Annotated in this window: 206 protein-coding genes, 3 tRNA genes and 1 riboswitch (2 of these 210 only partly in view); of the genes, 89 read left to right on the forward strand and 120 right to left on the reverse strand. The window is 64.5% G+C overall.

Translation table 11 applies throughout. The features are described from left to right. From R5H30_RS00275 to R5H30_RS00305, 7 genes are all read left to right on the forward strand, one after another. On the forward strand, positions 1-108 hold the 3' portion of the coding sequence (locus R5H30_RS00275; protein ID WP_318325980.1) for a DUF1326 domain-containing protein. Its footprint begins 600 nt before the window's first position; 108 of the gene's 708 nt are visible here — the last part of the coding sequence; its start codon lies beyond the left edge, outside the window; it ends in the stop codon at positions 106-108. Beyond that, the gene (locus R5H30_RS00280; protein WP_318325981.1) at positions 105-614 is read left to right on the forward strand and encodes a DinB family protein; all 510 of its coding nucleotides are present in this window, start codon (positions 105-107) and stop codon (positions 612-614) included. The genes R5H30_RS00275 and R5H30_RS00280 overlap by 4 nt, the downstream gene beginning before the upstream one ends. A 1-nt stretch (position 615) precedes the next feature. Then, positions 616-1,719: a dimethylsulfoniopropionate demethylase gene (locus R5H30_RS00285; RefSeq protein WP_318325982.1), complete on the forward strand. Its 1,104-nt coding sequence runs from the start codon at positions 616-618 to the stop codon at positions 1,717-1,719. A gap of 86 nt (positions 1,720-1,805) precedes the next feature. Continuing rightward, positions 1,806-2,798 (forward strand): acryloyl-CoA reductase, encoded by a 993-nt coding sequence (gene acuI / locus R5H30_RS00290; protein WP_318325983.1) that lies wholly within the window; start codon positions 1,806-1,808, stop codon positions 2,796-2,798. Positions 2,799-2,864: 66 nt separating this feature from the next. After that, positions 2,865-4,088 carry an aminotransferase class V-fold PLP-dependent enzyme gene (locus R5H30_RS00295; protein WP_318325984.1) on the forward strand — a complete coding sequence of 408 codons (1,224 nt, stop codon included), beginning with the start codon at positions 2,865-2,867 and terminating at the stop codon, positions 4,086-4,088. A gap of 76 nt (positions 4,089-4,164) precedes the next feature. Continuing rightward, complete coding sequence (locus R5H30_RS00300; protein ID WP_318325985.1) at positions 4,165-5,583, forward strand: cryptochrome/photolyase family protein; 1,419 nt, start codon at positions 4,165-4,167, stop codon at positions 5,581-5,583. Between the two features lie 81 nt (positions 5,584-5,664). Further along, complete coding sequence (locus tag R5H30_RS00305) at positions 5,665-6,873, forward strand: class I SAM-dependent methyltransferase (protein WP_318325986.1); 1,209 nt, start codon at positions 5,665-5,667, stop codon at positions 6,871-6,873. A 104-nt stretch (positions 6,874-6,977) separates the two neighbouring features. On the opposite strand, the gene R5H30_RS00310 is transcribed toward R5H30_RS00305, so the two are convergent. Beyond that, on the reverse strand, positions 6,978-9,461 hold the full coding sequence (locus tag R5H30_RS00310) for a methyl-accepting chemotaxis protein (RefSeq protein WP_318325987.1): 2,484 nt from the start codon (positions 9,459-9,461) through the stop codon (positions 6,978-6,980). Between the two features lie 206 nt (positions 9,462-9,667). Here R5H30_RS00310 and R5H30_RS00315 point away from each other — a divergent pair, with 206 nt between their 5' ends. The 7 genes from R5H30_RS00315 to R5H30_RS00345 all read left to right on the forward strand — a co-directional run bounded on the left by R5H30_RS00315 (position 9,668) and on the right by R5H30_RS00345 (position 16,298). Beyond that, positions 9,668-10,108, forward strand: a complete 441-nt coding sequence (locus tag R5H30_RS00315; protein WP_318325988.1) for a TrgA family protein — start codon at positions 9,668-9,670, stop codon at positions 10,106-10,108. 30 nt (positions 10,109-10,138) lie between these two features. Continuing rightward, entirely contained in the window at positions 10,139-11,242 is a 1,104-nt protein-coding gene (locus R5H30_RS00320; protein ID WP_318325989.1) for an NUDIX domain-containing protein, read from the forward strand. Between the two features lie 56 nt (positions 11,243-11,298). Continuing rightward, positions 11,299-12,336 carry a cysteine synthase A gene (locus R5H30_RS00325; protein ID WP_318325990.1) on the forward strand — a complete coding sequence of 346 codons (1,038 nt, stop codon included), beginning with the start codon at positions 11,299-11,301 and terminating at the stop codon, positions 12,334-12,336. After that, positions 12,333-14,822, forward strand: coding sequence for a DUF3772 domain-containing protein (locus R5H30_RS00330; RefSeq protein WP_318325991.1), 2,490 nt, complete (start codon positions 12,333-12,335; stop codon positions 14,820-14,822). The genes R5H30_RS00325 and R5H30_RS00330 overlap by 4 nt, the downstream gene beginning before the upstream one ends. After that, positions 14,819-15,538 (forward strand): alanyl-tRNA editing protein, encoded by a 720-nt coding sequence (locus R5H30_RS00335; protein ID WP_318325992.1) that lies wholly within the window; start codon positions 14,819-14,821, stop codon positions 15,536-15,538. The genes R5H30_RS00330 and R5H30_RS00335 overlap by 4 nt, the downstream gene beginning before the upstream one ends. A 68-nt stretch (positions 15,539-15,606) precedes the next feature. Beyond that, a tRNA-Ser gene (locus R5H30_RS00340) sits at positions 15,607-15,696 on the forward strand. 230 nt (positions 15,697-15,926) lie between these two features. Further along, the gene (locus R5H30_RS00345) at positions 15,927-16,298 is read left to right on the forward strand and encodes a potassium channel family protein (protein WP_318325993.1); all 372 of its coding nucleotides are present in this window, start codon (positions 15,927-15,929) and stop codon (positions 16,296-16,298) included. A gap of 60 nt (positions 16,299-16,358) precedes the next feature. On the opposite strand, the gene R5H30_RS00350 is transcribed toward R5H30_RS00345, so the two are convergent. The 5 genes from R5H30_RS00350 to R5H30_RS00370 form a co-directional block, all read right to left on the reverse strand. Continuing rightward, entirely contained in the window at positions 16,359-17,915 is a 1,557-nt protein-coding gene (locus R5H30_RS00350; protein WP_318325994.1) for a HoxN/HupN/NixA family nickel/cobalt transporter, read from the reverse strand. 64 nt (positions 17,916-17,979) lie between these two features. After that, positions 17,980-19,314, reverse strand: coding sequence for a metal-dependent hydrolase family protein (locus R5H30_RS00355; protein WP_318325995.1), 1,335 nt, complete (start codon positions 19,312-19,314; stop codon positions 17,980-17,982). Between the two features lie 5 nt (positions 19,315-19,319). Then, positions 19,320-20,714, reverse strand: coding sequence for a metal-dependent hydrolase family protein (locus R5H30_RS00360; protein WP_318325996.1), 1,395 nt, complete (start codon positions 20,712-20,714; stop codon positions 19,320-19,322). 79 nt (positions 20,715-20,793) lie between these two features. Beyond that, the gene (locus R5H30_RS00365) at positions 20,794-21,552 is read right to left on the reverse strand and encodes a hypothetical protein (RefSeq protein ID WP_318325997.1); all 759 of its coding nucleotides are present in this window, start codon (positions 21,550-21,552) and stop codon (positions 20,794-20,796) included. 303 nt (positions 21,553-21,855) lie between these two features. Then, positions 21,856-21,993, reverse strand: coding sequence for a hypothetical protein (locus R5H30_RS00370; protein ID WP_318325998.1), 138 nt, complete (start codon positions 21,991-21,993; stop codon positions 21,856-21,858). Positions 21,994-22,191: 198 nt separating this feature from the next. Here R5H30_RS00370 and R5H30_RS00375 point away from each other — a divergent pair, with 198 nt between their 5' ends. From R5H30_RS00375 to R5H30_RS00420, 10 genes are all read left to right on the forward strand, one after another. Then, on the forward strand, positions 22,192-23,913 hold the full coding sequence (locus R5H30_RS00375; RefSeq protein WP_318325999.1) for a hypothetical protein: 1,722 nt from the start codon (positions 22,192-22,194) through the stop codon (positions 23,911-23,913). A 356-nt stretch (positions 23,914-24,269) separates the two neighbouring features. Further along, positions 24,270-25,295: a sensor histidine kinase gene (locus tag R5H30_RS00380; protein ID WP_318326000.1), complete on the forward strand. Its 1,026-nt coding sequence runs from the start codon at positions 24,270-24,272 to the stop codon at positions 25,293-25,295. Between the two features lie 767 nt (positions 25,296-26,062). Then, entirely contained in the window at positions 26,063-26,788 is a 726-nt protein-coding gene (locus R5H30_RS00385) for a SpoIIAA family protein (protein WP_318326001.1), read from the forward strand. Between the two features lie 124 nt (positions 26,789-26,912). Beyond that, a complete protein-coding gene (locus R5H30_RS00390; protein WP_318326002.1) occupies positions 26,913-27,527 on the forward strand; it encodes a c-type cytochrome in 615 nt (204 codons plus the stop codon). Positions 27,528-27,553: 26 nt separating this feature from the next. Next, entirely contained in the window at positions 27,554-28,816 is a 1,263-nt protein-coding gene (locus tag R5H30_RS00395; RefSeq protein WP_318326003.1) for an FCSD flavin-binding domain-containing protein, read from the forward strand. A gap of 211 nt (positions 28,817-29,027) precedes the next feature. Next, entirely contained in the window at positions 29,028-29,441 is a 414-nt protein-coding gene (locus R5H30_RS00400; RefSeq protein ID WP_318326004.1) for a potassium channel family protein, read from the forward strand. Positions 29,442-29,622: 181 nt separating this feature from the next. Next, positions 29,623-31,680 carry a peptidoglycan-binding protein gene (locus R5H30_RS00405; protein WP_318326005.1) on the forward strand — a complete coding sequence of 686 codons (2,058 nt, stop codon included), beginning with the start codon at positions 29,623-29,625 and terminating at the stop codon, positions 31,678-31,680. A 117-nt stretch (positions 31,681-31,797) separates the two neighbouring features. Beyond that, positions 31,798-33,672 (forward strand): M10 family metallopeptidase C-terminal domain-containing protein, encoded by a 1,875-nt coding sequence (locus R5H30_RS00410; protein ID WP_318326006.1) that lies wholly within the window; start codon positions 31,798-31,800, stop codon positions 33,670-33,672. Between the two features lie 263 nt (positions 33,673-33,935). After that, positions 33,936-35,756 carry an autotransporter assembly complex protein TamA gene (locus R5H30_RS00415; RefSeq protein ID WP_318326007.1) on the forward strand — a complete coding sequence of 607 codons (1,821 nt, stop codon included), beginning with the start codon at positions 33,936-33,938 and terminating at the stop codon, positions 35,754-35,756. Then, positions 35,756-40,618: a translocation/assembly module TamB domain-containing protein gene (locus R5H30_RS00420; RefSeq protein ID WP_318326008.1), complete on the forward strand. Its 4,863-nt coding sequence runs from the start codon at positions 35,756-35,758 to the stop codon at positions 40,616-40,618. Before R5H30_RS00415 ends, R5H30_RS00420 begins: the two co-directional genes overlap by 1 nt. A 6-nt stretch (positions 40,619-40,624) precedes the next feature. Here R5H30_RS00420 and R5H30_RS00425 read toward each other — a convergent pair whose 3' ends face one another. Next, a complete protein-coding gene (locus tag R5H30_RS00425) occupies positions 40,625-41,137 on the reverse strand; it encodes a flavin reductase family protein (protein ID WP_318326009.1) in 513 nt (170 codons plus the stop codon). Positions 41,138-41,299: 162 nt separating this feature from the next. On the opposite strand from R5H30_RS00425, the gene R5H30_RS00430 reads away from it, so the two are divergent. Further along, positions 41,300-41,818 (forward strand): DUF992 domain-containing protein, encoded by a 519-nt coding sequence (locus R5H30_RS00430; protein ID WP_318326010.1) that lies wholly within the window; start codon positions 41,300-41,302, stop codon positions 41,816-41,818. A 67-nt stretch (positions 41,819-41,885) separates the two neighbouring features. Here the strand turns inward: R5H30_RS00430 and acs are convergent, their stop codons facing one another. From acs to R5H30_RS00465, 7 genes are all read right to left on the reverse strand, one after another. After that, positions 41,886-43,850, reverse strand: coding sequence for an acetate--CoA ligase (gene acs, locus R5H30_RS00435; protein ID WP_318326011.1), 1,965 nt, complete (start codon positions 43,848-43,850; stop codon positions 41,886-41,888). 543 nt (positions 43,851-44,393) lie between these two features. Further along, positions 44,394-45,224 (reverse strand): 3-oxoadipate:acetyl-CoA acetyltransferase, encoded by an 831-nt coding sequence (locus tag R5H30_RS00440; protein ID WP_318326012.1) that lies wholly within the window; start codon positions 45,222-45,224, stop codon positions 44,394-44,396. 10 nt (positions 45,225-45,234) lie between these two features. Further along, complete coding sequence (gene pcaG, locus R5H30_RS00445; RefSeq protein ID WP_318326013.1) at positions 45,235-45,837, reverse strand: protocatechuate 3,4-dioxygenase subunit alpha; 603 nt, start codon at positions 45,835-45,837, stop codon at positions 45,235-45,237. A 1-nt stretch (position 45,838) separates the two neighbouring features. Then, on the reverse strand, positions 45,839-46,573 hold the full coding sequence (pcaH, locus tag R5H30_RS00450; RefSeq protein WP_318326014.1) for a protocatechuate 3,4-dioxygenase subunit beta: 735 nt from the start codon (positions 46,571-46,573) through the stop codon (positions 45,839-45,841). Further along, entirely contained in the window at positions 46,566-46,946 is a 381-nt protein-coding gene (gene pcaC, locus R5H30_RS00455; protein ID WP_318326015.1) for a 4-carboxymuconolactone decarboxylase, read from the reverse strand. The genes pcaH and pcaC overlap by 8 nt, the downstream gene beginning before the upstream one ends. Positions 46,947-46,966: 20 nt before the next feature. Continuing rightward, the gene (pobA, locus tag R5H30_RS00460) at positions 46,967-48,136 is read right to left on the reverse strand and encodes a 4-hydroxybenzoate 3-monooxygenase (RefSeq protein ID WP_318326016.1); all 1,170 of its coding nucleotides are present in this window, start codon (positions 48,134-48,136) and stop codon (positions 46,967-46,969) included. A 74-nt stretch (positions 48,137-48,210) separates the two neighbouring features. Beyond that, positions 48,211-49,227 (reverse strand): LacI family transcriptional regulator, encoded by a 1,017-nt coding sequence (locus R5H30_RS00465; protein WP_318326017.1) that lies wholly within the window; start codon positions 49,225-49,227, stop codon positions 48,211-48,213. 296 nt (positions 49,228-49,523) lie between these two features. On the opposite strand from R5H30_RS00465, the gene R5H30_RS00470 reads away from it, so the two are divergent. From R5H30_RS00470 to R5H30_RS00520, 11 genes are all read left to right on the forward strand, one after another. Further along, complete coding sequence (locus R5H30_RS00470; protein WP_318326018.1) at positions 49,524-50,759, forward strand: ABC transporter substrate-binding protein; 1,236 nt, start codon at positions 49,524-49,526, stop codon at positions 50,757-50,759. A 69-nt stretch (positions 50,760-50,828) separates the two neighbouring features. Continuing rightward, on the forward strand, positions 50,829-51,722 hold the full coding sequence (locus R5H30_RS00475) for a carbohydrate ABC transporter permease (protein WP_318326019.1): 894 nt from the start codon (positions 50,829-50,831) through the stop codon (positions 51,720-51,722). A 49-nt stretch (positions 51,723-51,771) separates the two neighbouring features. Continuing rightward, the gene (locus tag R5H30_RS00480) at positions 51,772-52,656 is read left to right on the forward strand and encodes a carbohydrate ABC transporter permease (RefSeq protein WP_412105097.1); all 885 of its coding nucleotides are present in this window, start codon (positions 51,772-51,774) and stop codon (positions 52,654-52,656) included. A 6-nt stretch (positions 52,657-52,662) separates the two neighbouring features. After that, positions 52,663-53,742 carry an ABC transporter ATP-binding protein gene (locus R5H30_RS00485; RefSeq protein ID WP_318326020.1) on the forward strand — a complete coding sequence of 360 codons (1,080 nt, stop codon included), beginning with the start codon at positions 52,663-52,665 and terminating at the stop codon, positions 53,740-53,742. Between the two features lie 77 nt (positions 53,743-53,819). After that, positions 53,820-54,587 (forward strand): sugar phosphate isomerase/epimerase family protein, encoded by a 768-nt coding sequence (locus R5H30_RS00490; RefSeq protein ID WP_318326021.1) that lies wholly within the window; start codon positions 53,820-53,822, stop codon positions 54,585-54,587. Continuing rightward, a complete protein-coding gene (locus R5H30_RS00495; RefSeq protein WP_318326022.1) occupies positions 54,584-55,744 on the forward strand; it encodes a Gfo/Idh/MocA family protein in 1,161 nt (386 codons plus the stop codon). Before R5H30_RS00490 ends, R5H30_RS00495 begins: the two co-directional genes overlap by 4 nt. Next, a complete protein-coding gene (mgrA, locus tag R5H30_RS00500) occupies positions 55,741-56,778 on the forward strand; it encodes an L-glyceraldehyde 3-phosphate reductase (protein ID WP_318326023.1) in 1,038 nt (345 codons plus the stop codon). Before R5H30_RS00495 ends, mgrA begins: the two co-directional genes overlap by 4 nt. Position 56,779: 1 nt before the next feature. After that, entirely contained in the window at positions 56,780-58,381 is a 1,602-nt protein-coding gene (locus R5H30_RS00505) for a glycoside hydrolase family 43 protein (RefSeq protein WP_318326024.1), read from the forward strand. Beyond that, positions 58,378-59,217 carry a TolB family protein gene (locus R5H30_RS00510; RefSeq protein WP_318326025.1) on the forward strand — a complete coding sequence of 280 codons (840 nt, stop codon included), beginning with the start codon at positions 58,378-58,380 and terminating at the stop codon, positions 59,215-59,217. Before R5H30_RS00505 ends, R5H30_RS00510 begins: the two co-directional genes overlap by 4 nt. Further along, a complete protein-coding gene (locus R5H30_RS00515) occupies positions 59,214-59,375 on the forward strand; it encodes a hypothetical protein (protein ID WP_318326026.1) in 162 nt (53 codons plus the stop codon). The genes R5H30_RS00510 and R5H30_RS00515 overlap by 4 nt, the downstream gene beginning before the upstream one ends. Then, positions 59,365-60,855 carry an FAD-dependent oxidoreductase gene (locus tag R5H30_RS00520; protein ID WP_318326027.1) on the forward strand — a complete coding sequence of 497 codons (1,491 nt, stop codon included), beginning with the start codon at positions 59,365-59,367 and terminating at the stop codon, positions 60,853-60,855. Before R5H30_RS00515 ends, R5H30_RS00520 begins: the two co-directional genes overlap by 11 nt. 3 nt (positions 60,856-60,858) lie before the next feature. On the opposite strand, the gene R5H30_RS00525 is transcribed toward R5H30_RS00520, so the two are convergent. Then, entirely contained in the window at positions 60,859-61,647 is a 789-nt protein-coding gene (locus R5H30_RS00525; protein WP_318326028.1) for a PaaX family transcriptional regulator C-terminal domain-containing protein, read from the reverse strand. Positions 61,648-61,684: 37 nt separating this feature from the next. Beyond that, a complete protein-coding gene (gene paaZ / locus R5H30_RS00530; RefSeq protein WP_318326029.1) occupies positions 61,685-63,721 on the reverse strand; it encodes a phenylacetic acid degradation bifunctional protein PaaZ in 2,037 nt (678 codons plus the stop codon). Between the two features lie 135 nt (positions 63,722-63,856). Between paaZ and paaG the strand changes: the two genes are divergently transcribed. The 4 genes from paaG to R5H30_RS00550 are packed head-to-tail and all read left to right on the forward strand — an operon-like array spanning position 63,857 to position 66,991. Next, positions 63,857-64,642 (forward strand): 2-(1,2-epoxy-1,2-dihydrophenyl)acetyl-CoA isomerase PaaG, encoded by a 786-nt coding sequence (gene paaG, locus R5H30_RS00535; RefSeq protein ID WP_318326030.1) that lies wholly within the window; start codon positions 63,857-63,859, stop codon positions 64,640-64,642. 2 nt (positions 64,643-64,644) lie between these two features. Next, on the forward strand, positions 64,645-65,070 hold the full coding sequence (paaI, locus tag R5H30_RS00540) for a hydroxyphenylacetyl-CoA thioesterase PaaI (RefSeq protein ID WP_318326759.1): 426 nt from the start codon (positions 64,645-64,647) through the stop codon (positions 65,068-65,070). 10 nt (positions 65,071-65,080) lie between these two features. Further along, complete coding sequence (gene paaK / locus R5H30_RS00545) at positions 65,081-66,391, forward strand: phenylacetate--CoA ligase PaaK (RefSeq protein WP_318326031.1); 1,311 nt, start codon at positions 65,081-65,083, stop codon at positions 66,389-66,391. Positions 66,392-66,394: 3 nt separating this feature from the next. Then, positions 66,395-66,991 carry a TetR/AcrR family transcriptional regulator gene (locus R5H30_RS00550; protein ID WP_318326032.1) on the forward strand — a complete coding sequence of 199 codons (597 nt, stop codon included), beginning with the start codon at positions 66,395-66,397 and terminating at the stop codon, positions 66,989-66,991. 4 nt (positions 66,992-66,995) lie between these two features. Here the strand turns inward: R5H30_RS00550 and R5H30_RS00555 are convergent, their stop codons facing one another. The 10 genes from R5H30_RS00555 to ku all read right to left on the reverse strand — a co-directional run bounded on the left by R5H30_RS00555 (position 66,996) and on the right by ku (position 76,417). Further along, positions 66,996-67,757 carry a Phenylacetic acid catabolic protein gene (locus R5H30_RS00555; RefSeq protein WP_318326033.1) on the reverse strand — a complete coding sequence of 254 codons (762 nt, stop codon included), beginning with the start codon at positions 67,755-67,757 and terminating at the stop codon, positions 66,996-66,998. 12 nt (positions 67,758-67,769) lie between these two features. Next, positions 67,770-68,837 carry a 1,2-phenylacetyl-CoA epoxidase subunit PaaE gene (gene paaE / locus R5H30_RS00560; RefSeq protein WP_318326034.1) on the reverse strand — a complete coding sequence of 356 codons (1,068 nt, stop codon included), beginning with the start codon at positions 68,835-68,837 and terminating at the stop codon, positions 67,770-67,772. Positions 68,838-68,847: 10 nt separating this feature from the next. Continuing rightward, positions 68,848-69,306, reverse strand: a complete 459-nt coding sequence (gene paaD / locus R5H30_RS00565; RefSeq protein ID WP_318326035.1) for a 1,2-phenylacetyl-CoA epoxidase subunit PaaD — start codon at positions 69,304-69,306, stop codon at positions 68,848-68,850. A 1-nt stretch (position 69,307) separates the two neighbouring features. Further along, complete coding sequence (gene paaC / locus R5H30_RS00570; protein WP_318326036.1) at positions 69,308-70,066, reverse strand: 1,2-phenylacetyl-CoA epoxidase subunit PaaC; 759 nt, start codon at positions 70,064-70,066, stop codon at positions 69,308-69,310. After that, positions 70,066-70,404, reverse strand: coding sequence for a 1,2-phenylacetyl-CoA epoxidase subunit PaaB (paaB, locus tag R5H30_RS00575; protein WP_318326037.1), 339 nt, complete (start codon positions 70,402-70,404; stop codon positions 70,066-70,068). Before paaB ends, paaC begins: the two co-directional genes overlap by 1 nt. A 4-nt stretch (positions 70,405-70,408) precedes the next feature. Next, on the reverse strand, positions 70,409-70,804 hold the full coding sequence (locus tag R5H30_RS00580) for a DUF8817 family protein (protein WP_318326038.1): 396 nt from the start codon (positions 70,802-70,804) through the stop codon (positions 70,409-70,411). A gap of 4 nt (positions 70,805-70,808) precedes the next feature. Further along, the gene (paaA, locus tag R5H30_RS00585) at positions 70,809-71,786 is read right to left on the reverse strand and encodes a 1,2-phenylacetyl-CoA epoxidase subunit PaaA (RefSeq protein WP_318326039.1); all 978 of its coding nucleotides are present in this window, start codon (positions 71,784-71,786) and stop codon (positions 70,809-70,811) included. A 15-nt stretch (positions 71,787-71,801) separates the two neighbouring features. Next, on the reverse strand, positions 71,802-73,004 hold the full coding sequence (gene pcaF / locus R5H30_RS00590) for a 3-oxoadipyl-CoA thiolase (protein WP_318326040.1): 1,203 nt from the start codon (positions 73,002-73,004) through the stop codon (positions 71,802-71,804). 102 nt (positions 73,005-73,106) lie between these two features. Beyond that, a complete protein-coding gene (gene ligD / locus R5H30_RS00595) occupies positions 73,107-75,554 on the reverse strand; it encodes a DNA ligase D (RefSeq protein ID WP_318326041.1) in 2,448 nt (815 codons plus the stop codon). Continuing rightward, positions 75,551-76,417 carry a non-homologous end joining protein Ku gene (gene ku / locus R5H30_RS00600; RefSeq protein WP_318326042.1) on the reverse strand — a complete coding sequence of 289 codons (867 nt, stop codon included), beginning with the start codon at positions 76,415-76,417 and terminating at the stop codon, positions 75,551-75,553. Before ku ends, ligD begins: the two co-directional genes overlap by 4 nt. A gap of 82 nt (positions 76,418-76,499) precedes the next feature. Between ku and R5H30_RS00605 the strand changes: the two genes are divergently transcribed. Next, positions 76,500-77,186 carry an exopolysaccharide biosynthesis protein gene (locus R5H30_RS00605; RefSeq protein ID WP_318326043.1) on the forward strand — a complete coding sequence of 229 codons (687 nt, stop codon included), beginning with the start codon at positions 76,500-76,502 and terminating at the stop codon, positions 77,184-77,186. Between the two features lie 31 nt (positions 77,187-77,217). Here the strand turns inward: R5H30_RS00605 and R5H30_RS00610 are convergent, their stop codons facing one another. From R5H30_RS00610 to cbiE, 12 genes are all read right to left on the reverse strand, one after another. Then, positions 77,218-78,318: a tetratricopeptide repeat protein gene (locus R5H30_RS00610; protein ID WP_318326044.1), complete on the reverse strand. Its 1,101-nt coding sequence runs from the start codon at positions 78,316-78,318 to the stop codon at positions 77,218-77,220. A gap of 2 nt (positions 78,319-78,320) precedes the next feature. Beyond that, complete coding sequence (locus R5H30_RS00615; protein ID WP_318326045.1) at positions 78,321-78,710, reverse strand: OmpA family protein; 390 nt, start codon at positions 78,708-78,710, stop codon at positions 78,321-78,323. A gap of 50 nt (positions 78,711-78,760) precedes the next feature. Beyond that, complete coding sequence (locus R5H30_RS00620; RefSeq protein ID WP_318326046.1) at positions 78,761-79,969, reverse strand: hypothetical protein; 1,209 nt, start codon at positions 79,967-79,969, stop codon at positions 78,761-78,763. A 286-nt stretch (positions 79,970-80,255) separates the two neighbouring features. Next, positions 80,256-80,387: a hypothetical protein gene (locus R5H30_RS00625; protein ID WP_318326781.1), complete on the reverse strand. Its 132-nt coding sequence runs from the start codon at positions 80,385-80,387 to the stop codon at positions 80,256-80,258. Positions 80,388-80,407: 20 nt separating this feature from the next. Continuing rightward, positions 80,408-81,082 (reverse strand): CbtA family protein, encoded by a 675-nt coding sequence (locus R5H30_RS00630; protein ID WP_318326047.1) that lies wholly within the window; start codon positions 81,080-81,082, stop codon positions 80,408-80,410. Positions 81,083-81,086: 4 nt separating this feature from the next. After that, entirely contained in the window at positions 81,087-81,269 is a 183-nt protein-coding gene (locus R5H30_RS00635; RefSeq protein ID WP_318326048.1) for a CbtB domain-containing protein, read from the reverse strand. 78 nt (positions 81,270-81,347) lie between these two features. Beyond that, positions 81,348-82,100, reverse strand: a complete 753-nt coding sequence (gene cobF / locus R5H30_RS00640; protein WP_318326049.1) for a precorrin-6A synthase (deacetylating) — start codon at positions 82,098-82,100, stop codon at positions 81,348-81,350. Further along, positions 82,093-82,821: a uroporphyrinogen-III C-methyltransferase gene (cobA, locus tag R5H30_RS00645; RefSeq protein WP_318326050.1), complete on the reverse strand. Its 729-nt coding sequence runs from the start codon at positions 82,819-82,821 to the stop codon at positions 82,093-82,095. The genes cobF and cobA overlap by 8 nt, the downstream gene beginning before the upstream one ends. Next, positions 82,818-84,131 carry a cobyrinic acid a,c-diamide synthase CobB gene (locus R5H30_RS00650; protein WP_318326051.1) on the reverse strand — a complete coding sequence of 438 codons (1,314 nt, stop codon included), beginning with the start codon at positions 84,129-84,131 and terminating at the stop codon, positions 82,818-82,820. The genes cobA and R5H30_RS00650 overlap by 4 nt, the downstream gene beginning before the upstream one ends. Next, positions 84,124-84,918 carry a precorrin-4 C(11)-methyltransferase gene (gene cobM / locus R5H30_RS00655; protein ID WP_318326052.1) on the reverse strand — a complete coding sequence of 265 codons (795 nt, stop codon included), beginning with the start codon at positions 84,916-84,918 and terminating at the stop codon, positions 84,124-84,126. The genes R5H30_RS00650 and cobM overlap by 8 nt, the downstream gene beginning before the upstream one ends. Continuing rightward, entirely contained in the window at positions 84,915-85,295 is a 381-nt protein-coding gene (locus R5H30_RS00660) for a cobalamin biosynthesis protein (protein ID WP_318326053.1), read from the reverse strand. Before R5H30_RS00660 ends, cobM begins: the two co-directional genes overlap by 4 nt. Continuing rightward, positions 85,277-86,476: a precorrin-6y C5,15-methyltransferase (decarboxylating) subunit CbiE gene (cbiE, locus tag R5H30_RS00665; protein WP_318326054.1), complete on the reverse strand. Its 1,200-nt coding sequence runs from the start codon at positions 86,474-86,476 to the stop codon at positions 85,277-85,279. The genes R5H30_RS00660 and cbiE overlap by 19 nt, the downstream gene beginning before the upstream one ends. Here cbiE and R5H30_RS00670 point away from each other — a divergent pair. After that, entirely contained in the window at positions 86,475-87,230 is a 756-nt protein-coding gene (locus R5H30_RS00670) for a cobalt-precorrin-6A reductase (protein WP_318326055.1), read from the forward strand. The genes cbiE and R5H30_RS00670 overlap by 2 nt on opposite strands. Here the strand turns inward: R5H30_RS00670 and cobJ are convergent. From cobJ to R5H30_RS00760, 18 genes are all read right to left on the reverse strand, one after another. Continuing rightward, a complete protein-coding gene (gene cobJ / locus R5H30_RS00675; protein ID WP_318326056.1) occupies positions 87,203-87,955 on the reverse strand; it encodes a precorrin-3B C(17)-methyltransferase in 753 nt (250 codons plus the stop codon). The genes R5H30_RS00670 and cobJ overlap by 28 nt on opposite strands. Continuing rightward, a complete protein-coding gene (cobI, locus tag R5H30_RS00680; protein WP_318326057.1) occupies positions 87,952-88,680 on the reverse strand; it encodes a precorrin-2 C(20)-methyltransferase in 729 nt (242 codons plus the stop codon). The genes cobJ and cobI overlap by 4 nt, the downstream gene beginning before the upstream one ends. Continuing rightward, positions 88,677-89,306, reverse strand: coding sequence for a precorrin-8X methylmutase (locus tag R5H30_RS00685; RefSeq protein WP_318326058.1), 630 nt, complete (start codon positions 89,304-89,306; stop codon positions 88,677-88,679). The genes cobI and R5H30_RS00685 overlap by 4 nt, the downstream gene beginning before the upstream one ends. Before the next feature lie 5 nt (positions 89,307-89,311). Beyond that, on the reverse strand, positions 89,312-90,442 hold the full coding sequence (locus tag R5H30_RS00690) for a ferredoxin-like domain-containing protein (protein WP_318326059.1): 1,131 nt from the start codon (positions 90,440-90,442) through the stop codon (positions 89,312-89,314). Beyond that, positions 90,439-93,723 (reverse strand): cobaltochelatase subunit CobN, encoded by a 3,285-nt coding sequence (gene cobN / locus R5H30_RS00695; RefSeq protein WP_318326060.1) that lies wholly within the window; start codon positions 93,721-93,723, stop codon positions 90,439-90,441. The genes R5H30_RS00690 and cobN overlap by 4 nt, the downstream gene beginning before the upstream one ends. Before the next feature lie 21 nt (positions 93,724-93,744). Then, positions 93,745-94,800, reverse strand: a complete 1,056-nt coding sequence (cobW, locus tag R5H30_RS00700) for a cobalamin biosynthesis protein CobW (protein WP_318326061.1) — start codon at positions 94,798-94,800, stop codon at positions 93,745-93,747. Then, positions 94,793-95,173, reverse strand: coding sequence for a DUF1636 family protein (locus tag R5H30_RS00705; RefSeq protein WP_318326062.1), 381 nt, complete (start codon positions 95,171-95,173; stop codon positions 94,793-94,795). The genes cobW and R5H30_RS00705 overlap by 8 nt, the downstream gene beginning before the upstream one ends. Positions 95,174-95,262: 89 nt before the next feature. Continuing rightward, positions 95,263-95,473, reverse strand: a riboswitch (cobalamin riboswitch). 1,204 nt (positions 95,474-96,677) lie between these two features. Beyond that, positions 96,678-97,049, reverse strand: coding sequence for a DUF8776 family protein (locus tag R5H30_RS00710; protein ID WP_318326063.1), 372 nt, complete (start codon positions 97,047-97,049; stop codon positions 96,678-96,680). After that, the gene (locus R5H30_RS00715) at positions 97,049-97,435 is read right to left on the reverse strand and encodes a response regulator (protein WP_318326064.1); all 387 of its coding nucleotides are present in this window, start codon (positions 97,433-97,435) and stop codon (positions 97,049-97,051) included. Before R5H30_RS00715 ends, R5H30_RS00710 begins: the two co-directional genes overlap by 1 nt. Positions 97,436-97,447: 12 nt before the next feature. Next, positions 97,448-98,323, reverse strand: a complete 876-nt coding sequence (locus R5H30_RS00720; RefSeq protein WP_318326065.1) for a CheR family methyltransferase — start codon at positions 98,321-98,323, stop codon at positions 97,448-97,450. Then, the gene (locus R5H30_RS00725) at positions 98,320-98,778 is read right to left on the reverse strand and encodes a chemotaxis protein CheW (protein WP_318326066.1); all 459 of its coding nucleotides are present in this window, start codon (positions 98,776-98,778) and stop codon (positions 98,320-98,322) included. Before R5H30_RS00725 ends, R5H30_RS00720 begins: the two co-directional genes overlap by 4 nt. Further along, positions 98,775-101,042 carry a chemotaxis protein CheW gene (locus R5H30_RS00730; protein ID WP_318326067.1) on the reverse strand — a complete coding sequence of 756 codons (2,268 nt, stop codon included), beginning with the start codon at positions 101,040-101,042 and terminating at the stop codon, positions 98,775-98,777. Before R5H30_RS00730 ends, R5H30_RS00725 begins: the two co-directional genes overlap by 4 nt. A gap of 12 nt (positions 101,043-101,054) precedes the next feature. Beyond that, complete coding sequence (locus R5H30_RS00735) at positions 101,055-101,420, reverse strand: response regulator (protein WP_318326068.1); 366 nt, start codon at positions 101,418-101,420, stop codon at positions 101,055-101,057. After that, positions 101,420-101,689 (reverse strand): STAS domain-containing protein, encoded by a 270-nt coding sequence (locus R5H30_RS00740; RefSeq protein WP_318326069.1) that lies wholly within the window; start codon positions 101,687-101,689, stop codon positions 101,420-101,422. The genes R5H30_RS00735 and R5H30_RS00740 overlap by 1 nt, the downstream gene beginning before the upstream one ends. Before the next feature lie 223 nt (positions 101,690-101,912). Next, complete coding sequence (locus R5H30_RS00745) at positions 101,913-102,995, reverse strand: methyltetrahydrofolate cobalamin methyltransferase (protein WP_318326070.1); 1,083 nt, start codon at positions 102,993-102,995, stop codon at positions 101,913-101,915. Continuing rightward, the gene (locus R5H30_RS00750) at positions 102,992-103,651 is read right to left on the reverse strand and encodes an HAD family hydrolase (RefSeq protein WP_318326071.1); all 660 of its coding nucleotides are present in this window, start codon (positions 103,649-103,651) and stop codon (positions 102,992-102,994) included. The genes R5H30_RS00745 and R5H30_RS00750 overlap by 4 nt, the downstream gene beginning before the upstream one ends. Beyond that, positions 103,651-104,583, reverse strand: coding sequence for a methylenetetrahydrofolate reductase (locus R5H30_RS00755; protein ID WP_318326072.1), 933 nt, complete (start codon positions 104,581-104,583; stop codon positions 103,651-103,653). The genes R5H30_RS00750 and R5H30_RS00755 overlap by 1 nt, the downstream gene beginning before the upstream one ends. A 50-nt stretch (positions 104,584-104,633) precedes the next feature. Then, entirely contained in the window at positions 104,634-104,930 is a 297-nt protein-coding gene (locus R5H30_RS00760) for a virulence factor (RefSeq protein ID WP_318326073.1), read from the reverse strand. Positions 104,931-105,210: 280 nt separating this feature from the next. On the opposite strand from R5H30_RS00760, the gene R5H30_RS00765 reads away from it, so the two are divergent. Together R5H30_RS00765 and R5H30_RS00770 are read left to right on the forward strand one after the other, a co-directional pair. Next, positions 105,211-106,326 (forward strand): Ppx/GppA phosphatase family protein, encoded by a 1,116-nt coding sequence (locus tag R5H30_RS00765; protein WP_318326074.1) that lies wholly within the window; start codon positions 105,211-105,213, stop codon positions 106,324-106,326. 13 nt (positions 106,327-106,339) lie between these two features. Beyond that, on the forward strand, positions 106,340-107,080 hold the full coding sequence (locus tag R5H30_RS00770; protein WP_318326075.1) for an RlmE family RNA methyltransferase: 741 nt from the start codon (positions 106,340-106,342) through the stop codon (positions 107,078-107,080). A gap of 6 nt (positions 107,081-107,086) precedes the next feature. On the opposite strand, the gene R5H30_RS00775 is transcribed toward R5H30_RS00770, so the two are convergent. The 4 genes from R5H30_RS00775 to R5H30_RS00790 form a co-directional block, all read right to left on the reverse strand. Next, entirely contained in the window at positions 107,087-107,356 is a 270-nt protein-coding gene (locus R5H30_RS00775) for a hypothetical protein (protein ID WP_318326076.1), read from the reverse strand. 115 nt (positions 107,357-107,471) lie between these two features. Further along, positions 107,472-109,118 carry a Dyp-type peroxidase gene (locus tag R5H30_RS00780; protein WP_318326077.1) on the reverse strand — a complete coding sequence of 549 codons (1,647 nt, stop codon included), beginning with the start codon at positions 109,116-109,118 and terminating at the stop codon, positions 107,472-107,474. After that, entirely contained in the window at positions 109,115-110,056 is a 942-nt protein-coding gene (locus R5H30_RS00785) for a hypothetical protein (protein ID WP_318326078.1), read from the reverse strand. The genes R5H30_RS00780 and R5H30_RS00785 overlap by 4 nt, the downstream gene beginning before the upstream one ends. A 10-nt stretch (positions 110,057-110,066) precedes the next feature. Then, positions 110,067-110,729, reverse strand: a complete 663-nt coding sequence (locus R5H30_RS00790; RefSeq protein WP_318326079.1) for a hypothetical protein — start codon at positions 110,727-110,729, stop codon at positions 110,067-110,069. Between the two features lie 356 nt (positions 110,730-111,085). On the opposite strand from R5H30_RS00790, the gene R5H30_RS00795 reads away from it, so the two are divergent. Together R5H30_RS00795 and R5H30_RS00800 are read left to right on the forward strand one after the other, a co-directional pair. Next, the gene (locus R5H30_RS00795) at positions 111,086-114,010 is read left to right on the forward strand and encodes a peroxidase family protein (protein WP_318326080.1); all 2,925 of its coding nucleotides are present in this window, start codon (positions 111,086-111,088) and stop codon (positions 114,008-114,010) included. A 22-nt stretch (positions 114,011-114,032) separates the two neighbouring features. After that, complete coding sequence (locus R5H30_RS00800; protein ID WP_318326081.1) at positions 114,033-115,553, forward strand: lipoxygenase family protein; 1,521 nt, start codon at positions 114,033-114,035, stop codon at positions 115,551-115,553. A 13-nt stretch (positions 115,554-115,566) separates the two neighbouring features. On the opposite strand, the gene R5H30_RS00805 is transcribed toward R5H30_RS00800, so the two are convergent. Further along, the gene (locus R5H30_RS00805) at positions 115,567-118,794 is read right to left on the reverse strand and encodes an ATP-binding protein (protein ID WP_318326082.1); all 3,228 of its coding nucleotides are present in this window, start codon (positions 118,792-118,794) and stop codon (positions 115,567-115,569) included. 459 nt (positions 118,795-119,253) lie between these two features. On the opposite strand from R5H30_RS00805, the gene R5H30_RS00810 reads away from it, so the two are divergent. From R5H30_RS00810 to R5H30_RS00820, 3 genes are all read left to right on the forward strand, one after another. Then, positions 119,254-122,250 carry an ABC transporter transmembrane domain-containing protein gene (locus R5H30_RS00810; RefSeq protein WP_318326083.1) on the forward strand — a complete coding sequence of 999 codons (2,997 nt, stop codon included), beginning with the start codon at positions 119,254-119,256 and terminating at the stop codon, positions 122,248-122,250. A gap of 469 nt (positions 122,251-122,719) precedes the next feature. Continuing rightward, on the forward strand, positions 122,720-124,009 hold the full coding sequence (locus tag R5H30_RS00815; RefSeq protein ID WP_318326084.1) for a PQQ-dependent sugar dehydrogenase: 1,290 nt from the start codon (positions 122,720-122,722) through the stop codon (positions 124,007-124,009). 357 nt (positions 124,010-124,366) lie between these two features. Continuing rightward, entirely contained in the window at positions 124,367-124,942 is a 576-nt protein-coding gene (locus R5H30_RS00820) for a hypothetical protein (RefSeq protein ID WP_318326085.1), read from the forward strand. A 136-nt stretch (positions 124,943-125,078) separates the two neighbouring features. Here R5H30_RS00820 and R5H30_RS00825 read toward each other — a convergent pair. From R5H30_RS00825 to R5H30_RS00845, 5 genes are all read right to left on the reverse strand, one after another. Continuing rightward, positions 125,079-125,153 (reverse strand) — tRNA-Glu (locus tag R5H30_RS00825). Between the two features lie 89 nt (positions 125,154-125,242). Next, positions 125,243-126,982: a single-stranded-DNA-specific exonuclease RecJ gene (gene recJ, locus R5H30_RS00830; RefSeq protein WP_318326086.1), complete on the reverse strand. Its 1,740-nt coding sequence runs from the start codon at positions 126,980-126,982 to the stop codon at positions 125,243-125,245. Between the two features lie 44 nt (positions 126,983-127,026). Further along, positions 127,027-127,995, reverse strand: a complete 969-nt coding sequence (gene glpX, locus R5H30_RS00835) for a class II fructose-bisphosphatase (protein WP_318326087.1) — start codon at positions 127,993-127,995, stop codon at positions 127,027-127,029. Positions 127,996-128,117: 122 nt separating this feature from the next. Continuing rightward, entirely contained in the window at positions 128,118-129,407 is a 1,290-nt protein-coding gene (locus tag R5H30_RS00840; RefSeq protein WP_318326088.1) for a homoserine dehydrogenase, read from the reverse strand. Positions 129,408-129,489: 82 nt separating this feature from the next. Continuing rightward, positions 129,490-129,783, reverse strand: coding sequence for a hypothetical protein (locus tag R5H30_RS00845; RefSeq protein ID WP_318326089.1), 294 nt, complete (start codon positions 129,781-129,783; stop codon positions 129,490-129,492). Positions 129,784-129,882: 99 nt separating this feature from the next. On the opposite strand from R5H30_RS00845, the gene R5H30_RS00850 reads away from it, so the two are divergent. Continuing rightward, entirely contained in the window at positions 129,883-130,467 is a 585-nt protein-coding gene (locus R5H30_RS00850; RefSeq protein ID WP_318326090.1) for a TetR/AcrR family transcriptional regulator, read from the forward strand. Between the two features lie 121 nt (positions 130,468-130,588). Here R5H30_RS00850 and R5H30_RS00855 read toward each other — a convergent pair whose 3' ends face one another. Further along, a complete protein-coding gene (locus R5H30_RS00855) occupies positions 130,589-131,500 on the reverse strand; it encodes a pirin family protein (protein WP_318326091.1) in 912 nt (303 codons plus the stop codon). Positions 131,501-131,673: 173 nt separating this feature from the next. Continuing rightward, positions 131,674-132,369: an invasion associated locus B family protein gene (locus tag R5H30_RS00860; protein WP_318326092.1), complete on the reverse strand. Its 696-nt coding sequence runs from the start codon at positions 132,367-132,369 to the stop codon at positions 131,674-131,676. 469 nt (positions 132,370-132,838) lie between these two features. On the opposite strand from R5H30_RS00860, the gene R5H30_RS00865 reads away from it, so the two are divergent. Next, on the forward strand, positions 132,839-134,380 hold the full coding sequence (locus tag R5H30_RS00865; RefSeq protein ID WP_318326093.1) for a helicase HerA-like domain-containing protein: 1,542 nt from the start codon (positions 132,839-132,841) through the stop codon (positions 134,378-134,380). Positions 134,381-134,391: 11 nt separating this feature from the next. On the opposite strand, the gene R5H30_RS00870 is transcribed toward R5H30_RS00865, so the two are convergent. The 5 genes from R5H30_RS00870 to R5H30_RS00890 form a co-directional block, all read right to left on the reverse strand. Continuing rightward, positions 134,392-135,693, reverse strand: a complete 1,302-nt coding sequence (locus R5H30_RS00870; RefSeq protein ID WP_318326094.1) for a branched-chain amino acid ABC transporter permease — start codon at positions 135,691-135,693, stop codon at positions 134,392-134,394. Continuing rightward, the gene (locus tag R5H30_RS00875; protein WP_318326095.1) at positions 135,690-136,700 is read right to left on the reverse strand and encodes a branched-chain amino acid ABC transporter permease; all 1,011 of its coding nucleotides are present in this window, start codon (positions 136,698-136,700) and stop codon (positions 135,690-135,692) included. The genes R5H30_RS00870 and R5H30_RS00875 overlap by 4 nt, the downstream gene beginning before the upstream one ends. A gap of 3 nt (positions 136,701-136,703) precedes the next feature. Then, complete coding sequence (locus R5H30_RS00880) at positions 136,704-137,528, reverse strand: ABC transporter ATP-binding protein (protein WP_318326096.1); 825 nt, start codon at positions 137,526-137,528, stop codon at positions 136,704-136,706. Positions 137,529-137,585: 57 nt separating this feature from the next. Beyond that, complete coding sequence (locus tag R5H30_RS00885; RefSeq protein WP_318326097.1) at positions 137,586-138,362, reverse strand: ABC transporter ATP-binding protein; 777 nt, start codon at positions 138,360-138,362, stop codon at positions 137,586-137,588. Between the two features lie 120 nt (positions 138,363-138,482). Next, positions 138,483-139,676, reverse strand: coding sequence for an ABC transporter substrate-binding protein (locus R5H30_RS00890; RefSeq protein ID WP_318326098.1), 1,194 nt, complete (start codon positions 139,674-139,676; stop codon positions 138,483-138,485). A 180-nt stretch (positions 139,677-139,856) separates the two neighbouring features. Between R5H30_RS00890 and R5H30_RS00895 the strand changes: the two genes are divergently transcribed. Next, complete coding sequence (locus R5H30_RS00895; protein ID WP_318326099.1) at positions 139,857-140,954, forward strand: PQQ-dependent sugar dehydrogenase; 1,098 nt, start codon at positions 139,857-139,859, stop codon at positions 140,952-140,954. 87 nt (positions 140,955-141,041) lie between these two features. On the opposite strand, the gene R5H30_RS00900 is transcribed toward R5H30_RS00895, so the two are convergent. Beyond that, positions 141,042-142,043, reverse strand: coding sequence for a GlxA family transcriptional regulator (locus R5H30_RS00900; protein ID WP_318326100.1), 1,002 nt, complete (start codon positions 142,041-142,043; stop codon positions 141,042-141,044). A 198-nt stretch (positions 142,044-142,241) separates the two neighbouring features. On the opposite strand from R5H30_RS00900, the gene R5H30_RS00905 reads away from it, so the two are divergent. Beyond that, positions 142,242-143,612, forward strand: a complete 1,371-nt coding sequence (locus tag R5H30_RS00905) for a class II 3-deoxy-7-phosphoheptulonate synthase (protein ID WP_318326101.1) — start codon at positions 142,242-142,244, stop codon at positions 143,610-143,612. A 179-nt stretch (positions 143,613-143,791) separates the two neighbouring features. Here the strand turns inward: R5H30_RS00905 and R5H30_RS00910 are convergent, their stop codons facing one another. After that, positions 143,792-144,478, reverse strand: coding sequence for a PAS domain-containing protein (locus R5H30_RS00910; RefSeq protein ID WP_318326102.1), 687 nt, complete (start codon positions 144,476-144,478; stop codon positions 143,792-143,794). Positions 144,479-144,795: 317 nt separating this feature from the next. On the opposite strand from R5H30_RS00910, the gene R5H30_RS00915 reads away from it, so the two are divergent. The 11 genes from R5H30_RS00915 to phoB all read left to right on the forward strand — a co-directional run bounded on the left by R5H30_RS00915 (position 144,796) and on the right by phoB (position 155,422). Further along, the gene (locus R5H30_RS00915) at positions 144,796-145,689 is read left to right on the forward strand and encodes a YicC/YloC family endoribonuclease (protein WP_318326103.1); all 894 of its coding nucleotides are present in this window, start codon (positions 144,796-144,798) and stop codon (positions 145,687-145,689) included. 4 nt (positions 145,690-145,693) lie between these two features. Then, positions 145,694-146,338 (forward strand): guanylate kinase, encoded by a 645-nt coding sequence (gene gmk / locus R5H30_RS00920; protein ID WP_318326104.1) that lies wholly within the window; start codon positions 145,694-145,696, stop codon positions 146,336-146,338. Next, complete coding sequence (locus tag R5H30_RS00925) at positions 146,335-146,862, forward strand: gamma carbonic anhydrase family protein (protein ID WP_318326105.1); 528 nt, start codon at positions 146,335-146,337, stop codon at positions 146,860-146,862. Before gmk ends, R5H30_RS00925 begins: the two co-directional genes overlap by 4 nt. 1 nt (position 146,863) lies before the next feature. Then, the gene (locus R5H30_RS00930; protein WP_318326106.1) at positions 146,864-148,051 is read left to right on the forward strand and encodes a trans-sulfuration enzyme family protein; all 1,188 of its coding nucleotides are present in this window, start codon (positions 146,864-146,866) and stop codon (positions 148,049-148,051) included. 3 nt (positions 148,052-148,054) lie between these two features. Then, the gene (locus R5H30_RS00935; protein WP_318326107.1) at positions 148,055-149,101 is read left to right on the forward strand and encodes a sensor histidine kinase; all 1,047 of its coding nucleotides are present in this window, start codon (positions 148,055-148,057) and stop codon (positions 149,099-149,101) included. A gap of 163 nt (positions 149,102-149,264) precedes the next feature. After that, positions 149,265-150,305: a substrate-binding domain-containing protein gene (locus tag R5H30_RS00940; RefSeq protein WP_318326108.1), complete on the forward strand. Its 1,041-nt coding sequence runs from the start codon at positions 149,265-149,267 to the stop codon at positions 150,303-150,305. Between the two features lie 93 nt (positions 150,306-150,398). Continuing rightward, positions 150,399-151,871: a phosphate ABC transporter permease subunit PstC gene (pstC, locus tag R5H30_RS00945; RefSeq protein WP_318326109.1), complete on the forward strand. Its 1,473-nt coding sequence runs from the start codon at positions 150,399-150,401 to the stop codon at positions 151,869-151,871. After that, positions 151,868-153,199 carry a phosphate ABC transporter permease PstA gene (gene pstA, locus R5H30_RS00950; protein WP_318326110.1) on the forward strand — a complete coding sequence of 444 codons (1,332 nt, stop codon included), beginning with the start codon at positions 151,868-151,870 and terminating at the stop codon, positions 153,197-153,199. The genes pstC and pstA overlap by 4 nt, the downstream gene beginning before the upstream one ends. Before the next feature lie 13 nt (positions 153,200-153,212). Beyond that, complete coding sequence (gene pstB / locus R5H30_RS00955; RefSeq protein WP_318326111.1) at positions 153,213-154,010, forward strand: phosphate ABC transporter ATP-binding protein PstB; 798 nt, start codon at positions 153,213-153,215, stop codon at positions 154,008-154,010. A gap of 3 nt (positions 154,011-154,013) precedes the next feature. Then, entirely contained in the window at positions 154,014-154,727 is a 714-nt protein-coding gene (phoU, locus tag R5H30_RS00960; RefSeq protein WP_318326112.1) for a phosphate signaling complex protein PhoU, read from the forward strand. A gap of 5 nt (positions 154,728-154,732) precedes the next feature. Then, positions 154,733-155,422, forward strand: coding sequence for a phosphate regulon transcriptional regulator PhoB (phoB, locus tag R5H30_RS00965; protein WP_318326113.1), 690 nt, complete (start codon positions 154,733-154,735; stop codon positions 155,420-155,422). 397 nt (positions 155,423-155,819) lie between these two features. On the opposite strand, the gene gnd is transcribed toward phoB, so the two are convergent. Then, positions 155,820-157,235, reverse strand: coding sequence for an NADP-dependent phosphogluconate dehydrogenase (gene gnd, locus R5H30_RS00970; RefSeq protein WP_318326114.1), 1,416 nt, complete (start codon positions 157,233-157,235; stop codon positions 155,820-155,822). A 222-nt stretch (positions 157,236-157,457) separates the two neighbouring features. Here gnd and aroQ point away from each other — a divergent pair, with 222 nt between their 5' ends. Continuing rightward, positions 157,458-157,895: a type II 3-dehydroquinate dehydratase gene (aroQ, locus tag R5H30_RS00975; RefSeq protein WP_318326115.1), complete on the forward strand. Its 438-nt coding sequence runs from the start codon at positions 157,458-157,460 to the stop codon at positions 157,893-157,895. Positions 157,896-157,900: 5 nt separating this feature from the next. Then, positions 157,901-158,650, forward strand: coding sequence for a helix-turn-helix transcriptional regulator (locus tag R5H30_RS00980; protein WP_318326116.1), 750 nt, complete (start codon positions 157,901-157,903; stop codon positions 158,648-158,650). Between the two features lie 398 nt (positions 158,651-159,048). Here the strand turns inward: R5H30_RS00980 and tsf are convergent, their stop codons facing one another. Further along, the gene (gene tsf, locus R5H30_RS00985) at positions 159,049-159,924 is read right to left on the reverse strand and encodes a translation elongation factor Ts (protein WP_318326117.1); all 876 of its coding nucleotides are present in this window, start codon (positions 159,922-159,924) and stop codon (positions 159,049-159,051) included. Positions 159,925-160,027: 103 nt separating this feature from the next. After that, positions 160,028-160,807 (reverse strand): 30S ribosomal protein S2, encoded by a 780-nt coding sequence (gene rpsB, locus R5H30_RS00990; RefSeq protein WP_318326118.1) that lies wholly within the window; start codon positions 160,805-160,807, stop codon positions 160,028-160,030. A gap of 275 nt (positions 160,808-161,082) precedes the next feature. On the opposite strand from rpsB, the gene R5H30_RS00995 reads away from it, so the two are divergent. Continuing rightward, positions 161,083-161,655, forward strand: coding sequence for a PA14 domain-containing protein (locus tag R5H30_RS00995; RefSeq protein ID WP_318326119.1), 573 nt, complete (start codon positions 161,083-161,085; stop codon positions 161,653-161,655). Positions 161,656-161,679: 24 nt separating this feature from the next. Here R5H30_RS00995 and olsA read toward each other — a convergent pair whose 3' ends face one another. The 3 genes from olsA to R5H30_RS01010 form a co-directional block, all read right to left on the reverse strand. Continuing rightward, on the reverse strand, positions 161,680-162,531 hold the full coding sequence (gene olsA / locus R5H30_RS01000) for a lyso-ornithine lipid O-acyltransferase (RefSeq protein WP_318326120.1): 852 nt from the start codon (positions 162,529-162,531) through the stop codon (positions 161,680-161,682). Continuing rightward, positions 162,528-163,301 (reverse strand): L-ornithine N(alpha)-acyltransferase, encoded by a 774-nt coding sequence (gene olsB / locus R5H30_RS01005; RefSeq protein ID WP_318326121.1) that lies wholly within the window; start codon positions 163,299-163,301, stop codon positions 162,528-162,530. The genes olsA and olsB overlap by 4 nt, the downstream gene beginning before the upstream one ends. 110 nt (positions 163,302-163,411) lie before the next feature. Continuing rightward, the gene (locus tag R5H30_RS01010) at positions 163,412-163,594 is read right to left on the reverse strand and encodes a DUF3553 domain-containing protein (RefSeq protein WP_318326122.1); all 183 of its coding nucleotides are present in this window, start codon (positions 163,592-163,594) and stop codon (positions 163,412-163,414) included. A gap of 29 nt (positions 163,595-163,623) precedes the next feature. On the opposite strand from R5H30_RS01010, the gene R5H30_RS01015 reads away from it, so the two are divergent. After that, positions 163,624-164,220 (forward strand): histidine phosphotransferase family protein, encoded by a 597-nt coding sequence (locus R5H30_RS01015; protein WP_318326123.1) that lies wholly within the window; start codon positions 163,624-163,626, stop codon positions 164,218-164,220. On the opposite strand, the gene R5H30_RS01020 is transcribed toward R5H30_RS01015, so the two are convergent. The 9 genes from R5H30_RS01020 to R5H30_RS01060 all read right to left on the reverse strand — a co-directional run bounded on the left by R5H30_RS01020 (position 164,217) and on the right by R5H30_RS01060 (position 171,861). Beyond that, positions 164,217-165,482, reverse strand: coding sequence for a glutamate-5-semialdehyde dehydrogenase (locus tag R5H30_RS01020; protein WP_318326124.1), 1,266 nt, complete (start codon positions 165,480-165,482; stop codon positions 164,217-164,219). The genes R5H30_RS01015 and R5H30_RS01020 overlap by 4 nt on opposite strands. Before the next feature lie 40 nt (positions 165,483-165,522). Further along, positions 165,523-166,629, reverse strand: coding sequence for a glutamate 5-kinase (proB, locus tag R5H30_RS01025; RefSeq protein WP_318326125.1), 1,107 nt, complete (start codon positions 166,627-166,629; stop codon positions 165,523-165,525). Beyond that, complete coding sequence (obgE, locus tag R5H30_RS01030; RefSeq protein ID WP_318326126.1) at positions 166,617-167,657, reverse strand: GTPase ObgE; 1,041 nt, start codon at positions 167,655-167,657, stop codon at positions 166,617-166,619. The genes proB and obgE overlap by 13 nt, the downstream gene beginning before the upstream one ends. 73 nt (positions 167,658-167,730) lie before the next feature. Next, positions 167,731-168,285 carry a GNAT family N-acetyltransferase gene (locus tag R5H30_RS01035; RefSeq protein WP_412105098.1) on the reverse strand — a complete coding sequence of 185 codons (555 nt, stop codon included), beginning with the start codon at positions 168,283-168,285 and terminating at the stop codon, positions 167,731-167,733. Between the two features lie 2 nt (positions 168,286-168,287). Next, positions 168,288-168,890 (reverse strand): LysE family translocator, encoded by a 603-nt coding sequence (locus tag R5H30_RS01040; protein WP_318326128.1) that lies wholly within the window; start codon positions 168,888-168,890, stop codon positions 168,288-168,290. Between the two features lie 93 nt (positions 168,891-168,983). Then, positions 168,984-169,253 (reverse strand): 50S ribosomal protein L27, encoded by a 270-nt coding sequence (gene rpmA, locus R5H30_RS01045; protein WP_318326129.1) that lies wholly within the window; start codon positions 169,251-169,253, stop codon positions 168,984-168,986. 12 nt (positions 169,254-169,265) lie between these two features. Continuing rightward, the gene (locus R5H30_RS01050) at positions 169,266-169,940 is read right to left on the reverse strand and encodes a 50S ribosomal protein L21 (RefSeq protein WP_318326130.1); all 675 of its coding nucleotides are present in this window, start codon (positions 169,938-169,940) and stop codon (positions 169,266-169,268) included. Positions 169,941-170,210: 270 nt separating this feature from the next. Then, positions 170,211-171,020: a DUF2059 domain-containing protein gene (locus R5H30_RS01055; RefSeq protein ID WP_318326131.1), complete on the reverse strand. Its 810-nt coding sequence runs from the start codon at positions 171,018-171,020 to the stop codon at positions 170,211-170,213. Position 171,021: 1 nt separating this feature from the next. Beyond that, positions 171,022-171,861, reverse strand: coding sequence for a DUF2059 domain-containing protein (locus R5H30_RS01060; RefSeq protein ID WP_318326132.1), 840 nt, complete (start codon positions 171,859-171,861; stop codon positions 171,022-171,024). A gap of 157 nt (positions 171,862-172,018) precedes the next feature. Between R5H30_RS01060 and R5H30_RS01065 the strand changes: the two genes are divergently transcribed. After that, positions 172,019-172,108 (forward strand) — tRNA-Ser (locus R5H30_RS01065). A 242-nt stretch (positions 172,109-172,350) separates the two neighbouring features. Here R5H30_RS01065 and R5H30_RS01070 read toward each other — a convergent pair. Next, positions 172,351-173,448 (reverse strand): tyrosine-type recombinase/integrase, encoded by a 1,098-nt coding sequence (locus R5H30_RS01070; protein ID WP_318326133.1) that lies wholly within the window; start codon positions 173,446-173,448, stop codon positions 172,351-172,353. A gap of 1,043 nt (positions 173,449-174,491) precedes the next feature. Between R5H30_RS01070 and R5H30_RS01075 the strand changes: the two genes are divergently transcribed. Together R5H30_RS01075 and R5H30_RS01080 are read left to right on the forward strand one after the other, a co-directional pair. Then, complete coding sequence (locus R5H30_RS01075) at positions 174,492-175,121, forward strand: AAA family ATPase (RefSeq protein WP_318326134.1); 630 nt, start codon at positions 174,492-174,494, stop codon at positions 175,119-175,121. Next, positions 175,102-175,320, forward strand: a complete 219-nt coding sequence (locus R5H30_RS01080) for a hypothetical protein (protein WP_318326135.1) — start codon at positions 175,102-175,104, stop codon at positions 175,318-175,320. Before R5H30_RS01075 ends, R5H30_RS01080 begins: the two co-directional genes overlap by 20 nt. Positions 175,321-175,716: 396 nt before the next feature. Here the strand turns inward: R5H30_RS01080 and R5H30_RS01085 are convergent, their stop codons facing one another. Beyond that, positions 175,717-175,926, reverse strand: coding sequence for a hypothetical protein (locus tag R5H30_RS01085; protein WP_318326136.1), 210 nt, complete (start codon positions 175,924-175,926; stop codon positions 175,717-175,719). A 43-nt stretch (positions 175,927-175,969) separates the two neighbouring features. On the opposite strand from R5H30_RS01085, the gene R5H30_RS01090 reads away from it, so the two are divergent. Both R5H30_RS01090 and R5H30_RS01095 read left to right on the forward strand, forming a co-directional pair. Further along, the gene (locus R5H30_RS01090; RefSeq protein WP_318326137.1) at positions 175,970-176,461 is read left to right on the forward strand and encodes a hypothetical protein; all 492 of its coding nucleotides are present in this window, start codon (positions 175,970-175,972) and stop codon (positions 176,459-176,461) included. Between the two features lie 298 nt (positions 176,462-176,759). Beyond that, on the forward strand, positions 176,760-177,539 hold the full coding sequence (locus tag R5H30_RS01095) for a hypothetical protein (protein ID WP_318326138.1): 780 nt from the start codon (positions 176,760-176,762) through the stop codon (positions 177,537-177,539). 85 nt (positions 177,540-177,624) lie between these two features. Here the strand turns inward: R5H30_RS01095 and R5H30_RS01100 are convergent, their stop codons facing one another. After that, on the reverse strand, positions 177,625-178,338 hold the full coding sequence (locus R5H30_RS01100; protein WP_318326139.1) for a hypothetical protein: 714 nt from the start codon (positions 178,336-178,338) through the stop codon (positions 177,625-177,627). Next, positions 178,326-179,435, reverse strand: a complete 1,110-nt coding sequence (locus R5H30_RS01105) for a cyclic GMP-AMP synthase DncV-like nucleotidyltransferase (protein ID WP_318326140.1) — start codon at positions 179,433-179,435, stop codon at positions 178,326-178,328. The genes R5H30_RS01100 and R5H30_RS01105 overlap by 13 nt, the downstream gene beginning before the upstream one ends. A gap of 146 nt (positions 179,436-179,581) precedes the next feature. On the opposite strand from R5H30_RS01105, the gene R5H30_RS01110 reads away from it, so the two are divergent. Next, positions 179,582-180,280, forward strand: coding sequence for a Cap15 family cyclic dinucleotide receptor domain-containing protein (locus R5H30_RS01110; RefSeq protein WP_318326141.1), 699 nt, complete (start codon positions 179,582-179,584; stop codon positions 180,278-180,280). 200 nt (positions 180,281-180,480) lie between these two features. Here the strand turns inward: R5H30_RS01110 and R5H30_RS01115 are convergent, their stop codons facing one another. Further along, positions 180,481-181,473, reverse strand: a complete 993-nt coding sequence (locus tag R5H30_RS01115; RefSeq protein WP_318326142.1) for a LacI family DNA-binding transcriptional regulator — start codon at positions 181,471-181,473, stop codon at positions 180,481-180,483. A gap of 128 nt (positions 181,474-181,601) precedes the next feature. Between R5H30_RS01115 and R5H30_RS01120 the strand changes: the two genes are divergently transcribed. Beyond that, positions 181,602-182,156, forward strand: a complete 555-nt coding sequence (locus R5H30_RS01120) for an ABC transporter permease family protein (RefSeq protein ID WP_318326143.1) — start codon at positions 181,602-181,604, stop codon at positions 182,154-182,156. A gap of 166 nt (positions 182,157-182,322) precedes the next feature. On the opposite strand, the gene R5H30_RS01125 is transcribed toward R5H30_RS01120, so the two are convergent. The 6 genes from R5H30_RS01125 to R5H30_RS01150 form a co-directional block, all read right to left on the reverse strand. After that, a complete protein-coding gene (locus R5H30_RS01125) occupies positions 182,323-182,631 on the reverse strand; it encodes a hypothetical protein (protein ID WP_318326144.1) in 309 nt (102 codons plus the stop codon). 52 nt (positions 182,632-182,683) lie between these two features. Then, positions 182,684-183,712, reverse strand: a complete 1,029-nt coding sequence (locus R5H30_RS01130; protein ID WP_318326145.1) for a L,D-transpeptidase — start codon at positions 183,710-183,712, stop codon at positions 182,684-182,686. Between the two features lie 38 nt (positions 183,713-183,750). Further along, a complete protein-coding gene (locus tag R5H30_RS01135) occupies positions 183,751-186,453 on the reverse strand; it encodes an autotransporter family protein (RefSeq protein ID WP_318326146.1) in 2,703 nt (900 codons plus the stop codon). Positions 186,454-186,629: 176 nt separating this feature from the next. Beyond that, positions 186,630-186,923: a hypothetical protein gene (locus R5H30_RS01140; RefSeq protein ID WP_318326147.1), complete on the reverse strand. Its 294-nt coding sequence runs from the start codon at positions 186,921-186,923 to the stop codon at positions 186,630-186,632. 17 nt (positions 186,924-186,940) lie between these two features. Then, complete coding sequence (locus R5H30_RS01145) at positions 186,941-187,306, reverse strand: hypothetical protein (RefSeq protein WP_318326148.1); 366 nt, start codon at positions 187,304-187,306, stop codon at positions 186,941-186,943. 103 nt (positions 187,307-187,409) lie between these two features. Then, positions 187,410-188,060, reverse strand: a complete 651-nt coding sequence (locus R5H30_RS01150) for a hypothetical protein (RefSeq protein ID WP_318326149.1) — start codon at positions 188,058-188,060, stop codon at positions 187,410-187,412. A 172-nt stretch (positions 188,061-188,232) separates the two neighbouring features. On the opposite strand from R5H30_RS01150, the gene R5H30_RS01155 reads away from it, so the two are divergent. Next, positions 188,233-189,216 (forward strand): helix-turn-helix transcriptional regulator, encoded by a 984-nt coding sequence (locus R5H30_RS01155; protein ID WP_318326150.1) that lies wholly within the window; start codon positions 188,233-188,235, stop codon positions 189,214-189,216. A 622-nt stretch (positions 189,217-189,838) separates the two neighbouring features. Here the strand turns inward: R5H30_RS01155 and R5H30_RS01160 are convergent. Further along, the gene (locus tag R5H30_RS01160) at positions 189,839-191,887 is read right to left on the reverse strand and encodes a plasmid recombination protein (RefSeq protein WP_318326151.1); all 2,049 of its coding nucleotides are present in this window, start codon (positions 191,885-191,887) and stop codon (positions 189,839-189,841) included. A gap of 582 nt (positions 191,888-192,469) precedes the next feature. On the opposite strand from R5H30_RS01160, the gene R5H30_RS01165 reads away from it, so the two are divergent. The 5 genes from R5H30_RS01165 to R5H30_RS01185 all read left to right on the forward strand — a co-directional run bounded on the left by R5H30_RS01165 (position 192,470) and on the right by R5H30_RS01185 (position 196,605). Then, positions 192,470-194,197, forward strand: coding sequence for a DNA-primase RepB domain-containing protein (locus R5H30_RS01165; RefSeq protein WP_318326152.1), 1,728 nt, complete (start codon positions 192,470-192,472; stop codon positions 194,195-194,197). 133 nt (positions 194,198-194,330) lie between these two features. Then, positions 194,331-194,702: a hypothetical protein gene (locus R5H30_RS01170; protein WP_318326153.1), complete on the forward strand. Its 372-nt coding sequence runs from the start codon at positions 194,331-194,333 to the stop codon at positions 194,700-194,702. 1 nt (position 194,703) lies between these two features. Next, positions 194,704-195,135, forward strand: coding sequence for a hypothetical protein (locus R5H30_RS01175; protein ID WP_318326154.1), 432 nt, complete (start codon positions 194,704-194,706; stop codon positions 195,133-195,135). Positions 195,136-195,148: 13 nt separating this feature from the next. Next, positions 195,149-195,364 carry a hypothetical protein gene (locus R5H30_RS01180; protein WP_318326782.1) on the forward strand — a complete coding sequence of 72 codons (216 nt, stop codon included), beginning with the start codon at positions 195,149-195,151 and terminating at the stop codon, positions 195,362-195,364. A 446-nt stretch (positions 195,365-195,810) separates the two neighbouring features. After that, on the forward strand, positions 195,811-196,605 hold the full coding sequence (locus R5H30_RS01185) for a hypothetical protein (RefSeq protein ID WP_318326155.1): 795 nt from the start codon (positions 195,811-195,813) through the stop codon (positions 196,603-196,605). A gap of 579 nt (positions 196,606-197,184) precedes the next feature. Here R5H30_RS01185 and R5H30_RS01190 read toward each other — a convergent pair. From R5H30_RS01190 to R5H30_RS01245, 12 genes are read right to left on the reverse strand one after another with little or no spacing between them, the layout of a single operon-like run. Beyond that, complete coding sequence (locus tag R5H30_RS01190) at positions 197,185-197,958, reverse strand: ATP-binding cassette domain-containing protein (protein WP_318326156.1); 774 nt, start codon at positions 197,956-197,958, stop codon at positions 197,185-197,187. A gap of 9 nt (positions 197,959-197,967) precedes the next feature. After that, the gene (locus R5H30_RS01195; protein ID WP_318326157.1) at positions 197,968-199,179 is read right to left on the reverse strand and encodes a sugar ABC transporter permease; all 1,212 of its coding nucleotides are present in this window, start codon (positions 199,177-199,179) and stop codon (positions 197,968-197,970) included. A gap of 60 nt (positions 199,180-199,239) precedes the next feature. Next, complete coding sequence (locus tag R5H30_RS01200) at positions 199,240-200,283, reverse strand: substrate-binding domain-containing protein (protein WP_318326158.1); 1,044 nt, start codon at positions 200,281-200,283, stop codon at positions 199,240-199,242. 45 nt (positions 200,284-200,328) lie between these two features. After that, positions 200,329-201,105, reverse strand: coding sequence for an oxidoreductase (locus tag R5H30_RS01205; protein WP_318326159.1), 777 nt, complete (start codon positions 201,103-201,105; stop codon positions 200,329-200,331). Positions 201,106-201,117: 12 nt separating this feature from the next. Then, positions 201,118-201,993, reverse strand: a complete 876-nt coding sequence (locus R5H30_RS01210) for an SMP-30/gluconolactonase/LRE family protein (RefSeq protein WP_318326160.1) — start codon at positions 201,991-201,993, stop codon at positions 201,118-201,120. Next, positions 201,993-202,931 carry a 3,5-dioxohexanoate:acetyl-CoA acetone transferase gene (gene kce, locus R5H30_RS01215; RefSeq protein WP_318326161.1) on the reverse strand — a complete coding sequence of 313 codons (939 nt, stop codon included), beginning with the start codon at positions 202,929-202,931 and terminating at the stop codon, positions 201,993-201,995. Before kce ends, R5H30_RS01210 begins: the two co-directional genes overlap by 1 nt. Next, positions 202,928-203,866 (reverse strand): 3-hydroxyacyl-CoA dehydrogenase, encoded by a 939-nt coding sequence (locus R5H30_RS01220; RefSeq protein WP_318326162.1) that lies wholly within the window; start codon positions 203,864-203,866, stop codon positions 202,928-202,930. The genes kce and R5H30_RS01220 overlap by 4 nt, the downstream gene beginning before the upstream one ends. Next, on the reverse strand, positions 203,863-204,909 hold the full coding sequence (locus tag R5H30_RS01225) for an ABC transporter ATP-binding protein (protein ID WP_318326163.1): 1,047 nt from the start codon (positions 204,907-204,909) through the stop codon (positions 203,863-203,865). Before R5H30_RS01225 ends, R5H30_RS01220 begins: the two co-directional genes overlap by 4 nt. After that, positions 204,909-206,021, reverse strand: a complete 1,113-nt coding sequence (locus tag R5H30_RS01230; RefSeq protein ID WP_318326164.1) for an ABC transporter ATP-binding protein — start codon at positions 206,019-206,021, stop codon at positions 204,909-204,911. Before R5H30_RS01230 ends, R5H30_RS01225 begins: the two co-directional genes overlap by 1 nt. Then, on the reverse strand, positions 206,021-206,968 hold the full coding sequence (locus tag R5H30_RS01235; protein WP_318326165.1) for a carbohydrate ABC transporter permease: 948 nt from the start codon (positions 206,966-206,968) through the stop codon (positions 206,021-206,023). The genes R5H30_RS01230 and R5H30_RS01235 overlap by 1 nt, the downstream gene beginning before the upstream one ends. Then, a complete protein-coding gene (locus tag R5H30_RS01240; protein ID WP_318326166.1) occupies positions 206,965-207,813 on the reverse strand; it encodes a carbohydrate ABC transporter permease in 849 nt (282 codons plus the stop codon). The genes R5H30_RS01235 and R5H30_RS01240 overlap by 4 nt, the downstream gene beginning before the upstream one ends. Positions 207,814-207,867: 54 nt before the next feature. Continuing rightward, positions 207,868-209,478, reverse strand: coding sequence for an ABC transporter substrate-binding protein (locus R5H30_RS01245; RefSeq protein ID WP_318326167.1), 1,611 nt, complete (start codon positions 209,476-209,478; stop codon positions 207,868-207,870). A 329-nt stretch (positions 209,479-209,807) separates the two neighbouring features. Between R5H30_RS01245 and R5H30_RS01250 the strand changes: the two genes are divergently transcribed. From R5H30_RS01250 to R5H30_RS01280, 7 genes are all read left to right on the forward strand, one after another. Further along, positions 209,808-210,863: a sugar phosphate isomerase/epimerase family protein gene (locus R5H30_RS01250; protein ID WP_318326168.1), complete on the forward strand. Its 1,056-nt coding sequence runs from the start codon at positions 209,808-209,810 to the stop codon at positions 210,861-210,863. 5 nt (positions 210,864-210,868) lie between these two features. Then, complete coding sequence (locus R5H30_RS01255) at positions 210,869-212,056, forward strand: Gfo/Idh/MocA family protein (RefSeq protein ID WP_318326169.1); 1,188 nt, start codon at positions 210,869-210,871, stop codon at positions 212,054-212,056. Between the two features lie 35 nt (positions 212,057-212,091). After that, a complete protein-coding gene (locus R5H30_RS01260; protein WP_318326170.1) occupies positions 212,092-213,054 on the forward strand; it encodes a DUF4432 family protein in 963 nt (320 codons plus the stop codon). 45 nt (positions 213,055-213,099) lie between these two features. After that, the gene (locus R5H30_RS01265) at positions 213,100-214,098 is read left to right on the forward strand and encodes a LacI family DNA-binding transcriptional regulator (protein ID WP_318326171.1); all 999 of its coding nucleotides are present in this window, start codon (positions 213,100-213,102) and stop codon (positions 214,096-214,098) included. 282 nt (positions 214,099-214,380) lie between these two features. After that, a complete protein-coding gene (locus R5H30_RS01270) occupies positions 214,381-214,812 on the forward strand; it encodes a hypothetical protein (RefSeq protein ID WP_318326172.1) in 432 nt (143 codons plus the stop codon). Between the two features lie 463 nt (positions 214,813-215,275). Continuing rightward, complete coding sequence (locus R5H30_RS01275; protein ID WP_318326173.1) at positions 215,276-215,698, forward strand: hypothetical protein; 423 nt, start codon at positions 215,276-215,278, stop codon at positions 215,696-215,698. 154 nt (positions 215,699-215,852) lie between these two features. Further along, positions 215,853-216,530: a DUF899 domain-containing protein gene (locus R5H30_RS01280; protein ID WP_318326760.1), complete on the forward strand. Its 678-nt coding sequence runs from the start codon at positions 215,853-215,855 to the stop codon at positions 216,528-216,530. 90 nt (positions 216,531-216,620) lie between these two features. Here R5H30_RS01280 and R5H30_RS01285 read toward each other — a convergent pair whose 3' ends face one another. Further along, entirely contained in the window at positions 216,621-220,529 is a 3,909-nt protein-coding gene (locus R5H30_RS01285) for a cadherin-like domain-containing protein (protein ID WP_318326174.1), read from the reverse strand. 259 nt (positions 220,530-220,788) lie between these two features. Here R5H30_RS01285 and R5H30_RS01290 point away from each other — a divergent pair, with 259 nt between their 5' ends. Continuing rightward, entirely contained in the window at positions 220,789-223,056 is a 2,268-nt protein-coding gene (locus R5H30_RS01290; protein WP_318326175.1) for a CHASE2 domain-containing protein, read from the forward strand. Between the two features lie 7 nt (positions 223,057-223,063). Here the strand turns inward: R5H30_RS01290 and R5H30_RS01295 are convergent, their stop codons facing one another. The 5 genes from R5H30_RS01295 to R5H30_RS01315 all read right to left on the reverse strand — a co-directional run. Beyond that, positions 223,064-223,693 carry a hypothetical protein gene (locus tag R5H30_RS01295; protein WP_318326176.1) on the reverse strand — a complete coding sequence of 210 codons (630 nt, stop codon included), beginning with the start codon at positions 223,691-223,693 and terminating at the stop codon, positions 223,064-223,066. Positions 223,694-223,821: 128 nt separating this feature from the next. Continuing rightward, positions 223,822-225,162 (reverse strand): HlyD family type I secretion periplasmic adaptor subunit, encoded by a 1,341-nt coding sequence (locus tag R5H30_RS01300; protein WP_318326177.1) that lies wholly within the window; start codon positions 225,160-225,162, stop codon positions 223,822-223,824. After that, a complete protein-coding gene (locus R5H30_RS01305) occupies positions 225,149-227,317 on the reverse strand; it encodes a type I secretion system permease/ATPase (RefSeq protein ID WP_318326178.1) in 2,169 nt (722 codons plus the stop codon). The genes R5H30_RS01300 and R5H30_RS01305 overlap by 14 nt, the downstream gene beginning before the upstream one ends. Beyond that, positions 227,314-228,696 carry a TolC family protein gene (locus R5H30_RS01310; RefSeq protein ID WP_318326179.1) on the reverse strand — a complete coding sequence of 461 codons (1,383 nt, stop codon included), beginning with the start codon at positions 228,694-228,696 and terminating at the stop codon, positions 227,314-227,316. The genes R5H30_RS01305 and R5H30_RS01310 overlap by 4 nt, the downstream gene beginning before the upstream one ends. A 155-nt stretch (positions 228,697-228,851) precedes the next feature. Next, positions 228,852-228,948: the 3' portion of a DUF3307 domain-containing protein gene (locus R5H30_RS01315; protein WP_318326180.1), read on the reverse strand. It continues 296 nt past the right edge of the window; the window shows 97 of its 393 coding nt (coding positions 297-393); the start codon falls outside the window, past its right edge; the stop codon is at positions 228,852-228,854.

Here is a 228,948-nt window from a genome sequence, read left to right on the forward strand (position 1 = left end):
GTGGCCAAAGGCCTCAAGAGCCGCGTGCGCGATTACGGTCGGGTCTGGGATTTTGGCGGCAAGTCGGCCGAGGTCTGTCCGATCGACTGGAGAGGCCCGAACGCATGATCGCGCCCGGGTACGTCGTCACGATGGCCCGCTACAATGCCTGGCAGAACGGGCAGATCACGCAGGCGTTCAAGACCATGCACGCCGCCGACCTCTACGTGGATCGGGGCGCTTTCTTCGGCTCGCTGCTCGGGACGGCGAACCATCTGCTCTGGGGGGACAGGATGTGGATGTCGCGCTTTGACAGGTCAGTGACGCGCCCCGAGGGCGGGATCAAGGAGAGTCCCGGACTTTGCGAGAGTGTCGATGCCTGGGCTGCGGCGCGGGACGAGATGGACGGGCGCATCAAGAGTTGGGCGAAAGGTCTGCAAGACGCTGATATCAAAGGCGATTTGACCTTCTTTTCCGGCGCGCTCGGGCGCGAGGCGACCGTGCCGATGTGGCGGTGCGTCACGCATATGTTCAATCATCAGACCCACCATCGCGGTCAGATCCACGCGATGCTGACGGCGGCGGGCGCGACCGCGCCGGTCAGCGATCTCTTCATGATGCCGCAGGAGGTGTGACATGGCGCTGCTGTCTCCCTCGCGCCGGGTGCGCCGAACCCCGTTCTCGGACGGGGTCGAGGCAGCGGGCGTCAAGGCCTATACGGTCTACAACCGCATGCTGTTGCCGACGGTTTTCGAGAGCGTTGAGGCGGACTATCACCACCTGAAACGGCACGTTCAGGTCTGGGACGTCGCCTGCGAGCGACAGGTCGAGTTGCGTGGACCTGACTCGGCGAGGCTGGCGCAGATGCTGACGCCGCGCGACCTGCGCGGTATGCTGCCGGGGCGCTGTGCCTACATGCCCATCGTCGACGAGACCGGCGGGATGCTGAATGACCCGGTGCTGGTCAAGCTGGCCGAGGATCGCTGGTGGGTGTCTATCGCCGACAGCGACCTGATGCTCTGGATCAAGGGCATCGCAAACGGCTACCGGCTCGACGTGCTGGTCGACGAACCCAATGTCAGCCCTTTGGCCGTGCAGGGCCCGAAGGCCGAGGACCTCGTGGCACGGGTGTTCGGCGAGGCCGTGCGCAGCGTGAAATTCTTCCGCTTCGGCCTCTTTCCCTTCGAGGGCCGTGACCTCGTCGTGGCCCGTTCGGGCTATTCCAAGCAGGGCGGTTTCGAGATCTACGTCGAGGGCTCCGACATCGCGATGCCGCTCTGGGACGCACTGATGGCAGCGGGCGAGGATCTCGGCGTGCGGGCCGGCTGCCCGAACCTGATCGAGCGGATCGAGTCCGGGTTGCTGTCTTATGGCAACGACATGACCGACGACAACACGCCGCACGAATGCGGGCTGGGCCGGTTTTGCGACACCCAGACCGCCATCGGCTGCATCGGACGCGACGCCTTGCTGCGCGTGGCCAAGGAAGGCCCGGTCAAGCAGGTCCGCGCCATAGCAATCGAAGGCGACAGGGTGCCGGGCTGCGACCGTCCCTGGTCGATTGTCGCGGGCGGGCAGCGCGTGGGGCAGGTGACCTCGGCGGCCTGGAGCCCGGATCATGGGACCAACGTCGCGATCGGCATGGTGCGCATGACGCATTGGGATCCGGGGACCCGGATCGAAGTCGAGACAGCGGACGGGATGCGGTCGGCGGTCGTGCAGCCCGGGTTCTGGGCCTGAAAACCGCCCGTCGGACCCTGGCGGCAAGCCCATTGGAAATCATAGTTGCGCGGCAAATCCCGCCACAAGGATACAGGAGAAACAAGATGTTCAAGGCACTCGTGGTCGAGAAGAACGAGGCGGATGGCAAGACTTCCGCAGCCGTACAGGAGCTTTCGGAAGATCAGTTGCCCGAAGCCGAAGTCACGGTGGCGGTGGAATACTCCACCGTGAACTACAAGGACGGGCTCTGCATCGGACCGGGCGGCGGGTTGGTGCGCAAGTATCCGCACGTGCCGGGCATCGATTTCGCCGGGACGGTCGAGACCTCTGCGGACGACCGCTACAAGCCTGGCGACAAGGTGGTTCTGACCGGCTGGCGCGTGGGGGAGGCCCATTGGGGCGGCTACGCGCAGAAGGCCCGCGTCAAGGCAGACTGGCTGGTCCCGCTGCCCGACGGACTCGACACCCGGCAGGCGATGGCGGTGGGCACGGCGGGCTTCACCGCGATGCTGGCGGTGATGGCGCTCGAGGATCACGGGCTGACGACGGGCCACGGACCGGTGCTGGTCACCGGGGCCGCGGGCGGCGTGGGATCGGTCGCCGTCGCGATCCTTGCGGCCCTCGGCCACGAGGTCGCCGGGGTGACCGGGCGGCCCGAGACCGAAGACTACCTCAAAGGCCTCGGCGCCAGCCGGATCGTTCCGCGCGAAGAGATCGCCGAGACCGTCAAGCGGCCGCTGGAAAGCGAAACCTGGGCCGGTTGCGTCGATGCCGTGGGAGGCCCGATGCTGGCCCGCGTTCTGGGGCAGATGAAATACGGTAGCAGCGTCGCCGCGGTGGGGCTTGCCGGCGGCGCGGATCTCCCCGCGACGGTGATCCCGTTCCTGCTGCGCGGCGTGAACCTGCTGGGCATCGACTCGGTCATGCAGCCCTACGACAACCGCGTCCGCGCCTGGAAGCGCATCGCCGAGGTGCTGCCAATGGACAAGCTGGACTCGATGGTTCACCCCGCCACGCTGGAGGACCTGCCGCAGCTTGGCCGCGACATCCTGAAGGGACAGGTGAAGGGCCGCGTCGTCGTCGATTTGAACGGCTGAGTCGCGCCGGGGCAGGGCGCGCGTTCCGGGCTTGACCTTGCGCGTGCACCGCACGAGGGTCGCGCCATGACTCTAGATACCGACTTCGTCCGCGCCCAGTTCCCCGCCTTTTCCGTTCCAGCCCTCGAGGGCCAGGCCTTCTTCGAGAACGCCGGCGGCTCCTACACCTGCCGGCAGGTCGTCGACCGGCTGACGCGCTTCTACACCGAGCGCAAGGTGCAGCCCTACGCACCTTACACCGCCAGCCGTCTCGCCGGAGAGGAGATGGACGAGGCGCGCCGCCGCATGGCCGCGATCCTCGGCGTCGAGTCCGACGAGTTGAGCTTTAGTCCCTCGACGACGCAGAACACCTATGTGCTGGCGCAGGCCTTCGCGCAGATGATGCAACCGGGCGAGGCCATCGTGGTGACGAACCAGGATCACGAGGCCAATTCCGGCCCGTGGCGGCGGCTGGCCGAGCGCGGCATCGACATCCGCGAATGGACCATCGACCCCGAGACAGGCCACCTCGATCCGGCGAAACTCAACGACCTGCTCGACGACAAGGTCCGCCTTGTCTGCTTTCCCCATTGCTCGAACGTGGTGGGCGAAATCAATCCCGTGGCCGAGATCACCGCGCGCGCCCATGCCGCCGGAGCTTTCGTCTGCGTCGATGGCGTGTCCTATGCCCCGCACGGCTTTCCCGACGTCGGCGCGCTGGGCGCGGACATCTACCTCTTTTCCGCCTACAAGACCTATGGACCGCACCAGGGGCTTATGGTGATCCGGCGCGCGCTGGGCGCGGCCTTGCCGAACCAGGCGCATGTCTTCAACGGCGACGTGCTGTACAAGCGGTTCACCCCGGCAGGTCCCGATCACGCGCAGGTTGCCGCCTGCGCCGGCATGGCGGATTACGTCGAGGCGCTGCACGGGCATCACGGCGGCACCGGGGAGACCCCCTCGGAAACCGGGCGCGCCGTGCACGACCTGATGCGTGCCCGCGAGGTCGAGCTGTTGCAACCGCTTCTCGACGCGGTGTCCGCGCGCAATTCGGTTCGGTTGATCGGACCGGCGCAGGCGGAACGACGTGCGCCCACCGTGGCGCTGGCACTGGATCGCCCGGGCGAGGCGGTGGCGGCAGAACTTGCGGGGCATGGCGTGATGGCAGGCGGCGGAGACTTCTACGCGGGCCGTGCGCTGGGCGCGGTGGGTGTCGATCCCGGCAAGGGCGTGCTGCGGCTGAGTTTCACGCACTACACCAGCCGCGCCGAGGTCGACCAGCTGCTGAACGCACTCGACGACGTCCTCTGACGCCATTCGCTTCATGCGTGTTTGAACCGTGCGAAACCGGGCTACCTGTCTGACATCAGGCAAGGAAAGGCCCGTTTTGAGCACTTCAGCGACACTCGTCTGGTTCCGCCGCGACCTGCGGCTGACCAACCACCCGGCGCTTGACGCCGCTTGCAAGCGCGGCGGCCCGGTCATCCCGGTTTTCATCCGCGACGCGCAGGTCGACGGGCTCGGCACGGCGCCGCAATGGCGGCTCGGCCTCGGGCTGGAGCATTTCGCCGAGCGTCTGGCGGAGAAAAACAGCCGTCTGATCCTGCGCAGCGGCAAGGCGCTCGATGTCCTGCGCGACCTCATCGAGGAAACCGGCGCCGGGGCGGTTTACTGGTCGCGCCTCTACGATACCGACGCAATCGATCGCGACGCCAAGGTGAAGTCGGCCCTCAAGGACGACGGAATCGAGGCGGAGTCGTTTCCGGGGCATCTGATGTTCGAACCCTGGACCGTCGAGACCAAGCAGGGCGACTATTACAAGGTCTACACGCCGTTCTGGAACGCGGTGAAATCGCGCGATGTCGATACGCCGCTCAGCGCGCCGAAAGACATTAAGGCGCCCGGCCAGTGGCCTTCCAGTGACGACCTCGACGACTGGACGCTGGGCGCGGGCATGAAGCGGGGGGCCGAAATCGTGCGGCCCTACGTGCAGCTTGGGGAAGAGGCGGCGCAATCGCGGCTCGCTGCCTTCACCGGTCATTCCATCGCCGACTACAAGGAAATGCGGAACTGTCCTGCGGTCGACGGCACCTCGGGCCTGTCGGAGAACCTGTCGCTGGGCGAGATCAGCCCGCACCAGTGCTGGCACGCCGGAATGCGCGCGCGCGAGGACGGCAAGGCCGGTGCCGAGACATGGCTCAAGGAGCTGGTCTGGCGCGAGTTCGCCTATCATCTTCTCTATCACACGCCCCACATCGTCGAAGAGAACTGGCGCAAGGAGTGGAAAAGCTTTCCCTGGCGCGAGGACCGGCGGCTGAAGGAGGTGACGGCGTGGGAACAGGGGCGCACCGGCATCCGCTTTGTCGACGCCGCGATGCGTGAGCTTTATGTGACCGGGCGGATGCACAACCGCACCCGGATGATCGTGGCGAGCTACCTGTGCAAGCACCTTATGATGCACTGGCGGATCGGGCTGGAATGGTTCGAGGATTGCCTGATCGACTGGGACCCGGCGAGCAATGCGCTAGGCTGGCAATGGGTCGCCGGCAGCGGACCGGACGCGGCACCCTACTTTCGCGTTTTCAACCCCGACACCCAGCGCGAGAAGTTCGACCCCGACAGCGACTACCTGCGGCGCTGGATCGCCGAAGGGCAATCGCAGCCGACCGAGACCGCGCTGAGCTATTTCGAGGCCGTTCCTGAAAGCTGGAACCTGTCGCCCAAAGACGAATATCCCGCACCGGTTGTAGCGCTCGACGCCGGGCGGGAAAAAGCGCTCGAGGCCTACGAAAATCGTGATTTTTGAAACCGTTGCCCGATTGGCCACGTATATCTAGCATTGCAAACGGGGAGGCGCGCGGAGCGCCGCGTAAAAGATGGGTGACGAATGATCCTGACCAGTACCGAAGGCGCGCACGCGTTGCCGCGCTATTTTACCCGCGTCTTCGCGGCGGCGCAGGAGATGAACCACGGCCGGGTCGATTTCGTCCTGCCGGATGGGCGTGTGTTCCGGGCCGAGGGGCGCGGTCCTGGCCCGGTTGCGGTGCTCGAAATCCACAACGACGAACTCTTCGCGCGGCTGGTGCGCGAAGGCTATCTGGGGTTCGCGGACGCCTATCTTGACGCCTGGTGGTCGACACCCGACCTGCAGGCCTTCATGGACCTTCTGCATGCCGACAACGACGATCTCTACGACGGGTTCGGTGGCATGGCGCTGGCGCGGCTCTATGAACGCCTGCGGTTCTGGCTGCGCGGCAACTCGAAATCGCAGGCGCGGCGCAACATCAGCCACCATTACGATCTCGGCAACGACTTCTACCGCCTCTGGCTCGACGATACGATGACCTATTCCTCGGCGCTGTTCGAGACCGGACAGGAAAGCCTCGAGGCCGCACAGCATGCAAAATACGCCTCAATGGTGGACCAGATCGGGGCGCGGCCGGGCGATCATATCCTCGAGATCGGCTGCGGCTGGGGCGGGTTCGCCGAATACGCGGCGCGTGAGCGCGGCCTGCGTGTCACCGGCCTGACGATCAGCCAAGAGCAGTTGAAGTACGCACAGCAACGCATTGCGAAGGCGGGACTTTCCGATCTCGTGACACTCAAGCTTCAGGACTACCGCGACGAGCGCGGCCTTTACGACGGCATCGCCTCGATCGAGATGTTCGAGGCCGTCGGTGAACGCTACTGGCCGGTCTACTTCCGGGCCGTCGGCGACCGGCTGAAGCCCGGCCGTTCGGCGACCTTGCAGATCATCACGGTCAAACACGACCGATGGGAGATCTACCGGCGCGGGGTCGATTTCATCCAGAAGCACATCTTTCCCGGCGGCATGCTGCCCAGCCCGGTCGTGTTGCGCGAACAGGTCCAGAAAGCCGGGCTTGCGGTCGAGCGGTCGGTGGAATTCGGCCAGAGCTACTCGGTCACGCTGCGGCGATGGCATGACAGCTTCAACGAAAAGTGGGACCAGGTCAGCGCGTTGGGGTTTGACGACCGCTTCCGGCGCATGTGGAACATGTATCTGACCTCCTGCGCGGCGACCTTTGAAAGTGCGAACTGCGACGTCACGCAGATCACCCTGCGCAAGCCGGCCTGACTGTGTGATTTATTGTCCGGGTCGGGATGCCCGGTTGCCTCGGACAAAAGGTCTCGGAGCGCGCGGCCTCATTGTGCGGACCGGGCGCGGTGCGTCGGTGAACGTCAAGCCGCTTGCGGCTCCTTCACAGGGTCCGTGTGGTCGAGGAACTCGGCGACTGCACAGGACAGGCGTTGCTCCAATTGTGACAGCTTTTCGGTGTGGTCCATGTTGTCGCGCGCGAGTGAAACGTTCGACTTCGCCATACTGTCGAGTTGCCCGATCGCCGCGCAGATCCGGTCGACGCCGTCACTTTGCCGCGTGCCGACGGCGAGCACCTGTTCGATCACCTCGCGTACGCCTTCCAGCGTCTCGCGGATCTCGAGAATGGCATCCCCGGTGTGCTGCACGTGATCGACGCCCTGGTTGATGCTCTTGACACTCTCAGTGATCAGCGCGCCGATCTGGTTCGAGGCCTCGGCGCAGCGGATGGCGAGACCCCGCACCTCCGACGCGACAACCGCGAACCCCTTGCCGGCTTCGCCCGCGCGCGCCGCCTCGACCGACGCATTGACCGCCAGGAGGTTGGTCTGAAAGGCGATGGCATCAATCGTGGCGACGATCTTTTCCATCTCGGTTGCCGCGCCTTCGATGCGCGACATGGTGGTTGTGGCATTCCGCGCGACTTCCTGACCGTCGACGGTCTTGGCCTCGAGCGCCAACATCAGTTCCTTGCAGCGACCGAGGTTGTCGCGGTTGCCCGCGATCGTCGTCGAAAGGCTGTCGGTTGCGGTGGCGCTTTCGGCAGCGGTGCGGGCCTGCTCGCCCGAGCGATCCGTCAGCTGGATTGCCCCTGTCCGCAGGTCCCGCGTGGCCGACCCGACCATCCCGACGCCCTCGGCAATGCCGAGAAACGCGGCCTTCAGACGATCAAGCGACGTGTTGGTGGCCCGGCTGATCTCGGCGAATGTGCCCTTGTGGGTCGCGCGCATACGCTCATCCAGACGACCCTCGGCCAGGGCCGCCATGATGCGGCGAATATCGGCCAGCGCGTCTTCGGTCATGGATGCGATGCTGTTTATGCCTTCCGCAACGTCGCGCCACAGGCCGTCGAGATTGTCGACCGGCATCCGCTGGGAAAAATCGCCCGAGGAGCAGGCCCGCACGGCCTTCTGCAGCGCGCGCACGCCGCGGTCCTGGGCTTCGGCTTCGTCCCTTTGCGTTTCGAGCAGCGCGGCGTCACGCTTGCGTTGGGTGTCGACGACCGTCTCGGCCGTTTCGAGGATCTGGTTGACACCTTCACCCAGGACAAGCGCCGGCCCTTTCAGGTTGCGGAGTTGCAATCGTGCGCCGAAGTCGCCGTCCGAGACCGCGGCGCAGACCCGCCGGATTCCCTCTGCTGACGCCTGTTCAAGCTCGGCCTGTTGCTCGGCCGTGCGTTTCCGCTCCAGCTCCGCGGTCCGGAAGTTTTCCAGCGCGGCGGTGATCTTCGACAGGTCAGCCTGTGGTGCCTGCAGGATCTCAGTTTCGATATCTCCATCCGCGAGGCTTGCGACGCGGTCGGCCGTGGCCCGCATGGACGCGACAGTGATCCGGACGAGGTATCCGGCGGTCAGTCCGAAAATGGCCGCCACAACCACCCATTGCAGGATGCCCGTCCGGATGTCGACGGCAGCGGCAGCGAGCGCTTCGTCCATGTGGGAGGCGATTTCCCCGGCGCCGGAATCTTCGATGTCCTTGATCATCTCGATCAGCCGCGTGATCGTGGCAAACCAGTCCTCCGGGCTCACGGCCAGGATACCGCCTTGATCGTCCGATGCGACAACGGCGCGCAACTCCTTGACCCGGGACGCCTCGGGCGACGCCTCCATGGTGTCGATCATCCCGATGACGTCCGGAGACGCGATGCTCCGGTAAATCGAAAGAAGCGTCGCCTGCTGGCCGATCAGGCCCGCGAACCGCTGCTTGAGTTCGGGCGGAAATACGCCGCCGTTGTCTTGCGCCCGTGCGAAACCGGCTGCACCGGTCGCGCGTTCGAGGCCGATGATGTCCTTCGCCGTCATGAAAACCGAATGCCGCTGGACGGCGCGCGCGGCGTCGGAATTGGACATGTGACGCCCGATTTCCGGTAGAAGCCCGATTGCCGCGCGGTTGAGCGTCGTCAGCGCACCGACCGCCTCCGCGACCTCGAGACCGAGCGAATCGACGCGGCCCCGCAAGTCCGCCAGGCCGTCGAGTTTCGACAGAAGCCCGTCCATCGCCGTCTCCATCTCGGCGCCGGTCTGCGAGGTTTGCCGCAAGGTGTCGATGGCCGCGCGCAGATCGACGATCGTGGCGTCGCTTTGCTTTCGCTGTTCCGGCAGGACTTCGGCGAAATTCGCACCCCCGCTCGAAAGGAACCCGGCGCTGGCGCCGCGTTCCTTCTGCACCTCATGGGTCATGCGGCCGATATCCATCGAGATCGCCGTCAGCAGGGCATCGTTCTGCAGGGCGCGGCGTTCCGCGATCAGCCGCGTGATCTGAGAGCCGGCATAGACGGTGACTGCGGCAAGCCCCATGAGAGCGAGAATTCCCATGGCGCGGGAAACGGCGAGTGATCGGACGGTCATCTGTCATCTTCCTGTGCTGGGATTTTCTTCGCACTACGGACAAATGCTTAAGGAACTCTCAGCGGACTTGGGATGGGCGCCGCGAGCCGGGGCAGGGCAAGCGTGGATCGTGTCGCAATTCGTGCCGGGAAAGGTCACAAATTCGCCGGAATATCGTGGCAATTGCGGAAACAATCCGCTTCGAGCCGACCATCCGGAGGTGACTTATGCCCGATTCCGCTCGCCTGATCGCTGCCGCCTGCGTCGGCGCGCTGGGGTTTCTCGTGTCCTTCCTGATCATACCGCTGATGCCCGAAAGCACCTATTTCGGCTACTTCGTCTGGATCAATCTCGCGCTTGGCGTTTGCGCCGGCTGGATCGTGATGGGAAAACGCGCGGGCCGGGGGGTGACGGCGGCGATCAACAACGGGCTCGGCGGCACGATGACGCTCGTCGTGTGGGGGCTGTTCGTCTACGCCTGCTACGAGATGTTCAGCAAGGCGATGGACAACTGGTACAAGAACCCCTTCGACGCGTTGATCGCGGTCTTCGAGCTGATGGCCAAGTACGGCCTCGTCCTCGTCGACCCGGCCGTCTTGATGCTGTTGATCGGCGGCGGTATCGTTTCGGGACTGTTTACCGAGCTGGCCTGGCGCAACTGGCGCTGATCCGGCGCAAGACGCGGGGCGGGGCGCGCCGTGACCAACGTCGTATTCTATGGAACCATCCGGCACAAACCGCTGCTCGAGGTGGTGGTCGGTGACCTGTCCCATCTTGACCTCAGCGACATTTCCTTGCCGGGCTACGCCGCACGCCGCATCGCGGGCGAAGACTACCCCGTGCTCGTCCCCGAAGACGGCGCCACCGAGACCGGCCTGCTTGTCGAGGGGCTGACCGATGCGGACCTGTCGCGCATCGTCTATTACGATAGCGCGTTCGGCTGTGCGCTGACCGAACTGGCGCTCGAGGGCACGACCGCGCTCTTCTTCGTGAGCGAGCGCCGCAATCTCGAACTGGCCGATCGCTGGTCATTGGAGATCTTCGAGAAGACGAGGGCCGAGATGACTTGCCTCGCGGCGCGCGAGGTGATGGGCTACATCGGCCGCAAGTCGCCGGAACAGGTCAACAGGATGTTTCCGATGATCCGCGCGCGCGCCGCGTCGCGCTTGCGCGCCGAACGGGCGCCGCGCCGGGGCGGGCGTTTCGAGGGCCATGTCGAGATCGAGGACCGGACACGCGAATATGCCGACTTTTTCGCGCTCGACGACATGCAATTGCGCCACGAACGCTTTGACGGAACCATGACCGAGCGCCTCGGGCGCGCCGTCTTCATTGCGGCCGATGCCGCGCTTGTGCTGCCCTACGACCCGGTCCGCGACCGGGTACTGCTGGTCGAGCAACTGCGCATGGGTCCGCTTGCCCGGGACGACCGCCAATGCTGGCAGTTCGAACCCATCGCGGGGCGCATCGACGATGTCGAAACGCCCGAACACGCCGTGCGCCGCGAGGCGCGCGAAGAAGCCGGGCTCGAACTCGGCGCGCTGCATCGCGTTGCGGAGGTCTACCCGACGCCGGGGACCTCGACGGAGTTCTACTATCTTTACGTCGGCATCGCCGACCTTCCGGACGGTGCCGGCGGTCACGGCGGTCTCGACGCGGAACACGAGGATATCCGGTCGCATGTCATCGCGTTCGACGCCCTGCTCGAGCTGTGCGACACCGCCCAGGCGGCGAACGCGCCGCTGGTCATGGCCGCCTACTGGCTCGCACGGCATCGTGAGCGCCTGCGCGGCGAGGCTTGAGGTCGTTCCCGCGCGCCGATAGAGGTTGAAGCGACGCGAGAGGAAGGGTGATCCGGATGCACGTTGCAAGCGACCTGGCGGCAGCCATTGGAAACACACCGCTGATCCGGCTGAAGGGCGCGAGCGAGGCGACGGGCTGCGAGATCCTCGGCAAGGCCGAGTTCATGAACCCGGGCCAGTCGGTCAAGGATCGTGCGGCGCTCTACATCATCCGCGATGCCATCGCGCGCGGCGAGCTGCAGCCCGGCGGCACGATCGTCGAAGGCACGGCCGGAAACACAGGGATCGGTCTTGCGCTGGTCGGCGCATCGATGGGGTTTCGCACCGTCATCGTGATCCCCGAGACCCAGAGCCAGGAAAAGAAGGACATGCTGCGCCTGGCCGGGGCCGAGCTGGTGCAGGTGCCTGCCGCGCCCTACCGCAACCCCAACAACTTCGTGCGTTACTCCGAACGCCTGGCCAAGGAGCTTGCGAAAACCACGAACAAGGGCGTGATCTGGGCCAACCAGTTCGACAACGTGGCCAACCGGCAGGCGCATGTCGAGGGCACCGGACCCGAGATCTGGGAGCAGACCGGCGGCAAGGTCGACGGGTTCATCTGCGCCGTCGGATCGGGCGGGACGCTGGCCGGTGTCGCGCAGGCCCTGCAGCCCAAGGGCGTCAAGATCGGTCTTGCCGACCCCGACGGGGCGGCACTCTTCAACTGGTACACCAAGGGCGAGCTCACCCTGACCGAAGGCTCCTCGATCAACGAAGGCATCGGTCAGGCGCGAATCACGAAGAACCTCGAAGGCTTCACCCCGGACTTTTGCTACAACATTCCCGACAGCGAGGCGCTGCCCGTCGTGTTCGATATGCTCGAGCATGAGGGGCTCTGCCTCGGCGGTTCCTCCGGCATCAACGTGGCCGGTGCGATGCGCATGGCGCGCGACATGGGCAAGGGCCATACCATCGTGACGGTGCTCTGCGACTACGGCACGCGCTACCAGAGCAAGCTCTTCAATCCTGATTTCCTGCGCGAGAAGGGTCTGCCGACACCGGGATGGCTCAGCGAGGCGCCTGCCTCGATCCCGGGCGTCTTCGAAGACGTATGACGCGGGTGCTTCGGCGGGCGCTGATCGGCCTGTTGCTGGCCTGCGCGACCCTTGCCCACGCGCAAGATCCCGGACCGGTGCAGGATCCGCCTGAGGCGTCGGCGGACCCGGCTGCAGAGGGCACGTCCGATAGTGCTGTTGCTTCGGACGCGCCCGACACCGACACGGCCCCGGACGCGGACCAGAGTGGCGAGGGGGCCGATCCTCCGGCGGCGGACGAAGATCTGCGCGGGACCGGCGCCGATCCGGTCTGGGAGGAACTGGCCGCACGAACCGAGCAGCAACTCGACCTTGCCGATCAGGCGACCGTTCAGCAGCTCGAGGACCGCCGCAGCCAGCTCGCGTCGTGGCGGGCACGGTTCGCCGAGGCGCGCAACGCCAATTCCGAACGAATCCAGACGCTCGAAGCGCAGATCGAGGCTCTGAAACCGGCGGTACCGCCGGAAGAGCAGGAAGCGGAAGGTTTCGAAGAGCCGCCCGACGTCGTCAGGCGCCGCCAGGCGCTCGAGACGCAATTGGCCGAACTTCTCGCCCCGGTGCAGGTGGCGGACGAGGCCTATCGCAGGGCCGACGGGCTGATCCGGGAAATCGACCAGATCATCCGGCAGAAACAGGCGCGCCGGCTGCTCGAACTGGGCCCATCCCCACTGAATCTGCTCCATTGGCCCGTGGCAGTCAGCGAGATCCGGCAGATTTTTGCGAACATCGCCGCAGAGCGCGCGCTCTGGAGCGACCCGGAACGCAGGCAGCAGGTGCGCGACAACCTTCCCGCGATCATCCTGTTGCTGCTGATTGCGGTCGTGTTCGTCTACAAAGGTCATGACTGGGCGGAAAGAGCACATGCAGCGCTCAATCGCTACGCCGGACATGGCACGTCCGTCTGGTCCTTCCTGGTATCGCTGTTCCGCATCATCCTCCCGCTCATCGGGCTGATTGCGCTGACCTCGGCTTTTGTGTTGTCGGGATTGTCGGGCGAACGCATCAGCCAAATTCTTTTTGCCGTGCCGATCTGGGGCCTGATCCTGCTCGGCTTCCGCTGGCTGGCCGAACGCCTGTTCTCGGCCGACGCCGAGGAAGCGCTGATCGACATGTCGGACGAACAACGGGCAAGGGCACGGCTCTACGTCGCGATCCTGTCCTATCTCTTCGTTCTGCGCGGTGCTCTGCGGCTTCTGGCCGAGCTTGATCCGATTTCTCCCGAGACCGAGGCGGTCGGGGCTTTTCCGATCGTCGTGGCGATCGCGATCTTCCTGGGTTTCTTCGGTCGTCTGCTTCAGAACCATTCGGTTCAGGTACAAAACGACGAGGACGAGAACGGCAACCGGCGCGTTTTGACGCGCTTCTTGCAGACACTGGGCACGGGTGTCGTCATCGTTTCCGTCGTTGCCCCGGTCATGGCCGCGGTGGGCTACGCCGAAGCCGGAAACGCGCTGCTTTACCCGACCTTGATGACCCTCGTGCTGCTTGGTCTGCTGCTGGTTCTGCAACGGTTCGGAGCGGACCTCTACGGTCTTTTGACGCGGCAAGGTGCGCGCGGGCGCGACGCGCTCGGCCCGATCCTGATCGGATTCGTGCTGACCCTGATGGCGCTTCCGCTGCTGGCCCTCATCTGGGGCGCGCGCGTTGCCGACCTGACCGAGCTCTGGACCGAATTCAAGGCCGGCTTCACCATCGGCGACACGACCATATCGCCGGAAGACTTCCTGACCTTCCTCTTCGTCTTCGCGATCGGGTACTCGCTGACCCGCCTCGTGCAGGGTGTGATGCGCGGCGCGGTGCTGCCGCGCACGCGTCTCGACATCGGCGGGCAGAACGCGCTGGTGGCCGGGCTGGGCTACGTCGGCGTCCTGCTGGCCGGTCTGATTGCCGTGACCACCGCCGGCATCGACCTGTCGGCGCTCGCCTTCGTCGCCGGCGGCCTGTCGCTCGGCGTCGGCTTCGGCCTGCAGACCATCGTGTCGAACTTCGTCTCGGGGATCATCCTGCTGATCGAACGCCCGATCTCGGAGGGTGACTGGATCGAGGTCGGCGGCGAGATGGGGTACGTGCGCGACATCTCTGTCCGCGCCACACGGATCGAGACCTTCGACCGGACCGATGTCATCGTCCCCAATTCGGATCTCGTCAGCGGGCGGGTCACGAACTACACGCGCGGCAACACGGTCGGGCGGCTGATCGTCACCGTCGGGGTCGCCTATGGCAGCGATACCCGGAAGGTCGAGACCATCCTGCGCGAGGTCGCCGAAGAGCAACCGATGGTTCTGGCCAACCCCGCCCCCTTGATCGTCTTCGACGGCTTCGGCGACAGCGCGCTCGAGTTCCAGATCCGGGTCATCCTGCGCGACGTGAACTGGATCATGAACGTCAAGTCCGACATGAACCACGCCATCGCCGAACGCTTCGCCGCCGAGGGGATCGAGGTGCCGTTCCCGCAGCGTGACCTGTGGCTGCGCAATGCCGAGAGCCTGAAAGGAGACCCGGCGTGACGATCGAGCTGTTCCGCGAGGACGCCTACCTGCGCGACGCCCCCGCGATGGTCCATTCGATTACGCAGGAAGGCGGCATCGTTCTCGACAGGTCGGTCTTCTACCCAACCGGCGGCGGCCAGCCCGGAGACAGCGGGCGGCTGTCCTGGCCGGGCGGAGCGATCGGCATCGCCACCGCGGTGCGGACCCATGACGGGGCGATCGCTCTCGTGCCCTCCGAACCGGGCGGCATCCCGGAGCCTGGGACACAGGTCGAACAGGCGCTCGACTGGGACCGGCGGCATCGCCACATGCGCGTGCACACCGCGCTCCACCTCTTGTCGGTGGTGCTGCCCTTCGGCGTCACCGGCGGCTCCATCGCCGCGACCCACGGGCGGCTCGATTTCGACATGGCCGACGCGCCCCAGGACAAGGCCGAGATCGAGGCGCGTCTCAACGATCTCGTGGCGCAGGACCTGCGTGTCGCCGAGCAATGGATCACCGAGGACGAACTCGACGCCAATCCGGGCCTGGTCAAGACGATGGCGGTGATGCCGCCACGCGGGACAGGGCGCATCCGTCTCGTGCGCATCGGCGCAGAGAATGACCCTGTTGACCTCCAGCCCTGCGGCGGCACCCATGTCGCGCGACTGGGCGAGATCGGCTTGCTGCGTCTGGGCAAGATCGAGAAGAAAGGCCGGATGAACCGCCGCGTCTACGTGCATCTCGACAGCTGAGTGCGCCGCATTCGCTGGCATTTTCGCCCTTGCAAACCCGTGTCCTGCCGGGCTACACCGCGCCGCACGGAGCGGTGGCCGAGTGGTCGAAGGCGCACGCCTGGAAAGTGTGTAGGCGGGAGACCGTCTCCAGGGTTCGAATCCCTGTCGCTCCGCCACCTTTGGGATGTTTCCTGCCGATCAGGCGCGCATCCAAGTGCATCCCCAACTCTGTCCGCAAGCACCGTTCGATGCCACGCGATCCGCGGTCGTGGCTCATTCGTCTTCGTCGCACCTTCCCAACGCCGGAATTCCGCCGCGCGGCCTGACTTCGGCAGGTTGCCTTCGCGCGGTCTGATCTCGTACCAGTGAGATGTGCGCCTTGCATCCCTTTGCAGAAAGGTTCTCGATGCTTCCCTTTGCCCTGACGGTCCTTCGGTTTCTCAAAGCAATCTATCGGTCCTGGCAGGACGAGACCTTTCGTGCAGGGTTGTCCGTCGCCATCCTGATCCTGATTTCCGGGACAACTTTCTATCGGACGGTCGAGGGGTGGTCATGGACCGACAGCCTCTATTTTTCGGTGACGACGATGTCGACGGTCGGTCTGGGGGACCTCAGCCCGGTCACGCAGATCGGAAAGATCTTCACGGTCTTTTACATCTTCGCCGGCGTCGGGGTCTTTGTCGCGCTTTTTGCCCAGTTCGCGCGGGCGCTCGTTCTCGATCCGAAAGCCGGAAACCCACCGGGAAAGGACGGTGCGGGGACCGGACAAAGCCGGTAGGAGTTCCAGTCTGCTATGGCGTTGTGCCAGTCGGAGACACGATTCGGGCAGGGGCGACTATCACTCGACCGCGACAGAGGCGGTTTGGCCATGTGCCCGCGCCGATGCTTCGGACCAGAGCGCAGAGGACCCCGTTGGCGCCGTCCAGGTCGTTGCGAACAGCAGCAGGCCGGTCAGCAGGACGCAGGTCGCGCCCCCGAGCCTGACCATCGCATCGAACCGCATGTTCCGATCCCGATCTTCCACGCGCCGGGCGACAACGGACCTTGTCCAGATTGCCGCGACGCCGATCGCGGACATGGCGATCGCCATCCCCGCCGAGATTGCGGCCACCATGGCGATCGCCGGCATCACCAGATCGTTCGCAAGACTGAAGAGCATTACGATAAGCGCGCCGGTGCAGGGAACGATGCCGACGGCTGTCGCGAGCCATCCGTCCGACCGGGACGCCGATTTCTGCGCCGCCGCACAGGCCGCGCATCCAACATGCGCACCGTCGGAATGGGCGTGTTCGATGGGATGGTCATGTCCGGGCTCGGACGATGCCGAGAGCCGGTTCGTTCGGAATGCGACGAGGCTCTTCCACGTCATCCAGAGACCGATCGCGATGATCAGCGCGTAGCTGCTCAACCGCACGATCCTGTAATCGGACGCCGGGCCGCCTGTCGTCTGCCGGATCGCGAGGTCGAGCAGGTAGACCGCCACGACGGCCGAGAAGACGTGGACAAGTGCGATCCTGATCCCCATGCCGATCCCGCGCCGCAAGGTGCCTCCTTCACCGACGAAATACGAGATCACGACGGCCTTGCCGTGGCCGGGGCCCAATGTGTGCAGGACGCCGTAAAGAAAGGCGACCGACAGTGCGACCGCGAAAGTGCCGAAAGAGGACCCCTCGGCCATCGCGTTCATTGACGATCCGAAAAGATTGCTGATCCAGGCCTGACCGCGCGCGAAAAGGTTGCCCTGGACAGCGGCCGCGGACGAGATCTGGATTTCGTCAGGTTCGCCCCAGATCGTCGCGTTGTTCAGCGTGTAGGATGCCTCGACGACCCTCTGGCCGTCGACCAGGAAGAGGTTGCTGACCGTCGGGGCGTGCTCCAGAACGCCGCGCAGCCGGACCGCGTGGAAGGCCTCGTCGATCTTGATGCCGTCCGGCACGTCGACGCGGATCATCTGGTTGGGCGGTGGCGGGGGCGTATGGATGCAGGCGCCAACCCAGGGCACCAGCAGGAAGCTGTAGACGTACCCTTTGTCTCCCCTAAGCGGCAGGACGTACCCGTCCAGTGTCACGCTCTTGCCCAGAAAGGAGGAGGTGACCCCGGTTGCTTCCTCCCTGCGCCGCTCCATGACGACGAGGCGCTGCTCCAGTAGCCTGTCGGCGTCGTATCCGTCCGCACTCAGACGTGCGCGCGACGCTTCCGCCGCGGTCGCGAGCGTGGGGTCGTCGTGTTTCTGCGATGCCTTGAAGACGGTGCGGAGGTCATCCTTCTGCTTGTAGGACATTTCGAGGAACGGATCGTCGTAGGGCACGGACAAGGGCGCGAGGTCGTCCCACAGCACATGATCGGGCGTGTCGGCCACAGCGGCAGATGGCAAGAGCCAGAGGACTGCCAGCAACAGGATTGCCAGCCTTCCCGCCGGGGATCGAGGCAGTTTATCGGTCGGTGCGCAGGTCATCGCGTCACAGCTCGTTCTTGAAGATGATGCCATCCTTCATGATCAGATCGAAATTCTCCCAAGGATCTGCAACAAGGCCGAGATCGTCCAGAGGATTGCCGTCGACCAGGATGAGATCCGCATAAGCCCCTTCGGTCAACTGTCCAAGCGGACCGTCCTGGTAGGGGTGCCGCGGGCCGGCTAGGGCAAAGAGTTCTGCGTTGTCCGACGTCGCCATCTTCAACGCCTCGAAAGGCGTGAAGCCCAAACCTTCGAGCTTGCTCAAAAGCTTGCCCTGTCGATTGGTGGTCTCCTGATCGAAAAGCGCGTCGGTGCCAAAGGCAATCTTCACACCGATCTCCTTGGCCATCGGGTAAATCGTCTCGGTCGCACTGGTGACCTGCACCCATTTCCGGGTGGATGCGGGGTTCGGGAAGGTCATGCGGTCTTCGTCATCCAGAAGGGGCTGGATGCTAAGCCAGACGCCTTCCTCCTTCATCAGCTCCAGCGTTTCGCGTCCGATGAGAAAACCGTGATCGATGCTTTTCACGCCCGCCTCGATGGCCATCTGCACCGCGTCATCCGTGAAGACATGCACTGCCAGATAGCTGTTGTAGCTTTCGGCCACATCCACGGCCGCCTTCATCTCGTCCAGCGAGTACTGGCGAACGTCGAGCGGATCGAAAACCGAGGCCACACCGCCGCCCACCGCCATCTTCAATTGCGCAGCCCCCATGCGGAACACCTCGCGCGCGCGCTGCTGCACCAGTGGCACTCCATCCGCGATGACGACCAGGCCGGTCCGCCCCCAGTAGTCCTGGGTTTCGCCTGCGGGCGCTGGAACCTCGAACGGCAGGCGATAATCATAGTGACCGCCTGTCTGGCTGAGCGGTGGGCCGGAGACCAGCCTGCGCGGTCCCGGCACTTCGCCGTTGTCGATCATCTTCGCCACGGAAAACGCGTTCCCGCCGAGGTCCCGGACGGTCGTGAACCCGCGCATAAGCGTGCGTTCGGCCGCGATCACGGTGCGCGCCCCGACCTCGAAAGCATCTCCGAAAAGCGCGGCAGTCTGGGGCAGTTCGGCGAGGCTCATGTGCCAGTGCGAGTCGGTCAGACCGGGGATCATCGTGCGTCCGCCGCCGTCGATGACCTGGCCGCCCGCGACGGCCAAGTCCTCGGTCGTGATCTGCGCGAACAGGTTGCCGTCGATGACGACATTCGCGTCCTCGATCAGCTCCGCGTTCAGGCCGTCGAAGACATTGACATTCGTGATGATGATCGGCCCCGAAGGATCGTTTTGCGCCCACGCGACGGCCGCCGAGAAGGCGAGTGCGGATGCCATCGGGAATGCGCGCAGCATGATCGTCACTCCATGTCGTACTTATAGATGGTCCCGTCCTTCATGATCATGCCGAAGTTCGCCTTGGCGTCGCTGATCAGCTCGAGGTCTTCCAACGGATTGCCGTTGACGAGGATCATGTCCGCGTAGGCACCTTCTTCGATCACCCCGAGCGGACCGAGCGGATAGGGCGTCAGAAGCCCCGACATCTTGAGCAGTTCGGCGTTGTCGCAGGTGGCCATTTTCAGCGTCTCGTAAGGCGTGAACCAGCGTTCCATCTTGGCGAGCACGGCGCCCTGGCGCTTGGCAAGGTCCGCGCTGAAGAGCGTGTCGGTTCCGAACGCGATCTTGAGGCCCAGCTCCTTCGCCGTGCGATAGACGAAATCCGTCCCGTCGGTCACGAACTTGTACTTTTCCTTCTGAAAGTCGTTCAGCGCGGGGGCGTCCTCGTCATCCAGGAACGGCTGCATGCTCAGCCAGACATCGTTGTCCTTGAACATCTGCAGCGTCTCGCGCGTCGCCATATGCGCATGCTCGACGCTTCGCGCCCCGTTTTCGATCGAATGCCTTACCGCCTCGTCGTTGATCGCATGGGTCGTCACGTAGGTGCCCCAGGCTTCCGTCGCCTCGACGGCGGCCTGGAACTCCTCGTCAGTGAACTGGATCACGTGGATCGGATCGTAGGCCGACGTGACGCCGCCGCCTGCCATCAGCTTGATATGGGTCGCCCCCTGCATGAGGTTCTCGCGCGTCCGCTTGAGAACATCCGGGATCCCGTCGGTGATGTAGAACATGTTGCCGCGTTCGAACGAGTGCAGTTCGCCGCTAGGCGTCGGCACGTCTCGCGTAATGCGGAAGTCCTGATGACCGGCGGTAATCGACAGGGCCGGACCCGACGGGAAGACCCGCGGCCCGTCGATCAGCCCTTCGTCCGTCGCGCGGGCAATGTCGAACATCGGCCCTGCCGTATCGCGTACCGTGGTGAAGCCCCGCGACAGCGCATTGTTCTGTGCCTTGGCGGCCAGCAGGTTCCAGTAACCCTCGCCGGTCAGGGCAAGCTGCGCGATCGTCGCCTCGGCGAAGACGCCATGCCAATGGTTGTCGATCAGCCCCGGAATGAGCGTATAGCCCTCCGCCTCGATCTCGAAGGCCCCTTCGGGCGCTTCGACATCGGCGCCGATGGTCGAGATCAGCTGACCGGAGACCAGCACGTCAACGTCCGACAGTTCTTCGTCGCAGCCGTTGAACACCTGCGCGCCGCGGATCACGACGTTGTCGAATTTCATCTTCACGTTCGTGGTTTCGATCTCGCCGACGACCCCTTCGGGGATGACAGCGTGATTTGCGTCATGCGCGAGGACGGCAATGGGCGACGATGCAAGGGTCGTGCAGAGAAGAAAGGTCAGCGTTTGGCTTTTCATGGAGTCTGTCCTCGATGTTGGCTGAGCAAAGGGTTGGGCATCTGAGTTGGCGGGTCAATGCGGATCCCGCGGCAAGCGGCTAGAAGTTCAGAACCTTGTAGCCGACCTGCAGCGACCAGTCGGCGGGCGCGTCGCCTCCGAAAAGCACGCCGGGCTTTATGAAGACCTGGCTGTCGCCGCCGAAGGCGCGACCGGTGAGCATCCCGAACGTCACCTGCAGGCTGCCGAAGGTATCGTTGGTTTCCCAGTCATGGATGATGGCCGGATCGTAGGTCATGTAGAACTTCGGATTGGCCAGCTTGGGCACGTAGTAGAAATCGAATGTCGAGGTATTGACGCTGACGCCGTTGTCGTTCCCGCCTTCCAGACCGAACGTCTGGACCCAAGCCGGTGCGAAGATGGCGCCGTTGCCGAGGAACCACGCGTAGAAGATCGAGGTTTCGCCCGCGAACTGTCCGTACCCGCTGAACTCGTTCTCAGCGGTGTCGAGAAACAGTTCGAAGGTGAAGGCCGATCCGTTGCGTTCGGTGAGGTAGAACACGTCGATGTAGGTGACGCTGATGTCCCCGAGCCGCAGATCGTCGCCGACGTTGCGATCCGCGCGCGCCGCGTAGGCCGCGTCGAAGAGCCAGGGTCGCGCGTTCAGCGGACTGTCGACAAACGGAACCGTGAAACGGAACGCCTTGTCGCCGGCGCCGATGGGGCGGGTGTAGAAGAATTCGAGCAAGCCGGTGTTCAGGTCCGGATTGATCTGGTTGTACTGGTACTGGATCCCGGCCTGCGTCGTCAGAAGCGTCGGATTTGTGCCGTTGTTGATCTCGCCGGACTCCTGAGACAATGCAGGCGACGCAGTCGCAAGGATCACCGCCGACAGAAGGACGCCCCGGGAAGACTGTCCTGAAGCCTTATTTTCAACCGGCCCCGCGACGCAGTCCGAGCCTCTGCCAATTCGCTTCATTCCATGTCTCCCAGTGTCTTGTCCCGTGAAATTTCCGCCCGCCTGTCGGTGCGTAGGTCCATCCCCTAACCCCTCCTCGGAGCGTGGTTTTCATCCCGCGGGATCTGCCAGATGTGCCCAGAACTCGACCATCAGCCGTTCGACGATCTCTTCGTATTCGTGTGCCCGCTCGGGCATGTCGTGTCAACGCTTCGCAGCGCTTTCGGCCAGTTCGATTTCTTCGCAGACCGAGTGGAACTCCGGGTCTTCCCGTGCAAGCCGAACGATCTGAAGTTCATTTTCCGGGTAACGCGCCACCAGCCTGCGCAAGAACAGTTCCATCACCCATGTACTCCTTGGCGACACACCAGCACGGCGCACCGGTTTTGTGCAGGTTGCTACATGTAACCTACATACCGATACGCCACTCCGCGATGCATTGGCCTTGCAGGTGCCGCGTGCTAAGTTCCTGACCGGGATAATCTTTCTGAGCAATGGGGCTGAGACGTGCCACGCCGACACGAATCGACGAAGCTGCCGATGCCGGACGCGGAAATCCGCGAACAACTCGACCGAATTCTCGATTACGGCGGTCTTCAGTCCAGCGTGCGCCGTCGCGAGATGCTGAAATTTATAGTCGAAGAGACGCTCGCGGGCCGCGCGCTGCAGATCAAGGCGACCACGATCGCGATCGCCGTCTTCGGTCGCAGCGCCGATTTCGACCAGCAGAGCGATCCTGTTGTCCGTCTCGAGGCGCGAAAACTGCGCCAGGACCTCGACAACTATTACGTCGGCGTCGGGCAGGACGATCCAATTCGCATCAGCATCCCGAAGGGCCACTACCGGCCAAAGTTTTCTCCGAACGCCGCTTCCGAGCCCGGGGCAACGCCTGTGCCGGTCGATGAAGCTGATCCTCCAGAGACCAATTCGCCCGCGACGCAAAACTCGACATCGAGTTGGCGTTGGCCGGCTCTGGCGGCCAGCCTGCTGATTGCGGCATTTGCGCTTGTCTATTTTGTCGCCGCCGGCAATCGGGGGTCCGGATCGGCACCGGTCACGGGCGCCACGATACGGGTCGAAGGTTTCGAGGTGCGTGGAGAGGGCGAACTTCCCAAGTTCCTGGCCGCTGGCCTGTCGCAGGAAATCGCGGCAGCGCTTCTCACCTTTCCCGATCTGAAGGTGCATTTCACGCCGGCCGGCCAGGACACGCCGCGCGAAGGGTCGGAGACGGGGTCGCGCGAACCGGCCACAGAGTATCTCGTGACCGGTGCCGTCTGGCAGGATGGCGACGACGTCATGGTCCGCAGCGTGCTGACGCGCGCGGCGGACGGTGAAGTGCTTTGGGCCGGACGCTTCACCGAGAACGCGCGGACGCGGAGCATCAGTTCAATCGAGACCGACATTTCCTCTGAAATCGCGACGATCGCCGGTCAACGGTACGGGCTTGTGCAGAACGACGTGCGCGCGAAGCTGCTGTCTGACAGCGACGATCCGAGCCTTTCGGCATACGCCTGCGTTGCGCGCGCGCAGATCTATCAACGCACCTACAGCGACGAAGAATACACGGCGGCGCGGCGATGCCTGGAGGAAACGGTCTTGCGAGAGCCCGAATACGCCAGGGCGTGGGGCATGCTCGCCATCCTGCGCAACGACGCCGCGCGGTTCGGCTACGATCCGGATAGAACGAAGGAAGAAGGCTTCGTTCACGCGCGCGAAGCTGCCGCGCGGGCGCTTGCGATCGACCCCGAAGAGCCGGATGCATTGAAGGCGATGTCGCATATCGAGCAGTATTCGGGCAATCTCGATCGCTCTATCGAGTGGGCCCAGAAGGCCGTCGATGCGAACCCGAACGATCCGACGTCCCTTGCGAACCTCGGGTACCGGCTGGGCATCGTGAACCGGTTTCCGGAAGCCGTTCCACTGCTGGAACGCGCGATCGACCGTTCCGTCTCGCCGCCTCCCTTCTACTTTCACATGATCGCGATGGACCGCATGATGCAGGAGGACTGGACCGGCATGTTGGCTCCGGCGACCAGCGCCGTCGCCGATTCCTCGAGCATAAGCTACGGTCTCGCCGCGATCGCGCATGGCAGGTTGGGAAACGCGCGGGCTGCCGCCGATTACCATCGTAAGATGTCGGATCGCTGGCCGCTCCTGGCAGAGAACCCGAGGACCGCGCTGCAGGCGCATCAACTCGACCCGGCTGTGATCGACGCCTTTGCGGAGGGCCTGGAAGTCGCGCGTGGGCAGCAACCGGGATAGCCGGCAGTCACGTGGTCCATCATCGACCCGGTGATGTTCGATGCGTCGGTGGGGTTTCAACGCATTTCGCCGGGACAACGTGCTACGAGTGTTTGGAGAATGGCCGGCTGCTTCTAAGCGTCGTCGCGAGAGGCCTTCCGTTCGTTTCTGTATGCGGACCAAAGGAATCTTGCGTGACCTTCCTTGGGGCAGAGCGGACTCCCGCGGTGGCAGTCTTGTCGCAGAACAAACAAGCCTTAAGGTGGTTGCGCTACGAAGGAACAAGCGCGGCCTACCGGTGTCTGATTGACGGCCGGCTTTCGCGGGACCAGAACCGCCTTGCTGCCGGGCAAGGTCGTCACGGGGGAGAGGACGGGGTGTCAGTTACAGGTTTCAATGGGGGCATTCGGCGCCTCGAGCATGCGGCAACTCTTTACGAGGCTGCGTTGCGCACCGGCGGTCTTGGTACGTGGGAGACCGATTTCGTTGCCGGAACGCGAACCTGGACGAAAACCGCGGCTGAAATCTTCGGTCTCGATGTTGAAACCGAAGTTCCGATCCCGCTGGCCGACCGGGATCACCTGCGCGAACTCATGCACGCCGACGATCGGCACCTGATCGACGCGTACCACAGGCAGTTGCACGACGTCGACGAGATCGAGGTCGCCTACCGGATCGACACGGCGGGCAAGGGCATCCGCCACCTCGCGGGCCGCGGCCAGGTGATGGAGCGCAATGCCGATGGTATCCCCAGCAGGGTCGTCCACATCATCGCCGATGTCACCCGCCAACAAGAGATCGAGGCGCACAACCAGTTGCTGGTGCGCGAATTGAGCCATCGCACCAAGAACCTCATGGCGGTCATCTCGGCGATGGCCCGGCAGACCAGCCGGAAGGCGGCGTCGATCGCCGATTTCGAACGCGCCTTCGGCGACCGTCTCGAGGGCATGTCGCGATCCCTGGACCTGCTTGTTTCGCAAGACTGGTCGCCGACCTCGATCAGGCGCCTCGTCGAGGCCCAGCTTGCCAGCTTCGTCGAAGCGGAGTCCGAACGGCTGGAGCTCCGTGGTGAGACCCTGCACATCGACGCCGACACCGCGCAGGTGCTCGGCATGGCCCTGCACGAACTGTCTACCAACGCGGTGAAGTACGGTGCGCTTTCGGTTCCGGAAGGTCGCGTCGTGGTGTCCTGGAGCGCGCATGCGGGCACGCAGGGCGCACCCTTGCTGCGCTTTCGCTGGTCGGAACATGGCGGACCCGAGGTCCGACCCGGTCCGGCACGAGGTTTCGGCTCGGTCGTGCTGAGGGAGATCGCCGAGAGCACGTTCAAGACTGCGGTGAGATACGAAATGCGCCCGACCGGCGTGCTCTGGGAGTTCGAAGCGCCGTTGCTTGCAGTCTGAGGCGGCTCTTTCGCTGCCATCGGTCCTTCGGAGTGTCGGGAGGCATCACGGCGGTTATCAGACATCTGGGTGGCGTCCGGTGTGACGCTTCCGGACGTCGCTCAGGAAATAATGCCCGGAGGACGTGCGAAGCCGTGGCGAACGCCAAATGCCATCTGCGACCCGTGGCGAGACCCTTTCAACGTCGCCCGTTCGACTGCATCCGCAATGGCTATCCTGAGGAATGTGTCGGGCCTGCCTTTCAGCGCGCGTTCGCCGCGAGGGCGGCCGCCGAGACCCGAAGCGTTGGGGAGGTCCGGAAACTGAAAGTCGCACCGGTGTGTTAACACCGGCGCGACCCCAGATTACTGTGAAACATCTGTACGCGGCTGCGCCATACTCTCGTAACCACCAACCAACACCGGCACTGCGCGGCAGGTTCCATCTCATTGAACAAAAAGAAAAATTCAACCATGAGGGGAGATTGTCGAAAGACAGATTGACGGTTCGGGAAAACCCTGTCGGCCATCGCTTCGCCAATGGCAATTCGACCCGAAGCTTGCGCTGATTTCCGTGTCCGAACACTGAGGTCCGGCCCGTCGATGCTGATGCGAAGCAGCAGAAAACCAAGGCTCAAGCAATCTCGGGTCGCGGACCGGACACCTTTTCAGGCGCTACCTCGCCGACCGGTCCGGCTCTGTGACGCCTGCCGGCGGCATTCGGCTTTCCGGACGGCCCGGTGCATGGTCTAGTGTCGCCAGTGAAGTGCAAAACCAATGGGTGAAAGCATGATCGAAGTCGAACAGATCGGTGCGCATGGCATCGTCGAGATCCGGATGTCGGGACCGGTCTCGGACAAGGACTACACCGATACGCTGGTTCCGGCGATCGACGCCGCCATTGCGCAGAACGAAACGGTGCGTCTGCTCGCCATCATCGAAAGCGGGTTCTCCGATTTCACGCTCGGCGCCATCATCGAGGATGCGCGTACCGGGATGAAACACTGGCGCGGTTTCGATCGGGCGGCCATCGTGACCGACAACGCGGCCATGAAGCGGGTCATCTCGGCGGTCTCGGTCTTCATGCCGTGCCCGGTGGCGACCTTTGACGTGGCGGACGTGGACTCGGCGCGGTCGTGGCTGCGCGAAAGCCTCGGCACGATCCAGCAGGTCGATCTCGAGAACGGAGTGCTGCAGGTTCGCCTGCGCGGCAAGCTGGACACCGAGGCCTACGAGCGCGATATCGAGGATCTCAACCGGTACATGGCCGCCCATGACAAGGTGCGCCTGCTGATCGACCTGCGCGACTTCGACGGGTGGCAAGGTCTCGGCGCGCTCAAGGATCACTTCCATCTTGTGCGGGGACATGCACGCAAGGTCGAGCGTGCCGCGGTGGTCGGGGATGCGGGCTGGCAGGAGATGGCGGTCCAAGTGGGCAAACGCGCGTTTGGCCTCGACGCACGCCATTTCGACGCAGATGATTTCGATGCAGCTAGGACGTGGCTGACGCCGTGAAGACGTAAAAGGCACCCGCCTTGGACCACCGCGGCGGGTGCGCCCGCGTTCCTCAAACCTCAGGTGTGTTGCCGGCTGATGTGAGGTCAGGATAGGATAAGACAAGCGGCATTGGGTGAGGCTTATGCATGGGGTCAACGAACGGCTGATCACCTTCGGCTTCGGGCCGTATCGCCAGCGCGAGAGCGGCAGGCCCGGCGCTGCCGCGATCCTCGCGCTTGTTTCGCTGCTGATCGCAGGCGCGCAAGCGGCCGAGGCCAACCCGATCAGGAGTGCAACGCGTGGCGCGCAGCCGTCTGCCGTGCACCTTGCGGAATTTGTGCGCGACGCGCGGGCACGCATCGCAACGATCCGCACGAGCCTTTCGGTATTCACGGCCATGCAAGACCGCCGCCACCATTTCGCGATCCCGCGCAGTTTCCCCACACGGCGCGCCGATCTCGTCGGTGCCGACCCGACGTCGAAAGCGACAGACGCAGACACGGCGATCCCGGCGCTCGTCGGCGACCCGGAATACGGTGCCTACCTGTCCAGCGAGTGCACGACCTGCCACCAGGCGGGCGGCGAAAATGTGGGGATACCGTCGATCGTCCTCTGGCCTGAAAAAGACTTCGTTACGGTGATGCACGCCTACAAGCGCGGGGCGCGCGAACATCCTGTAATGAACATGGTGGCTGCACGTCTCACCGACGAGGACATTGCGGCGCTGGCCGCCTATTTCGCGACCCTCGATCCTTGAGGCGCAACAAGAGGGAGGAAGAAGACATGATCATCGACAGAAGAGGGTTCCTGGGCACCGGGATCGCAGCGGGCGCGTCGCTGGCCGCGCCATTGGTTCTGGCGCAAGACACCCCGCGCGTCGTCGTAGTGGGCGGCGGGGCCGGGGGGGCGACCGCGGCGCGATACATCGCCAAGGACAGCGAAGGCGCGGTCGACGTGACCCTGATCGAGCCCACGCGCACCTATTACACCTGCTTTTTCTCCAACCTCTATCTCGGCGGCTTCAAGACCATCGACGAAATTGGTCATACCTATGGCACGCTGGCCTCGGACTACGGTGTCAATGTCGTGCACGACTGGGCCGTGGGCGTTGATCGGGACGCGAAGACCGTGGCGCTCGCCGGGGGCGGCAACGTGCCCTACGACAAGCTGATCCTGTCGCCCGGCATCGACTTCATCGAGGACTCCGTTCCCGGCTGGGACCTGACGGCGCAGAACGCGATGCCGCATGCCTACAAGGCCGGATCGCAGACAGAGTTGCTCAGGGCGCAGATCGCGGCGATGCCCGAGGGCGGAACCTTCGCGATGATCGCGCCGCCCAACCCCTACCGCTGTCCGCCGGGACCCTATGAGCGGGTTTCGATGGTCGCTTGGATGCTGTCCCGGTCGAACCCGAGCGCGAAGATCCTGATCGTCGATCCGAAGGAGAAGTTCTCGAAACAGGCGCTGTTCGAGGAAGGCTGGCAAAAGCACTACGGCGGCATGATCGAACGCATCGGGCCGGATTTCGGAGCGGCCAACATCTCGGTCGATCCCGCCGCGATGACAGTAGATATCGACGGCGCGGTGGAAAACGTCGACGTCTGCAACGTCATCTCGGCGCAGAAGGCCGGGCGCATCGCCGAGGCCGCCGGCGTCACCGACGGCGACTGGGTTCCGGTCAACCCTGCGGACATGTCCTCGAAAGCCGATCCGGACATCTACGTGCTGGGGGATTCGAGCGCGCAGGGCGACATGCCGAAATCGGGCTTCTCGGCCAACAGCCAGGCCAAGGTCTGTGCCAATGCCGTGCGTGGCGCGCTGACCGGATCTTCGGTGTTCCCGGCGCGGTACTCCAACACCTGCTGGTCGCTGATCGCCGAAAACGACGGTGTCAAGGTGGGCGCGACCTACGAGCCTACCGAGGAAAAGATTGCCTCGGTCGACAGTTTCGTCAGCCAGACCGGCGAGGACGCAGCACTTCGCCAGGCGACCTACGAGGAATCCGAAGGCTGGTATGCCGGCATAACGGCGGACATGTTCGGCTGAGGATCCGCGCGGCTACAGCCTCTTCCATACCGGTCCCGGAGCCTAACATAATGGGCGGAACGCGGCCCCGGCGCACCGCCCCTGGCCGGGTGCGCGCCATCGGCTGGCATCCGGTCCTTTGCGTGATAACCTGAACGCCGGGGAAGTCTCGCGGAGGATCGGACATGGGGTCGCTGGGCAGCATTGGCGCGGCAATGACAGGGACAGGCATATGATTTCTTCCCTGCTTGTCGGATCGGCGATGATCTTTCTCCAGATGGGTCTGGCGGTTCTGTTCTTCGGCATCGCGTCGCATTTCATGGAACGTCTGGATCACAAGCCGCGGCTGGCCCAACATCCGCACCGTCCGGTCGTCGAAGTGGCGATCGCGCTGTTCTGGATCATTGCCGTGCTGACAGTCTCGATCTGGTCCTGGGCGGCGCTCTATCGGCTGCTCGGCCTGTTCGACGGCCTGGAACCCGCGCTCTACTTTGCCATCGTCTCGTTCACCACGGTCGGGTACGGCGACCTGGTTCTCGACGCCGAGTGGCGCCTTTTGTCCGGCATGACCGCCACCAGCGGCCTTCTTGTCTTTGGTCTGTTCACGGCTTTCCTTGTCGAAACGCTCAACTCTCGGCGCTCATAGGGGCGCGGGTCGAACCAAACGACAGGTCCCGATAGCAACCCTTGCGGGAAATTCTTCTGTCACGCGCAAAATTGCGATAGTCTGCCTGTCATTGAAGGCAGCAATTTGCGCCGTTGCCCGTCCGGACGGGACGACCGGACCCGCGCGGACGGCACGGGATTGAAGTGTCCGGAGGGGTGAGATGAACAAGGCCAGGATCCGCCGCAGGCTGCGTCGCCTGAAGCGCCGGCTCGACAAGCCGTTCGAGATCGCGCGCGCGGCGAACGACGCCGCCGAGATGGAGCGTCTCGAGGACATCGCTGAAGAGATCAACGATCTGCGAGAGAACCTCGACCAGCTCTCCCTCGGCAACGTTGCGGCCAGCGTGAAGGAAATCCGGGCGCAGATCGACGGTGGCCCCGGCGATCTTGTGGAAGAAGTCAACCTCGGCGGCGTCTCGCTGGCCGCCCTGCGACGCATCATCGAGCAGAGCCTCGACGACGCGCCTGTGCCGGACGATGACGAAGACGATGCGGACCGCCCCAAAAAAAAGCGGGCTGCAGAAGACGCGCAGGAGACGCCATCCGAAACCTTCGGACCCGAGATCCCACCACCCGCGTCGCCGGCCCTTGTCGCCGCGGCCCCGGTCGACGACACGCAAGGCCGCCTGGTGCTGACCGAGGCGCATTTGATCGCGCTCTGGAAACGCTCGCAGTTTCCGATCAAGGGCGACTGCCTGACCGTCTTCGGTCTGCGCGGCTGCCGCCCGGTGATGGTGTCGGGAACGGGGATGGCCTCGGGGCACGAGATCACGATGGCGCCGGTGAACTACGAAACCATGAACTGCACGATGGGGCACTGGCACCCCGGCAAGGGGCTGGCGGTTTTTCCCGGTTCGACCGTTCCATTCGGGGTCACGGTCGCGCGCCGTCTCGCCAGCGGCGGGGTCGGTGTCAACCAGATGGGGCGCGGGCGTTACGACAAGTACACCGCCGGCTGGCACAAGCGATCCGAGGGCAGCGGTGGCCATTGGGCCTTGCAGCAGGATTGCGCGATCACGATCCAGCGCACGGCCAACGACACACTGTTTGACAATTCCGACCGCTGGGAAGTTGGACGCATCGCCGGGGATAACATCCATTGCGCTTTCCACATGGGGGTCGACGGCAATGTCGCGGACGCGCGTTTTTCCTCGGCGGGCTGCCAGACGATCGCGGGTACGGTCAAGAAAGGTCGCCGCGGATCCGAGCAGGGCCCTTTCCGAAATTTCATAACACCTTTCGCCGACCGGCTCGGCGGGCAGAAATCCTGCGAGTACGTGCTCTTCGCTGCAGAAGAAGCACAGATCATGATCCGCACACACTACGCGGGCAAATCGGTCATCCTGCGTATGGGATCGCAGGGTCCGCTGGTGGCGCAGTTGCAGGAGGCCCTGAACGACACGCGCAATTCCGCGATCAAGGTCGACGGCGATTTCGGCCCCAACACTTTCCAGGCGGTCATCGACTTCCAGACCCGCGCGTTCGGCCCGGATGCGGATGACGGAATCGTCGGCGCCGGTACGGCGGCGGCGCTGGACATGCGACTGCCGGATTTCGACTTCGAGGATGCGATCTCGGGCGGGCAGGGGCACGGTGGGCCGATCGGCCGGGTGCCCGCGCCGAGCGCTTCGGCTGCCATCGCGGGCGCCGGAGCATTGCCGCTTCTGCAGGCGCGCAGCTCGACGCAACCGGACACCAAGCTGGCGTTCGGCGCGGTCACCCGGAAGAAGCATGGCCAGGCCTTCAACGAGAAAGTCATCGCCATTGCCAACCGGCTGCGCTGCGATCCCAACCACCTGATGGCGGTGATGGCCTTCGAAACCGGCGAGAGCTTTTCGCCGGCCCAGAAGAATGCCGCCGGCTCTGGCGCCACAGGGCTGATCCAGTTCATGCCCGCCACGGCGCGCGACCTCGGGACCAGTACCAGTCTTCTGGCCAAGATGAGCGCGATCGCCCAACTCGACATCGTGGAGCGCTACCTGAAGCGAAACTCGCGGGGCCATCCTCTGGTCTCGCTTCCTGACGTCTACATGACCGTTTTGCTGCCCGCGGCGGTGGGAAAGCTCGACAGCCACGTCCTGTTCTCCAAGCCTTCGCGGGCCTATGAGCAGAACAAGGGCCTGGACAAGAACCGCAACGGGCGGATCACCAAGGCGGAGGCCGCCGGCAAGGTTCAGGACAAACTCGTGCTCGGTATGAAGGCGGGCCGCTTCGGCTGATCGCAGCCAAGGCCGATCACATTTCCGCCGGGTGAAAATTTCCGTCTCCACAAACCAGGCGATTGCGCTTAGCTTGACCCGATTATTGAGTATCACTGTTTTTGGATTCGCAGCTACATGGCCTTTCGATCGGTCACGTCCCAGTCGATCACCGCGGAGATCGTCGAGAACCCCATATTCTCAGCCCTTGGCAGCTGGTCTGGTGGCCGCTTCGAAAAATGGAGCAGCCAGACCCTAACCTACACGCTGAACCGCAACGACACCAATCCCGACGGTCAGCTTGCAGCGGCCTGGCCGGATGCTCTCTCGCGGGCCATCCGGCAGGCGCATGAAGACATTTCCGACGTCAGCCGCCTGAAGTTCCGCGAGGTTCCCGACCGTCTTCCGGTCAGCGACGGCGCCGATCTTGACTACTGGTATTATCGCAACCCGTTCGACGGTTCGGCGGGATATTCCTACGGCGTCGGCGGCAACGGGTCGTCCTTCAATGCCGATGCGGTTTATCTCGAAGGCGTGCTGACCGGCGACGGGCTTGCCTACGGCGGCATCAACTACGGCACGGTGATCCACGAGGCGCTTCACAATCTCGGACTCGATCATCCGCACGAAGGTTTCGCCCGGCTGCCGGGGGTGTCCTCCGACGACGATACCGGCAACTCCGCGCTCAACCAGATGCTTTATACGGTGATGTCCTACAACCGCGTCGATCAGGTCGATGCGCAGGGTCGCGAGACCACGGGCTATCCGTTTACATACCAGACCGTCGATCGCAGCTTCGCCACGCTTGGCACCTTCGACATCGCCATGCTGCAGCTGCTTTACGGTGCGAACATGCAGCATGCGACCGGTGACACGATCTACCGGCTGCCGAACCGGAACGAGACCGGCACCCATTACAAGGCGATCTGGGATGCCGGCGGCACCGACGAATTCCGCTTCGACGGCGGACGCGACGTGCGCATCGACCTGCGCCCGGCGACGCTCGATCTCGATGACGGGATGCGGGCGGGCGGCCTGCTGTCGAGCGCGCAGGGCGTTCATGGCGGCTACACCATCGCTTTCGGCGCACGGATCGAAAACGCGACCGGAGGCTCCGGGGATGATGCGATCGTTGGCAACGGATTTGGCAACGTGCTCAACGGGCGCGGCGGGGGCGACAGAATCTCCGGTCTTGGCGGGTCGGACACGATCATCGGCGGGACGGGTCGCGACGACCTGAGCGGAGCGCGCGGCAACGACGTCATCCGCGGACTGGGCGGTGCGGACGACATGCGCGGCGGCGCCGGGTTCGACTGGCTGGACTACCGGGGTTCGGGCGGCGTCACCGTGAACCTGCAGCGAGACATCGCCCGGGGCGGACACGCCGACGGCGACAAGATCGCCTCGTTCGAAGGCGTCATCGGTTCGGCGCGTGGCGATCGTCTGCTTGGCGACCGCGGGGCCAACAAATTCGAGGGCCATGCCGGAAACGACGTCATAAAAGGCGGTGGCGGGCGCGATGTCGTCTCGGGCGGCCCGGGGCGGGACAAGCTGTTCGGCGGCCCGAAGTCCGACCTGCTGGACTACAGCGGATCGGAGGCCGGCGTGCTCGTGAACCTGTCGACCGGGCGTGGAGCGCGGGGCGATGCCGCCGGTGACAGGCTGGCGAGCTTCGAGCGCGTGCGCGGCTCGGCCGAGGATGACAAGCTTATCGGCGGCGACGGCAAGAACATCCTGATCGGCGGGCGCGGCGCGGACGTGCTGAACGGCCGCGGCGGGCAGGACATGATGAAGGGCCAGGGCGGTTCGGACACGTTCCAGTTCAACTTCGGGTCCGACGTGCTCAAGGGCGGGAAGGGGCGCGATCACGCGTATTTCCGCGGAGACATGTCCGATTACGATGTCAAGGACCGGCCCGGCGCCTCATGGAAGGTCGTCGATCTTTCCACGGGCCATGTCGACATCCTGAAAAGCGTCGAGGTGCTGCATTTCGACGACATGATCCTGACCTGACCAGGTTCGCTTGTCAGCGGAAAGACGCCGACCGGGTGCCGCTTTCCCAAGGGGAAGCGTTTCCCGCCCAATAAAGCGGCGCCGGTGTCTGGACGGTGTTTACACCGTGCGATGCATGTCCTTATCATCCCAACAACCGGGGCTGAAAATCGGGCCGTCGGACCTGTCACGGGTTCGACGCATGCTAAGTCGCTTCTCACGCAGAACGAGGGGAAGAGCAGGGTGGAACTGGACACAGGCAAGATCACAATGGGCACGGTGCATTGAGCGCGCCGAAGGTACGCAAGCCGAACAGCTGGGCTGTCACCTTAGGAGCCTCTGCGCTTGCCCTTGGCGCGGCGATCGGACCGGCTGGGGCCACCGACATCTACCTGCGCGGGCAGTTCAGTGATGATCTTGCCGATGCGCTCAAGGCCGGGTCTCTTCTGGTCGAGCAGCAGGCTCAGGAAAGCGAGGTACTTCCTCTCGAGGTTCTCTCGGCGGCACAAGCCGACTACAAGCGCCTGCTCGCGGTGCTTTACGACAACGGATATTTTGCGCCGGTCATCAGCATTCGCGTCGATGGCCGCGAGGCGGCGGACATTCCGCTGATCCGCTCGCCCGGTGCTGTCCGCCAGATCGACATTTCCATCGACAAGGGTCGCAAGTTCACCTTCGGGCGTGCGAACATAGCCCCGATCATCTCGGATACCGAGATCCCGGACGGGTTCCGGTCGGGTGAAACGGCCCGGATCAGCGTGATGAAGGACGCCGTCGGGTCCGGCATCGAGCGCTGGCGCGAGGAAGGCTATGCCAAGGCCCGGCTGGCGCGCGAACAGATCACCGCGAACCACGGACAGGCGCGCGTGGACGCGGACCTGACGCTCGATCCCGGCCGAAAGCTGCGGTTCGGCGCCCTGACCATCACCGGTAACCGGGCCGTCCGGACCGAGCGCATCAGCGAAATCGCCGAACTGCCGGTCGGTGAGACCTATTCGCCCGAGGAGCTCGACGACGCGGCGGCCCGCCTGCGCCGCACTGGGGCATTCAGCGCCGTCGCCTTCATCGAGGCCGAGACGCCGAACCCGGACGGAACATTGCCGATGACGCTTCAGGTCACCGAGGAGAAGCCACGCCGCTTCGGCTTCGGCGCCGAGGTGGCCACGACCGAGGGCGTCTCGCTGAGTGCCTACTGGCTGCATCGAAACCTTTTGGGCGGTGCGGAGTCGCTGCGTTTCGACGCCGAGGTCACCGGGATCGGCGGCGACACCGGCGGCACCGACTACCTCTTGTCGGTGCTGTTCAAGCGTCCGGCGACCTTCAACGAGGATACGAATTTCTTCGCCGGCGCCGCGATCGAGCGTCTCGACGAACCGAACTACTTCTCGGAGACCTACGAAGTGGTCGCAGGTTTCGAGCGGATCGCCGACGACAACCGCAGCTACCGGCTCGCCGCCGGGTTCCGCCACGCCGAGACCGAGGATGCGTTCGGCAAACGCGACTACACGCTCTTTCTCGTGCCCGCCGGTCTGACCTTCGATTACCGCGACAGGGAACTCGACGCGCGCTCGGGCTATTACGCCAACGTCGACGCGACCCCGTTCGCGGCCATCAAGGGCGCGGACAACGGCATGCTGACCGAGGCGGACGTGCGCTGGTACCGGAGCTTCGGAACCGACGACCGCACGACCTTCGCGTTTCGTGCGCAGCTCGGATCGCTGGTCGGCCCCGACCTCGACGAGGCGCCGGCCGACTTCCTCTTCTATGCCGGCGGCAGCGACACGGTGCGCGGCCATCCGTATGAATCGCTGGGCGTCGAACTCGACAACGGCGACACCGTCGGCGGCCGGTCGTTTCTCGGTCTCTCGGCCGAAATGCGGTTCCGAACGCAAGGAAACCTCGGCTACGTGGCCTTCGCCGACGCGGGCTACATCGGTGCCGAGGAGTTTCCGGACGGGTCCGGGGAATGGCAGACCGGCGCGGGCCTCGGGCTGCGCTACGACACAACCATCGGGCCGATCCGGCTCGATGTGGCGGTGCCCACGTCGGGCAGGAACAAGGGCGACAATATCGAGGTCTACATCGGCATAGGGCAGGCATTCTGATGCGCATCCTGAAACGGTTTCTCATCGTGCTGTGGGCGTTGACGCTACCGGCCCCGCTGCTGGCACAGGATGACGACGAGGACCGGGGCTTCGTAGTCGGAACGCTCGAGAACGCCCTGTCCGGGCCGGGACGTTTCGTGCGTATCGAGGGGTTCGAAGGGGCGCTGAGCTCCGAAGCCACGATGGAGCGCATGGAGATCGCCGACGAAGAGGGCGTCTGGCTGACGCTCGAGAATGTGGTGCTGGACTGGAGCCGCCTGGCGCTTCTGCGCGGCCGTCTCGAAGTGGAACGCCTGTCGGCGGAACGGCTCGACATTCCGCGCCTGCCGATCCCGTCGGACGAGGTCGCTGTGCCGGATGCCGAGGCGACCGGATTTGCGCTGCCCGAATTGCCGGTCACCATCAACGTTCAGGAATTCGAGGTCGAAGCGATCGCGCTCGGCGCGCCGATCCTCGGTGAGGCCGCGGAACTGACGGTCAGTGCTTCGGCCCGGCTCGACGACGACGGACTTCAGGCCAACGTCAGCGCACAGCGGACCGACGGGCGCGATGGCGAATTGGTTGCCGACGTATCTTTTGGACGCGAATCCAACGATTTGAACCTCGACCTTCAACTTGAGGAATCGCCGGGAGGCCTCGCAGCACGGGCCTTGCAGATTCCCGGGTCGCCGTCGGTCAGCCTCACGGTTGCGGGCCAGGGCCCGCTGTCGGATTTCGCCGCCGACATCGGGCTGAGCACCGACGGGCAGGAAAGGATCGCCGGTCGGGTCACGCTGACCGAAGAAGAAACTGCCGAGGGCGCCGACCTGCAGATTGCCGCCGATGTGGGCGGCGACGTGACCGCAATCGTGCTGCCGCAGTACCACGAGTTTTTCGGCCCGGACGTGCGCCTGAGGCTTGACGCGCTGCGCCGGGCGGACGGCTCGACCGAGGTGCGCGACATGCGCGTGACCGCCCGTGCGCTCGACCTCAGCGGGCAGGTGCGGATCGACCAGGCCAACTGGCCGAGCTTTATCGACGTGACCGGCACGATCGTGGACGAGACCGGAAGCGCGGTCATTCTTCCGGTGGGCGGCGTGACCGTCGACCGCGTCGACCTGTCGGTGTCCTACGATGCTGCTCAGGGCGATGCGCTGTCGGGCCGGTTCGACATCACGGAACTCGAACACGAGGCGGCCACGGTATCGCGTGCGCAACTGGCGCTCGATGGAACGCTGGTGGGGTCGCTGGAATCGGTCGGCCAGTTCCTTGCAGATCTGACCTTCGAAGCCGAGGGCCTCGGGCTTGCAGACGAGAGCGCTGGCCGCGCGCTGGGTGAGGCGATCACCGGTCAGGCCAACATCAACTACGTGGAGGGGCAGCCGATCCGGATCACCGACGTTACACTGCGCGGCGACGATTACGGGCTGGTCGGTCAGGCGATCGTCGGAGCGCTGGAAGAGGGCTTCCCGACCCGCATCGGGATTGCCGTGGACGCCGACGACCTGTCGCGCTTTTCGGCGCTGTCCGGGCAGACCCTGTCCGGGGCCGCCGACGTCACCGTGGCGGGCAATGTCACGCCGCTGGCCGGGTTCTTCGACGTCGTGATCGACGGCAGTTCGCAGGACCTCGGCATCGGGATCCCCGAGGCGGACGCGGCACTTGCCGGTCGCACGGTGCTGTCCATCGTAGCCGCGCGCAACGACACCGGCACTTTCCTGCGCGACATGACCTTCGACAACGATGCCATGCGCCTGACGGCCTCGGCTTTCCTGCGCTCGAACCAGAGCGAGGCGACGCTGGATGCCGAGTTCTTCGATGTCGCCGTGATCGCGCCCCAGTACAGCGGACCGCTGCTGGTCAAGGCCGAAGCCACTCAGGACGGGCAGGGCTGGGTCGTCGACGCCGGCGTCGATGGCCCTTACGACACGCGGGTAGAGCTGATCGGCCGGGCCACCGGACCGAACGCAGATCTCAAGTTCGACCTCGACGTTCCCGAAATCGCACCGCTGGTGCCGGATCTGTCCGGCGCAGTCACGGCGACCGGCCGCGCGTTCCAGTCGCCGGAGGGCTGGCGCGTGGACCTGCAGGCGGACGGTCCCTACCAAGCGACGGTCGCGCTGGAAGGGTTGGCAACGGGGGCCGACGCCGATCTCGACTTCGACCTGTCGATTCCCGATATCGAGCCGCTTGCACCGGGCATCTCCGGGGCCGTGAGTGCGCAGGGCAATGCGCGGAACTCGCCCGAGGGCTGGCGGGTCGATCTCGCCGCAACCGCGCCCTACGACGCCGAGCTGTCGCTGGAAGGTCTCGCAACCGGGCCGGACGCACAGCTCAATCTCGATCTGGCAGTTCCGGATCTGCAGCCGCTGGTGCCTTCCATCGAAGGTGCGTTGACCGTGACCGGCGTCGCCGCGCAGTCGCCCGAAGGCTGGCGCGTCGACCTCGACGTCGACGGGCCTTACGAGGCTCAGGTCGCGCTGGACGGTCTGGCGACCGGTACCGATGCGCAGCTCAACCTCGATCTCTCGGTGCCGGACCTGCAACCGCTGATTCCCACGATCGAAGGGGCGCTGACCGCGACCGGCGTGGCCGAGCAGACGCCCGAAGGCTGGCGCGTCGACCTCGACGTCGACGGCCCCTATCAGGCGAAGGTGGCGCTTGAAGGTCTGGCGACCGGCGCGAACGCGAACCTCGATTTCGACCTGTCGCTTCCGGACGTGCAGCCGCTGGTCCCGCAGGTCTCCGGGCCGCTGACCGCCACCGGGAACGCACAACAGTCGCCCGAAGGCTGGCGTGTCGATCTGCAGGCTGACGGTCCCTTCGATGCCGAAGTCGCCCTGCGCGGTCTCGCCACCGGCCCCGAGTCGGACCTTGCCTTCGAACTCTCGGTTCCCGACCTGCAGCCCGTCGTGCCTCAGGTGACTGGCGGTATCGATGCCCGCGGCAACCTGCGGCCGCGTGAGGAGGGGCTGCAGGTCGACCTGCGCGCGAACGGTCCCTATGGTGCGCGTCTTGCGGTCGCCGGTCTGGCGACCGGACCGGATGCCGACATCAACGTCGATGTCGCGATCCCGAACCTGCAACCGCTGGTGCCGCAGGTCTCGGGACCGGTCGAGGCGTCGTCGCGCCTGCGTCAGACCGAAGGCGGCTGGATGGTCGACGCGAATGTCACCGGGCCGCAGGACAGCCGGGCGACGCTTTCGGGCCTTGCTACCGGACCGGAGGCCGATCTGAACTTCGAGGTACAGGCCGCCAATGTCGGAGCCTTCGTGCCGCAGGTGAATGGTCCGCTTTCGGCCAACGGTCGCGCGTTCCAGTCGCCGGAAGGCTGGCGCGTCGATCTCGATGCCGACGGTCCCTATTCCTCCGAGGTCAGCCTCGAGGGGCTCGCCACCGGGCCGGATGCTGCGTTGACCTTCTCGGCCGCTATGCCCAACGTCGCGCCGCTGGTCGGACAGCTTTCCGGGCCGCTCGCGGTGCAGGGAACGGCCAACCGAACGCCGCCCGGCTGGCAGGTGGACACCACCGTCGACGGGCCTGCGGGTATGCAGGCCGCGGTTGCGGGTCTTGTCGGCGACGGTGGCCAGCTTGACCTGACCGTCAACGGCACGGCGCCGCTTGGACTGGCCCAGCCCTTCCTTGCGCCGCGCAGCCTTGCCGGGCAGGCCACATTCGACCTGACCGTGAACGGCCCACCGGCACTGTCGTCGGTATCCGGCAACATCAACATCGGCGATGCCACCTTCTCGGCCCCGAACCTGCGCATCGCGCTTGTCGACATTTCCAGCAGCATCGCGCTGAACGGAGCGCAGGCGCAGATCCAGGCCAGCGCGAGCCCAAGCACCGGCGGGCAGATCACGGCCGGTGGCACGATCGCGCTCGACACCCTGGCTGCGAACCTCGAGATCGGGCTCGTGCAGGCCGAGATCGTCGATCCGCGTCTCTACCGCACGCTGCTTAACGGCCGCATCACGGTGAACGGCCCGCTTACCGGCGGCGCGCGCATCGCCGGGCAGATCGACGTGGGCGAAACTCTGGTCACGGTCCCCAATACCGGGCTGACCAGCATCGGGGACATCCCGCCAATCACCCACATCGGCGAAACCGGCGCGCAGCGGCTCACGCGGGCCCGGGCCGGCGTGCTTGACGTCGAGGGCCCGGAGGCCGCCGGCGCCGGGGCCGGGCCGGCCTATCCGCTTGATCTCGTGATCAACGCGCCGGGTCGTATCTTCGTGCGTGGCCGCGGGCTTGATGCCGAGCTCGGCGGATCATTGCGCCTCACCGGAACCACAGCGCGACCGATTTCGTCAGGCTCCTTCGAGCTTCAGCGCGGCCGTCTCGACATCCTCGGGCAGCGGTTCGAACTGGTCGAGGGTCGGATCGAATTTCAGGGCGACCTCACGCCTTACCTCTATTTCGTGACGTCGACGACCACGTCGGACGGAACTGCGTCGGTCATCCTCGACGGTCCTGCGGATGAGCCGACCGTCAGTTTCTCCTCGTCTCCCGAGGCGCCGGAGGACGAGGTGATCTCGCAGCTTCTGTTCGGCAAGAACCTCAGCGAGATTTCCGCGCTGCAGGCGCTGCAACTGGCCAACGCCGTCGCGGTGCTGGCCGGACGCGGTGGTGTCGGACTGATCGGCAGCCTGCGCGAAGGGTTCGGGCTGGACGATTTCGACGTGACGACGACGGAAGACGGGGAAACGGCGGTCAGGGCGGGCAAGTATCTGACCGAAGATATCTACACCGACGTCACCAGCACCGGAAGCGATACCGAGATTTCGCTGAACTTCGACATCACCGACTCGTTCACCGCCAAGGGCACGGTCGACAACGAGGGCAATACCGGCGTCGGCATCTTCTTCGAGCGCGACTACTAGACCGGTTCAACCGCCGGGCGAAAAGCGCCCGTAACGGCCCTGGTCGAATAGCAGGCCGGGACCGCCGCGCGCGGGCAGGGCGACGCTGTCCACCGTGCCCAGGATCAGCGAGTGATCGCCCGCGGGATGCACCGCATAGCGCGTGCAGTCGAACCGAGCGAGGCACCCCTCGAGCCGGGGCATGCCGTCTTCTCCCTCGATCCAGTCGAAGGCGTCGAAGCCGTGCCCATGTGTCGCGAAATGCCGGGCGAGGTCAAGCTGGTCCGCGCCGAGAACGTGGATTGCGAAGCGCTCCGCCGCGGCAAAAGCGTCATGGCGTCGCGATGCGCGCGCGGGAGACCACATGACCAGCGGCGGATCGAGCGATACCGAGGAAAAGGAATTCGCGGTCATGCCGAGAGGGCCGCGGTCGGTCCGGGCGGTGACCACTGTCACGCCGGTTCCGAAGCAGCCAAGCGCCCGGCGCAGATCCGCCGCGCGATCGGGTCCGGGCACGAATTCCAGGTCGTCCTCCGCCATGGCCGCAGCGGTGCCATGTCCGCCGGCCAGAGTCCAGCATGAGCGGGAAGACGCGGTTGACGCCACGGCGCCGGAACCGTCTTCTTGGACTGTGGGTTCTCCTGTCGAGCCGGTGAGGGCAGAGGTTCATCTCCGCCGGTCTCGCGTGAAAAGGAGAGTATGATGACCTTCAAGAGTTTCCTTCGACCCGTAACCTTTGGCGCGGCCCTTCTGGCCGGAGCAGGCGGTGCCGCGACGATGGCGGCAGCACAGGACAATGAAACCGTTGATCACGTCGAGGTGGGCTCGCTCAGCTGCGACGTTGGCGAGGGCACGGGCTATGTCTTCGGGTCGACCCGTGAACTCACCTGTACCTTCAATCCGACGACCGAAGGGCAGGCCGACGAAGTCTATGTCGGCGAGATCAATCGCTACGGCGTCGACGTCGGCAAGACCGACAAGGGCGCGATGAGCTGGCTGGTGTTCGCGCCGACCGAGTCCGAATGGCAGGAAGGCGGCCTGAACGGCGTCTACCGCGGTGTTTCGGCCGAGGCGACTGTGGGCGTGGGGCTTGGTGCCAACGCAATGGTCGGCGGGTCCGAGGATACGCTGGCATTGCAGCCGATCAGCCTCAACACCCAGCAGGGCCTCAATTTCGCCGTGGGTGTGGGCGAAATCGAACTTCAGCGCGTTCAAGGCTGAGCGCAGCGTTGACGCTGCAAATAAAGGGCGCCAGCCGGCGCCCTTTTTAATTGCCCGGGGGTCCGTGTCAGTCGCGGTTCATCCGGTTCTCGATCAGATCGTCGACGACCCCCGGGTCGGCCAGGGTCGAGGTATCGCCAAGCGCGCCGTAATCGTTCTCGGCGATCTTGCGCAGTATGCGGCGCATGATCTTGCCAGAGCGAGTCTTAGGCAGCCCGGGCGCCCATTGGATCAGGTCCGGGCTCGCGATCGGTCCGATCTCCTCGCGCACCCAGCCGCGCAACTCGGCGCGCAACTCGTCCGAAGGCTCCTCGCCGCTCATCAGAGTTACGTAACAGTAGATGCCCTGACCCTTGACCTTGTGCGGGTATCCGACCACCGCGGCCTCGGCGACCTTCTCGTGCGCCACGAGCGCGCTCTCGACCTCCGCCGTGCCCATCCGGTGACCGGATACGTTGATCACGTCGTCCACGCGCCCGGTGATCCAGTAGTCGCCGTCGGCGTCGCGCTTGCAGCCGTCGCCGGTGAAGTAGTAGCCCTTGTAGTCCGAGAAGTAGGTCTTCTCGAACCGCTCGTGATCGCCCCAGACGGTGCGCATCTGCCCGGGCCAGCTGTCGGCGATGCAAAGCACCCCCTCGACATCGTTGCCCTCGATGACCTCGCCAGAGGTCGGCTCGAGCACGACCGGCTTGATCCCGAAGAAGGGCTTCATCGCGGCGCCGGGCTTGGTGTCATGCGCTCCGGGCAGCGGCGTCATCAGGTGGCCGCCGGTCTCGGTCTGCCACCAGGTGTCGACGATGGGGCATTTTCCCTTGCCCACGACATCGTTGTACCAGTTCCAGGCCTCGGGATTGATCGGCTCTCCCACGGTGCCCAGCACCTTGATCGACGACAGGTCCGCGCCTTCGACGAACCTGTTGCCCTGGCCCATCAGCGCCCGGATCGCGGTCGGTGCCGTGTAGAACTGGTTGACCTTGTGCTTCTCGCAGACCTGCCAGAACCGGCTGGCATCGGGCCACGTCGGCACGCCCTCGAACATCAGCGTGGTCGCACCATTCGCGAGCGGTCCGTAGACGATGTAGCTGTGCCCGGTGACCCAACCCACGTCAGCGGTACACCAGAAGATGTCGCCGTCGTGGTAGTCGAAGGTGATCTGGTGGGTCATCGCGGCGTAGACGAGATAACCTCCGGTGGTGTGAACGACCCCCTTGGGCTGGCCCGTCGACCCCGACGTGTAGAGGATGAAGAGCGGATCCTCGGCCCCCATCTCTTCCGGCTCGCACTCGGTCGACGCGTCGGCGGCCAGCGCCTTGTAGTCGAAATCGCGGTCCGCGACCCAAGTGGTCTGCGCGCCGGTGTGCTTGACCACCAGAAGCTTGACCCGGTCCGAGCAGTGCAGAAGCGCCTTGTCGGCGTTGCTTTTCAGCGGCGTCGCCCGCCCGCCGCGCGGAGCGTGATCGGCGGTGATCACCAGCTTTGCCTCGCAGCCGTTGATCCGGGCGGCCAGAGCGTCCGGCGAGAACCCCGCGAAGACGATCGAGTGGATCGCCCCGATCCGGGTACAGGCCAGCATCGCATAGGCCGCCTCGGGGATCATCGGCAGGTAGATGATCACCCGGTCGCCATTGCCGACGCCGAGATCCTTGAGAACGTTGGCCATGCGGCAGACATTCTCGTGCAATTCGCGATACGAGATGTGTTTCGCACCGTCCTCGGGGTTGTCCGGTTCCCAGATGATCGCGGTCTGTTCGCCGCGGCTCTCGAGATGCCGGTCGACGCAGTTCTGCGAGACGTTGAGCGTGCCATCCTCGAACCACTTGATGGACACGTTCCCGAGATCGAAACTGACGTCCTTCACGGTCTCGAAGGGCCGGATCCAGTCGACGCGCTTTGCTTCCTCTTTCCAGAACGCCTCCGGGTCGGCGATCGAGGCGTCGTACATGCGTTCATAGGCATCGGCGGTCACATGCGCGGAGGTCGCCATTTCCTTCGGCACGGCATGGGTTTTCGCGGCATGGCGCGTCTCGGACATGGATGGCTCCTCCCTCTGTCTCATTCCGGGTCGAGGGCGCGCCGCGTCGCCGGCCACTGCCGCGACCCGGTTGCCTCCTCCCTGGGCGGGATCATAGCGGGCTTTGGACGGATTGGAATAAGCCGCCCGGTCCGGGAGCCTTCGGTGTAAACTTGTTCGCCCCTCCAGCCGGATCCTGTCAAGAATGCGCGCCTTGGCGGAGTTTCTAATGAAAATTCAAAGTTTTAATTGTCAATCTGGCCTGCAAGGGGAACCGGGATCAGTGGAGCAGGACCGATCCGTCTCGCCCCAAGGCTGTGCCGCCTTGCGTTTCAAACACCTGCTCTGAACCGCGGTAGCGTTTTGGGGCGCACCTGGTCCTGGCCGGTGCCCCGACATTCAAGCCCGGCACGGCAAGACAACCGCGAAATGGATACCGAAACGGGAAAAACAGATCCGCTCGCAGGTCGCGGTTAACCATCAAAAAGACCGCCGTCTCATGGGCGGATCTCTGGTTCGGAAATATCCCGGGGGTCCGGGGGCAGCGCCCCCGGTCCGGTCGTCTCAGGCCGCGCGCAGCCCCAGGATTTCGCGGGCCTGCGCCGGTGTCGCCACCGCGCGACCATGTTTTTCGCAAATATCCACCGTGCGCCGGACCAGGGCGGCGTTCGACGGTGCCAGGGTGTCGCGATCGAGGCGGATGTTGTCCTCGAGACCTGTGCGCGCATGCCCGCCCGTCGACACCGCCCACTCGTTCAGCACGATCTGGTTCGGTCCGATCCCCGCCGCACACCACGGCGCTCCGGGAAACAGCCGGTCGACCGTGCGGCGGTAGAAGTCGAAAACCTCGCGGTCCACCGGCATCGCGTTCTTCACGCCCATGACGAACTGAACGTAAGGCGTGTCCTTGATCTTGCCCGCCGCATGCAACTTGGCGGCCTGGAAGATGTGGCTGAGATCGAAGGCCTCGATCTCGGGCTTCACGTCGTACTTGATCATCTCCGCGGCCAGCCAGTCGACGAGGTCCGGCGGGTTCTCGTAGACGCGCGTGGGAAAATTGTTGGACCCCACCGAGAGCGAGGCCATGTCGGGCCGCAGCGGCAGCATGCCCCCACGCGCGGTGCCCGCGCCGGACCGCCCGCCTGTCGACAATTGCACGATCATGCCGGGGCAATGCGTTTCGATGCCCTCCTTCAGTTTCGCGAAGCGGTCGGGATCCGAGGTGGGCTTTCCGTCGTCGTCGCGCACGTGGCAATGCGCGATCGCCGCCCCGGCCTCGAAGGCTTCCTGCGTGCTCTCGACCTGCTCGGCGACCGTTTCCGGCACCGCGGGGTTGTCGGCCTTGGTCGGCACCGATCCGGTGATGGCAACGCAGATGATGCAGGGATCGCCCATGGCTGTCTCCTCAGATGTCGAGGAACACGGTTTCGTCCGGTCCCTGCAGGTGGATGTCGAAGCGGTAGCGCCCGACGCCCTCGACCTTGGCCAGCAGCGTTCCGACCCGTGCGCGATGCTCGATCCGGGCCAGCAGCGGATCCTCGGCATTCGCCTCGGCCTCGTCCTCGAAATAGAGCCGGGTCTGCAGCCCGACGTTGATGCCGCGGGCCACGATCCACACCGAGATGTGCGGCGCCTGCAGCGCGCCGTCGGCGGCGGGAACCCGTCCCGGCTTGACGGTCTCGAAGCGGTAGGCGCCGGTTTCCATGTCGCTTGCCGCGCGTCCCCATCCGAAAAAGTTGGGATCGGGTGTCCCGCGGGTCTCGCCGGGCGCGTGGAAGAGGCCGTTCGCATCCGCCTGCCAGATTTCGATCAGCGCGTCCTTCAGGGCCTGCCCGGCGCCATCGTAGACGGTGCCGGTCACGGTGATGCGCTCCCCTCCGACATCCCCCGTGATCATGCGGTGCCCGAGGTCTTCCGCGTAGACGTTTGAAATGCCGGAAAAGTTCGGCGTGCAGCCGATATGTACGTAGGGCCCGGCGGTCTGGCTCGGCGTTTCCTTGGGCCCCATCTCACAGCCCCTCCATGCGGTTCTCGAAAAGAGTCTGGCGCCGCCCGCGCAGCACGATATCGAACCGGTAGGCCCGCGCGTCCATCGGGATCGTGCGGTCCATGTCGAGCCGCCCGACAAGCTGCGCGATGGCTTCCGCCGAGGGGATGGCGCCCACGATCGGACACATCCCGATCATCGGGTCGCCGTCGAAATACATCTGCGTGATTAGCCTCTGCGCGAAACTCGCCCCGAAGATACTGAAATGGATATGCGCCGGGCGCCAGTCGTTCACGCCGTTGGGCCAGGGGTAAGGACCGGGCTGCACGGTTCGGAACTCGTAGGCCCCGGTCTCGTCGGTGATGCAGCGCCCGCAGCCGCCGAAGTTGGGGTCGAGCGGCGCGATGTAACCTTCCTTGCGGTGCCGGTAGCGTCCGCCGGCGTTGGCCTGCCAGACCTCGATCAGCGCGCCCGCGACCGGGCGTTCGAACTGGTCGGTCACCCGGCCGTGCACGACGATGCGCGGCCCGATCGCTGCTTCGCCCTGTGCCGCGAAATTGTGGATCAGGTCGTTGTCGAGTGGCCCCAGAATGTCGTTGCCGAAGACGGGACCGGTTTCCTCGCCCATTGAGGAGGGAAAGGACAAGAGCGGCGCCTGCGGCGCGCGTTTCACGCTTGTCTTGTAGGGCGGATACAGTGCCGGCGGATGCCAAGCGCGGTCGCGGGCGGGAAAGCCGGTCAGTGTCTTTTCAGTCATCGGTCTTCATTTCCGCCAGGGTCGTCCTGGCCAGCTTGATCGCGTGGTTGGCCTTTGGCACCCCGGCGTAGATCGCCACATGCAGGAAGACCTGCATGATGTCGTCCTCGGATGCGCCGGTGTTGGCCGTTGCGCGAACATGCATCGGTATCTCCTCGAAGTTACCCGTCGCGGCCAGAAGCGCAAGCGTCAGCATCGAGCGTTCGCGCCGGCTGATCGTGTCGTCGGCCCAGACCGTACCCCAAGCACCTTCTGTGATCAGCGTCTGGAACGGCTGGTCGAAGTCGGTCTTGGCGGCCTCGGCCCGGTCGACATGCGCGTCGCCCAAAACCTGCCGCCGGACCTGCATCCCGGTCTCGTAGCGATTGGCCATTCGCGGTCACTCCTGTCGTCTCAGTAGGGCAGGCCCACGTAATTTTCCGCGAGCACCTTCTGGGCCGCTTCGTTGCCGGCAAGAAAGTCGAGCTCGGCGCGTTGCATTCTCGTGTCGAACTCCGACTGGTCGGGAAAGCGGTGCAACAGGCCGGTCAGCCACCAGCTGAACCGTTCCGCTTTCCAGACCCGGGCGAGGGCACGTTCCGAATAGCGGTCGATGCCCTCGGCGTCGTTCTCCTCGTAGAACTGGCGCAACCCGGTATAGAGGTAGTGCACGTCCGAGGCGGCGGTGTTGAGCCCCTTGGCGCCGGTGGGCGGCACGATATGCGCGGCATCCCCGCATAGGAACAATCTTCCCCAACGCATCGGCTCGGTCACGAAACTGCGCAGCGGCGCGATGGATTTCTCGATCGATGGCCCGGTCTCCAGCCGCGCGGCGGCCTCGGCCGGGATGCGTTGGCGCAGGGCCGTCCAGAACGCCTCGTCCGACCAGTCCGCCGCGTTGTCGGTGATCGGGCATTGCACGTAGTAGCGGCTGAGGCGCGGGTTGCGCATCGAGCAAAGCGCGAAGCCGTGGCTGGAATTGGCGTAGATCAGCTCGTCGCTGACCGGTGGAGTCTCGGAGAGGATCCCGAGCCAGCCGAAGGGGTAGACCTTTTCGAATTCGCGCCGAACCTTGTCGGGAATGGTCTTCCGGCTGACGCCGTGAAACCCGTCGCAGCCGGCGATGAAATCGCAGTCGATCCGGCGCTCGCTGCCATCGCGGGAATAGGTGACGAATGGCGTATCGCGGTCGGCATCGTGGATCGCGACATCCTCGACCGAGAACTCGATCCCGCCGCCCGCCGCCTCGCGGGCCGCGTAGAGGTCCTGGGTTACCTCGGTCTGTCCGTAGACAACGACGCTGCTGCCGGTCAGCGCCGAAAAGTCGATCCTGAGCACAGTATCGTCCTGCGAGATCAGCGTTCCATGATGTGGAATGCCTTCGGCTTGCAGGCGGCGGTCGCATCCTGCCTCGGCCATGAGGCGCACGAACCCCTGTTCCAGCACGCCGGCGCGAATCCGGCCGAGAACATGCGCGCGGGTCTGGCGTTCGAGGATCACGCTTTCGATACCGCGCAGGTGCAGAAGTTGCGACAGCAGCAAGCCGGATGGTCCGCCACCCACGATAACAACCTGTGTCCGCATGCTTCTTCCCTAGCCTGAGGCAAGTTTTGCCGCAATCGCAGGAAAAGCGAAAGCCCGTCTTTCGTCCGCCGCGTTCAGCCCGGCCGGGGCGGCTGGATGATCTGCTGACCCGTTGCGTTCTCTCCGTCGATCAGGCGCAGAACCGCATCGGCGAGCCCGAGTCCGGCGGCGCGGAAATCCTCGTGCAACACGATCACCTCGCGGCGGAACTTGCGCATCATGTTGAAAGCGTCCTTCACCGCGACGTCGAAATCGCGCCCGATGACGAGACCCGCGTCCTCGGCGGCGGAGATGACCGCGATGGCGGACGAGGCGCTGGCGCAGACGATGCCGTCTGGACGGTTGGGCGACGTCATCATTTCCGTGATGACCGACATGATCTTTTCGTGTGGCGAGTCGGACGTCACCTGGTGCAGCGGCACCTCGAGCAGATCGTGCCGCGCGAGGCCGGAGGTGAAGCCGACCAGCATATGCGTGGCATAGGTCAGGTGCGCGGGCGGCGGCAGCAGGGCGAGGCGGCGGCGCCCGCGCTCTGCCAGAAGCCGCACGGCGGTCTCGCCATAGGCCTGGTTGTCGTAGTCGAAAAAGGCGTGGTCGATGCCCATTGTACTGCGGCCGTGGGTGGCGAAGGGAAAGCCGCGTTCATGCAGGTACTGTACCCGAGCGTCCCGCGGTTCGATGCGCGAAAAGACAACGCCGTCGGCCGAGCCGGTCTCGACGATGTAGCGCACCGGGTCGAGCGAGTTGTCGTCGACCGAGTAGGGGGTGACAATCAGGTGATAGGGCGAGGCGCGCAGTCGCTCGGACAATCCGTAGACGAGATGCGAGGTGAGACCCAGGACTTCGGTCTCGATCGACAGGATCAGGCTGATGACATTCGTCTTGCCGGTGCGCAGGCGCACCCCGGCACGGTTCGGACGATAGCCGATCTGGTTCGCGACAAGGCGCACGCGCTCTTTCGTCGACTGGCTGATGTCCGGCGCATCGCTCAGGGCGCGCGAGACGGTCGTCACGCCAAGGCCGGTCATGTAGGCGATGGTCTTGAGCGTCGGGCGCGCCGTGGTCGATGGATCACCGGGACTGTCGTTCATGAGCAATCAGCTTTCTGCAATCACGACGGGTCCGCGCCGGTCTACCGCGCGGCACCGTTGGGGCAAATCTAAAACGTTTCAGATCGGTCCCGACAAGCGGAATTTGTCGCTGCGTAAGCAGCATGCCTCTGACAGATGCCGAGAAATCGAATCTCTAAACTGAGTATTATCAGATACTTGAATTGATATTCTGCATTGCGGCAGAGAGGAGGTGTGACACACACACTGAATCGTTGCGTTTTGAAAGGGTGTCTCGTAGCGTGATTCTGCAACGATACAGGATCAGGGAGGATCCCATGCAGAAACTGACCCGCGTCGGGGCGCTAGTCGCTTCCGTCGCCTTGCCGAGCCTTGCCGCGGCCACCGATCTTGAGGTGACGCACTGGTGGACCTCAGGGGGAGAGGCCGCTGCTGTCGCCGAGTTCGCGAAGGCGTTCAACGACAAGACCGATCACAAATGGGTCGACGGCGCGATCGCCGGCGGCGGCGGGACCGCGCGTCCGGTGATGGTCAGCCGGATCATCGGCGGCGACCCGATGGGGGCCTTCCAGTTCAACCACGGCCGCCAGGCCGAGGAGCTGATCGAGGCCGGCGTGCTGCGTGATCTGACCGAGCTTGCGGAAAAGGAAGGCTGGAAGGACATCATCTATCCGCCCTCGCTGCTCGAAAGCTGCACGGTGGACGGCAAGATCTACTGCGTCCCGGTCAACATCCATTCCTGGCAGTGGCTCTGGCTGTCGAACAAGGCGTTCGAGGATGCCGGCGTCGACGTTCCGACGAACTGGGACGAGTACGTCGCCGCAGCGCCGGCGTTGCGCGAAGCGGGCAAGACGCCGCTCGCTCTCGGCGGCCAGCCTTGGCAGAGCGCGGGTCTGTTCAACGTGCTGATGGTGGCGCTTGCCGGGCCCGACGTGCTGGTGAAGGTCTACGGCGACAATGATGCCGAGCTTGCAGGTGGCGAAGAGATCGGCCGCGTGTTTGCGGCGGCCGCCGACGCGCGCGAGATGGCGCAGGGGTCAAACGTGCAGGACTGGAACCAGGCCACCAACATGGTCATCACCGACACCGCGGGCGGCCAGGTCATGGGCGACTGGGCTCAGGGCGAGTTCCAGGTTGCGGGCGAGGTCGCGGGATCCGATTACACCTGTCTGCCGGGCCTCGGCGTGAAGGAACTGATCGACACCGCCGGTGACGCTTTCTACTTCCCGCTCGTCGACGATCCCGAAGTCGCCGCGGCGCAGGAAGCCCTGGCCTCGGCGATGGTGGCACCCGACACGCAGGTGGCCTTCAACCTCAAGAAAGGCTCGCTGCCCATTCGCGGCGACGTCGATCTGGAAGCGGCCAATGACTGCATGAAGAAGGGCCTGGAGATCCTCGCGGCGGGCAACACCCTGCCGGCGGTGACCCAGCTCAACACCGAGGACACGAACAACCAGCTCAACGACCTGTTCGTGGAATTCTTCAACGATGACTCCATCACGCCGGAAGCGGCGCAGGAGCGGTTCGTGGAGATCGTCGCGAACGCCGACTGATCGGCACTCGGGGGGCGGCGCGCGAACCTGCGCCGTCCCTGAACCTCGCGACGGGCAAGGGAGGTCCGCATGGCCGCCAGCGGTCGACCCAACCAGCTTCTGAGAAATCTCAACGCCAAGATCGCCGCCATCCCGATGGTACTGACGGCGATGGTGATCTTCGTAGGCTGCTCGGCCTGGACGATCGTTTATTCGTTCACCAACTCGAAGCTTCTGCCGCGCGAAAAATTCGTTGGCTTCGACCAGTACGAACGGCTCTGGTCGACCAGCCGCTGGATCGTGTCGATCGAGAACCTGCTGATCTACGGCATCCTGTCGCTGATCTTCTCACTGATCATCGGCTTCGTTCTGGCCGCACTTCTCGACCAAAAGATCCGCTACGAGGACACGTTTCGGACAATCCTGCTCTATCCGTTCGCACTCAGCTTCATCGTCACCGGGCTTGTCTGGCAATGGGTGCTGAACCCCGAGTTCGGGGTGCAGTCGATCATCCGCAGCCTCGGGTGGGAAAGCTTCACATTCGATCCGCTCTACAACGCCGATATCGCGATCTACGGCATCCTGATTGCCGGGCTGTGGCAGGGCACGGGGTTGATCATGTGCCTGATGCTCGCCGGTCTGCGCGGCATCGACGAGGACATCTGGAAGGCATCACGGGTCGACGGCATCCCGAAGTGGAAGACCTACATTTTCATCGTGATCCCGATGATGCGCCCCGTCTTCATCACCACCATCGTCATCGTCGCAAGCGGCATCGTCCGGGTCTACGACCTCGTCGTGGCCCAGACCGGCGGAGGACCGGGTATCGCCACGGAAGTCCCCGCGAAATACGTCTATGACTACATGTTCCAGGGCCAGAACCTCGGGCAAGGCTTCGCAGCCTCGACGATGATGTTGCTGACGGTGTCCATCGTCATCATCCCTTGGGCCTATCTCGAATTCGGAGGCAAGAAACGTGGCTGATCCGGCAACGCTGTCGACCGCCATCGCAGGGGCGGATGCCGCGCGCGGTCTGCTCGACGGACCCTCGGGGGCACGTCCGCGCCGCCGCCTGTCGCGGCGCAACATCTTCATCTACGGCACGCTGATCGTCATCTCGCTCTACTACCTGCTGCCGCTTTACGTGATGGTCGTCACCTCACTGAAAGGCATGCCCGAAATCCGGCTCGGCAACATCTTCGCGCCGCCGGTCGAGATCACCTTCGCGCCCTGGGTCAAGGCGTGGTCCGAGGCCTGCACAGGGCTCAACTGTGACGGGCTGAGCCGGGGGTTCTGGAACTCGGTGCGCATCCTCGTGCCGTCGGTCATCGTTTCCATCGCCATCGCCAGCGTGAACGGCTACGCGCTTGCCAACTGGCGCTTCAAGGGGGCCGATACCTTCTTCACGATCCTGATCGTGGGCGCCTTCATTCCCTACCAGGTGATGATCTACCCGATCGTGATCGTGCTGCGCGAGATCGGGCTTTACGGCTCGCTCTGGGGGCTGGTGATCGTCCACACGATTTTTGGAATGCCGATCCTGACGCTGCTGTTCCGCAACTACTTCACCTCCGTTCCCGAAGAGCTCTTCAAGGCGGCGCGGGTCGACGGGGCGGGGTTCTGGGGCATCTACTTCCGCATCATGCTGCCGATGAGCCTGCCGATCTTCGTCGTCGGGATCATCATCCAGGTCACGGGCATCTGGAACGACTTCCTCTTCGGCGTGATCTACACCAAGCCGGATCTCTACCCGATGACCGTGCAACTCAACAACATCGTCAACTCGGTCCAGGGGGTGAAAGAGTACAACGTGAACATGGCCGCAACGATCCTGACAGGGCTGGTGCCGCTGGTCGTCTACTTCCTCTCCGGCAAGCTTTTCGTGCGCGGCATCGCCGCGGGCGCGGTCAAGGGATAAGCATAGATGGCCAATATCGAGATCCGCGACCTCAAGCTCAATTTCGGCGCCGTGCAGGTCTTCGAACAGCTCAACCTCGACATCCACGAGGGCGAGTTCATCGTGCTGCTCGGCCCTTCGGGCTGCGGCAAGTCGACCCTGCTCAACTGCATCGCGGGGCTTCTGGATATCACCGACGGGCAGATCTTCATCGGCGGCAAGAACGTCACCTGGGAAGAACCCAAGGACCGCGGCATCGGCATGGTGTTTCAGTCCTACGCGCTTTATCCGCAGATGACGGTGCGCGGAAACCTGTCGTTCGGACTGAAGAACCAGCGCATGTCGAAGTCCGAAATCGACGAGCGGGTGGCCCGGGCCGCCGAGGTGCTTCAGATCGAACCTCTGCTCGACCGCAAGCCCGCGGCGCTGTCGGGCGGGCAGCGCCAGCGGGTCGCCATCGGCCGGGCGCTGGTGCGCGATGTCGACGTGTTCCTCTTCGACGAACCGCTGTCGAACCTCGATGCAAAGCTGCGCTCGGAACTGCGGGTCGAGATCAAGCGCCTGCACGCCAAGCTCGGCAACAACACGATGGTCTACGTGACCCACGACCAGATCGAGGCGCTGACGCTCGCCGACAGGATCGCGGTCATGCGGGGCGGGGTGATCCAGCAGCTCGACGACCCGGCCACGATCTACAACAAGCCCTGCAACCTCTTCGTCGCGGGCTTTATCGGCTCGCCGATGATGAGCTTTCTCGAAGGCACGGTCGCCGAGGGGGCGGGCGGACCGACATTCCGGATCGGCGAGGTCGAGGTGCCTCTTGCGGGTTACGATGGCGCGCTTCCGAAGCCCGGGCGCGACGTGATCCTCGGCGTCCGGCCCGAGCATGTCACGATCCTGCCCGATGGCGTGGACGGCCTGCCGGCCACCATCGAGATCGAAGAGCCGATGGGCTCGGACAGCCTTGTCTGGACCAGCCTCGGCGGCCAGCCGCTGTCGATCCGGGTGTCCAGCGACAAGGTCCCCGCGCGCGGCACGCCGGTACGGCTTGCCGTCGACGTTTCCAAATCGTCGCTCTTCGACACGTCGAGCGAGATGCGTTTCTGAAATCGCCGGCGGCGGATCCCGCCGCCTGACACACCGCGGGTGTTCCAATGGCGCCCGCCCCAGACCATGGACAGGACATGACTGACTTTTCCTACCAGCTTTACAGCTCCCGCAAGAACCCCGACCTCGGCGAAACGTTGAAGATGCTGGCCGATCTCGGCTACACCCGCGTCGAAGGCTACGGCGCGCTCTATTCCGACGATGCGCTGGTCGAGGCACTGAAAGCGAACCTCGCGGATCTCGGGCTGACCATGCCCACGGCGCATTTCTCGCTCGACATGTTGGCCGGGCAGGCCGACAAGGTGACCGAGATCGCCGAGGCGGTGGGCGTCCAGACCATCTTCTGTCCGCACATCGGACCCGATCTGCGCCCTGACAGCGCCATGGGCTGGGAAGATTTCGGTGGCAAGCTCGCGGAAATCGGCAAGCCCTACCGCGACGCCGGCTACGGCTTCGGCTGGCACAACCACGACTTCGAGTTCCACCCGACGCCGCACGGCGCGATCCCGATGGAGTCGATCCTGAAGGGCGGACCGGACCTCGCTTGGGAAGCCGACATCGCCTGGATCATCAAGGGCGGCGGCGATCCGATGGACTGGATCGAGCGGCACGGATCGCGGATCGCCGCGGTGCACGTCAAGGACATCGCCCCCGAGGGCGAATGCGCGGACGAGGACGGCTGGGCCGATGTCGGCCACGGAACCGTCGACTGGAAGGCGATCTTCGAAGCCCTGAAAGGCATTGGAGCCGCGCATTACATCATGGAGCATGACAACCCCAGCGACCCCGCACGCTTCGCTGAACGCTCGCTCAAGGCGGCCAAGACCCTCAAAGGTGACGCATGAGCGACGAGGTTCTTGGCGTCGGCATCATCGGCTGCGGCAACATTTCCACGGCTTACCTCAGGCTGGCGCCGCTGTTTCGCAACATCGAGGTGCGCGCTGTCGCGGACCTGAAACCGGAACTGGCGCAAGCTCAGGCCGAAGTGTTCGGCGTGACCGCGCAATCGGTCGACGAGTTGCTGGCCAATCCGCAGGTGGACGTGGTCGTCAACCTGACCATCCCCGAGGCGCATTTCCCGGTGTCGAAAGCCTGTCTCGAGGCCGGCAAGCACGTCTACTCGGAAAAACCTTTGGCCCTGTCCGTCGAAGACGGCCTGGTGCTGCGCGATCTGGCCGCGCAGAAAGACCTGCGCGTCGGCTGCGCGCCCGACACGTTCCTGGGTGGAGCACACCAGCAGGCCCGCGCGCTCATCGACGAGGGCCGTATCGGCACCATCACCGCCGGTACCGCGCACGTGATGTCGCATGGTATGGAGCACTGGCATCCGAACCCGGACTTCTTTTTCCTGCCCGGCGCGGGCCCCGTTCTGGACATCGGGCCTTACTACGTCGCCAACCTGATCAATTTCCTGGGGCCGGTGAAGCGGGTCGCGGCTCTGGCGACGGCTGCCCATGACGAACGCACGATCCTGTCCGAGCCGCGCAAGGGCGAGAAGATCCCGGTCAAAACACCGACGAACATCCATGCGCTGCTGGAGTTCGAAACCGGCGCCACGATCACCCTGTCGACCAGCTGGGACGTCTGGGCGCACCGCCATGCGCATATGGAGCTCTACGGCACCGAGGGCTCGCTTTTCGTGCCGGACCCGAACTTCTTCGGCGGCACGATCGAGGCCGCGGGGCGCGACGGCGACATCGCCGAGATCGCGGCATGGGAGCATCCTTTCGGGGTCGACAACCAGCTCGACGGGCCGGTGCCGCGCGCGAATTACCGCACCGCTGGTCTCGCGGACATGGCGCAGGCCATCGCCGAGGGGCGCGATCATCGCTGCTCGCTCGACCGGACGCTGCACGCGCTCGAGGTGATGACCGGCATCCTGAAGTCAGGCGAAACCGGGCAGTTCGTGGAAATGACCACCACTTGCACGCGCCCCGAGGCACTCGATGCGGCGGCCGCGGCGGCACTCATGGACAGTCAGACTGCAGGTGCGACCGCATGAGCTATCGGCCGGCTGAGGATCGCTATGACCGCATGGCCTATCGGCGATGCGGTCGCAGCGGGCTGAAGCTGCCGGCGGTCTCTGTGGGGCTGTGGCACAATTTCGGGCATGACGCCCGGATCGACGTGGCGCGCGATATTTGCCGCACGGCTTTCGATCACGGCATCACGCATTTCGACCTTGCCAACAACTACGGACCTCCGCCGGGATCGGCGGAGGAGGCGTTCGGCGACATGCTCCGAACCGATTTCGCCGCACATCGCGACGAGTTGGTGATCTCGTCCAAGGCGGGCTACCTGATGTGGCCCGGCCCCTATGGCGAATGGGGCAGCCGGAAGTACCTTATTGCCTCCTGCGACCAGTCGCTGAAACGGCTCGGACTCGATTACGTCGACATCTTCTACTCGCACCGGTTCGACCCCGAAACGCCGCTTGAGGAAACGATGGGCGCGCTCGATCACATCGTCCGCTCGGGGCGCGCGCTCTACGTGGGGATCTCCTCCTACAACTCGGAAAAGACGCGGGAAGCGGCAGCGATCCTGAAAGATCTCGGCACGCCCTGCCTGATCCACCAGCCCAGCTACAACATGCTCAACCGCTGGGTCGAAACGGACGGACTGAAACAGACGCTCAAGGATCTGGGGATCGGCTCCATCGCCTTCACGCCGCTGGCGCAGGGCATGCTGACCGGCAAGTACCTCGGAGGTATCCCCGAGGGCAGCCGCGCGACGCAGGACAAGTCGCTGAAACCCGGATTCTTGAGCGACCGCGTGATCGAGAACATCCGCAAGCTCAACGGGATTGCCGAACGCCGCGGTCAGACGCTGGCGCAGATGGCGATTGCCTGGGTGCTGCGCGACGAAGGCATCACCACGGCGCTGATCGGGGCCAGCAAGCCCGAACAGGTCATCGACTGCGCCGGCGCGGTCGCGCGGCTCGACTTCACGGCGGCGGAACTCGAAGAGATCGACCGCTACGCCACGGACGAAAGCATCAACCTCTGGGCGCGATCCTCGCAGACGGAAGAGAGATGAGATGATCCGCAATCCGATCCTGCCGGGCTTCAACCCCGACCCATCGATCTGCCGCGTGGGCGAGGACTACTACATCGCGACCTCGACCTTCGAGTGGTATCCGGGCGTGCAGATCCACAATTCACGCGACCTCGTGAACTGGACGCTGGTCGATCGCCCGTTGTCGCGAGCCAGCCAGCTCGACATGCGCGGCAATCCCGACAGCTGCGGTATCTGGGCGCCTTGCCTCAGCCATGCCGACGGGCTGTTCTGGCTGGTCTACACGGACGTCAAGCGCAACGAGGGCAACTTCAAGGACGCACACAACTACATCGTCACGGCACCCGAGATCGGCGGAGCGTGGTCGGACCGTGTCTACGTCAACTCGTCGGGCTTCGACCCCTCGCTGTTTCACGGTGAAGACGGGCGCAAGTGGTTTCTCAACATGCGGTGGAACCACCGCACCGAAAGCTATGGCGGCAATCCCAAAAGCCCGGCCTTCGACGGCATCGTGATGCAGGAATGGCACCCCGAGCGCGGCCTGATCGGCGAGGTCGAGACCATCTACCCGGGCAGTGCGCTGGGTCTCGTCGAGGGGCCGCATCTCTTCCGGCGCAACGGCTGGTACTACCTCACGGTCGCCGAGGGCGGAACCGGATATGGCCACGCGGTCACCATGGCCCGGTCGCGCGACATTCGCGGACCCTACGAGACCCATCCCGACAAGCATCTCATCACTTCGAAGGATGCGCCCGACGCCGCCTTGCAACGCGCCGGTCACGGGCAGGTGATCGAAACGCCGGACGGCGCCATTTACCACACACACCTGTGTTCCCGACCGCTGCCGGACACGCGGCGCTCGCCCATGGGGCGCGAGACCGCGATCCAGAAATGCGTCTGGAAAGACGACGACTGGCTCTACCTCGAAGCCGGCGGCCAGGTGCCACAGCTCGATGTGCCGGTGACGCCCGGCGTGTCTCCGGCCGCCCCGCAGGCGCTCGAGCGCGTCTTCGACGGCGACAGCCTGCCGCCGGAATTCCAGTGGTTGCGCACGCCCGAGCCCGAGCGGATCTTCACCCTGACGGGACGTTCTTTGCGCCTGCACGGGCGCGAGGCGGTGGGCAGCTGGTTCGAACAGGCGCTTGTGGCCCGACGGCAGGAGCATGCGGCGTTCAGGGTCGAAACGACGCTCGAGTTCGCGCCGCAGGACTACCAGCAGGCGGCCGGGCTGACGCATTACTACAACCGTCACAAGTTCCACGCGCTCTGCGTGACCTGGCACGAGACCGGAGGGCGGTGTCTGACGCTGCTCTCCTGTCCCGGCGACTGGCCGGATGCACGGCTGACTTTCCCGCTCGACGCGCCGATCTCGGTTCCTGAAACCGGTCCGGTCGAGCTTGCGCTCGAGGTCAGCGGCGCCGAGGCCCAGTTCTACTGGCGCGTCGGCGCGAACTGGGAGAAGGCCGGGCCGACGCTCGATGCCAGCGCCATATCCGACGAGGGCGGCCGCGGCGAACATGCTTCCTTCACGGGCGCATTCGTGGGCATGCTGGCGTTCGACACGTCCGGATTCGCCTTGCCGGCGGATTTCCGGCGCTTCAGCTACATCCCAGAGGGCCAATGAACCGCAGCCATCTGCAGATCTACGACCTGGACACGGACCGCGTCCGGACGGTGTTCGAAACGGACATGCTGATCGAGGCGCCGAACTGGACCTGTGACAATCGCCTGATCGTCAATGGGGACGGGCGGATTTACGCCGTGCCGCTGGACGCGCCGGAGCTGGTGCCGATCGACACCGGATTCGCGCAGGCCTGCAACAACGATCACGGGCTGTCGCCCGACGGCAAGACGCTGGTGATCTCGGACAAGACCCGCACGCCCGGAAACTCCTGCATCTATACCCTCCCGGTCGCCGGCGGCACGCCGCGGCGCATCACCGAACACGTGCCGTCTTGGTGGCACGGCTGGTCGCCCGACGGTGCCACGATCGCCTATACCGCCAAGCGCGAGGGGCGGTTCGACATCTACACGCAGCCCGCCGAGGGCGGCGAAGAGACCCGGGTCACGCGCGACCTGGGCCATTGCGACGGGCCCGACTACACGCCCGACGGCGCATGGATCTGGTTCAATGCCGATGGCACCGGCCACGCGCAGATCTGGCGCGTTCGGCCGGACGGGTCCGACCTCGAACAGATGACTGATGACGCGCGAGTGAACTGGTTCCCGCATCCGTCTCCGGACGGCGCGCATGTTGTCTACGTCTCCTATCCGCCCGGGACCGAAGGCCACCCGCGCGACCTCGACGTCGAGTTGCGGCTGATGCCCGCGGCGGGCGGCGCGCCGCGCAGCCTGTTGAAACTGCTGGGCGGGCAGGGCACGATCAACGTGCCCTGCTGGGCGCCCGACGGTCGGGCCTTTGCCTTCATGTCCTACAGCGCACCGGGAGCCGAGACATGACCGACGAGACACCCGATCTCGGCCGCAGGAGAACTCTTGCGGCGCTGGCGGCGGCGCCGCTGGTAGCAGTGCCCCTGCCGACACTTGCTTTCCCGTCCCGGCCTTTGCTGGCGAATGGCTGGGTGCTTCTTCCGGGCGACCGCGACGATGCTGCTTGACGCCGGACGCGACCGCGACGTCGCCGAACGGATCTTCGACATCTGCATCATCGGAGCCGGACCTGCCGGTATCACGCTTGCCCGCAAGCTAGGTGCCCGGGGTTTGCGCGTGGCGCTCATGGAAGCCGGCGGCGAGGGCTTCGACTCGGCCAGCCAAGACATTTATGCCGGCACCAACAGCGGGCTCGATTATTGGGCGCTGGATTTCCCGCGGTTGCGCTTTTTCGGCGGCAGCTCGAACCACTGGGCGGGATGGAGCCGGCCGCTGGACGCGATGGATTTCGAAGCGCGCGCCCATGTCCCCATGAGCGGCTGGCCATTTTCCAAAACGGAACTGGACACCTACGCGGCAGAAACCGATACGATCCTCGAATTGCCCGAGCGCGCGGACCTGCCGCCGCTTGACCAGCTTGAGCCGCGTTTCACACGCTTCCAGATGCGCTACAGCCCGCCGGTCCTATTCGGCGAGAAATACCGCGAAGAGATCTCCGGATCCGAGAACATCTTATGCTTTTTCAATGCTAACCTCGTCGATCTTGAAGTAACGGGTGAGGGTGGGCGGATAGCCGGCGCGCGGTTCCGCACCTTGCAGAACGGAGACCAGGGTTTCCTGCTGCGGGCGCGGCACTTCTGCCTCGCCACGGGAGGCATCGAAAACGCGCGCCTCTTGCTGAACTTCGACCGGCAAGTAACTGGCGGCATTGGAAATCAGAACGGTCAGGTCGGTCGGACCTTCTGCGAGCATCCGCATTTCGTGATCGCCGACATGCTGCTCGAGGCCGATGCGCCGGACCTCGAGTTCTATCGGCCGACGCCGGAGTTCGCCGCTTCGGCCGGTACGCTCAATTTCGGCCTCCGGCTCGAGCCGCAGCGTTTCAATCAGCCCGGCGCGCCGCCACGAGAGGATATCGGCTCTTGCGAGGCGCGTCTGCCGCAGGAATTGCGTAAAGTTCTTGGGCACGCGCCGTCGGACCGCATGCGCGATTTCCTCAACCGTTCCGCCGCCCAAGCCTGTCCGACCGCGACGTTGCGCATCGCCTTCGAGCAGGCGCTCAACCCCGAAAGCCGCGTGCGGCTCGGGTCCGCGCGCGACGCGCTAGGGCTGCGCCGCTCCGATCTGCACTGGCAACTGTCGGATCTCGACATGCACACGATGCGCGCCGCGGCCATCGCCTTCGGAACTCATCTGGCCGAACAGGGGCGTGGCCGGCTGCGCCTTCGGGACTGGCTGACCGCGGATCCGCCGGATGTGCCGGGCATTGCAGCGGATGAGGTCGGCGGCAAGCATCACATGTGCACGACGCGCATGTCCGCGAACCCGCAAGAGGGCGTTGTCGATGCCGACTGCCGCGTACATGGGGTCGAGAACCTCTTCGTCGCGGGGTCGAGCGTCTTTCCGACTGGTGGTCATTCCAACCCGACCTACACGATCATCCAACTCACCCTGCGCCTTGCCGACCATCTCGCCGGGCGGATCTGACGATCAGGCCGCGCGGTCCGCTTGGGCCGCGCGTTCGAGGTCTGAGAGCGGCGGGGCGGGCAGGGCGGCCAACAGTTCTGCTACGAGGCTGCGGCACTGCGGGCCGTGCCAGCCGTTGGGAAACACGAAATCCGGGAGCGCGGGCGCCTTGAGCGCAAGTCGTCTCCAGCCGTGGACGGTGAGGACCCGCAACGCCGCCGCCTCAGGTTGAGACAGTTCGGGCGACGATCCAAGCTGCTTCAACAATTCCGCACAACGAATTGAAACATCTTGGGATTGAGAGCAGGTGCCCGCATCGCAGACTTTTGCGCTCATCCAGTCCGGCAGCCCGGTGTCCGCCGCGATCTCGGCGCTGAACACGCCGTCGTCGTCCGGCCTCCGCACGTCGATCCAGATGCACGGCGAGACCTGAACAGCGCCGGGACGCTCCGCTCCTTCGCGCGGGTCGGTCAGCACCAGCCAGGCACTTTCGGCCAAGGGGCCCGTCGCGTAGATCCGCGGGCTGGCTGCGGCGGATTGTTTTCGTCCCCATGCTGTCAGACCGTATGTGCTCGACCGTCCGGCCCGGCGGCTGTCGATCCATCCGTCCTTGCGCAGGCGGTGCAACGCCACCCGTGTCGCCTCGGGCTTGATCCCCATAAGTTCGGTCAGCCGGTTCAGCGTCGGCCCGCCGATGCGCGCGCCCTCCTGCTGTGCGAGGTCGCCGAAGACGGTGACCAGCAAGGACCAGACGCGCGGGGGCTGGTCGCCGGTGATCGTTCGGACAAGGTCGTCGAAGGCGCGGGCGGGCATGACTGTCTCATACCGGGCAGGCGCCGCGCTGCCAAGCTCAGCCGCCGAAGGCATTCATGGTCAGCAGTTCGTATTCCGCCACCTTCTCGCCGTCCTGGTTGGTCAGCGTGACGTGCCAGCGCACTTCGCCGTATTCCTCGTTGCGCGGCGTCTTCTTCTTGACCGTCAGGCGGACCTTGATCCGGTCGCCGGCCTCGACCGGCTTCATGAAGCGCAACGCGTCGAGCCCGGTGTTGGCGAGCACAGGGCCTTCGTCTGGGCTGACGAAAAGGCCGGCGGCGAAGGAAAGAAGCAGATAGCCATGCGCCACGCGGCCCGGGAAAAACGGGTTCCGCTTTGCCGCTTCGTCGTCCATGTGGGCATAGAACGTGTCGCCGGTGAACTGCGCAAAATGCGCTATGTCGTCGAGCGTCACCTCGCGCTCAGACGTGTGGATCGTCTCGCCGACGGCGAGATCCTCGAAATGACGTGTGAAGGGGTGATCCGGCCCCGTCTTTTCCTCGGCCCCCGGCACCCAGGTTCCGCCGATGGCAGTCAGGATGTCGGGGCTGCCCTGCACCGCGGTGCGCTGCATGTAGTGCATCACGCCGCGCACCCCGCCGAGTTCCTCGCCGCCGCCGGCCCGGCCGGGGCCGCCGTGCACCATGTGGGGCAGGGGCGAGCCATGGCCGGTGCTTTCCTTCATCGAGGTCCGGTTGTTGAAGTAGAGCCGCCCGTGGAAGGCTCCGGCGCCAAGCGCCACGTCGCGCGCGACCTGCGGGTCGTTGGTGATGACCGAAGCCACCAGCGATCCCTGGCCACGATTGACCAGCGCGATGGCGTGATCGAGATCGCGGTAGCCCATGACGGTCGAGACAGGGCCGAAGGCTTCGGTGTCGTGGATGCGGCTGGCCGTGTCCGGGTCGGCGCAATGGAACAGCATCGGGGGAAGGAACGCGCCCTTCGAGGCATCGGCACCTGCCACCTCGAACGAGTCCGGGTCGCCCCAGACCCGCTCGGCCTCGGTGCCGAGGATGCCGGCCTTTTCGAGCACGTCACGCTTCTGCGCATTCGACACCAGCGCCCCCATGCGGGTGTCTTCTGCGCGCGGGTCGCCAATGACGGTTTTCGAGAGGCGTTCGCCCAGGGCCTCGATCACCGCCTCGACCCGGTTCTGTGGCGCAAGGATGCGCCGGATGGCGGTGCATTTCTGGCCCGCCTTTGCAGTCATCTCGCGCTGCACTTCCTTCACAAAAAGATCGAACTCCGGCGTTCCCGGTTCTGCGTCGGGCCCGAGAATCGATGCGTTCAGGCTGTCCTGCTCGGCGACGAAGCGAATGGAGTTCTGCAGGATATGCGGCGCCGAACGCAGCTTGAGCGCAGTGGCCGCGGAACCGGTAAAGCTCACCACGTCCTGGCAGGTCAGACGGTCGAGCATGTCGCCGAGCCCGCCGCTGACGAGTTGCAGAGCGCCTTCGGGCAGGACGCCGCTGTCGAGCATGATTTTCACCGCCAGTTCGGTGACGTAGCAGGTCGCGGTCGCGGGTTTCACGATCGCCGGCACGCCTGCCAGCAACGTCGGCGCGAGCTTTTCCAGCATGCCCCAGACCGGGAAATTGAAGGCGTTGATATGGACTGCGACCCCCTGCAGCGGTGTGCAGATATGCTGGCCCAAGAAGCTGCCCGAGCGCGACAGCTGTTCGACCCCGCCATCGAGGTAGACCTGCGCGTCCGGCATCTCGCGCCGGCCTTTGGAGGCGAAGACGAAGACCGTGCCGATGCCGCCGTCGATATCGATCTGGTGATCGGATTGCGTGGCACCTGTGGTAAAGGAGATGTCGTAAAGCGCCTGCTTCTTCTCGTTGAGCGCGGTGGCGAGCGCCTTCAGCATGCGTGCGCGATCATGAAACGTCATCTTGCGCAAGGCTGGGCCGCCGACGGTGCGGGCATGATCGAGCATCGCCGCGACGTCGAGACCGGCGTTGCCGGCTTGCGCCATGACGCTGCCGTCGATCGCGTTCTCGATGGGACGGGCGCTGTCGTCCGGCGCGATCCAGGCCCCGGCGGCGAAGCTCTTGACGTCCAGAAGGCTCATGTCGTTTTCCTCTCCTCTGGCGCATCGGGCGATGCGCATCCGCGATTTCGGTGCCCGAAATCTCTCCCGATCTATTTATTGACCGAACGGTCGGTTTATGCAAGGTTCGATTGCGAGCGAGGGAGGACAGTGTTGATGAGCGAGACGATACGGGTCGAGGATCACGGGACCTGGGTCGAGATCACCCTGAATCGCCCCGACCGGCTGAACAGCTTTACAGATGAGATGCATTACGCGCTGCGCGCCGCGCTCGAAGATGCGCGCGATACCGGCAAGCGCGCGGTCTTGCTGACCGGGGCCGGACGCGGCTTTTGCGCAGGTCAGGACCTCGGCGATCGCGATCCCTCCAAGATGGACGGACCGCCGGACCTGGGCAAAACCGTGCGCACCTTCTACGCGCCGCTGGTGAACCTGATCCGGTCGCTCGATTTCCCGGTGATCTGCGCGGTCAACGGAATCGCTGCCGGGGCCGGGGCCAACCTGTCGCTGGCCTGCGACGTGGTCATCGCCGCCGAAAGCGCGAAGTTCATCCAGTCGTTTTCCAAGGTCGGTCTGATCCCGGACACCGGCGGGTCGTGGCACCTGCCGCGGCTGCTGGGCGAGGCGCGCGCCAAGGGGCTTGCGCTGACCGCCGAACCGCTGCCAGCGAAGACCGCCGCCGACTGGGGTCTGATCTGGAAAGCACTGCCGGACGAGGACCTGATGCCCCATGCCCGGGAGATGGCCGAACGCTTCGCCAAAGGGCCGACGCTGGGGCTCGGATTGACGAAACAGGCGATCCAGGCGGCCGCGACCGACACGCTGGAGGTTCACCTCGAACTCGAGGCGGACATGATGAAACGCTGCGGGGAAAGCGCCGATTACGCCGAGGGCGTGACGGCCTTTCTGAACAAGCGCGCGCCCGTGTTCCGGGGCGAATGACGATGACACCTACGGAACGCGCGGAACGCGCGGCACAGGCGATGTGGTCGACCGATGAGGCCTCGAAATGGTTCGGAATGCAGATCGACGCGGTAGGCGAAGGCTGGGCGCGGCTGTCGCTCTCGGTCGCGCCGCATCACTGCAACGGCCACCTGATCTGCCACGGCGGGGTGATCTTCTCGCTTGCCGACAGCGCCTTCGCCTTCGCCTGCAACAGCCGGAACCAGTCGACCGTGGCGCAGCACAATTCGATCAGTTTCGTGGCACCCGGCAAAAACGGTGACACGCTGATGGCCGAGGCACGCGAGGTCTCGCTGCGCGGCCGCAGTGGCATCTACGACGTCACGGTGACCAATCAGGACGGCGAGACCATCGCGATCTTTCGCGGCATGTCGCGGGCCATCAAGGGCCAGCTGTTCGAGGAATGAGGAGGAAAAGATGAAGGACCTGACACCCGAAAAGACCGACCTCGATCCGATCGAGATCGCCAGCCGCGACGAGATCGGCGCGCTGCAGCTCGACCGGCTGAAATGGTCTCTGCGCCATGCCTACGAGAACGTGCCGATGTACCGCGAGCGTTTCGATGCGGCGGGCGTCTATCCCGACGATCTGAAGGAGCTGAAGGACCTCGCCAGGTTCCCCTTCACCACGAAGGGAGATCTGCGCGACAACTACCCGTTCGGCCTGTTCGCCGTGCCGCGCAGCGAGATCGTGCGCATTCATGCCTCCTCGGGCACGACGGGCAAGCCGACGGTCGTGGGTTACACCCGCAACGACATTTCGAACTGGGCCGACCTCGTCGCACGCTGCCTGCGGGCCTCGGGCGTGCGGCGCGGCGACATCGTGCACAACGCCTACGGCTATGGCCTCTTCACCGGAGGCCTCGGCGCGCATTACGGGATCGAACGCCTCGGTGCCACGGTCATCCCGATGTCGGGCGGCCAGACCGCCAAGCAGGTCCAGCTGATCACCGACTTCAAGCCCAAGGCGATCATGGTGACGCCCTCATACATGCTCAACATCCTCGAGGAATTCCAGCGGCAGGGGCTCGATCCGCGGAAATGCTCGCTGGAAACCGCGATCTTCGGCGCCGAACCCTGGACCAACGCGATGCGGCTCGAGGTCGAGAAGGCCTTCGACATGCATGCCGTCGACATCTACGGGCTGTCCGAGATCATGGGACCGGGTGTCGCCAACGAATGCGTCGAGACCAAGGACGGGCTGCACATCTGGGAGGATCACTTCTACCCGGAAATCATCGACCCCGAGACCGGAGAGACGGTCGAGGACGGGGAAGAGGGCGAGTTGGTCTTCACCACGCTGACCAAGGAAGGCCTGCCGATGGTGCGCTACCGGACGCGCGACCTGACGCGGCTGTTGCCCGGTACCGCACGCTCGATGCGCCGCATGGGCAAGATCACTGGGCGCTCGGATGATATGATCATACTGCGCGGCGTCAACGTTTTCCCGACGCAGGTCGAGGAACAGGTGCTGACCGTCGCGGGCATCGCGCCGCATTTCCAGATCGAGCTGCACAAGACCGGCAACATGGACGCCATGCGCGTGAACGTCGAGGCGACGCCGGATGCCACCGACGCGGAGGCGCGCGCATCGGCGCAGAAGGCCTTGTCGAAGAAGATCAAGGACATCGTCGGCGTGTCCTGCGAGGTTGTCGTAAACGACCCCGGCGGGGTCGAGCGCAGCCAGGGCAAGGCCCGGCGCGTCGTCGACAACCGGCCGAAGGGCTGACGCGTGGCCCGTCAGATCGCCAAGGACCACGACCAGAAACGCGCGCGCATTCTGAAGACAGCGGCGCGGGTGTTTGCCGAGGAAGGCTTCGCCCGCGCCTCGATGGCGCAAGTGGCCAAGGCCTGCGAGATCTCGAAAGCCAACATCTACCACTATTACGGCAGCAAGGACGCGCTGCTTTTCGACATTCTCGACAGCTATCTCTGCGCGTTGCATGACCGTGTGCTCGGGCTGCAACTTGACGGGCTTGAACCGTCGGAACGGCTGCGCCGCGCAATTGCCGAGACCCTGCTGGCCTACGAGGGGATGGATCACGAGCACCAGATCCAGACCGAGGGGATCGCGTTGCTGCCCCCCGACCAGCAGGAGGTGCTGAAGGGGTACCAGCGCGACATGGTGCGGTTCTTTGGCGCGATCCTCGGCGACGTTGCGCCTGAGAGCTTTGCGGGCGATCCGGGCAAGCTGCGGGCGGCGACGATGTCGGTCTTCGGGATGCTGAACTGGTTTTACATGTGGAACGGTGGCGCCGACCGCGAGGCCCGGCTCGGCTATGCGGACCTGGTCTCGCAGCTCACCCTGAACGGCGTGCGCGCGCTCTGACGCGTTACGCTGCCGCCTTCAAACCCAGGCGCGCAAGTGCCGCGGCAAGCCGGCCTTCCCAGTCGCTGCGCATCTCCGTAGCGGTTCTGTGGCGCAGGCCCCAGGCCTTCAGACGTTCCATGCGGTCGGGCGCGGCATCACCGAACACTGCGGCGACCCGCGGCTGCCAGTAGGCAAGGCTCGCCGAGACCGCCTCGGCCTCGCCCTGGTCGATGAGCCGGGCGAGCCCTTCCTCGGCCAGCTCGGCATGGTGCGCCTCGACCGGCGCGATCTCGCGGATCGCCTCCGCGAGCGGCTGGTAGGAGACCCGCCCCATCTCGTCGAGTTGTACGGTCACGGCCAGCCCCATGCAGAGGTTCATCGTGACCGCGTCGGCCCAGCCGTCGAGCGGGTAGTTGAGCACCGACAGGCGCATGTCATGGGCGCTGCGCGTGCTGCCTGGCTCCGTGTCGCGGGGCAGGCGGTCGGTCCAGGGGTGGTGGTTGGCATAACGGTCGGTGTTCGCGCCGAACTCGCCCATCAGGTGCAGCACCTTGTCGGCGTTGTCGGTCTTTTCCAGCACGATTTTCGCCGCCGCGATGCGCTCCTTGATGCCGGGTCCTTCGTTGATCACGTCCGCGAACCCGGCCGCGCCGGCAAGCTCGCTGTCCACGAGCGTGGCCATGATCTTCATCAGTTCCGCCCGGTAGCGCGGCGGCACGTTGGCCGGGTTGGTCAGGCGTCCGCCCCTGGCGAGGTAATCGGCGATGTTCATCTCGTCGGACATGGGATCGCTCCTCTACTGGTCGTAGTCGACCACGACGCGGTCGGTCAGCGGGTAGGCCTGGCAGGACAGCACGTAGCCGCGTTCGACCTCGTAGTCCTCGAGCGCGTGGTTGGCGATCATCTCGACCTCACCCTCCAGCACCTTGCACTTGCAGGTCGAACAGACCCCGGCCTTGCAGGCATAAGGCGCGTCGAGCGCATTCTCGAGCGCCGCGTCGAGGATCGACTGGTCCTTGTCCATGCGGAAACTGCGCGCCGACCCGTCGAGGGTCACCGACGCTTCGGTCGCCTTTTCGGAGGTTGCCCCGCTTGCGACACCCTCGCGGCGCTTGAGCCGGCCCGGCTGGGCGCTGGCAAAAAGCTCGAACTTGATCTGGCCGTCCGTCAGCCCTTGCGCCCGCAAGGCCGACGCGATGCCCAGCATCATCGGTTCGGGTCCGCAGATGAAGGCGGTGTCGACGTTCTCGATGTCGATCCAGTGCCTGAAGAGCGCGGCGCATTTCTCCTCGTCGACCCGGCCCTGGAAGAGCTCGATGTCGAGCGCGTCGCTTTCCAGCACGTGGATGACGTTGAGCCGGCCCATGTAGCTGTTCTTGAGATCTTCGAGGTCTTCGCGGAACATGATCGTGTTCACGCCCCGGTTGGCGTAGACCAGCGTGAAGGTCGAGCGCGGTTCCTCGGCCAGCACGGTCTTGAGGATCGACAGCACCGGCGTGATCCCGGACCCGCCGGCGAAGCCGAGGTAGTTTTTCGCCTGCGCGGCATCCAGCGGCGTGTGAAAGCTGCCCATGGGCGGCATCGCCTCGAGCGTCATGCCCGCCGCCAGCTCCTCGTTGGCCCAGGTCGAGAAGGCGCCGCCGTCAACCTTTTTGATGCCGACCTGCAGGATGCCTTCGTGCCGCCCGGCGCAGACCGAGTAGGAGCGGCGCAGCTCGGTGCCGTCGAAGTTGCGGCGGAACGTCAGGTACTGGCCCTGGGTGAAGTCGAAATCCCCGCCGTTCGCCGGTTTCAGGGTCACCACCACGGCGTCGCGGATCGTCTTGCGCACATCCGTGACCAGAAGTTCGTGGAATTGGGCCATCGTGAGGTCCTCAGATGCACTTGAAATAGTCGAAGGGTTCAAGACAGTTGTCGCAGCGCCATTGTGCCTTGCAGGGCGTCGAGCCGAACTGGCTGATCCGGGTCAGCCGCGTGCTGGCACACCGCGGGCACTTCTCCGGCCCACCGGCGGCGCGCGGCGGCGCGATCCCGTATTCCTCGAGCCGCGCGCGACCCTTGTCGGACAGCCAGTCAGTCGTCCAAGGGGGCGCGAGCCGGGTCTTGATGCGGATGTCGTTCAGCCCACGGTCTCGCAGCGCGGTCTCGATATCGAGCGAGATCACCCGCGTCGCCGGACACCCGGAATAGGTCGGCGTCACCGCGACCTCAAGCGTGTCGCCGTCCCAGGCCACGTCGCGCACGATGCCCAGATCGACCACCGAGATCACCGGGATCTCGGGGTCGGGCACGGTGTCGAGCCAGGTCCAGATATCTGCGACGGGCGGTTTCATCTCACCAGGTCGCGCCGGGATAGGCGCGCTGCATCCACTGCATCGTGGTCAGCATATGGCCAAGATGCTCGGAATGCCGGAAGCCGTCCTTGCCGCCTTTCTGGGCAAAGCGGTTCTCTGGCACCTGCAGCGTCGCTTCATCGAGGATCGCGCCGATCTTCGTATCGTAGGCCGCGCGCAACTCTGAAGGATCGGGTGCGATGCCGGCCTCGTGCATCTCGCGGTCCACCGCGTCCGTCTCGAACATCTCGCCGACATACGGATAGAGCAGGTCCAGTGCCGCCTGCATCCGCGTATGGCTTTCCTCGGTCCCATCACCCAGCCCGATCACGATGTCGGCGGAGCGTTCGGCGTGGTATTGCACCTCGCGAACCGACTTGGCCGCGATCTCGGCCACGCGCTCTTCGGAGGACTCCATCAGCCTTTCCAGCATCGGCAGTTGCCAGTGATCGAAGAGGAACTGGCGCATCATCGTCTGGCCGAAGTCGCCGTTCGGCTGTTCCACAAGCAGCAGGTTGCGGAAGTCCCAGGCGTCGCGGCGCATGGCGAGGTCGTCGGCGCTGCGGCCGTCGCCTTCGATCTCCGCAGCCAGCCCCAGCCACATCTGCGTCTGGCCGATCAGGTCCAGCGCGGTGTTGGCGACCGCGATGTCCTCTTCCAGCACGGGCGCGTGTCCGCACCATTCGGACAGCCGGTGGCCAAAGACCAGCGTATTGTCCCCCATGCGGCAGAGAAACTCGAAGTATGCGGCCTTGGACATCACATCGCCCCCACTTCGTCGGGAATGTCGAAGAAGGTCGGGTGGCGGTAGACCTTGGATTCCGAGGGCTCATAAAGCGGCCCCTTGTCCGACGGCGAGGAGGCCGCGATATGGCGCGCCTCGACCACCCAGATCGACACGCCCTCGTTGCGTCGCGTGTAGACGTCGCGAGCGTTCTTGATAGCGAGCTCGGCGTCCGGCGCGTGCAGCGACCCGACATGCCGATGGCTCATGCCATGCTGGCCGCGGATGAAAACTTCCCACAGCGGCCATTCGTGGCGCGCGGTCTTCGTCTTGCTGTCCTCTTCGGGCAAAGCGCCCGGGTTGACCGAACTCATGTGCTCATCCTTTTCCTCTGTCGTGGTCCAGGCCGGGGCCGGGGACCGGGTTGCGGGACTGCCCGAACGCGATGCGGTGGCCGTCGGGGTCGGCGATGTCGAAATCGTCACAGCCGTAGTGTTCCGGGTGACGGATCGCGCTCGGTGCCGCGCCTGTGGTCTCGAACTCTGCGTGCAACGCCTCGACGTCCGAGACGTAGACGTAAGCCGCCCAGCCGTGGTTCCGATGCACATGATCGGACAGCGAGAGGCCCAATGTCACGTCCCCGCGCTGGACGATGGCGAAGCTGCCTGGCTCGCCCCAGATGCCGTGGCTGGCAAAGCCGAGCCGGTCGTAGAAGGCGACCGAGGCGGCGACGTCGGACACGTCGAGAACCGGCATTGCGCGGAGCGTCTGCATGGATCTATTCCGCCGCGACCTTCCGCGCCGCCTTCTTGCGCGCATGGGCCAGCAACCCGTCGCGCACCCACTTGCCATCCTCCCAGGCCTTGTTGCGTGCTGCAAGGCGTTCGGTGTTGCACGGGCCATTGCCCTTGATCACGTCGTAGAACTCCGACCAGTCCGGTTCGGAGAAATCGTACTGCCCGGTCTCATCGTTCCATTTCAGGTCCGGGTCAGGCACCGTGAGACCGAGGTATTCCGCCTGCGGCACGGTCTGGTCGACGAACTTCTGGCGCAGCTCGTCGTTGGTGTTCATCTTGATCTTCCAGGCCATCGACTGCGTGGAATGCACCGAGTCCTTGTCAGACGGGCCGAACATCATCAGCGAGGGATACCAGAAGCGGTTCAGCGCGTCCTGCGCCATGCGTTTCTGCTCGGGCGTGCCGGTCGCCATCTTCATCATGATGTCGTAGCCCTGCCGCTGGTGGAAGCTTTCTTCCTTGCAGATCCGGATCATCGCGCGGGCGTACGGTCCGAAAGAGGTGCGCTGCAGCGGCACCTGGTTCATGATCGCCGCCCCGTCGACCAGCCAGCCAACCGCACCCATATCGGCCCATGTCAGCGTCGGGTAGTTGAAGATCGAGCTGTATTTCATCCGGCCATCCAGAAGCATCTCGGTCAGCTCGTCGCGGCTGACCCCCAGCGTCTCGGCGGCGCAGTAGAGGTAGAGCCCGTGCCCGGCCTCGTCCTGCACCTTGGCCAGCAGGATCGCCTTGCGCTCCAGCGTCGGCGCGCGGGTGATCCAGTTGCCCTCGGGCAGCTGGCCGACGATTTCGGAATGGGCGTGCTGGCCGATCTGGCGGATCAGCGTCTTGCGATAGCCAGCCGGCATCCAGTCCTTTGGCTCGATCTTCTCGCCCGCGTCGATTCGGGCCTGGAAGGCTTCGAGCTTCGCGGGATCTTCCTGCGTCGCTTCGGATTTAACCATCTGTGCATACATCTCCGGGTCTCCCGTTCAGACATGTTCAAGGATCAGCGCGGCACCCTGTCCGACGCCGACGCACATCGTGCAAAGCGCGTAGCGCCCGCCGGTCCGCTGCAACTGTCGCGCCGCAGTCAATACCAGCCGCGCGCCCGACATGCCCAAAGGGTGACCGATGGCGATCGCACCGCCATTGGGGTTCACCCGCGGGTCGTCGTCGGCCACACCGAGTTCGCGCAGGGTCGCGAGCCCCTGCGCGGCGAAGGCTTCGTTCAACTCTATCACATCCATGTCGCCGATGCTCAGCCCGTATCGCTCGAGCACCTTGCGGCTTGCCGGGACCGGGCCGATGCCCATGACGCGCGGCGCGACCCCCGCCGAGGCCATGCCGACGACGCGTGCGACCGGCGTCAGCCCGTTGGCATGCGCGGCGTCCTCGGACGCGATGAGCAGGGCGGCGGCCCCGTCGTTCACGCCAGAGGCATTTCCGGCCGTGACCGAAAGATCGGGCCCGTTCACCCCTTTTAGGCCGCCAAGCTTCTCGACAGTGGTGCCGGGGCGGGGATGCTCGTCGGTGTCGATGACCAACGGATCGCCCTTGCGCTGCGGGATGGTCACGGGAACGATCTCGTCAGCGAAGACCCCAGCTTTCCGTGCCGCGTCCCAACGGTCCTGGCTGCGTACGGCGAAGGCGTCCTGATCGGCGCGGCTGACCTGGTACTCCTCGGCCACGTTGTCGGCGGTCTCTGGCATCGAATCGATGCCGTATTGCGCCTTCATCTTCGGGTTCACGAAACGCCAGCCGATGGTCGTGTCGTAGATCGCGTTCGCGCGGGTGAAGGCGCTGGAGGCTTTCGGCATCACGAAAGGCGCGCGGCTCATGCTCTCGACACCACCCGCGATGGTCAGGGCGTAGTCGCCCGATTTTATCCCGCGCGCGGCGAAGCCGACGGCGTCCATGCCGCTGGCGCAAAGACGGTTGATTGTAGTGCCCGGCACGGTCTCGGGCAGGCCTGCCAGCAAAGCCGCCATCCGTGCGACGTTGCGGTTGTCCTCCCCGGCCTGGTTGGCTGAACCATAGATCACTTCGTCGACGCTGCCCCAGTCCACAGACCCATTGCGTTCGACAAGCGCGGCGATGGGGATCGCCGCGAGGTCGTCGGCGCGTACAGCGGACAAAGCGCCGCCATAGCGACCGATCGGTGTTCTCACGCCGTCGCAGATGAATGCCTCCACGGGTCCCTCCCTTTAATCGACCGTATGGTCGGTTTATCACCTACCAGAGATTCGCTCAACGGATAAGTTACGAAATCTTACCAGCTCGCGTTTTTCGTAACATTATCTGTCTCGCGCACCGAGCGTCTCCGCCCAGTCCTCCAGAGCATCCACCGTCTGAGAGCCTATACCGGTCGCCTTCAGACCTGAAAGCGGGCAAGGCGTTCGGAGCCTTTCCGGGATATCGGAGACATGAAACCCATCGGCCCGGTCGAGGCCGGCCAATTCGTCCCATGTGACAGGTACGGCCACCGCCGCTCCGCTTCGCGCACGCAAGGAATAAGGGGCGACCGCCGTCGCGCCGCGGTCGTTGCGCAGCCAGTCGACGAAGATCCGTCGCTTGCGCGCCGCTTTCGACATGGTGGCGGTGAAGCGATCCGGCCAGGTTTTTGCAAGGATCGTGGCAAAGGTCCGCGCGAAAGTCTTGACGGTGCCCCAGTTCGAGATCCGGCGCAGCGGGGCGATGACATGCACGCCCTTTCCGCCGGTCACCATCGGCGCGCTGTCGAGGCCGATGGTCTTCAGCGCCGCGCCGATCTCGCAGGCCGCAGATCGAACGGCGTCGAAATCCAGACCCTCGTCGGGATCGAGATCGAACACCAGCCGGTCCGGACGTTCCAGCCGGTCACGCCTTGCGCCCCACAGATGAAACTCGATCGTGCCCATCTGTACCGCCGACACCAGGCCTTCTTCGGTGGTGACGTACATGTACTTTGCCGTCTCGCCGTCTTTCTCGCGGATCGCGACATCGCGGATCGCTTCGGGAAAGCCTTTTCCGGCGTGTTTCTGGAAAAAGCAGTCCTCGGTCAGCCCGCCGGGGCAGCGCAGCAGGGCCAGCGGCCGGTCAGTGACCTGTTCCAGCATGCGCGCGGCCACGACATCGTAGTGACGGGCGACATCGGCCTTGGTCAGGTCGGCATCCGGAAAGACCAGCCGCTCCGGGCTGGAAATCCGCACACCGCCGACTTTTGCGTCCTTGCCGGTTTCCGCCTCATGCGCGGCGCTCACCTCGCGGGCGGATTTGTCTTCGCGCAGGCCGTGAAACACGCCGTGCCGTACCGCGCCGGAGTCTGTGAACTCGGTATAGGCGATCTCGGCGACGAGGCGAGGCGTGACCCAACGTGCATCCGCGGTCTCGGACGGCAGGTCGCCGTCCAGCGGAGCGGTCTTGCGCGCCAGCGCTTTCAGTTTTGCGGCGAGCGCCGCCAGGTCCGCTTCGGAGAAGCCGGTGCCGACGCGCCCGCGATAGACAAGGCGTCCCTTTTCATGGCTGGCCAGCAGCAGTGACGAGAATGGACGACCGCGCTTGTCCGAGGGTGACCATCCGACGATCACGAACTCGGCCCGGCGCACGCACTTGGCCTTGATCCAGGCGCTGCTTCGACCCGCTCGGTAGGGCGCATCGCGGCGTTTCGACACGATCCCCTCGCCGCCGATGTCGCAGATCGCCGCCAGAGCCTCCGCGCCGCTCTGCTCGATCACCGGGCTGAGACGGATGGGACCACGCGCCGGCAGCGGCGCGAGAAGTCTCTCGAGCGCGGCGCGACGCTCCTCGAGTGGCAGCCCGGTCAGATCCTTGCCGTCGTGGTGCAGCAGGTCGAACCCGTAGAAAATCAGATCGCCATCCGTGCGCAGCGCCTCCTGCAGTGCCGCGAAATTACCTCCGCCAGACCCCGCAACGACCTCGCCGTCGATCAGCGCGGCGTCGCAAGGTATTGCCTCTGCCTTGTCCTGCAAAGTGCCGAACCTGTCCGACCAGTCCTTTCCATTGCGGGTATAGAGCCGCACACCGCCCTTGCCGATGGCGATCAGGCAGCGGTAGCCGTCGAACTTGACCTCGTGCTGCCAGTCTTCGCCGCCGGGCGGCGCATCGCGCAGCGTCGCAAGCTGCAGCTTGCGGAAACGCGGGCGCGCGCATTTGCGCCGCCGCCGAGCTTTGGCGGTCTCGCCCGATCCGATCGCGCGCAGGCTGCGCCCGGTGGTCACGCTGGTCCGGTGCTTGTTCAGCAGACCGTCCGCGCTGCGGCCGGCAAAACCGTCACGTTCCTTGATCAAGAGCCAGTTTTCGCGCGCCTGATTGCCGCGCAGACGGACCAGCACCCAGCCGCCCTGCATCCGTGCGCCGTGCAGGCGGAAATGCAGCTTGCCCGACGACAGCCCGTCTTCGACACCGTGCAAAGGCTCCCACCACCCGGTGTCCCAGAGCATCACCGTTCCGGCACCGTAATTGCCATCCGGGATCGTGCCTTCGAAACGGCCGTAGGATACCGGGTGATCCTCGGTCCGAACCGCAAGTCGCTTCTCGGACGGATCCGCCGAGGGACCCTTCGTCACCGCCCAGGACAACAGCACACCGCCCCACTCCAGACGAAAGTCATAATGCAGCCGGCGTGCGGCGTGTTTCTGCACCACGAAGTCCAGCTGGTCGCTGGCGGCGGCGATCGGGTCCGCGCTGGGTTCGGGCGTGCTCGTGAAATCGCGCTTGCGCCTGTACTCCTCGAGCCCGTTCATGAGGCCTTCTTGCCGCGCGACCCGCTGCCAGACTTCGACCGGTTCGACGTTGCCTTCGCCGAAGTCTTCGCGGACTTGCCGGTCTTGAGGCTCTTGCGCAGCGCATCCATGAGGTCAACGACATTGTCCTCGTCCCCCTTGGCCTTGTCGTCCGCCCGTGCCCGCGGTGTCTTGCCGGACCGGACCTTGCGTTTCACAAGATCCTGTAGCGCCTTTGCATAATTGTCCTTGTAGGCCGAGGCATCGAACGGCGCGCTTTTTTTCTCGATCAGCTGCGTTGCGACGTCGAGCAATTCATCGTCCGAGGCGTCATCCTCGATGTCCGAGAACAGCGGCTCGGCGCTGCGGATCTCGTCGGCATAGTACAGGGTCTCGAGCAGGATGCCGTCGCCGCAAGGCCGGATCGCGCAGAGATGTTCCTTGCCGCGCATCGTGAGTTGGCCCAGCCCCGCCTTGCCGGACTTGCGCAGCGCATCCCGAAGAACGCGGTAGGCGTCTTCGGCCAACTCGTCGGTCGGCACCACGTAATAGGGACGATCGAACCAGATCGGTGCGATTTCGGAGACGTCGACAAATTGCACCAGTTCCAGCGTCTTGCGGGTCTCGAGCTTGATCGCGTCGACCTCTTCCTTTTCCAAGAGCACGTACTCGCCATCCTCGACTTCGTACCCTTTCATGATGTCTGCGGAGTCCACGGGGCCGATCCCCTGGACGACCTTCTCGTAGCGCACCGGCTTGCCGGAGGGCTTGTGGATCTGGCGGAACGACACGCGCCGGGCGGAGTCGCGCGCGGAATGGATCTCGACGGGGATGGACACGAGCGACAACCGAAGCTGTCCTTTCCAGATCGGGCGTGATGCCATGATAGACTCCTTTTCCGGACGCCGACTTCAACGCGGCGTGAACCCTTCGCCAGTCAACGCAGCGCTCGGGGCAAAGGTTGCGATGCGCGGAACCGTGCGGATGCGGGTGCGTTCCGCAGGCATGGCAGGCGACGGCGCAACCGACAGGACAGAAGGGATCCAGCGCGCGGCCGGCCCCGGCCCCCATGCGATGCCGGGGCTTGTCGACCGCCTCGACGATCTCGCTGCGGGGGCCGATGAGGTCACTATCGGAGACCTGGTCCGGACCTTCGGCGCACAGGGTCACGCGCCGCTGCTTCTGGTTGCGGCCGTGCTGATGATTCTGCCGGTCGGAATGCTGCCGGGCGTCGGCGGAGCACTGGGGCTGGTCATTGCAGCCATCGGGTTGCAGATGTTGCGCGGCAAGCGGGGAATCTGGCTCCCGCAGTTCATCGCTCGCCGGACCTTGCCGGCATCGCAGGTCGAAGTAATCACCGACAGGCTGCGTCCGGGCGCCGCCTGGCTGCGGCGCCGGCTCAAGATCCGTGCCGAAAGGTTTTCGAGCGGCCCTGTTTCGCTGGCCTGCGTTGCCGTGTTGCTCGTCGTCTGCGGCGGGGCGATGCTTGTGATCGGCGCGATCCCGATTGCCTCGCCGCTGGTCGGCTTGCCGATCGCGGTTCTGGCTTTCGGAATTCTCGCCCGCGATGGCTATGTCGTTCTGGGCGGATATGCGCTGGTCGTCGTTGCCGTCGTATCGATCTGGCGACTCGGCGCCGTGGTCGGAGGGTAGACCCCGTTCGTCCAAGGCAAATTGGCGGTCATCATTCCGCAGCAACGAGACGCACGAATATCTCGCCCGGAAGCGTGCCGTCGAACTCGGTGCGTTTCGTGTCGGATGCATCGAGGCCGGGCAGGTAGACGGCCACGCGCTCGGCAAGCGCCAAGTCTTCGGCAAAGCGATACTCCACGGACGAGCGCTCTTGCACCGCCGCCACCGAAGTGGGTCCGTCGTGGGTGTCGAGGCGCACCCAGTACCCGGAGGCGCGGAGGTCACCTGCGAAGACTTCCGCTGCACCACGCGCTGTTACAGTGTCGGGCGTCAGGATCACGATGCGCCCGGCCGGCGCCGTCGCGCCCGGTGCGCCGAGCCAGGGGCCGGCGGCATAGCCCGGGCCGTCCCCGCGCAGCCGCGAGACGCGCCATAGCAGCGGGCCGGATGCGGCGGGCACCGTCAGCAGCGCGCCGGAGCCGCCGGTCTCGTACGTCATCAGCGGTGCGGCGAAACCGTCGGTGCCCGGTGCCTGCGTGACCTCGACGAGAAAGCTGTCGCGCGCACCACCCGGGGACGCGGTCCAGACGAGCTCGAGTTCGCCGTCCTTGAGCGTCGACGACAGGACCCTTGGTGGGGATGCCGGCCCGGCGGGAACCGGACCGGACAGCCCTTGCACGCGTTCACTTGCCGCCGGCACCGTTTTGGCCGCCTCGGCGAACCAGTGCGCCGCAAGCGCATCGTTGCGCGCCACGCCATCGCCCGCAGCGAAGATGAGCCCGAGGTTGAACTGCGCACGTCCCACCCCGCGCAATGCGGCGCGTGTGTACCACAACAGCGCCGTCTGCGGATCGCGGGGACCAGTCACGCCGGAATCGTGGAGGACCGCCACGTTGAACTGCGCCTCGCCAAGCCCGGCCCGCGCGGCCTTCAGATACCATTGATACGCGAGATCCGCGTCGCGCGGGCCGCCGAGACCCCGGTCGGCCAACAGGCCCAGCCCCATCATCCCCTCGGGCGACCCGGTCTCGGCCTCTGCCTGCCAGAGCTGTCGTGCCGTGTCGAAATCGCCCGCGGCGTAGGCATCGCTGCCGCTCTGGTCAGCCAGAAGCGGGGCCGCCAGCAGCATCACGACAGCCGCCAGGCGCGCCATCATCAGCGCCAGCTGATCTCGACGACCCGGTTCTCGCGTTCGGAGACGTTTTCGCCCGTGTCGACCTCGAGCTCGCTGTTGCCCCGTCCGAGCACTTGCAGACGTTCTATCGGAATGCCGCGCGCGCTGAGCGCGTCGGCGACCGCTGTGGCGCGTCGCAGCGACAGATTGAGGTTGCTCGTCGCGTCGCCGACGGTATCGGCGCCGCCGGCGACGATCATCACGAACGGATCGCCCTCGCGGAAGGTGCGTGCGGCAGTGTCCAGGGTCTGCGCCTGATCGGCCGAGATCTGCGCGCTGCCGCTGGAGAAATAGACGCGAAGCCATTGCGAGTCGTCCGCCTCTGCCTCTTGCGCGGTTGCGGGAGCGACGGCTGCAAGCGCCAGACCCATCGAAATGACGAGCACAAAAAACATGGAATTTTTCATAGGACTATCCTTTGTCAGTTTCTCTTGATGGAAAGTCTTGATGCCTCGAAGGCATCCGGAGCGAGCCAGATTTCGAGGCTGCCGAGGGCAGGGCGCGAGGCGAGCCATGTCAGGTCGACGATCCGCGCGCCCGCGAGCTCTGCCGCGATCCGCGCCGCGCCGGCGTCGTCGGGGTGAAAGTAGCGAACCTGGCTGGTCCGGACCGTCAGGTCCGGCGTGCTGGTCTCGATCCGGGAGAACCCGGCGTCCTGCAGGTGCCGGGTGAAGGTCTGCGCATCGTCGCCGCCAGCATAAAGTGCCACGCGCCGGGTCGCGCCGGCGGTCAGGAGCGGCTCGCAGGACTGGCATTCGAAGACGGTCGGGACCGATGCAATTGCCAGCCGATTCGGCGGCGCGCCCACGTCCGGCGATGTTTCCGCCGAGATCCACCCGGCCGGTGCGATCGCAGGTCGCGGCGCGGGCACTGAGAGGCCGGTCAGGACAACGGGCGTGCCGACGGGGGCCGATATCCGCGGCGGCGCGCCGGCTTCGGGACGGGCAAGTCGTTGCGGCGCCAGGTGTGCGGAGACGAGTTCCACGTTCGTCAACCGCGCCGGCTGATCAGATGTCGCAGCGGGCGCGGCGGGCACGATCAGGCCGTCCGCGAGGTCGGGAACAGCCGAGGCCTCGACCACCGGCAGCCTGTCCTCGCTTGCCGAAGCGCCGCTGAGGACCGGCGCGTTACTGGGACCCGGAAGCGCGTCCCGGTCTGCCGAAAGGCCAACTGACAGCGTTGCCCGCTCGACGGCGCCGGCCGGGGTCGCGGGCGCCGCCGGGGCGGCGATGCCAAGCTGGGGCAGCGCCGGGGCGACGGAGGAAGGGCCAATTCCGCCGCTGCCCATAAAACCGCCCAAAGCGACGCCCACTGCGACCAGGGCCAAGATGTGCAGAAACGGCGGAAGGGACGTCCGATGTGACCGGACGCCGGTCATTTCTTTGACCGGCTCACCCGCAGTTGGCAGTGCCGCGGCAGTTTCCCAAGGCATCGGGCGCTTGACCGGGCTTCGGGGCGCAGCGCTGGACAGGTGACGCTCCCGCAGCGCGCGGGCCTCGGCAAGCCGGTCTTCCCAGTCCGGTGCAATTCCCGGGTGGGCAGGTCGCAATCCAGTTCGTTTGTCTAATCCCATGCTCAAAATGCCGCCAATCCGCGTGGAGGACGCCCGTACCCACGCGGCCAGGGCCAAAAAGTTTCACACCCGCGAAATATTCACGCTTGGCGTGCAGAGCCATAAATGATGCCCGTGTAGACCGGTAACGCACGCGGCGGATGGCATTGGCAACGATTACCCTGGAAATAAATGCGAAAGCTGCCGGCTCGACCGGACGGATGCTCGCGCTTCGGCGGTCGGGTCGGCGCTCGCGGCCAAGACGGTCCCGTCCGAGATCATCGTCGTCGAGCGGTCCTGCGGACGCCCTCGGCTGTGGCTGCCGGGCCGCCTGCCGGCGTTGTGCTGACCGTTCGCCGGTGCCTCAGTGGTCGTGCTGTTCCGAGTCGCCGTGGTCGTGGCCGTCGAGCGTGACGCCGTAGCCCGCCGCCAAGAGAAATCCGATGCCGCCGCCGAACACCAGCCCGATCAGGAACAGAAACAATCCGCGATCCATCATCCGGCCCTATTCGTGCCTCAGCGCGTGTCGCGTTGCCAGAAATGGGCCGCCAGAGCGCCAAGCCCGACCCATGCCACCAGCCCGACCCCCAAAGTGCGCGCGGCAAACAGCGCGCCGAGTTCGGAGGGCACCGGGCTTGCAAAGCTCTCGGGCTCGGGCGCGCCGATGAGATGCGGCGCGAGCAACAGTACCAGCGCCGCTGCCCAGGCCGCCCAGGACTTTCCGAACCCGATCAGCGCCATCGCCAACGCGGTCGCAAGCACTGTGGCGAGCCACCAGACCTGCCGGGCGGTCAGGTCGACATAAGCGCTGCCCGGAACTTCCGGCGCCAGCGAGAACGCCGGGGCCATGTGCAGCGCCACGTAGCCACACAGTCCCCAGATCAAACCGCGCCGGGTGCTGATGATCGCGCCGCGCTGCTCGGCCTGCGCCATGAGGGCCACCAGGATGATCGCGTAGCCGGTGTAGATGAGCATCGAGAAGAGGATGCTCAGCGCGTCACGCATCAGGTCGATGCCGCCGAGGTCGGGTCGGTCCGGCGGGCTGTCCGCCCCGAAGTGTTCGAGCACCCCGGCCTCGTAAAGCTCGGCGTGCAATAGCACGGGCTGGACGAAAATCAGTTGCAGCGCGGCGGCGGCGAGACCGGTCGCGGCACCAGCGAGAAGGGCGCTGGTCAGAATTCTCGGCAGCATCTCGTCAGTGGCAGGGGAAGCCGGTCGCGTGGCGCACGTCATGCGCCGCGGCATGCAGGGTCGTGGCCTGCACGTGGCCCCCGACGAAAATGATCGCGGCACCGATCAGCACAGCGAAGAGCGTCGTGGCAACTCCAGTGGTCTTGGCGCCGGTCGCGCCTGCGATGCGGGGGGTCGTCGCGGTCATCTCTGTCCTCCTTGCCGTTCCGGCCGGCAGCGGCGCCTTTGTCCATCCCTAACCGATGCCGGGAAGTCCTGCCAAGAGCTAACCGGGTACTCCGGTCCGTCTCAGCAGATACGTGTCCATGATCCACCCATGTCGGTCGCGGGCCTCGGCTCGGATGCGCATGATGTGCGGTGCGGCCTCCTCCAGCGGTCCCGCTGAGAGGATCTGCTCGTCCATTCCGAGATAGGCGCCCCACCAGATCTGCAAGCCGTCGGGGTCGAGGGTCTCGAAGGCGCAGGCCCCGTCGAGCATGACCGCCACCGTTTCGGCGCCGTCGGGCCAACCTGTGTCACGCAACCGTCGCCCGGTGGTGATCTCGACCGACCCGGCCAGCGTGTTGAGCGGAATCGCGTGCGCCGCGGTCAGCGCCTGCAGCGCGGTGATGCCGGGGATCACCCGCACCTTCGGCGTCGGGTCGAGCCGCGCCGCGATCCGCAGCGTGCTGTCGTAGAGCGAGGGATCCCCCCAGACCAGCAATGCCGCGCTATGAGCGTCTGGATGAGCCGCAAGGGTCACCGCCCAAAGCTCGGCGATGGCGTCATGCCAGCGCTCGACGGCTTCGAGATAGGGCAGGTCGGGGTCGCGCACCGGCAGGTCGAATTCCACCACCCGGTCCATGCCGTCACGCACGCTTTGCAGGACGATGCGCCGGCGCAGTTCGGCGAGGTCGGACTTCTCGGGTCCCTTGCGCGGGATAAGGATCAGGTCCGCACCCTGCAACGCCTTGCGTCCTTCGAGGGTGATGTGATCCGGATTGCCGGTGCCGATGCCGACCAGAAGAAGCTCAGTCATGGCCGCTTTCCGCGAGCGGGCCATAGAGGATCAGGGCAGGTGCGGTTCCGATCTCCTCGGCCAGCCGCTTCGACAGACCCGAGACCGTATCGCGGTGCAGCGACTGCTCGGGCCGGCTCACGTTTTCGGCCAGGAGCGCGGGTGTGCTCTTGGGCAAACCGCGCGCAAACAAGGCGGCTGCAAGCCGGGGAAACGTGCGTTTGCCCATGAAAACGACCGTCGTCGCGGTGGCATCGGCAAGCGCGTCGAGGTCTATGTCCTCGGGCAGTGCGCCCGAGACGTCATGGCCGGTCACGAACTGCACGCGCCGCGCGGTGAGCCGGCGCGTCAGCGGAATGCCCGCGCAGGCTGCCGCGGCGATCGCCGAGGGCACGCCCGGCACGATCTCGTAGGCCACGCCGGCGGCGCGCAGGGCAACCAGCTCTTCCTCGAGCCGCCCGAACAGCCCGCCGTCGCCCGATTTCAGGCGCACGATGCGCTGGCCGGTCTCGGCGTACTCCACCAGCAGGCGGCTGACATGGTCCTGTTTCGGAGAAGGCCGCCCGGCGCGTTTGCCGACCCCGACGAGATCGGCGCCGCGTCGTGCATGGGACAGGATAGGACCTGCGGACAGGTCGTCGAACAGCACCGCGTCGGCGCGCTTCAGCCGGTCTACGGCCTTGAGCGTCAGAAGCTCCGGGTCCCCCGGACCCGAGCCAACGAAGCTGACGAACCCGCTCATTCGGTTTCTTCGGCGATCATGTGGAAGAAGGTGCCGGTCACGGTCCCGCGGCGCGAGCCAGTTTCCGGCACCGGCGCGCCATCGGCATCAAAGACCTCGGCCAGCGGTGCGTCGGGTTCTTCGAGGATGGTGGAGTAATGAAACTCGTGCCCGCGCAGGGCGCGGCCCACAGCGAAACCGGGCATCGCGGCCTTGAGCACTGCGCGCCGGTAGCCAAGGTGGAACTTGCGTTTCTCGTAGCTGGTCACGAGGCCGAGCAGCCCCGCCATCCGGTGTCGAACCCCGTCCTTGTCGATCAGCGCCGTGCCGAGCGCCATGTAGCCTCCGCACTCTCCATGAACCGGCCTGGTCTCGGCGTGGGAGGCGAGACCCGCGCGGAAACGCTCCGCCGCTGCGATGCGGCCCGCGTGAAGCTCCGGGTAGCCGCCCGGCAACCACACGAGATCGGCGTCCGCCGCCGGGGCCTCGTCGTTCAGAGGCGAGAACGGCAGGATTTCGGCGCCCGCCGCGCGCCAGCCTTCCAGCAGGTGCGGGTATGTGAAAGAAAACGACGCATCCCGCGCCAGCGCGATCCTCTGCGCCGGGGGGCGGGGCAGGTCGCCGGGCTTGGGCGGTGGCGTGCGGGCAGCGGCGGCACGGATCGCGGCAAGATCGACATGGTCGCGCAAAAATGCCGCGTAGTTTGCGATCGCGCCTTCGACGTCCGGATGTTCGATCGCCTGGATCAGACCGAGGTGGCGTTCCGGCAGCACCAGATCGCCGCGCCGGGGCAGGGCGCCGAGCACCGCGATGCCCGCCTTGTCCATCCCGAGCCGGGCCAGCCGTTCGTGGCGCGGGCTCGCGACGCGATTGAGGATCACCCCGGCAAGCCGCAGCTCGGGCGCATATTGCGCGAACCCAAGCGCCACCGCCGCCGCCGACTGCGCCTGACCGCCGACGTCGAGCACCAGCACCACCGGCCAGCCCATGCGGATCGCGGTCTCGGCACTCGACCCGAAGCCGGCGCGGCCCCGGGTCGCCACGCCGTCGTAAAGCCCCATCGAGCCTTCGGCGAGCACGAGGTCGGCATCAAGCCCGCGCGCGGCCACCGCCCCGATCAGACCGTCGTCCATCGCCCAACTGTCGATGTTGAACGAGGCGCGTCCCGAGGCGGCGAGATGGAAGGCCGGGTCGATGTAGTCCGGGCCGGATTTGAAGGGCTGCACCGCCAGCCCGTCTTCGGCAAGCGCGCGCAAAAGCCCAAGCATCACCGTGGTCTTTCCAGTGCCCGAAGCAGGCGCCGAGATCATCAATCCGGGCGGATTAGTCATCACCGGGGCTCCAAGCGGCCCAGCGGCTGTCGGCCGATTGCGGCCGGTAGCGCCGGTCATAGTCGGCCGCATAAAGCCGGCTTTCGTCGAATCCTTCGGCCGCGAGTGCCGGGCCGACGAGGATCAGTGCGGTGCGCGAGATCGCGGCGTCGAGCCGCCCGGAGATGTCGCCCAGGGTGCCGCGCACGATTTTCTCGTCCGGCCAGCTGGCGCGGTACACGATGGCCACCGGGCACCCGGCACCATACGCCGGGCTCAGCGCGTCGACCACGTGATCGAGGTTCTGGACCGACAGGTGAATGGCCAGGGTGGCGCCGGTGGCGCCGAAATTCGCCAGCGTCTCGCCTTCGGGCATCGACGAGGCGCGCCCCGGCGTGCGCGTCAGAACCACCGACTGCGCGATGCCGGGCAGGGTCAGTTCAGCCCCGAGCGAGGCCGCTGCGGCCGAAAAGGACGGGACCCCGGGCGTAACATCGTAGGGGATGCCCGCGGCGCGCAGCCGGCGCAGCTGTTCGCCCATGGCCGACCAGACAGAAAGATCGCCCGAATGCAGCCGCGCCACGTCCTGGCCCGCGGCGTCGGCGGCCACCATCTCGGCGATGATCGCATCGAGATCCATCGAGGCCGTGTTGACGATCCGTGCGCCCGGCGGACAATGCGCCAGCACCGCATCGGGAACCAGCGATCCCGCGTAGAGGCAGACAGGAGAGGCCGCGATCAGGTCGCGCCCGCGCAGGGTGAGAAGATCCGGCGCACCGGGGCCGGCGCCGATGAAATGAACGGTCACGGGGTGTCTCCTTCGGCCAGAGCACAGGTGGCCATGCGATCCTCGGACACCGCGCGCGGACCGTACAGCCTTGCGCCGGGACCGGCGGCGGCGAGGGCGGCGGCTTCCGCGACGCTTCCGCAGCCGTAGGCGGCCAGGCTCGCGAGCGACTGCGTCAGCGTGTTCATCATGGTTAGTCGTTCCGTTTCAATGATCTTCAAGTCGATATTCATATCTTGAGCCAGAAGGTGGGCGAGGCGGCGTTTGTGCGGGATGGTGGCCAGATACGCCGGAGCCGGACCACCGGCAAGCGCTGTGTCCAGAGCCGAACGCAGACTCGCGAGGGTGGCGCCTTGACGGTATCCGAACCCTGCCGCGATCATGTCGTCACGCTCCATTGCACGACCGGGTAGGCAGCGCGCCAGCCGGTGCGCGACCCAAGCGGCGCAGCTTCGGACAGCTCGATGCGAAGAAGCGTGCCACCACGCGCGGACTGCGAGCGCGCCAGCAGCGCTTCGGATTCCAGCGTCACCGCGTTTGCAACAAGCCTTGTCCCGGGCGGCAGCCTGTCGAAGAGCACCTCCAACAGCGCCTCCGACAGCCCGCCACCTATGAACACAGCATCCGGGTCGGGCAAATCCGTCAGCGCTTCGGGCGCCGCGCCTTCGACAATGGCGAGCCGGTCGACGCCGAGCCGGGCGGCATTTCCGGCGATGCGCTCTGCGCGGTCCGCGCGGACCTCGACGCAGACGGCCTGTGTGGTCGGATCGCTCAGCAGCCATTCGATCGCGATGGAGCCGGACCCGCCGCCGATGTCCCAGAGCCGTTCGCGCGGCCGCGGTGCCAGCGCCGACAGCGTCAGGGCGCGCACCGGGCGCTTGGTGATCTGGCCGTCGGTGTCGAAAAAGTCGTCGGCGATCCCGGAACAGCACTGTAACACCGCGCCGCTGCCCCGGACGTCGATCGCGGCACAGACCGGGTGCGAGAATTCTCTTGCGAATTGGTCTCTTGCGATGAAGTCTTCAAGTCTTTCCTGCGGGCCACCCAGCGACTCCATCACCGTCACGCGGCTGTCCGCGAAACCGGCGTCCACGAGATAGGCGGCCAGATCGGGAACGGCCCGCCCGTCGCGCAGTGTAACGATCAGCCGCGCGCCGGGGCCGAGGTGCGGACGCAGCCGGTCGTAAGGTGCGGCGTGCAAGGCGAGGCAGGTCACGTCCTGCAGGGCCAGCCCGAGCCGCGCGGCGGCCAACGAGAAGCAACCGGGCACCGGCAGGGCCCGCCACTCGCCAGGCTGCAAATCCTTCGTGATGGTGCAGCCCGCTCCGTGCCAGAACGGATCGCCCGAGACCAGCACCACGACCTTGCGGCCGCGCAGCGCCAGCAATCGGGGCAAACCGTCTGCGAAGGGGACTGGCCATTCGTGCGTTTCCGCCTCCAGCGGTCCGACGAGCGCCAGGTGCCGTTTCGGGCCGATCACGATTTCCGCCGACCCAAGTGCTGCAAGACTTGCAGGCGACAGCCCCTCCGGGCCATCTTCGCCAAGCCCGACGAGGGTCAGCCAAGGAGCCTCAGCCATGACACCGAACCTCCTGATCCTGGGCGGCACCACCGAGGCCACGGCGCTGTGCAAGGCGCTCGCCGAGCGCGAGATGCGCGCGCAGGTGTCGCTTGCCGGGCGTGTCGAACGCCCAGTGCGCCAACCGCTGCCGATGCGGAGCGGCGGTTTTGGAGGTGTCGAGGGTCTGGCGCGTTTTCTCAAGGCCGAAGCGATCAGCCATGTCATCGACGCGACGCATCCCTTCGCCGCGCGAATGAGCGCCAATGCTGTCGCCGCCTGCGCCGAAACCGGCACGCCGCTTGTCGCCTTGACTCGGCCCGCATGGCAGCGCAAGGCAGGGGATGACTGGCAAAGCGTCCCGGACATCCCCGCGGCTGCCGAAGCACTCGCCGGTCCCGCGCGGCGCATCCTGCTGGCGGTGGGGCGCATGCATCTCGCCGACTTCGCGCCCAATCCGCAGCATTTCTACCTGCTGCGCCTTGTCGATCCGCCGAAGGAAAGGCCGCCCTTTCCAGATCACGTCGCACTGGTCTCGCGCGGCCCCTTCACCGAAGAGGGTGACCGGGCGCTGATGCGTGCGCATCGCATCGATCTCGTGGTGTCGAAGAACTCGGGCGGGCAGGGCGCGTACGCGAAAATTGCCGCCGCCCGCAGCCTCGGCCTGCCGGTCGTGATGATCGACCGCCCCGAGATTCCTGCGCGACACGAGGTCTCGGAGGTGGCCGCGGTTCTCGACTGGCTCGATCATGCCGGCACCGATCTCGGCGTGTAGACCAGCGGCGCGCCGCTCCGCTCGATGATCCGCGTGGTCGAGGAACCGACGATCACGACCGTGCTCATGTCGGCCATCTCGGGCCGGGCCTGCGCCAGCGGCACCACCCGGACGTCTTCGTCGGAGCGCGAGACGGCACGCGCGAAGATGATCGGTCGCGACGCCTCGCACCTCTTTCGCAGGACATCGAGAACGCGCGCAAACCCGTCGGGGCGCGCCTTCGAGCGCGGGTTGTAGAAGGCCATCGCAAAATCGGCCTCGACTGCCAGTCGCAGGCGCTTTTCGATGATGTCCCAGGGTTTGAGGTTGTCGCTGAGATTGATCGCGCAGAAGTCGTGCCCGAGCGGCGCGCCGACCCGCGCGGCCGCCGCCAGCATCGCGGTTATCCCCGGCAGGACCCGAATGTCGAGGTCGCGCCAGCCGCTCTCGCCGGACTCGACCGCCTCGAAGACCGCGGCGGCCATCGCGAAGACGCCCGGATCGCCGGAGGACACCACCACGACGCGCCTGCCCCGGGCGGCGAGGTCCAGCGCCTGCCGCGCGCGGTCGAGTTCGACGCGGTTGTCGGAGGCGTGCAGCGTGAGCCCCGGACGTTCGGCGACGCGGGCGACGTAGGGAATGTAGCCCACGACGTCCGTCGCTTCGGCAAGTGCCGCGCTAACCTCGGGCGTCACCAGCGCCTCGGCACCGGGTCCAAGCCCGGCGATGGCAAGCCAGCCGCTCATGGCCGCCGCCCCGATCCGTGCAGGAGTACGATCGAGAAATAGGGCACGGCGCGCTCGCCGGCATCGCGCAGACGGGTAACGGTCTGGCCGGGCATCGTCGCGTATTCGATCAGCCATGCCTCGTCGTATCTGCCGACCTGGCGCAGCGCGGCGCGGATCTTGTCGATGTTGCGCCCGATCTTCATGACCACCAGAGCATCGGCGGTCTGCATGTGACGCTCCAGATCATCCTGCGGGAGCGTTGCCATCAGCACGGTCAACACGTCGTCGCCCCAGGTGATCGGACGCCCCGAGGCGGTCCAGGCCCCCGACATGCCGGTGATCGCTGGGACCACTTCGACACGGCAGATCCCTTCGAGGCGGCTGTGCAGGTGCATGAAGGACCCGTAGAAGAACGGATCGCCCTCGCAGAGCACGACCACGTCTTCGCCAGTCGCTGTCAGGGCACAAAGACGGTCGGTACAATCTCGGTAGAAGTCCGACAGGATCTCGGCATAGCGCGGGTCGTCGAACCGCACTTCCGTCGTGACAGGGTATTCCATCGCAATTTCGCGCGCGTCCTCGCAGAGCATCCCGTCGACGATGCCGCGCGCCTGGCCGGAGCGGCCGGCCTTGCGGAAAAACGCGACGTTGCGCGCACTGCGGATCAACCGGTCGGCGCGGACGCTCATCAGCTCCGCGTCGCCCGGGCCAAGACCAACGCCGTAGATGGTTCCCATGGTCATTCGCGCCGGCTCGCGATGGCATTGACGGCGGCGACGGTGATCGCGCTCCCGCCCAATCGGCCCTCGACGATGCAGCACGGCACCGGCTGCGCCGCCCAGAGTGCGTCTTTGCTTTCGATGGCGCCGACGAAGCCCACCGGGCAGCCGATGATCGCCGCGGGACGCGGGCAGTCGGGGTCTTCGAGCATGTTGAGCAGGTGGAACAGTGCGGTCGGCGCGTTGCCGATGGCGACGACGGCCCCGGCAAGCTGCGGACGCCAGAGTTCCAGCGCCGCTGCCGAGCGCGTGTTGGACATCCGCGCCGCCAAATCCGGCACCCGCGTATCCTGCAGCGTGCAGATCACCGCGTTGTCGGCTGGAAGTCGCGGGCGGGTGACGCCTTCGGAGACCATGCGCGCGTCGCAGAGGATCGGCGCCCCTGCCTCGAGCGCGGTGCGCGCCGCCACCACGAAGCCTTTGGAAAAGCGGATATGGCGCTCGAGCCCCACCATGCCGGCGGCGTGGATCATGCGCACCGCGACCTGCTCTTCGTCCGGAGCGAACCGGTCAAGCTCCGCCTCGGCCCGGATCGTCGCGAAACTCTGGCGGTATATGGTGGCGCCGTCGGTCTGGTATTCGTAGGGCATGTGTCTCAGCCGATTGCCTTGAGGATCTCGTCGGGAGGCAGGTCCCGCTGGCGCGGCTCATCCCATGCCGCTCCATCGACGACAAGGTCAATCACGCCGTCGCGGCCCACCAGGGTTACGTCGCTTTTGCGGCCTCGGGCGCAGCCTTTGGCGCAACCTGACACGTGCAGGCGACCGGCGACATGCGGGGCGATACGGCGGGCAAGCGCGCGGGTCTCGATGGTGGCGGCCGCGCAGCGCGGGGCGCCGGGGCAGGCATCGGTTCGCAGAAGCGGATCGCCAGGTGATAGGATAAACGGCGCGCCGGGTGCCGAGATGGCCCCATTGAAGTGCAACATGCGCCACGGCGTCACGGTAAGCGCTGTCGCTGCCGTGTCCTGCAGTGCGCGCTCCAGCGTGTCGGCATCCACCTGTCCGAAGGCGACGCCCGCCAGCAATCCGTCCTCGGTGCTGCCGGGAGCGGGTTCCGGCGCGATTTCTGTAGATAAGGCGGCGCGGAATTTGGCAGGCACAGTGCAGGCTTGCACGACAGTCTTCATGCGCCGCATCGACGGACCCGTGTGAGCGGAAAACCAGCGCGCGAGCTCGATCACGGCGTCGACAGCCTCGGCTTCGGTCACGGAGAGACCGCCCAGTACGCCGTCGGCCCTGACCAAAACGGCGTCCGCTGTCCCGGCCTCCAGGCGGATATCGGCGGAGACCGACCGAAGGACGGGGCGCGCGCCGAGGTCGACGGCAAATCCGAACTTCGCCGGCAGGTCGGGCATCTCGTGAAGGCGCGCCTCGAGCATTCGGGCAACCCGGTCGGTACGGTCTCCGGCGGTCCAGAAAGGCGAGACTACGATGTTGCGCCGTGCCTCTGCTTCGGGGTCCGGGTCGATCAGTTCCAGCGCGCGCAGACCGGCCACGAGGGCAGGGTGGCTGGCCTCGGTCACGCCGCGCAGTTGCAGGTTGGCGCGGTTCGTCAATTCGATGATGCCGTTGCCATGTGCCTGTGACAGCGCGCAGAGGCCGAGCGCCTGGGACGACGAGAGGCGGGCCCGCCGCGGACGCACCCGCACGATCAAACCGTCGCCACTTTGCATCGGGCGCAGCGCGCCGGGGCACCAGCCTTTCACATAGGTCTCGGGGGTCATGCCGGAGCCTCCAGGCGCGCGCGAATCGAGTTTCGGCGCGTCTCCCAGAGGCCCGCCGCGTCCAGTTCGGCGAACCGCGCCTGCATGGCCGCATGGGCACCGGGGTTCGCTTGGCGCAGGAAGCTCTCAACCTTCGCCTCGCCCAGCGTGGCCTCGTAGTAGAGATCGAACATCCGCGACGAGACCACGCCCGCGAGATGGGCGAAGGCGGCCATGTGATCGAGCGTTGCGGCGATCTCGGCCGCGCCGCGGAATCCGTGGCGCATCATGCCCGCCAGCCAGTCGGGATTGGCCGCGCGGGCCTGCACGACGCGCGCGATCTCCTCAGCCAGACCGCGCGCGCGCGGACGCGCCGGATCCGTGTTGTCGAGGTGGTACAGCGCGGCCTTGCCGCCGGTAACGCCCTGTGCCGCCGCGAAACCGGCTTCGTGCGTGGCGTAGTCCAGCGCCATCAGCAGGTCGGTTTCCGGCAGGTCCTGAAGGTGCACAAAACTGTCGGTATCCCGAACCCGGGCGCGGATCGCCTGCGGGTCATGGATGACATTTGCGCCATCATGGACCCATGCGCTGGCCTCGAGCCAAGCCTCGCCCGCGCGGCGTTTCGCGTCTTCGCCGTAGGTCTCGGCATCGGCGTTGATCCCCAGCCCGAAACTGCCCGGCGCCGGCCCGAACACGGCCGCGCGAGGAGCCTTGCCCGCGAACGGGTTCCAGTCCGGGGCCTCGTCGCGCCCCGCCAGCGCCCTGACCGCCTGCGCAAAAAGCGCGGTGAGCGTCGGGAAAATGTCACGGAAGAGGCCTGAGACCCGCAAGCTCACGTCGAGGCGCGGACGGTCGAGATCGGTGATCGGCAGCACCTCGATGCCCGACACCCGCTCGCTGCCCGCGTCCCAGACCGGCCGGACGCCGAGCAGGTGCAGCGCCATCGCGAATTCCTCGCCTGCCGTGCGGATCGTGGCCGACCCCCAGAGGTCGACGATCAGCCCCCGGGGCCAGTCACCGTGGTCCTGAAGGTGCCGCCGCACGAGTTCCTCGGCCAGTTTGACGCCCTGCGCATGGGCCGACCGTGTCGGGACCGCGCGCGGATCGGTGGCGAAGAGGTTTCGTCCGGTCGGCAGCACGTCGGTCCGGCCCCGGAACGGCGAGCCCGAGGGTCCGGCGGCAATGCGCCGCCCGTTCAGCGCGTCGGCAATCGATTGCCGCTCACCTGCCAGCGAGGCCGTGTGGGCCGCGCCGCCCGCGACATGCGGACGCCCCCAGACATGCAGCCCGTCGCCGAACTGGCTGTCCTTGATGTCACAGACGAAGCGGTCGATGCGGGTGATCGCTTCGGCGGCGGAGGATGCGGCGTCGAGCCCGAGATCGTCCTCGACACCCAGCGCCTGCGCCTCGCCGCGGATGTCGTCCTGCAGGCGGTCGCGGCGGCGCGGGTCGAGTCCGTCGGCATTCGAGAATTCGTCCAGCAGCGCCTCGAGCCGGCTCAGTCGCTCTGGCGTCGCACTTTTCCTCAAGGGTGGCGGCAGATGGCCGAGGGTCAAAGCACCGATGCGCCGTTTGGCCTGTGCGGCTTCGCCGGGATCGTTCACGATGAACGGGTAGATGACCGGCAGGCTGCCGGTCAGCACCCGCGGCCAGCATTCCGGGCCAAGCGCCACCGCCTTGCCGGGCAGCCACTCGAGCGTGCCATGCGCGCCGATATGGATCAGCACGTCTGCCTGCGACTGCAGCCATAGATAGAAGGCGACGTACGAATGCCGCGGCACCCGGGCGAGGTCGTGATACTCGTCGCCGCGCGCTTCGATCGACCCCCGCTCGGGCTGTAGGGCGACGAGCGCGGCCCCCTGTGGGGAGGCGGCAAAGTGAAAGGCACCATTTCTGCAGACCGGATCGTCCTGCGGTGCGCCCCAGGCCGCCGCCAGATCCGCGCGCATCGCTTGAGGCAGGCGGGCAAGCGCGGCCTCGTATTCGGAGAGCGGCCAGCTGATCGTTTCGCTCGCGAGCGCAGCGTCGAGACTGGCCCCGGCATGCACGTCATGCCCCGCGCGCGACAGGTCTTCGAGGATCGCCTGCGCCGAGGCCAGCGCGTCGAGTCCGACGGCATGGGCCATGTTCCAGTCCTTGCCCGGATAAGTCGAGAGCACTAGAGCGGGTCGCCGTTCGCTGGGCGCGCGCGCGGCGAGTTGGGTCCAGGCCGTGACCTGCTCGACGGCAGATGCGATCAGCGCGGGATCGGCCCGGTGCCGCATGTGTGCGCATTGCAGGTGCGGATCCCGCTCCTCGGCTTCTTTGAACGACACGGCTCCCGAAAAAAGCCGGCCGTCGATCTCGGGCAGTACGACATGCATGGCGAGGTCCGCCGGGGACAGGCCGCGCTCGGATTCGTGCCAGGCGTCGCGCGACGAGGTGGTCAGCGCAACCTGGAAGACCGGCACGCCCCCGGCATCGAGCGGCGAAGTCCCGTCCGGCCCCTGTCCGCTGAAGGCCGTGGCGTTGACGATGGCGCAAGGAGCGATCTGCGCGATCTGCCGTGACAACCAGCCGGCGGCCTGCGGCGCCTTCAGGGTGGGTGCGAAAAGACCTATTGGCTGAAAGCCGGCGCGATCCAGCGCCGCGAACAGCGCCTCAAGCGGTTCGGTGTCCGCGGCCGTCAGGTAGGCGCGGTAGAAGGTCACGACGACGCGCGGCCGCATGTCGGCGAGGAAGGCCAGCGGGCAGCAGGCCCCGAGGGCGGGCGCCCAAGCGCCGACGGTCGGCAACTGCTTCTGGCCTTGCACCGGACCGGCATAAAGGCCCGCCGCAAGAGACAGCTGCGCCAGCGCGGCTTGCGCCGCCACCGCGCCGCCCGTATCGCAGAGATGCGCGAGACGCCGCAGGGTCGAGACCGGCAAGGTCGAGGCGAGGTCGAGCGTCTCGTCGGGCCGCCCGTCTGCGGGCAGCACGGCCAGCGCCAGACCTTTGCGCGCCGCCAGCGCTTCGAGTTGCGTCAGCCCGTAGGGCCAGTACGCCCGGCCGCCGATCAGCCGGACGAGGATGCCCTTCGCCCCGGCAAGCGTTTGCTCGACATAGGTGTCGACCGACAGCGGGTGGCGCAACTGGGACAGGTTGGCAAGACGCAACGACGGCAGTTTGCCCTTGGGTCCGCCACCCCGGTGCCAACCGGCGGCGAAGGCACCGAGATCGCTGTCCGAATAGGACAGTACGACCAGGTCCGCCGGGCTCTGGCCCAGGTCGGTCGGGGTCTCCGTCTCTTCGAGCCCGTGGCTCTCCCGGAAAACGACATGCATCTGCGCGTCGCCCCTCTTGCCTTACGCGGCCGGCTGCACCGCCGGCGCAAGATCCTCGCGGATGACCGCAGCGTCGATATCGTTATGCTCGGCGATCACCACGAGGCGCCCGGCGCGGCTTTCGTCCGGCCGCCAGGGCCGGTCGAACTGCCAGCGCACGCGGGCCCCGACTGCCTGCACCAGCAGACGCATCGGCTTGCCCTCGACGGCGGCATAACCCTTGACCCGCAGGATGTTGCGGTCGCGCGCAAGTGCCTCGATCCGACCCGCCAAACTGTCGGGATCGGCGATCTCGGGAAGGTCGATCACGACACTTTCGAAATCCTCGTGATCGTGATCGTGCGGCGTGTCGTGGTGGCTGGGCCGCGCGTCGAGGTCGTTCTCGGCGGCGGCCCCGAGACCCAGCACGATGCGCGGGTCGACCGCGCCTTCGGCGACCTCGACCACGGGCAACGGGCGCGGCGCCTCGGCGGCGATTACGGCGCGGGCCTGCGCGACGCCTTCCGGACCGGCGAGATCGGGCTTGGTCAGCAGCACGATGTCCGCACAGCTGATCTGGTCCTCGAAGACTTCCGAGAGCGGGGTCTCGTGGTCGAGCGAGGCATCGGCCTGGCGCTGCGCATCGACCGCCGCCACGTTCGGCGCGAAACGCCCCGCGGCGACCGCCTCGGCATCCGCCAGCGCGATGACCCCGTCGACCGTGATGCGCGAGCGGATCGCCGGCCAGTCGAAGGCCTTCAGCAGCGGCTTCGGCAGGGCGAGGCCGGAGGTCTCGATCAGGATGTGCTCGGGTCGCGGATCGAGCGCCATGAGCGCTTCGATGGTCGGAATGAAATCGTCCGCGACCGTGCAGCAGATGCAGCCGTTGGCAAGCTCGAGGATGTTCTCGGCCGGGCACTCCGGGATCGCGCAGGATTTCAGGATCTCGCCGTCCACGCCGACATCGCCGAACTCGTTGACGATCACCGCAAGGCGCTTGCCCTGAGGGTTCTGCATCAGGTGGCGCAGCAGCGTCGTCTTGCCCGAGCCGAGAAAGCCGGTGACGATGGTGACGGGGAGCTTGACGAGATCAGACATGTTCGGTCTCCAGGGGGGGAATTCGGGCCACGCAGTTCTTGCGGAAATGTTCGGGGCGTTCGCGCCACGGGATCAGCCCGTCTGCGGTCGCATGATAGCGCGCGGCACCGTCGACCAGAACGTCCAGATCCGACGTTTCATGCAGGTTTCCGTAGACGTAGGTCCAGCGACCGGCGCCGCGCAAGGCCACCGTGCAGCCGGCGTCGCAGTTCTGCAGGCATTCCACCGGCGTGAGCGTCAGGCCTTCGGGCAGGTCGCAGGCCTGCAGCCCTTGGTAAAGCGCGGCTCCGGGACGCCGCGCATCTTGCGGCATCTCCAGCCCGCGCCGACATTTCACGCAGACCAGCAGTTCCGCGGGCGCAGTTTCGGTCATCCGGTCCTTCATCGGCGCACCTCGTGCGGGGACAGGGCAGGCGGATGACGGGTGAGCACGACCCTCCCGACTCCGGAACACCCCGTCCGGTTACGTCTTCGGCGCTGGCAGGTCTCCCGGCTTGCGGATGCCGGAGCCTTGCGGCTCCGCCGGTCGCCCGGCCTTCCCGGCGCGTGCGCCAGTGGCTGTGGGCGACCTCTCCGGTCACGGTCGCGGGGGCGGCTGCACTTGCCCGGGCACCCGGGTGTACATTCCCTTTTCACCTGCCGCACGGCAGGAACCAACGGTCCTGTCATGATCGGCTCGTGGACGGTTTGTCAAGCACCCAGCGCCTGCGATGCGCTGCGGCATTCTCCGAGATTGAGGGTCGACGGAAAGTCTGCGGGGTTGGACATCGGGTCATGGGGCTACCGGCAGGCATTTCGGCTTCCGTCAGAGATGGTTCCGGGCGCTGTCCCGGTCGATCAGACCATCATCGGTCGCGCTGGTCGCTGAGATTGTCGGCGAGTGTCCCGCGCCGTCTCATGGGGTCGTATCGGTGATCACCCGCGGTCGTGAAATCGCTTCAGTAACTGTCAGTCATTCGGACAGCACGACCGCGACCCCGCCCGGTATCAAGCGTAAGCGGAGAAGCGGTGATCCGTGCTTCGGACGGCAGGGCCAGCCAGGACGCGCCGGTTCGGGCTTGATTGCCGAGGCTCCGCGAACTGTCTCGGCGCCTCCGGTCGTTCGGCACCGCGATTTCCGACGGGTCGCGCGGTGACTGCGAGTCTGTGACGCCTCGCTCCGCAGCGATGAACCGGTGTGGCGGCTCATACAGCGTTTGCTACGGCGACTGACGCACGCCTGCACTGTGGCCTCCGTCCTGCGAACGTCGGCGGCGAATGAAAAGCTGGCGTCCGGACGGACCGCGCGGCGGACCCATAGGCGCTGCTTTCCACCGCCCCGGAATCCTGCGTGCCGCCAGTTCAAGCGACCGTTAGGCCGCGCCAATGGCAAGTTCAGGCGGTGGCTGGTGGTCGGTTCGCCGTTTCGTCGGCGATTCCCTCACGACCCGGAATTGCCGAAGTCGGCTTGCGTTCGCACTCCGCTTGGACGGCGCGACAAACGGGCCGCCTGAGTCCTCCACAATCCGGCTAGAGATGGGAGCGCCACGTCGCGCGGACACCCGGATGTGCCGGGATCTGGCATGATCAAGGTCGCCCGCGAATTCGTTGATCTGGCAGCAGATTACCTAAGGCAGCCGTGACAGCGGGTCTTCGATGCCATGCTCCGTGCTCTGAACCTCGTTGGGCTGCGAACGATGGCAGTCAGGACATTCCGACACCTTTGCCCCGCGCAAGCGACGTCTACATGCGGCGGTCGGTGTCCTGCTACGGCTCCGGGGCAAGGTTAATGGCGCGAGAGCGGCAGACCTTGTGCCACGCTGACGGCGGGATGTGTCTTTCTCGAAAATGGGGCGCTCTTGTCACATGGTCCGGCACGGCAACGCCCCGCCAATCGCTCAAAACAGGTCGAGGTCGCCAACCGTGGCCCTGTCGTCCACGACTGGCAGTCCCGCAGCGCAATCCAGCAGTGTCCGCGTGCTGTCGAGCTTGAGCGCGCGGGCAATTTTCAGCACCGGCAGGTCTTCGACGTTCGACGTGTCAGCGTGAAGGTGGAGTTGATGCGCGAGCAGCGCCAGGTCCTCCAGCGACTGGCGCAGGAAATCGAGCGTCTGCAACTCGCGGATCGCGGCATGATCGGCAGCACGGCCGGGCATGCCCCGGCTCACCGCCTCTTCTAGTGAGAATATCTGTCCTGCCATGCCGTCAAGGTGCCGCGACACACGCGACAGCACGGTGGCAAGTCTCGCTTGTCCGGCGACGCTGTCCATCACAACCGCCCGACGACCGCCTCGATGCAGTTGCGCAGCCCGGCCTGTTCGAACGGCTTTTTGAGGTAGTTGTTCATCCCCAGCTTCTTGCCGTGGTCGATGATCTGCTGCTCGGCGCGACCGGTGATCAGAATGAACCCGACGCCCTTGGTCTTCGCGTTGCTGCGCAGATGGTGCAGCAGTTGCAGCCCGTCCATCTGCGGCATGTTGTAGTCCGAGATCACCAGGTGCGCAGGATGCGACGCCAGGGTCTTGATCGCGTCCATGCCGTTTTCTGCCGTCGAGACGTTGCGGACGCCGAAGGCATCCAGGGCCTGGGTGATCAGTCCACGACTGGTGGACATGTCGTCCACCACCATGATGCGGATTTGGTCGCGCAGGGACATGTCTCGTTTCCTTCAGTTGGCGGTCGGTGCGGGCAGAATCGCGGGGTCTGTGCGGTAGGTTGTCGGGCCGGCGGTAACGAACCCCGCCGCTTCCGGGTTCGCGATGCGTTCGGAATGGCCGAGAAAGAGATGGCCGTTGCCGGTCAGCAGCTTTCGGAACCGCGGCCAAAGCGCGTTCTGGGTCGGCAGGTCAAAGTAGATCACGACGTTCCGGCAGAAGATCGTGTCCATCGCCTGCCGGACCGGCCACGGGCCGTGCAGGTTGAGCTCGCGGAACCGGGTGAGATCACGCAGGACCGGTCGTGCGGCGTATTCCGGCTCGGCCCCGTCCGTGCGTCGTTCGAAATACTTGTCGAGCATGGCCGGAGGAACGCCCGTGATCATGCGCTCGGGGTAGACGGCCGCATTCGCGAAGGCCACCACCTTGGGATCGATATCGGTGCCGAGGATGCGCAGGTCGTACCGTGACAGATCGGGGATCGCCTCAAGCAGGCACATGGCAATCGAGCAGGCCTCCTGGCCGTTCGAACAGCCTGCCGACCAGAGGCGCACCCGGCCGCCGGCGAGAAGCTTTTTCGACAGCACCGGCGCGATACGCTCCGACAGGATGTCGAAATGGTGTTTCTCGCGAAAGAAATGCGACACGTTCGTCGTCAGGGCCGAGATCATGTGCCGGCGCTCCGGCTGTCCCGCATCGGAGCAGACGAAGGCGACGTAATCGCGGAAATTGGGAAGACCCAGATCGCGCAGACGATGACGCAGCCGCGACTGGATCATCGAGGTTTTCTCGGCGACCAGTTGCAGCCCGCTTTCGCGGTAGGCGAGTTCGGCGATGGCTTCGAAACTTCGCGGGTCGAGCACGCCGTCCTGCGGCTTGGTTTCGATCATGCGGCGGCACTCCGCTCGGTGCTGACGACCGAGCGCAGATCGAGCACGCGGATCATGCGCTCGTCCATGAGGGTCAGGGCGCTGACCACGTTCGTCGCCGCGCTGGTCTGCACCTCGGGGGGCGGTTGCAGGTCGTCCGCGGTGCGCGCGATGATGTCGGAGACGGCATCGACCAGCAGCCCGGTCATCGTGTCGTCGTGCTTGACGACGATGATCACGTTGCGGTCGGTATGCTCGCGCGGTTCGAGCCCCAGGCGCAGCGCAAGGTCCATGACGGGAAGCACGGTGCCCCGAAGGTTGATGACCCCTTTCATGTAGCTTGGGGCATGCGGGAGCGGGGTTGCATGGGTCCAGCCACGGATCTCGCGGACCGACATGATGTCGAGCGAATATTCCTGGTCGGCAAGCCGGAAGGTGAGAAGCTCGATGGTGACGGGCGTATCCTTGTCGCTCATGCGGAAAGTCCTGCTGGTATGGGGGCCGCGGCGGTGGCCTGGGCGCCGATGGCATTGCTGATGATGTCGGAGGTATCGACGATCAGGGCGATCTGGCCGTCGCCGAGAATGGTGGCCGCGGCGATGCCCGGGGCGCGGTAGAAACTGTCGTCGAGCCCTTTGATCACCACCTGGCGCTGATCCTGGATGCTGTCGATGATCAGCGCCGCATGGCTGCTGTCCTCCTGCGCGATCAGCAGCACCACGATACCGTCATAGTCGCTGACCGGCGCGCGGTATCCCAGTTCCTTTCCGAGATCGAAGAGCGGAACGAAGCCGCTGCGCACCCGCACGACATGTGCCCCGGGACGCACCATCTCGACATCTTCTGCGCGCAGAGTCAGCGTTTCAACGACCACGCTCAGCGGCAGGACGAGGGTCTCGTCCGCAACCTCGACGACCATGCCGTCGAGAACCGCGAGTGTCAGCGGCAGGGAAATCGAGAAGCTCGTGCCCTGTCCGGGGGTCGAAGCGATCGAGATGCGCCCGCCCAGGGCCTGGATCGAGGTCCGCACGACGTCCATCCCGACGCCGCGGCCGGACAGGTCCGAAACCTCGCTTGCGGTGGAAAACCCGGGCAGAAACAGCAGGTTGTCGATCTCGCTGTCCGAGAGCTGCGCGTCGGGCGAGATCAACCCCTTTTGCGCGGCAATCTGGAACACGCGGTCGCGGTCGATCCCGCCGCCGTCATCGGAAACCTCGATCACGACCCGGCCCGAGCGGTGCGCGGCGCTGAGATTGACGCGACCCTGCGCCGGTTTGCCTTTGGCCGCACGTGTCTCGGCCGTCTCGAGCCCGTGGTCGACGGCGTTCCGGATCATGTGGGTGAGCGGGTCGGCAAGCCGTTCGATGACGGTCTTGTCGACTTCGGTCGCCTCGCCCTCGGTGTGCAGGCGCACATCCTTTCCCACCATCGCGGAAGCTTCGCGCACGATTCTGGACATGCGCTGGAACAGAGACTTGACCGGCTGGGCGCGGATCATCATCACGCTGTCCTGGATGTCGCGGGTCAGGCGCTGGAACTCCTCTAGGCCGTTCATGGCATCCGAATGCGGCGACAGGCCGGACTGCTCGAGGCTTTGCGCGAGCATTGCCTGGTTAATCACGAGTTCGCCGACGAGATTGACCAGTCTTTCGATGCGGTCGATGTCGACCCGGACGACGGATTTGGTCGCGGCGGCGGGTTGCGCCGCAACCTTACGGGGCGGTGCAGCGGTCGGGTCCGGGCGCGGCGGCTCTGCGGGCGCGGTGCGGTCCGGCTCGGGGGGCGCGGTGTCGTTTGGTTCGGCGGGCGCGACCTCGGGCACCTCCTCGGCAGCGGTGGCCTCCGTGTCCCCCGACAGCGTCGGCTCGGCCTCGCTGCCGCCGGTTGGAGCCTCATCCTCGGATGGGGCCGGCTCGAGGACGGGAACTGGAGGTTCCGAATCCGAGCCGTGTTTTGGATCGTCGCCCTCGACACTTTCGATGCGCAGCGTGCAAAGCCCCTCGACGAATTCGAAGACCGAGGCGATCTCGGGCTCGTCGACGTCGGCCACAAGCTCAATGACCCACGACAGGTAGCTGGTTTCGGGCGCGAGGCTTTCGAACCCGGGCAGCGCGTCAGTGTTGCAGGTGATCTTGCACTCGCCAAGTGCGTCGAGCGCGCGCAGCATGTGGAACGGTTCGTTGCCGGTTTCGAAAAGCTCGTTCTCGGGGGTGAACTCGATCCGAAAGCGCGGCTTTGCCACGTCAAGTACCAGTGCATCCTCGCCGCCGAGGTCGAGATCGAGCGACAAACGCGCCGGTTGGAAGTCGATGTTCTCGTCCGGCGCCTCCTCTTCGGCGCTGGCATCCTCGCCGAGCAGGTCGTCGAGCTGCGCGAGCAGCGCTGAGGTTTCTGCGTCCGGGAGCGGCCCGGCGTCGCGGCTCACGCGCACGAGGTCGGACAGGTGGTCGGCGCATTGGAAGAACAGTTTGAGTGCATCTGCGTCCGGGCTCAGACGATCCGCGCGCACCTCGTCGAGCGCCGTTTCGAACCGATGCGCGAATCGCACGAGCGCCTCGAGGCCGAACGCGCCAGCGCCGCCTTTGATCGAATGCACGGCGCGAAAGACGATGTTGATGGTCTCGGTGTCTTCGGCTCCGTCGTCCATTGCCTGCAGACCGTCCTGCAGGGCTTCGAGAAGTTCCTCGCATTCGATGAAGAAGGAGGCGCGGATCTCGGCCATCGGGTCGTTGCTGGACATCGCTGCGCCTCCTTATCCGGCGACCATCTTGAGAGCCTTGACCAGCTTCTCGGGATCGAAGGGTTTGACGATCCATCCGGTGGCCCCGGCCTCGCGTGCGCGGGCCTTGAGTTCCGGCGCGGCCTCGGTCGTCAGCACGAGAATCGGCGTGGCGCGATGCTTGTTCTGTCCCCGCACGGCATCGATGAAACCGAAGCCGTCCATGCGCGGCATGTTGATGTCAGTGATGATCGCGTCGGGGCGAATGTCGTCCAGCACCTCGATGCCGTGCACCCCATCATCGGCGGTATGCACGGTGAACCCGGCCGGGGTCAGGGCAAGTCGGATCATGTCGCGCATCGTGCGGCTGTCGTCGACGGCAAGAATTTCCAGCGTCATCAACGGCCCTCCGCGATCGACTCGGGCGTCAGACCCATCACGCGCAGCTGTTCGACGACGCGGTCGCTTGCCCCGACGATGCTGAAATCGTGACCTGTTACGCGCACGGCCGTCGCCGCCGCGATCACCACCTGGATGCATAGCGCGCCGAAATAGGACACTTCGGAGAGGTCGAGCACGACGTCGCGATCGTGATCCTTGAGTTGCGACATCAACTCTGCAGTGGCCGGCAGGTCGAGCCTCGGTGCCAGCATCAGGCGATCCGTCATGTCGTCCTCCCGGTGGACGCGTTCAAGGAAGTCGTCATCACAGTCTCCATCGTGCCGGACCCTCGCTGGCCGGTTTGTAGAGTGCGCCCCGTTAAGACGGCGTTACTTCGCGCCCGCTTTGCGGCGGGCCTGGGTCGACCAGGCTTGTGCAAGTGTGCCGCTCAAGACGAAAAAACCCCGCCGGGACTCCGGCGGGGCGCGATTTCCGATTGATCGGTCCGTGTCAGCCGCGGCGGCGGCGGCCCCCGGCCCGGGCGTCGCGCCCGCGGCCCTCCTGGCCCTTCTTGGGGGCCTCCTTGTTGAAGGTGATCCAGGCCATCCCGTGCGGATCGTTGTTGGTCAGGAAATTGGCGGCGCGGATCGCTTCCATTTCCTTTCCGGGGCGCGGTTTCGTCGAGCCGAGACCGGTCAGCTTGCAGAATAGTTCCGGATCCATGTCGTCGGGAAACGAGACGCCGGCGGCCAGCAGTTCCTGCTTTTTCTCCTCGATTTTCGAGGCCGGAACGGGCAGGGAGACAGGATTCATGATCGCCGAGGTCATGCCGGCGGTCATCGCCATCGGCAGGAAGGCGTTGTTGATCCCGTGCCGGTTCGGCAGGCCGAAGGAGATGTTGGACGCCCCGCAGGTGGTGTTCACGCCGAGGTCCTCGCGCAGGCGGCGCACGAGGGCAAAGACCTGCTGGCCTGCGGTCGCCATCGCGCCGATTGGCATCACCAGCGGGTCGACGACGATGTCATGGGCCGGGATGCCGAAATCGGCGGCGCGCTCGACGATCTTCTTGGCCACGGCAAAGCGCACCTCGGGATCTTCGGAGATGCCGGTGTCGTCGTTCGAGATCGCCACTACGGGCACGTTGTATTTCTTGACAAGCGGTAGCACGATCTCGAGCCGTTCCTCCTCGCCGGTGACCGAGTTGAGCAGCGGACGCCCCTCGCAGGCCTCAAGCCCGGCCTCGAGCGCGCCGGGCACGGAACTGTCGATGCAGAGCGGCACGTCGGTGATCGCCTGCACCCGGGTGATCAGTTCACGCATCAGCGGTGGCTCGACAAAGTTGTTGTCCGCGTACCGCGGATCCTCGGCCATCTTGTTGGTGAAAACCGCGCCCGAGTTGATGTCGAGCACCGTCGCACCGGCCGCGACCTGTGCCAGCGCATCGGCTTCGACGGTCGAAAAATCGCCCGCCTCGAGTTCGGCGGCGAGCTTCTTGCGGCCGGTCGGGTTGATCCGCTCGCCGATGACGCAGAACGGCTGGTCGAAGCCGATGATCGCGGTCTTGGTTTTCGATTCGACGATGGTACGGGTCATGTAGTCACTCCTGTGAGCCGCCGGAGTTCATCCTCCAGCGACGGGTCTTTGAAATCTGCAATGGACGCATGGGCCCCCGCCGCGCGGGCCTCGGCATCGGTCAGGGCCGAACGGACGGCGATGGTGCGCGCGCCCGAGGCGCTGGCCGCGCGCAGCCCCGAGGGGCTGTCCTCGAAGGCGATGGCCACCTCGGGCGCGACGCCCAGAATCTCCATGGCGCGGGTATAGGGCAGGGGGTCCGGCTTGGCGCGTTCGCACTCCTCGCCGATCACCAGCACGTCGAAATGCGCCCGCAGCCCAATCGCGTCCAGCATTGCCTCGGCGTTGGGACGCATCGCGTTGGTCACCACCGCCATCGGCCACCCGGCCGCCGACGCCCGTCCCACCAGCTCCGCGACGCCCGGCATTCCGGGATAGGGGCGCGGCAGGCGCCGCCGGAACTCGGCCTCTTTCGCGTTGCTCAGGCCCACGGGGTCGGGCTCGTCTGGCAACCATTCGGCGAAGAAATCGGCGTTCAGGCGGCCGTGCACGTTTTCCATGTAGAAGGCTTCGGTCACGTCGATCCCGCGCGGCGCCAGCATGTCGACGAAGACCTGCCGATGGATGGCATCGGTGTCGAGCATCGTGCCGTCGAGATCGAAGAGCAATGCCGGCATCAGGCCGTGGCAGCCGCCGGCACCGTGGACGCCCCGCCGTTCTCGATGGCCCAGGTGGCATTGGTCTTGATGCCGCCCAGCGGGAAGAAATGGACGTTAGTGATGTTGAAGTCCGGATGGGCGGCCTTGTAGGCGGCAAGCTCGGCCACGACCTCGGTCGGCTCGTAAGGCAGGAGCAGCTTGGTCACGTCCATCGCGCGTTTCTGCAGCACCTTGAGCGACGGGCCGACCCCGCAGGCGATGGCGAACTTGATCAGCGTCTGAAGCTTGGCCGGACCCGCGATCCCGATGTGGATCGGCAGGGTGATGCCCTCGGACTTGAGCGACTCCGCCCAGTCGATGATCGGCCTGGCCTCGAAGGCGAATTGGGTGGCGATGGCCATCTTGGCATCGGTGCGCGCCTGGAAGGCATCCTTCCATTTCATCGCGGCGGTCACGTTCGTCATGCCGCCCTTGGGGTCGATGTCGCGGTTTCCTTCGGGGTGTCCGGCGACATGCAGACGGGTAAAGCCCGCTTCGTCGAAAAGCCCGGTCTCCATCAGTTGCATCGAGCTGTCGAAGTCTCCCACGGGGGTCGAGACGCCGCCGGCGAGCAGCAGACCCTGCCGGACGTCCGCCTCGCCCTGGTAGCGCGCGATCCAGTCGGCCAGCGTCGCCTTGTCCTTGATGATGCGCGCCGGGAAATGCGGCATGACTGGATAGCCCTCGGCGTTGAGCCGCTTGGCGGTCGCCACCATGTCATCGATCGGGGTGCCTTCGATATGGGCGATGTAGACGCGCGTACCTTCGGGCAGCAGTTCCCGGAAGCTCTCGACCTTCTCGGCCGTGCGCGGCATCACCTCGATGGAGTAGCCCTTCAGGAACGCCTCGACCTCCGGCGTCGGACGCAGGGGTGCGATCTCGTCTTTGCGCTTGAAGTTCAACAGGGCCATGAGGCGATCCTTTCGGGCGAGAAGGGCGTTGAAGTCTATGATCGACAGGGTCAGGCCCAGCCGTCGTTGGCGATGAGCGCCTTGAGGCGCTCGCGGTCGTATTCGGCTTCGAGGCGCGCGGCCTCCTGGTCGGCGATGGTCTCGGGCTCGCCGGCCACTTCCACCGGTTGCGCCTTGCGCCATTCCGCAAGGTAATCATCCGTGCCGTCCGCGCCAACTTTCATCGCCGCGCGGTCGATCGCCTGCTCGAAACGCTCCGGCAACTGCCGTTTCGCGCCGCGCCGACCCTTGCCCACGATGACCTGGGCCGGGATGTCGCGCCAGTAGACGATTGTGACTTCAGGCATGTCCGATTCCATCCGGTTTTGGCACTCCATACGCGCTCGCGATCCGCCTTCTGCGCCCGATTTCGACAGAACGCGCTTCGCGAGCGACGCGCGGGCACTCTAGCCCGGCTCGGGACCGGCTTCGACCCACGCGCAGTCCCAAATTCGTCATGATGATCCTGAGCGCGGCTGGACGCGCCGTCACATTCGCTTGCACGCCGTCTGCCGTCGCGGCGCGGCTATTGCGCCTGCGCCTGCAAGCGCTTAGCTTTGTGGCAACTCGATATGAAAGGCGCGACAGATGGCGCCACAGCGTCCCAAAGGTGCGGGCGCGCTCGAACAGAAGACGGCTCTGAGCCCCGCGCCAGTTCCGCCCGATCCCGGCGAGCTTTACGCCGCTCTCGATCTGGGCACGAATAGTTGCCGCATGCTGATCGCCCGGCCCCAGGGCCGCGGCTTCCATGTCGTCGACAGTTTCTCGAAATCCGTGCAGCTTGGCGCGGGGCTCGAGCGCACCGGGCGGTTGTCGCGCGGATCGATGTCGCGCACCATCCAGGCCTTGCGGATCTGTCAGCAGAAGCTCAAGCGCAACAAGGTGCGCAAGATGCGCCTCGTCGCGACCGAAGCCTGCCGGCGCGCGCTCAATTCCGAAGAGTTCCTGCAGCGCGTGCGGCGCGAGACCGGGTTGCGGCTCGACATCATCAAGCCCGAAGAGGAGGCCCAGCTTGCGGTGATCTCCTGCGCGCCCCTGGTCAATCGCAAGACCGAGAACCTGCTGGTGGTCGACATCGGTGGCGGCTCGACCGAACTGGTGTGGATCGACCTCGCCGCCGTCCCGAAGGACGACCGCGCCCGCGCGATCATGCGCCTGCACAACGGGTTCCATGCCGCCGCAGCCGACGTGCCGGCGGCGCGCGTGGTCGACTGGATCTCCGTCCCGCTGGGCGTGGCGACGCTGCGCGACCAGTTCGTCGACGTGCAGGACGATTCCGCGCGCTTCGCCCTGATGAGCTGGTTCTTCGAAGAGAACCTCAGCGATTTCACGCCCTACCACGACACGCCGCCGACGGAGAAGTTCCAGATCGTCGGCACCTCGGGCACGGTCACCACGGTGGCGGCCAGCCACCTCGGTCTGAGGCGGTATGATCGCACCAAGGTCGACGGGTTGCGCATGTCCTCGGACCAGATCGACCGGGTGATCCGCAACTACCTCGCCCTCGGTCCGGCCGGACGCCGGGCCGATCCGCGCATCGGGCTCGACCGTCAGGCGCTGATCATGTCGGGTGCCGCGATCCTGCAGGCGCTGATGCGCTGCTGGCCGACCGACCGGCTCTCGGTCGCGGACAGGGGCCTGCGCGAGGGGTTGCTCTATGCACAGATGAGCGCCGACGGCGTTCTCGAAGACGAAGCTTTGTAGGCGAGGCGACAGGATGGCGAAGCAACCGGGAAGCGGCAAGCCGGGACGGGCCAAGAACACCTCGGGGCGCGGTCAGCGTGACCTCAAGGTCAAGGTCAAGACCGCACGCGGGCGCAAGCTGAGCTCGACGCGCTGGCTGCAGCGCCAACTCAACGATCCCTACGTGCGCCGCGCCAAGGCGGAAGGCTATCGCGGGCGCGCGGCATTCAAGATCCTCGAACTTGACGACAGGCTGCGCTTTCTCGTGCCGGGGGCGCGGATTGTCGACCTCGGGGCGGCGCCGGGTGGCTGGTGCCAGGTCGCGGTCAAGCGCGTGAACGCGCTGGGTGAGAAGTCCGGCAAGGCGATTGGCACGGTTCTGGGCGTCGATCTGCAGGAGATGGAGCCGATCGCGGGCGCCGAGTTGCATCAGCTCGATTTCATGGCGGATGATGCCGACGTGCAGGTGCGCGAATGGCTGGGTGGCAAGGCGGACGTGGTGATGTCGGACATGGCCGCGGCCAGCTCGGGTCACAAGCAGACCGACCACCTGCGCATCATCGCGCTCTGCGAGGCGGCGGCGGACTTTGCCTTCGACGTGCTCGACGAGGGCGGAACATTCGTCGCCAAGGTTCTGGCCGGCGGGGCCGAAGGCGCGTTGCAGAAGGTACTGAAGCAGCGGTTCGCCAAGGTCGTGAACATCAAGCCGCCGGCGAGCCGCTCGGACAGTTCCGAGAAGTTCGTCGTCGCGACAGGGTTCCGCCCCGATAGGTAGCAGGTTTCAGGCGGCGGGGCCGGCGTCCGGGCGCGCAAATGACTCGAGCGCCGCGGCGCGCAGGTCGTTCAGGACTTTGGGTGACAGGGTGTCATCGAGACGGTTCCGTTTGCGGCGCGACAGCGCTCCGGCGCGGTCCTGCTGGTGGATCAAGGCAAACAGCATCGCGCGCTTGCGGACCGTCGTGATTTCCGCTGCGGGTGGCGTTGCGCGCAGCGCTGGCGAAGCAATCGCGGTGACACGCGTGGCCGCGAAACGCGCTGTGTGAAAACTCATGTCCGGGTTCCCGTCCTGTCCCGATGTCGGGAATTAGACGCGGATTGTGGACATTATCGGGCACACTTGCGGCGCGCAGACGGCGCGCCTGCGCGGACGTGGCTGCGGGTAGGGATCAGATCGGGTCGATGGTGCCGGTGGCGATCATGCGCAGGGCGGTGAGCCCGGGGATGAAGAAATACTCGCCGCCTCGTGTGGTCACGAACTGCGGAATCCCGGTCATGATGTAAGGGGCCTCGTCGCTGCCCGGTTCGGACTGGATCACGAACTTGGTGTCCTCGGGCCGGGTGCCGAGCAGCGGGCAGGTGTCATTGCCCGAGTTGTTGTCCATCCCGTAGTTGATCCACTGCTGCAGGACAAATTCGAACTGGCGCTCAAGGTTTGCGCAGACGCCGATGAAGATGATCCCGTGCTCGCCATCCGCGTCCTGGTTGTCGGGATCGAAACGGCCGTAGGGCAAACCGCGCCGCAGGATGCGCCGCCGGTTCGAGATCGAAGTGCCGCCGAACTCGCTCGGCTTGTCGGAATATAGATCGGGGTCGAGGTAGTCGCGCACGTTGCCGCGCCGGATGTGCGCGGCGATCGGACATTTCAGGCCCTGCTTGTCGTCGCGATACCTGAAATCGACCAGCCGCTCCTTCCACGCCTGCACGCGCGCCTCCTCGGCCTCTGTCCTGTCGGGCTTGCCGCGCAACTCGAGGACGTCGGACCATTCCTCCTCGAAGGCCTTCAGATCCGCCCAGGTCGGCGCCGCCATCAGCGGCACGCCGTTGGACCAGCGCCCGACCATCTTGGCGCGCAGGGTTTCCGACGCCTCCTCGATCGACACGCCTCGCGCCGCGGCATAGGTCTCGGCCTGTGCGCCGAGGAAGGCCTCGAAGGCCGCGACGTCCTCGTGCAGCTTCCGGAATGCCATGAACGAGCCGTTGCGTGTGAGGCAATCCGGTGTCGAGGCGGCCGTCAGCTCCTGCGATTCGTCGACATGGCCGATGACGAATTCGCCGGTCGCAATAGGTTTCCAGGTCCCGTCATGGACGATCTTGCCGCGCCCGCGCACCCGGCGCGCCTCGGCTTCGGGGGCGAACTGACCTTCGAAAACCGGATCGCCGACGCCGTCGACAAAGCCGAAGTGTTCCCGCGGGTCGGTGCGCATCGTGCCGTCCTCGCGCCGCGCCAGCAACGCGCCGGCCTGCTGGAAGTCGGCCCCGTCCGGTCCGTGACCGGCAAGAAGGCGCACGCCGCCATCGCTGTCGCTTGCGAGCCGGCGCAGCCAATCGGTGCGTTCTTCGAGGTCCGGCACCGGCGCGCCATCCTCGGTCATCTGCGCGCTCATCGACACGAGGATGTGCGCGGCCTCGCCCGGGTCCGCCGCGGCGTACCGCCAGACCTCGTCCCAATGTGCGATCCCGCTTGGGCCTTCGTCGCCCAGCAAGGCGGCGCGCGGGTGCATGCCTTGCAGCAGCGGTTCGGGCAACGAGCGCAACGCCTCGCCCGGCAGGCCGAGCGCAGCAAGTCCGGCTCCCGAGATCGCGACGTTGAGCGTCACCTTCGGGCGGGGCACGCCGGCTTGTTTCTCGTCGTCGGGTCCACCGGCCCAGCGTTCCGCGGTGGTCACCTGTGGCTCGAGCGCCCGCAGCAGCTTGCGGCCCGCTGCCGGGTCGTCGACGTGCAGCAGGAAGTAGCGGGCATGCGGAAAGCCGAAACGGCCATAGGCCCGGACGATGTTGCCCTGAATATCGGCAAGCTCGAGCCGTTCGGTCATCGCGCGTCCCCCGGGGTCTTGAGCGTGCCGGGTGACTGGGTCGGCCCCGCGAGGTCGTCGAGGCGGTGTCGGTCGAGGAAGCGCCCAAAGTCCGCATGCAGCGCCGCGTCGTCCGCGCCCTGGTGGTCGATGGCGAAGCGTACGAAATTCTGTTGCAGGTACAGCGCCTTGAGGACCGATGCGACATCGCTGTGCGGTGCCGCGGGCCAGATCTTGAGCCCTTCGCGCACGACAAGCCCGATCGCGAAGACGACGAGAATCAGAAGTGTCAGCAGGAACAGCCAGATGCCGTCGAAATGCCAGGCCCCGCCGAACCAAAGCGCCAGCGATGCAGCCACGATCACGCCGCTGCCGATTGCCAGATAGATCGGCAGGTCCCAGCGCGGCGGTGTGCCGGTCCAGTAGTCGGTGTAGGGCATCGTCGTTTCGACCTGGTGGGCACGGATGAAAGCGCTGAAACCGGCGGCATCGTCCACCTCCTCGAAACCGGGGCAGTGTCCGAAGATCAGCCGGATCTCCTCTTCCATGTTGATCCACATTCCGCGCAGGTAGCTGTCGAGATGGGTCTCGTCCGGCGACGGCGCATCGAAATCGGCCATGAAGACGAGGTAGGGCTTCGCGAACCGGTCGATCGGCTCGGGCTGCAGCAGGTTCTCGCGCAGCAGCAGGTCCCGGATCGCGTTGGACCGGCGCCGCCCGTTGTAGCGCAGCTGGTCCAGCATGAAGAAACGCGCGAAATGCGTTCTTGGCACCCGCGCGAAGGGGCTCATGAGCCCGCTAGCGACGCTGGGTCGGTCCTGCTGCGCGACGGGCAGGGTGGCAAGCACCCGGCGCACGATCTGCTCGGGGGCGCGGCGCGCGCCGTCCGGGCCCGCCACCGGTTCGGTGCGCAGCGGCACCAGCACGGTCAGAAAATACCGGCCGCCGTCGAAATTCATGCCTTGTCCCTCATGCCGCGCGATGCTTCCAGATTTCGTCGGTGGCCGCCTGCCGGTCCTCCGCGGCCTTCAGCGAAGCGACGCTTGCCGCCGGTCCGTAGCCCATTGACACGAGGCAGTTCTGCAGTTTGCACAGCGTCTCGCGGTAGGCGCGGGCGAAGGTTTCGGGGTCGGCATTGGCGTGCAGATCGCGAAGCTCCAGCAGGGCCGAGTAGACCCGGATCGAGGCCTTGATGTCGCGCTGATTGGCGCCGGGTGTGGCGTTGTAGACGTAATCCGTATCGTACTGGTTGTGCTGGATGTAGTTCTGGAACGGCGTGGTCGGGATCGACTGGGGATAGTTGTAGTCGCCGTACCAGGCGAGGTTCAGCAGGTCCGGAATGCCGTCCGAGAACGCATCGACATATTGCTCCCAGGTTCCGTTGAAGTTCGTCGCGAAGAGCATGTAGTTGTAGCTCAGCGCGTCGCGTTCTTCGTCCGTGAGGCCCGGCCAGTCCTTGCGGTCGATCACGCACCAGCGCGCGAAATGGATAAAGTTCAGGCCCTGCACCCGCGCCAGCAGTTTCGGGAAGGCACGCAGGACGACGAAAATCCCTTTCTTGACGAGTGAATGCCAGGGCGACAGCGGCGTGACCACGTTCATCGCATAGGCCTTGCCCGCTAGATTCGACATCGCATCCCCCTTGTCCGCGCCGCAGGCCCACAATTGACCCGATCGCGCCACAGGCTTGATGCTAAACGCCTTTTGCGCCTCGCACAACGTTTCCGCATTACCGACCGACCATTTTGACCGGATCGGAGATCGACACTGAAATCGCGGCCTGCGTGTATTGCGAATTGATTTTGCAATTAACGGCGCATAAGCTTTGCCCGACAGGGATAAGCAATTGATAGTTATTGTGATTAGCCTGCGCAAATTGCGACGCGCGGATTTGAGAGACCACCGGCTTCTCCCGACATGACAGTGATCCGTTTCGACCCCGCCGCGAGGATGGCCGGGCGGAACGTCGGGCCTATTGGGGGGGTGCGATGTTAAAGAAGGTGCTCATCGGTCTGGGCGGGTTTCTGGCGTGTCTCGTCGTGGTTTTGGGCATCTGGCGTGTGGCCGATCCCACGATCAGCGATTGCACGGCGATGCTCTCGCGCGGGCTCGTTCCGCTGTCGGACGACCGACAGGACCGTTTCCTCGGCAAGGTCCGCAGCGATACCGGCAACTGTCGCGGCGGCGAACGCTTTACGGAACTGCGCGACACGCCCTGGGTCGACTGGTCGAACTACTGGGGGGCGGGCGGCGCCGACCAGCTTGTCAACTGGTGGACCCCGGTCACCTTCATCGGCACACACCTCAGCCGCGACGGGCGCGGGCTCGACGGAGCGCTGATGGACCTCGAACGCCAGCGCGTCGAGCTGATCAAGTACAACCTTTTCGACAATTACACCTATGAAACCTATCTCGAGGGACGCGACGGGCGCGATGGACGCATCCTCGACACCTGGCCCGAGATGCGGCTTTCGCCCGAGCATCCGCTGTTCGAGGTGGTCGGCGGCACAGGCGAACAGGTCTGCACCGGCGCGCTGATCCGGGCGCGCACGACGACCGGCATCTGCAATGATCTACGCAACCCGGCAATGGGCTCGACCGGCATGCAGTTCGCGCGCAACTCCGCCTTCGACGCGACCTTCCCGCGGCTCGGGCTCGACGAACTGGCGCGCAACCGGCACGGCGACCGGATCGACCTGCTGGTGCCGGACCCGCAGGTCATCAGCCGGCTGTTGCTGGCACGCCAACAGAGCGACCCCGGCGCCTGCAATGCCGGGCAGGGGCTCGCGGGCAATCCGCTGTCGGCAAGTTGCGACTACAAGAAGGCACCGTTCTTCAACGTCATGGCCGCCTACTGGATCCAGTTCATGACACACGACTGGTTCTCGCATCTCGACGAGGGGCGCAACGCGCCCGAGACCATGCCGACGGGCTGCCGGACGATCCGCGAGAACAACGAGGTGCGCCCGCTGACCCGGAAGGAAGCGACCGAGATCGGATGCCGCACCGGTGCGCGGGAAGAGGTCGCGTTGGTGGCGGAAGCCCAACCTGCACCGACCTTCGTGAGCGACGGCGAAACCTACCTTGCACGCGCCCCGCAGACCACCGCCAACACGGTCACGGCGTGGTGGGACGCCTCGCAGATCTACGGCTATTCGGACGTGTCGCACGCGCGGGCCAAGCGCGACCCGGACGATCCGGCCAAGCTACTTCTGCGCCCTTTGCGCGCCGAAGAGGGGGACGACCAAGGGTATCTGCCGATCTTTCAGGCCTGTGAGGCAGGCGCCACGGACTGCACCCCCGACCCGATCAACCCGAAATGGGCCGGCCAGGAGGCGACGGCCTTTCCGGAGAACTGGTCCATCGGGCTCAGCTTCCTGCACACGCTGTTCATCCGCGAGCACAACAGTTTCGTCGACGCCTTCCGGGCGCATGCCGCCGAACCTCTGATCGCCAAGAGCGACAGCGGTCTGCGCAACCCGCTGTTCCCGGACCGCGTGATCACCTATGCCGAGGTCAGCGACGAGGACCTGTTCCAGATCGCCCGGCTGGTCGTGGCGGCCGTGATCGCCAAGATCCACACCATCGAATGGACCACACAGCTGCTCTACGACGAGCCGCTCTATCTCGGCATGAACTCGAACTGGAGCGGGCTCTTCGCCGATCATCCGCGCGTCGAGGCGGCGCTGCACGACGCCATCGCGGATGCCAAGGCTTCGGACGATCCGCATCTCGTCGACGAATTCTACTCGGTCCTGTCCTCGGGGGCGGGGATCGTCGGCACGGGCGCACAGAAGGCGGGCTATCGCTACGACCGGACGGAGGATGCCAACAACGGGACCAACCACTTCGGCTCTCCCTTCAACTTCACCGAGGAGTTCGTCAGTGTCTACCGTCTGCACCCGCTGCTGCCCGACCTGATCGAGTTGCGCGACGACGCCAACCCGGACGCGATCACCGCCAAGCTGCCGGTGGTCTCGACCTTCCGGGCCAAGGCCACGGAGGTGATGCGCGACATCGGGATGGATGACATCGCGCTCAGCTTCGGACGTCAGCGTCTGGGAATGCTTGCGTTGCAGAACCATCCGCAGTTCCTGCAGAACCTCGAAATGCCGGCCCGGACCAAGCCGGCCGAGCGGTATCTCGACGTCGTGGCGCTCGATCTCATCCGCGACCGCGAACGCGGCATCCCGCGGTTCAACGAGTTCCGGCGGCAGATCGGCCTGCGCCAGCTGACCAGCTTCGACGATTTCATCGACAAGAGCCTGCTGATCGAGGGCGACTACACGCCCGAGGAGGAGGCTGCGCGCGCCGCCGCGCTCACGGAGCAGCGCAAGCTGATCAATCTCATGCGCGATATCTACGGCACCCATGTCTGCGACGCGAGCAAGATCATCAGCACTGCGCAAGTCTCGCCCGATGCCGCGACGCTGGAAGGTGAGAAAGGCACGGAGTTCCCCAACGACTGCCTTGGCCATCCCGACGGGACCGAAGTCGACAACATCGAGGACCTCGACACCATTGTCGGCTACTTGGCGGAGACGACGCGCCCGCACGGCTTCGCGATCTCGGAAACGCAGTTCCAGATCTTCATCATCAACGCCTCGCGGCGTCTTTTCAGCGACCGGTTCTTCACGTCGAGCTATCGGCCCGAATTCTATTCGACCTTCGGCCTGAACTGGGTGAACAACAACGGGCCCGAAAAGGTCATGGAGCCTGCGCGGGACAATGGCCATCGCATCGAGATGTTGCCGATGAAACGGGTGATGCTGCGCAACCTGCCTGCGCTGCACGGCGAACTCGAGCATGTCGTCAACAGTTTCGACCCCTGGGCGCGGGTCCGGGGCGACAACTACGCGTTGGACTGGACGCCGCGGCCCGGGGCCGAGAACGACGTGTCTTTCCAGCAATGAACGGGGAACGGGAAGCGTGAGCATGAGCAGTCTGACATGGAAATTCCGGCGCGGGTTCTGGGACTGGATCTCGATCACGATCTTCAAGGGCAAGAAGGTCGAACCGATCCCGCTGCCGCCCGAGCGTCAGCGCAAGCTGCGCGCCGTCTCGGTGGCCGAGCGCATCCCGGCGATCCGGGTGCACAACGCCAAACTCGCCGATCACATCCCCGAGGACGAGGCCAGCGGGCTCATGCTCTGGGTGTTCCGGTTCCGGTTGCTGATGTTCAAGATCTTCGGGCCAATGCAGAAGGGCCTGCCCGAGATCGACGCGGACATTGAGCGGGCGATGAACGACGCCTACGACGCCAAGTACCGCAAGTTTTATCGCGCGCCCGAGATACCCTCCGAGATGGCGGGACCTGGATATCCGGACCTCGGCGTGATGGCGGTCGAAAGTCCCTACGCGGGATTTCTGCATAAAGATGAAGAGGGCAACCTTGTCTGGGACTTCCGCGATCTCGACGGGCTCGAGACACATGACGGCTATCGCGGGATCGGCTGCCGGGTGTTCTTCGACATCGAGAACCGCAAGCCGGTCGCGCGGAAGATCGAAAGCGAGCTGGGGGAAACGGTTCCCGGCGACGCCGATTGGGAAGAGGCCAAGGCGATCGCGCTTTGCGCCGCCTCGACGCAGACGTCGCTGGTGGCGCATTTCAACCATGTCCACCTTGCCTGCGGGACGCCCTTCGCCATCGCCACGCGCAACGAATTGAGCCACGACCACGTCATCTGCCGCCTGATCTGGCCGCATGTCTTCGGAACCCAGAACAGCAACTACCTCGTCACGCGCCTGCAACTGGTCAAGGGCGGCTCCTTCGAGACCATGTTCTCGTTCACGCACGAGGCGCTGTGGAAGCTCTTCGACAAAACCTACGGCGACTACCGAGCCAGCGTCATCGTGCCTGCGCTCGACTGGTCGGACCGCGGGCTCGATGATGTCGAGATCGACGCGCCGGTGCAGGACAATCTCGTCGAGCTCTACGACGTGATGAACGCCCACGCGCAACGCTACATCGAACACTACTACGGTTCCGACGAGGCCCTGCGCGCCGACCCGCAGGTCAAGGCCTGGATCGCCGAGCTGAACCGGCTGGTGCCCAACGGTGTCGACGGAATCCTCGGCGGACGGTTGACCCGTGCCGGGCTGGCGCGGCTGATCGGCGGGTTCATCTACATGGCCTCGGTCACGCACGAGTTTCTGGGCTCGTACATGTGGGACTACCAGCTCTGGGTCGACCGCAACCCGGTGCGGCTGCGCAGTGACGGCAAGCGCATTCCGCTGGACGTGCTGCAGAAGGTGATCAACGGAAACTTCAACCTGAACGTCAACCGCGCCGTGCTGATGCAGGATCTGTCCTATTTCGCTGTCGACAACGCCGGCAAAAAGCTGTTCTGGCAATTCGAGAGCGAGTTGCGCGACCTGCAGATGCAGATGTGGACCCGTCCGCACGCGACATGGCGCGTGACGCCGGACCGGCTCGACGCCAACATAAACGCCTGAAAACGCTTTCCGATCAGTCGCTTTCGCGACGTTTTTCAAGCGGGACCGTTGCCGGGCCGGACTTGGCGAGCGGGACGGCGGCGGACAGAGCATCGTCGATCTTGTCGGCCATCATGCGCCAGCGGATTCGGGCGCAGACCTGCTGGGCTTCGCGCAGCGCGGCGAGCGCCTCGGAGGGGCGTTTCATCGCCCGCAGGGTCATCGCCTTGTCGTAAAGCGCCTGTGCCGCGATGCCGAACATGTCGTTTTCGATTCCGAGCGCGCTCGCGCGTTCGAAATGCGCAAGCGCCCGGGTCTTGGCGAACGGTGCGTTGCGCAAAAGAAACAGCGCGTTTTTCAGCAGGACGCGCAGCTCGGGCTTTTCCGACCCGATCGCCAGCGCAAGGTAGATCTCGCCCAAAACGATGTTGCCCATCGCCTCGCCGTGGACATTGCCGAGCGCGCCATGCTCGCCGACGCAGCGCTCGATCCAGGTGACCCCGCCTGAAAGGTCCCCGGTCTGGACCATCGCGACCCCGGTGGGCATGTCGACGATGTTATAGATCGACTGGAAGTCCTTGCCTTCAAGCCGGGCGGCGAGGTCGTGCAACAGCTTGAGCCCGCCTTCGCCATCGCCGGACAGCGCCATCGCCAGGCCCTTGATACCCTGGGCGATGCACTGGTCGATGAACCCGCCCGAGGACCGCGCGCCTTCCTCGGCATAGGCGATGGCGCTTTCGTAGCGTTCCGAATAGCCGTCGTTGAAGGCCACGGCGATGCAACCATACCCGACCGAGCCCGGATACTTGCGCGCGCGACCGTGCTCGATGGAGGCCAGGCCCATCTCGCGCGCGATGTCCATGTCGCCGCGCTGGGAATGTCCCCAGGCCACGAAGAATTCGCAGTACATGCGCAGGTAGAGTTCGCGGTCCATATCGACCGCATCGCGCGCGATCCTGTCGAGCTCGTGGATGCCGTCGAAGGCCTTGGCGCTCCAGCGGTTGCAGTGAAGGCCCATGAGACCGATGCAGGCATGGCCGATGGTCTCGTGATCCTGGCGCGCCTCGCCGATGGCCATCGCTTCGCGCAGAATCTTGGACGCTTCGTCGAAGCGCAGGATCTGGGCATAGGCGACCCCCAGCAGGGCAAGCGCGCGCGGGTAGCTGTTGGTATCGACCAGGCTGCGCAGCGTGTCCATGCGCGGCTCGAAGGTCGATTTGCTCTTGGCGAAATCGGCGCGCCACTGCTGTACTTCGAGCCAGTAGCGGAAGATGTCGGCATGCAGCTCGGGATCGACTTCCGGTACGTGGCTTTCAATCAATTCGACGGCGCGGGCGAAATTCGCATCCGCGACCTCGAGCGAGAACAGGCTGAGGCTCTTGCGCCCGGCGGCCGCGAGATAGCGCACCGTCCGGTCGTGCAGTTCGGAGCGTTCGAAGTGGTAGGCGAGGATGTCGGCCACGTCCTCGGTGCGCCCGGCATGTTCGGCCTCGATCGCCAGCCCGACATCGGCGTGCAGCTTGGTGCGAGCCGCGGCCATCAGCGTGTCGTAGATCGCGTCCTGCACAAGCACGTGCTTGAAGAAATACTCGGTGTCGCGGTTTTCGACCCGGCGCACGAGGTCGTGGTGCTCGGCCTCGGCCAGCAGGTCCTCGACCGGGCTGTCCAGTCCCAGCAGGTCGCGGATCAGCTTGCCGTTGAAGCGCCGCCCGGCCACGGAGGCCGCCTGCAGCATCGTGCGTGTGTCGCGGTTGAGGCGGTCGAACCTGTCCATGACGAGGTTCTGGAGGTTGGCGGGCAGAACCACGTCATCCGGTTTTTGCGGTTTGCCGGCGCTGGCGGTGCGCTGTTCCTGAAGGAATCGCGCAATTTCCTCGGCATAAAGCGGATTGCCCTCGACCTTGTCGACCGCGAGCCCGACCATCTCGGCCTCGAGCCCGGTAATCCCCAGTCGCTCGAACAGCAGCCGGATCGTGCCCTCTTTGCTAAGCGGCTGAACCCGCAGCGACGACACGTTGTCGAGTTTTTCCCAAGGTGGCGCGTAATAGGGTCTGAACGCGCAGACCAGCATCAGGCCGGTGTCGCCCTCGTCGCTGCGCGCGATGCGGGTGAGCAGTTCCTCGGAGTCCGGGTCGACCCAATGCAGGTCCTCGATGAAAAGCACGACCTTGCGGGTCCGGCAGGCCTGCCAGAGCAGGTCCATCAGGATCTGCCGCATGCGCTGTCCGATGACATCGGCGTTCTTGCTGGGCCGCGCACCGCCGTCTTCGTCCAGCGACAGCAGCATCATCAGGTAGGGCAGGGCCTCAGGATCGGCGAACCCGATCTGCTGCATGTCTGCCGCAAGCTTGGTCTCGACCACGTCGCGCCCGTCCTCGCGGGTGATCCCGAATGCGTTCCGTACGAGTTCGACAAGCGGTAGGAACGGCGTGCCGGCGCCGTCGGCATGGCAGTCACCCTGCAGGAAGAGAACGTCCTCCATACCCTGCAGGCTCTTGCGGAACTCGTGCATAAGGCGCGACTTGCCGATGCCGGCCTCGCCGATGACATGCACGATCTCGTAGTTTCCGGCGCTGGCGCGATCGAAACGATCGCGCAGCCGCGACAGTTCGGCGTCGCGTTCCTGCAACTCGGTCAGGCCCATGGTGCGCGAGACATCGAAGCGCGACACGCCTTCCTTCATCGCGTCAAGCCGATACATCTGCTGCGGCCGCGACTTTCCCTTGACCTTGCGCGTACCGACATCGGTGACCGAGACCTGGCCGCGTACCAGCGACAGCAGCGGTTCGCTGACGTAAATCGAGCCGGGTTCGGCCTCGGCTTCGAGCCGCGCGGCAAGGTTCACGGTGTCGCCGATGGCGGTGAAGCGCAGGCGCTTGTCGTCGCCGACCTCGCCGACGACAAGCTGGCCGGCATGAACCCCGACACGCACGCGCGGGCGCACGCCATGCTGAGCCTCGAGATCGTCACTGACCTCCTCGATGGTCTTCTGGATGCGCAGGGCCGCGCGGCAGGCGCGCAACGGGGCATCCTCGATCGCGGTGGGCGCGCCGAAGAGCGCCATGATGCCGTCGCCACGAAACTCCTGGACCGAACCGCCCTGCGCATGCACGGCTTCCATCATCTTGGCAGAAACGATCTGGATCAGCCGGAAAGCGGCCTCGTCACCGATACGCTCGGCGGTCTCGGTAAAGCCCTCGATATCGGCAAACAGTACCGAAACCTGTCGCCTCTGGCCCTCGATGCCCGCGCTCAGCGCCATTCGTTCGTATCCCCTCGACCGGCCGGCAACGCGCCAACCGCCGCCTGCCTGCCTTGCTAGCCTTCGTTTTCCGGCGGCTCCAAGGTTCGTCCCGACGGGACGTTTTCCCGGCGGCAGACAGGCATGTGTCGTCGGACAACATAATCTCAGCAACCGCTTCAGGAGGCAAGCATACTCGCGCCTCGGTTACGCGACAGAACCGCACGCGTGGCCTGCAGGTCAACGCGTCATTCTCGACCGTTCCGGGTAAGAACTTCGATGCGTCCAAAACGGCTCTCGTTCCTTGCTGACCCAAATATTTCGCGCGAAGGTTGCGTTGGCGGGCAGTTTTTCATTGTGAGCGGGCAGGTTAGCCCTCGAATTGCATTTGATTTTGTGCCAGATTCCCGGTGTGCTTCCGGGAGGCAGACCGGGGGTGCCGTTCGCCCTTTCCAGGGAGCGCAAATTATCGAACGCTCGTTGTTTTCATTCATTTGGACCCATTCCAAACGGGATCAGCTTGTCCTGCTGATCTTCACGATCGCACTTTTCCCGTTTCTCTTCCTCACGCTCGAGCTTCCCAAACGGATCATCAACGACGCCATCGGTGCCGGCAGCCGGCAGATCGAGGTCCTGGGCGTTGATTTAGATCAGGTCACCTTCCTGTGGTTGCTGTGCGGGACGTTCCTTGCCGCGGTGCTGGCCCACGGGCTGATGAAGATGCGCATCAACACGATGAAGGGTATTCTCGCCGAACGCCTGCTGCGCCGCCTGCGCTACAATCTTATCGCCCGTATGCGGCGCTTCCCCTCGGCCTATTTCGAGCGCACCTCTCAGGGCGAACTGGTGTCGATGGTCACCGCCGAGACCGATCCGATGGGCGGGATCATGGGCGACGCGTTGGCCCAGCCCGTGATGCAGGCCGGACAGATGCTGACGATTCTGTTCTTCCTGTTCCTGCAGAGCTTCTGGTTCGGGCTTGCGGCGGTTGCGCTGATCCCCTTGCAGGCCTGGCTGATTCCGAAGCTGCAGCGCCAGATCAACCGGATGAACAAGGAGCGGATCCGCGAAGTGCGCACCCTTGCCTCGCTGATCGGCGAGAGTGCGGCGGGGGCCGGCACGCTGCGGGCCCACGGCGGCTGGCGCTACCGTCTTGCGCAGATCACGCGACAACTCGGGGCGGTCTACCGCATCCGCTTCCAGATCTACCAGAAGAAGTTCTTCATGAAGTTTCTCAACAACTTCATCACCCAGCTCACGCCGTTCTTCTTCTTCGCGGTCGGCGGCTACCTCGTGATCGAGGGCTCGGTATCGCTCGGCGCGCTGGTCGCGGCACTCGCGGCCTACAAGGACCTGAGCGCACCTTGGAAGGAACTGCTGGTCTACTACAACCAGGCTGCCGACATGACCGTGCGCTGGGAAATCCTGCACGACCGCTTTTCGCCTGCCGGCATGCTCGATGCCCGGCTCTTCGAGGATGAGCCGGAGCAAATCCCGCATCTCGACGGGGCGCTCGAACTCGAGGATGTGACGGTGACCGACGCCGATGGAAACCCGGTGCTCGAGAACGTCAGTGCGCGGTTCGCGAAAGGCGCGCTGGTCGGCATCGAGGCGCGCAACGACGAGGACCGGCAGGCGTTTTCTGCTGTCGTGACCCGAGAGGTGCTGCCCAGCAGCGGCCGGGTCACCATCGATGGGCAGGATCTGTCACGGATCCACCAGTCGGTCATCGCGGCGCGGATCGGACATGCCAACTCGCGTCCGATCCTGTTCCAGGGCTCGTTCGGGGAAAACGCGCTGATGCCGCTGCGGCCGCGGCCGCCGCAGGGCTCCCGCGTGGACGACGACACGCTCGAGGCCACGCGCGCCGGCAACAGCCCCGACACGCTGACCACCGAGTGGCTCGATCCACGGCTTGCCGGTCTCGACACCGTGACCGATCTGCGCAGCTGGTGGCTGTCGCTTGTCGATGCGATGGGCAGCGGCTCGGCCCTGTTCCGGCGCAGCCTCGACCAGGACTGCCGCGAGGACATGGACCCGGCGCTGGCGAACCGCCTTGTCGAGGTGCGTCCCAAGGTCTGGGCGGCGATCGAGGCGGCGGGGCTCCAGCGCCATGTCCACCGTTTCGACCCCGAAACCTACAACCCGGCGCTTGGCGTCGCCAACAACCTCTTTTACGCCACGCTGCGGCGCCCGATGAACCACGAGGAACTGGCCGAACAGACGCGCCTCTTCGAGCTTCTGCGCGAACTGGGGCAGGAGGAGACGCTGCTGGAGCTCTCCACGGATGTGATCGAGATGCTTGCGCAGATCTTCGGCACGGACGGGACCGAGCACCCACTGTTTCGCAACGTCGGTCTCGACCCGCGCCTTTTCGAAGCCGCGGCGCGTCTTGTGCTGGATCGCAAGGGCGACGTCCACAAACCACTCAGCGAGGCCGAGAAGATCATGCTGATGACCCTGCCGGCGCAACTGCCGGCGGAACAGTTCGGCGCACAGTTCTCGAAACAGATCCAGGACCGTGTGCTGAAGGTACGCGCCGCTCACGCCGAAAAGCTGCGCGTCGAGCTCAGCGACATCTTCGTCGCCATCGATCCCGACCGCGTGGCGCCGGGACTGTCGGTGCTCGAAAACGTTCTTTTCGGCATGGTCTCGGATCGGGCCGGAGCCCGGGCCGAGGAGGTGCGCAAGATCGTATCGGACGTGCTGGACGCGGAAGGGCTGCGCAACCAGGTGATGCAGCTGATCTACGATCTGCAGATGTCCCACTCCGGTCTCAACTTGCCGGCGCTCTTCGCCGAGCCGCTGGCGCTCAGCCGGGCCACGGTGAAGCGGCCCGACATCCTCGTACTCGACCAGATTCTCGCCAGTTACGACAGTGACGCGCGCCAAGAGATGCACGAGAACCTGCGCAAGCTCATGCCCGATACGACGATGATCTACCTCTCGGACGCTTTCGGCGATGCCGAGCGCTTCGACCAGTTTCTCGAGATCCGGCAGGGTCGCGTCGTCTCGGCGGGTCTGGCGACGCCGGACATCGACGAAAGCCACGCCGGGGCCGACCTCACGCGCAAGCTGCGCGCCCTGGAAAGCACGGACCTGTTCTCGGGGCTCAGCCGCAAGCAGCTTCGACTGCTGGCCTTTGGAGCCAAGTGGTATTCCGCCTCGGCGGACGAGATCATCTTCAACAAGGATGACGATCCGGGCGACGGGGCCTACATGATCCTGTCTGGCTCCGCCGGGCTCTATGATCCGCTGCCGGACGGAACCCAGGACCTCGTCGCGACGGTGGGGCCCGGCCGCCTCGTCGGAGAACTCGGCCTGATACGGAACGTGCCGCGTGCGCTGACGATGCGGGCGCACACGGATGTCGAGGCGCTGCGCCTCGGCGCCGAGGAGTTCCTGGCCGTGGTCGAAAACGACGCCTCGACCGCCTTCAAGCTCCTGCAGGTGGTTGCGGGATACGCCGGGCACTAGGGCGCCCTGAACGGCTAGGCATTGTGTTGCATGGTGCCGGCGGCAAGCATCGTTCCCACGCGCCAAGTGTTCCGATCCAACGTCGCCCGAGCCTGTACCTCGATGGCGCCGAAAGAGATCTTTGCGTCAAGAAATGGTCGAAACCTTACCTCCGGACTCACGCCTATCGGTATCGACGCGGGCGATTTCGGCGCCTCCGGCTCGTATTCTGAGCTCTCCCAGACCTATGTCTACGCGCTGTCACACGGCGGCGAATCCGGATCTCTCCGCCGACGAGTCGACACCCCCAGCGCACGGAATTCGAGAGGCTCCGCTTTCCCGCTTGGGCGCGGCCCGCGTGGACGCTTGACCCACGAAACTTGCGGACTCTCGTCGCCGCGACGCGTCACTGCCTACAGACGCGGCGAATACCGATTGTCACTCTCTTGCGACCTCCGGTAGGCTGTGCCGGTTGAAGAGAGGTGCAGGCATGGAATTGATCGCGAAAGCAACGGCATTGGTGGGCGGCACGGTCGCGATGATGCGACGCATGGGATCGCCGGGTCACCAGGCCTTCGGCAAGAACCCCGAGATACCCGAGGCCAAAAAACAGGGCATCATGACGCTGAAGATGCCGGTTGCGGAAGGCTGGAAGGATGGCCGGTTGCCGATCTGCGCGCCCGGGCTTGCGGTCAACGCCTTCGCCTCGGGCCTCGATCACCCGCGCTGGATCGAGGTGCTTCCGAACGGTGACGTGCTGGTAGCCGAATCGAAGGAGCAGCCCGGCCCGCCGAAAACCCTGATGGACCACGCCACCCAGGCGACGATGCGGCGGGTCAAGGCGATCGGCAAAAGCGCCAACCGGGTCACCCTGTGGCGCGACGCCGACGGCGACGGTGCCGCGGAGACCCGCGAGGTCTTCGTGGAGAATCAGAACCAGCCGTTCGGTATGGCGCTGATCGGCGACCGGTTCTATCTCGGCAACACCGACGGCATCCGGGTCTTCGAGTACCGCGAGGGCGCGACCGCTCTGTCGGGTGCGGGCGAGATGCTCGTGGAGTTCAAGCCGCATGGGCACTGGACGCGCAGCCTGATCGTCTCGCCGGACGGCACGAAGATCTATGCCGGCGTCGGGTCGCTGTCGAACATCGGAGATCAGGGCATGGAGGCCGAAGAAGGCCGCGCCGCGATCTGGGAACTGGACGTGGCGACGGGCGAAGCGCGCATCTTCGCCTCGGGCCTGCGCAATGCCGTCGGCATGGCGTGGGAGCCGGAGACCGGGAAGCTGTGGACCGCGGTCAATGAACGCGACGGTCTTGGCGACGAGACTCCGCCCGACTACCTGACATCGGTCGAAGAGGACGGGTTTTACGGCTGGCCCTACTGCTACTGGGGCCAGACGGTGGATGACCGCGTGCCGCAGGATCCGGAGATGGTGGCCCGGGCAATCACGCCCGATTACGCTTTGGGCGGCCACACCGCCTCGCTCGGCCTCTGCTGGCTGCCCGAAGGCACGCTGCCGGGCTTCGGCAACGGCATGGTGATCGGTCAGCACGGTTCGTGGAACCGCTCGATCCTGAGCGGGTACAAGCTGATCTTTGTGCCTTTCGAGAACGGAAAGCCGAGCGGACCGTCCCGAGACATTCTCTCCGGTTTCCTGTCCGAAGACGAAAAGCTTGCCTACGGACGTCCGGTCGGGGTGACCATCGGCCCCGACCGCAAATCGCTTCTGATGGCGGATGACGTCGGCGACGTGATCTGGCGAGTGTCGGCGGCCTGAGTGCGCCGCGGGCAACACCGTCAAGGTGCCCGGTTTCGATTTTGTGTTGGCCGCGAACTGTTGGGGTGAGCCGTCGATGGCGTCTGGAACAGTGTGCTTCCCGAACGCCCGTCGCTGTGACGGCTATGAGCGTAGGATAAGGCGCCGTGCGACCGATTGGCTTGATCCGACTTGCCGCCGGACAGGCGCCAAGTGTGCGGACATTGTCCGAGACATGTGCGATCTTGCAACCCAGATGCCACCCGCCCGGACGGACCAGGTTGGTCCGGGGTGCGCAGTCGGCACAATTGAGACTTGGCAGAACGGGCAGGACATGCTTGCCATGGATCCCGAAAGATGTGCCCGAGGAAGGACCGCATGTCCCTGAACCTTGCCCACGCGACGCACCGCGAAAGCCTCTGGCGCTTCTTGCTGCTGGTGATGGTGCTGGTGGCCTATTTCGCGGCCATGAGCTGGAAGTACGACGCCGCGACCGGTGCATGGCTCGCCGCGCTCTCCTGGAGTTTCTTTGTCCTCTGCACACCGGTCGCCGATGGAGGCTTCCTGATCGCCTTCCCGGTCCGGTTGCTGTTCGGGACTCGCATGATCTGGACGCAGGTCGCGGTCTGGGCCGTGGCTGTGGCGATCAACGTCGTGGCCCTCAGTGTCGCGCCCGACGCCTATGACGACACGGCGCTGACCGGGTTGCTGCGGACGATCCTTCTCGAGCCGTGGCCGAACTGGTCGATCCTCGCGCTGTCGGCGGTGGGCACCGGGCTTTCGATCTGGTTCGGCGACGAGATGATGGACGTGACCGCTCATGCGCAACGCCAAAAGCAGCACCGGCACGGCTTCACCCACAAGGTGATCGCGACCGTCGCGCTCGGGGTGCTGACCATCCTGGCCTACTATCACCTTCTGCGCGATCTGGGGATCGAGATGCCCGGCGCTTAGGTGGGCGCCCTTAACCGAAGCCGTCGCGCGACCTGACAGCGAGATCTCCGGCAACTATGCGGGAAAAGGCGCCTATACAAGTGGCAGCCTTCACTCTGAAAGCATGTCACGAGATTGTCTGGCGATGTCGGAAAAGTGGCAGCCCGTAGGGGAATCGAACCCCTCTTTCCAGGTTGAAAACCTGGCGTCCTAACCGATAGACGAACGGGCCACTCTCGGTGAGCGGTTGATTAGGCAATCGCTGCAGCCGGTGCAAGCGGAAAATTTTGCCGGTCGGAAAATTCTCTGCACGACGCGGGGTCAGGCCGGCGCGGCGTCCTCGAGGCGCAGCTGGATGCTGCTTTTCCCGCGCCAGGTGTTGAGGTCGAGGCGTCCCGCGAGGTGAAACCGTGCGCCACCATGCGCGCTGAGCACGGGGCCGAGCGGGCTGTCGAAAGCTCCGAATCCGATCGCGTCAATCATCGTGCCGGCGTCATCGCAAAAGCGCAGCTTGAGATGGTTCTCCCCGACCCGCTGGACATGACGGATCGTCATGTCGGCAAAGGCGTAGCGCGGGGCAGGGGCGGCGGCCCCGAACGGGCCGGCGCGGTCGACCATCTGGGCCAGATCGAGCGTCGCGGCACGCGGCATCAGGGTGCCGTCGAGACGCAGGTCCGCAGGCCCCGCCAGGTGCGCGCCCTGTTTTTCCAGCAGTGCGTCGAGCCGGGCCATGGCCGCGTCGAGCTTGTCTTCCGCGACGGTAAGCCCCGCAGCCATCTTGTGGCCACCACCGGCGATCAGCAGCCCCTCGGCGACCAGCCGATGAATGGCCGCACCCAGGTCGATACCGGACACCGACCGGCCCGAGCCCTTGCCGATGCCGTTCTCGAACCCGATCACAATCGCGGGTCGGTTCGAGGCTTCCTTGAGCCGCGAGGCGACGATACCCACGACACCGGGATGCCAGCCCTCACCGGCCGCCCAGACAAGGGCGGAGCCAAAACCGCGGGCTTCGGCCTGCGCGGTAGCCGAGGCCCGTACCGCGGCCTCGATGTCGCGGCGCTCGGAGTTGAGCAGGTCGAGGCGCTGCGCCAGCGCCTCGGCCTCCTGCGCGTCTGCGGTGGCCAGCAGCCGCGCGCCGAGGTCGGCGGCCCCGATCCGCCCGCCGGCATTCACCCGGGGCCCGAGCAGGAAGCCGAGGTGGTAGGACGTCGGTGCGCAATCGAGATGCGCCACGTCCGACAGCGCCGCGAGGCCCGGGCGTTCTCGCCTCGACATGACACGCAGGCCCTGGCGCACGAAGGCCCGGTTGGCGCCGACCAGCGGGGCGACGTCGGCCACGGTCGCCAGCGCCACGAGATCGAGAAGGCCCATCAGATCGGGCCCGGCGCGCCCGGCCTCGCGCAGCCTGCGCCCGGCCTCGACCAGCATCAGAAAGACCACGCCGGCGGCGCAGAGGTGCGCCAGCGACCCGTCCTCGTCTTGCCGGTTGGGGTTGACCACGGCAAGGGCCGGCGGCAGCGTCTCGCCGCCGAGGTGGTGGTCGAGCACGATGACATCCGCCGCGGAAGCTGCGGCGATGGGTTCGTGAGAAAGCGTCCCGCAATCGACGCAGACGATCAGGTCGTGATCACTTGCCAGCGCTTCCATCGCCGCGACGTTGGGCCCGTAGCCTTCGTCGATGCGGTCGGGGATGTAGAGCGTGGCGGCATGGCCCATCTCGCGCAGCCAGACCAGCAACAGCGCGGCAGAGGCGCCGCCATCGACGTCGTAATCCGCAAAAATCGCGATCTTCTCGCGCCGGTCCAGTGCGGACAGGAACCGTTCGGTGGCGGCTTCCATGTCTCTGAGCCTGCGCGGGTCAGGCAATGTCTCGCGCAGCGACGGGGCCAAGAAGGCTTCGGCCTCTTCGGGCGGCACTTCGCGCCGGGCCAGCACCTGCGCCACGGCCAGCGGCAGACCGGCGCGCTGCACCAGCATCTCGGCGGCGCGTTCGGCCTCAACACCTGGACCAACCCAGCGCCGTCCGGTTAGGGAAGCTTCCACCCCCAGAAAGCTCACGCTGCCTCTCCTGCCATCCGCGCCCCCGGCACCTCGCCGCCGGTTCAGACGCTCGACGTCGGCGTCCGGTAATTCATGCGGCGCACCGACCCGGTCTTCGAACGCATGATCAGCGTCTCGGTGGTCAGCCAGCCCGGCTCGCGCTTGACGCCGGGCAGGATGCTGCCGCCGGTGACGCCGGTCGCGGCGAAGATCACGTCCTGGGTGACCATCTCGTCGCGGTTGTAGATGCGGTCGAGATCCTCGATCCCGGCCTTCTTGGCGCGACCCTTCTCATCGTCGTTGCGGAACAGCAACCGTCCGTACATCTGGCCGCCCATGCACTTAAGCGCGGCGGCCGCCAGGACCCCCTCGGGAGCACCGCCTGCGCCCATGTACATGTCGATCCCGGTGCCCGGCTCGGCACAATGCATCACGCCGGCCACGTCGCCGTCGGTGATCAGCCGGATCGAGGCGCCGACCTTGCGCACCTCGGCGATCATCTCGTCATGGCGCGGGCGCTCGAGAATGCAGACGGTGATGTCGGAGGCGGCGCAGCGCTTGGCCTTCGCAAGCGCCTTGACGCGCTCGGCGGGGCTCATGTCGAGGGTCACGGTGTCCTCGGCGAACCCGGGCCCGATGGCGAGCTTGTCCATGTAGACGTCGGGCGCGTGCAGCATCGAACCGCGCGGACCCATCGCGATCACGGTCAGGGCGTTGGGCATGTCCTTGGCGGTGAGCGTGGTGCCTTCGAGCGGATCAAGCGCGATGTCGACGCCCGGACCGTTGCCGGTGCCGACCTCTTCGCCGATGTAGAGCATCGGGGCCTCGTCGCGCTCGCCTTCTCCGATCACCACAACGCCCGCGATGTCGAGCATGTTGAGCTGTGTCCGCATCGCGTTCACCGCGGCCTGGTCGGCGGCCTTCTCGTCGCCGTGTCCGACCAGCCGGGCAGAGGCCAGCGCGGCGGCTTCGGAAACGCGGGCAAGGCCCAGCGACAGCATGCGATCCTGGAAATCGGCGCGGTGGGGCATCTGGCTTCGTCCTTCGAGAGTTTGCTTTCCCCCGTTGTGTTACGGGCGGCAGCCCACGATCACAAGATGATTGCGCTAAATCACGCGGTTGCCCGATGGCCGTATTGAGTCTTGTGCCGTCCTCAGACCTCTTCGATGCGCAATGCGACGGGATCGGTGGCCAGCACGCCCGTCGATCCCATCGCCTCGAGCGCGCCCGACAGGGCCGCGGGCGTGGTCTTGTGCGTGACAATCAGCACCGGGGCGGCTGTGTCGTGGCGGCCGTACTGGCGCATCCGGTCGATGGACACACCGGCCTCGCCGAGCACCGCAGCGATCTTGGCGAGCGCCCCCGGCTTGTCGTCGAGACTCATGCGCAGATAGTAGGGCGCTGGGGTCTGGGCGATCGCGCGGTTGGCGGCAGCCAGCGTCGTTGCGGGCTGCCCGAAGACCGGCCCGGTCCAGCCGCGCGCGATGTCGCAGATATCCGACAGCACGGCGCTTGCCGTCGGACCCGCGCCCGCGCCGGGACCCCGCAAAACGATCTGGCCCACGGCGTCGCCTTCGATGACAACCATGTTGGTGCCGCCCTCAAGCAGGCCCAGCGGCGAGGTCGCCGGGACAAGGCAGGGCTGCATGCGCTGTTCCAGCCCGCGGCCGGTCATCTGCGCGACGCCCAGCAACTTAACGCGGTAGCCCATGTCACCCGCGGCGCGGATGTCGTCGAAGCTGATGCGCCCGATGCCTTCGAGTTCGATTCCGGCGAAATCGACCTTCGTGCCAAAGGCCAGCGCGGCGAGGATCGCGAGCTTGTGCGCGGCGTCGATGCCCCCGACGTCGAGTTGCGGGTCGGCCTCGAGATAGCCCAGCCCATCGGCTTCGGCAAAGGCGGCCTCGTAGGTCAGCCCGGCGCTTTCCATGCGCGTCAGGATGTAATTGCAGGTGCCGTTCATCACACCCATGACACGGGTGATCTCGTTGCCGGCGAGACCCTCGCCGAGCGACTTGATCACCGGGATTCCGCCGGCGACCGCGGCCTCGTAGCGCAGCGCGCGGCCCGCGGCCTCGGCCTGCTCGGCCAGGGCCTGCCCGTGCAGGGCCAAGAGCGCCTTGTTGGCGGTGACCACGTGCTTGCCGGCGGCGATGGCCGCCTCGACCGCGTCCCTGGCCGGGCCAGAATCGCCGCCGATCAGTTCGACGAAAACATCCACATCGTCGCGCGTTGCCAAGGCCACGGGATCGTCCTCCCAGCCGTAAGAGGCGAGCGAGACGCCGCGGTCCTTGTCGCGCGCGCGCGCCGAGACCGCCGAGAGCGTGACCGGGCGCCCGGTGCGGGCTTCGATCAGCTCGGGATGCTGGCGAAGGATGCGCACGACGCCCATGCCGACTGTGCCGAGACCTGCGATACCAAGGCGAAGCGGCGGTTGGGACATGAAGTGTTTCCTTCGATCAGCGGAGCGGTGCGCTGTCCCTCTAACCGCTTGCCGGGACAGGTGCAACGCGGGTGGGACGGGTTCAGTCGGGGACGCGCTGCAGGCGCGCGCGCTCGGCCTCGTCGATGCCGGCGCCGCGCAAGGCGTCGGCGCGGGATTGAAGCCCCGCGACGCGGGATTCCAAGGCACCCTGGGTCGCCGGCGCGTCGATCTGTTCGGCCTCAATCTCGGCGATCAGCGGCTCGATGGGGACAAGATCGGGATAGTCCGCGGCGGCCGAGGCCGGTGTGATCACGGGGTCGATATCGGGCGCGTCGCAGGCCGCAAGCGCGGCCAGAAGTCCAAGAGCGAAAAGCGGGGCGGCGCGACGGCGCATGGCAGCACATCCTGTCTGGTGGTCCCGTCTTGCCGCACCGAGGAAAAACACGCAAGCCGGGGTTTGATCTGAACGCCTGTTCAGATAATCATGGCCGCCATGGCCAGAACCGCAGGCTCGCATTCCGACATCACCGGCCCGCGCGTGCGCGCGGCAGCGCTGCGGCTTTTTGCGCGGGACGGTTATGCCGCGGTTTCGATGCGCCAGATCGCGCGCGAGGTCGGAGTTCAGGCCGGGGCGCTTTACAACTACACGCCCGACAAGCAGAGCCTGCTGGCCGACCTGATGATCGGGCATCTGACGCAGCTGCTCGAGACGTTCCGGGACGATTCCAGTTCAAGCCCGGCGGCGCGGCTGGAGCATTTCGTGCGCTTCCATATCGGGTTTCATCACGAACGCCCCGATGCGGTGTTCATCGCCTACATGGAACTGCGCAACCTCACGGCCGAGAACTTCGCCCGCGTCGAGTCGCTGCGCCGTGTCTACGAAGACCGGCTGGAGGCGATCCTGCGTGACGGGGTCGCCACGGGCGCCTTCGACATCGAGGACACCAAGCTCGCGACGCTTGCGGTCATCGCGATGCTGACCGGGGTGACGACCTGGTTCCGCGAAGGCGGGCGGCTGAGCCTCGACGATGTCGAGACACGCTACTGGAGCATGGTGCGTAGAGCCGTGGGCGCCTGAGACGAGGAACCGGGGCAGGCGGGGGCGCTGCCCCCGTCGCTGCGTCGCCGCGACTCCCCCGGGATACTTGAGAACCAGAGACGGGCGCGCCCGGGGCGACGGGCATCAGGCGCGCCTGCGGTCAATGGGCCGGTTTGATGAAGGTGCCGTTGTTGAGGTCGCGCATCGCCTGCAGGATCTCGTCTCGGGTGTTCATTACGATCGGACCGTGCCAGGCCACGGGTTCGTTGATCGGTGCGCCCGAGACCAGAAGGAAGCGGATGCCCTGCTCGCCGGCCTGTACGGTCACCTCGTCGCCCGTGCCGAAGCGGATCAGGGTGCGGTCTCCGGACATGTCCCGGATGTTGACCTCTTCGCCTCCGACCTCCTTTTCGAGCAGCACGCCGCCGGGCGCGCTCGCATCGGCGAAGGCGCCGGCGCCTTCAAAGACGTAGGCAAAGGCGCGACGGTAGGTGTCGATGCGGAAGGTCTTCCGGACACCGGCCGGCACGTAGATGTCGAGGTATTGCGGATCGGCGGCGATGCCGTCGACCGGACCGGTCTTGCCCCAGAAGTCGCCGGTAATCACGCGCACGGTCGTCCCGTCGTCATCGGTCACCACGGGGATGTCGGCGCCAGAGATGTCCTGGTAACGCGGTGCGGTCATCTTCTGCGCGGCGGGCAGGTTGCCCCAGAGTTGAAAGCCGTGCATCTGGCCCGACGCGTTCCCGTGCGGCATCTCCTGGTGCAGGATGCCGGAGCCGGCGGTCATCCACTGCACGTCGCCCGCGCCCAGAGTCCCGCGGTTGCCCAGCGAATCCGCGTGATCGACCGTGCCCGAGAGCACGTAGGTGATCGTCTCGATGCCGCGGTGCGGATGCCAGGGAAACCCCTTGAGATAATCCTCGGGGCGTTCGTTGCGGAAATCGTCGAAGAGCAGGAACGGGTCGAGCTCGGACGGGTCCTGGAAGCCGAAGGCGCGGTGCAGTTTGACACCGGCGCCTTCCATCGTGGGCTGGGCGCGGCGGGTTTCGAGAGTGGGTCTGAGGGACATGGGTCACTCCTTTCATCTCAGCTTGGCGCAAAGATGGTCAGGCTGCCGTCGCGGCGCAATCCCCGCGTTGCGAACCGGGCCTGTGCCGGAATGCACAGGATGCGGGCCGGGCGGCAAAAAAAAACGGGCGCGCCGAGTTTGCAGCGCGCCCGTTGACCTCGGGTTTATCCGGGCTACTGGTCGAGAACCGATGCCTTGTCGTAGCTTGCGGTGAAACCGTCGAGCGAGAGGCTCAGTTCGACCTGCTGGTCTGGCGCGAGGGCGGGCACGATGGTGAGAATTGCTTCGCGACCGCGCTTGAAGGCGTCGACATCGGCACTGGTGAAGCCGACGCGGGCGTAACAGCCGATCGGGTTGCAGAAGGCGAAGGGATACCGCCGAGCCGAGCCGCCGTCGACGCGGATTGTCAGTTGCTGCTGCAGGGCGGTCTCGAGCGGAACGACAACTGTCGCGCCGGCCGCCGCCTGGTTGCCTGACGGCAGGCGGAAGAGCGAAAACTCGGCTACCGGGGCGCCCTGCGCATCCTCGAGAAGCTGGTACATCTGGCAGGGATCGGTGTCCGTGTCGGTGCGGATGCAACGCATGCTCCACGCGCCGATGGTCTCGGTGACATAGGGCTGGCCCAGTTCAGAACCCTGGTCCGCGCTCTCGCCCAGGCTCAGGTCCGCACCCGCGCCGCCGGTCGCAGCGTCGCCGTCCTGCTCGGCCGGGGCCTCGGCGGCGGTATCGGCCGAACCGGTCGCGGCATCCGTATCGGCTTCGGCCTCGGTCTGGGTGTCGGTCTGGGCCAGGGACGTCGCGGGAAGCACGACGCCGAGCGGCAGGGCAAGGGCCGCGAGCAGCGGCAGGGCAGTCAAGGTCTTGGGCATGTCGGGTCCCTGTTCATTGTTTCGCTCGCGGATGTAACACGGCCCGCGGCGAGTGTCAGCGAGGCGTTAGGAATTTTTCGGGGTCGCGGCCATTCGCAACGGTGTCGGGATCGGGGTCGTTTGGGACCTCCGGCAGACATGAAAAGAGGGCGCGCAGGGCACCCTCTTTCCGGAATTTAGTTTTCTCCCCGCCGGACTGGCCGACTTATGCCGCGGACGTTACGCAACGGTCGGTGAGCCGTCAACCGGAAAGTCGCGGGCGGCGGATCGAGCGGAAATTTCTCGTGCAGTTTCATGCTGCTGCGCAGCAAAAAGGGCCGCACCGTTGGAGCCGGTGCGGCCAGTCTGACAGGGAGGATCGTCCGGGACCCGGAAAGGACAAAGGGCCCGGACGGATTGACTATGGCAGGCACAGGTTAACATCGTATGTTGGCTGTCAGCGGCAATCATCGGTAGGAGGACAGGCGGCATGACGCAGGACATCTTCATCGGCGGCGGCGGCCCGGATTACGCGGTGCGCCAGTTCCTGTCCATCGGATACGCCAACCGGCACGGGTTGATCGCGGGCGCCACCGGCACCGGCAAGTCGGTGACCCTGCAGATCCTCGCCGAAGGCTTCTCGGCGGCCGGAGTGCCGGTGTTCCTGTCGGACGTGAAGGGCGATCTGTCGGGGCTTGCCGGCGCGGGCAGCGAAGACTTCAAGCTGCACGGGGCCTTCACCGAGCGCGCGCAGACCATCGGGTTCGAGGACTACCGCTATGCCGCGTTTCCGGTCACCTTCTGGGATGTGTTCGGCGCGCAGGGGCATCCGGTGCGCACCACGGTTTCCGAGATGGGGCCGCTGCTGCTGGCGCGATTGCTGAGCCTGACGGATGCGCAGGAGGGCGTGCTCAACATCGCCTTCCGGCTGGCCGACGAGGAAGGCATGCCGCTTCTGGATCTCAAGGACCTGCAGGCGCTGCTGGTCTGGATCGGCGAGAACGCCTCGGACCTCTCGCTGCGCTACGGCAACATCTCGACGGCCTCGATCGGGGCGATCCAGCGCAGCCTGCTGGTGCTGGAGAACCAGGGCGGTACGGGGCTTTTCGGCGAACCGGCGCTGGAGCTCGCCGACCTGATGCGCGTCGATGCCGAGGGGCGCGGGCAGATTAACATACTGGCGTCCGACAAGCTGATGAGCGCACCGACGCTTTATGCCACCTTCCTGTTGTGGCTGCTGTCAGAGCTTTTCGAGGAACTGCCCGAGGTCGGCGATCCGGACAAGCCGAAGCTGGTGTTCTTTTTCGACGAGGCGCATCTTCTCTTCGAGGATGCACCGAAGGCGCTGGTCGACAAGGTCGAGCAGGTGGCGCGGCTGATCCGTTCGAAGGGGGTCGGTGTCTACTTCATCACCCAGAACCCAGCCGACGTGCCCGAGGACATCCTCGGCCAGCTCGGCAACCGCATCCAGCACGCGTTGCGGGCCTTCACCGCGAAGGACCGCAAGGAACTCAAGCAGGCTGCCGAGACCTATCGCGAGAACCCCGAGTTCGACACCGAAGAGGCGATCCGCGAGGTCGGCGTCGGTGAGGCGGTGACCTCGATGCTGGAGGACAAGGGCGTGCCGGGGATCGTTCAGCGCACGCTGATCCGGCCGCCATCCTCGCACCTCGGGCCGCTGCCGGCCGAGGATCGAAAAAAGGCGCTCGAAACCTCGCCGATGGCCGGAAAGTATGACGCAGCGGTCGACCGGGAATCCGCCTTCGAGATGCTCAAGAAACGGGCCGAGGCGGCCGCGGCAGAGGCCGCGAAGGCCGAGGAAGCAGCCGAGGCGGAATCGAAGCTGCGCGAGTTCAACTCGGCCCGTCGCTACGAGGGCCCTGCGGTCGGGCGGTCGACCAGCCGCAAGAGCACGTCACAGACCGAGACGCTCGGCACCGCGATCACAGGGATGGTGATCAAGGAACTCAAGGGCACCACGGGGCGCCGGATCGTGCGCGGTATCCTCGGCGGCCTGTTCAAGGGGCGCTGACAGTCCGGGGGTCAGCGCTCGGGGATCAGGCCACGCGGGCTGAAGCGCAGGACCAGCAGCAGCACGATGCCCATGGTGAAGAACTTCATGTGCGCCACGGAGTCGTTAAGGTGCGTCTTGAGTGCACCCTCGGCCATGCCGGAGGTGACGAGGTTCATGATCCACTGCCCCGCGACCTCGACCTCGACCCAGAGGAACCAGATCAGGAAGCCGCCCAGCACCGCGCCAAAGTTGTTGCCCGACCCGCCGACGATCACCATCACCCAGATCAGGAAGGTGAACCGTAGCGGCTGGTAGATGCCCGGCGACAGCCCGCTGTCGAGCGTGGTCATCATCGCGCCCGCGATGCCGCAGATCGCCGAGCCCAGGATGAAGACCTGCAGGTGGCGCGCAGTCACGTCCTTGCCCATCGCCTCGGCCGCGACCTCGTTGTCGCGGATGGCGCGCATCATGCGGCCCCAGGGGCTGTGCAGCGCGCGTTGCGACAGGATCAAGAGCACGATCAGCACGGCGGCGAAGAGCCCCGCATAGGCGAACTTCACGTAAAGGGTCGAGGCGGTCACCGCGTCCACGCCCAACTCGGCCCAGCGCCCGGTGAACTCGGGATCGTTCTGCAGGTCGATCTCGTAAGGCACGGGGCGCGGCAGGCCGACGACGTTCTTGACGCCGCGCGACAGCCAGTCCTCGTTCTTCATGACCGCGATGATGATCTCGGCGATGCCGAGGGTGGCGATAGCAAGATAGTCCGAGCGCAGGCCGAGCGCGGTCTTGCCGATGACCCAGGCCACGCCGGCGGCGAGCAGTCCGCCGACGGGCCAGGCGAGGATTGCCGGCAGGCCGAGCCCGCCCAGGTAACCCTCGATGGCCGGGTTCACCGCCTCGATCGCCTCGACATTCGGGTCGAAGATCGCGCGGTAGATGAAAAAGCCCGCGATGAGCAGCGCGGTCAGCGCCGCCATGCGTTTCCTGCCCGGCTTCATGCGCTTGGCGAGCAATACGGCGGCGATGATCGTCGCGGCACCCACGAAGAGCGCGCCGAGAATGCCGGCGCCGCCCGCCGACCAAGCCTCGCGAATGGGCGGCATCGAGACGAGCACGGTCGCCAGACCGCCAAGCGCCACGAATCCCATGACGCCGACGTTGAAAAGGCCCGCAAAGCCCCATTGCAGGTTCACGCCCAGCGCCATGATTGCCGAGACCAGCCCCATGTTGACGATCTGCAGCGCGGCGTTCCAGCTCTGGAAGGCGCCGACAAGGCAGATGAGCACGGCCATGACGGCAAAAAGCGCGGTGTTGCGAAGGGCCGGGTTCATACCGCTTTCCCCTTGAAGATACCGGTTGGCTTGAAGAGCAGCACGACGATGAGGATCATGAAGCTGACGGCGAGCTTGTAGTCGGTGGACATGAGCTGCACGAGGCTCGAGGGCGCCATGCTTTCGGGCAGGAAGTAGGTCAGCACCTTTTTCCAGGCATAGGTCACCGTGACCTCGGAGAAGGCGATCAGGAAACCTCCGGCAATGGCCCCCAGCGGATTGCCGAGCCCGCCGACAATGGCCGAGGCGAAGATCGGCAGCAGAAGCTGGAAGTATGTGAAGGGCTTGAACGACTTATCGAGCCCGTAGAGCACACCGGCGATGGTCGCGAGGGCGGCCACGATCATCCAGGTGATCGCCACCACGCGCTCGGGGTTGATGCCCGAGAGCAGCGCCAGATCCTCGTTGTCGGAATAGGCGCGCATCGACTTGCCGGTGCGCGTCCGGTTCAGGAACCAGAAGAGCAGCGCCACGACGATGACGGCGGTGACCACGGTGATGCCCTGCGTAGTCTTGATCGCGAGCCCCTCGTCGAGTCCGGTCATCTCGCGGAAGGTGCGCGCCGAGATGATGAAGCGTTCGCCGTCGAGAAAGTTTTGGTCATCCGGGCCGATGATGAAACGCACGATGCCGTTCATCACGAAGGTGACCCCCAGCGAGACGATCACGAGGATCACCGGCTTGGCCTTCTGTTCGCGGTAGAAGCGGTAGACAACCCGGTCGGTGGCCAGCAGCAGGCCCATGCAGGCGAGAATGCCGAAGGGCAGGGCGATCAGGGCGGTCGGCAGCACACCTAGGCTCAGACCCCAGCTCTGGAAGAGCCAGGTCACCAGCACGGTCACCATCGCCCCGAAGGCCATCGTGTCGCCGTGGGCGAAGTTCGAGAACCGCAGGATGCCGTAGATCAGCGTCACCCCGAGCGCGCCAAGCGCCAGCTGCGATCCGTATGCCATCGCCGGAATGATGACGAAATTGGCGAGGGTGACGAAAGCGTTGACGAGGTCCATCTCTCAGCCCCCCAGGAAGGATTTGCGCACTTCGGGGTCTTCCAGCAGTTCCTTGCCGGTCCCGGTGTAGGCGTTGCGGCCCTGGACGAGGACATAGCCCTTGTCCGCGATCTCGAGCGCCTGGCGCGCGTTCTGTTCGACCATCAGGATCGGGATGCCGGTGCGCGCGACCTCGATGATGCGATCGAAAAGCTCGTCCATGACGATGGGCGACACGCCGGCGGTCGGTTCGTCGAGCATCAGCACCTTGGGCTGGGTCATCAGCGCCCGGCCCACGGCGACCTGCTGGCGCTGGCCGCCCGAGAGTTCTCCGGCGGGCTGGCGACGCTTCTCGCGCAGGATCGGGAACAGGTCGTAGACCTGTTCCATCGTGTCCGAAAAGTCGTCGCGCCGGATGAAAGCGCCCATTTCGAGGTTCTCTTCTACGGTCATCGAGGTGAAGATGTTCGAGGTCTGCGGCACGAAACCCATGCCCTTGACCACCCGGTCCTGCGGGCTGAGCGCGGTGATGTCCTCGCCGTCGAGCCGAACGTGACCTTGGCGCACGTCGAGCATCCCGAAGACCGCCTTCATCGCCGTCGACTTGCCGGCCCCGTTCGGGCCGACGATCACCGCGATCTCGCCGCGGTCCACCGCGATGGTGCAGTCGTGCAGGATGTCCGGCCCGGCACCGTAACCGCCCGTCATGCTGTCGCCGATCAGGAACGGACCGCCGGGAGAGGGCGTGGCCTTGCCGCCTTTCTTCACCGGGCGCGCCTGTCCCATCTTCGACCCGTCGCCCAGCGACAAATCCTTGTTGCCGCGATCGTCATAAGGCTCGCCGCTCATGCGCGCGCCCCCCTCATCCTGCGCGCCCGTTGGTCCGGGCGCTTCGTTTTAGCGCCGTCATGCGGTCGCCTTGTTCTTGAGACCGGTGCCGAGATAGGCCTCGATCACGTGCTCGTTGGCCTTGATCTCGTCGAGCGTGCCTTCGGCCAGCACCTTGCCCTCGGCCATGCAGATCACCGGGTCGCAGAGCCGGCCGATGAAATCCATGTCATGCTCGATCACCACGAAGGTGTAGCCGCGCTCCTGATTGAGCCTCAGGATGGCGTCGCCGATGGTGTTGAGCAGGGTCCGGTTCACGCCCGCGCCGACCTCGTCCAGAAACACGATGCGCGCGTCGACCATCATGGTGCGGCCGAGCTCCAGTAGCTTCTTTTGCCCGCCGGAGATCTGCCCGGCCTTGTGATCGGCAAGATGCGAGATCGTCAGGAACTCGAGCACCTCGTCGGCCTTGGCCTTCAGCGCGCGCTCCTCGTCGGCGATCCGCTTGCGCCCGAACCAAGTGTTCCAAAGGGCCTCGCCCGACTGCGCCCCCGGCACCATCATAAGGTTCTCGCGGCAGGACATCGAAGCGAACTCGTGCGCGATCTGGAAGGTGCGCAGCAGTCCCTTGTGAAACAGCTCGTGCGGCGGCAGCCCGGTGATATCCTCGCCGGCCATCGTCACGCGCCCCGAGGTCGGTTTAAGTACGCCCGCGATCACGTTGAAAAGGGTCGTCTTTCCGGCCCCGTTTGGCCCGATGAGCCCGGTGATCGACCCCTGGTCGATCTTCAGGCTCGCCCCGTCGACGGCATGAAACCCGCCGAAATGCTTGTGGACGTCGTCAACGACGATCATGCAGCCATCCCCGTCGCGCCTTGGCCGGCGCTCTTGTTCGTTGCGCGCCACTTTTTGGCGCCGTTGCTATTGGAAACAGCCCGGGAAGCGCCCCGGGCTGTCTCTCTTACACGATCCGGATCACTTGAACCCGATGGTTTCGTTCTTGCCGTCCTTGACCTCGATCATGCGATAGGTCCCGGCGCTTTCGCCCGGTCCGATCAGCTCCACGGCCGACGCCCCGACGTAATCGATGTCGCCGCCGTCCTTGAGAATGCCAAGTGCCTTCTCGAGTTCGCCGGGATAGATCTTCTCGCCCGGCTCGTTGGCGACTTCCATGATCTTCGGGCCGTATGCGGCCGGATCGGTCGAACCCGCCGCCTGCATCGCCAGCATGAAGAGCGCCGCCGCGTCGTAGCTTTCGGGCGTGTAGGGGGAGGTGCCGTCAAAACCGCCGGCCTCGGCCATTTCCGACATCTTGTCGGCGCCTTCGCCGCCCGAGCCTGCGATCTGGCCATAGGAACCGTCGAGCGCGGGGCCGACGTTCTCGGGCAGGCTGTCGCCGATCATGCCCCCGGGCAGTCCGAACGTGTCGAAGGCGCCGGTGTCGAGCGCCGCGTTGATGATCCCGAGCCCGCCCTGGTCGAGATAGCCCGCGACCACCAGCAGGTCACCGCCCGCGGAGGCCAGCGCGCCCATCTCGGCGGAATAGTCGGCCTTGCCGTCCTCATGCGCGGTCACGATCGTCACCTCGCCGCCGATCGCCTTGAACGAATTCTCGATCGCGTCCGCCAAGCCCTTTCCATAGTCGTTGTTGGTGTAGGTGAGCGCGATCGAGTTCACGCCGCGTTCCTGAAGGATCTCGGCCATAACCTCGCCTTCGCGCGCGTCCGAGGGCGCGGTGCGGAAGAAGAGGTCGTTGTCTTCCATCGTGGTCAGCCCCGGCGAGGTCGCCGAGGGCGAAATCATCACCATGCCGTTGGGCAAGGCCACGTTCTGCAGGATCGCGCCGGTGACGCCCGAACAGTCGCCGCCGATGATGCCGGCGACGCCTTCGCCGATCAGGCGCTCGGCGTTCGAGGTCGCCAGGCCGTTGTCGATGCAGCCGGTGTCGGCGCGCACCGGAACAACCGTGGCCCCGTCGAGCAGCGCACCGCTGTCGGTGACTTCCTGCATCGCCATCTCGGCGCCGGCGGCCATCGCCGCGGTCAGGGATTCGATCGGGCCGGTGAAGCCGATCAGGATGCCCAGCTTGACGTCCTCGGCATGTGCGCCGGACAGGGCCGTCGTCGCCAGCAGCGCCGTCGCGGCGGAGGTCCGCAGCAGTTTCTTCATTTTGGTCTCTCCCGTGTTGGAACTTTCGTTCGACGGTCAGGCTATGCCCGGCCTGTGGAAAAGAAAAGCCATTTCACCGCCCCTCCAACCCGCCCTTGCGGCAGTTTCGCGCAGCGGTGGCCAAGACGTCGCGCCCCGCTAGATATCCCCGGGACCGTCCCTTGACCGAAAGAGTGTTTCATGTCCGCCGCAGTCCGATTGATCGCTCTGGCCTTGTGCTCTGCCTGCACGACGGGTGTCGATGCCGACCTGCCGTCGGGTGTGCGCATCGAACCGGTGGTCGAGGGACTCGATGAACCCTGGGGCATCGGTGTGCTGCCGAACGGTGCACTGTTGGTGACCGAGCGGGCCGGACGCCTGCGGCTCTTCCGCGACGGCGCGCTCAGCGATGTCGCCGGCCTCCCGGAGGTCGCGGTCGCGGGGCAGGGCGGTCTGCTCGACATCACCCCGGCGCGCGATTTCGCGACCAGCCGCACGCTGTTTTTGACCTATGCCACGCCGCAGTCCGGCGGCAGCGGCACGGCCTTGGCCTCGGCCCGCCTCTCGGCGGACGCGACGCGGCTCGAGGCGTTGCGGGTGCTGTTCGAGATGGCGCCGGGGTCGTCCGGCGGCCGCCACTTCGGCTCGCGGGTTGTCGAAGCGCCTGACGGCACGCTCTTCGTCACCATCGGCGACCGCGGCGATCGGCCGTCTTCACAGGACCTCGACCGACACAACGGCAGCGTGATCCGCGTAACCCGCGACGGCAGCGTCCCGCCCGACAACCCCTTCGCAGGCAGCGCCGGTGCGCGGCCCGAAATCTGGTCCTATGGCCATCGCAACCCGCAAGGGGCGGGTCTCGATGCAAACGGCACCCTGTGGATCTCCGAGCACGGCGCGCGCGGCGGCGACGAGGTCAACAGGATCGAGAAAGGCGCCAATTACGGCTGGCCGGTGATCTCCTACGGGGTGCACTACTCGGGCGCCCGGATCGGTGAGGGCACGGCGAAGGAGGGCATGGAACAGCCCGCGCTTTACTGGGACCCGTCGATCGCGCCGTCGGGCCTGCTGGTCTACCAGGGCGAGATGTTTCCGGACTGGCAGGGCGACATCTTCGTCGGATCGCTCAAGTTCGATTACATCTCGCGGATCGAAGTCGACGGCGATACCGCCCGCGAGGCGGAACAGATCGAAGCCGCCGAGACGGGTCGCGTGCGCGACATCGTCAAGGCCCCGGACGGCAGCATCCTCTTTCTCTCGGTCACCGACGGCACGCTCTATCGGCTCACGCGCGACTGATCCTCTCTGGTTCGAAAACATCCCCGCCGGAGGCACGCGCCCGTCAGGGCGCAAACAAGAACAATGCCCCGGAGGGGCGCACTCGGATCAGATCGACAGACGCGTCGCGTGGCTGCCGCGCTCGCGGTACGGCGTCGTGTCGTAATGCGCCCGGTAGCATTTCGAGAAATGCGAGGGGCTCGCGAACCCGCAGGCAAGTGCGACATTGATGACGCTCATGTCGGTCTGCATCAGCAGATTGCGCGCCTTCTGCAGGCGCAGCTCCATGTAATAGCGCTTGGGCGAGCGGCTGAGGTAGCGCCGGAACAGCCGTTCGAGCTGGCGCGTCGACATGCCGACGTTCTTGGCCAGCACCGAGGGGCTGATCGGCTCCTCGATGGCCTGTTCCATCATCTGGATGACCTGGCTCAGCTTCGGGTGGCGGACGCCGATGCGCGTGGGCACGCTCAGGCGCTGGGTGTCCTGGTCGGTGCGGATCGACGAATAGATCAGCTGGTCGGCCACCAGGTTGGCGAGATCCTCGCCATGCCCGTCCGCGATCAGCTTGAGCATCAGGTCGATCGAGGAGGTGCCGCCCGCGGTGGTCATCCTGTTGCCGTCGACAACGAAGACCGACTTGGTCAGCGTAACGTCTTGGAATTCTTCGGCGAAACTGTCCTGGTTCTCCCAGTGGATCGTCGCCTTCTTGTCGTCCAGAAGCCCGGCGCGCGCCATCGTGTAGGCCGCGGTGCAGAGCCCGCCGACGCGCAGTCCCTTGCGCGCCTCGCGGCGCAGCCAGGACAGCACCTTCTTCGTCGTCGCCGCCTGCACGTCGATGCCGCCGCACAGCATCACAGTGTCGTCGCGGCCAAGCTCGCCCAGGTCCCCGTCGAGCTTGAACTGTGCCCCGGCCGAGCACGGCACCGTCTCGCCGCCCTCGCCGACCACGATCCAGTCGTAGATCCGGCGGTCGGCCATGCGGTTGGCGATGCGCAGGCTTTCGATCGCCGAGGCGAAGGACAGGAGGGTGAAGTTTTCCAGAAGCACGAAGACGAAGCGCTGCGGTTTTTCCTCAGCGGCGGTCGTGGCGGTGGCGTGGCGCGGCGGCATGCGGGTCTCATGGTCGTGTCGGAGAGGCGGGACGCGCCAGATCCGGGGCGGCTCCGATCCCGGGAAAGCTTGCCCATGCGCGATCCGCGACGTCAAGGGGTCGAAATTGTGATATGGTCACCGCCGCCGAGCTTTTGTATAGAGGCCCGCACTTGAGCGGGCCGCGGAGGGCGCGGCCCGGACACGGGAGTTGAAACGATGAGCGAATGGAACAAGTCGAGCTGGCGTAGCCTTCCCAGGGTCCAGATGCCGGATTATCCGGACGTCGCGGCCCTGAACGCGGTCGAGGCACAGCTTGCGCGGTTTCCCTTGCTTGTCTTCGCGGGCGAGGCGCGCCGGCTCAAGAAACACCTCGGCGCGGCCGGGCGGGGCGAGGCCTTCCTGCTGCAGGGCGGGGATTGCGCCGAAAGCTTCGAGCAGTTCTCCTCGGACCTGATCCGCGACACGTTCAAGGTGATGCTGCAGATGGCGATCGTGCTGACCCACGGCGCCAAGGTGCCGGTCATCAAGGTCGGACGCATGGCGGGCCAGTTCGCCAAGCCGCGCTCGGCCCCGACCGAGACCGTGGGCGGCGTCGAGCTTCCGAGCTACCGCGGCGATATCATCAATGAACTGGCCTTCACGGCCGACGCCCGGATCCCGGACCCGGAAAAGATGTTGCGCGCCTACACCCAGGCCGCCGCGACGCTGAACCTGCTCCGGGCTTTTTCGACCGGCGGTTATGCCGACGTGCACCAGGTCCATTCCTGGACGCTGGGCTTTACCGAGAACGAGAAAGTCGACCGCTACCGCGAGATCGCCAACCGGATCTCCGACACGCTCGACTTCATGCAGGCGGCCGGTGTCACTGCCGAAACCGCGCACACGCTGCAGTCGGTGGAGTTCTACACAAGCCACGAGGCGTTGCTGCTGGAGTACGAAGAGGCGCTGACCCGGGTCGATTCGACCACCGGGAAGTGGCTCGCGGGCTCCGGACACATGATCTGGATCGGCGACCGCACACGCCAGCCGGACGGCGCGCATGTCGAGTACGCCAGCGGCGTGCAGAATCCGATCGGCCTGAAATGCGGCCCGACCATGCAGGCCGACGATCTGAAGCGGCTGATGGCCAAGCTCAACCCCGAGAACGAAGAGGGGCGTCTGACCCTGATCGCGCGCTTCGGGGCGGGCTCGGTGGGTGAACACCTGCCGCGGCTCATCAAGACGGTGCAGGCCGAGGGCGCCAACGTGGTCTGGAGCTGCGATCCGATGCACGGCAACACCATCAAGTCCTCGTCCGGTTACAAGACCCGGCCGTTCGATTCGGTGCTGCGCGAAGTGCGTGAGTTCTTCGACGTTCATGCCGCCGAAGGCACGATCCCGGCGGGAGTGCATTTTGAGATGACCGGTTCGGACGTGACCGAATGCACGGGTGGCGTGCGGGCGGTCAGCGACGAGGACCTGTCGGACCGCTACCACACGGCCTGCGACCCGCGCCTCAACGCCAGCCAGGCGCTCGAACTGGCCTTCCTCGTGGCCGAGGAAATCTCGGACCGCCGCGCGGCACAGCAGGCCAAGGCGGCGGTCTGACCGAGGCGGCGCCAGCAACTGCGACAGCGGCGCTGACAATTTGGGGGCTCGCGCATGGCGCGGGCCCCCTTTTCGTTGGTTATGCCAAGAAAAGGAAATTGCCGCCCGCGCGGACGCGGGCGGCAGAATGCACACCAATTGGCTTGCTGAAATGACGTGGGGTGCGCCGGTGGGCGGCGTCAGTCGTCGGACTTGACGAGCCGCAAGTGGGGTCGGCCCTTGGCCGGGCGCGGAGGGCGTTGCGACCGAAACGGCGCCGCCGCGTCACCGAAACCGGGTGCCGGGTCAGTTTTGGCGGGTAGTCCGGCGTGCGTCGGCTTCTCGGGTGCTGTGTCAGCACGCGCCGGCGTTACTGTCCCGGCCACGATCGGGCGCATAGCGCTGCCTGCGATGTCGAAACGGCGTGGACCGCGCCCCATGTCCCCCACGGCCACCAGCGCGCCGAGGATCCGGCTCACGTCTCCGAGGTCGCTTTTCAGGGGCAGCAGCAGCATGCGGGCGTCGATGGCGGGTGCGCCGGCCCCGGCGGGCGAAGACAGACGCAGCGTGCAGCAGGCCGGGGTCTCGAACACTTCCTCGAGCAGGTCGCCGACCTGACGGCGCGAGCTGGGATTGATGAACGAGGTCAGCGGCATGCCGCGCACCTCCATCCCCATCAAGTCGCTCAGATGACTTCCGGCGATGCGCAGGCGCGCGATGCCCGGTGCGATGCGCTCGACGATAAAGGCGTATTCGAGCGCGTTCTCGATTCCGCGTGGATCGATCTCGGCGCGGTTCGGCATCAGCCGGCCACCGCGCAAACCTTCCCAGTAGGCTTCGACCTGAGCCAGTGGAGAATAGCCGGACTGGGAGACATTCCGTGACATCGCAACCACATTTTGCGGATTTTGCACGCTCTTGTCCATTGTCGTTCACCTTCCGAATGCGGCCGGTCTGCGCCCGGGCCGGAGCGGTCTCTGCCGCGTCAGACCCGGGTTGCCCGGGACCGGCGCGGCGTGGTCGTTACCGTTTCGTTACCTGGAAATTAATACCAAGAATTTTCATCAAACGGCGTGGGAACTTTCCAACTGGTTAACCTGACGCACGTTGCGCCGAGTGCCTGCGGCCAAAGGGTCGGGGGTTGTCCTGCCGCGCCAATTCGCCATAAGGCAGACTTCAAGACCAATTCCGAGGATGTTCCCCGATGCTCCGATCCATGACCGGTTTCGCCTCCGCCACCGGGACGCTCGGCCGATACAACTGGTCCTGGGAACTGCGCTCGGTCAACGGCAAGGGGCTCGACCTGCGCTTCCGCGTTCCGGATTGGATCGAGGGTCTTGAAGTCGGGTTGCGCGCAACGCTGGCCTCGGCGGTCAAGCGCGGCAATGTCACCTGTTCTCTGCGCGTGTCGCGCGACGAGGCTGCGGGCGGTCTTTCGCTGAACAAGGCGCAGGTCGCGCAACTGCTCGAAGCGCTGGCGACGGTCGAGGCGATGGCGTCGGAAAAGGGTGTCGCGCTGGCGCCGTCGCGGGCCAGTGATCTTCTGGCTCAGCGCGGCGTGATGGACCAGTCGGGCCCGGACGAGACCGAAACCGTGGCGCTGCGCGGCGCATTGCTGGCACAGTTCGCGACGCTGGCCGATGAGTTCGACACGATGCGTGAGGCGGAAGGCAAGGCGCTTGCCGCGGTGCTGCGCGGCCAGCTCGACGAGGTCGACGCGCTGGTCGCTCAGGCCGCCGGCGCGCTCGAGGCGCGCAGCGCAGAGCTTGGCGACACCCTGCGACGCAACCTTGCCAAGGTGCTTGACGGCGCCGAGGGTGCGGACCCCGACCGGGTTGCGCAGGAACTGGCGCTGATCGCCGTCAAGTCCGACGTGACCGAAGAAATCGACCGGCTGCGCACCCATGTGGGCGCGGCCCGTCGGCTGCTCGACGAGGGCGGCGCCGTGGGTCGCAAGCTCGATTTCCTGATGCAGGAGTTCAACCGGGAGGCCAACACGCTCTGCTCGAAATCCCAGAACGCGGAACTGACGCAGATCGGGCTGGCGCTAAAGGTGCTGATCGACCAGATGCGCGAACAGGCGCAGAACGTGGAGTGAGGCGATGAGTGGCACCCGGCGCGGCCTTCTGATCATTCTCAGTTCGCCCTCCGGGGCGGGCAAGTCGACGCTGGCGCGGCGTCTGCGCGACTGGGACCCCGATATCGTCTTTTCGATCTCGGCCACCACCCGTGCCCCGCGTCCGGGCGAGGTCGACGGGCGCGAGTACCACTTCTCGGACGAGGCGACATTCAAGCAGATGGTCGACGACGGCGAGATGCTGGAACATGCCTTCGTCTTCGGCAATTTCTACGGCTCGCCGCGCAAGCCGGTAGAGAAGGCGTTCGAATCCGGCCAGGATGTGCTGTTCGACATCGACTGGCAGGGGGCGCAGCAGATCGCCAACTCGACGCTCGACACGCACACACTGTCGATCTTCCTTCTGCCGCCCTCGATCGCGGCGCTGAAATCGCGGCTCGAGGCACGCGGGCAGGACGACGCCGCGACCATCGCGCGCCGGATGGAGAAAAGCTGGGACGAGATCAGCCATTGGGACAGCTACGACTACGTGCTGGTCAATGACGATCTCGACACCACCGAGGCACAGCTGAAGACCATCATCACCGCCACGCGCCTGCGCCGCAAGCAGCAGCCCGACCTCGTCGAGCACGTGCGCGGGCTGCAGGCCGAGTTCAAGGATCTGACATGACGCTTTACGCATTGGACGACGTGACGCCGAAGGTTCACGACGATTGCTGGGTGGCGCCGGATGCGAACGTCATCGGGCGCGTCGTGCTCGAGGCGGGCGCTTCGGTCTGGTTCGGCGCGACGCTGCGCGGCGACAACGAGGAGATCCGCGTCGGACCGGGCAGCAACGTGCAGGAAAACTGCGTTTTTCACACCGACATGGGGTATCCGCTGAGCATCGGTGCCGATTGTACCATCGGTCACAAGGCGATGCTGCACGGCTGCACGATCGGGGACAATTCGCTGATCGGCATGGGCGCGACGGTGCTCAACGGTGCGAAGATCGGCCGGAACTGCCTGATCGGGGCCGGGGCGCTGATCACCGAGAACAAGGTCATCCCCGACGATTCGCTCGTGGTGGGTGCGCCCGGAAAGGTCGTGCGCGAGATCGACGCCGATACCATCGCCGGCCTGACCGCAAGCGCCGAAGCCTATCAGGCGAAAATGCGGGTGTTCCGCGACGGGCTGCGCAGGCTGGAGGGCTAGCATGAAAAACGAAACCTCCTCGCTGGTGCGCCCCAACGCACTGCCCGAAAGCGCGTCGCGTCCGGTGGTCACGCCGCTGTCGCCTTCGGTGGTCTATGCCTCTGACACGCCCGACATGCTCGACGCGCAGTACGAGGGGCGGCTGCAGGGCTACACCTACTCCCGCGAAGGACATCCCAACGCCGATGTCGTCGGGCGCCGGCTCGACCGGATGGAGGGCGCGCCACATCCGGGGATCGTGACCGCCTCGGGGATGGCGGCGGTGTCGGCGGTGCTTCTGGGGCTGTTCAAGGCCGGCGATCATGTGATTGGCGGCAATCAACTTTACGGGCGTTCGCTGCGGATGATGAACGAGGATCTGCCGCGCCTCGGGCTTGAAACCTCTCTGGTCGACGTGGGCGATGTCGAGGCCGTGCGCGCGGCGCTCAGGCCCGAGACCCGGCTGATCCTCGTCGAGGCAGTGTCGAACCCGACGCTGCGCGTGGCCGACATCGCCGGATTGGCGCGGCTCGCGAAAGAAACCGGCGTGCTGCTGGCGGTCGACAACACCTTCACCACGCCGCGCGCATTCAAGCCGTTCGAGGCCGGTGCGGATATCGTGATCCATTCGCTGACCAAGCTGCTCGCCGGGCATTCCGATGTCATGCTGGGCTATGCCGCCGCTGCCGACGCGGCGCTGGCCGAGCGGCTGCGCGTCTTTTCCATAACCGCCGGCCTGACGCCAAGCCCTTTCGACTGCTGGCTGGCCGAACGCGGCATGCTGACCTTCGATCTGCGGTTCGACCGCGCGCAGGCCACCGCACAGGTCCTTGCGGACCACCTGTCGGCTTTGGGCGGCGTGCGCCGGGTGATCTACCCGGGACGCGCGGATCACCCGGACCACGCGCGCGCCGACGCGCTGCTGGAGGGTAGGTTCTGCAACATGGTGAGCTTCGAGCTTGACGGCGGCCGAGCCGAGGCCAATGCCTTCACCCGTGCCGCCGAGGGGCTGTCTTTTGCGCCGACGCTGGGCGATGTCGGCACCACCCTGTCGCATCCCGCATCCTCGTCCCACCGCGCGCTGAGCCCCGAACAGCGGGCCGCGCTGGGTATCGGCGAAGGCTTCTTCCGGGTCTCGGTCGGGCTGGAAGAGCCCGACGCGCTTTGCGCGGTTTTCACCGAGGCCGCGGCCGCGGCACGGACCCGCTGAGCGGTGGTCGCCCGGGAGTACGCTGATCTACTGGGCGCGCTGCCGCTGCCGGCTCTGGTCATAGACCGGGAGGAACGCATCGCCGCCTCGAACACCGAAGCGCGCGCCGTCATCGGGCAGGGGATCGAGGGGCGCAACTTCGTCACCATGCTGCGCCAGCCGGCGCTGATCGACGCCGTCGAAGGCACCCTGCGCGACGGACAGGCCCGTACCGTTCCTTACCTCTCCAACGACGGCGCGCAGGACACCACCTTTCAGGTCACGGTGCGCACCGTCGATTCCCTGAACGTCGTCCTGCTGTGCTTCATCGACGTGACCCACCTGGAGCGGGCGGTGCAGATGCGGCGCGACTTCGTCGCCAACGTCAGTCACGAACTGCGCACGCCGCTGACTGCGCTCACCGGATTCATCGAGACACTGCGCGGCCCGGCCCGCGAGGATGCCGCGGCCCGCGAGAGGTTCCTCGACATCATGGACGGCGAGGCCAGCAGGATGAACCGGCTGGTGGGCGATCTGCTGTCGCTCAGCCGGGTCGAGGCCGACGAGCGTGTGCGACCGCGCGGGAAAGTGGTGCTGACCGATATTCTCGCCTCGGTGCTGCGCACGCTGACGCCGCTGGCAGACGAGGCCGGAGTTGTCTTCGAAACCCAATTTCCCGACGGGCCGGTGACGATTCTCGGCGACGCCGACCAGTTGATGCAGGTTTTCACAAACCTCGTTGAGAACGCGATCAAGTACGGCGCGGCTGGCGGGCGCGTGACGGTGCGAATCGAAGTCGCCGAGCGTGACCCCGCGCTGCGCGCTCCGGGTGTGCGCGTGTATGTTGCCGACGACGGTCCGGGCATCGATGCGGTGCACCTGCCGCGGCTCACCGAACGCTTCTATCGTGCCGACAGCCACCGCAGCCGCGCCCTGGGCGGTACGGGGTTGGGGTTGGCCATCGTCAAGCATATCGTCAACCGCCACCGCGGACGTCTGCGCGTCGAAAGCGAGTTGGGGCAGGGGGCGTGCTTCATCGTCATCCTGCCCATGGACGTGCCGGCTGCCTGAGCGTTTTTAGCCGCGGTTCCCTAGCGTAACATGGGGGTCGCACGGTGCTGTGTCACATGCCTGTTACAAAACTGTCGCAAAAGCATTGCGTCCGACCACTAGGCAGCGGGCAAGGTCGCCATGGGGGTGATCGACCGCCACCAAGCCATATGCAGGAGACATCATGTCGCTCGTGAAACTCACAACATCCGCGCTCGCGATTGCTGCCGTCAGCGCCACCGCCGCATCCGCCCGGGACCAGGTCCAGGTCGCCGGATCCTCGACCGTTCTGCCCTACGCGTCCATCGTCGCCGAGGCCTTCGGCGAGAACTTCGACTTCCCGACTCCGGTGGTCGAATCGGGTGGCTCCTCGGCCGGCCTCAAGCGCTTCTGCGAAGGCGTGGGCGAGAACACCATCGACGTCGCCAACGCCTCGCGCCAGATTCGCGAGAAGGAAATCGCGGCCTGCGCCGAGAACGGCGTGACCGAAATCATCGAGGTGCGCATCGGCTATGACGGCATCGTCTTCGCCTCGCAGCAGGGCGGACCCGACTTCACCGCCTTCGAGCCCTCCGACATCTTCAACGCGATCGGCGCCAAAGTCCTGAAGGACGGCGAAGTGGTCGACAACCCGCACAACACCTGGGCCGAGTTCAACGGCGACCTGCCGGACGTCGAAATCGCGATGTTCATTCCCGGCACCAAGCACGGCACCCGTGAGGTCTTCGAAGAGAAGGTCCTGCTGATCGGCTGCGAAGAGACCGGCGCGATGCAGGCCATGCTCGATGGCGGCATGAGCGAGGACGACGCCGAGGACGCCTGCCTCGACGTGCGCACGGACGGCAAGTCGGTCGACATCGACGGCGACTACACCGAGACCCTGTCGCGCATCGACAGCAACACCAACGGCATCGGCGTGTTCGGACTCGCGTTCTACGAGAACAACACCGACAAGCTGAAGGTCGCCACGATGAGCGGCGTCGAGCCGAAGACCGAGACCATCGCCTCGGGCGAATACCCCGTGTCGCGCCCGCTGTTCTTCTACGTGAAGAAGGCCCACATCGGCGTGATCCCCGGTCTGAAGGAATACGCGCAGTTCTTCGTAGCCGACGAGGTCGCAGGACCGGGCAGCCCGCTGGCCAACTACGGCCTCGTGGCCGATCCGGAGCTGGCCAAGACCCAGGCCGCCGTGGCGGACGAAATGGTCATGGGCGGCGGGTCCTGATCGCCTGAACGCGAACGAAACTCCGGGGGCGGTGCAACTACCGCCCCCGGGGTCGTTTACGACACAAGTCATCACTGATCGGGGGTAGGGCGCATGCCCATCATCTGGCTCTTCGCCATCGTTCTGGCCATCGCCACGGCAGGGTTCCTGTCGGGCCGGACCGGGGCGCTGCGGCAGGCCGCGGGGGACAGCCGCGTGCTGCACTCGCTGCCGTCCTACTACGGCTGGAACGCGGCGCTGAAATCGGTGGTGCCCGCAGCGCTTCTGATCGTGGTCTGGCTCATCGCGCAGCCGATCTACGTGAATTCCGTTGTCTCGGGCATGGTGCCCGATGCGGCCATCTCGGACAGCTCGTCGCGCGGCCTGGTCATGTCGGAAGTGCGTCGCGTCGCCGACGGGCTCGACAGCGCCGTCGCGACCGGCGCCATGACCGATGCGCAGTCACGCGGCAGCGATATCGACGTCGAGGCATTGACCGACCGGCTGCGCGAGGCGGGCCAAGTCATCACCTCGCAGATCACCGAACCGGTGCTTGCGGCCGCGCAGAGATACCGCACGATGAACGCCACAGGCTACGCGATCATGACCGGTCTCGCCGTCCTTGTCGCGCTTGCCGGTGCCGCCTGGGGGTTCCGCGAGGCGCGGCCCGCCTTCCGCGCGCGCAACACGGTCGAGCAGGGCGTGCGCGCGCTGCTGATCGGTGCGGCGTCCATCGCCATCCTGACAACGGTCGGTATTGTGTTGTCGCTGGTCTTCAACACGGTCGAATTCTTCCGGCTCTACCCGATGGCGGATTTCTTTACCTCGCTGGAATGGGCGCCGAGCTTCTCCGGGCGCGGTGGCAGCTCTGAACTCGGCATTCTGCCGCTGCTCTGGGGCACGTTCTACATTTCGCTGGTCGCCCTTCTGGTCGCGGTGCCGATCGGGCTTTTCGCGGCGATCTACCTTTCGGAGTACGCCTCGAAGCGCGTTCGCGCCGTCGCCAAGCCGCTGCTGGAAATCCTCGCGGGTATTCCGACCATCGTCTACGGCCTCTTCGCGCTGCTCACCGTCGGGCCGCTGCTGCTGACGGTCTTCGGGCGCGACGGGCTGGGCTGGATGCAATCGGCCTCGGCGGTGATGACCGCAGGGTTGGTTATGGGCATCATGCTCATCCCCTTCGTCAGCTCTCTGTCGGACGACATCATCAATGCGGTCCCGCAGGCGCTGCGGGATGGCTCCTACGGGCTCGGCGCCACGCAGTCCGAGACCATCCGCCAGGTCGTCCTTCCCGCCGCCCTGCCGGGCATCGTCGGGGCGATCCTTCTCGCGGCTTCGCGCGCCATCGGTGAAACCATGATCGTGGTGCTCGGGGCAGGGGCCGCGGCCCGGCTGAGCCTGAATCCCTTCGAGGCGATGACGACGGTGACCGCCAAGATCGTCAGCCAGCTGACCGGCGATGCCGACTTCGCCTCGCCCGAGGCTCTGGTGGCCTTCGCGCTTGGCATGACGCTTTTCCTGATCACATTGGCGCTCAACATAGTCGCACTCTACATCGTGCGGAAATACCGGGAGCAGTACGAATGACCGACGCGCGTATCGACCCGACGGACCTGCCGCGGGGCAACGGCTCGCTCACGACCGCGAATGCCCGCACCCGGAAGCGCAATGCCGCCGAGAAGCGGTTCCGTTACTACGGCATGGCCGCAATCGGCATCGGCCTCTTCTTTCTGATCGTCCTTGCCGTCTCGATCGTGCGTTCGGGCCTGCCCGCCTTTACGCGCACGGTACTCGACGTGGAACTGACGCTGAGCCAGGAACAATACGACGAGGCCGAGAGCCAGCTGCTGAAGACCGGGGCCTACGAGACGTATTTCGTCGACTCGCTTGACGCGCAGCTCGAAGAACGCGGGATGGACGTGCCCTTCGACGCCGCCGCGATCCAGCGCATCGCCGGCAAGGTCGGTAGCCTGATCCGCAGTCACTACCAGGCCAACCCGGGCGATATCGGTCAACCGGTCAGCTTCAACTTGCCGGCTTCGTCCCGCGTCGACGGCTACTTCATCGGTCGCGTGACCCGCGAGGGCATGCAGGACAGCCGGTTTCTCGAAAAGACCGACCTCGACCTCGTCGATGCGCTGGCCGATGCCGGGATCATCCATACCGCGTTCAACTGGACCTTTCTGACCGGCGCGGATACTGGCGTGGACAACCCCGGTGGCGCCGGCATCGGCGCCTCGGTGATCGGGTCGTTCTTCATGATGCTGGTCGTACTGGTGCTGTCGCTGCCGATCGGGGTCGCGGCCTCGATCTACCTCGAGGAATTCGCGCCCAAGAACTGGTTCACCGATCTCATCGAGGTCAACATCTCGAACCTCGCCGCGGTGCCATCGATCGTTTTCGGTATCCTCGGCCTCGCGGTCTTCATCCAGTTCATGCATCTGCCGCAATCGGCGCCGCTGGTCGGCGGGCTGGTGCTGACCCTGATGACCCTGCCGACGATCATCATCTCGACCCGCGCTTCGCTGAAGGCGGTGCCGCCGTCGATCCGTGACGCGGCACTCGGCGTCGGCGCCTCGAAGATGCAGGCCGTGTTTCACCACGTGCTGCCACTTGCGATGCCCGGCATCCTGACCGGCACGATCATCGGTCTGGCGCAGGCCCTGGGCGAGACCGCGCCGCTTCTGCTGATCGGCATGGTCGGCTTCGTTGCGCGCGGCTATCCGGACGGGTTCCTCAACGGCTTCGTCGAACCGAACTCGGCGATGCCGGCGCAGATCTACACCTGGGCCGCGCGCGCGGACGTCAGCTTCTATGAAAAGGCATGGGGCGGCATTATCATCCTGCTCGTCTTCCTGCTGACGATGAACACACTGGCGATCATCCTGCGCCGCCGGTTCGAACGCCGCTGGTAGGAAAGGGCGCGACATGAACGACATGAGAATACTGGAGAGAGACGTGGACAGCGATGCCATCAAGATCGCCGCACGGGACGTCGAGGTCTTCTACGGCGACACGCACGCGATCAAGAGCGTCTCGGTCGATATTGAGGACAAGACCGTCACCGCCTTCATCGGGCCCTCGGGCTGCGGTAAGTCGACCTTTCTGCGCTGCCTGAACCGGATGAACGACACCATCGACATCTGCCGCGTCGAAGGCGACATCCGCATCGACGGCGAGGACATCTACGACCGCCAGGTCGACCCGGTGCAGCTGCGCGCGAAGGTCGGCATGGTGTTCCAGAAACCCAACCCGTTCCCGAAGTCGATCTATGACAACGTGGCCTACGGGCCGCGCATTCACGGGCTCGCGCGCAGCAAGGCGGACCTCGACGAGATCGTCGAACGCTCGCTGCATCGTGCGGCGATCTGGAACGAGGTGAAGGACCGGCTCCACGCCCCCGGGACCGGCCTGTCGGGCGGCCAGCAGCAGCGCCTGTGCATCGCGCGCGCGGTGGCCACCGAACCCGAGGTTCTGCTGATGGACGAACCGTGCTCGGCGCTCGACCCGATCGCGACCGCGCAGGTCGAGGAACTGATCGACGAGCTGCGCCAGAACTACTCGGTTGTGATCGTGACCCACTCCATGCAGCAGGCGGCGCGCGTCAGTCAGAAGACCGCCTTCTTCCACCTAGGCAGCCTCGTCGAATACGGCGAGACCGGGCACATCTTCACCAACCCGAACGACCCGCGCACCGAAAGCTACATCACCGGCCGGATAGGATAGACCATGCAGGGACAGCAGCATATCGCCTCCGCCTTCGACAGGGATCTCGAGGCTATTCAGGCGCAGATCATGAAGATGGGCGGTCTGGTCGAGAACGCGATCCGTCTTGGCGCACAGTCGCTCGAGACCCGCGACGAGGAGTTGGCCGAGCAGGTCCGCAAGGACGACAAGGCCATCGACGGGCTCGAGGAGATCATCAACGAAGAGGCCGCGCGGGTGATCGCGCTGCGCGCGCCGACCGCCACGGATCTGCGTCTCGTGCTCAGCGTCATCAAGATCAGCGCCAACCTCGAACGTATCGGCGACTATGCCAAGAACATGGCCAAGCGCACCGGCGTGCTGGCCCAGATGGCCCCGGTCGACGACAGCGCCAGCGCGCTGCGGCGCATGGCCCGCGAAGTCGAAAGGATGCTCAAGGACGCGCTCGACAGCTATGTGCAGCGCGACGCCGAACTGGCCGCTGACGTCATCAACCGAGACCGCGACGTCGACCAGATGTACAACGCGCTGTTCCGCGAGTTCCTGACCTTCATGATGGAGGATCCGCGCAACATCACCGCCTGCATGCACCTGCATTTCATCGCCAAGAACGTCGAGCGCATGGGCGACCACGTCACCGCCATCGCCGAGCAGGTCGTCTATCTCGTCACGGGCGGGCAGCCCGACGATCCGCGGCCAAAGGCCGACGAGACCTCGACGATGGTCACCGGAGGGTAGGACGGATGAGTGCCGATCAGCCGCGCGTGCTCGTGGTCGAGGACGAACCGGCTCAGCGCGAGGTGCTGGCCTACAACCTCGAAGCTGAAGGGTTCGCGGTGTCACGGGCGCAGGACGGTGAAGAGGCGTTGATGCTGGTTGACGAGGTTGGGCCGGACATCATCGTGCTCGACTGGATGATGCCGCACCTGAGCGGCATCGAGGTCTGCCGCCGGCTCAAGGTCCGCACCGACACCCGTGGCATCCCGATCATCATGCTGTCGGCGCGTTCCGAGGAAGTCGACAGGGTGCGCGGGCTCGAAACAGGCGCCGACGACTACGTGATCAAGCCCTATTCGGTCATCGAACTGATGGCACGGGTGCGGGCGCAGCTGCGCCGGGTTCGGCCCGCTGCGGCCGGCGAGCGTCTGGAATACGAGGATATCGTGCTCGACGCGACGAGCCACCGCGTGAACCGTGGCCCGGCCGAACTCAAGCTCGGACCGACCGAGTTTCGCTTGCTGTCGACCTTCATGGAGAAACCCGGGCGTGTATTCTCGCGCGAGCAGCTGCTCGATCGCGTCTGGGGCCGGGACATCTATGTCGACACGCGCACGGTGGACGTCCACATCGGCCGGTTGCGCAAGGCGCTCACACAGCACGGCGGGTCCGACCCGCTGCGCACGGTGCGCGGCGCGGGCTACGCGCTCGGTTAGCGCATACGTCGAACAGCAGCCAGGGCAAGGGAGGTTCATTGCACTCGTGGAGTGTGCGGCCAACCCTTCAGAAGTGGCCCACGTGGCGGGTGAAGAACGTGTCTCGCCCGCCCGGCTGCAGTCAACCCGCGTCGCTCATGCCCGAGATGTCAGGTTTTCGAAAATTTTTGGATAAATGTTTCCTTGTGTGACCTCGATCACTGAACGTGTCTCTCGGGTCTGGCAAAGTGCTGTCATTGAACCAAAAGCCCTAGTCCTACCACCTCCGTGGAAATGCATTGAACTCAGACATTTGAACTGCCTCTGCCGCCCGGCCATCGCGGCGACCCGAAAGGGCGCGGATGGTTGGGCGTGCAATTGCCGCGCGGGACCCTTGACGGGCCACGAGACGCGGCCTTCAGCCCGACTGTGCCTTCATGGCCCAGGGTCCGTGTTGGCCCGTGCCGCCGTCAATGCGTTCGAACCCATGCGCTCCGAAGAAATCCCTCTGGCCCTGGATCATGTTGGCGGTCCCGCGCGCAGTGCGCATCGCGTCGAAATAGGCCAGGCAGGACGACAGCGCCGGCATCGCGATGCCATGCGTCGCACCCAGCGCCACAACGGTCCGCAGTGCGTCATGGGTGTCTTCCAGATGCCGGGTGAAATACGGTGCGAACATCAGGTTGCGGCTCGCGTCTTCGGTCAGCGCGTCGGCCATGTCGTTGAGCATCGCCGAACGTATGATGCAGCCCTCGCGCCACACGCGGGCGATCTCGGGCAGGGGCAGTTTCCATCCGAACTGCTCGGACGCCGCGGCGATCATCGTGAAACCCTGCGCGTAGCTGAGGATCTTGCCTGCGATCAGCGCGCGTTCCAGAGTGTCCATGTCTATTGCGTCCCGGTCGATCCGTCGCGGAGCCGCCCCGAAGATCTCTTCGCCGCGCGCGCGCTCGTCACGCCGCGACGAGAGGTTGCGCGCCACTACGGCCGCCTCGATCCCGGGGATCGGCGCGCCGAGATGCTGCGCCTCTATCACCGTCCAGCGTCCGGTGCCTTTCTGCCCGGCGGCGTCGACGATGACTTCGAGCATCGGCTTGCCGGTCGCGGGGTCGGTGGCCGCGGCGACTTTGCCGGAAATCTCGATCAGATAGGATTTCAGAACGCCGTCGTTCCAGCCGTCGAAGACCGTCGCGATCTCGGTGGCGTCCATCGCAAGGCCGTCGCGCATCACGCCATAGGCCTCGGAAATCAGCTGCATGTCGCAGTACTCGATGCCGTTGTGGACCGCCTTGACGAAATGCCCGGCGCCGGCTTCGCCCATCCAGGCGGCGCACGGTTCACCCTCGTAGTCGGCGGCGATCTTTTCCAGCACGTGGGAAACGCGGTCCCAGTAGACCTTGCGACCGCCGCCCATGATCGACGGCCCGAAACGCGCGCCTTCCTCCCCGCCGGAGACCCCGATCCCCAGGTAGGGCAGATCCCCGGACGCCTCGGCGCGCCGGTTCGTGTCGTGGAAATTGGCGTTTCCGGCATCGATGATCAGGTCATCGTCGCCCAGCAGTGGACGCAGACGCGCGATCTGCTCGTCGACAGCGTCTCCGGCCGGGACCATGACGATAATGGCCCGCGGCGTCTCGATCGCCGCAACGAAGTCCTCGAGCGTTTCGGTCGGCGTGATCCGGTCGGCCAGCGTGCCGGCGTCGCGATGAAACGCCTGCGTGACCGACGTCGTGCGGTTCCAGACCGCGATGCGGAAACCGTTGTCGGCAATGTTCGAGGCAAGCGCTGCGCCCATGGTTCCAAGACCGATCAGGCCGATTTCGGATTTGGACATGTCTGGGGACCTCCGGCATCATGGCGTCTCGCAGCCAGACTGACCGCCCAAGATGCAATGTCAACGGCATCAGACTGAAATCGAGAGGAAATCCGGCTATGACAGTTTTACCATAATACAGATTATCCGAAGTAGTATAGTGTGCTGATCCGTCCCCAGTGATACTGGACTTGCCCGCCTTCGAGCGTCTAGGCATAGTCAATCCGACCTGTAGGACTTTCCATGCTTTCCATTCTCGTTCTGAACGGCCCCAACCTCAATCTGCTGGGTACGCGCCAGCCGGATGTCTATGGATCGACGACGCTCGCCGATATCGAAGGCATGTGCGCGCGCCACGGCAAGCAGATCGGGTTCGATGTCGAGTTCGCACAGTCGAACCACGAAGGCGTCATGGTCGACCTGATCCACGCGGCGCGTGGACGGCACGTCGGCATCGTGATGAACGCCGGCGCCTACACGCACACCTCGATCGCGCTGATGGATGCCGTGGCGTCGGTCGAACTGCCGCTGGTGGAACTGCATCTGAGCAACGTGCACGCACGCGAGGACTTCCGGCACACGTCCTACATCGCCAAGGTGGCCCTGGGGATCATCTGCGGGTTCGGTGCGCAGGGCTACCTGCTCGCCATGGATGCGATCAAGGCTCACGTGGCAGATTGACATAGATGCGTAACTATCTGCACTTCCTCGCGAATTGCCAAAGCATGGAGGAGCTTTGGAAGGCGCATACCGCCAAGATGGCGGAGTTCGGCTTTGACCGGCTGATCTATGGCTTCACGCGCTACCGGACGTCGACGTCGCTGGGCGATCCGGAAGACTTCATCATTCTCAGCAATCATCCCAAGGAGTACCTCGACGCCTTCATCGGTGGCGGGCAATACTTCCACGCGCCAATGGTGCGTTGGGCGCTGGCGAACGAAGGCGCGATGGGCTGGGGTATGCTGGGCCAGATGGTCGAGACCGCGACCCTGACTCCGGCCGAGCGGAAGGTCTATGACTTCAACATCCGCATGAACGTAACGGCTGGCTATACCATCAGCTTCAAGTCGATTTCGGCGCGGTCCAAGGGGGCGATCGCGCTGACGGCCCGACAGGGCATGACCCAAGCCGAAGTCGACGCGGTCTGGCAGGAACATGGGCGCGACATCCACCTGATGAACAACATCGCCCACCTGAAGATCCTCACCCTGCCCTACAACGCGCCCAACCGCGGGCTGACGCCGCGCCAGCGCGAAGCGCTGCAATGGGTCGGCGACGGCAAGACGATGCAGGATATCGCAACGATCATGGGGCTGACGCCGGCCACGGTCGAAAAGCACCTGCGCCTCGCGCGCGAGGCCCTGTCGGTCGAGACCACGGCGCAGGCCGTACTCAAGGCCGCGTTCAGCAACCAGATGTTCGTCCTGGAGGCCTGAGGGCACCTGGCTGCAGCGATCCAAGTGTCGAGATTAATTCTTTTTCGCGGCGGTCAAGGTTCGGGTAAGGAATCCCCTACTTTATTGACGTCACGTCATCGCGCATTCTGAGATCGTTCCGTGAGTGGTGGCTTAGCCGCTGGAACTCCGGGCGGGACCCTTGGAATTACTTGGCTCTTCCGTCCGACCGGCTTAATCCCCGGACCCCGGCCCGGCGGCGTATTGATCCGCCGTCGGGTCGGACCCTTGCCCCGTGCGCACCGCTCCCCAGGTGGCGCAGGAAGGGATCGGGCGGGGTCGTCTTCGATGATGGCCCCGCCCGTTGCATCCGTGCCCCGGACACGAAAAAGGGCGGCACCGGTCCCGGCACCGCCCCTGTCGGACGTTTGTCGTGGGTCTCAGCCCTTGACGGCCTTGGCGACCTCTGCGGCGAAGTCCTCCTTGACCACTTCGATACCCTCGCCCACTTCGAGCCGGACGAAACCGGTGATCGTGGCGCCGGCTTCTGCTGCGGCGGCGCCGACGGTCAGGTCCGGGTTCACCACGAACTGCTGGTTGAGCAGCGTGACCTCGGACATGTACTTCTTCATCCGGCCTTCGATCATCTTCTCGATGACCTGCTCGGGCTTGCCGCTTTCCCGCGCGATGTCGATCTGGACCTGGCGCTCCTTCTCGACGACCGCCGGGTCGAGATCGTCCTCGGACAGCGACGCCGGGTTGACGGCGGCGATGTGCATCGCGACCTGCTTGCCGAAGGCGTCGTCGCCGCCGGTCATCGCGACCAGAACACCGATCTTGCCCATGTTGGGTGCCGCGGCGTTGTGCACGTAGGACACGACGGTTTCGCCCTCGACCGAGGCCATGCGGCGCACGGCCATGTTCTCGCCGATGGTCGCGATCTTGTCGGTCACGACTTCCGAGACCGGCTTGCCGCCCATGTCCGCATCCTTGAGCGCGTCGATGTCCGACACGCCGAGCGCGACTTGCGCGATCCCGGCGACCATCTGCTGGAACTCGGAGTTCTTGCCGACGAAGTCGGTTTCGGAGTTGACCTCGACGGCCACGCCACGTCCGCCGTCGACGACGACGGCCACAAGGCCCTCGGCGGCGGTGCGGCCGGATTTCTTGGCGGCCTTCGCGAGGCCCTTGGTGCGCAGCCAGTCGACCGCGGCTTCCATGTCGCCGTCGTTTTCGGTCAGTGCCTTCTTGGCGTCCATCATGCCCGCGCCGGTCGTGTCGCGCAGTTCCTTGACCATAGATGCTGTGATTGCCATCCGGGGTGCTCCTTCAGAAATACGGGTGTCGGGACGGATCGGACCCGTCCCCTGTGTCAGGCGTGTGACAGCCGCGCCGGGATGCGGCGCGGCCGTGCCTCGATCAGGCTTCCGCCGGGGCCTCGCCGGCCTCTTCCAGCGCTTCCTCGGCGGGTGCCTCGTCGAGCGCACCGATGTCCACGCCGGCGGCGCCGAGCTGGGCGCTCATGCCGTCGAGGGCCGCGCGGCTGGCGAGATCACAGTAGAGCGCGATCGCGCGGGCCGCGTCGTCGTTGCCCGGGATGATGTAGTCGATGCCGTCGGGCGAGCAGTTGGTGTCGACCACGGCCGCCACCGGGATGCCGAGCTTGTTGGCTTCCGCCACGGCCAGCGCTTCCTTCTTGACGTCGATGACGAACAGCAGGTCGGGACGTCCGCCCATCTCGCGGATTCCGCCGAGCGAGGCCTGCAGCTTCTGCTGGTCACGCTCCATGCCGAGGCGTTCCTTCTTGGTCAGACCCGCGAAGCCCGCGTCGGACTGCTCGTCGATTTCCTTCAGGCGGTTGATCGACTGCGAAACGGTCTGCCAGTTGGTCAGCGTGCCGCCGAGCCAGCGGTGGTTCATGTAGTACTGGGCGCACTTCTCGGCCGCCTCGGCGACCGGTGCGGATGCCTGGCGCTTGGTGCCGACGAAGAGCACGCGGCCGCCCTTGGCGACGGTCTCGCGGATCGCGTTCAGCGCCGCGTCCAGCATCGGAACGGTCTGGGTCAGGTCGAGAATGTGGATTCCGTTGCGCGCGCCGTAGATGAACGGCGACATGCGCGGGTTCCAGCGCTGGGTCTGGTGGCCGAAGTGAACGCCGGCTTCGAGCAGCTGGCGCATGGTGAACTCTGGAAGAGCCATGTCGTTTTTACCTTTCCGGTTTCATGCCTCGGCGGGGGTCTCGACGCGATCTGCGCCAACCGGCGGACCGTCGGGGATGTCTCCCCCGAAAGGCCCAATCCCCGCCTGCGGGTTTCAGTGGCGCGCGTATAGGCCAGTGCACCATGCGGCGCAAGGGCGTTTTGCGCCAAAAGCCGGGACGTCACGTACTGGTGGCTTGCGTGGAACGGCCGGCCAGCCGTAGAGTTGCAGTAATGAAGCGGCACCAATGCCGCCGGGAAGCAACAGGAGTATCCATGACCAACCGTCTCACAGCCGCCGTTCTCGCGCTGGCACTCGCCCTGCCCGGCGCACTTGCCGCCGCGCCGAAACAGCTCACCCCCGCAAATCCGCAGCCCGGGAGCCTGTCTCCTGGCCTCGCGGTGAACTACGCCATCCCCAACGAGGTCCGTACGCTTTACGACGCCCAGAAGGCGCTGGAGAAGCGCGCGCTGAAGGGCGACCCGCTGGTCGGCCTGTCCTACAAGGACACCAGCGAGGGCGACCCGGTGCTGACCACCAAATTCGCATACAAGGTCGCGGCACACATCAAGGGCTATATCCGCTTCGATGCGCCCGGCGAATACAAGGTGAACTTTCTCAGCAACGACGGCGTGCGCGTCAACATCGGCGGCCAGCAGGTTGCGGAGTATGACGACATCCACGCCTGCGAGGCAACCGGCTGGCAGTCGGTGCAGGTGCCGCAGGCCGGCTGGTACGAGATCGAGACCCTGTACTTCCAGCGCAAGGGCACATCCTGCCTGATGATGCAGTGGCAGGCGCCGGGTCAGAAGGCATCCTACGTTCCGAACTCGGCCTTCGGTCACTGAACGGGCGGCGGCCTCGCGGCCGCCCTACCCCGCCACCTGTGCATCGACGACATCCGGATCGGCCTCGAAACCGGCGCGGACGGCTGTCTCGCACGACTTCGCCAGCGATTTGCGATCCGGAGCGCCACGAACCGGAACTGGAGCGTGGTAGCGCACGATGACGCGACCGTGACGCGGCGCGGACAACATCAGCAGCAGGTGCCCGCCGAACGTCATATCGCCATACCATCCATAGAACCGCGGATCGGCTCCTTCGGGCGGGACATATCGCAGCGAAACCGGCTGAACCGAGATCTCCTCGCGCAGGCCGGGGTCGAAGAAGGCCTGAAAGAGCGTTGGCTTGAACGGCAGCACGACCGTCCCGTCAGTGCTCGTGCCCTCGGGGAAGAACAGCAGCTTGTGTCCGGCCAGCAGTCGGTCGCGGATGGTCTCGGTCTGCTGCGCCGCCTGGCGCGGATCGCGTTCGATGAAAACGGTGCCGGTCGCGCGCGCGAGCCAGCCGATGCCGGGCCAGTCGGCAACCTCGGATTTCGACACGAAATAGATGCGCTTGCCGGCGTTCAGCGTGAAGATGTCGAGCCAGCTCGAGTGGTTGGCGACCACGACGCCGCTGCCCGTCATCGGCTGACCGCGTTGGACAAGCCGCAAGCCAAGAATGCGCAGCGCGTTGCGGCAGACAAACACGGTGAGCGTTGGCGTCCAGGGGCGATGCAGCCCGTGCAAGGGCCGCTCGGCGAGGCGTATCAGCAGGGTCAGAAGCAGCCCGCCAAAGACCAGGAACGCCATCGGCACACCGCGCAGAACCACGCGCAGCCAGCCCCGGGCAGATATCGCCGGCCGTTCGGGCGGCGGCGGGCCCTGCCAGGTCGGGCTCATTCGGGGTGGGCGCCGTAGATGCGGGCCTGCCGCGCGTTGACGCGTGCGGTGTCGAGGACAAGGCAGACGTCGACCGTATTGAAGACGCGGTCCACGAAGGCGCCCTCGCCAACGTGACCGCCGAGGCGCAGGTAGGCCTTGATCAGTGGCGGGACATCGCGCATCGCGGCCCGCCGGTCGAGGGTCTCGGGCGCGACAAGGTCCATGGGCTGAAACACATCCGGCAAGGCGCGCACGCGCAGGTCCGGCGGCGCAAGGTGACGATGATACAGCAAGGACAGCGGCCCGGCCAGCGCCGCGACGTCGGTACCGTGAAAGCTCGCGGTGCCGAACAATACTTCTGCCCGATGCGCGCGAATGTACGCCACCAGCCCGCTCCAGAGATGGAACAGTGCCGGCCCGCCCCGGTGATCGGCCCGGATGCAGGACCGGCCGAGTTCGAGCAGCCGGCGGCCCGAGCGCAGCAACGGAGCGAGGTCATATTCGCCGGCGGAATAGTATCCGCCAGCGGCGTCCGCCCGGTCCCAGCGGAGCAGCCGGTACACGCCGACCACCTCGCCGCCGGACGGCTCGCGCAGCAGCAGGTGATCGGCTGCATCGTCCCAGTCGTCGCGCTCGAGGCGCCGGTCGTGATCCACGCGCGGCCCTCCCGCGCCAAGTTCGTCGACGAATACCGCATATCGCAGCCTCTGCGCCGCCTCGAGATCCTGCGCGGATCGGGCCAGTTCGACACGATACTGCTCCGTCGGGAATAAAGCTGTGCCGGTCATGGTGCCGATCGCAGAACGCTCCGTTCCGGGTTGGGCCGTTTTACCCTCTAGCGGGATATTGTCGCGGGGTTTACAATTGTTAAGTGACATTAACCATTCGGAAACCAAGTTCAGCGATCAAAGACGGGTACCAGCATCACCCGGGAACTTTCGATGACGACCTTGCCTTTGTTCGGAAAATTGACGGTGACCTTGCCACCGATGTTGCTTTGCACCTGCCCTGTGCCCCAATCCGGTTCCGCCGGATGGCGGACCAGCATACCGGGGGAGAGAATTGAGTTCGGATCGTCCATCTCACGCCTCGCTGACGGAGCCCGATGACATGGGCCAGTCCAACATCTCCCTTGCCGCCCTGATCGGAAGCCGCATCTGCCATGACCTGATATCGCCTATCGGCGCCATCAACAATGGTCTGGAACTCTTGGGGATGAGCGGTGGCACCCCGGGTCCGGAGATGGAGCTGATCCAGGAAAGCGTCGGCAATGCCTCGGCCAGGATCCGGTTTTTCCGCATCGCTTTCGGCCATGCCGGCGAGCAGATGATGGGCCGGTCCGAGGTGATCTCGATCCTCAACGCGGTGATGCAGGGCGGCCGGCTCAAGGTCGCCTGGGGTCCGCTCGATCCGCAACCGCGTTGCGATGTGCGAATGGTCTTTCTCGCCTTGCAATGCCTGGAGAACGCGATGCCCTACGGCGGGCGCATCGAGATCGTCGAGAGCCGCGGCGCGTGGCAGCTTCACGGCCGCGCCGACAAGCTCAACATCGACGACACGCTGTGGTCGATCCTTGCGACGCGCGATCTAGGCGCGGTGCTTCAGCCCGCGCAGGTCCAGTTCGCGCTGCTGCCGATGCTGGCGCTCGAAACCGGTCGTCGTGTCGTCACCGAGATCTCGGAGACCGAGCTTCGCCTGGGCTTTTAGTCCCGCACGGTTCCGTTCCCGGTCACCCGGTACTTGAAGCTGGTGAGCTGCTCCGCTCCGACGGGACCGCGCGCGTGCATCTTGCCGGTGGCAATACCGATTTCCGCCCCCATGCCGAATTCGCCGCCGTCGGCGAATTGCGTCGAGGCGTTGCGCATCAGGATCGCGGAATCGAGCCGTGACATGAACCGCTCGGCGGTGGCGTCGTCCTCGGTCACGATGCAGTCGGTATGTCCCGAGCCGTATCTGCGGACATGGTCGATCGCCGCATCGACATCTTCGACCGTGCGCGCCGCGATGATCATGTCGAGGTATTCGTGCCCCCAGTCATCGTCGCTCGCGGGCACGGTGCCGTCGATCGGTTGCAGCGACGCGTCCGCACGCACCTCGACACCTGCCTGCAGCAGTGCGCCGATCACGTCGCGCCCGATGGTGTCCGCGACATCCTCGTGGATCAGCAGGCATTCCGCCGCGCCGCAGATGCCGGTGCGGCGTGTCTTGGCGTTCAGCACGACGTTCGACGCCTTTTCGGGGTCCGCGTGCTTGTCGATATAGATGTGCACGATGCCTTCCAGATGCGCGAAGACCGGCACCCGCGCCTCGCGCTGCACAAGCCCGACCAGGCCCTTGCCGCCGCGCGGAACGATGACGTCGATATGCTCGCTCATGGTCAGCATCTCGCTCACCGCTGCCCGGTCACGAGTCGGCACGCGCTGGATCGCCGCCTCAGGCAGATTGGCATCCTTGAGCCCCTGCACAAGGCAGGCATGGATCGCCCCGGAAGAATGGAAGCTTTCCGAGCCGCCGCGCAGGATCACGGCATTGCCGGCCTTGAGACAGAGCGCCCCGGCATCGGCCGTGACGTTGGGCCGGCTTTCGTAGATCACCCCGATGACACCCAGCGGCGTGCGCACGCGCTCGATATGCAACCCGGTGGGACGGTCCCATTCGGCGACGACCTCGCCCACCGGATCACGCTGTTCGGCGATCGTGCGCAGGCTGTCGACGATGCCACGGATGCGCGTCTCGTCGAGCTTGAGACGGTCCATCATCGCGTCGGACAGGCCCTTGTCGCGCCCGTAGGCCATGTCCTTTGCATTGGCCGCGATGATCTCCTCGCGCCGCGCCCAGACCGCATCGGCGGCCGAGATCAGCGCCGCGTGCTTGCGCTCGGCACTGGCGAATGCCAGCTCGGCCGCGGCCGCCTTGGCCTTGCGACCGATCTCGGCCATCAGGGCGGGGATATCGTCGAGGTCCTTCATGCCGTGTCTCGCTTTCGTCGGTTCTGCCCGTGCGGGTGATCTAGAGTGCCATATCGTCGCGATGGATCAAGGCCGCGCGCGCCGGGTAGCCGAGAACGGCCTCGATCTCGCTGCTTTTTCGTCCCTTGATCAGCCGTGCCTCTGCACCGGTGTAGCGCGCAAGGCCGTGGCCCAGCACGTGGCCGCCGCGATCGGTGATCGCCACCGCGTCGCCGCGCGCGAAGCTGCCGCTCACGCCGGCGACGCCCGCCGGTAGAAGGCTCTTGCCCGAACGCAGCGCAGCGACCGCCCCGTCGTCCAGCGTGATCGTGCCGCGCGGCTTCATCGCAGCGATCCAGCGCTTGCGCGCCGCCTGCGGGTCGGTCTGCGCGGTGAACCACGTGGCTGCGGCTCCGTTTTCGAGCTGTTTCAAGGGGTTGAGGCGCGAACCTTCCGTGATTGCCATGGCACAGCCGGCGGTGGTCGCGGTCTTGGCCGCCATCAGCTTGGTCTTCATGCCGCCTTTGCTCAGACCCGAGCCCGCGTCCCCCGCCATCGCTTCGATCTCTGGCGTGATCGTCTCGATCACATCGAACCGGCGCGCGGCGGCGTCACTGGCCGGGTTGGCGTCGTAGAAGCCATCGACGTCCGAAAGAAGGATCAGCTGATCGGCCCCGACGGTCACCGCGATCTGTGCGGCAAGGCGGTCATTGTCGCCGAACCGGATCTCGTCGGTGGCCACGGTGTCGTTTTCGTTCACGATCGGGACCACGCCGAATGTCAGCAGCTGGTGCATCGTCGCCCGGCTGTTGAGATAGCGCCGCCGGTCGGTGCTGTCCTCGAGCGTCACAAGCACCTGCGCGGTCTTGATGCCGTGCGGCGCAAGGCCCTCCTCGTAGGCGCGTGCCAGCCGGATCTGTCCGACCGCGGCTGCGGCCTGGGACTGTTCCAGCGGCAGTTCAGTCGCCGGGAGCGCCAGCACGCCGCGCCCCAGTGCGATCGATCCCGAGGATACAAGGATCACGTCCTTGCCCAGCGACTTGAGCCAGGCCACGTCCTCTGCCAGCGCCTTCAGCCAGTCGGCGCGCAATGCGCCGCTCGTGCGGTCCACCAGTAGAGCGGAGCCGATCTTGATGACGATCCTTCGCGCCGACGTCAGGGACGCCACGGCGCATCCTCCTCGTCCGCGTCGTCGCGGCGGCGCAACCGGTCGTCGTCGATCTTGCCGCGCAGCGCCCGCAGCACCTCGGTCACGCCGTCGCGCGACACGCCCGACATCTGCATCACCGTCCCGCCGCTGGCCCGCTCCAGAGCCGCCGCCGCCTCGGCGCGCGCGTCCTCATCGAGTGCGTCGACCTTGTTTAGAACCGTGATCCGCGGCCTTTCTGCGAGGTCGCCGCCATAGGCCTCGAGCTCGCCGATAATCGTGTCGTAGTCCTCGGCCACGGTGTCCGACGTTCCGTCCACGAGGTGCAGCAGCACTGCGCAGCGTTCTACGTGGCCCAGGAACCGGTCGCCGATCCCCCTACCTTCGGACGCGCCCTCGATCAGACCCGGAATGTCGGCCACGACGAATTCCACGCCGTCGACGCCGACCACGCCGAGGTTCGGGTGCAGCGTGGTAAAGGGATAGTCCGCGATCTTCGGCCTGGCGTTCGACGTTGCGGCGAGAAAGGTCGACTTGCCCGCGTTTGGTAGGCCCAGCAGGCCCACGTCCGCGATCAGCTTGAGCCGCAGCCAGATCGTGCGCTCGACACCCTCCTGGCCGGGGTTGGCGCGGCGCGGCGCCTGGTTGGTCGAGGACTTGAAGTGCAGGTTGCCGAAGCCGCCGTTGCCGCCGCGTGCAAGTTCGACGCGCTGGTCGACCTCGGTCAGATCGGCGATCACCGTCTCGCCATCCTCGTCGAGGATCTCGGTGCCCACCGGCACGCGCAGGACGATGTCGTCACCGTCCTTGCCGGTGCGCTGGCGTCCCATGCCGGGCTGGCCGTTCTTGGCGAAGAAATGCTGCTGGTACCGAAAGTCGATCAGCGTGTTCAGCCCCTCGACCGCCTCGGCCCAGACCGATCCGCCATCGCCGCCGTCACCGCCGTCGGGGCCGCCGAACTCGATGTATTTCTCGCGCCGGAAGCTGACGCTGCCGCCGCCGCCCGCGCCGGAGCGGATGTAGACTTTGCACAGGTCGAGAAACTTCATGGCGACGCCCCACGCGCGCCCGAACGGGCGATTGACTTCTAATGGCAAGCCTTATCGCGCGGGGCGCGAGGGCTCAATGCTTCTTGGCGGGCCCAAGCTTGCGGCTGTAGGTCCAGGTCGGCACCGCGGTATCGCGCGCGACCGAAAATCCTTCGGCGTCGCCGAGGTACTCGAACCCGCAATGGGTCAGGACGCGGGCCGACGCCGGGTTGTCCTGGAAGACCGAGGCGAACATCGCGTCGTTGCCGAGCGGGTTTGCCCGGACCAGTGCCTCGACCGCCTCGGAGGCAAGCCCGGTGTTCCAGTAGGCCGGTGCCACCCAGTAGCCGACCTCGGACTGGTCGCGGTCCATCTTCTTCAGCGAGATCAACCCCATGACCTCCGCGCCGTCAGTCTTGGTGCCGTCGATGGCCCAGACATCCTCGTCCCGGCCCGGTTTGAGCGCGCGCGCCACGAAAGCGTCGGCCGCGCCCGGCGGCAAGGGGTGCGGGATCGAAGTCGTCATGCGTGCGACCCTTTCGTCGCCCGCATAAAGCCCGATCAGGCCCGCATCGGATTTCCGCAGCGGACGCAGGTCGAAGCGGTCCGTCTCGATCGCCGTCTGGTCCGGAAAGGTCGTCAGTTCCATCGTCATGTTCCTCCTCCGAACAGTACGAACAAGACGGATGCGACTGTCAGGGTCGCAAGCGTCCACATCATGTAAGGTTCCAGCGCGGTTCCCGCGAGGGTTCGCGCGGTCCAGTCACCGGCAAGTGTCCACAGCGGATGCAGGACCAGTTGGCAGGCCAACAGTACCGCCGCAATGGTTGCCGTCGCCTCAAGGGCTGGCGTGCCCGGCGCAACGAACGCCGTGAAGCCACCGACGATCATCGCCCAGGCCTTGGGGTTGAGCGGGTGCACGACAAGCCCCGCGAGAAACCCCGGCGCCTGCCCCACACCTGCCGCGCGGTCGATGCGTGTGTGCGCGATGCGCCAGGCGAGCCAGCAGATATAGGCCGCCGAGGCATACTTCAGCGTCTCGAACACCCAGGGCGCGCGGGCCGAGAGCTCCATCAGCCCGAACCCAATCGGCCAGATCACCAGCTGCTTGCCGAGCGCGACGCCTGCCACGAAGGGCAAGGCCGCGCGCAGGCCATAGCGCGCGCCGGCGGTCATCAGGGCCATGTTGGCGGGCCCCGGCGTGCCGACCTGGCTGGCGGCGAAGACGGCAAAGCTGGCAACGGCTACGGACATGGTGTCCCCTCGGGCCGGTGGTGCGGGTGCAACGAGAAAGGGGACCGGCGGTTTCGCCGATCCCCCGATGTGTCTCACCTTGCGGGTTCGGACTTACTCTGCGGCCTCCGCCGCTGGCAGGACCGAGATGAAGGTGCGGTTCTTGAGACCCTTGTGGAAGGTCACGGCGCCGTCGGTCGTGGCAAAGATCGTGTGATCCTTGCCCATGCCGACGCCCTGGCCCGGCCAGAACTTGGTGCCGCGCTGACGCACGATGATGTTGCCGGCAATCGCCTGCTCGCCGCCGTAGAGCTTCACGCCAAGACGACGGCCCGCGGAGTCGCGACCGTTACGGGATGAACCGCCTGCTTTCTTGTGTGCCATATCGGTGTCTCCTTAGCCTTTGGCCAGTTCTTTGGCCTGTTCGATCCAGCCTTCACGCTCGATCCGGCCCTTGAACGACAGTTTCTCGTCCATCTGGGCGACGTCTTCGTCGGACCAGGCGGCGATCTGGGCGAAGGTCGTCACGCCCGCGTCATGCAGCTTTTTCTCCAGTGCCGGACCCACGCCCGACAGCTTCTTGAGGTCGTCCGCACCGGCAGCGGCCTTCGGTGCCTCTGCCTTCGGAGCCTCTGCCTTCGGAGCCGCGGCTTTCGCCTTGGGCGCTTCCTTCGCGGCCTTCTTCTCGGCCTTCGGCGCCGGGGCGGAAACCGCGGTCGAGGCACCAAGAGCGGCCTTCACGCCGGACTTGTCGGCACCCGAGGACAGGATGTCGGTCACCTTGACCAGGGTCAGCTTCTGGCGGTGGCCCTTCGTGCGCTGCGACGAGTGCTTCCGGCGGCGCTTGACGAAGTGGATGACCTTCTCGCCTTTGATCTGCTCGACCACCTCGGCCTGGACGCCTGCGTCTTTCACGAAGGGCGCGCCCACGACCGGGCTGTCGCCGCCCAGCATCAGGATCTCGTTGAATTGAACCGTTTCGCCGGCATCGGCAGCAAGTTTCTCGACGCGCAGGACATCGCCCGCCTGAACCTTGTACTGCTTGCCACCGGTCTTGAGGACCGCAAACATGCGTTTCTTCCTTGTCTCACCGCGTCCTGTGGTCTCCCCTCGGGGGATGTTGCGGGCCGCAAGGCCACCTCGGACAGCGCGCCCTCGCTCAGGGCGTTTTTTAGAAAAATCAAAGGTGCCCGGTCGGGGCACCTCAATCACGAAGCCGCCATGTGCACCAAGGGCCACGCGTTGTCAAGCGCTCTGAGTGTTACCCACGCCAGTCTGCGAGCCTGTTTGAGGCCGCTCCTGCCGGGACGTCTTAATGCAAGCGTAGTCGGCCACGAGGGTCTACAACTCGCTGGTCGACGCCGAAAGCGCGACGAGACGTCCAAGCGCGTAGGACAGATCCGAATAGACCGCGCCGAACCCATCGAACAGTGCCGTGTTCAGCGCCTGCCCCGCCGCGGTGCGCGAAAACGCCAGATAGGCCTCCATGTCCTCGGTGGGCAGCGGCTGGTAGGCCAGCAGCGCGAAACCGTGGATCCAGGTCTCGGTCTCTTCGCGGATGCTTTCCTCGTCGCTCCAGACATCGTCGACGATCTCGTCCTCGCTCATGTCGACCATGCCGCCTTCGACGAGGCCGACCAGGAACCGGTAGCTCGCATCCATCGACGCGGTGACGTTGCGTTCGGTCAGATCGTTGGCCGCGATGAACGCATCGATGCGGTCGATCAGCGCATCCGGGGCCGCGCGCAACGCCTCGTACTCCTCGGTGATCGCGGCTTCGATCGCCGGATCGCCCATCGCGATCCTTGCTGCATTCTCCAGCGTCACGATCCGGTCACCGCGTTCTGAGGCGAAAAACGCAACGGCGGCGTCGAGTTCGTCCTCTTCGAGCCCTTGGTCCAAAGCGGTGCGGATCGCCTCGGAGATGCGCCCGGCGTCGTAAAGCTGATCGATCTGCGCGGCCCAGAAATCGCCGCCCTGCCCGTCCAGCATCGAGCTTTCGAGTTCGGCGGCATAGTCGTGCCCTTCGTCGCGCATGATCTGCGCAACCTCGCCGATCTTCAGCGCATCCACCAGCACCGTGAGCCTGGCATCGGCCAAGGCTGGCACCGCGGCCAGCAGACCCAGTGCGAATGCGGCGGTGCGCAGCACCTTACAATTCCTGGCTCGGCGACAGGCTCTGCAGCCGTGCGGCCAGCGCCTCGAAGCGGTTGGCCATGATCTCGAACTGCACCGCGTTCATCAATTCGTAGGTCCGCTGCATCACGGGATGTTCCAGCGCTTCTGTATAGGCCGCGATCTCGGCGTCGCTGAAATCCTCGTAGGTATAGGCCGCGTTCGACAGCGCGCCGGTCTGCAGCGCGAGGCGCAGGCCGACCTCGTCGCTCCGCATCGCCTCGCGCAGGTCCGCCTCGTCCATCTGCAATTCGACCACGCCGGCCCCCGCCGCGGCCATCAGGAAACGCAGCTGCACCTCCTGGATCGCCCGCACCGAGGCATCCTCCGAACCGATCGCCGAGATCAGCGCTTTGAGTTGTTCGAGACGCGGGTCTCCTTCGCGCACCATATCGGCCACCATGCGGTCGCCGGTCTCGGACTTCTGAACGTCATCCTCGACCATGTGCGAGGCGTTTTCGGTCTCGACCAGCCGCTTTCCAAGGTCGGATCCGTAGAAGCCCATCGCGTGCGTCAGCATCTCCTCGTCAATCGTGGCGCTCAGGATCTCGTGCGCAAGCCCGAGCATCAGCGCCTCATCGAAGACCTCGTCGACAAGCCCGGTCCACTGGGCGCCGAAGTCCTCGGTCTCGACGCCGATCATCTCCGGAGCGCTGCCGGCGGAAAGCTTGATGCTCTCGACGGCGACGTCGAAGCCCGTGACTTCCAGAAACGCATCGACACGCGCGCCATCGATCGCGCGGGCGGGCTGAACCCAGGCCAGTGCCAGGATAAAGAGCAGGGAAAGTTGCGCGCAGCGGCGCGTAAGGGCTGTCATTCGGGTCCTCCGGTCAGCGGGTCTGTTCCGAGATTAAGACATTTGGCCGCGCGGACAACGCAATTCGCCGCGATGACGGCGAGTGTCGACGTGCCGTCGAAATCGAGGCTTGTCATCGTCGTAAATCCCGACTAAACGCCCGGGACCAGACCCCCGCGGAGAGGTGCCGGAGTGGTCGAACGGGGCGGTCTCGAAAACCGTTGTGGGTGCAAGCCCACCCAGGGTTCGAATCCCTGTCTCTCCGCCACTAAATCACTGAAAACTCAATAGAAACAAGTTCTGCGCCGTGCGGCAGCGCTCGTGCATAGCGCTGCCAAAAGGCTTCAAAGGTGTCATACTATGACACCTTTTGGGCTTTCCCGTTGCGCCGACTATGCCCCCTTTCGTCTGGTATCCGCATGGATCGCCTTTGCTGTCGCGGTGCGTGGCCCAGAAAAAAGGGGACCCTGCTGCCGCAGGATCCCCCTTGTGGACTGGCTATTCCGAGCCCTACCGAAACCCATTGTCCCCATCGGAGCGTGCGCGCTCCTGTTGCTCTTGGGACAGGTAACGGAAGTAGTATCGTTCCGTCGTCAAAACCGAACCGTGCCCGATGTACTTCTGCACCTTGTAAACGGACCACCCTTCGCGCAATCGCTCGATGGCGAACTTGTGGCGAAGGTCATGAAGACGGGCTTCAAATCCGGTTTCCTGACCATACTCCCAGAACAGGTTCGAAGGATCCTTGTAAAAGCCGTGTTCGGTTGAATTCCAGAACACGTAAGAGCCGGCGTTCGAACGTGGGATCTGACGAAGGATATCGATCGCCTTCGGCGACAGCTCGATGGTACGCACCTTGCCTCCCTTGGTGTTTGTCAACGTCGCATACACAGAGCCTGCAGTCGGGTTCTCCATCCCCGAAATGTCCGACCACTTCAGGCGAGCCATTTCCGTAACCCGTCCGCCGGTCGCGTCGAGAAACCTCGGGAAGAAGGCCAAGGTTCCCGGCGCTCGCTGGCAAAGCCTGGAGATGGCAGCCTCGGTGGGCATTACGATTCCAGGCAGAACCTCTTTCATACCCTGCTTCTCAAACAGCCTGACCGGATTTTCGCTGATCCAACCGTCGTTCTTCATCGATGTCATGAGTTGGAGAAACGCGGTCAAATCGCGGTTTACGGTTGAATTGCTGACCTTCTCGGATCGCCGGCGCGCTACGAACTCCGATACGATCGCGACATCGACTTCTTCTGCTTGGATGGTTCTGACATCCAGGTTGCGGCCGTCACAGATATGTTCCATCACCCGAAGGATCTGGCGAACACTTGTCTGATACCGTTTGCGCGTCTGCTTGCCCCAACCTGAATTGTCCTGCTCCAGCAAGTCGTAGAACTTCACCACCCCTGCCGAGAACGTCCGGTCCAAACCTCCCGCTTCATCAAGTGCTCTCAGTTCTTTCAGGCGACGCTTTGCGCCTTTCTCCGCGACGCTGACAGAAGTTGTTCGAAGCGACTCTCGGTATGTGACACCTTTGATTTTGACCCGGAGCCAATAGAACTTGCTGTTCGGCGGCTGGTAGACGTTTTTTGGCAGCTTTTTGGTGCCTGGCATTTGTTTCCCTCGTTTATCCATTGGAGGGCCAAGTCGTGATCGAATGTCCAAAGTCCGCCGTGTTTGGCAGCCCCTGGGATACGGTCATTTATCGCGTGCTCGGTGATTGCCCTGCGAGACAGACCACTCAGCTTTGCTACGACAGACGCCTTGAGCCTCGGTTTCATCATGTCGAGGACATTGGCCGCTTCTTCAGAAACCAAAATTTTGGTTTGGTTCGCGCTTTGACCCATTCGAAATTTCTCCGTCACTGGTGTTGGTGACGGGGAAGTCAGAACGGAAACTTCCGGTCGGAATTTGGTTTGATACCCGGATCGTGCGATGCATTCAGTCTGAACCCGCCCCGGGAAACCGGTACATTTCGCGCGTTCGGCGATGACGGGCTTACCTGCGGGTAACGCGATCTTGTCTGTCCCACCTTCAGCAGAGGCCGAGCCAGACCTCATGGATGGATTTTGGCGGCAACCGAGACGCGGCGTCCGTTCCTCAAAACTGTCCCGACATTGGTGTACGCCTTCGATGCCCGAGGCGCCTCAAAAAGGCGTCGACCCGAGCTAAGCGGAAGGCGCCAGCGGTCTTGGCAGGCTGCCGAAGAAGTCTGGCTTGAAGGATGTTGTTCCTGCCGCGACGATTTGAGGTCGGTTCTGTGCGGCATCGGCGGCGGACACCGAGTTTGGGGCGCTCCATTTGTCACGCTGCCAAGAGCTTCGGTAGCCTGGCCAGATTGCAGGCCGCCATGTTCATCGTGAACTGCGCGCCGAAAACACCCACAAGTTGCGTACGCACCTGCGCAGTTGCGTAGCTGCGTGCGTGCGTGCGTGCGGGTGCCAGGTCTCACCCAGCCTCCAGGTGGCCGAAAAAAAGGTGGGGAAAATTTTCTCGGACCGTCGGTCGAACACACGTCCTGTTCGCGGGGCCATTCCCGGTTCCGAACGAAATCTGGAGTGAATAATGAAGAAAGACAGGTTCAACCGTGGCAAAGACTGCGCACGCACATGCGCACCTGCGTATCCCCGCAACCACGTTGAAACAAAGGCGGAGATATGAAGACCATACTGATTGCTTCGCGTAAAGGCGGAGCCGGCAAAACGACGCTTGCAAAAAACCTGGCTGTTGCAGCGTCTCAGGATGGCGGCCTGTCGATGATGATGGACATGGACCCGCAGGGCTCGCTGCGGGAACGGTACGACGCACGCGAAGCTCAGAAACCGGTAATGCCCGCCAGAGATCCGAAGCCTACGGAACTGGCTCGAACGATCGAAGCCGCGCGCAAACATGGTGTGGACTACCTGTTCATCGACACGCCGCCGACCTCTGAAGACTGGCTATTGGACGCAATGAAACTTGCAGATCTCGTCGTGGTGCCGGTGAGACCCTCGCCGACGGACCTGAGAGCCGTCCGGACAACTCTTGCTTCTGCACGCAAAGCACAAGCCGAGTACTGTTTTGTGTTGTGCCAAACGGCACGAACCAAGATCTCGCTCGAGGCCGCCCGCGCGCTTGCGCAGCACGGACGCCTTGCCCCGTCCGATATCATGATCCGGGTCGTGCATGCCGAGACCGATGTATCCGGTCTTTCGGCAATTGAAGGCGGTGACGCAAAGGCAAAGACGGAACTGGCTGCAACCTGGGAATTCATCAAGGAGGTGCTCAATGGCCAAACCACCATTTGATCTCGCCGGCATTCTCGGCACCGAGCCCCCCGACAACAGCGCTCGCCAGATGCAGGACAAGTCAGGGCCGTCAAAGCGGCTTTCACTTGTCCTCGACGCCGAGACATACGCTGCCCTCAGGCAAAGAGCCTTTGCGGAGGAAACCACGCATCAAGCACTCTGCGAACTGGCGGTCAGGCTTCATCTCGGCCTTGCTTAGTTAGCTACGCGCGCACGCAGCTGCGTAGGTGCGCAGCTGCGCAAAAAAGCACCCAAATTGTTCCCGCTCCGTCGAACCGCCAGTCATGGCGGTTCGCAAGGATTACGGGTTGAGATCGCGTGGACAAGAGACCTTTCACGTTGGCTGTAGCACCCTGCAAAGCGCCATTCTTCAAACGGCAACGGGTTGCTGATACCAAGGGAGAAACCTCCGCCAGAATGGTCTGCGGAGCACCTGCAACTCCCCCTTCACTTTGTCGCGTTCCATTTCAGCCTGAATGGCTCTCTCTTTCCAGAACCCCATTTGACGCACGACCTCGTCATCCGATCCCGCCTCCTCGATGAGTTGCAGAAGATCACGGCCGACCCAAATCTTTTTGTCGCCCCTTTCAGCTCGTCAGGCGTAATGGTCCCGAGCACGTTCGTTGCCAGATTTCGGCCCCTCGCGTTCCTGAGGTTTTTCTTCGCCGCATGGGCCCTCGGATCTGCTTTGAAGAGCGTGTTTTTCGCCCTTTTTGAACGTGCTGGCAAACTCCAGCGTTGCGTTCGCTCCGGCCTCCATTTTTGCCAGTTGTTGTGGATCGATTGTCGGATTCTCGTTAGTCATGGGGTCCCTTTTTGTTAGAACCAACGTTGGTTCTAACGGGAGATTGGACCTATCCACCGTAATCGGAAAAAATTGGCAAAGGTTTGACTCGAGAATCCAAAACCCGCTGATCGCAACCCAGACGACGCGCTTCCGCGAGAAGTTCCCGGTCGTCGTCTTCACGCCCAAGTCCTTCACGGCGGTAAGGGCCGCCCTCGACGATCAGGCGCAGCGGGCGGTCAACATCTGTCCGGGCGTCTTTGTATCGACCGTCGGTCTCAAGGTTCCGGCCGTTCTGGTCGTCGGGCTGATAAACTTGCAAACGCGTCGTCTTCGGCCCAGAGCGGACCTCCGTCTTGACGTGGAGCGCCGCGTCGCAGCTTCACCAGACTGGTCATTCGCTGCACGCGCAAAATTGGAAAAAGCCAAGTTCTGGCACCTCAAATGTACAGATCGCTTCGCCACAGTCGTCTCACCTCAGAAGATCTCGATCACGACCACAGTCATGCTCGTTGACAATTTCCTTGGCCTTCAAAGCTGCGATAGGATCGCTTAAACTTTGTCGTCCGTTATGATTTCTTGGGGTCATTATGCTAACAAGCAGCGCGCTCTTCCATCTTTGGAAACGGCAGGTGTTTCTCCGAAATCGCCACGACGAGCTTTCGTCGCTCCTTGGGTGTTCTTGGCTTCATACCGGCATCTATATGATTGGATGCGCCGACCGTGTGGTGTACATCGGGCAGAGCAATCAACTCAGCCAACGATCTATCGATAGTCTGGGGCGCGCCTATCACAGGATCCCAGACACGTCGCTTCCATGGTCTATGGCATTCGCGCCCTGCGCCTACGAAGACATGGACGAGTATGAAAGCGCAGCCATTCGGGCCTATGCGCCCGAGTTCAACACTTCGGTACCAAGCGTGCAGAAAAGCCTCGGGCGAATGCCGGTCATAGCAGGCACGGCACAAGTCTTCGCCGATCAGGTGTCGCCAAGTACGGCCTTTTTCCCGGAAAGCGTGAAGCGCCAGATTAATGCGGCTTCCAAGAACTCGACGCCACCTTGGAAAAAAGGAAAGGCGATCTCTCCGGGCGACGCTAAAACCGAACCCGAACAGAAGTTTCACCTTCGCGATGTGAATACATCGGGTCGAGACTTCTTCGACGCGTTGTCAGCGCAACGGAGATGGGTAAGAGGGCGCACGGCGCCAACGCAAAGACCGGAAAGGATCAAAACTTACATCGAGCACAAAGGCGTCGAGATCCACATTGACGAAGTAACATCAAATGAAGCCGGTGAGCGCCACCTATTCTTTGAGTGGGCGGCAAAAAGCTACGGCAAGGTTATCGGCTGTGGAATGGAAACCGATAAGGCAACCGCTGCCAATATGGCAATCGCCACTGCCGAAGAACATTTGTCTGAGCCATATCGGTTCAAGATCAACCTATGCGATGACGGTTCGGTGGTAACGAGGGATGGCGAGTACCTTGGCACTTGGGAGATGGACGAAGATGACCATCCCTCATTTACACCGGACGGCGAGACAAAGGTGCTGTTTTTGGAAATGTGGATCGGGCTGCTTTGCCAGAAAATAGCAGATTGGCATGAGGCGCAGGACCAAGCCACGACATCATGAATGTGCCTTGGCTTATTGTTATTCAATCTGAACGTGGTAGCTCGGCCCTCAGCTGACTTTCGTTTGGTGCAATGTGAAGGTCAGCTTACAGCTCGGCGACACGATTTGGTAGACTGTCAAGATTTTTCATGTGGGCAATCGTGTGATGCATTCTCTTGGCAATGACGGGCGGTATCATTCGGCGTAGGTATTCGAGGTCGTCCCAGTGGCATTTACGAAGGCGCCACCCGCTCCCGCATGGACATAATGAATGGCCTTTGATTGTCTGTCGTGAGAGTAGCCGCAGGTAATCCGCGATAGTCTTTTCGTCTGGGGGAAGTCTCAAAATATCCCCGTATGCTTCTAAGACACCGAGCTTTCCGTGCGACCTTTCACCAAAGGGCCACGTACCGTGGGCCTCGTAGTACGTCTGGCTGACAAAGTAATCGTGCATCGGTCCAGTCAGGAAGGTCGCGAACCGGTGATCCGGGGCGGTTAAGAGCCACTCTTCCCAGACACCCAAACAACAATTTCCGTCTTTTGGAAAGACGTGACGGTCTGCGGTCCGGGGAATACGGTCGCCTTCTTCGAAAACCACTGGCTCTTCTTCTGGGAAGTTCGCCGTAACCCCTGCCTTGATCTGGTAGGAGTCAAACACGCCAATGTGGGTGTCTGTCGGCCCATCGGCACCGTAGACTAAGAACTGTCCCTCAAGAACTATGAACAGGTCTGTCCTCGCAACGGATAGCTCTGGTTGATGCTTGGCTACCGCTTGCTGGACCTCAGAATAGAATTTGTCCGAAATCGTCACTTCGACCAAGGTTTGCCGCCACTGCCGCTTTCTTGCCGGGCACTCACTGCCGCTTCCATCCGTGAATGCTTCTCGCTTTCCGAGAGGGCAGCCGCAGCCTGCGAGGCCAAGAACGGCGCGGCCAATCCCGCTGCCCCCAGCGCGCTCTTCTTCTCTATGGGGGCAGAAGCACTGTTTACCGCTTGCTTGGTCTCTTCTGCGAAGAAGCTGTGGCGGAAGACAGTCTTCCAGACCTCATTGGCATGAGTCTCGGCGACGTCGTCGGCGTCGAGCTTGTCGAGCTCCTTGACCGCCTCTTTCGCCTGATCGATCAGACGCGCGATCCGATCGATGTCCTTTTCGTCGGAGACTTGAATGCCGTTGGCGTAAACCGGCGAATACTTGGACCGGTTGGACAGCGCCCGCAGCGTCTCCCGGAAGGCCTCGTCGTCACGGCATTCCGCGGAAACGTAGGCTTCGATGAAGAGGGCAGTGGCGACAAGGCCGCCGGGGAATTTCCGGTTCAGCCGGCTTGAATGGGTCTTCGAAAAGAACTTGCCCAGCCGGATGATCCGACGAACCTGGTAGCTTCCAGACGTCTCCGGGCTCTTTGCCGAAACTGTCGTCTCAATCCATTTGTTCATGGCGGCAGGATCAGAACCGACCCATTCGTCGCCCGACGACAGTTCGTACTTCCAACCCACTTCGGACCATTTACGGCGGAAGACAGGAAAGTCGCACTGATACCCGTCCGCGTATAAGACGCGGACGCACTTTTTCTTTGTGTCGGGGTCGTTCTGGAGATTGGTCGCCTTGCGGGCGATGGCGTCTCTGACCCAGTTACGGGTCGTCCTCGGCCCGGCGGCATCGTCCTCTTCGAACACAACACCAAGATCAATGTCGTAGCGGCTCTCCTCGTCGTTCTCCGGAGGCTGCGTCATGGTTTTCTGCGCATAACCACCCTGATTGATGGTCTCGGCAAGGGACGGTTTTTTGGTCTCTTCCAGCCCCTTCTGGATCCGGCTAAGGTTGGTTTCGCGCCGACGCCGCATATTGGCCCGCTGGTCATTCGTCAGCCTAACGTAGTCTTGATGGAACTTGGAAATCTGCTTCGAGAAACCATACATATTGCGCCCTCACTCTGCCGTGGGGTTAAATGTGGGGTGTTCGGCTCAATCATTCAAGGGTCAAAGCCAGACTTCGAATCGGAGAACGAATCGTGTACCCGCTACTGCCTTGGAAATGGATCGGGGGAGGCCTCACTTTTGTCACGATGCTCGCCGTCTACGCCGACGAAGTGCAGCGATTGACCGGGGTGCCGATACCGGATCGATTTGTCGTTCGCTACCTGCCTCTCGGGGTGCTGCTCATCCTCGGCGGCTTCTTCGGTCCGACCGGTTATTGGGCACCTTGGCGCATCCTGTGGCGCTGGATGCCGAAGCTGAACGACTGGTTCCCCGATCTGAACGGAGTTTGGGTAGGTAGCACGCGTTCCAACTGGCTGACCATCAAGAGGTTAGTCGAGGCGGCGCAATCCGACGACAGGACGACGGAGCAGGAGCTCCACGACTTGCCGGAGCAACAGGACGCAATGGCGGTGAGGTTCACTAACTCGCTCTTCAAATTGCAGGTTAGAGCTGGTTTGAGTTCCACCAACGGAGACTCCTTTTCGATCACCGCGAAGCCTTGGAGGAACCAGCATACCGGGCGGATACATCTGTCATATGTTTATCGGCAGCAGACACCAAACCACGCGATCACCGACGAGGAGGCGCACCTCGGCGCCGCGGACCTCGAACTGGTAACCGAGAACTATCGCCGTGCAGAAGGGACCTACTGGACGAGGCGCGCCTGGCGAACTGGACGTAACACGGCTGGCATCCTGGAGCTTTCAAAGGTGACAGCGAAGGGGAGCCGCGAAAAGTCGCTCCAGCTTTATGCGCAAGAGCACAAGTCAAGTCTCGCGAAATAGTGTGACTTTGCGTCTTGGGCAGACGGCGGGGGCATACTCAACCAGCCATTCGTTGAGCGTGAAGCGAAGGTCCAGTTTCCGCCCCTTCTGCTGGATGCCGCGGACGGCCCAGAGCGGTCATTGAACAATCCTTCATCGCCGCAGTGCAGCTTGCCGAAACGAGACATTCGTCTCAACTGTGGGATCTGCTGGAAACGTAGCTATTGTGAACGCAGAGTTTGATGCGATCGCCGAAGTACCAACGGACATTCCATCCGTTCCTGGATCGATGCCAGGTCTTCGGACAGGAGCTGCTCAACACACCATTGACCCATTTCACGATGCGGCAGCAGAACCGTTGAGAGCGCTGGCGAAAGATGCTGCGCGATCTCTTGATCGTCATAACCCATAACGGCGACAGTCTCTCCGGGCATCTCGCCCAGTTCCTTGAGGGCTTCATAGCAGCCAACGGCCGTTAGGTCGTTCGCACACAAGATGGCATCCGGTTTCCGTCCTTCCTGCATGAGCTTAAGTGTTGCGGCTCTACCGCCCGACGGCAGGAAGTTGCCTTCGACGATGAGCGACGGATCGACCGGAATTCTCGCCGCCCGCAAGGCTCTTTCGTAGCCCTCCATTCGTTGGTCAGACGCTTCCATCCAGGGTTCACCGGAAATGAACGCGATACGTTGGTGGCCCTCGGAGATGAGTGTGGCCGTCGCGACCTCCCCTCCCCGGCGTTCCGCAGGGACAACGGAAGTGTAGCGCCGTTCCGCATCGTTGCAGTTCAACAAGACCGCCCGGTGACGCCCCAACCCCTCTGGAGCCGTGAGTTCGCGCGTCAGGATCGAGCCGTAGATGACGCCGATCGCGTTGTCACCGGACCACTTCTTCAGTACTTCGGTTTCGTATTCGGTATCGCCCCCCGTCATGACGACTTCGACGATGACGCTCGCTTTCCACGCGGCCTCCTGAACCCCTTCGATGGATATCGCTGCGAAAGGACTGGTGGCAATCTCGTCGAACATAAGACCAATCACGCCCGCTCCTGCGGCCTTTGGTGGGCGCCCCGCTTCGCGCGGCCGGTAGCCGAGTTCCTCGACAGCTTCCATCACACGTTTGCGCGTCTCACGGCTGATCCGCATGTCTTCAAGTCCGTTCAAAACGAAGGACACTGTCGACTGCGAAACCCCTGCCTTCAGGGCGACATCTTTCATTGTGACGCGGGATTTAGCTGATTCTGCCATGCTTTAGCCGATCAAAAAAGATTGTTCTTGCCGCTTGCTAATAAATATTGCTAATAATTTTAGCACAAGAAGAATCGCAGACTTTCGGGGAGGAGAGGATGCAGGAGCCCAAGACATCAGCCAAACGAATGAGCCAGACCCAGGCGGCATGGCTTCTTTTGGCGCCTTTCCTGATTACCTACGGATTTTTCCTGGTCTATCCGTTCTTCCGGGGCTTCTGGATCAGCCTCCACGACTGGAACCTTCTGGCGGTCGCGTTCAACCCGGACGCCAAAGAGTTCGTCGGTTTCCGGAATTACGAACGCGTTATGTGGGGGCGCAATATCGAGTGGGGTTTTGCGTCCCCGTTCTGGCAGGGCCTCGGTGTCCTCGGTCTTGCCGCTTCAGCCTATCTTCGCCGGGTGGACCGGCTGAGCCGCTTCAATGCCATCGCACTTGCGGTGGCGTCAGTGCTCTTGGTTGTCCTCCCCGGTTTTCATCCCGGCGAAATGGCCGCGCTCGACGATCGTTTCCGCGACCACGCGGTCAACTCCCGGCAAAGAAACCTTCAGTTTCACTTCCAATCCAAAGCCGCCGTCACTTCGCCAACTGTAGACCCACGCAGCAGCGGTTTGCCAGCCATCGTCGACTTGTGTCGCAAGATCAAGAAGTGAGAATGTCCGTTCTTGCAATTGTTGGCCAATCCATTAGCAGTCACAACCAATAGCAGCACCCCGCCCCTTCTGCTGGATGCCGCGGACGGCCCTTTGCGGACCTTTGCATTCGATGTAGCGAATGTCGGCTTCATCGCTAACGAGTCACCGCAAAGGTGGTCGCGTGCTATTCCTGCCCGGCACGCAGTTTCTCAAAGACCGCATCGCAGGACTCAGATGTATTGCTGATCTCGCCTTCGGCCGTATTGCCCGATAGTTCCGCGAGATCCGTGGCAGCGCGTTGCATGACCTGGTCAATCTGATCGGTCGTAAGCAGTCCTTCCTCTTCGGCCGCGCGGGTGACAGCACAGATGCCGGAAGAGAGGCCGACCGCGATGCCCGCTCCGGCAGCGCCGCCGATCATTGCCGCGGATCCCATGTAACCGAGGACCATACCAACGACGAGCGAAAGTATTGCGACGAGTGCTTTGTTCATTGAGATCTTCCCATAATGGCGGCGCGTTTGTCGGCGTGCCAGGTTCCTTGGCCTATCCCTTCGACGTTTCGGGGCGTGCCGGCGGCACGGGCGACTGGAGGATCGGTGCGTCGAGAATGACGAAGTCTGTTCCCGACATTCGGTCCGGAGTGCTCGGTAGATCCGAGATGACCATCGTCATTCCGAAATGCATGCGGTCGCCAATCAATGCAGCAATGTCGCGCGGGATCCTGATCCGCTCGAGGATCGTTTCTTCGGCGGCAAGCGGGCTTGCCGGGTCAGTGTGATGGGTGACGCCATGCCAATAAAGCCCACCCATCTCTGCCAGACCTGAGACGACCATGACGTGTTCACCGAGATCGGGTGGTCCGTCGATGGTAAGATCGCCGCGCGCGATGACCTCGCCGTTTTCGATCACCGAGACCGCGCGGTCTCCGCCAGTGACAAGAACGGTCGCGACGGGATGCGCGCGTGCGTCTTCCCAGTCAACGGGCTGTTTGCGAAGTTCCAGCGCCTCTACAGCGGACGTTTCGATGTCCTGACCATCGTGGCCCAGCAACAGTCCAGGATGAACCAAGCTCCAGGGGTCACTTGCCGCCCCGGCAATGATAACCGGCGTGCCCAGGTGGGTGACCTCGAACAGCTTCTGCGAGAACTCCAGCGGCAGCCGACAACAGCCGTGCGAGGCCGGGTAGCCGGGAAGATTACCGGCGTGCAACGCGATACCGTCCCAGGTCAACCGATTCATGTTGGGCATGGAGGCATTGTTGTAGGTCGAGCTGTGGTGGTGCTTGTCTTTCTGTAGAACCGTGAACACGCCCGTCGGCGTCTCATGCCCCGGCTTGCCGGTCGAACAGGTGGACACCGCGATGCGGATGCCGTTGCGATAGACATGCACCCTCTGCTCGGGAAGCGAGACGATGACGGCCACTGGGCCTTCAGGCGACCGCTCGGGATGCCAGGTGAACTCGCCCGGCAGCATCTTTTCGATGTCGACCGCCATTTCTTCGGCAACGACGGCTGCTCCGAAAGCGGTGGTTGCCGCCATCGCCCCCAAGGTCTGCCGCCGTGTCAGTGGCATTGCTGCACGTCCCTTCGGAATGATTGCCCGCATTTGCTTCACCACCGCATGCTGAGGTTGGCTGCCAGCGAATGCTCTTCGCCGTTCGAACGGTCTTCGAAGACGTAACCGATGCCCCACCCCATCGTATCCCCTTTCTCGAAGCTGATACCGGCGCCGACCAGGATGCCCTCTTCGCCGCGGTTCTGACCGACCTGGTCAAAGGAGCCGAAGATCGGGCTGGTGGCCACCACGTCGTGCTCGCGGTCGTTGTCGGCCAACCAGTCGAACTCGTAGCGGGCAAAGGCCACAGGCGCCCATGTCCGGTCACCCGACACGAAGGGACGTTTGACGTTGAAGCCGATGGCCGTAACCAGCGAGTCCGCCTGCGCATCGTCGATGTCGTAATTGAAGTCGCCGCCGCCACCTTCCTCGGCTTCGCTCTGCCAGATCTTGGAATAGGTCATCGAGGCCGTCGGCGTGAGCACGAAGCCACTCGAGGCAAAGTCCTTGTGAACCTTCGCCCCTGCGAGAAGCGCGTGGCTGTGGAAGTCGGCCTCGGCCGTGCCGCCGGTGAAGGCGCCGACATCGGGGTTGTCGCGCTCGGCATCGGTCTTGCTGTAGGTGTAGCCGAACACGCCGCTCAAATTGACGCCGTTGTCGAGCCGGTAACGACCATAAAGGCCGACACTGACGCTGCGGCTGTCGAACTCCGCGTCGATCTGGTCATGCTCGTCCATGCTGGAAAAGCCGAACCCGGCATAGACACCCGCCGTCCGATCCGGGTCTTCGTAGAAGTCCCGCCCGACAAGCACGTTGTAGATGTCATAGTCGAAGCTGCCGAGGCCGTCTTCGCCGTCGACGGACCCACGGGTCGCCGTTCCGCTGAACCAGAACCGCCTGTCCGTGCGCGCCTCGGGCTGCACACCGCCGACAAAACTCCCGCCGGAGATCGGGAACCCGATCCCGCTTGCGTTGTCGAGCACCTGGTTGGCGATCAGATCCTGCTGTTCGAGGCCAACGGTCAAGTACGACGAGTAGGGTTCGGCATGAACCTCTCCAAACCGGTCGACCTGGTTGTTGGTGAGCGTATTCACGGCATTGGTCAGGGTCGTGCCGTTCGTCAGGACGATCGGATCCGGACCGCCGACGCCGGAACCGCCACCACCACTGCCGGCATTACCTGCAGCGGTGGCACCAACAGCGCCGACGACATTGGTGTGGTTGGGGTTGGGTGACATGACCGTTGTGCCCAATTGCTGGGTCGGGATCAGGTCGAACTTGAGCACCGCGTCGCCGGTTGCCTTGGGGTTCTTGACATATCGCGCGTCAAGGAGAGCTGGCAGTTTTCCGTCGATGACCAGGTCCGGGGCGCCGTCCATCGTGGAGCCGTCGATAAGAACGTAGTTGTTGCCGTCTACATATTGCTGCGCCGTGTAGCCCTTGTTGTTCAGGGGCACGACCTCGATGGTCAGGTTCTCCGCTCTTGTGATTGGTCCTGTGACGACAAGGGTGTCGGAGTTTTGTGCGGCCGTGGGGTCGATCTCGGATACGAGGCGAGCACCTCTGTTCGAAACCAATACAGAAGAATCCAGGGTCAATGTTCCAATGGAACTGCCGGGCCTCACCACGCCCGTTGCTCCCAAAATTACCCGGCCGCCACTCCCTTCTACAATAGTCCCATTACCGGAGAGCGTCCCCAGTATCGCCGCACGCGTCTGGTTGTAGGTGAGATTACCGTTGAGGATCATACCGGCGCCATCCGCCACGGCCAAAGTTCCCACGGTCATCGTAGTGGCGCCTGGCAGGGTAAGGTCGCCGAGAACCGCCAAACCTTGAGAGAAGGTTGCGTCGGAACTGAGTGTCCAGTCGGCGCCTTTCCTGACGTCAAGGCTTTCGACACTCATGACTTTCGATCCGTCCAGCGTACCGCTGGAAGTAAGTGCCAGCTTGTCAGAAGCGCTGCCGCCGCCGTCGATCATTCCTGTGAGCTTGGCCTTGCCGTTCAGGACGAACAAGTCGAGATCAGCTTCGCCGGATACGTTGTCAATCGTACCACCCGTCAAGTTAAACGTGTCTCGACCATCGCTGCCAATCAGATCGCCGACATTGCCGCCACTGATATCGAACGTGTCGTCACCGTCACCACCTGTGATTCCGTTCACACTCCCGGCCTTCACTTGGAAAGTGTCATTGCCCGCATCGCCAAACATTTCGTTGTGGCTTCCACCGTTGATGGTCACGAACTCTTCACCGGACCCGCCTCGGAGGGTGTCGACCGTACCTCCACTAATGTTGAACGTGTCCCAACCTCCGCCGCCGAATACATTCTGCACGAAGCCTCCCGAAACCGAGATCGTGTCCTGACCGTCTCCGGTGCTCAGCGTATCGACAAAACCGCCCTCGACCGAGAACACGTCATCGCCGCCGGTGGCGGTCAGACCGTTGATGTTCCCTCCCTTGACGATCGCGCTGTCATCGCCGTTGCTGGTGGCAATCCCAAAGAAGTCTCCGCTGTTGACCACGACGTCCTGAACTCCGGATCCGCCGTAGCTGAAGTTGACCACACCCGACGAGATGCTGTCGCTGCAAGTAATGGGGCCAGTTGCCGGTGGCGCAGGATTGCAGCCATCCGCCACCGCCGCAGCAGGGACGAGAAGCGTCGAGCCCATGAAGGCGACTTTCAGCGCGAGGGTCACCGGTGCCAGAGCGAGCAGCCGTGCGCTGGAAACGTAGGATTTCGGGAAACTTGCGGTCAGCATTCTGATTTCTCCAGGCAATCTGCTTTAGCTTTCTACTCGAGATCGGCGTTTGCCAACCATTTTCTCGCACAGGGTGTATTTCCATCCTTTAGTGCTTGCGCCGCACCACATCGTTGCGAATGGGGTGCGGCGCTGGAAAGCGCCCTTGGGACATAGCACTTTCCTGCAGGGTCCCGTTACTCGATGACCGAGACCTCTGCGACCGTGCCTCCGGACGAGAGGCACCTCCAATTCTCGCCCTGAGCCGTCAGCCGTACGTCGGTATTGGCCTGCGAGAATTCCGAACTGACCACCGAGGCGACGCTGCTGCCGTAGTTCCGGTTCACGGCCGCGACACAGGCTGCTTCATCAGCGGCATCCCCCGTCCTTAGCGGCGCGTCGGAGACGTCTATCTCCGCAGTCTCGTCGCAGGCTGCAAGCCCGAAGCAGAGGCAAATCGCAACGAGGCTTTGCGTGAAGGGTCGTATCATGAACTGGTCCTTTCCGTTCAGTTGCAGGCGGGGAAACGCGCCCGGTCGGCTTCGCTGACGTCCACAGGGCATTTTTCCATGCGGCCGAAATGTGAGTGGTGGATCTTGCAGATGCCGTTCCCGCCCTTCTTGCGGGTGTAGCTTACCTGCGCGGTGCCATCGGGATTGATCGAGAGAGACACAGTGATGTTGCCATGAATGGCTTCGTAGTAGTTTTCGTTCGAGGCCTTCAGCTCGGACTCGTGCCCGTTGATGTAAACCGGTCCGCCTTCGTCGGCGTGGACGTCAATGTTCGTCGGGCAGCTGGCATTGAGCGAGGGTACATGGCCCGAGGCAGCGGTCGCCAGAAATGCAAACGGCAGAATGGCAAGTAACGACTTCATCGTCGGTCTCCGATCTGGTTGAACTGATTTTGCGTCACGCGCATCGGGCGAGGCTGCTGCAATGGCTGCGTCGAATTTTGAGAGAGAGACATCTCGCGGCCGCTCATTCGATTGCGAACAGAACGTAGAAATTCGTTTGGTCTTGGCCGAGGTTGACGAACTCCACGATGTGATCTCCGGATTGCCAGAGTTGACCGTAGTAGCTCTTTGACAAAGGAAGCATGTCGAGTAGGAAGGAACCGTCCGGATTGAAGATCTGGTATGAGACCTGGCCGTTCTCGCTACTGGCATCGACGGTGAGAAACTGTTGCGCCCGCGCATTCAGAACATAGCGATGCGAACCACCCGGCGCGATCTGCCTGCGGTAGTCCTTCCCGGACATCCCGTTTGGAAACCGCACGACTTCGGTCGTGGTTTCTCCATCGCCCTCTGTGCCTTCCCGGGCGGTGTTGGCTGACATTGCGCCTTCGCCGTCATCGGCTGCGCTGACAACGCGCAGATCTCCGACGGCGCCGTCCTGATAGCCGATGCACTCCCAGACAGTCCCACCTGCGTCGCGCATCGTGACAAGTGTACCGGCCTGCGAAAATTCCGTGTCCAGCACATCTATGCCGTTTGCCGCGTCCGGTCCCCCAACGGTTCGAAGCTGTACGAGGCAGGCATCACGTCCGGCCTGCTCTTGCGCGACCGACACAATCGGTAATCCAGCGGCCAATACGATCGCCGCGACTGCTGCAGCGCTTGCATCTTTCATTGCCACCCCCCGCCTGCACACAACCTCAGGTATGCGCGCGAGGCGGCAGATTGGTCTATCCGTTATCCGAACCTCAATGAATAAACGTTGAGTGTGGCGCCCCTGCCACGAACGACAAATTTGTGTTGAACCGTCCAAGAACCGGTTAACCTGACTCAGGGAGCTCTTGCCGATGACCCACTTTCAGGACGTCCTTACCGTTCGGAACGGGCAGTCCGAGCATCATCAGTCTTCGCTCTTTGCGTTGCCGAGCCGGATCACACTTCGCGACGCGGCTCGCAAACAACTGAGTATTCGGCGCCATTTCGTCGGGACGCTCGGAGTCGGTCAAGTTGTATCGACCGGACATGACACGCAGGTCACCGAACCCTCGGGTCTTACGCTCTTGCTGCCGCTCTGTGGTCGTTTGATTTCACGCACAGCCGATGGCACCGAGCTCCGGGCAGAAAACGGCAGCGCTTTGATCTTTTCGCCCAATCGCCGCGAAACGAGGGTGCAGGCAGACAAACAAAAAATGTTCCTGGCCGAAACGCTCATCCTGCCGATCAACGAGCTTGTAATCGAGTTGGAACGGAACGGTTACTCGGCGAATACCCGCCAGATGTTGGCGGACTTTTCCGTCCTTACACCGAACGTCAACTCGCCCGAAGCGACGCAGCTGACGTCGTCTGCATTGGAGTTGTATTCTGAAGTCCTGGCTGGTTCGCCGAAGCTTTCCACAAAGCAATCCCAGCGATCCTGGACGCGCCTGATCTCCGCACGAACACTCGATCTGTTGCGGGCTGCGGGCTTGCTCGATGATCGCAGAGACACATCACTACCGGCAGCAGAACGACACGTTCGGACCGCAACCGAGTTCATGCGGGAAAACCATGCCGACATCACAACCATTGTGGATGTGGCTGAAGCCTGTGGGGTCAGCCTTCGCAGGCTGGAAACAGCTTTCCGGTCCGTCTGGGGACAGACGCCGAACGATGCCCTCAGAGAAATACGCCTGCAAAAAGCACGGCGTGATCTTGTATTTGCAGATCCAGAAGAACGTGTTTCGCGCATCGCCTGGAACAATGGTTTCAACCATCTCGGACGGTTTGCCAATGCTTACATTCAGCGATTTGGCGAGAGCCCGTCTCAGACGCTGCGAAGCGTGGGAAACTGAAGCTTCGGCCTGGCGTCCCTGAAATCGCAACGAGTGCTTGAACAACTTGATGGCCCCGTGCTCGGTGCGCTTGCACCAGACCGGGACCCAATACCGCCAAATCTAACTTGCCGAGTCTCGTTATTAGTTAGGGACCGAAAGGGGGCAATTCACTCTGGTAAGGACAATTGGCCTGGCAGCCCTTTGCTGCCGTTCGTCTGCTGTGCAGCGAAGGTCAGCTTCCCGCCCTTCTTGCCCGGTGCCACGCTGAGACCAAACGTCTCAGTCGGCCTCGGAGAAGACCTGCATGCTACAATTGGCTTTCGTTGAGCGAACAGTCTCTGCCAGGCGCATACCCGCCAGTCACGTCTCCAGCCATCGTATGTAGCCGCTGAGGTTGTTCGTGGCCCGTACTCAGATGGCTTAATGAACCCATCGTACGAGCTTAGATGGTCCTGACAATTTCTCCCAGGAGACGAATGTGGAACCGTTCCTTGAATTTTTTGAGAAGCCTCAACCAATCGGCAAGTGCAGGCCCCGCGTCGGAAGCCGTTTGAACCGCTTACGCTGTAGCATTTGTAGAATTGAGCACCTTAAGCTGGCAGAAATCAAATTTGAGACACCACCGTATCATCAAGTCTGTTTACCTCGACCTAACCCGAACGTTTTTTTTGCGCACTTCCAGAACCTTTTCCGTCCCCTGGTCGGTGTGCAGTTTGGCTCGCTCCTTGTCCGTCGCCTTCGTCATGTCTTGTTCACCTGTGTTCAGGTTAATGCCTCGGCGTTCAGCCTCAGACCTGAGGACTTTCCAACCTCTCGCCGCCTGATCTTTCTCATCGCCAGGATCGAGGAACCTTGCCGCATCGTGACATGTAACGGCCCGCGCCCGCACTTCCCGATTGGTCATGTTCTTGAGCTTCTCGTTCAGTACGACAAGGTCTTCTTGGGATTTGATTTCCGGCACCAGGAATGTGCCGGGAATAGTTGGCGTGAGAGGCGCCACATCCGCAGGAGGAGCGGTTGTCTCTGTCGCCGCAAATGCTCCCTCCGCCGACATCGGTTTGTGCGCTGATTTGTAACTCGCCTCCAGACCTTGAAGGTACGCGATCGACGGGCCATGATCTTCCGCAAGTGCTTTTCTGAGTGCAGTTGCAATCCGGAACTTAATGCCCCCCTCCTCTTTGAGCTGACGCCAAATTTCACCATTCTGACGAATCTCAGCCTCTTTGGCATCGAGTTCTGCCGCGCGCTTTTCATTCTCTACGGCGGCTTTCTCGTTGACGGTCGCGTCGTGGTCATTCTGACTCTTCTGGGCATCGAGCTCAGCGGCGAGCGCATTCAGCTTCGCCTCTTTTTGCTCATTTGCTATCTCAGAATCGTACGCGTCAGATTCCCGAAGCGCGACGGCACTCTCGCGATTTTCGAGCATCGCCATCATGTCAGCCCTATGGCGTTTCCATCGCTCGGCATGGATATCAGCAACGCGATCAGGCTCAGAAAGTATATCTTCTGCGGAGCCGTACATCGCCTCCAAACTATCAAGCAACTTCTTTCGAGCTCGGCGCGTACTCGCCTCGTTGCGCACGTCCTCCGTAATGATGCCGAGCGCGGACATATAATCAAGCGCGAGCTTTTGCCGTTCGTCGAGGCGCATTTTCCCCTTTTCCTTCGTCTCCGCAATCCGTTTCTTGAGGAGAAAAAGGATCTGCCCATCCTTGGATCCATTCGGAATATGTTCGCCGGCCACCTTAGCCGTTGCCAGGACCCGTTCACCTTTTTTCTGCGTGATGCGCTTGAGCTGTGCGCGACGTTCCCCACGCACGATTTTCATATCCGGATACTCTGTTTCGAAGTATCTGCCGATGTGATTTTGAAGCAGTTCATAACCGCGCTTCTTGAGCGGCTCTTTATTTATTACGTAGAGCTCATTGTCCCATTCTTTTCGTTTCCTTGGTCCGTCCTTCACCCCACCAATGAGTTCGTGATCAGTTGCTTTCCAATTGAATCGCCCTTCAGGATACCTTACGGAAGGCATGATAAATACTTCTTTCGCAATCAGGAAATGGACGTGCCCTGACATTTCGTCTCCGTCAAAGCGCGCGTAAACACAATCGTCCCCAAACGTCTCGTTCAGGTAGCGCTTGGTGGCTGTATAAAACTGGCGGTACTTCTCAACATCATGAGTAACAAGATCGCCGCTATCGTCGAGAAATTCGATACGATCTTTCTCCTTCGTAGTTTCATCAGCTTCAAAAAATTTTCGATTGACGGAAATAATGCCTTCCCGAAGTGGTCCTTTGGATTTCGTGTTCTTGCGCCAAGGATTTTCAAGCGGCGTATTTATAACCGCATCATCAAAGTCCTTCTTCGTCCGAAACTTTCGCCTCAAGAGAGATGATCGCCGATTGTGTTTGGCCATCTCTCTCGTCCGCTTCTTAATCTTCTTGGAAACGTCCTCATCGCCAATCATGGTATGCTTCAGGTGCTTTTTCGCTTCGACGATATGCGATCTTTGATCTTCGGAATGCCGCTCCCCGTGCCAGATCAATCCGTAAACATCCTCCGGATTCATTGGCTGCATTCGCATGACGACCTTAAAGCTCCCGTCGCGATTTGCGCTGGTTTGAATTGCTTGCTCATAAAGATGCATTGAACCATTTCCTTGCTTGAAAAGGAAATAGAAACCGGTCACTGCGATCCCAAAAAAACGGTTCCGTCGGAACCATTTTTTTACTCACTAAGAAAGTGTTTTTTGCCTCCGTCAAAAAACACGTTTCCTGTTCGCAGAGGGCCAGCCCTCGGACCCGCTCAGGAGGCCGCTTCGCTCTCCTCCCGAGACCCACTTCCGCCTCTCCCGAGGGGCTCCTGGCGGAGTGCAGCGAGGGGCTTCTCGACCCCTTCTAATCCCCGGATCGGAGGTCGCTCAGGCGCCCCTCCGAACCTCCCAGTCAACAAGAACCGGCGGCCCAGTCACAGTCAATGCGCCCTCTTCCTTGAACCGCCGTCGAGTCACTTCGCGATGATTTTGCGGCGCATTCAGCCCGCCAAAATTTTCGCGAACCGAAACGAGAATGCTCCCGCAGTTCGAGGAAGTCCGTTTCGAATTTACGTCTCTTCGCCGTTCCTGCCGCGGTGTCACCGGCCAAGACACCGGGTTTTGTACCCCGGAGCCACCGTCGCTCAGCTCGACTGTTTTTGACCCCGAATGAGTGCCGCCTGAAGAGTTTTCCTCGAATGGTTTCTGCCGACCCGTGCTTGGGAACATCTGCTCGAGATGAACCATGCCGCACCGACACAACCCGCACTGAACACCCACATTGATCCGACGGAAGCCTTCCTGCGCCAACTCCATCCAACGGATGGGAAAGGTCATCCGGCGATGCTCGTTCTTGGCGAGGCAACCTCGTGGTCCCGGACGCAATGCACCCGGAATCTGACCAGCAATCTACCGATCTTCCAAGAGGCTGGGACGTACATTTCCGTGAACGCATTTCATGGGAAACGTGGAGCGAAAAATCTGTCCGAGTTGCGCGCCGTTTACCTGGATCTTGACTATCACAAGCTGCCCGCGTGGCGGGGCAAACCGGTCGCCGAGGTCGAGCGGGCCCTCCTCGATCACCTCGATCGGAAAGGCGTGACCGAACCGTCCTTTGTGCTACGTTCCGGCCGTGGTCTTTATGCCATCTGGCTGCTCAAGCCGCTGCCACCGCAGGCTACAAAACGCTACCTTGCAGCTGCCTCCGCACTCTACGAGACCTGCGCCCAGTTTGGCGCTGATGTCGCCAGTATAGATGTGGCACGCGTGTTCCGACTGCCCGGGACCGTGAATCCCAAATCCGGCCGCAATGTTCAGATCAGCCAGGCTTCGTTCGAGCGGCACGATTTCGACGTACTGGCCGATCAGTTCTTTCTGTCCGCCAATCGACCCACCCGCGGCGAGCTGCGTGACCGGAAAAGAAATCCAAAGCCCAAACCACACCGGGGAAACATGCCGGTCGGCCTCACCGGGCCGCAGCGGTTTGCAATGCTCCGATCGGATCTCGAGCAACTTGCCGCCATTTGGGGCCATTCATTGCCCGAGGGCGTACGCAACAACTGGCTCCACCTCTATGCAACCTGCTTAACGCATTGCGGCAAGCCCGGCGAGATCGCGCAAGAGGTCGAAGCGATGGCGCAGTGGCTCGCTCCGCGGCTCAAGTCCACCGAAGTGCAGGCGATCATCCGATCTGCCGAAAACAAGGCCCGAGGCGACTGGACCGAAAAATACCGGTATGCCGGGAAAACAATGGCCGACATGCTTGGCGTCAGCGCAAGCATGGCGCGGACCCATGGGTTCAAACAGCTTTTGCCCGTCAACGAGCGAAAACGGCGCAAGGCTGCAAAAGAACAAGAGCGACGCAAGGCCAGGGGCTGTCAGTCGCGGGAAGATTGGCTCGCCGATCACAGCGTCTCTGCCGACAAACCTTGGGAGACTTTGGGTGTGTCGCGTTCGACATGGTACCGCCGGAAGCAGCAAGGATGCCTTCCCGAAGAGGCTCGGAAGCCGCAGGCGACGGATGGCAAGGAAAATCACGTGAGACAGGTCCGTGCCCGCAACAGGGGGGATCTTAGATCCCGAGGGCCCCACCTATCCACCTATGCCCGCCAGATAACCCGGTTAAACAGAACATGCCCACAGCGAACACGCAGCCGACGGCCGGCCAGACCCAAACCGGAACAGCGGCGCCGCCAGCGACGGAACGAAAGCGGACGAGACACAAGAACTGGCGTTGCGAGCTTCCTTCCACACGCCCTCCGAACATCGAGAGGCACGGTGGAAGTAAGCCCGCAAACGCCAGCCCAGGCAGAAAGCCAAAACGAAAAAGCAACGGAGACCCGGACGGAGGGAGGAAGATCAAACCGACCGCGCGGAGCGGACCTATCGGGTTACGTCCAGCCGGTCCCCGATCGCCAGATACCCAGGATCGCATCCGATGCGGATTTGCACAGCCCCACGAGGTGAGGGCCGCGCAATCCGAACCGGCAGCGAGTCCAACCAAGAACCAAAAACACAACCGCGCATTGGCGAAACAGACAGCAGCGCATCTTGTCACTCGCAGTATCCTGCTGCGGGCACGGTAAGAGGACGACACACGTTGTTCGACTATCTTTTTTCTGAAACGACTGAACTGCACGATTACATCCATCGCCACTCCGAAGCGCTACAGAATGCTGCGTTGCTTCTCGGCGGCAGGCCGTGGCTGCGGCGCGCACAGCGCCTGCTCGACGACTTTTCCACCCCTCGACTGATCTCCGGGCGCATGCGGCGGGAGATCGACAAAGTCTACGGATTGCTCACGTTGCGGAACGTCCACGACCCCGACGCAGCCGAAGCCGCGTACTTCGCTGAGCTGGATCCGACCCACAGTGCCGTGGAAGAGATCTGCGCGCTGGCCGATGGGTTGGCAGACGCAGCAGCGGCCATTGGGCTGGAATTGCCGGATCCGACGAACGAGGAAGACTGGTGAGATGGGCAAAATGGATATTCATGATGACCCGCTTCGGCCCGTGCTGCTTTGCGCGGTTCGCGAGTTGAGATCCGCACGCACTGCGTTGGCCCATCTGACAAAACTCGATCAAATGCCCGAAGACATGGTGTTGACGGCGGTGACACTCGGCGAGCGGCTCCGCGCAGACGATATCTTCGCAATGGATGAAGCAGAGGAAGAGGAAATGCTGGTTTTTGCCGAACGGCTCGGAGATCTGGCACGTACACACACGGAAATTCGCGGCAGTGGCGGTCATGGTGAATACGACGAGTATTATGAAACGGAAGTGTTTTCGGACACCGGCTTCGCGATGATTCAAGCTCGCAGCGCACTCAACAACGTGGTCGAAGCGTTGAGCGAAGTGCGGTGCCATCTCGACGCGGAACGGATTGCCGAGAAGCTGAGAACGTGATCCTGGAGGAGCGGTGGTCAGGCCGCCGCTCCTCACCCCGTTGAGACGGATTAGCGAAGCCAGTTCACGTCCATCAACTGTGGCCAAGGTCGAAAACCTCGTTGGTCCGATTGCCCTGAACAGGAAAAATTCACTGTTCGCCGGTCACGATGAGGGCGCACGCGCATGGGGCCGCATCGCCTTGCTGATTGAGACCGCCAAGGTCAACGACGTCGAGCCGTTCTCCTAACGCTTAGTGGAACGATAGAACTTGGTCCGTAAGTGCCACATGTTCAACCGTCTGTGTCGATGTAACCTGCCACTTGTTGCACGAACTTCGATACCACCTGTCCAGGAAGCTGCTTCGCTGACCACGTAAGCACCCATCACAGTCTATCGTGCACCCCACCAAATGCCTTTCCGATTTCTCTTCGTTCAGATTTTCAAGAACTTCGCACCGGGTAAGTCTCCAAGAATTCAGGTGCTTGCAGGAAATCAGCCGATATACTTGCAGGGGGTGCCGCAAAAAGCACAGCTTTGCTCCGCCGAATTGCAGACCTGCCGGAGGTTTATCGAGGCCGGGCCGCAAAATTACACACCAAAATTTCTGCAACTGAACACGCGACCCAATTCCTCTTCAGTAGCAAGAGGAAGACCATGGTTGAAAGCAACGGACTGTTCAGAGTCTCGGCCGCGATGGCTGAGTACATCAAGCTCGCGAAAATGCCAAAAAAGGCGGAGAAACTGCTGCTGGCTCTGATCTCCATACAGGACACTCTTCCGTACGGCTGGTCGACCGTTTTCGATCCGTACCGCGAGCCCGGAGTTTACTTCGCCTACACGAATGAGCTCCGGGCACTCGGGATCGCCCAAAATGAAAGATCCGCGCGGTCCATACGCGCTTCGGCCGCTTGCCTGTATGCAAACACCGAGTTGTTCAGGTTCGTGAATGTTCCTCCGGGCAAAGACTACATTCAGTGGCAGTTCAGCCAGTCGGCGGACGTGTTCATGACCGACATGGAACGCTACGCGCTCGTGTCCGCGGCGGACATTTGCCACTGCTCTCGCGAGTTCGATGGCAGGTTGTTGACGCAGATCATGCTGCACCACAAGATGGATCGCCCGCAGTTCTGCCTGTTCGAACAAGACACGCGGATCCGCGTGTTGAAGCAAATGCCAGAGACCCCGACCTTTCGTGCCGCGGAATTGACACCGCGCCTGAAGCCGTGTTTGCAAAAGTGGTCAAACCTCAAGGGCTACACATTCGCGGTCGCTTACCTGCAGAGCGGCTCGCAGCCGGGCTACACCGATGTACGCATTCGGATTCGACATGGAAAGACCGTTTGGCCAGACGGCAGTTTCATGAAGTTCGATCCGCGCGCGCACGTCTACCGTGTCAATCCTGCGAAGCGACAGCAACAACGCCCTGCCGCGCCGAGCACGCGACCAGGATTCGGTCACGGCACAGAGCTTTGGGACGACCCGCTGTGAACCAGCGGGCCGCATGCGACGACAAGCGCGGGAATTGCGCGCAGCGTTCCGAGCAAGCAAAACATCAAAATGTCTGACGCCTGCGTTTCCGGAAAGCGCTGGTCAGGCCAGGTTCACCGCGGATGGATTTGATTTCCTGGACGCAACGGCGACCCATGTCCATACGATCCTGAAAGCCGCTGAGATCGGAACTGATCGATCGGTTTGCAATGATAAGGACAGCCCGTGCTCCAGTTTGATGGCGACGTCGCCCGATTGCTGAACATCGCTTATGAGGATGCCGATTTTACTCGTAGGCGACAGGCGTACTTTGATGCACTCAAGCCGGGTCCGGACGCCACAACCCTTGATGTGGGGTGCGGTAGCAGCTTGCTTACTGTCAAACTCGCGCGGGCCGTCGGAACAACGGCAGAGTCATCGGGATTGACCCAAGTGAGGACATGTTGGCCGCCGCGAAGAAGCGTTGCGCGAGCTACGAGTGCGTCGAATTAGTAGAAGGCGTGGCGGTGCAGATTGTGGCGATTTAAGTGGGGCGTTTCAGCGCGCACGTTGAACAAGACAGCTGCCGACAGTTGTCATTTAAACAGACCCATTGCCCGGAAGCGCGGTTTCTGGGCATTTGCCAAGGATAATCATGCCAAGCACCTCATCATGGGTCACATCCGACGTGCGGGCCGATCCCACCAGTTGACCGTTCTTCATCACGACGACCCGATCCGCGAGATCGAAGACGTCATGCATGTCGTGACTGATCAGGAATATCCCGATGCCTTTGTCCTTAAGTTCGCGGATCAATTCTCCGACCATTGCGGTCTCTTGCGGCCCAAGGGCCGCGGTCGGCTCGTCCATGATAAGCACGCGGGCCTCGAAATGTATGGCGCGCGCGATGGCGATAGTTTGGCGCTGGCCTCCAGACAGGTCGCGGCAGGGCGTTGAAAGGTTAACGAAGCGCGGGTTCAGTTGCGCGATGACCCTGGCCGCGAGATCGTTCATCCGGGCGCTGTCCATGATCTTGAACGGACCGATGCGCCAGCCGATTTCGCGACCGAGAAACAGGTTCGCCGCGGCATCGAGATTATCGGCAAGGGCGAGCGTCTGGTGGATCGTCTCGATGCCGAGGTCGAACGCGTCCGCGGGGCTCGACAGTTCGACCACCTCACCTTCCACAAGAATTGTTCCTGCGTCGCGACGGTAGGCTCCGGCAAGCATCTTCATCAACGTCGACTTGCCTGCGCCATTGTGTCCCAGAACCGCGACGACCTCACCGGGATAAAGCAGCACGTCCATGTTCTCCACGGCGTGGACCCCTCCAAAGGCCTTCGAGACGCCGCGCATTTCAATCAGTGGCTTCATCCGACTACCTCAACTTTCTTTCGACAGGTATCTGTCGGCAAGAACGGCGAACATCAGCACCAGCCCGATGGCCACCATTCTCTGCGAACTCGACGCGCCGATTAGAACCATGCCGCTTTCCAGGCTTTGGATGATCAAGGCTCCGACGACGGCACCTGCGATTGTCCCGCGGCCACCGGAGAGCGAAGCACCTCCGATCACGGCGGCGGCGATGGCCGACAGCTCCAGCAATTCACCGGTGCTCGATGTTCCGGCGTTCAGGCGTGCGGTGGTCACCACAGCCGCAATGCCGCAGAGCGTGCCCATAACGACGAAAACCGCCAGGATCGTTCTGCGGGTCGGGATGCCGGTCAGCCGAGCGGCTTCCATGTTGCCGCCGATCGCGAAGATGTAGCGTCCGAACGTGGTCAAACGAGCGACGAACTCCATGAACAGAACCACGAAAAGAAGGACGAGCGCCGGAATCGGGATACCGCGCCCGATGTCGCTGCGCGGCTTGTGGTAGGCATTCATTGTCGCAACGAAGGCGATCGAGACGGCGCAGACAGCGATGAAGCGCAGCGCGGCCGCTTTTCCTGAGGTCTCGAAGCCCATGCGTCGACGACGGCGATGCATAAGGACCTCTCCTGCTCCGTAGAGCAAAATGATAACGCAAAAGACCGCCCAACTCGGTCCAACGCCAAGCGCCCCGTCAATACCTCCGCCGAACAGACGGTAGACAGGGTCGAAGGGTGCAAGGGTGCGGCCCTGAGCGACTTCGAAGGCAGCGCCCCTGAAAATGAGCAATCCGCCCAAGGTTACAACGAAGGAGGGCACACCCAGATAGGCGATCCAGAAGCCGTGCCATGCCCCGATCAGTGCTCCGAGCCCGAGACCGATCACAACTGTCACGGGCCAGTTCCATGCCGCCTCGCTTGGGAAAATCTCGATCTGCAGAAGCGCGATGACCATCCCAACGAATCCAAGGACGGAACCGACCGAAAGATCGATGTTGCGGGTCACGATCACCAGCGTCATTCCGCAGGCGAGGATCGCAACAACGCTGGTCTGTACGACCAGATTGTAGAGGTTGCGGGCTGACAGAAACAGGCCACCCGAAAACAGGTGAAACGTCACCGCGATAAACACCAGCAAGCCGACAAGCGACAACGTCCTGAGGTTTATGCCTGTGTCTCGCATCGGCTTTGCGAGTGCATCAAACTGGTGCGTTTCAGTGGTCATTGTACAAACCCGGAACGTTTCTGATGGGCCGGCCACTATCTCTGGCCGGCCCGGTTGTGTTTACTGGCACGCGGCCGGCGCATTTTCTGTCACGCCACTGCACAGATCCTCATTCGAGATCCAGTCGGCTTCGACCACGACATCGAGGTTCTCGCTGGTGATCGTCACCGGGGCGAGCACCACCGCGTCCTGTGCCGTACCATTTGGGCCCTTGTCCCAGACGATATGACCTTCGATGTCTTCTGGCGCGGTGCCTTTCGCAAGTTCGACAGCGACGCGCGCGCCGAGACGACCCAGCTCACGGGCGTCTTTCCAGGCAGTGACGGTCTGGGTGCCATTCGCGATCCGGTTCAGGGCTGCAATGTCGCCATCCTGACCCGAGACCGGGATACCTTCGAGGCCGACCGTGCTGAGCGCCGCGACCACGCCCCCGGCGGTGCCGTCGTTCGAAGCGAGAACCGCATCCACCTTATCGCCCACCGAAGTCAGGATGTTTTCCATGTTCTTCTGGGCGTTGTCCGGCACCCAGCCATCGGTCCATTGCTCTCCGACGATTTCGATCGTGCCGCTTTCGATCAAGGGGTCGATGATCTCCTTCTGGCCGGTCAGCACGTAGTGTGCGTACTGGTCGGTCGGGCTGCCCTTGATGATGACGTAATCACCCTCCGGCTGGACCTTCACCAATTCGCGGGCCTGGATACGACCCACCTCGATCGGATCGAAGGCGACATAGAAGACCCCGGGGGCTTCGATCTGGCGCTCGTAGGCGATGACCGGAATGCCTTCGGCCATCGCCCTTTCGACAGATGGCATAATTGCCTCACTGTCCCAGGCCACGATGAGCAGCGCATCGACGCCGCGCGCCAACAGACCATCAATGTCTGCGGCCTGACGCTCGTTAGAACTCTGGGCATCGGCAGTGACCAGAGTCGCTCCAAGTTCGTCGAGACCGGCACGAAGCCCGGCTTCGTCGATCTTCCAACGCTCTTCCTGGTAATTCGCCCAGCTCATCCCGATGGTGAAATCTTGGGCCCAGGTGGCGGTGGTCGTGGCGACGCTCAAGCCGATTGCAGCCAGAAGGCCAATTTTGGTTCTTTTTTTCATAGTTTGCTTTCTCCCTGTGATATGCGGTCGTACCGCCGTCTTCGTTCAGGCGCCGGGATTGTCGTCCACGGTGCCGGCTACGAATTGGTCCAGATCGATGATGGCGCCGGTCATCATCTCGGCTCCGGGCGAGGCCAGGAACGAAATCAGCGCGGCGGGGTCTTCCGGCATCAGCAATCTGCCGAAAGGCTGTTGTGCACCGACGCTCTCGCGCCAGTCCTGTGGCAGCCCGTGAACTTTGGTCTGGACCTCGTGCTCACCCGGAGACCAGGTCCAACCGAGGTTGATGCCAAATACGCGGATCCGGTCGCGCTTGAGCGCATTGGCGGCGTTCTTCGTCAACGTGACAAGGGCAGCCTTTGTAGCCGCATAGGTCGCCAAGAACGGGGGGCCCCCATAGGCCAGCATCGACGTGATATTCACGATCAGGCCGCCCGAGCGCATGTGCGGCGCCGCAAGTTGCATCAAAAAAAACGGTGCTCGTACGTTGACAGCAAAGAGCATGTCAAACCTGGCCGGATCGGTATCGGCCAGCCCGCCACGCGCAGTCGATCCGGCCGTGTTGATCAGCACGTCGACGTTGCCCAGCCGTTGAAGTGCTTCGCGCGTCAGCTCGATCACCGCGTCAATTTCGGCAAGATCGACCACCAGAGTCTCGACTGTGAGACCGTCGGTGCGAAGCCGCGCGGCAACTCTCTCCAGCGGTTCTGCATTCCGATCTATCAGAAGCATTCGGGTCATGCCGTCCCGCGCAAGCCTATTTGCAACTTCTTCGCCCACTCCTTGCGCGGCACCGGTGACAACGGCGGTTCTGTCAGTCATCTCATTCCTCCTTTACCCGGCAAAGTACGGCTCTGGCCGACCCGTCACACCGAGCCCTTCGACGCGGAACGTCGCGCCGCGCTGCGGGCCGTCGCCGGGGTATTTCGGCAGTGGCGGCTCGGCCATCGATGTCACGAAAAGCGTTTCAAGGTTCGGCCCGCCGAAGTTGAGGCTGGTGATCTTGCAAACCGGCATCTCGATGACCCGGTCGACGCTGCCGTCGGGTGCGAAACGGTGGATCCGGCCATCAAAGACGCAGGCCGACCACACGTAACCCTCGGCATCGACGGTGGCGCCGTCCGGCGCGCCGCCACGATCCTTCGGCAGCACCGCGAAGGTCCGGCGATCCGCGACGGCGCCGGTCGCGATATCGTAGTCATAGGTGCTGATCTCGCCGGTGAAACTGTCCGCGAAGTAAAGCGTCGCGGCGTCTGGCGACCAGCAGGGTCCGTTCGAACAGATGATGCCGTCGTCCAGCCGGTGAAGCGACATGTCCGGATCGAGCCGCCACAGAGCGCCAGTCGGATCGGATTCACCCGTATCCATCGATCCGCAAAGAAAGCGCCCGCGTGCGTCGACCTTGCCATCGTTCAGCCGGTTGTTCGGCTTGTCGGGCTCGGGGTCGACAAGATGGGTCAGTTCGCCGGTCTCGAAGTCTATGGCGTGAAAGCCGTCCTGCAGGGCGACGATGGCGCCGCCACCGTCGCGCAGCGCCATCGAACCGATGGCGTGCGGAACCGTCCAGGCGCGCATCTCGGCCCCGTCCGCGGTGCAGCGATAGATGCGTCTGCCAAGGCTGTCGATGAACCACAGGCGTTCGGCGCGCACATCCCAGACCGGTCCTTCGCCGAGCAGCGGCTTGACGTCGCAAAGCACCGAAATCCGCATCAGAAATTCACCTGTTCCGCGCCCTTGAGACCAAGCAGCGTGCGCGCCTCGTCGGGGCTCGCCGGCGCCAGGCTCAGCCCCGACAGCAACTGGCGAACCTTGTCGATCTGCTGGGCCGCGCTGGTCGCCAGCTCGCCCGGACCGGACCAGAGCGAATCCTCGAGGCCGACACGCACATGACCGCCCATCGCAGCAGACACGGCGGCGATCCGCATCTGGTTCGACCCCGCGCCCATGACCGACCACTGGTAGGCGTCGCCAAGCAGTCGGTCGGCGGTGCGGCGCATCATCTGCACGTCTTCGGCATGGGCACCGATGCCACCCAGCAGGCCGAAGACCGATTGTACGAAGAGCGGCGCACCGACCTTGTCGCGCCCCTTCATGTGCGCCAGCGTGTAGAGATGCCCGATGTCGTAGCACTCGAACTCGAAGCGCGTGCCCTGCGCTCCGCAGACTTCCAGAATCCGCTCGATATCGCTGAACGTGTTCTTGAAGACCATGTTGCGTGAATTCTCGAGATGGTCATTCTCCCAGTCACGCCCGAGATCTGGAAACCGGGCCTGCATGGTGTATAGGCCCATGTTCATCGATCCGAGGTTCAGCGAGCACAGTTCCGGAGCGTAATGTGCCGCCGGTCCCAGCCTTTCGTCCACTGTCATGAAAGGGCTGCCACCGGTCGTGATGTTGATCACCGCCCCGGTTTCCTTCAAGGCCGGCAGGATTCGTCCGAAGGCTTCGACCGACTGGTCCGGGCGGCCCGTATCGGGATCGCGCGCGTGAACGTGCAGGATGGCGGCCCCGGCATCCACGGCGCGCCGACCTTCCGCGATGATCTCGTCCGGCGTAACCGGTAGGTGCGGCGACATGCCCGGTGTATGGATCGCCCCGGTGAGGGCGCAGGTGATGATGACTGGCCGCGTGTTCTTGCTCGCACTCATCCGTGGTCTTCCTTTTTTTGCTCTCCAATGAAATGCGCGAGACGGGCGAGGCTCGTGTCGCGGCGCTCGGCGCGACCTGCTCGGTCTCCGCTGTCCAGAGCCACCGCGATCTTTGCGGTCACTGGACCAAACCAATCGGTCCGGTTGGGCCGGTGCGCGCCGATACGTTCGTAAGACTTCCCATATCGCGCGACGAAATCCGTCACACCACCCGGCGCGTTCAGATCGATCGTGGCAAATGGACCCATGAAGACCCAGCGCCGCGCCAATCCGTCGCGCATCGCCGTGTCGACGTCGGCGGGCATCGCCAGCCCCTGCTCGACCAAAGCGAAAGCCTCGTCGAGCAAGGCACCCTGCAGGCGGTTCATGATGAACCCCTCGACCTCGCGCGTCGTCCGGATCGGGCTCTGGCCGATTTCGGCCATCAGGTCCGCCGCGCGTTGCATTGTGGTCTCGGAGGTCTCGGGCCCGGGAACGAGTTCGACCGCCGGGATCAGGTGCGGCGGGTTCAGCGGGTGCGCGACCAGGCAGCGGTCAGCCCCGGGCAGACCTTCGGTGAATTCCGATGGCATCAGCGCCGAGGTCGAGCTGGCGATGATGGCGGTGCTGTCGGCAAGCCGGTCGAGCTCAGCGAATATTGCGCGCTTGATCGCCGCGTCCTCGGGAGTGTTTTCCTGGACGTATTTGGCGCCCTCCACAGCGCCGGCCATATCCTGCGCGACCGCGATCCGGGCGCAGGTCTCGTCGCGCAGCTTTGGCGACATCAGGCCGATTTCGGCAAGTGCAGTGCACGCGCTGTCAATCTTGTCAGGAGCTTTCAAAGTCGCGTCGTCCTGGCTGTCGAAGATGTCGACACGGAAGCCCGCGCGGGCGAAGGTAATAGCCCAGGACAACCCGATCAGGCCGGCACCAATGATTGCGATCTTTTGCGTCATGCGCGGCGCGCTCCCGTGTCCGGATCAAAGAACAGCAGCCCGCCGGGATCGACCGTGATGTCGACCGGCATGCCGATCCGAAGCGGCGTATCACCCTCGGTAATGGCGCGCACCCGCGCGTCGCCCTGCCCGGCCGTGACAATGGCGAAGGCGCCAAGCCGCTCGATGTCCACGACCGGGGCCACGCAAGACCCGCTGTCGCCCGGCGTCAGGCGCACCATCTCGGGCCGCAGCGCCATCAGGCTTTCGCCCGTCACCGCCGGCGTATCGAGCCGCCCGAGCGCGAAACTCACGCTTTCGTCCGTCCCGGTGGCCGGCATGACGGAAACGCGGGGCGAGCCGACCAGTTCGGCCACCGCCAGTGTCGCCGGGTCACCGTAGACCGCATCCGGTGCGCCGACCTGCTCGAAACGGCCCGCGTTTAGGATCGCCAGCGTGTCGGCCACCGCCATCGCCTCGTCGCAGTCGTGCGTGACATAGATGAATGTCTTGCCGAGTTCGGACTGCAAGCGCTTCAGTTCGACCCGCATGTCGTCGCGCAGGCGCGCGTCAAGGGCCGCGATCGGCTCGTCCATGAGGTAAGCGGCGGCATCGCGCACCAGCGCGCGCCCGATGGCGACGCGTTGCCGCTCGCCGCCCGATAGGGCCGCCGGTTTCTTCGACAGGATGTGGCCGATGTTCAGAACCCCGATCAGGCTGTCGATGCGGCGGGTGATGTCGGCCTCGTCATGCCCGCGCCGTCGCAGCGGAAACGCGATATTGTCGTAGGCCGTCAGCTGCGGGAACAGCGCGAGGTTCTGGAACACCATGCCGAGATTGCGCTCGGACGGGGTTGCCGTGGTTACGTCGCGACCGTCGATCAGGATGCGCCCGCCATCGAGCGGCTCCAGCCCGAGCATCAGTCGCAAAAGAACCGATTTTCCGGATCCCGGCGGCCCGAAGACCGAGGTGAACGATCCGTCCTCGAACGTCAGCGTCGCCTCCTGAAGGGCCGGCACGCCGGCGTATGACTTGGTCACGTTTTCGATCTGGATCCGGGCCATCAGTCTGCCTCCGAGAGCCTGAGACGAAGACCGGTCTCAGCATCGAAAAGGCTGCATTTTCCAACGTCGAACCTGAGCCGCGCAGTCTCGCCGGGACGGATCCCGAGACCGCGATCGAAGGTGCCGATGAACCGGGTTTCCCCAGACACGAAATGCACCAGCTTGCGCCGGCCCACGACTTCGACCAGAGCGACCTGAGCCGCGATTGCATGCGCCGCGTCGCCGTCGGAGATCTGTACATGCTCGGGGCGGAAACCAAAAATCAGCGTCGTGGCAGCGCTGATCCGGGCCTGTTTGCCGAGCCGTGCGTCAAGCGCCACCCGGTCCGCAGGACGGCCGCCGAGTTCCGCGAAGATCGATCCGCCGGATTCGGATATCCGTGCGGTCACGAGGTTCATCGACGGCGCGCCGATAAAGCCCGCGACGAAGGTATTGTGGGGACGCGCGTAGATCTGTGCCGGCGTGTCGAACTGCTGCAACGTCGCCTGGTCCATCACCGCGATACGGTCGGCAAGACCCATCGCTTCGATCTGGTCGTGGGTCACGTAGATCATGGTCTGTTTCAGGCTGCGCTGCAGTTCCCGCAGATCGCTGCGCATGCGTTCGCGGAAGGCCGCGTCGAGGTTCGAGAGCGGCTCGTCGAGCAGGAAGATCGACGGCTCGACGATCGCCGAGCGCCCGATCGCGAGTTTCTGCAACTCATTCACCGACAGCGACGCGGATGGAGCGTCGATGCGATGAGTCAGCGCCATGAACTCGGCCATCTTGTCGACCCGGCGGGCGATTTCGGCCGACGGCAGGCCCTGGACTTCCAGTCCGAAGGCGAGGTTCTTGCGCACCGACATGTGGGTGAAGATCGCGTAGTTCTGAAAGACGAACCCTACGCCGCGTTTCTGCATCGGCTCGCTCGTCACGTCCCTGTCGTCGAAGCGGATCCGGCCCGCGCTGACGTCCTCGATCCCGGCGATCATGTTCATGGTCGTCGACTTGCCGCAGCCCGAGGGGCCGAGGATCGCAACGAACTCGGCATCGTCGATCGCCAGGTTCATGTCCCGCACCGCGGTGAAGGCTCCGAAGTTCTTGCTGGCGTTCTCCAGCGTCACGCTCGCCATCACGCGGCCCCCTTCTTTCTGACCCGCGCCATCAGCATGGCGGTCACGACCGACAGGACGACCAGAACCGTGATGCCGATGGCGGCGACATAGGACCATTCGAGGTCCTGGAACGTGCGCTTGTAGAGAAACAGCGACAGGCTTTCCGTGGCAACGCCGGGTCCGCCGCCGGTCATCACGAACAGCATGTCGAAGATCTTGAAGCATTCGATCACCCGCAGCCCGATTGCGATCGCAATGACGGTCTTGATCCGCGGCAGTGCGATGCGGAAGAAACGCTGGCGCCAATTCGCCCCGAGGATCGTGGCGGCGCGCATCTGGTCCTCGGGCACGCTCATGAGCCCGGCAAAGAGGATCAGGAACATCAGCGGCGTCCATTGCCAGACATCCGCGATCACCACCGCGACAAAGGCCCGCGTGGTATCGTTGAGCCAGTTGACCTCCATCGCCCCGGGCCACACGGTCGACAGCACGGCGTTGAGCGGACCGGTCTGCTGGAAGATCAAGAAGAAGATGTACCCGGCAACCGCCGGTACGATCATCATCGGCATCAGGATCAGGCTGTAGAGCACCGGGCGCGCGTAGACGCCTTCGTAGAACAGGGCCGCGAGCACGAGGCCCAGCACGAATTCGATCGGTACTGCGATGGCGACGAAAAGCAGCGTCCGGCCCACCGAGCTCCACAGCGCACTGTCCTGAAGCATGTAGCTGAAATTGTCGAACCAGTTCCATGACAGCCATGCCTGGTACCATGGATCGCCGTCGAGCGGGGTCCACCAGGTCAGCGAGATGTAGACCTGCATCAGCAGCGGAAACGCCACGATGAAGACAAGCAGCACCTGCGTCGGGATAAGCAGCCGCTTTGCCAGGCTCCGACGCTCGGCGGCAAGCTGGCCTTGCGCGTCGGCCTCGGCAACGCCCGGAGAGGTCTGAATAGCGTCCGTCATTGCTTCAACGCTCCGAAAGTCAGGCCGCGGACCAGGAACCGCTGGATCGAAATCCCGAGGATGATCGGTGGAATGGCCGCCAGCAGGCCCAGAGCAGCCTTTGCGCCGTAGAGCTGCCCGCTCGCCGCGGTTGCCAGAGCGTTCATGTAGACCGGGATGGTCGTCCAGTCCTTGCGCGTCAGCAAGAGCGCGATCAGGTAGTCCGACCAGTTCAAAATGAAGATGAAGAGAGCCGTCGAGGACACCGCCGAGGCGACGATCGGCAACGTGATCTGGCGAAAGGCCTCGAAGGGCGTACAGCCCTCGACAATCGCCGCCTCCTCGATCTCGCGCGGGAGTTCGTCGAAATAGGCTTTCATCAGCCAGTAGGAGAATGGAAGCGTGACGATTCCATAGATCAGCGCCAGCCCCCACCAGGTGTCGATCATGCCCAGAAACGCCCACATGATCATCACCGGGATCATCACGGCGAGCGGCGGAAAAATCCGCAACTGCAGCAGGGACAGACCAATGCTTTCATTTATTCTTTCGCGGCTCACGGCGTAGGCGGCTGCGGTTCCGCAGATCACCGCGATCAGCGTCCCGGTGACCGACGTCAACAGGCTGGCCCAGAGCGGACCCCAGACCGAGCGGTCGAGCCCGACCATCTGGTCGGGCGAGTTGCCGGTGAAGACATACCTGAAGTTGTTCAGCGTCGGGTCCTTGGGCAGAAAACTCAGCCCGCCGGCGGCGGAAGTCCATTCCGCGGCCGGCTTGAACGCCATGGTGGCCATCCACGAGATCGGCAAAAACGCCAGCGCGGCAAAACAGGCCACCGCAACGGTGCGCAGGATCAGTCCGTTCATCTTTTTCTCCGGTTCGGTCGCGGCCCCGGCGCAGGTCGGCCGGGGCCCTGATCGTCACCCCTGTTCGACCAGCGTCGGCCAAGCGGCCCGGCTCGCCTGGATGGCCGGGATCATCTTGTCCTCGCCCTTGCGGCGGATGACCCTTTCCCACTTGGCTTGCGCCGCGCGCATCGCGTCTTCGGCCGATTTCTGCCCGGTCAGTGCCGCCTGCAACTCTTCGTCGAGCGCGGTGTCGAAAGCGGTCTGGCCGGCGAAGTTGATCGTCGGAACCGAGCGCGCGATGGTCTCGCGGATCGTGTCCATCATGTATGGATGGTAGGTGTCCTCGACGAAGGGCTCGGAAAAGTTCGCCTTCTGGAATGGGTCGAAGTAACCGGCCGGGTTGCCGGTCATCCACGAGTAGATCCGGGTCGAGCTGAGCCATTGCAGGAACAGGTAGGCCGCTTCGGGATTGGCGCTGCGTGAACTGACCGTTCCGGTGATGTTGTAGTAGATCACCGACCGGCGCACGAGGTCGCCGCCGTGGTTCACGCCCGGCGGAATATAGGCGCTCAGCTGTCCCGCGGCAGGGCTTGCCGGCGTCCCGTCCTCGTTCATCCGGTCGACGAACTTGGTGACATTGGTATAGGTCGTCAGATGCGGTGTCTGGCCGCTGCCGATGCCGGAATAGCCCTCGGCGTAGGTCCAGGACAGCGCGTCGGGATGCGCCCATTCCCGCGACTTGACGTATTCCGTCGCCGCCTTAATGGCCTGGTCGGTGTCGAGGTTGGGCCGCCCTTCCTCGTCGAACCAGTACATGTTCGGCACCGCCTGCGCGGCAAAGCGGGCATAGAAGCGTGGGAGACCCCAGAACGGCGCCATGTCGTTTCCGTTGCCGTAGATCGTCGCACCGCCAAGACCTGTGCGTCCGGTAAAAAAGGCGCTGATGCGGTCGCTGTCTTCCCACGTCGTGGGCGGCGCAAGATCAACACCGTGTTCGGCCCGGAAAGCATCCGCGTGGCCCGGATCCTCGAAGTAGCCCTTGTTGTAGACCCAGGTCTGGAAATCGCCGTCAAGCGATGCGCCGTAGTAATCGCCGCCGTACTTGTAGAGCAGTTCGGCAGTCTGCGCCGTCGGCGTGCCACGCTCCTCATCGGCCCAGTCGGGCTGATGCGCGGCCACGAAATCGTTGAGCTTCATGGCCCCGCCGGCCTCGACCAGATCACCGAGGCTGTTCCACGGGTGGGTGTAGATGTCGAAAGCGCCCGACTGGGTTGTGACGTCCTGCAGGACGCGCTTCCAGATGTCGCCAGCGGGCGCGCCGATGATCTCGATCTCGACGCCGGTCTCGGCCTCCCAGATCTCCTTGACGGATGGGCCGGAGGGGAACGGCTGGGTGATCTGCCCGATCGCGCCGTCGGTCAAAAGCATGGTGATCTTTGCCGGCGCCCTGCCCTCGGCAACCATCTTCTTCATCGCCTCGATCGCCCGGCCCTCGGAATGCGATTCGTTGTACTGGAACCGCTCCGCCCCAGCGAACCCCGTCGGTCCGCCGGTCATGCCGGAGGCCAGATCGGCCGCATGCGCCGAGCGGATGAAGCGCGGGTTGATTCCCACGGCACCCAGCGCGGTCATCGCTGCACCGCCCTTCAACATTCCGCGTCGTGTGATTCTCGTCGTTTCCATCTGTTCCTCCCCGGTGATGTATCGCCGCCTGCGCAGCGGAAACTTATCGACGTGCTTTCAGGAAAAGAGGAAACGTTTTCACAAGTCAATGAAAATTTCGCAGCGGCGATTTTCGCACAGCGATCCAGCGACCCTCAAATCACTATGCGGCAGAACACTGATATCATTGGGAAGTATCCGGATTTTTTTGGTAACCCGCCGCAATCGATGCCGGTCTCCAAATTTTCTTGACAACTCGCCTTCAGTTTCTGACGATAAAAGTGTAAACGTTTTCTACCTATGGCGCACGAGGAACGCGCCGACCAAAAAACCCAAAGGGAGGAATCATCATGGAAACCATCAAGGGGCCGGGCCTGTTTCTCGGCCAGTTCGCCGGTGACGACGCGCCGTTCAACAGCCTGGACGCGATTTGCGGCTGGGTGAAGCAGCGCGGCTTCGAAGCGGTGCAGCTGCCGATGTGGGACGCGCGCTTTATCGACGTCAAGAAGGCAGCGGAGTCAAAGACATACGCCGACGAACTGAACGGAATCGCCAAGGAAAACGGCGTCGTGATCTGCGACACGGCAAGCCATATCCAAGGACAGCTCTGTGCGGTGCACCCGGCCTATGACGTCTGGATGGACGGCCTGTGTCCGCCCGAGGTCCGCGGCGACCGCAAGGCTCGGCAGGCCTGGGCCGTCGAGCAACTCAAGGATTGCGCCCGCGCTTCCAAGAACCTCGGATTGACCGAGCACGCGACCTTCAGCGGCGCGCTCGCCTGGCCGTTCTGGTATCCGTTCCCGCAGCGCGACCAGAACCTCATCGACGAGGCGTTCGACGAACTGGCCCGGATCTGGACCCCGATCCTCGACGTCTACGAGGAGAACGGCGTCGACCTGTGCTTTGAGCTGCACCCGACCGAAGACCTCTATGACGGGGTGACCTTCGAGATGTTCCTCGAACGGGTGAAGAACCACAATTGCTGCCACATCAACTACGATGCGAGCCATTTCGTGAAGCAGGGTCTGGACTACGTGCAGTTCATCGACTTCTACCACGAACGCATCAAGATGTTCCACGTCAAGGACAGCGAGTTCAACCCGACCGGCAAGCAGGGTTTCCTGTCCGGCTACCAGCCCTGGCTCAAGCGCGCCGCGCGCGACCGCAGCCTTGGCGACGGCCAGACGGATTTCGGCGCTATCTTCTCCAAGTTCACCGAGTACGACTTCAAGGGCTGGGCCGTCTACGAATGGGAAGACTGCATCGAACATCCCGAGGACGCCGCACCCAAGGGCGCGCAGTTCATCCGTGACTGCATTCGCCGCGTGACCGACAAGACGTTTGACGACTTTGCCGGCGGCAAGGGCGACACGTCGGGAGCCCGCGCGATTCTCGGGCTGGAGTAATCGGCATGGCGATCGAATCCTTCGGAACCGAGAAGGCCGCGCGCAAGCTGCGGCTTGGCATGGTCGGCGGCGGTCGCGGCGCGTTCATCGGTGCGGTGCACCGCATGGCCGCCCGCCTCGACGACAAGTGGGACATCGTAGCTGGCGCCCTGTCGGCAGATCCCGAGAACGCCAAGGCATCCGGCGCGGATCTGGGGCTCGACGAAAGTCGAGCCTACTCCAGCTGGCGGGAGATGGTGACGGGCGAGAGCGGCCGCGACGACAAGATCGACGCGGTCTCGATCGTCACGCCGAACCACCTGCATTTCGACGTGTCAAAGGCATTTCTGGAAGCCGGGATCAGCGTGATCTGCGACAAGCCGATGACGGTGACCCTCGCCGAGTCCCAGGAACTGGTGAAGATTGCCGACGCCAGCGGTGTGCAGTTCGTGCTGACGCAGAACAACACCGGCTATCCGCTGGTGCGCCAGGCACGGGCGATGGTCGCGGACGGTACGCTTGGCGAGATTCGGGTGATCCGGACCTCCTATGTGCAGGACTGGCTGACCACGGCGCTCGATGCGGATGGGCAGAAACAGGCAGCTTGGCGCACCGATCCCAAGCAGGCCGGTGCCGGCGGATCGATCGGCGACATCGGGGTGCACGCCTTCAACCTCGCGGCTTTCATCTCCGGGCTCGAACTGGAGGAGGTCTGCGCCGACCTGCGCAGCTACGTGCCGGGCCGCCAGCTCGACGACAACGCCAACGTACTGTTGCGTTACAAGGGCGGCGCCACAGGAACGCTCTGGACCAGCCAGGTGGCACCCGGCAACTACAACCGCCTCAGCATCGGCATCTACGGCACCAAGGGCGGGCTCGAGTGGGTCGGAGAGGACAACGACAACCTCTACTACACGCCCTTCGGCGAACCGACACGCACGATTACCCGCGGCGGGCCGGGTGCGATGGACGTGGCCAATGCAGGCACCCGCATGCCGCCGCGCCACCCCGAAGGCTACATAGAAGGCTTCGGAAACATCTACGCGAACGCGGCCGAGATCATCTGGGCGGCACGCGAAGGGCGCGAGCCCGACGTGTTTGCCAGCGATCTGCCGACGGTTCGCGACGGAGCACGCGGCCTTGCGTTCATCGAAGCCTGCGTCCGCTCTTCGGAAGGCGGCGCGGTCTGGGAAAAGGTGGACACCGTCGCCTGATCGGCCCGTCAACAGACCCAGATGGAGAAAAGAGCATGACCCCGGCTGAACTGTTTCGCCTCTCGGCGCAAGGCCGGGGTCTTGCCGACCTGCGGCAGGTGGTTGTCTCGGACGGACCCGGCACCGGCGCGCGGCTGATCGAGGTCCGGACGCCGCAGGGCCTTGCGGCCGACATCGCCCTGGACCGGTGCGGCGACCTGCTGCGCCTGTCCTGGCGCGGGCGCGAGATCGGCTGGCACGCGGCCACCAACGCACCCCACCCCTGGCCCGACGCCGAGGCCGAGCATGGCCTCGGCTTTCTTCGCGGCTTCGACGGGTTCCTCGTGACCTGCGGCCTCGATCATCACGGCATCCCGACCGAGACCCCGGCGGCCGAGATGAACTATCCGCTCCGCGACCGGCACGTACATCCTATGCATGGGCGAATCGCGACACAGAAGGCCGAGGTGACAGAAAAATCGCTTGATTGGGACCAGGGGGAAGCGGTGATTTGCCTGCGCGTCCAGCAGGTCAGCGTTTTTGGCGAAAATCTCGAATTGAGGCGCAGATACACCTTCTCGCTCAACGACGCGCGTGTTGACATTGTCGACCGGGTGACCAACCGCGGGTATCGTCCGACACGGCACGGCATTCTTTATCATTTCAACATCGGCTACCCGGCTCTCGATGCCGGCGCGCGTCTGCTGGGCGACCAGTGGGTCTTGCGCGATCGCCTCGACACGGACCGCGCCGCGCCCTTTGACGACCATGTCGAGATCGTCGAGGCGGAAGCTTCGCCGGACGACGGCGTCATCGGCCTGAAATGCGCCGAAGGCCCGGAGTTGACGTTGCAGTTCGATGCCGCCGCCCTGCCCGTCACAGCGCTCTGGCGGGCATTTCAGTCTGGCACCTTCGCTCTGGGTCTTGAGCCGCAAACGGACCTCGCAGACGCGTCGGTGTCCCGGTTGCAGGCCGGCGAACATCGTGACTACTGGGTCGCGTTGTCTGTGAATGGGTGATGCATTACACCCAGTGAACGGTGCGCTGCAGAAAGTTCGATCCAGATGAAATCCGGCCCACGAAAGGTCTCGATCAAAGATGTCGCTCGAGCGGCAGGCGTATCGATCGCCAGTGTCAGCCGCGTCATGAACGATGGATCGGGCAAGGTTTCGGAGACGACTCGGCGCAAGGTCGAAAAGGCGATCGCAGATCTCAATTACAGCCCCAACTGGATCGGGCAGGCGCTGCGCGGCCAGGCCTCAAACACCTATGCGATGGTGATCTCGAGTATCCAGAACAACTTCTTTTCGGCCGTAGCCTGGGAAATCGAGCGCCGCTTGAACGACCTCGGAGCGGCAATGCTGCTGTTCAATTCCAACGAGGACGTGCAGTTGCAGGATCGCTGTCTCGACGAGATCCGCTCGCGGCAGGTGGCTGGCGTGTTCATGCTTTGCGCCGTGGACAGCCCAAACCTGCGTGCCAGCGTGCAGAACATCCCGTTTCTCTTCATCAACCGAAGGCTCGATGCGATCCCTGACGTGCCCTTTGTCGGGATCGACGATCGTTCGGCGGCAGTCGAACTGGCCAAGGCAATCGTGCGGGATGTCGACGGGCCAATCGCACTTGTCCACGGGCCCAAAAGCTCGAACACCAGCCGTGCGCGCCTCGAAGGGTTTCTCAGCGAATTCGAGCGTTCGGGGATCGCGGTCGACAAAGAGCACGTCGCCGAAGCCGAGTTATCGATGGAGAGCGGATATGCCTGCGTCGTGCGACTTCTGGGCAACCGGTCTCAGCCGTTTTCGGCGATCGTCTGCGGCAACGACCAGATCGCCTATGGCGCCTATCGCCGTTGCCGCGAGCTTGGGCTATCGGTGCCGCGCGACACCGCCATCTACGGCTTCGACGACAATCCGCTGAACCACTGGCTTGCGCCTTGGCTGAATACCGTCAGCGTTCCTCATGTGCGTTATGCGGAAGAAGCGGTGAAACGGATGAAACAGCTTGTTTCAGGAGAAGCCGTCGAAGATGTTATTCTGCCTTATGATCTGATCTTGCGACGTTAGACGTTTGAAGCGAACTTCGATTTCTGACCCGCTGCCGTAGCTGCGCGCTACGCGGAGAGGCTCACCTGCTCCGCTCAGAGTTCGTGTCTATGGGCTCGCTTTGTTCAGGGTTTGGTCCTCTTCCGACCGTTGGCGTTACTCCTGCGGGGTGATCCCTTCAAGTCTAATGACAGCATCGAAGTCGCCGCGCGGCAGGTCGGTCGAAAAGGGACACTCGAGGGCTTAAGATCGAACATGAAGTCTATGCAAGGCTTGGGGATAGTAGAGCCAACAGTGGTAAGTGTGACCGAAAAAGTCTTCACCGTTCACCTCGAGCGCCTGGCCTGTCGGTTTGGCCGTATCCGGCAGGAGATCGCCCGCCTGAAGACGATGGTTCCTCACCCGACGATTGCGAAACGTCCGCACCGAGATGGCTTTGAACGACTTGGTAAAAGAAAAAAAGCGTATGATCTCGCTGATCGGCCTCAACGAACTGGTGGCAGCCATCCCTCGCCGATCCGCCGTCAGCTGCTGACTGACACCAGCAGGTCCGACGGATCAAGCCCTATACTCCAAACCTCGACCCGGCCGTACACACGTCTCCAAACAGCTTCGGACCGAAACAACCTCGCAACATCATTCAGCTCGGTCGCCCAGATGGCCGTGGCGGCGAATGGGGAGGCGTTGGCACCGCGTCTCGCCACGGCGTCGCCCGGCTGTTTTTTTGAGAAGTGAATTGCCCCGTCTGTCGCCTGGGACAGAAGCGACGAACTATGCTCCCCTGCTATGACACCTCTTCTCGCTTTGTGTGCTGGTTTTGCCATGTAGGATTGGCCAGTTTCCCTTGTTTATATGGTCCGACCTATTGTTGTTTAACCTCGAAAACGGTCTCGAAAACCGTTGTGGGTGCAAGCCCACCCAGGGTTCGAATCCCTGTCTCTCCGCCAGAAACTCAGTGGAACTCCATTAGCTGCCTACGACGTAACGCTAATGGTCGGAACACGGTTTGATCCCCATTAGAAGCTGCACGGCCTTCGACGCGCTTCGGGCAGAGGCAAAATCCGACACATCGACGGTATTTGCAACAATGCCAGGTCGGACCGCTGCGTTCGAATTCGGCGCGTCACGGGGCGCCGGGAACGGGGCTTTGCCCTGTGCCTCAGCCACGCTAACTTGCGCCGCAGACAGGAGCGAGACAATGAAACTATCCCGCGTGCTATGCGTCCTTTTCGCCGGGGTCTTGCCGGTCATGGCGACAGCGCAGACGTTCACCGCCGTGAACCGTCTTGCCGTCGTCCCGCTGGGTCCCGGCAGTTTCGAGGTCGTCGAAACCGTCAAGACCGGTGGACGCGGCTACTGGTGTGCGGCGGCGGATTACGTGCGGCGCCAGTTGGGCAACCCGCGCCGGGCGCAGATCTACGTGATCGCTCCGCTGGGTCCCTCGCGCACCGTCGCCGGCGCGCGCGCCGTCGGCTTCACCATCACGCCGGATACCAACATGGCGCAGCTGAAACCCTCGTACTCCGCTGCGACCAACAAGCTCGGCACCAACCTGTCCGTCCTGACGAGCTACAAGTATTGCAGCGACGCCAATCCCAAGAACCAGGGTGGCGACAACTGACGCGCGCGCGGCGCGGCTTTGGCCTTCGCGGGCACCATCGCACCGGCAAGGCGCGACGCTTGGCCGTTTTGAACGGCACATAAGGCGTGTTAGCTTGCGTCACCGACCGGGCCTGTTCGGCCTCGGCATGTGACAGGAGGGTGATGTGAGTGACATGGCAACCCGATGGATTGACGAGGTCGAGCGGCGTATCGCCGACGCGGACGGCTTCGAACGCGCCCGCCAAAGCTTGCTGGAACAGGAAAAGGCGCATACGCGCGCAGGCGACCGGATCGCCGCGGCCCGCCGCCGGCTTCCCTGGGTCCCGGTGACCCGCGACTACAGGTTCGAAGGGGCCGATGGCGCCTGTGGTCTCGTCGATCTTTTCGACGGCCGGCGGCAGTTGATCGTTTACCACCACATGCTCCGGCCTGCCGATCCCGCGCCCTGCACGGGCTGTTCGATGGTCGGTGACCAGATCCCGCATCTTGCGCATCTGCACGCGCGCGACACGTCGCTGGTCTTCGTGTCCCGTGCGCCCATCACCGAGATTGCCGCTTTCCGAGACCGCATGGGCTGGGCAATGCCCTGGTACACAACACAGGACAGCTTCAACGCCGATCACGGCGTCGACGGCGGCTTCGGAGTCAACGTCTTCTACCGCGACGGTGACGACGTATTCCGCACCTATTTCACCACCGCCCGCGCCGCGGAATCGCTGGGAACGGTCTGGAGCTTTCTCGATCTGACACCGCTCGGACGGCAGGAAAAGTGGGAGGATGCGCCGGAAGGTTCGCCGCAGACGCCGCCCTATCGCTGGTGGCGCCTGCATGACGAATACGAGGCCGGCTGAGCGGCCCGTCGAGTCCGGCCTTGTGCAGAGGCCCGACAAGCCTCGCTTAAGGGGCTGGTAGTCTCACGGAGCGGGAGAGCGCTTCCGGGATCAGCCGGCCGGCGCGACGGTGACAGCGATATCGTCGTCGACCCCGAGTGTGGCGAGCACATTGCCGCCGCCGTCTACGAATTCGTAGATCGCCAGCGACTGCCCCTCGCCATCCGGAACCGGCGCGTCGCTGCCGCGTCGGAAGCTGCCGGTCGCTGTGTTCTGAAGCGTCAGGCTGTCCTGCGCGTCGCCGTAGATGATGGCGCTGTCCGGCAAGGCGCGGTCGAGCAGGTCTTCGAGCGTTTCACTCGGCCCGGAACTCAGCGCGAAGATGTCGTCGCCCGAGATCGTGAGGCTGTTGGACAGGCCGTTTGCCATGTCCAGCGCCTCGATGTCGTTGATGTCGAGCACGGGCATCAGGTCATCGAGGTTGCCCGCGTCCGTGAAGGCAAGCGTGTCCTGGCCCGCGCCGCCGTCGATCAGGTCCGTGCCGCCTCCGGGATCGGCCGCCGCCAGCAGACGGTCGTCGCCGTCACCGCCGAACACGCTGTCCGCCCCTGCGCCGCCTTGAAGCGTGTCGTCCCCGGCAAATCCTAGCAGGATATCCGCACCGTCGCTGCCGTCGATGAGGTCGTCCTCGTATCCGCCGAGCAGCAGGTCGGCCCCGGTCGAACCGGTCGCGGTCACGGCGTCGGACGCGGCTTGCAGGACCAACCTGTCCGACAGGCCGGTGCTGACCGGACCTGCTGCACCTTCGCCCTGCAGCGTCGCGCGGGCCGAGAAGACATTGATCTCGCCGAGCAGCTCGGCAAGCCCGTCGATCGTGGCCAGGTCGACGCTCGACAGGATGGTGCTGCGCCCGTCATCGGGGGTTCTGACGGTGAAGATCGTGCCCTGATCGACACCGTCGGCAACGAGCGAAATCTCGAGTGTCGACGTGTCCGGCAAACCGCCCGCGATGGCCGGAAGGCTGCCGCTGATGCTGCTGCCCGAGACCAGTGCCTGCGGATCCTCCACCAACGCGGACAGCGCGCTGATCCCGTCGCCCGAACTGTCAAAGCCGTGCAGGTCCACGGAGTAACCGGTCGCCGCGCTGTCGGTCAGGTCGTCAAGGCTGTCAGGCCAGCTGCCATCCTGCGGGTCGCTTCCCGCGATAAAGAACACATGGTTGGTCGCGCCCGCACCGTCCGCGTCGAGCAGGGCCTTGGTCTGGTCCAGCGCCGCCGTCCAGTTCGCCGACCCGGACCCCTGTGCGATGGAGAGGATCGCGTTGGTCAGTGCCGGGTCCTGCAGGTCGGTGTCGAGCAGCACGCTGCTTGTCGCGGCAAATCCGACCACCTGCACGTTGAAGGTATTGGCAAAGCCCTGGAACTGGTTCGCCAGCGCCTCGACCCCGTCCGCGAGGCTACCAAGCTGGTCGGCGAACTCGGCCGAGGACAATTCGGCCGAACGGTCCACGACGAAGACGAGGTTGATCACGCCCGCTCCGTCCTGAGAGACCTTCAGCGTGACATTGCCCGCCGCCCTGCCCGCGGTCGCCTCTGCGGTACTCGACAGGTCGGCGACGAAGCCATCGCCGATCAGGTGGCCGACTGTCGAGACCCTCGCGGACACGACGCCCGAGACCTGCGCGCCATCGAGATCGGTAAGCACGTAGCCGAAACTGTCGGTCCCGATGAACCCGGCATCCGGCGTGTAGGTGAAACTGCCATCGGCGGCGAGCGTGACGGTCCCGTTCTCGGCCGCCTCTCCGCCCTGGGTGAACGTCACCGGACCTTCCGGATCGATCGCCGAGAGACTGCCGCTGAAGCTGCCGTCCTGCGCGAGGGTGATGAGCTCTGGCGACGTGTCCTGCGGAGCGTCGTTCGCTCCTGCGATGGTGACGGTGACCTGTTCGGGCGTCCCGTCGCCACTGCGAATGGTGAAGCTGTCGGTCAGGGTCTCGCCGGGCCGCAGCGCATCAACCGCGGCATTGCCGTTGTCGAGCGTGTAGGTCCAGCGTCCGGATGCATCGACGCCGAAGGTGCCGTAGCCATTGTCCGTCGCGCTGCCGGACGCCTGTGCCCGGAAGACGTTGTCCGCATCGGTGAGATCGACGTCCGTGTGTTGCAGCTGTCCCGTGACCGCCGCGGTCGCGGCGTCCTCGGTGACCGCCCCGCTGCTGGTCCCGGTGATGCGCGCGGCGTCGTTGCGTCCGTTGACCGTCACGGTCACGGTTTGCGTCGCTGTGCCTCCGTCACCGTCCGAAACGGTCGCGGTGAATTTTTCGGTCGCGACCTGACCGCCGCCAAGTTCGTTCGCCGTGGCATTCAGCGTGTAGGTCCACTGCCCATTCGTATCCAGGGCGAAGCTGCCGTACTTGCCGAGCGCGGACCCGGTCCAGGCCAGCAAGGTCCCGATGTCGGCATCCGAGGCGCTGAGCTTGCCGCCGGTCTGCAGATCGGTTTCCTCGGTCACCGTCCCGGCGGCGCTTGACGCCGCGCTGGTGACAACCGGCGCGTCGTTGACGGGCGCGAGAGTGACAAACACCGTTGTCGTCTGCGTTTCGCCGAATGCGTCGGTGACCGCGACGGTGAAACTGTCCTCGCCGTTGTAGTCGCGGTCCGGCGTGTAGACATAGGTGCCATCATCAAGCAGCACCACGACCCCGTTTGCGGCACCGGCAGTCAAGCTGAAGGTCAGAACGGTATCGTTCGGGGCGAACCCTTCGACCCGGCCGCGAATCGCGACGTCCTCGAGACCGCCGACGAAGTTGTCGCCGAAGTTCCAGCCGCCGCCGCCGCTGCCACCGCTACCCCCGCCAGGAGCCGTGGGCGGCTCGACGTCCGGCAGAGTGTTGAAGACCTCGTCATTGTCCAGGAAGGCGGTTTCGAAGCCTTGTGCCTGGCTCTCGGTCGGAGGCGTATCCGACAGCGGCTCGGGCGGCGGAGCGGGTTCCGGATCGACACCAAGGGCAAGGAGATCCTCTGGCGCCGCTGCCGGCGGCGTGGTGCTGGCCGGTGCGTCCGGGCTGCCGGGCTGCACGTAGCCCTGACCGTCCGCCGCCCGTGCGGAGGCAGACTGGAAGGCCGCCACGGCGTCAGCGATTAGCTGGTTGTCCTCGGCATCGTCGAGGATGGTGCGTTCGACCTCGCGCACATCGCCCTCGGCCGACGAGATCAGCCACTTGGAATCGGTGTCCGTGATGTCGGCGACGACGTTGCCGGCGAGGTCGCGGACCACCACGCGGCCCACCTGCCCGTCCGGATCGCGTGTCAGCGTGACCTCGCTGGTCACGATGCCGTCGATGGTCTGGATGTCGACGATGACCGTCGTGCCGCGGATACCCATGGTGGCCGAGGGCGTGCTGACATCCATGCCCCCCGTGCGCGCCACCTGCCCCGCGATGAAGACGAAACTGCCTTGGATCAGGCTGATGCTGGCCGAGTTGTCGCTGGCGGCCGGGTCATAGATCAGCTCGTCGATCACCATCCGCGAGCCGGAAGACAGCGAGAAGATGGTTCCGTCGACGAAGGTGACGGAAACCTCGGCGCCCGCACCCGTCTCGATCACGTCATTGGCGAAGATCTTTGCGCCGACCGACAGCACCTCGACCGTGCCATCGACACGCTGGACGCTGGTTTCGCCGTCGCTGGTCTCGACCTGGCCGATGGGCGGATCAGTCGGAACAGCCCCGACCTGGGCGTACTGCCCCGGCGCAATCGGGCCAGCAAGCCGCTCGACGAGATCGCCGCGCAGAACGGCCCCGTCGGGTTCGGTAAGGTCGGCGGGTTCTCGTGCGGCGAAATAGCCCGGCACCCGGTAGGTATCCGCGCCGTCGTTGACGACAAGAAGGTCCGCCCCCGCACGCTGGAAGTCCGCTCCGAACAGCAGCCGCGCCTCGGGCAGCACGAACGCGCCGTCAGCCTGCGCTTCCAGCACAATCTGACTGCGTCCCGGTTCGACGTATGCGGTCTGTCGTAGCGACACGAGCAAAATCCCTCGGGGACCTTCAATGACTGCTCAATGTAGCTGCGGTGCCCGGCCGCGTATGTGATCCACCCCACACTTTACACGGAATTGGGGAAGATTCCCCTCGTATTTGGGTTGTATTCGGCATTTTTCGCCTCTGACGAGAAAAAATGCCGTTGCAACCGCTTGATTATACGAACGAATCGACGCGTGTGGTAGTCCTATTCGGGCGCCCCGGCCGCGGTCGCGCGGCGCGCGCGCATCAGCCAGGCACGCAATGTCGAAGAATTTCAAGGTCAGACTGTCCACCTGGGTCGGGTGGGTCCGGGTCGTCGCGTTCATCGGGCTGGTTTTCGGATTGATCATCCGGATCGGCGACCCGCTGCCGCTCAGCGCCTTGCGCAACTTCGCCTTCGATCTCTTTCACCAGTCCAAGCCGCGCGATTTTGCGACGCTGCCGGTCGCGATCATCGACCTCGACGATCGCAGCATCGAGGAGATCGGACAGTGGCCTTGGCCGCGGACACGCTTTGCCGAGATCGTCGAGAAGGCGACCGCGGCGGGCGCCGTGGCCATCGCCTTCGACGTCATCTTCTCGGAACCCGACCGGCTGTCACCGCCGCAGGTCGCCGCGGACAATCCCGAACTGCCGCCCGCAGTCTCGGCGACGCTGCGCCAGATGCCTGACAACGACGAGATCCTCGCCGCCGCGTTCCGCAAGTCGCGGGTGATCGTCGGACAGACCAGCGTGCGGACCGCCGCCGGGAACCTGGCCGAGAAGCGGCAGATGGAAGCGGTGCCGCATGCGTTGATCGGACCCGACCCGCGCCCGTTCCTGCTGCACTTTCCCGACGTCGTGCAGAACCTCCCGGTGCTGGAAGCCGCCGCTGCCGGGCGCGGCATGTTTTCGGCCCGTCCCGACCGCGACGGCATCTATCGGCGCGCTCCGGTGGTGATGATGGTGCAGGACCATATCCGGCTGAGCCTGACCGCGGAACTGCTGCGCGTGGCCACCGGCGGTGAACCCTTTGCCGTGCGCAGCAGCGAGGCCGGCGTCGAAGGGGTCGTCGTGGCGCGTCAACTGGTGCCGACGGCGAGCGACGGCACGGTCTGGCCCTACCTCACCCCCTCGTCCCAGGCGCGCTATGTGCGGGCCGCCGACCTTCTCAAGGACCGGATTCCGCCGGACCGCCTGACCGGGCACCTCGTGCTGGTCGGCACATCGGCGATCGGTCTCGAGGACTTTCGCGCCACGCCGCTCGGCGTGTCGATGGCCGGGGTCGAGATCCACGCCCAGATCCTCGAGAACATGCTGTCGAACAGTGCTCTGGTGCGTCCAAACTTCACCATCGCGGTGGAACTGGTAACGACCTTCGTGCTGTGCCTGCTGGTGATTATCTTCGCACCGATGCTGACGGCGCGCACGCTGATCCTGACCGCAGGCGTGCTGCTGACAGGCTACGTCGGAACCTCCTACTATCTCTTCTGGAACAATCGAATCTTGCTCGACCCGACCTATCCGGTGCTGTCGACCTTCATCGCCTTCCTGCTGATCTCGACCGTCAACTACCTGCGAGAGGAGCGCCAGCGCCGCCAGATCCGCAGTGCCTTCGGCCAGTACGTATCGCCAGACCTCGTCGAGCAACTCAGCGAAGACGGCGCCGAGGTGACCCTTGGCGGCGAGACCCGCGATCTGACCCTGCTGTTCTCGGACGTGCGCGGCTTCACCGCCATCGCCGAGGACTTCAAGGACGATCCCGAGGCTCTGACCCGGCTGATGAACGAGTTCCTGACCATCCTGTGCCGCGCGATCCTCGACAACAACGGCACCATCGACAAGTTCATGGGCGACGCGGTCATGGCGTTCTGGAACGCACCGCTCGACAACCCGGATCATGTGCGCGCGGCCTGTCGCTCGGCGCTCCGCATGATCGAGGATGTCGATGCCTTCAACGAGCGCCGGGCCGCGCTGGCCGCGGCGCACCAGCTTGCCGCCGGTGACGCACCCGTGGCGCCGAGCGAGAAGATGCACCGCATCAACGTCGGAATCGGCATCAACTCCGGTCCCTGCGTGGTCGGCAACATGGGTAGCGACACGCGGTTCGATTACACCGCGCTTGGCGATCCGGTGAACGTGGCGTCGCGGCTCGAGGGCCAGTCGCGGTATTACGGCGCCGCCATCATCCTGGGGTCGAGCACGGCGGGCGAGGTGCGCGATGAGATGGCGCTGATGGAACTCGACATGATCCGGGTCGTCGGCAAGGCCCTTCCCGAAAACATATTCGCCCTGCTGGGGGACGCCGCGATGCGCAATACCCCCGCTTTTCAGGAATGCTTCGACCTCAATGGCGAAATGCTGCAAGCCTATCGTGCGCAGGAATGGGACCGCGCCGAGCAGTTGATCGACGAACTGGAGGCTAGATTTGCCACGCTCGAGATCGGACTTGCCGGGTACCTCGATCTCTACCGGGCGCGCATGTCCGAGTTGCGACGGACCCCCCCGGGGCCTGGTTGGGACGGTATCTACGCGTCGACCAGCAAGTAAGCGGCACTCACGCCTGTCCGAGCGGCGGAACCTGTCCGGAACGGTCGGTGTCCGAAACATCCGGCGCAGCCAGAAGCGCGGCATAGAGCAGCGCGAAGAAGATCGCGGTCGGAACCGACATCGACCGGAACATCGCCACCGCATCGCTGACATAGAGCGGATCGGCGAAAACGACGGCAATCATCGTCGAAAGACCGAAGATCGCCGCTCCGGCGGCGATATCGCGTGAGCGGTCGCACCAGACCAGGATCGCCGCGGCGAGCAGAAAGCCGATCGTGGTGATCGAGGACATGCGGTCCGGTTCGCGTAAAGCCGGGGCGAGAAACACGTCGGAGCCGCCGCGTATGCCGGAAAAATGCAGGATGTTGTTCCCGAAAATCAGGGCCAGCGCACAGGCCAACGGGAGCCAGAACAGGTGCGTATGGCGCCCCGCGAAGCGGATGAGGATCGCAAGGCTGAACAGTCCGAAGCAGATCGCGGTACTGGGAACCATCGCCGGATGCCCGGAATACACCCGAACCGCCCCGTCGATGCCCAACCCCCAACCGACAATTGCGGCCGAGCAGGCGCCGACGCCGGAAAGGACGCAAAGCACCACCCAGATGCGGGTCAGACCAGACCCTTCATACACGACCATGCCCGCTTTCGATCCCCCCCCGGCACACGCAGTCTTTATCCCCTATACGAAGTGTGACGCGAAAGGGATCACGAAGCCGCGACGAAGTGAAGGATTTTGGGCCTGCACCACCCAGATACAACCGCAGATCAACGCTCGCGCAGTGCCTCTGCCTGCGCACGCAAAATCGGCTTGGCGAGATAGCTCAGGACGGTCTTGCTCCCGGTCTGAATGTCGACCGAGGCGATCATGCCGGGCATGATCGGATGCGGGTTCTCGGCACTTCCCAGAAACGACTTGTCCGTGCGCACGATGACCCGGAAGAATTCGGCGCCTTCCTCTGTGCGCAGCGTGTCCGCGCCGATCCGCACGACCTCGCCCGGCAGGGCTCCGTAGATCGTATAGTCGTATGCGGTTATCTTGACCGAGGCCTGCTCTCCGGTGCGCACGAAGGCAATGTCGCGCGGACCGAGATCGGCTTCGATCAGCAGGCTGTCGTCGAGCGGCACGATATCGACCAGCGGCGCGCCGGGCTGCACGACCGCGCCGAGCGTGGTGTAGGTGATCTTGTTCACCGTGCCACCCACGGGCGCGCGCAGCGTCGTGCGCGACACCCGGTCGGTCGCGGCGCGCAGGCCCTCCTGCACGACCGCCAGTTCGACCTGCAGCCGCGCCAGACGCTCGCGCGCGCTCAGCACGTAGGCCGACCGAGCCGCCTCGATCTGGTTCTCGACCTCTGCGATCGCCGCCGCGATCCGCGGCTCGGCGGCATGGCTGACAGCGATGTCACCGGACAGTTCGGCGTGACGTGATTTGAGCCGGAGAAGTTCGACCTCGGGGACCAGTCCGCGCTCGACCATGCCTTCGGTGAGGTCGATCTCTGCGCTGAGCGGCGCGAGGATCTGTTCCGTGCGCAGACGCTGCGCGAGCAGTTCCTCACGTTCGGCGCGACGCTGTACCGCCTGGGCCTGCAGAACCTGCACCTCTTCGGTAAGCTGCTCGCGCCGCGACGAAAACACCTGCCGTTCGGCCGAGGTGCCAAGCGGGCTGCGCACCTCGAGGCCTTCGGGAAAGACCAGGTCTTCGTGCAATGCGGCCTCGGCCTCGAGCCGGGCGGCTTCGGCCATCAGCGCCGCCTCGCGCTTCAGCAACTCACCGCGTTCGGAGGAAAACCGCGTGTCATCGATGCGCATAAGGACCGCGCCCTTCTCGACGATATCGCCTTCACGAACCGCGATCTCGCGGATGATGCCGCCTTCGAGGCTCTGGACCACCTGTACCTGTTGAGAGGGGATCACCCGGCCTTCCGCATGCGCGGTCTCTTCGATTTCGTGGGTCGCGGCCCAGGCAACGAAAGCGCCCACCGCTATAGCGACGGCCAGCAGCAATTTCCAGGCGCCGTTCCCCCGCACCGCCGTCCCGGCGCTCGAGACCGAGTTGGCGAATTCGTCCTCAATGCGGTTGCCGAACATCGCTCTAGCCCTGCTCACGTGCGGCGCTCAGCGACCGAAGTTGGCCCAGGACCTGCGCGCGCGGGCCATCCAGCACCACCCGGCCCTGATCCATGACCATCATGCGCGCGGCGATCCCGGCCAGCGACTGCCGGTGGGTGCAGACGATCAGCCCGGTGCCCTTGCGGTTCAACTCGGCCAGCCGCCCGATGACCTGCGTCTCCATGCGCTGATCCATCGCGTTGGTGGGCTCGTCGAGAAACAGCAGCTTCGGCTCGCGCAGCAGGAGACGCGCCAGCGAGATACCCTGCCGTTGCCCGCCCGAAAGCCGCCTGCCCTGCTCGCCGACGAAGTGATCCAGCCCTTCCGGCAGGGTCTCGACGTAGCCATCCATGCCGGCGAAGTAGAGCGCGCGCATCAGCGCCTCGTCCTGTGCACCGGGCCGCGCGATCGCGAGGTTTTCGCGCAAGGTGCCGGTGAAAAGCTCGGGGTTCTGCGGCAGATAGCCGATCCCGCGGCGCAGTTCGGCCGGCTCGTACTGGTCGAGGGCGATGCCGTCGACCAGTACCGTGCCGCTGTCGGGCGCAATCAGCCCGGCGATCAGCTTTCCGGCCGTGGTCTTGCCCGAACCGACCTTGCCCAGAAGTGCCACCGCCTCGCCCGACGCGATGCTGAAGGTCAGATCGCTCAGCGCGGGCACCTGGGCATCCGGATAGGTGAAACTCGCCCCGCGTATCTCAAGCGCGCCCTTCGTCACGCGCAGCGTGGACGACACCGCGCCCGCGCGCTCGCGCGGCAGGGCCATGAACCGGTCAAGGGCTGCCAGTGACTTGAACGCGTATTGCGCTCGGAAGATCGTCTGCGCGATGGTCCCGAGCGGCGCGAGCACCCGCCCGGCGAGGATGTTCGCCGCGATCAGCCCGCCGATTGTGATGCGCCCCTCGGACACGAGGAACACGCCCCAGACGATGATCACCACGCTCACCGTCTGCTGCACCAGCATGGTGCCGTTGGCGGCCACGTTTGACCAGAAGCGCGTGCGCCCGGTGATCCGCGCCGAGGCGGCGACGGCGTTTTCCCACTCGCGCTGCATGGCGGGTTCGGCGTTCAGGCTCTTGATGGTCTCGATGCCCGACAGCGATTCCACGAGCACCACGTGCCGTTTGGTCGCCATCTGCTGGGCGCGCGCCGCGGTGCGCCCGATGGGCAGCTGCGCCAGCAGAGCGATGACCAGCACCGCAGGCACCGCGACAAGCGGGACCAGAGCGATCGGGCCGACGATGAGCCAGAGCACCGCGACGAAGATGCCGATGAACAGCAGGTCGATGAAGGCCACGAAGCTTGCCGAGGCGAAGAATTCGCGCACCACCTCGAAATCGCGGATCGTGCTGGCGATGCCTGCCGCCCCGCCGGGGCGCTGAAGCAGCTGCGCACCCATCGCCTGCGAAAACAGCCGGGACGCGACCTTGACGTCTACCCGGCGTCCGATGGTCTCGAGGATGTTCGCCCGGATCGTTCGCATCAGCAGGTCGAGCCCGAGCGCGATCGCAACCCCGCCGGCAAGCGTCCAGAGCGTGACATAGGCGAGGTTGGGGATCACCTTGTCATAAACGTTCATGACAAATAGCGGCAGCGCGAGGCTCATGAGGTTGAGCAGCAGCGCCGCCACCATCACCTGCACCCAGTTCGGCCAGTTGGCCCTAACCGGCCCCCAGAACCAGTGGCCGCGGTCGGGTGCCACGCTTTCCGGCGAGAGCATCGCGTTGCTGCCGTCCTCGCGTGGGGTGACCAACAAGACGCCCGGTTTCAGTGTCCGCCGCAGCTTGCGCACGGGAACTTCCCGTTCGGTCCAGTCGGCCTCGGGATCGAGGACGGTTGCCAGTTTGCGGTTCTGCGACAGCCCTGTCATGACCAACGGGCCGCCATCTTTTCGGAACAGCAGGAAGGGCAAGGCGATTGGATCGAGCCGCGCGGGATCGCGCAGCACCAGGCGGCTGCGCAACCCGATTCCGGCCAAGGCCCGGGCCAATTGATCCGGGTCCGTCAGGTCCGGCGCGCCGGCCAGGCGGGCGCGCAGCGCGGCTTCGGTGTATGGCCGACCGAAGGCCCGCGCGTACCAGGCCACGAGCGCGAAGGCGTCGCTATCGGTGTCCCCCGGCACCGCCGCGGAGGCTGTGCCGAGAGGCTGCGTCATTGCAGCGGCTCGATGGTGGTGTTGAAGACCCGCGAGGGCGACACCAGAGCCCGGTCCTCGAAATTGGGCTCGAGCGCCATGTCGCTTGGCTTGACGCCGAAATGCTGGGCCAGGGTGCTTTGCGCCGCGAGGACCCGGTAGGAGGAGAATGCAACGCTGGCGTCCGCGCTGACTTTCTGGAATTCGGTGCTGAAGCGCGCGCGCTCGACCTCGAGCAGATCGAGCAGACTGCGCTTGGCAGCCAGGAATTCTTCGCCGTAGACGTCGACGATGGTGCGGTCGATCGCCAGTTGCCGGGTCAGCGTCGCCTGCCGCTCGAGCCCCGAGACGTAGTTGTTCCAGGCACGCCCAGCCATCTCGTGCACGTCGCGCACGGCCACTTCGCGCTCGGACAGCGCCTTGCCGGTGCGCTCGGCCAGTGCATTTTTCTGCGCCTTGCGGCCGCCCTGATACAGCTTCCACTCGAAGCCGAGCCCGACCGAGCGGTCGGTGCGCTGCCCGGGCCCGCCCGACCGGTTGAGATCGCGCGAAATCCCGGCGCGCAGCGCCACTTGCGGAAGACGGTCGGACAGCTCGACCTCCTGGTTGTGACGTGACTGATTTACCTGGCTTTGCGCGAATTTCACGCGGTAGCTGTTGCGCACCGCGGTCTGTTTCAATGCCTGCTCCGAGCCCGGCACGGACGCACGCTGCAGCGACATCGGCGCACTGGGCCGCCGGCCGACGATCCGCTCGTAACGCACCGTGGCGTCGCGCAGAGCGCGTTCGACGTCCTGCAGTGCCAGTTGCGCCGAGGTGATGCGGTCGTCGATGGTCAATTCGTCGCTGAAAGGCAGCCGCCCGCCCTGCACGAGGTCGCGGACCTGCGCGCCGATCTCACGGTGACGCGCGATGTTGCGCCGCGCCACGCCCACGAGCGTCTGGTGGCGCACCACGTCGATATAGGTCTCGGTGGCATTCAGCGCCATCGTCTCGGAGGCGTCCAGCAGGCGAAAAATGCTGCCGTCCACCCGCGCCGCGTTGGCATAGACGAGGTTGGCTCGGCGAAACCCGTCGAACAGGACCAACCGTGCGCTTGCCCCGATCTGCTGGGTGTCGATGGTGTCATCGTTCTCGTCGGGCGACAGGTTCTCCAGATCGTCGATCCGCTGGTAGCCCGCCTCGCCGAACACCCGTACCGTGGGCAGGTACTCTCCGCGCAATTCCATCAGTTCATAGGCTGACGCGCGCATTTCCGACTGGGAGGCGCGGATGGAAGGGTTCGTTGTAAGGGCGTGGCGCACCGCGTCGCCGATGGGTTCCGCCGCCGCGTGCTGTGAAATCGCCAAGGCGCTCGAGACAAGTGCCAGGGCTTTGCACCATTGCCGCGTCGCTGTCATGTCAAATGCCCGTCCGAATGAACCGCCCCCCAGCGCGATCAATGCTATAGCACATGCCTCTGGTTGCATAGGCAACAGATGGGGAATGAATTCTCTTTCCGATCAGCGATGTTGCATCGAAACTTCAAGCGGCGGACCGAAGAGGTGCGCCGTTTCTACGCCCGCGTGTAGATGAGCCAGGCCCAGATCAGCCCGACATAGGTCAACTGATGCAAAGCCTGATCGACGCCGGAGGCGCGCCAGTAGGCCGGG

The sequence above is a fragment of the Roseobacter sp. FCG-D35 genome (assembly GCF_033436665.1).
In the GTDB taxonomy this organism is placed as follows: domain Bacteria; phylum Pseudomonadota; class Alphaproteobacteria; order Rhodobacterales; family Rhodobacteraceae; genus JAWQFO01.

Bases quoted from the DNA above. Each gene is read 5' to 3' on its own strand.
- R5H30_RS01095 (WP_318326138.1), top strand. From the start codon at position 176,760: ATGGACGAGTATGAAAGCGCAGCCATTCGGGCCTATGCGCCCGAGTTC.
- R5H30_RS01070 (WP_318326133.1), bottom strand. From the start codon at position 173,448: ATGCCAGGCACCAAAAAGCTGCCAAAAAACGTCTACCAGCCGCCGAAC.
- R5H30_RS01230 (WP_318326164.1), bottom strand. From the start codon at position 206,021: ATGGCGAGCGTGACGCTGGAGAACGCCAGCAAGAACTTCGGAGCCTTC.
- R5H30_RS00295 (WP_318325984.1), top strand. From the start codon at position 2,865: ATGACTCTAGATACCGACTTCGTCCGCGCCCAGTTCCCCGCCTTTTCC.
- gnd (WP_318326114.1), bottom strand. From the start codon at position 157,235: ATGTCCAAATCCGAAATCGGCCTGATCGGTCTTGGAACCATGGGCGCA.
- R5H30_RS00845 (WP_318326089.1), bottom strand. From the start codon at position 129,783: ATGCGCCGTCGCGCCGCCCCGCTTTTCGCTCTTGGACTTCTGGCCGCG.
- pstA (WP_318326110.1), top strand. From the start codon at position 151,868: ATGACCGACGCGCGTATCGACCCGACGGACCTGCCGCGGGGCAACGGC.
- R5H30_RS00725 (WP_318326066.1), bottom strand. From the start codon at position 98,778: ATGAGCGACAAGGATACGCCCGTCACCATCGAGCTTCTCACCTTCCGG.
- R5H30_RS00520 (WP_318326027.1), top strand. From the start codon at position 59,365: ATGCTGCTTGACGCCGGACGCGACCGCGACGTCGCCGAACGGATCTTC.
- R5H30_RS00425 (WP_318326009.1), bottom strand. From the start codon at position 41,137: ATGGCGGAGGACGACCTGGAATTCGTGCCCGGACCCGATCGCGCGGCG.
- R5H30_RS01185 (WP_318326155.1), top strand. From the start codon at position 195,811: ATGGCTGAGTACATCAAGCTCGCGAAAATGCCAAAAAAGGCGGAGAAA.
- R5H30_RS01190 (WP_318326156.1), bottom strand. From the start codon at position 197,958: ATGAAGCCACTGATTGAAATGCGCGGCGTCTCGAAGGCCTTTGGAGGG.
- R5H30_RS01050 (WP_318326130.1), bottom strand. From the start codon at position 169,940: ATGTTTGCGGTCCTCAAGACCGGTGGCAAGCAGTACAAGGTTCAGGCG.
- R5H30_RS00495 (WP_318326022.1), top strand. From the start codon at position 54,584: ATGAGCGACGAGGTTCTTGGCGTCGGCATCATCGGCTGCGGCAACATT.
- R5H30_RS00360 (WP_318325996.1), bottom strand. From the start codon at position 20,714: ATGAAAAGCCAAACGCTGACCTTTCTTCTCTGCACGACCCTTGCATCG.
- R5H30_RS01275 (WP_318326173.1), top strand. From the start codon at position 215,276: ATGAAACTATCCCGCGTGCTATGCGTCCTTTTCGCCGGGGTCTTGCCG.
- R5H30_RS00465 (WP_318326017.1), bottom strand. From the start codon at position 49,227: ATGAACGACAGTCCCGGTGATCCATCGACCACGGCGCGCCCGACGCTC.
- R5H30_RS01255 (WP_318326169.1), top strand. From the start codon at position 210,869: ATGGCGATCGAATCCTTCGGAACCGAGAAGGCCGCGCGCAAGCTGCGG.
- R5H30_RS00740 (WP_318326069.1), bottom strand. From the start codon at position 101,689: ATGACGGATCGCCTGATGCTGGCACCGAGGCTCGACCTGCCGGCCACT.
- paaD (WP_318326035.1), bottom strand. From the start codon at position 69,306: ATGAAACCGCCCGTCGCAGATATCTGGACCTGGCTCGACACCGTGCCC.
- R5H30_RS01130 (WP_318326145.1), bottom strand. From the start codon at position 183,712: ATGCCACTGACACGGCGGCAGACCTTGGGGGCGATGGCGGCAACCACC.
- R5H30_RS01155 (WP_318326150.1), top strand. From the start codon at position 188,233: ATGACCCACTTTCAGGACGTCCTTACCGTTCGGAACGGGCAGTCCGAG.
- R5H30_RS01200 (WP_318326158.1), bottom strand. From the start codon at position 200,283: ATGAAAAAAAGAACCAAAATTGGCCTTCTGGCTGCAATCGGCTTGAGC.
- R5H30_RS00660 (WP_318326053.1), bottom strand. From the start codon at position 85,295: ATGGAGCGTGACGACATGATCGCGGCAGGGTTCGGATACCGTCAAGGC.
- R5H30_RS00750 (WP_318326071.1), bottom strand. From the start codon at position 103,651: ATGCCGGCATTGCTCTTCGATCTCGACGGCACGATGCTCGACACCGAT.
- R5H30_RS00805 (WP_318326082.1), bottom strand. From the start codon at position 118,794: ATGGCGCTGAGCGCGGGCATCGAGGGCCAGAGGCGACAGGTTTCGGTA.
- paaI (WP_318326759.1), top strand. From the start codon at position 64,645: ATGACACCTACGGAACGCGCGGAACGCGCGGCACAGGCGATGTGGTCG.
- R5H30_RS01305 (WP_318326178.1), bottom strand. From the start codon at position 227,317: ATGACGCAGCCTCTCGGCACAGCCTCCGCGGCGGTGCCGGGGGACACC.
- pstB (WP_318326111.1), top strand. From the start codon at position 153,213: ATGAACGACATGAGAATACTGGAGAGAGACGTGGACAGCGATGCCATC.
- R5H30_RS00505 (WP_318326024.1), top strand. From the start codon at position 56,780: ATGATCCGCAATCCGATCCTGCCGGGCTTCAACCCCGACCCATCGATC.
- R5H30_RS00635 (WP_318326048.1), bottom strand. From the start codon at position 81,269: ATGACCGCGACGACCCCCCGCATCGCAGGCGCGACCGGCGCCAAGACC.
- R5H30_RS00910 (WP_318326102.1), bottom strand. From the start codon at position 144,478: ATGTCACGGAATGTCTCCCAGTCCGGCTATTCTCCACTGGCTCAGGTC.
- cobN (WP_318326060.1), bottom strand. From the start codon at position 93,723: ATGCATGTCGTTTTCCGGGAGAGCCACGGGCTCGAAGAGACGGAGACC.
- R5H30_RS00875 (WP_318326095.1), bottom strand. From the start codon at position 136,700: ATGGACCTCGTCAACGCTTTCGTCACCCTCGCCAATTTCGTCATCATT.
- rpsB (WP_318326118.1), bottom strand. From the start codon at position 160,807: ATGGCTCTTCCAGAGTTCACCATGCGCCAGCTGCTCGAAGCCGGCGTT.
- obgE (WP_318326126.1), bottom strand. From the start codon at position 167,657: ATGAAGTTTCTCGACCTGTGCAAAGTCTACATCCGCTCCGGCGCGGGC.
- R5H30_RS01245 (WP_318326167.1), bottom strand. From the start codon at position 209,478: ATGGAAACGACGAGAATCACACGACGCGGAATGTTGAAGGGCGGTGCA.
- R5H30_RS01115 (WP_318326142.1), bottom strand. From the start codon at position 181,473: ATGAAAGATGTCGCCCTGAAGGCAGGGGTTTCGCAGTCGACAGTGTCC.
- R5H30_RS00730 (WP_318326067.1), bottom strand. From the start codon at position 101,042: ATGTCCAGCAACGACCCGATGGCCGAGATCCGCGCCTCCTTCTTCATC.
- R5H30_RS00650 (WP_318326051.1), bottom strand. From the start codon at position 84,131: ATGACTAATCCGCCCGGATTGATGATCTCGGCGCCTGCTTCGGGCACT.
- paaZ (WP_318326029.1), bottom strand. From the start codon at position 63,721: ATGAGCCTTCTGGACGTCAAGAGCTTCGCCGCCGGGGCCTGGATCGCG.
- R5H30_RS01075 (WP_318326134.1), top strand. From the start codon at position 174,492: ATGAAGACCATACTGATTGCTTCGCGTAAAGGCGGAGCCGGCAAAACG.
- R5H30_RS00930 (WP_318326106.1), top strand. From the start codon at position 146,864: ATGAAAAACGAAACCTCCTCGCTGGTGCGCCCCAACGCACTGCCCGAA.
- cobF (WP_318326049.1), bottom strand. From the start codon at position 82,100: ATGACTGAGCTTCTTCTGGTCGGCATCGGCACCGGCAATCCGGATCAC.
- cobI (WP_318326057.1), bottom strand. From the start codon at position 88,680: ATGACCATGGGAACCATCTACGGCGTTGGTCTTGGCCCGGGCGACGCG.
- R5H30_RS01250 (WP_318326168.1), top strand. From the start codon at position 209,808: ATGGAAACCATCAAGGGGCCGGGCCTGTTTCTCGGCCAGTTCGCCGGT.
- R5H30_RS01080 (WP_318326135.1), top strand. From the start codon at position 175,102: ATGGCCAAACCACCATTTGATCTCGCCGGCATTCTCGGCACCGAGCCC.
- R5H30_RS00815 (WP_318326084.1), top strand. From the start codon at position 122,720: ATGGAATTGATCGCGAAAGCAACGGCATTGGTGGGCGGCACGGTCGCG.
- R5H30_RS00795 (WP_318326080.1), top strand. From the start codon at position 111,086: ATGTTAAAGAAGGTGCTCATCGGTCTGGGCGGGTTTCTGGCGTGTCTC.
- R5H30_RS01105 (WP_318326140.1), bottom strand. From the start codon at position 179,435: ATGTATGGTTTCTCGAAGCAGATTTCCAAGTTCCATCAAGACTACGTT.
- R5H30_RS00515 (WP_318326026.1), top strand. From the start codon at position 59,214: ATGACCGACGAGACACCCGATCTCGGCCGCAGGAGAACTCTTGCGGCG.
- R5H30_RS00305 (WP_318325986.1), top strand. From the start codon at position 5,665: ATGATCCTGACCAGTACCGAAGGCGCGCACGCGTTGCCGCGCTATTTT.
- R5H30_RS00420 (WP_318326008.1), top strand. From the start codon at position 35,756: ATGCGCATCCTGAAACGGTTTCTCATCGTGCTGTGGGCGTTGACGCTA.
- cbiE (WP_318326054.1), bottom strand. From the start codon at position 86,476: ATGGCTGAGGCTCCTTGGCTGACCCTCGTCGGGCTTGGCGAAGATGGC.
- paaE (WP_318326034.1), bottom strand. From the start codon at position 68,837: ATGGCCCAATTCCACGAACTTCTGGTCACGGATGTGCGCAAGACGATC.
- pcaC (WP_318326015.1), bottom strand. From the start codon at position 46,946: ATGGCCAATCGCTACGAGACCGGGATGCAGGTCCGGCGGCAGGTTTTG.
- R5H30_RS00925 (WP_318326105.1), top strand. From the start codon at position 146,335: ATGACGCTTTACGCATTGGACGACGTGACGCCGAAGGTTCACGACGAT.
- mgrA (WP_318326023.1), top strand. From the start codon at position 55,741: ATGAGCTATCGGCCGGCTGAGGATCGCTATGACCGCATGGCCTATCGG.
- R5H30_RS00885 (WP_318326097.1), bottom strand. From the start codon at position 138,362: ATGATCGTCGTTGACGACGTCCACAAGCATTTCGGCGGGTTTCATGCC.
- R5H30_RS01150 (WP_318326149.1), bottom strand. From the start codon at position 188,060: ATGAAAGATGCAAGCGCTGCAGCAGTCGCGGCGATCGTATTGGCCGCT.
- R5H30_RS00765 (WP_318326074.1), top strand. From the start codon at position 105,211: ATGGCGCCACAGCGTCCCAAAGGTGCGGGCGCGCTCGAACAGAAGACG.
- R5H30_RS00410 (WP_318326006.1), top strand. From the start codon at position 31,798: ATGGCCTTTCGATCGGTCACGTCCCAGTCGATCACCGCGGAGATCGTC.
- R5H30_RS00775 (WP_318326076.1), bottom strand. From the start codon at position 107,356: ATGAGTTTTCACACAGCGCGTTTCGCGGCCACGCGTGTCACCGCGATT.
- R5H30_RS00310 (WP_318325987.1), bottom strand. From the start codon at position 9,461: ATGACCGTCCGATCACTCGCCGTTTCCCGCGCCATGGGAATTCTCGCT.
- R5H30_RS00735 (WP_318326068.1), bottom strand. From the start codon at position 101,420: ATGACGCTGGAAATTCTTGCCGTCGACGACAGCCGCACGATGCGCGAC.
- gmk (WP_318326104.1), top strand. From the start codon at position 145,694: ATGAGTGGCACCCGGCGCGGCCTTCTGATCATTCTCAGTTCGCCCTCC.
- R5H30_RS00865 (WP_318326093.1), top strand. From the start codon at position 132,839: ATGACGCAGGACATCTTCATCGGCGGCGGCGGCCCGGATTACGCGGTG.
- paaK (WP_318326031.1), top strand. From the start codon at position 65,081: ATGAAGGACCTGACACCCGAAAAGACCGACCTCGATCCGATCGAGATC.
- R5H30_RS00710 (WP_318326063.1), bottom strand. From the start codon at position 97,049: ATGGACAGCGTCGCCGGACAAGCGAGACTTGCCACCGTGCTGTCGCGT.
- R5H30_RS00605 (WP_318326043.1), top strand. From the start codon at position 76,500: ATGCGCGGAACCGTGCGGATGCGGGTGCGTTCCGCAGGCATGGCAGGC.
- R5H30_RS01225 (WP_318326163.1), bottom strand. From the start codon at position 204,909: ATGGCCCGGATCCAGATCGAAAACGTGACCAAGTCATACGCCGGCGTG.
- R5H30_RS01235 (WP_318326165.1), bottom strand. From the start codon at position 206,968: ATGACGGACGCTATTCAGACCTCTCCGGGCGTTGCCGAGGCCGACGCG.
- R5H30_RS00430 (WP_318326010.1), top strand. From the start codon at position 41,300: ATGACCTTCAAGAGTTTCCTTCGACCCGTAACCTTTGGCGCGGCCCTT.
- tsf (WP_318326117.1), bottom strand. From the start codon at position 159,924: ATGGCAATCACAGCATCTATGGTCAAGGAACTGCGCGACACGACCGGC.
- R5H30_RS00980 (WP_318326116.1), top strand. From the start codon at position 157,901: ATGCGTAACTATCTGCACTTCCTCGCGAATTGCCAAAGCATGGAGGAG.
- phoU (WP_318326112.1), top strand. From the start codon at position 154,014: ATGCAGGGACAGCAGCATATCGCCTCCGCCTTCGACAGGGATCTCGAG.
- R5H30_RS01125 (WP_318326144.1), bottom strand. From the start codon at position 182,631: ATGAACAAAGCACTCGTCGCAATACTTTCGCTCGTCGTTGGTATGGTC.
- R5H30_RS01020 (WP_318326124.1), bottom strand. From the start codon at position 165,482: ATGAAGGACCTCGACGATATCCCCGCCCTGATGGCCGAGATCGGTCGC.
- R5H30_RS00820 (WP_318326085.1), top strand. From the start codon at position 124,367: ATGTCCCTGAACCTTGCCCACGCGACGCACCGCGAAAGCCTCTGGCGC.
- paaC (WP_318326036.1), bottom strand. From the start codon at position 70,066: ATGTCCAAGGCCGCATACTTCGAGTTTCTCTGCCGCATGGGGGACAAT.
- paaB (WP_318326037.1), bottom strand. From the start codon at position 70,404: ATGAGTTCGGTCAACCCGGGCGCTTTGCCCGAAGAGGACAGCAAGACG.
- R5H30_RS00685 (WP_318326058.1), bottom strand. From the start codon at position 89,306: ATGCCCTACGAATACCAGACCGACGGCGCCACCATATACCGCCAGAGT.
- glpX (WP_318326087.1), bottom strand. From the start codon at position 127,995: ATGCCCCACCGCGCCGATTTCCAGGATCGCATGCTGTCGCTGGGCCTT.
- R5H30_RS00995 (WP_318326119.1), top strand. From the start codon at position 161,083: ATGACCAACCGTCTCACAGCCGCCGTTCTCGCGCTGGCACTCGCCCTG.
- R5H30_RS00325 (WP_318325990.1), top strand. From the start codon at position 11,299: ATGCACGTTGCAAGCGACCTGGCGGCAGCCATTGGAAACACACCGCTG.
- kce (WP_318326161.1), bottom strand. From the start codon at position 202,931: ATGAGTGCGAGCAAGAACACGCGGCCAGTCATCATCACCTGCGCCCTC.
- R5H30_RS01015 (WP_318326123.1), top strand. From the start codon at position 163,624: ATGGGCCAGTCCAACATCTCCCTTGCCGCCCTGATCGGAAGCCGCATC.
- olsA (WP_318326120.1), bottom strand. From the start codon at position 162,531: ATGAGCCCGACCTGGCAGGGCCCGCCGCCGCCCGAACGGCCGGCGATA.
- R5H30_RS01175 (WP_318326154.1), top strand. From the start codon at position 194,704: ATGGGCAAAATGGATATTCATGATGACCCGCTTCGGCCCGTGCTGCTT.
- R5H30_RS00840 (WP_318326088.1), bottom strand. From the start codon at position 129,407: ATGTCCCAACCGCCGCTTCGCCTTGGTATCGCAGGTCTCGGCACAGTC.
- R5H30_RS01195 (WP_318326157.1), bottom strand. From the start codon at position 199,179: ATGACCACTGAAACGCACCAGTTTGATGCACTCGCAAAGCCGATGCGA.
- R5H30_RS00370 (WP_318325998.1), bottom strand. From the start codon at position 21,993: ATGGAACTGTTCTTGCGCAGGCTGGTGGCGCGTTACCCGGAAAATGAA.
- R5H30_RS00780 (WP_318326077.1), bottom strand. From the start codon at position 109,118: ATGACCGAACGGCTCGAGCTTGCCGATATTCAGGGCAACATCGTCCGG.
- R5H30_RS00745 (WP_318326070.1), bottom strand. From the start codon at position 102,995: ATGACCCGTACCATCGTCGAATCGAAAACCAAGACCGCGATCATCGGC.
- R5H30_RS01260 (WP_318326170.1), top strand. From the start codon at position 212,092: ATGACCCCGGCTGAACTGTTTCGCCTCTCGGCGCAAGGCCGGGGTCTT.
- R5H30_RS00390 (WP_318326002.1), top strand. From the start codon at position 26,913: ATGCATGGGGTCAACGAACGGCTGATCACCTTCGGCTTCGGGCCGTAT.
- R5H30_RS00895 (WP_318326099.1), top strand. From the start codon at position 139,857: ATGTCCGCCGCAGTCCGATTGATCGCTCTGGCCTTGTGCTCTGCCTGC.
- acs (WP_318326011.1), bottom strand. From the start codon at position 43,850: ATGTCCGAGACGCGCCATGCCGCGAAAACCCATGCCGTGCCGAAGGAA.
- R5H30_RS01210 (WP_318326160.1), bottom strand. From the start codon at position 201,993: ATGCGGATTTCGGTGCTTTGCGACGTCAAGCCGCTGCTCGGCGAAGGA.
- R5H30_RS01010 (WP_318326122.1), bottom strand. From the start codon at position 163,594: ATGGACGATCCGAACTCAATTCTCTCCCCCGGTATGCTGGTCCGCCAT.
- pstC (WP_318326109.1), top strand. From the start codon at position 150,399: ATGCCCATCATCTGGCTCTTCGCCATCGTTCTGGCCATCGCCACGGCA.
- cobA (WP_318326050.1), bottom strand. From the start codon at position 82,821: ATGAGCGGGTTCGTCAGCTTCGTTGGCTCGGGTCCGGGGGACCCGGAG.
- R5H30_RS00800 (WP_318326081.1), top strand. From the start codon at position 114,033: ATGAGCAGTCTGACATGGAAATTCCGGCGCGGGTTCTGGGACTGGATC.
- R5H30_RS00720 (WP_318326065.1), bottom strand. From the start codon at position 98,323: ATGATCGAAACCAAGCCGCAGGACGGCGTGCTCGACCCGCGAAGTTTC.
- R5H30_RS00915 (WP_318326103.1), top strand. From the start codon at position 144,796: ATGCTCCGATCCATGACCGGTTTCGCCTCCGCCACCGGGACGCTCGGC.
- R5H30_RS00395 (WP_318326003.1), top strand. From the start codon at position 27,554: ATGATCATCGACAGAAGAGGGTTCCTGGGCACCGGGATCGCAGCGGGC.
- R5H30_RS00755 (WP_318326072.1), bottom strand. From the start codon at position 104,583: ATGGCCCTGTTGAACTTCAAGCGCAAAGACGAGATCGCACCCCTGCGT.
- R5H30_RS01135 (WP_318326146.1), bottom strand. From the start codon at position 186,453: ATGCTGACCGCAAGTTTCCCGAAATCCTACGTTTCCAGCGCACGGCTG.
- R5H30_RS00860 (WP_318326092.1), bottom strand. From the start codon at position 132,369: ATGCCCAAGACCTTGACTGCCCTGCCGCTGCTCGCGGCCCTTGCCCTG.
- R5H30_RS00490 (WP_318326021.1), top strand. From the start codon at position 53,820: ATGACTGACTTTTCCTACCAGCTTTACAGCTCCCGCAAGAACCCCGAC.
- R5H30_RS01280 (WP_318326760.1), top strand. From the start codon at position 215,853: ATGGCAACCCGATGGATTGACGAGGTCGAGCGGCGTATCGCCGACGCG.
- R5H30_RS00905 (WP_318326101.1), top strand. From the start codon at position 142,242: ATGAGCGAATGGAACAAGTCGAGCTGGCGTAGCCTTCCCAGGGTCCAG.
- phoB (WP_318326113.1), top strand. From the start codon at position 154,733: ATGAGTGCCGATCAGCCGCGCGTGCTCGTGGTCGAGGACGAACCGGCT.
- R5H30_RS00890 (WP_318326098.1), bottom strand. From the start codon at position 139,676: ATGAAGAAACTGCTGCGGACCTCCGCCGCGACGGCGCTGCTGGCGACG.
- R5H30_RS00580 (WP_318326038.1), bottom strand. From the start codon at position 70,804: ATGCAGACGCTCCGCGCAATGCCGGTTCTCGACGTGTCCGACGTCGCC.
- R5H30_RS00670 (WP_318326055.1), top strand. From the start codon at position 86,475: ATGACACCGAACCTCCTGATCCTGGGCGGCACCACCGAGGCCACGGCG.
- R5H30_RS01060 (WP_318326132.1), bottom strand. From the start codon at position 171,861: ATGACAGCCCTTACGCGCCGCTGCGCGCAACTTTCCCTGCTCTTTATC.
- R5H30_RS00715 (WP_318326064.1), bottom strand. From the start codon at position 97,435: ATGTCCCTGCGCGACCAAATCCGCATCATGGTGGTGGACGACATGTCC.
- R5H30_RS00385 (WP_318326001.1), top strand. From the start codon at position 26,063: ATGATCGAAGTCGAACAGATCGGTGCGCATGGCATCGTCGAGATCCGG.
- R5H30_RS00610 (WP_318326044.1), bottom strand. From the start codon at position 78,318: ATGGCGCGCCTGGCGGCTGTCGTGATGCTGCTGGCGGCCCCGCTTCTG.
- R5H30_RS00485 (WP_318326020.1), top strand. From the start codon at position 52,663: ATGGCCAATATCGAGATCCGCGACCTCAAGCTCAATTTCGGCGCCGTG.
- ku (WP_318326042.1), bottom strand. From the start codon at position 76,417: ATGGCATCACGCCCGATCTGGAAAGGACAGCTTCGGTTGTCGCTCGTG.
- olsB (WP_318326121.1), bottom strand. From the start codon at position 163,301: ATGACCGGCACAGCTTTATTCCCGACGGAGCAGTATCGTGTCGAACTG.
- R5H30_RS00900 (WP_318326100.1), bottom strand. From the start codon at position 142,043: ATGCCGCCGCGCCACGCCACCGCCACGACCGCCGCTGAGGAAAAACCG.
- cobW (WP_318326061.1), bottom strand. From the start codon at position 94,800: ATGTCTGATCTCGTCAAGCTCCCCGTCACCATCGTCACCGGCTTTCTC.
- R5H30_RS00510 (WP_318326025.1), top strand. From the start codon at position 58,378: ATGAACCGCAGCCATCTGCAGATCTACGACCTGGACACGGACCGCGTC.
- acuI (WP_318325983.1), top strand. From the start codon at position 1,806: ATGTTCAAGGCACTCGTGGTCGAGAAGAACGAGGCGGATGGCAAGACT.
- R5H30_RS00315 (WP_318325988.1), top strand. From the start codon at position 9,668: ATGCCCGATTCCGCTCGCCTGATCGCTGCCGCCTGCGTCGGCGCGCTG.
- paaG (WP_318326030.1), top strand. From the start codon at position 63,857: ATGAGCGAGACGATACGGGTCGAGGATCACGGGACCTGGGTCGAGATC.
- R5H30_RS00785 (WP_318326078.1), bottom strand. From the start codon at position 110,056: ATGAATTTCGACGGCGGCCGGTATTTTCTGACCGTGCTGGTGCCGCTG.
- R5H30_RS00440 (WP_318326012.1), bottom strand. From the start codon at position 45,224: ATGGGCGATCCCTGCATCATCTGCGTTGCCATCACCGGATCGGTGCCG.
- ligD (WP_318326041.1), bottom strand. From the start codon at position 75,554: ATGAACGGGCTCGAGGAGTACAGGCGCAAGCGCGATTTCACGAGCACG.
- R5H30_RS00555 (WP_318326033.1), bottom strand. From the start codon at position 67,757: ATGTCCGACGAGATGAACATCGCCGATTACCTCGCCAGGGGCGGACGC.
- R5H30_RS01205 (WP_318326159.1), bottom strand. From the start codon at position 201,105: ATGACTGACAGAACCGCCGTTGTCACCGGTGCCGCGCAAGGAGTGGGC.
- R5H30_RS01240 (WP_318326166.1), bottom strand. From the start codon at position 207,813: ATGAACGGACTGATCCTGCGCACCGTTGCGGTGGCCTGTTTTGCCGCG.
- pcaH (WP_318326014.1), bottom strand. From the start codon at position 46,573: ATGACTGAAAAGACACTGACCGGCTTTCCCGCCCGCGACCGCGCTTGG.
- R5H30_RS00525 (WP_318326028.1), bottom strand. From the start codon at position 61,647: ATGCCCGCCCGCGCCTTCGACGACCTTGTCCGAACGATCACCGGCGAC.
- R5H30_RS00615 (WP_318326045.1), bottom strand. From the start codon at position 78,710: ATGGGTCTGGCGCTTGCAGCCGTCGCTCCCGCAACCGCGCAAGAGGCA.
- R5H30_RS00880 (WP_318326096.1), bottom strand. From the start codon at position 137,528: ATGAGCGGCGAGCCTTATGACGATCGCGGCAACAAGGATTTGTCGCTG.
- R5H30_RS01265 (WP_318326171.1), top strand. From the start codon at position 213,100: ATGAAATCCGGCCCACGAAAGGTCTCGATCAAAGATGTCGCTCGAGCG.
- R5H30_RS01220 (WP_318326162.1), bottom strand. From the start codon at position 203,866: ATGACGCAAAAGATCGCAATCATTGGTGCCGGCCTGATCGGGTTGTCC.
- R5H30_RS00280 (WP_318325981.1), top strand. From the start codon at position 105: ATGATCGCGCCCGGGTACGTCGTCACGATGGCCCGCTACAATGCCTGG.
- R5H30_RS01145 (WP_318326148.1), bottom strand. From the start codon at position 187,306: ATGAAGTCGTTACTTGCCATTCTGCCGTTTGCATTTCTGGCGACCGCT.
- R5H30_RS01295 (WP_318326176.1), bottom strand. From the start codon at position 223,693: ATGGTCGTGTATGAAGGGTCTGGTCTGACCCGCATCTGGGTGGTGCTT.
- R5H30_RS01310 (WP_318326179.1), bottom strand. From the start codon at position 228,696: ATGACAGCGACGCGGCAATGGTGCAAAGCCCTGGCACTTGTCTCGAGC.
- R5H30_RS00330 (WP_318325991.1), top strand. From the start codon at position 12,333: ATGACGCGGGTGCTTCGGCGGGCGCTGATCGGCCTGTTGCTGGCCTGC.
- R5H30_RS01120 (WP_318326143.1), top strand. From the start codon at position 181,602: ATGCAGGAGCCCAAGACATCAGCCAAACGAATGAGCCAGACCCAGGCG.
- R5H30_RS01110 (WP_318326141.1), top strand. From the start codon at position 179,582: ATGCTCGCCGTCTACGCCGACGAAGTGCAGCGATTGACCGGGGTGCCG.
- R5H30_RS00475 (WP_318326019.1), top strand. From the start codon at position 50,829: ATGGCCGCCAGCGGTCGACCCAACCAGCTTCTGAGAAATCTCAACGCC.
- pcaG (WP_318326013.1), bottom strand. From the start codon at position 45,837: ATGGGGCCCAAGGAAACGCCGAGCCAGACCGCCGGGCCCTACGTACAT.
- R5H30_RS00345 (WP_318325993.1), top strand. From the start codon at position 15,927: ATGCTTCCCTTTGCCCTGACGGTCCTTCGGTTTCTCAAAGCAATCTAT.
- R5H30_RS00470 (WP_318326018.1), top strand. From the start codon at position 49,524: ATGCAGAAACTGACCCGCGTCGGGGCGCTAGTCGCTTCCGTCGCCTTG.
- rpmA (WP_318326129.1), bottom strand. From the start codon at position 169,253: ATGGCACACAAGAAAGCAGGCGGTTCATCCCGTAACGGTCGCGACTCC.
- R5H30_RS00705 (WP_318326062.1), bottom strand. From the start codon at position 95,173: ATGACCGAAACTGCGCCCGCGGAACTGCTGGTCTGCGTGAAATGTCGG.
- R5H30_RS01140 (WP_318326147.1), bottom strand. From the start codon at position 186,923: ATGATACGACCCTTCACGCAAAGCCTCGTTGCGATTTGCCTCTGCTTC.
- R5H30_RS00790 (WP_318326079.1), bottom strand. From the start codon at position 110,729: ATGTCGAATCTAGCGGGCAAGGCCTATGCGATGAACGTGGTCACGCCG.
- R5H30_RS00400 (WP_318326004.1), top strand. From the start codon at position 29,028: ATGATTTCTTCCCTGCTTGTCGGATCGGCGATGATCTTTCTCCAGATG.
- R5H30_RS00855 (WP_318326091.1), bottom strand. From the start codon at position 131,500: ATGTCCCTCAGACCCACTCTCGAAACCCGCCGCGCCCAGCCCACGATG.
- R5H30_RS00405 (WP_318326005.1), top strand. From the start codon at position 29,623: ATGAACAAGGCCAGGATCCGCCGCAGGCTGCGTCGCCTGAAGCGCCGG.
- R5H30_RS00355 (WP_318325995.1), bottom strand. From the start codon at position 19,314: ATGCTGCGCGCATTCCCGATGGCATCCGCACTCGCCTTCTCGGCGGCC.
- aroQ (WP_318326115.1), top strand. From the start codon at position 157,458: ATGCTTTCCATTCTCGTTCTGAACGGCCCCAACCTCAATCTGCTGGGT.
- paaA (WP_318326039.1), bottom strand. From the start codon at position 71,786: ATGTATGCACAGATGGTTAAATCCGAAGCGACGCAGGAAGATCCCGCG.
- R5H30_RS01290 (WP_318326175.1), top strand. From the start codon at position 220,789: ATGTCGAAGAATTTCAAGGTCAGACTGTCCACCTGGGTCGGGTGGGTC.
- R5H30_RS00940 (WP_318326108.1), top strand. From the start codon at position 149,265: ATGTCGCTCGTGAAACTCACAACATCCGCGCTCGCGATTGCTGCCGTC.
- cobJ (WP_318326056.1), bottom strand. From the start codon at position 87,955: ATGAGCGGCTGGCTTGCCATCGCCGGGCTTGGACCCGGTGCCGAGGCG.
- R5H30_RS00375 (WP_318325999.1), top strand. From the start codon at position 22,192: ATGCCGGACGCGGAAATCCGCGAACAACTCGACCGAATTCTCGATTAC.
- R5H30_RS00770 (WP_318326075.1), top strand. From the start codon at position 106,340: ATGGCGAAGCAACCGGGAAGCGGCAAGCCGGGACGGGCCAAGAACACC.
- R5H30_RS00285 (WP_318325982.1), top strand. From the start codon at position 616: ATGGCGCTGCTGTCTCCCTCGCGCCGGGTGCGCCGAACCCCGTTCTCG.
- R5H30_RS00850 (WP_318326090.1), top strand. From the start codon at position 129,883: ATGGCCAGAACCGCAGGCTCGCATTCCGACATCACCGGCCCGCGCGTG.
- pobA (WP_318326016.1), bottom strand. From the start codon at position 48,136: ATGCGGACACAGGTTGTTATCGTGGGTGGCGGACCATCCGGCTTGCTG.
- R5H30_RS01040 (WP_318326128.1), bottom strand. From the start codon at position 168,890: ATGTCCGTAGCCGTTGCCAGCTTTGCCGTCTTCGCCGCCAGCCAGGTC.
- R5H30_RS01085 (WP_318326136.1), bottom strand. From the start codon at position 175,926: ATGACTAACGAGAATCCGACAATCGATCCACAACAACTGGCAAAAATG.
- R5H30_RS00870 (WP_318326094.1), bottom strand. From the start codon at position 135,693: ATGAACCCGGCCCTTCGCAACACCGCGCTTTTTGCCGTCATGGCCGTG.
- R5H30_RS00690 (WP_318326059.1), bottom strand. From the start codon at position 90,442: ATGACCCCCGAGACCTATGTGAAAGGCTGGTGCCCCGGCGCGCTGCGC.
- R5H30_RS00625 (WP_318326781.1), bottom strand. From the start codon at position 80,387: ATGGATCGCGGATTGTTTCTGTTCCTGATCGGGCTGGTGTTCGGCGGC.
- R5H30_RS01165 (WP_318326152.1), top strand. From the start codon at position 192,470: ATGAACCATGCCGCACCGACACAACCCGCACTGAACACCCACATTGAT.
- R5H30_RS00630 (WP_318326047.1), bottom strand. From the start codon at position 81,082: ATGCTGCCGAGAATTCTGACCAGCGCCCTTCTCGCTGGTGCCGCGACC.
- R5H30_RS00760 (WP_318326073.1), bottom strand. From the start codon at position 104,930: ATGCCTGAAGTCACAATCGTCTACTGGCGCGACATCCCGGCCCAGGTC.
- R5H30_RS01035 (WP_412105098.1), bottom strand. From the start codon at position 168,285: ATGGAACTGACGACCTTTCCGGACCAGACGGCGATCGAGACGGACCGC.